188 protein-coding genes, 1 tRNA gene, 1 other RNA gene, 3 pseudogenes and 1 riboswitch (1 of these 194 cut by a window edge) are annotated in these 230686 nt (G+C 66.6%); of the genes and pseudogenes, 101 read left to right on the top strand and 92 right to left on the bottom strand.

Annotation, left to right across the window (positions count from 1 at the left end; genetic code table 11):
* On the top strand, positions 1 to 1134 hold the 3' portion of the coding sequence (locus ACZK5G_RS18805; RefSeq protein WP_478464387.1) for an efflux transporter outer membrane subunit. Its footprint begins 279 nt before the window's first position; the window shows 1134 of its 1413 coding nt (coding positions 280–1413); the start codon falls outside the window, past its left edge; the stop codon is at positions 1132 to 1134.
* Between the two features lie 144 nt (positions 1135 to 1278).
* Here ACZK5G_RS18805 and ACZK5G_RS18800 read toward each other — a convergent pair whose 3' ends face one another.
* The 6 genes from ACZK5G_RS18800 to ACZK5G_RS18775 all read right to left on the bottom strand — a co-directional run bounded on the left by ACZK5G_RS18800 (position 1279) and on the right by ACZK5G_RS18775 (position 6865).
* Positions 1279 to 1842, bottom strand: coding sequence for a DUF3916 domain-containing protein (locus tag ACZK5G_RS18800; RefSeq protein ID WP_081352368.1), 564 nt, complete (start codon positions 1840 to 1842; stop codon positions 1279 to 1281).
* A gap of 245 nt (positions 1843 to 2087) precedes the next feature.
* Entirely contained in the window at positions 2088 to 2426 is a 339-nt protein-coding gene (locus tag ACZK5G_RS18795; protein ID WP_032129876.1) for a hypothetical protein, read from the bottom strand.
* 77 nt (positions 2427 to 2503) lie between these two features.
* Positions 2504 to 3445 carry a DegV family protein gene (locus tag ACZK5G_RS18790; protein ID WP_032129875.1) on the bottom strand — a complete coding sequence of 314 codons (942 nt, stop codon included), beginning with the start codon at positions 3443 to 3445 and terminating at the stop codon, positions 2504 to 2506.
* 95 nt (positions 3446 to 3540) lie between these two features.
* Positions 3541 to 4173, bottom strand: a complete 633-nt coding sequence (locus ACZK5G_RS18785) for a DsbA family protein (RefSeq protein ID WP_478464385.1) — start codon at positions 4171 to 4173, stop codon at positions 3541 to 3543.
* Positions 4174 to 4193: 20 nt separating this feature from the next.
* The gene (locus tag ACZK5G_RS18780; protein WP_049400250.1) at positions 4194 to 5456 is read right to left on the bottom strand and encodes an amidohydrolase family protein; all 1263 of its coding nucleotides are present in this window, start codon (positions 5454 to 5456) and stop codon (positions 4194 to 4196) included.
* Positions 5456 to 6865, bottom strand: a complete 1410-nt coding sequence (locus ACZK5G_RS18775) for an amidohydrolase (protein WP_049462465.1) — start codon at positions 6863 to 6865, stop codon at positions 5456 to 5458. Before ACZK5G_RS18775 ends, ACZK5G_RS18780 begins: the two co-directional genes overlap by 1 nt.
* A 151-nt stretch (positions 6866 to 7016) precedes the next feature.
* On the opposite strand from ACZK5G_RS18775, the gene ACZK5G_RS18770 reads away from it, so the two are divergent.
* On the top strand, positions 7017 to 7793 hold the full coding sequence (locus ACZK5G_RS18770) for an AMP nucleosidase (protein ID WP_005414446.1): 777 nt from the start codon (positions 7017 to 7019) through the stop codon (positions 7791 to 7793).
* Positions 7794 to 7836: 43 nt separating this feature from the next.
* Positions 7837 to 8376, top strand: coding sequence for a DUF924 family protein (locus ACZK5G_RS18765; protein ID WP_006384394.1), 540 nt, complete (start codon positions 7837 to 7839; stop codon positions 8374 to 8376).
* Positions 8377 to 8453: 77 nt separating this feature from the next.
* Here the strand turns inward: ACZK5G_RS18765 and grxD are convergent, their stop codons facing one another.
* Positions 8454 to 9380 carry a Grx4 family monothiol glutaredoxin gene (gene grxD, locus ACZK5G_RS18760; RefSeq protein ID WP_049421809.1) on the bottom strand — a complete coding sequence of 309 codons (927 nt, stop codon included), beginning with the start codon at positions 9378 to 9380 and terminating at the stop codon, positions 8454 to 8456.
* 59 nt (positions 9381 to 9439) lie between these two features.
* Between grxD and ACZK5G_RS18755 the strand changes: the two genes are divergently transcribed.
* On the top strand, positions 9440 to 10219 hold the full coding sequence (locus ACZK5G_RS18755; RefSeq protein ID WP_478464383.1) for a polysaccharide deacetylase family protein: 780 nt from the start codon (positions 9440 to 9442) through the stop codon (positions 10217 to 10219).
* A 26-nt stretch (positions 10220 to 10245) separates the two neighbouring features.
* Here ACZK5G_RS18755 and ACZK5G_RS18750 read toward each other — a convergent pair whose 3' ends face one another.
* From ACZK5G_RS18750 to ACZK5G_RS18740, 3 genes are read right to left on the bottom strand one after another with little or no spacing between them, the layout of a single operon-like run.
* Entirely contained in the window at positions 10246 to 10962 is a 717-nt protein-coding gene (locus ACZK5G_RS18750) for a class I SAM-dependent methyltransferase (RefSeq protein WP_478464381.1), read from the bottom strand.
* A gap of 4 nt (positions 10963 to 10966) precedes the next feature.
* Complete coding sequence (locus ACZK5G_RS18745; protein WP_006384308.1) at positions 10967 to 11584, bottom strand: SGNH/GDSL hydrolase family protein; 618 nt, start codon at positions 11582 to 11584, stop codon at positions 10967 to 10969.
* Positions 11585 to 11587: 3 nt separating this feature from the next.
* Positions 11588 to 12862: a pyridoxal phosphate-dependent aminotransferase gene (locus tag ACZK5G_RS18740; protein ID WP_032129867.1), complete on the bottom strand. Its 1275-nt coding sequence runs from the start codon at positions 12860 to 12862 to the stop codon at positions 11588 to 11590.
* 114 nt (positions 12863 to 12976) lie between these two features.
* Here ACZK5G_RS18740 and rsgA point away from each other — a divergent pair, with 114 nt between their 5' ends.
* Complete coding sequence (gene rsgA, locus ACZK5G_RS18735) at positions 12977 to 14086, top strand: ribosome small subunit-dependent GTPase A (protein ID WP_032129866.1); 1110 nt, start codon at positions 12977 to 12979, stop codon at positions 14084 to 14086.
* Positions 14087 to 14488: 402 nt separating this feature from the next.
* Complete coding sequence (locus tag ACZK5G_RS18730) at positions 14489 to 15742, top strand: flavohemoglobin expression-modulating QEGLA motif protein (protein ID WP_121504406.1); 1254 nt, start codon at positions 14489 to 14491, stop codon at positions 15740 to 15742.
* Positions 15743 to 16186: 444 nt separating this feature from the next.
* Here ACZK5G_RS18730 and ACZK5G_RS18725 read toward each other — a convergent pair whose 3' ends face one another.
* The 5 genes from ACZK5G_RS18725 to ACZK5G_RS18705 all read right to left on the bottom strand — a co-directional run bounded on the left by ACZK5G_RS18725 (position 16187) and on the right by ACZK5G_RS18705 (position 22686).
* On the bottom strand, positions 16187 to 18484 hold the full coding sequence (locus ACZK5G_RS18725; protein ID WP_478464379.1) for a TonB-dependent receptor: 2298 nt from the start codon (positions 18482 to 18484) through the stop codon (positions 16187 to 16189).
* A 160-nt stretch (positions 18485 to 18644) separates the two neighbouring features.
* Positions 18645 to 19169, bottom strand: a complete 525-nt coding sequence (locus tag ACZK5G_RS18720) for a hypothetical protein (protein WP_478464377.1) — start codon at positions 19167 to 19169, stop codon at positions 18645 to 18647.
* A 207-nt stretch (positions 19170 to 19376) separates the two neighbouring features.
* Positions 19377 to 20117, bottom strand: a complete 741-nt coding sequence (gene phbB, locus ACZK5G_RS18715) for an acetoacetyl-CoA reductase (protein ID WP_005419193.1) — start codon at positions 20115 to 20117, stop codon at positions 19377 to 19379.
* 25 nt (positions 20118 to 20142) lie between these two features.
* Positions 20143 to 21471 (bottom strand): CitMHS family transporter, encoded by a 1329-nt coding sequence (locus ACZK5G_RS18710; RefSeq protein WP_125895106.1) that lies wholly within the window; start codon positions 21469 to 21471, stop codon positions 20143 to 20145.
* Positions 21472 to 21546: 75 nt separating this feature from the next.
* A complete protein-coding gene (locus ACZK5G_RS18705) occupies positions 21547 to 22686 on the bottom strand; it encodes an OprO/OprP family phosphate-selective porin (protein WP_032130484.1) in 1140 nt (379 codons plus the stop codon).
* A 242-nt stretch (positions 22687 to 22928) separates the two neighbouring features.
* On the opposite strand from ACZK5G_RS18705, the gene ACZK5G_RS18700 reads away from it, so the two are divergent.
* Genes ACZK5G_RS18700 through ACZK5G_RS18685 form a run of 4 tightly spaced genes read left to right on the top strand, consistent with a single transcriptional unit; the run spans position 22929 to position 26733 of the window.
* Entirely contained in the window at positions 22929 to 23618 is a 690-nt protein-coding gene (locus ACZK5G_RS18700; protein ID WP_049463657.1) for a response regulator transcription factor, read from the top strand.
* Positions 23611 to 25002 carry a sensor histidine kinase gene (locus tag ACZK5G_RS18695; protein WP_032129112.1) on the top strand — a complete coding sequence of 464 codons (1392 nt, stop codon included), beginning with the start codon at positions 23611 to 23613 and terminating at the stop codon, positions 25000 to 25002. The genes ACZK5G_RS18700 and ACZK5G_RS18695 overlap by 8 nt, the downstream gene beginning before the upstream one ends.
* Entirely contained in the window at positions 24999 to 26054 is a 1056-nt protein-coding gene (locus ACZK5G_RS18690) for an ABC transporter substrate-binding protein (protein WP_049400238.1), read from the top strand. Before ACZK5G_RS18695 ends, ACZK5G_RS18690 begins: the two co-directional genes overlap by 4 nt.
* Before the next feature lie 28 nt (positions 26055 to 26082).
* A complete protein-coding gene (locus ACZK5G_RS18685) occupies positions 26083 to 26733 on the top strand; it encodes a response regulator (protein WP_049463669.1) in 651 nt (216 codons plus the stop codon).
* Positions 26734 to 26741: 8 nt separating this feature from the next.
* Here the strand turns inward: ACZK5G_RS18685 and ACZK5G_RS18680 are convergent, their stop codons facing one another.
* The 6 genes from ACZK5G_RS18680 to ACZK5G_RS18655 all read right to left on the bottom strand — a co-directional run bounded on the left by ACZK5G_RS18680 (position 26742) and on the right by ACZK5G_RS18655 (position 37379).
* On the bottom strand, positions 26742 to 27896 hold the full coding sequence (locus ACZK5G_RS18680; protein ID WP_065428867.1) for a Wadjet anti-phage system protein JetD domain-containing protein: 1155 nt from the start codon (positions 27894 to 27896) through the stop codon (positions 26742 to 26744).
* Complete coding sequence (locus ACZK5G_RS18675) at positions 27893 to 31186, bottom strand: ATP-binding protein (protein ID WP_478464375.1); 3294 nt, start codon at positions 31184 to 31186, stop codon at positions 27893 to 27895. Before ACZK5G_RS18675 ends, ACZK5G_RS18680 begins: the two co-directional genes overlap by 4 nt.
* Positions 31183 to 31833, bottom strand: a complete 651-nt coding sequence (locus tag ACZK5G_RS18670; protein ID WP_478464373.1) for a DUF4194 domain-containing protein — start codon at positions 31831 to 31833, stop codon at positions 31183 to 31185. The genes ACZK5G_RS18675 and ACZK5G_RS18670 overlap by 4 nt, the downstream gene beginning before the upstream one ends.
* A gap of 44 nt (positions 31834 to 31877) precedes the next feature.
* Positions 31878 to 33371, bottom strand: coding sequence for a DUF3375 family protein (locus ACZK5G_RS18665; RefSeq protein ID WP_478464372.1), 1494 nt, complete (start codon positions 33369 to 33371; stop codon positions 31878 to 31880).
* 129 nt (positions 33372 to 33500) lie between these two features.
* On the bottom strand, positions 33501 to 36143 hold the full coding sequence (locus ACZK5G_RS18660; RefSeq protein ID WP_478464371.1) for a hybrid sensor histidine kinase/response regulator: 2643 nt from the start codon (positions 36141 to 36143) through the stop codon (positions 33501 to 33503).
* 66 nt (positions 36144 to 36209) lie between these two features.
* A complete protein-coding gene (locus ACZK5G_RS18655; RefSeq protein ID WP_071228137.1) occupies positions 36210 to 37379 on the bottom strand; it encodes an OprO/OprP family phosphate-selective porin in 1170 nt (389 codons plus the stop codon).
* A 332-nt stretch (positions 37380 to 37711) separates the two neighbouring features.
* Here ACZK5G_RS18655 and ACZK5G_RS18650 point away from each other — a divergent pair, with 332 nt between their 5' ends.
* Positions 37712 to 39055 carry a dicarboxylate/amino acid:cation symporter gene (locus ACZK5G_RS18650; RefSeq protein WP_032129107.1) on the top strand — a complete coding sequence of 448 codons (1344 nt, stop codon included), beginning with the start codon at positions 37712 to 37714 and terminating at the stop codon, positions 39053 to 39055.
* Between the two features lie 230 nt (positions 39056 to 39285).
* The gene (locus ACZK5G_RS18645) at positions 39286 to 41577 is read left to right on the top strand and encodes an NADP-dependent malic enzyme (protein ID WP_032129106.1); all 2292 of its coding nucleotides are present in this window, start codon (positions 39286 to 39288) and stop codon (positions 41575 to 41577) included.
* A gap of 496 nt (positions 41578 to 42073) precedes the next feature.
* On the opposite strand, the gene ACZK5G_RS18640 is transcribed toward ACZK5G_RS18645, so the two are convergent.
* From ACZK5G_RS18640 to ACZK5G_RS18625, 4 genes are all read right to left on the bottom strand, one after another.
* Entirely contained in the window at positions 42074 to 42520 is a 447-nt protein-coding gene (locus ACZK5G_RS18640; protein WP_478464369.1) for a hypothetical protein, read from the bottom strand.
* The gene (locus tag ACZK5G_RS18635; RefSeq protein ID WP_071228138.1) at positions 42517 to 43332 is read right to left on the bottom strand and encodes a hypothetical protein; all 816 of its coding nucleotides are present in this window, start codon (positions 43330 to 43332) and stop codon (positions 42517 to 42519) included. Before ACZK5G_RS18635 ends, ACZK5G_RS18640 begins: the two co-directional genes overlap by 4 nt.
* A gap of 206 nt (positions 43333 to 43538) precedes the next feature.
* The gene (locus ACZK5G_RS18630) at positions 43539 to 44279 is read right to left on the bottom strand and encodes a basic secretory protein-like protein (RefSeq protein WP_478464367.1); all 741 of its coding nucleotides are present in this window, start codon (positions 44277 to 44279) and stop codon (positions 43539 to 43541) included.
* Complete coding sequence (locus ACZK5G_RS18625) at positions 44276 to 47620, bottom strand: GH92 family glycosyl hydrolase (protein WP_478464365.1); 3345 nt, start codon at positions 47618 to 47620, stop codon at positions 44276 to 44278. Before ACZK5G_RS18625 ends, ACZK5G_RS18630 begins: the two co-directional genes overlap by 4 nt.
* Positions 47621 to 48041: 421 nt before the next feature.
* Between ACZK5G_RS18625 and ACZK5G_RS18620 the strand changes: the two genes are divergently transcribed.
* Genes ACZK5G_RS18620 through ACZK5G_RS18610 form a run of 3 tightly spaced genes read left to right on the top strand, consistent with a single transcriptional unit; the run spans position 48042 to position 50682 of the window.
* Positions 48042 to 48239, top strand: coding sequence for a zinc-finger domain-containing protein (locus ACZK5G_RS18620; protein ID WP_005410967.1), 198 nt, complete (start codon positions 48042 to 48044; stop codon positions 48237 to 48239).
* Positions 48240 to 48254: 15 nt separating this feature from the next.
* Positions 48255 to 49370 carry a glycosyltransferase gene (locus tag ACZK5G_RS18615; protein WP_032129103.1) on the top strand — a complete coding sequence of 372 codons (1116 nt, stop codon included), beginning with the start codon at positions 48255 to 48257 and terminating at the stop codon, positions 49368 to 49370.
* Complete coding sequence (locus ACZK5G_RS18610; RefSeq protein WP_478464363.1) at positions 49351 to 50682, top strand: O-antigen ligase family protein; 1332 nt, start codon at positions 49351 to 49353, stop codon at positions 50680 to 50682. Before ACZK5G_RS18615 ends, ACZK5G_RS18610 begins: the two co-directional genes overlap by 20 nt.
* A gap of 121 nt (positions 50683 to 50803) precedes the next feature.
* On the opposite strand, the gene ACZK5G_RS18605 is transcribed toward ACZK5G_RS18610, so the two are convergent.
* Together ACZK5G_RS18605 and ACZK5G_RS18600 are read right to left on the bottom strand one after the other, a co-directional pair.
* Entirely contained in the window at positions 50804 to 51226 is a 423-nt protein-coding gene (locus tag ACZK5G_RS18605; protein WP_478464361.1) for a hypothetical protein, read from the bottom strand.
* A gap of 104 nt (positions 51227 to 51330) precedes the next feature.
* On the bottom strand, positions 51331 to 52248 hold the full coding sequence (locus ACZK5G_RS18600) for an LpxL/LpxP family Kdo(2)-lipid IV(A) lauroyl/palmitoleoyl acyltransferase (protein WP_423162526.1): 918 nt from the start codon (positions 52246 to 52248) through the stop codon (positions 51331 to 51333).
* 60 nt (positions 52249 to 52308) lie between these two features.
* Here ACZK5G_RS18600 and waaA point away from each other — a divergent pair, with 60 nt between their 5' ends.
* Together waaA and ACZK5G_RS18590 are read left to right on the top strand one after the other, a co-directional pair.
* Positions 52309 to 53607 (top strand): lipid IV(A) 3-deoxy-D-manno-octulosonic acid transferase, encoded by a 1299-nt coding sequence (gene waaA, locus ACZK5G_RS18595; RefSeq protein ID WP_478464360.1) that lies wholly within the window; start codon positions 52309 to 52311, stop codon positions 53605 to 53607.
* 229 nt (positions 53608 to 53836) lie between these two features.
* The gene (locus ACZK5G_RS18590; protein ID WP_478464358.1) at positions 53837 to 55054 is read left to right on the top strand and encodes an APC family permease; all 1218 of its coding nucleotides are present in this window, start codon (positions 53837 to 53839) and stop codon (positions 55052 to 55054) included.
* A gap of 100 nt (positions 55055 to 55154) precedes the next feature.
* On the opposite strand, the gene ACZK5G_RS18585 is transcribed toward ACZK5G_RS18590, so the two are convergent.
* The 3 genes from ACZK5G_RS18585 to ACZK5G_RS18575 form a co-directional block, all read right to left on the bottom strand.
* Entirely contained in the window at positions 55155 to 56513 is a 1359-nt protein-coding gene (locus ACZK5G_RS18585) for a TolC family outer membrane protein (protein ID WP_049460783.1), read from the bottom strand.
* Positions 56514 to 56529: 16 nt separating this feature from the next.
* Positions 56530 to 57177, bottom strand: a complete 648-nt coding sequence (locus tag ACZK5G_RS18580) for a protein-L-isoaspartate O-methyltransferase family protein (RefSeq protein ID WP_049398378.1) — start codon at positions 57175 to 57177, stop codon at positions 56530 to 56532.
* Positions 57178 to 57313: 136 nt separating this feature from the next.
* The gene (locus ACZK5G_RS18575; protein ID WP_049398377.1) at positions 57314 to 57994 is read right to left on the bottom strand and encodes a TetR/AcrR family transcriptional regulator; all 681 of its coding nucleotides are present in this window, start codon (positions 57992 to 57994) and stop codon (positions 57314 to 57316) included.
* A 119-nt stretch (positions 57995 to 58113) separates the two neighbouring features.
* Between ACZK5G_RS18575 and ACZK5G_RS18570 the strand changes: the two genes are divergently transcribed.
* The gene (locus ACZK5G_RS18570; RefSeq protein WP_032129094.1) at positions 58114 to 59244 is read left to right on the top strand and encodes an efflux RND transporter periplasmic adaptor subunit; all 1131 of its coding nucleotides are present in this window, start codon (positions 58114 to 58116) and stop codon (positions 59242 to 59244) included.
* A gap of 4 nt (positions 59245 to 59248) precedes the next feature.
* Complete coding sequence (locus ACZK5G_RS18565) at positions 59249 to 62410, top strand: efflux RND transporter permease subunit (RefSeq protein ID WP_478464356.1); 3162 nt, start codon at positions 59249 to 59251, stop codon at positions 62408 to 62410.
* Between the two features lie 81 nt (positions 62411 to 62491).
* Here the strand turns inward: ACZK5G_RS18565 and ACZK5G_RS18560 are convergent.
* Positions 62492 to 62635, bottom strand: a pseudogene (locus ACZK5G_RS18560) (LysR family transcriptional regulator); the annotation flags it as partial.
* Between the two features lie 119 nt (positions 62636 to 62754).
* Positions 62755 to 63660, bottom strand: a complete 906-nt coding sequence (locus tag ACZK5G_RS18555) for a LysR family transcriptional regulator (protein ID WP_478464355.1) — start codon at positions 63658 to 63660, stop codon at positions 62755 to 62757.
* 117 nt (positions 63661 to 63777) lie between these two features.
* On the opposite strand from ACZK5G_RS18555, the gene ACZK5G_RS18550 reads away from it, so the two are divergent.
* A complete protein-coding gene (locus tag ACZK5G_RS18550; protein WP_478464353.1) occupies positions 63778 to 64551 on the top strand; it encodes an SDR family oxidoreductase in 774 nt (257 codons plus the stop codon).
* Between the two features lie 164 nt (positions 64552 to 64715).
* Here the strand turns inward: ACZK5G_RS18550 and leuB are convergent, their stop codons facing one another.
* The 9 genes from leuB to ilvC form a co-directional block, all read right to left on the bottom strand.
* Complete coding sequence (gene leuB / locus ACZK5G_RS18545; protein ID WP_180838222.1) at positions 64716 to 65777, bottom strand: 3-isopropylmalate dehydrogenase; 1062 nt, start codon at positions 65775 to 65777, stop codon at positions 64716 to 64718.
* A complete protein-coding gene (gene leuD / locus ACZK5G_RS18540; RefSeq protein WP_006390726.1) occupies positions 65767 to 66345 on the bottom strand; it encodes a 3-isopropylmalate dehydratase small subunit in 579 nt (192 codons plus the stop codon). Before leuD ends, leuB begins: the two co-directional genes overlap by 11 nt.
* Entirely contained in the window at positions 66345 to 67763 is a 1419-nt protein-coding gene (leuC, locus tag ACZK5G_RS18535) for a 3-isopropylmalate dehydratase large subunit (RefSeq protein WP_478464351.1), read from the bottom strand. Before leuC ends, leuD begins: the two co-directional genes overlap by 1 nt.
* Positions 67764 to 67823: 60 nt before the next feature.
* Entirely contained in the window at positions 67824 to 68603 is a 780-nt protein-coding gene (locus ACZK5G_RS18530; RefSeq protein WP_478464349.1) for a class I SAM-dependent methyltransferase, read from the bottom strand.
* A gap of 10 nt (positions 68604 to 68613) precedes the next feature.
* Complete coding sequence (locus ACZK5G_RS18525) at positions 68614 to 70200, bottom strand: 2-isopropylmalate synthase (protein WP_478464348.1); 1587 nt, start codon at positions 70198 to 70200, stop codon at positions 68614 to 68616.
* Positions 70197 to 71288, bottom strand: coding sequence for a threonine dehydratase (locus ACZK5G_RS18520; RefSeq protein ID WP_478464346.1), 1092 nt, complete (start codon positions 71286 to 71288; stop codon positions 70197 to 70199). Before ACZK5G_RS18520 ends, ACZK5G_RS18525 begins: the two co-directional genes overlap by 4 nt.
* Positions 71289 to 71384: 96 nt before the next feature.
* On the bottom strand, positions 71385 to 71636 hold the full coding sequence (locus tag ACZK5G_RS18515) for an ACT domain-containing protein (protein WP_014038403.1): 252 nt from the start codon (positions 71634 to 71636) through the stop codon (positions 71385 to 71387).
* Complete coding sequence (ilvG, locus tag ACZK5G_RS18510; RefSeq protein ID WP_478464345.1) at positions 71620 to 73356, bottom strand: acetolactate synthase 2 catalytic subunit; 1737 nt, start codon at positions 73354 to 73356, stop codon at positions 71620 to 71622. The genes ACZK5G_RS18515 and ilvG overlap by 17 nt, the downstream gene beginning before the upstream one ends.
* A gap of 39 nt (positions 73357 to 73395) precedes the next feature.
* Complete coding sequence (gene ilvC, locus ACZK5G_RS18505) at positions 73396 to 74370, bottom strand: ketol-acid reductoisomerase (protein ID WP_032130453.1); 975 nt, start codon at positions 74368 to 74370, stop codon at positions 73396 to 73398.
* A 612-nt stretch (positions 74371 to 74982) separates the two neighbouring features.
* On the opposite strand from ilvC, the gene ggt reads away from it, so the two are divergent.
* The gene (gene ggt / locus ACZK5G_RS18500; protein WP_239669835.1) at positions 74983 to 76776 is read left to right on the top strand and encodes a gamma-glutamyltransferase; all 1794 of its coding nucleotides are present in this window, start codon (positions 74983 to 74985) and stop codon (positions 76774 to 76776) included.
* A gap of 555 nt (positions 76777 to 77331) precedes the next feature.
* Here the strand turns inward: ggt and ACZK5G_RS18495 are convergent.
* Positions 77332 to 78909 (bottom strand): BCCT family transporter, encoded by a 1578-nt coding sequence (locus ACZK5G_RS18495; RefSeq protein WP_049400562.1) that lies wholly within the window; start codon positions 78907 to 78909, stop codon positions 77332 to 77334.
* 245 nt (positions 78910 to 79154) lie between these two features.
* Positions 79155 to 79256: riboswitch (TPP riboswitch) on the top strand.
* Positions 79257 to 79338: 82 nt separating this feature from the next.
* Between ACZK5G_RS18495 and thiC the strand changes: the two genes are divergently transcribed.
* The 5 genes from thiC (at position 79339) to ACZK5G_RS18470 (ending at position 88506) form a co-directional block, all read left to right on the top strand.
* Positions 79339 to 81183: a phosphomethylpyrimidine synthase ThiC gene (gene thiC, locus ACZK5G_RS18490; RefSeq protein ID WP_478464343.1), complete on the top strand. Its 1845-nt coding sequence runs from the start codon at positions 79339 to 79341 to the stop codon at positions 81181 to 81183.
* A 137-nt stretch (positions 81184 to 81320) separates the two neighbouring features.
* Positions 81321 to 81992, top strand: coding sequence for an ion channel (locus ACZK5G_RS18485; RefSeq protein WP_032128402.1), 672 nt, complete (start codon positions 81321 to 81323; stop codon positions 81990 to 81992).
* A gap of 260 nt (positions 81993 to 82252) precedes the next feature.
* Positions 82253 to 84577, top strand: coding sequence for a winged helix-turn-helix domain-containing protein (locus tag ACZK5G_RS18480; RefSeq protein WP_478464341.1), 2325 nt, complete (start codon positions 82253 to 82255; stop codon positions 84575 to 84577).
* A 115-nt stretch (positions 84578 to 84692) separates the two neighbouring features.
* Positions 84693 to 85592: a helix-turn-helix transcriptional regulator gene (locus tag ACZK5G_RS18475; RefSeq protein WP_032128400.1), complete on the top strand. Its 900-nt coding sequence runs from the start codon at positions 84693 to 84695 to the stop codon at positions 85590 to 85592.
* 49 nt (positions 85593 to 85641) lie between these two features.
* Positions 85642 to 88506 carry a TonB-dependent receptor domain-containing protein gene (locus ACZK5G_RS18470; protein WP_204305885.1) on the top strand — a complete coding sequence of 955 codons (2865 nt, stop codon included), beginning with the start codon at positions 85642 to 85644 and terminating at the stop codon, positions 88504 to 88506.
* A 179-nt stretch (positions 88507 to 88685) separates the two neighbouring features.
* On the opposite strand, the gene ACZK5G_RS18465 is transcribed toward ACZK5G_RS18470, so the two are convergent.
* The gene (locus tag ACZK5G_RS18465; protein ID WP_032128397.1) at positions 88686 to 89807 is read right to left on the bottom strand and encodes an HDOD domain-containing protein; all 1122 of its coding nucleotides are present in this window, start codon (positions 89805 to 89807) and stop codon (positions 88686 to 88688) included.
* 152 nt (positions 89808 to 89959) lie between these two features.
* Entirely contained in the window at positions 89960 to 90496 is a 537-nt protein-coding gene (ppa, locus tag ACZK5G_RS18460) for an inorganic diphosphatase (protein WP_005410935.1), read from the bottom strand.
* Positions 90497 to 90680: 184 nt separating this feature from the next.
* Here ppa and ACZK5G_RS18455 point away from each other — a divergent pair, with 184 nt between their 5' ends.
* The 4 genes from ACZK5G_RS18455 (at position 90681) to ACZK5G_RS18440 (ending at position 95984) form a co-directional block, all read left to right on the top strand.
* Positions 90681 to 91154 (top strand): hypothetical protein, encoded by a 474-nt coding sequence (locus ACZK5G_RS18455; protein ID WP_197616267.1) that lies wholly within the window; start codon positions 90681 to 90683, stop codon positions 91152 to 91154.
* Between the two features lie 72 nt (positions 91155 to 91226).
* Positions 91227 to 91727, top strand: a complete 501-nt coding sequence (locus ACZK5G_RS18450; RefSeq protein ID WP_014038389.1) for an RNA polymerase sigma factor — start codon at positions 91227 to 91229, stop codon at positions 91725 to 91727.
* Positions 91728 to 91831: 104 nt separating this feature from the next.
* Positions 91832 to 92764: a FecR family protein gene (locus ACZK5G_RS18445; protein WP_478464339.1), complete on the top strand. Its 933-nt coding sequence runs from the start codon at positions 91832 to 91834 to the stop codon at positions 92762 to 92764.
* Between the two features lie 301 nt (positions 92765 to 93065).
* Entirely contained in the window at positions 93066 to 95984 is a 2919-nt protein-coding gene (locus ACZK5G_RS18440; protein WP_478464337.1) for a TonB-dependent receptor, read from the top strand.
* A 96-nt stretch (positions 95985 to 96080) separates the two neighbouring features.
* On the opposite strand, the gene ACZK5G_RS18435 is transcribed toward ACZK5G_RS18440, so the two are convergent.
* Complete coding sequence (locus ACZK5G_RS18435) at positions 96081 to 96338, bottom strand: DUF2789 domain-containing protein (RefSeq protein WP_006390068.1); 258 nt, start codon at positions 96336 to 96338, stop codon at positions 96081 to 96083.
* 106 nt (positions 96339 to 96444) lie between these two features.
* On the opposite strand from ACZK5G_RS18435, the gene ACZK5G_RS18430 reads away from it, so the two are divergent.
* From ACZK5G_RS18430 to ACZK5G_RS18410, 5 genes are read left to right on the top strand one after another with little or no spacing between them, the layout of a single operon-like run.
* Entirely contained in the window at positions 96445 to 97032 is a 588-nt protein-coding gene (locus ACZK5G_RS18430) for a biliverdin-producing heme oxygenase (RefSeq protein ID WP_049400694.1), read from the top strand.
* 31 nt (positions 97033 to 97063) lie between these two features.
* On the top strand, positions 97064 to 97531 hold the full coding sequence (locus ACZK5G_RS18425) for a YbaN family protein (RefSeq protein WP_478464335.1): 468 nt from the start codon (positions 97064 to 97066) through the stop codon (positions 97529 to 97531).
* Entirely contained in the window at positions 97518 to 98246 is a 729-nt protein-coding gene (gene exbB / locus ACZK5G_RS18420; RefSeq protein ID WP_107431601.1) for a tonB-system energizer ExbB, read from the top strand. Before ACZK5G_RS18425 ends, exbB begins: the two co-directional genes overlap by 14 nt.
* Positions 98247 to 98255: 9 nt before the next feature.
* Positions 98256 to 98681: a TonB system transport protein ExbD gene (gene exbD / locus ACZK5G_RS18415; RefSeq protein WP_478464333.1), complete on the top strand. Its 426-nt coding sequence runs from the start codon at positions 98256 to 98258 to the stop codon at positions 98679 to 98681.
* On the top strand, positions 98678 to 99397 hold the full coding sequence (locus ACZK5G_RS18410) for a TonB family protein (protein WP_423162672.1): 720 nt from the start codon (positions 98678 to 98680) through the stop codon (positions 99395 to 99397). The genes exbD and ACZK5G_RS18410 overlap by 4 nt, the downstream gene beginning before the upstream one ends.
* A gap of 93 nt (positions 99398 to 99490) precedes the next feature.
* On the opposite strand, the gene ACZK5G_RS18405 is transcribed toward ACZK5G_RS18410, so the two are convergent.
* Positions 99491 to 101518, bottom strand: coding sequence for a sodium-translocating pyrophosphatase (locus tag ACZK5G_RS18405; RefSeq protein ID WP_478464331.1), 2028 nt, complete (start codon positions 101516 to 101518; stop codon positions 99491 to 99493).
* A gap of 356 nt (positions 101519 to 101874) precedes the next feature.
* On the opposite strand from ACZK5G_RS18405, the gene ACZK5G_RS18400 reads away from it, so the two are divergent.
* The gene (locus ACZK5G_RS18400; protein WP_478464329.1) at positions 101875 to 102378 is read left to right on the top strand and encodes a hypothetical protein; all 504 of its coding nucleotides are present in this window, start codon (positions 101875 to 101877) and stop codon (positions 102376 to 102378) included.
* Between the two features lie 165 nt (positions 102379 to 102543).
* Here ACZK5G_RS18400 and ACZK5G_RS18395 read toward each other — a convergent pair whose 3' ends face one another.
* The 3 genes from ACZK5G_RS18395 to ACZK5G_RS18385 all read right to left on the bottom strand — a co-directional run bounded on the left by ACZK5G_RS18395 (position 102544) and on the right by ACZK5G_RS18385 (position 105310).
* Positions 102544 to 102933 carry a DUF488 domain-containing protein gene (locus ACZK5G_RS18395; RefSeq protein WP_049462878.1) on the bottom strand — a complete coding sequence of 130 codons (390 nt, stop codon included), beginning with the start codon at positions 102931 to 102933 and terminating at the stop codon, positions 102544 to 102546.
* A 120-nt stretch (positions 102934 to 103053) separates the two neighbouring features.
* On the bottom strand, positions 103054 to 103848 hold the full coding sequence (locus tag ACZK5G_RS18390; RefSeq protein ID WP_049400701.1) for a hypothetical protein: 795 nt from the start codon (positions 103846 to 103848) through the stop codon (positions 103054 to 103056).
* A gap of 205 nt (positions 103849 to 104053) precedes the next feature.
* Positions 104054 to 105310, bottom strand: a complete 1257-nt coding sequence (locus ACZK5G_RS18385) for a 6-phosphofructokinase (protein ID WP_478464327.1) — start codon at positions 105308 to 105310, stop codon at positions 104054 to 104056.
* Between the two features lie 136 nt (positions 105311 to 105446).
* On the opposite strand from ACZK5G_RS18385, the gene ACZK5G_RS18380 reads away from it, so the two are divergent.
* From ACZK5G_RS18380 to ACZK5G_RS18370, 3 genes are all read left to right on the top strand, one after another.
* A complete protein-coding gene (locus ACZK5G_RS18380; protein ID WP_014038375.1) occupies positions 105447 to 106010 on the top strand; it encodes an adenylate kinase in 564 nt (187 codons plus the stop codon).
* A 331-nt stretch (positions 106011 to 106341) separates the two neighbouring features.
* The gene (gene mpl, locus ACZK5G_RS18375) at positions 106342 to 107706 is read left to right on the top strand and encodes a UDP-N-acetylmuramate:L-alanyl-gamma-D-glutamyl-meso-diaminopimelate ligase (protein WP_180838357.1); all 1365 of its coding nucleotides are present in this window, start codon (positions 106342 to 106344) and stop codon (positions 107704 to 107706) included.
* On the top strand, positions 107703 to 108281 hold the full coding sequence (locus tag ACZK5G_RS18370) for an LON peptidase substrate-binding domain-containing protein (RefSeq protein WP_478464325.1): 579 nt from the start codon (positions 107703 to 107705) through the stop codon (positions 108279 to 108281). Before mpl ends, ACZK5G_RS18370 begins: the two co-directional genes overlap by 4 nt.
* A gap of 266 nt (positions 108282 to 108547) precedes the next feature.
* Here ACZK5G_RS18370 and ACZK5G_RS18365 read toward each other — a convergent pair whose 3' ends face one another.
* Complete coding sequence (locus ACZK5G_RS18365) at positions 108548 to 110542, bottom strand: bifunctional DedA family/phosphatase PAP2 family protein (RefSeq protein WP_329894239.1); 1995 nt, start codon at positions 110540 to 110542, stop codon at positions 108548 to 108550.
* Positions 110543 to 110627: 85 nt separating this feature from the next.
* Between ACZK5G_RS18365 and ACZK5G_RS18360 the strand changes: the two genes are divergently transcribed.
* The 3 genes from ACZK5G_RS18360 to ACZK5G_RS18350 all read left to right on the top strand — a co-directional run bounded on the left by ACZK5G_RS18360 (position 110628) and on the right by ACZK5G_RS18350 (position 112313).
* The gene (locus ACZK5G_RS18360; RefSeq protein WP_478464323.1) at positions 110628 to 111290 is read left to right on the top strand and encodes a serine/threonine-protein kinase; all 663 of its coding nucleotides are present in this window, start codon (positions 110628 to 110630) and stop codon (positions 111288 to 111290) included.
* Entirely contained in the window at positions 111287 to 111793 is a 507-nt protein-coding gene (locus ACZK5G_RS18355) for a DUF2867 domain-containing protein (protein WP_478464321.1), read from the top strand. Before ACZK5G_RS18360 ends, ACZK5G_RS18355 begins: the two co-directional genes overlap by 4 nt.
* A 157-nt stretch (positions 111794 to 111950) precedes the next feature.
* Complete coding sequence (locus ACZK5G_RS18350; RefSeq protein ID WP_423175192.1) at positions 111951 to 112313, top strand: DUF4288 domain-containing protein; 363 nt, start codon at positions 111951 to 111953, stop codon at positions 112311 to 112313.
* Positions 112314 to 112358: 45 nt separating this feature from the next.
* On the opposite strand, the gene ACZK5G_RS18345 is transcribed toward ACZK5G_RS18350, so the two are convergent.
* Positions 112359 to 113042, bottom strand: a complete 684-nt coding sequence (locus ACZK5G_RS18345; RefSeq protein WP_478464319.1) for a hypothetical protein — start codon at positions 113040 to 113042, stop codon at positions 112359 to 112361.
* Positions 113043 to 113150: 108 nt separating this feature from the next.
* On the opposite strand from ACZK5G_RS18345, the gene ACZK5G_RS18340 reads away from it, so the two are divergent.
* The 3 genes from ACZK5G_RS18340 to ACZK5G_RS18330 all read left to right on the top strand — a co-directional run bounded on the left by ACZK5G_RS18340 (position 113151) and on the right by ACZK5G_RS18330 (position 116039).
* A complete protein-coding gene (locus tag ACZK5G_RS18340; RefSeq protein WP_032128377.1) occupies positions 113151 to 113969 on the top strand; it encodes an SDR family oxidoreductase in 819 nt (272 codons plus the stop codon).
* Between the two features lie 94 nt (positions 113970 to 114063).
* Positions 114064 to 115056: a YiiG family protein gene (locus tag ACZK5G_RS18335; RefSeq protein ID WP_458074637.1), complete on the top strand. Its 993-nt coding sequence runs from the start codon at positions 114064 to 114066 to the stop codon at positions 115054 to 115056.
* 17 nt (positions 115057 to 115073) lie between these two features.
* Positions 115074 to 116039, top strand: coding sequence for a YiiG family protein (locus ACZK5G_RS18330; RefSeq protein WP_121504500.1), 966 nt, complete (start codon positions 115074 to 115076; stop codon positions 116037 to 116039).
* A 65-nt stretch (positions 116040 to 116104) separates the two neighbouring features.
* Here the strand turns inward: ACZK5G_RS18330 and ACZK5G_RS18325 are convergent, their stop codons facing one another.
* Positions 116105 to 116977 (bottom strand): ion transporter, encoded by an 873-nt coding sequence (locus tag ACZK5G_RS18325; protein WP_478464317.1) that lies wholly within the window; start codon positions 116975 to 116977, stop codon positions 116105 to 116107.
* A gap of 63 nt (positions 116978 to 117040) precedes the next feature.
* Between ACZK5G_RS18325 and ACZK5G_RS18320 the strand changes: the two genes are divergently transcribed.
* Positions 117041 to 118267 carry an acetylornithine transaminase gene (locus tag ACZK5G_RS18320; RefSeq protein ID WP_006467246.1) on the top strand — a complete coding sequence of 409 codons (1227 nt, stop codon included), beginning with the start codon at positions 117041 to 117043 and terminating at the stop codon, positions 118265 to 118267.
* A gap of 53 nt (positions 118268 to 118320) precedes the next feature.
* Here ACZK5G_RS18320 and ACZK5G_RS18315 read toward each other — a convergent pair whose 3' ends face one another.
* Positions 118321 to 118923: an HAD-IA family hydrolase gene (locus ACZK5G_RS18315; protein WP_478464316.1), complete on the bottom strand. Its 603-nt coding sequence runs from the start codon at positions 118921 to 118923 to the stop codon at positions 118321 to 118323.
* A 123-nt stretch (positions 118924 to 119046) separates the two neighbouring features.
* On the opposite strand from ACZK5G_RS18315, the gene azu reads away from it, so the two are divergent.
* Positions 119047 to 119496: an azurin gene (gene azu / locus ACZK5G_RS18310; protein WP_049460658.1), complete on the top strand. Its 450-nt coding sequence runs from the start codon at positions 119047 to 119049 to the stop codon at positions 119494 to 119496.
* A gap of 111 nt (positions 119497 to 119607) precedes the next feature.
* Here azu and hemL read toward each other — a convergent pair whose 3' ends face one another.
* Both hemL and thiE read right to left on the bottom strand, forming a co-directional pair.
* Positions 119608 to 120897 (bottom strand): glutamate-1-semialdehyde 2,1-aminomutase, encoded by a 1290-nt coding sequence (gene hemL, locus ACZK5G_RS18305; protein ID WP_107431539.1) that lies wholly within the window; start codon positions 120895 to 120897, stop codon positions 119608 to 119610.
* A 16-nt stretch (positions 120898 to 120913) separates the two neighbouring features.
* On the bottom strand, positions 120914 to 121540 hold the full coding sequence (gene thiE, locus ACZK5G_RS18300; protein ID WP_478464314.1) for a thiamine phosphate synthase: 627 nt from the start codon (positions 121538 to 121540) through the stop codon (positions 120914 to 120916).
* A 34-nt stretch (positions 121541 to 121574) separates the two neighbouring features.
* Between thiE and ACZK5G_RS18295 the strand changes: the two genes are divergently transcribed.
* A complete protein-coding gene (locus tag ACZK5G_RS18295) occupies positions 121575 to 121799 on the top strand; it encodes a rubredoxin (protein ID WP_080291769.1) in 225 nt (74 codons plus the stop codon).
* Between the two features lie 59 nt (positions 121800 to 121858).
* On the opposite strand, the gene ACZK5G_RS18290 is transcribed toward ACZK5G_RS18295, so the two are convergent.
* The 8 genes from ACZK5G_RS18290 to ACZK5G_RS18255 all read right to left on the bottom strand — a co-directional run bounded on the left by ACZK5G_RS18290 (position 121859) and on the right by ACZK5G_RS18255 (position 126145).
* Complete coding sequence (locus tag ACZK5G_RS18290) at positions 121859 to 122704, bottom strand: SirB1 family protein (RefSeq protein WP_049400716.1); 846 nt, start codon at positions 122702 to 122704, stop codon at positions 121859 to 121861.
* A 297-nt stretch (positions 122705 to 123001) separates the two neighbouring features.
* Positions 123002 to 123448: a DUF192 domain-containing protein gene (locus tag ACZK5G_RS18285; protein WP_032128371.1), complete on the bottom strand. Its 447-nt coding sequence runs from the start codon at positions 123446 to 123448 to the stop codon at positions 123002 to 123004.
* Positions 123449 to 123469: 21 nt separating this feature from the next.
* Complete coding sequence (gene rpiA / locus ACZK5G_RS18280) at positions 123470 to 124117, bottom strand: ribose-5-phosphate isomerase RpiA (protein WP_006389802.1); 648 nt, start codon at positions 124115 to 124117, stop codon at positions 123470 to 123472.
* Positions 124118 to 124139: 22 nt separating this feature from the next.
* Positions 124140 to 124619 (bottom strand): EVE domain-containing protein, encoded by a 480-nt coding sequence (locus tag ACZK5G_RS18275; protein WP_032128370.1) that lies wholly within the window; start codon positions 124617 to 124619, stop codon positions 124140 to 124142.
* On the bottom strand, positions 124616 to 125209 hold the full coding sequence (locus tag ACZK5G_RS18270) for a 5-formyltetrahydrofolate cyclo-ligase (protein WP_032128369.1): 594 nt from the start codon (positions 125207 to 125209) through the stop codon (positions 124616 to 124618). Before ACZK5G_RS18270 ends, ACZK5G_RS18275 begins: the two co-directional genes overlap by 4 nt.
* 83 nt (positions 125210 to 125292) lie before the next feature.
* Positions 125293 to 125478, bottom strand: a non-coding RNA gene (gene ssrS / locus ACZK5G_RS18265) — 6S RNA.
* 152 nt (positions 125479 to 125630) lie between these two features.
* A complete protein-coding gene (locus ACZK5G_RS18260; RefSeq protein ID WP_005410899.1) occupies positions 125631 to 125927 on the bottom strand; it encodes a cell division protein ZapA in 297 nt (98 codons plus the stop codon).
* On the bottom strand, positions 125924 to 126145 hold the full coding sequence (locus ACZK5G_RS18255; protein ID WP_005410898.1) for a TIGR02449 family protein: 222 nt from the start codon (positions 126143 to 126145) through the stop codon (positions 125924 to 125926). Before ACZK5G_RS18255 ends, ACZK5G_RS18260 begins: the two co-directional genes overlap by 4 nt.
* A gap of 153 nt (positions 126146 to 126298) precedes the next feature.
* On the opposite strand from ACZK5G_RS18255, the gene ACZK5G_RS18250 reads away from it, so the two are divergent.
* A complete protein-coding gene (locus tag ACZK5G_RS18250) occupies positions 126299 to 126847 on the top strand; it encodes a YecA/YgfB family protein (RefSeq protein ID WP_032128368.1) in 549 nt (182 codons plus the stop codon).
* A gap of 5 nt (positions 126848 to 126852) precedes the next feature.
* Complete coding sequence (locus tag ACZK5G_RS18245; RefSeq protein WP_100437673.1) at positions 126853 to 128175, top strand: aminopeptidase P N-terminal domain-containing protein; 1323 nt, start codon at positions 126853 to 126855, stop codon at positions 128173 to 128175.
* A gap of 540 nt (positions 128176 to 128715) precedes the next feature.
* Here the strand turns inward: ACZK5G_RS18245 and pepQ are convergent.
* The 7 genes from pepQ to rph all read right to left on the bottom strand — a co-directional run bounded on the left by pepQ (position 128716) and on the right by rph (position 135962).
* Positions 128716 to 130047, bottom strand: a complete 1332-nt coding sequence (gene pepQ / locus ACZK5G_RS18240; RefSeq protein ID WP_478464312.1) for a Xaa-Pro dipeptidase — start codon at positions 130045 to 130047, stop codon at positions 128716 to 128718.
* 75 nt (positions 130048 to 130122) lie between these two features.
* Positions 130123 to 130497 (bottom strand): PilZ domain-containing protein, encoded by a 375-nt coding sequence (locus ACZK5G_RS18235; RefSeq protein ID WP_180838787.1) that lies wholly within the window; start codon positions 130495 to 130497, stop codon positions 130123 to 130125.
* Positions 130494 to 132773 (bottom strand): DUF1631 family protein, encoded by a 2280-nt coding sequence (locus ACZK5G_RS18230; protein ID WP_277778968.1) that lies wholly within the window; start codon positions 132771 to 132773, stop codon positions 130494 to 130496. The genes ACZK5G_RS18235 and ACZK5G_RS18230 overlap by 4 nt, the downstream gene beginning before the upstream one ends.
* Before the next feature lie 201 nt (positions 132774 to 132974).
* On the bottom strand, positions 132975 to 134201 hold the full coding sequence (gene hemW / locus ACZK5G_RS18225; protein ID WP_478464310.1) for a radical SAM family heme chaperone HemW: 1227 nt from the start codon (positions 134199 to 134201) through the stop codon (positions 132975 to 132977).
* Between the two features lie 56 nt (positions 134202 to 134257).
* A complete protein-coding gene (gene rdgB, locus ACZK5G_RS18220; RefSeq protein ID WP_014038346.1) occupies positions 134258 to 134854 on the bottom strand; it encodes an RdgB/HAM1 family non-canonical purine NTP pyrophosphatase in 597 nt (198 codons plus the stop codon).
* Complete coding sequence (locus ACZK5G_RS18215) at positions 134851 to 135240, bottom strand: VOC family protein (RefSeq protein WP_049400723.1); 390 nt, start codon at positions 135238 to 135240, stop codon at positions 134851 to 134853. Before ACZK5G_RS18215 ends, rdgB begins: the two co-directional genes overlap by 4 nt.
* Positions 135237 to 135962 (bottom strand): ribonuclease PH, encoded by a 726-nt coding sequence (gene rph / locus ACZK5G_RS18210; RefSeq protein WP_012512000.1) that lies wholly within the window; start codon positions 135960 to 135962, stop codon positions 135237 to 135239. The genes ACZK5G_RS18215 and rph overlap by 4 nt, the downstream gene beginning before the upstream one ends.
* Positions 135963 to 136086: 124 nt before the next feature.
* Between rph and ACZK5G_RS18205 the strand changes: the two genes are divergently transcribed.
* Positions 136087 to 136947 (top strand): YicC/YloC family endoribonuclease, encoded by an 861-nt coding sequence (locus ACZK5G_RS18205; RefSeq protein ID WP_019661992.1) that lies wholly within the window; start codon positions 136087 to 136089, stop codon positions 136945 to 136947.
* A gap of 151 nt (positions 136948 to 137098) precedes the next feature.
* On the opposite strand, the gene ACZK5G_RS18200 is transcribed toward ACZK5G_RS18205, so the two are convergent.
* The 9 genes from ACZK5G_RS18200 to fdnG all read right to left on the bottom strand — a co-directional run bounded on the left by ACZK5G_RS18200 (position 137099) and on the right by fdnG (position 148986).
* Positions 137099 to 138244: a Fic family protein gene (locus ACZK5G_RS18200; protein ID WP_071228189.1), complete on the bottom strand. Its 1146-nt coding sequence runs from the start codon at positions 138242 to 138244 to the stop codon at positions 137099 to 137101.
* Positions 138245 to 138426: 182 nt separating this feature from the next.
* Complete coding sequence (selD, locus tag ACZK5G_RS18195) at positions 138427 to 139506, bottom strand: selenide, water dikinase SelD (protein WP_478464308.1); 1080 nt, start codon at positions 139504 to 139506, stop codon at positions 138427 to 138429.
* A gap of 26 nt (positions 139507 to 139532) precedes the next feature.
* Positions 139533 to 139628: transfer RNA gene (locus tag ACZK5G_RS18190), tRNA-Sec, on the bottom strand.
* Between the two features lie 24 nt (positions 139629 to 139652).
* The gene (gene selB / locus ACZK5G_RS18185) at positions 139653 to 141584 is read right to left on the bottom strand and encodes a selenocysteine-specific translation elongation factor (RefSeq protein WP_478464306.1); all 1932 of its coding nucleotides are present in this window, start codon (positions 141582 to 141584) and stop codon (positions 139653 to 139655) included.
* The gene (gene selA / locus ACZK5G_RS18180) at positions 141581 to 143005 is read right to left on the bottom strand and encodes an L-seryl-tRNA(Sec) selenium transferase (RefSeq protein ID WP_478464305.1); all 1425 of its coding nucleotides are present in this window, start codon (positions 143003 to 143005) and stop codon (positions 141581 to 141583) included. Before selA ends, selB begins: the two co-directional genes overlap by 4 nt.
* 4 nt (positions 143006 to 143009) lie before the next feature.
* Positions 143010 to 143993 (bottom strand): formate dehydrogenase accessory protein FdhE, encoded by a 984-nt coding sequence (gene fdhE / locus ACZK5G_RS18175; protein WP_049400727.1) that lies wholly within the window; start codon positions 143991 to 143993, stop codon positions 143010 to 143012.
* A 352-nt stretch (positions 143994 to 144345) separates the two neighbouring features.
* On the bottom strand, positions 144346 to 144993 hold the full coding sequence (locus ACZK5G_RS18170) for a formate dehydrogenase subunit gamma (RefSeq protein WP_032127833.1): 648 nt from the start codon (positions 144991 to 144993) through the stop codon (positions 144346 to 144348).
* Positions 144990 to 145907, bottom strand: coding sequence for a formate dehydrogenase subunit beta (fdxH, locus tag ACZK5G_RS18165; protein ID WP_012481154.1), 918 nt, complete (start codon positions 145905 to 145907; stop codon positions 144990 to 144992). The genes ACZK5G_RS18170 and fdxH overlap by 4 nt, the downstream gene beginning before the upstream one ends.
* A 10-nt stretch (positions 145908 to 145917) precedes the next feature.
* A complete protein-coding gene (fdnG, locus tag ACZK5G_RS18160; protein ID WP_151194539.1) occupies positions 145918 to 148986 on the bottom strand; it encodes a formate dehydrogenase-N subunit alpha in 3069 nt (1022 codons plus the stop codon).
* Between the two features lie 291 nt (positions 148987 to 149277).
* Between fdnG and gmk the strand changes: the two genes are divergently transcribed.
* The 5 genes from gmk to recG all read left to right on the top strand — a co-directional run bounded on the left by gmk (position 149278) and on the right by recG (position 155305).
* Positions 149278 to 149943 carry a guanylate kinase gene (gene gmk, locus ACZK5G_RS18155; RefSeq protein WP_014038334.1) on the top strand — a complete coding sequence of 222 codons (666 nt, stop codon included), beginning with the start codon at positions 149278 to 149280 and terminating at the stop codon, positions 149941 to 149943.
* Between the two features lie 110 nt (positions 149944 to 150053).
* A complete protein-coding gene (rpoZ, locus tag ACZK5G_RS18150; protein WP_005410877.1) occupies positions 150054 to 150353 on the top strand; it encodes a DNA-directed RNA polymerase subunit omega in 300 nt (99 codons plus the stop codon).
* Between the two features lie 106 nt (positions 150354 to 150459).
* Complete coding sequence (locus ACZK5G_RS18145; RefSeq protein WP_019661980.1) at positions 150460 to 152622, top strand: RelA/SpoT family protein; 2163 nt, start codon at positions 150460 to 150462, stop codon at positions 152620 to 152622.
* A 177-nt stretch (positions 152623 to 152799) separates the two neighbouring features.
* On the top strand, positions 152800 to 153186 hold the full coding sequence (locus tag ACZK5G_RS18140; RefSeq protein ID WP_286069712.1) for a RidA family protein: 387 nt from the start codon (positions 152800 to 152802) through the stop codon (positions 153184 to 153186).
* Between the two features lie 7 nt (positions 153187 to 153193).
* Complete coding sequence (recG, locus tag ACZK5G_RS18135) at positions 153194 to 155305, top strand: ATP-dependent DNA helicase RecG (protein ID WP_478464303.1); 2112 nt, start codon at positions 153194 to 153196, stop codon at positions 155303 to 155305.
* 144 nt (positions 155306 to 155449) lie between these two features.
* Here the strand turns inward: recG and ACZK5G_RS18130 are convergent, their stop codons facing one another.
* A complete protein-coding gene (locus ACZK5G_RS18130; RefSeq protein ID WP_478464302.1) occupies positions 155450 to 156778 on the bottom strand; it encodes a Fic family protein in 1329 nt (442 codons plus the stop codon).
* 225 nt (positions 156779 to 157003) lie between these two features.
* Here ACZK5G_RS18130 and ACZK5G_RS18125 point away from each other — a divergent pair, with 225 nt between their 5' ends.
* The 3 genes from ACZK5G_RS18125 (at position 157004) to ACZK5G_RS18115 (ending at position 159847) form a co-directional block, all read left to right on the top strand.
* Positions 157004 to 157942: a nucleoside hydrolase gene (locus tag ACZK5G_RS18125; RefSeq protein ID WP_032127836.1), complete on the top strand. Its 939-nt coding sequence runs from the start codon at positions 157004 to 157006 to the stop codon at positions 157940 to 157942.
* An 88-nt stretch (positions 157943 to 158030) separates the two neighbouring features.
* A complete protein-coding gene (locus ACZK5G_RS18120; RefSeq protein WP_005418951.1) occupies positions 158031 to 158273 on the top strand; it encodes a type B 50S ribosomal protein L31 in 243 nt (80 codons plus the stop codon).
* Positions 158274 to 158569: 296 nt separating this feature from the next.
* Positions 158570 to 159847, top strand: a complete 1278-nt coding sequence (locus ACZK5G_RS18115) for a citrate synthase (protein ID WP_032127838.1) — start codon at positions 158570 to 158572, stop codon at positions 159845 to 159847.
* 156 nt (positions 159848 to 160003) lie between these two features.
* Here the strand turns inward: ACZK5G_RS18115 and ACZK5G_RS18110 are convergent, their stop codons facing one another.
* Positions 160004 to 160777, bottom strand: a complete 774-nt coding sequence (locus ACZK5G_RS18110) for an AraC family transcriptional regulator (RefSeq protein WP_478464300.1) — start codon at positions 160775 to 160777, stop codon at positions 160004 to 160006.
* 93 nt (positions 160778 to 160870) lie between these two features.
* Here ACZK5G_RS18110 and ACZK5G_RS18105 point away from each other — a divergent pair, with 93 nt between their 5' ends.
* From ACZK5G_RS18105 to ACZK5G_RS18070, 8 genes and pseudogenes are all read left to right on the top strand, one after another.
* Positions 160871 to 161635 (top strand): alpha/beta fold hydrolase, encoded by a 765-nt coding sequence (locus tag ACZK5G_RS18105; protein ID WP_478464299.1) that lies wholly within the window; start codon positions 160871 to 160873, stop codon positions 161633 to 161635.
* A 330-nt stretch (positions 161636 to 161965) separates the two neighbouring features.
* Positions 161966 to 162463: a CS1 type fimbrial major subunit gene (locus tag ACZK5G_RS18100; protein WP_478464297.1), complete on the top strand. Its 498-nt coding sequence runs from the start codon at positions 161966 to 161968 to the stop codon at positions 162461 to 162463.
* 61 nt (positions 162464 to 162524) lie between these two features.
* Positions 162525 to 165257, top strand: coding sequence for a TcfC E-set like domain-containing protein (locus ACZK5G_RS18095; RefSeq protein ID WP_478464296.1), 2733 nt, complete (start codon positions 162525 to 162527; stop codon positions 165255 to 165257).
* Positions 165254 to 166387, top strand: coding sequence for a CfaE/CblD family pilus tip adhesin (locus ACZK5G_RS18090; protein ID WP_478464295.1), 1134 nt, complete (start codon positions 165254 to 165256; stop codon positions 166385 to 166387). The genes ACZK5G_RS18095 and ACZK5G_RS18090 overlap by 4 nt, the downstream gene beginning before the upstream one ends.
* 18 nt (positions 166388 to 166405) lie before the next feature.
* Complete coding sequence (locus ACZK5G_RS18085) at positions 166406 to 167113, top strand: pilus assembly protein (protein ID WP_478464294.1); 708 nt, start codon at positions 166406 to 166408, stop codon at positions 167111 to 167113.
* A 58-nt stretch (positions 167114 to 167171) separates the two neighbouring features.
* Positions 167172 to 167222: pseudogene (locus ACZK5G_RS18080) on the top strand (ESPR-type extended signal peptide-containing protein); the annotation flags it as partial.
* Between the two features lie 42 nt (positions 167223 to 167264).
* Positions 167265 to 172115, top strand: a pseudogene (locus tag ACZK5G_RS18075) (YadA-like family protein).
* Positions 172116 to 172184: 69 nt separating this feature from the next.
* Positions 172185 to 172928 carry a hypothetical protein gene (locus tag ACZK5G_RS18070; RefSeq protein ID WP_478464292.1) on the top strand — a complete coding sequence of 248 codons (744 nt, stop codon included), beginning with the start codon at positions 172185 to 172187 and terminating at the stop codon, positions 172926 to 172928.
* 281 nt (positions 172929 to 173209) lie between these two features.
* Here ACZK5G_RS18070 and ACZK5G_RS18065 read toward each other — a convergent pair whose 3' ends face one another.
* On the bottom strand, positions 173210 to 173854 hold the full coding sequence (locus ACZK5G_RS18065) for a hypothetical protein (RefSeq protein ID WP_012511978.1): 645 nt from the start codon (positions 173852 to 173854) through the stop codon (positions 173210 to 173212).
* A gap of 648 nt (positions 173855 to 174502) precedes the next feature.
* Positions 174503 to 176926, bottom strand: a complete 2424-nt coding sequence (locus ACZK5G_RS18060; RefSeq protein ID WP_478464290.1) for a penicillin-binding protein 1A — start codon at positions 176924 to 176926, stop codon at positions 174503 to 174505.
* 219 nt (positions 176927 to 177145) lie between these two features.
* On the opposite strand from ACZK5G_RS18060, the gene ACZK5G_RS18055 reads away from it, so the two are divergent.
* The 15 genes from ACZK5G_RS18055 (at position 177146) to ACZK5G_RS17985 (ending at position 194185) form a co-directional block, all read left to right on the top strand.
* The gene (locus ACZK5G_RS18055; RefSeq protein ID WP_010484061.1) at positions 177146 to 178204 is read left to right on the top strand and encodes a pilus assembly protein PilM; all 1059 of its coding nucleotides are present in this window, start codon (positions 177146 to 177148) and stop codon (positions 178202 to 178204) included.
* Positions 178204 to 179100 (top strand): PilN domain-containing protein, encoded by an 897-nt coding sequence (locus tag ACZK5G_RS18050; RefSeq protein WP_049422632.1) that lies wholly within the window; start codon positions 178204 to 178206, stop codon positions 179098 to 179100. Before ACZK5G_RS18055 ends, ACZK5G_RS18050 begins: the two co-directional genes overlap by 1 nt.
* Positions 179097 to 179753, top strand: coding sequence for a type IV pilus inner membrane component PilO (locus ACZK5G_RS18045; protein ID WP_049400744.1), 657 nt, complete (start codon positions 179097 to 179099; stop codon positions 179751 to 179753). Before ACZK5G_RS18050 ends, ACZK5G_RS18045 begins: the two co-directional genes overlap by 4 nt.
* A 26-nt stretch (positions 179754 to 179779) precedes the next feature.
* Positions 179780 to 180286, top strand: a complete 507-nt coding sequence (locus ACZK5G_RS18040) for a pilus assembly protein PilP (protein ID WP_010484064.1) — start codon at positions 179780 to 179782, stop codon at positions 180284 to 180286.
* A 21-nt stretch (positions 180287 to 180307) separates the two neighbouring features.
* A complete protein-coding gene (locus ACZK5G_RS18035) occupies positions 180308 to 182275 on the top strand; it encodes a type IV pilus secretin PilQ (RefSeq protein WP_317217859.1) in 1968 nt (655 codons plus the stop codon).
* Positions 182276 to 182471: 196 nt separating this feature from the next.
* Positions 182472 to 183497, top strand: coding sequence for an AAA family ATPase (locus ACZK5G_RS18030; protein WP_032127852.1), 1026 nt, complete (start codon positions 182472 to 182474; stop codon positions 183495 to 183497).
* Between the two features lie 8 nt (positions 183498 to 183505).
* Positions 183506 to 184435 (top strand): DUF58 domain-containing protein, encoded by a 930-nt coding sequence (locus tag ACZK5G_RS18025; RefSeq protein WP_478464289.1) that lies wholly within the window; start codon positions 183506 to 183508, stop codon positions 184433 to 184435.
* On the top strand, positions 184432 to 184881 hold the full coding sequence (locus ACZK5G_RS18020; RefSeq protein WP_478464287.1) for a DUF4381 family protein: 450 nt from the start codon (positions 184432 to 184434) through the stop codon (positions 184879 to 184881). The genes ACZK5G_RS18025 and ACZK5G_RS18020 overlap by 4 nt, the downstream gene beginning before the upstream one ends.
* Entirely contained in the window at positions 184878 to 185882 is a 1005-nt protein-coding gene (locus tag ACZK5G_RS18015; protein WP_049400749.1) for a vWA domain-containing protein, read from the top strand. The genes ACZK5G_RS18020 and ACZK5G_RS18015 overlap by 4 nt, the downstream gene beginning before the upstream one ends.
* Complete coding sequence (locus ACZK5G_RS18010) at positions 185879 to 187723, top strand: tetratricopeptide repeat protein (protein WP_478464286.1); 1845 nt, start codon at positions 185879 to 185881, stop codon at positions 187721 to 187723. Before ACZK5G_RS18015 ends, ACZK5G_RS18010 begins: the two co-directional genes overlap by 4 nt.
* Positions 187720 to 189435 carry a BatD family protein gene (locus ACZK5G_RS18005; RefSeq protein WP_478464285.1) on the top strand — a complete coding sequence of 572 codons (1716 nt, stop codon included), beginning with the start codon at positions 187720 to 187722 and terminating at the stop codon, positions 189433 to 189435. The genes ACZK5G_RS18010 and ACZK5G_RS18005 overlap by 4 nt, the downstream gene beginning before the upstream one ends.
* Before the next feature lie 57 nt (positions 189436 to 189492).
* On the top strand, positions 189493 to 190812 hold the full coding sequence (locus ACZK5G_RS18000) for a dicarboxylate/amino acid:cation symporter (RefSeq protein WP_049400752.1): 1320 nt from the start codon (positions 189493 to 189495) through the stop codon (positions 190810 to 190812).
* A 473-nt stretch (positions 190813 to 191285) separates the two neighbouring features.
* Positions 191286 to 193283 (top strand): transketolase, encoded by a 1998-nt coding sequence (gene tkt, locus ACZK5G_RS17995; RefSeq protein ID WP_049461813.1) that lies wholly within the window; start codon positions 191286 to 191288, stop codon positions 193281 to 193283.
* A 306-nt stretch (positions 193284 to 193589) separates the two neighbouring features.
* A complete protein-coding gene (locus tag ACZK5G_RS17990) occupies positions 193590 to 193868 on the top strand; it encodes a type II toxin-antitoxin system RelE/ParE family toxin (RefSeq protein WP_049422655.1) in 279 nt (92 codons plus the stop codon).
* Positions 193869 to 193879: 11 nt separating this feature from the next.
* A complete protein-coding gene (locus ACZK5G_RS17985) occupies positions 193880 to 194185 on the top strand; it encodes a HigA family addiction module antitoxin (RefSeq protein WP_478464284.1) in 306 nt (101 codons plus the stop codon).
* A gap of 87 nt (positions 194186 to 194272) precedes the next feature.
* Here the strand turns inward: ACZK5G_RS17985 and ACZK5G_RS17980 are convergent, their stop codons facing one another.
* Positions 194273 to 196225 carry an acetyl-CoA hydrolase/transferase C-terminal domain-containing protein gene (locus ACZK5G_RS17980; RefSeq protein WP_478464283.1) on the bottom strand — a complete coding sequence of 651 codons (1953 nt, stop codon included), beginning with the start codon at positions 196223 to 196225 and terminating at the stop codon, positions 194273 to 194275.
* Between the two features lie 34 nt (positions 196226 to 196259).
* Complete coding sequence (locus tag ACZK5G_RS17975) at positions 196260 to 196817, bottom strand: flavin reductase family protein (RefSeq protein ID WP_049461815.1); 558 nt, start codon at positions 196815 to 196817, stop codon at positions 196260 to 196262.
* A gap of 118 nt (positions 196818 to 196935) precedes the next feature.
* On the opposite strand from ACZK5G_RS17975, the gene ACZK5G_RS17970 reads away from it, so the two are divergent.
* Genes ACZK5G_RS17970 through ACZK5G_RS17960 form a run of 3 tightly spaced genes read left to right on the top strand, consistent with a single transcriptional unit; the run spans position 196936 to position 199095 of the window.
* On the top strand, positions 196936 to 197301 hold the full coding sequence (locus tag ACZK5G_RS17970; protein WP_014648244.1) for a BlaI/MecI/CopY family transcriptional regulator: 366 nt from the start codon (positions 196936 to 196938) through the stop codon (positions 197299 to 197301).
* Positions 197294 to 198535, top strand: coding sequence for a M56 family metallopeptidase (locus tag ACZK5G_RS17965; protein WP_478464281.1), 1242 nt, complete (start codon positions 197294 to 197296; stop codon positions 198533 to 198535). Before ACZK5G_RS17970 ends, ACZK5G_RS17965 begins: the two co-directional genes overlap by 8 nt.
* The gene (locus tag ACZK5G_RS17960) at positions 198532 to 199095 is read left to right on the top strand and encodes a hypothetical protein (protein ID WP_132810700.1); all 564 of its coding nucleotides are present in this window, start codon (positions 198532 to 198534) and stop codon (positions 199093 to 199095) included. The genes ACZK5G_RS17965 and ACZK5G_RS17960 overlap by 4 nt, the downstream gene beginning before the upstream one ends.
* Before the next feature lie 57 nt (positions 199096 to 199152).
* On the opposite strand, the gene ACZK5G_RS17955 is transcribed toward ACZK5G_RS17960, so the two are convergent.
* From ACZK5G_RS17955 to ACZK5G_RS17945, 3 genes are all read right to left on the bottom strand, one after another.
* Positions 199153 to 199953, bottom strand: coding sequence for an MBL fold metallo-hydrolase (locus tag ACZK5G_RS17955; RefSeq protein ID WP_049400758.1), 801 nt, complete (start codon positions 199951 to 199953; stop codon positions 199153 to 199155).
* An 11-nt stretch (positions 199954 to 199964) separates the two neighbouring features.
* Entirely contained in the window at positions 199965 to 200783 is an 819-nt protein-coding gene (locus ACZK5G_RS17950) for a S1/P1 nuclease (RefSeq protein ID WP_049461819.1), read from the bottom strand.
* A 560-nt stretch (positions 200784 to 201343) separates the two neighbouring features.
* On the bottom strand, positions 201344 to 201973 hold the full coding sequence (locus ACZK5G_RS17945) for an OmpW/AlkL family protein (protein ID WP_019338734.1): 630 nt from the start codon (positions 201971 to 201973) through the stop codon (positions 201344 to 201346).
* A gap of 193 nt (positions 201974 to 202166) precedes the next feature.
* On the opposite strand from ACZK5G_RS17945, the gene gap reads away from it, so the two are divergent.
* The 3 genes from gap (at position 202167) to ACZK5G_RS17930 (ending at position 207345) form a co-directional block, all read left to right on the top strand.
* Positions 202167 to 203171: a type I glyceraldehyde-3-phosphate dehydrogenase gene (gap, locus tag ACZK5G_RS17940; RefSeq protein WP_478464279.1), complete on the top strand. Its 1005-nt coding sequence runs from the start codon at positions 202167 to 202169 to the stop codon at positions 203169 to 203171.
* 125 nt (positions 203172 to 203296) lie between these two features.
* A complete protein-coding gene (locus ACZK5G_RS17935) occupies positions 203297 to 205972 on the top strand; it encodes a DUF2339 domain-containing protein (protein WP_478464278.1) in 2676 nt (891 codons plus the stop codon).
* The gene (locus ACZK5G_RS17930; protein ID WP_336685665.1) at positions 205969 to 207345 is read left to right on the top strand and encodes a DUF3999 domain-containing protein; all 1377 of its coding nucleotides are present in this window, start codon (positions 205969 to 205971) and stop codon (positions 207343 to 207345) included. Before ACZK5G_RS17935 ends, ACZK5G_RS17930 begins: the two co-directional genes overlap by 4 nt.
* Before the next feature lie 70 nt (positions 207346 to 207415).
* On the opposite strand, the gene ACZK5G_RS17925 is transcribed toward ACZK5G_RS17930, so the two are convergent.
* Positions 207416 to 208321 carry an IS110 family transposase gene (locus tag ACZK5G_RS17925; RefSeq protein ID WP_478463664.1) on the bottom strand — a complete coding sequence of 302 codons (906 nt, stop codon included), beginning with the start codon at positions 208319 to 208321 and terminating at the stop codon, positions 207416 to 207418.
* A 916-nt stretch (positions 208322 to 209237) separates the two neighbouring features.
* Between ACZK5G_RS17925 and ACZK5G_RS17920 the strand changes: the two genes are divergently transcribed.
* The 5 genes from ACZK5G_RS17920 to ACZK5G_RS17900 all read left to right on the top strand — a co-directional run bounded on the left by ACZK5G_RS17920 (position 209238) and on the right by ACZK5G_RS17900 (position 215189).
* Positions 209238 to 210413: a phosphoglycerate kinase gene (locus ACZK5G_RS17920; protein WP_093999589.1), complete on the top strand. Its 1176-nt coding sequence runs from the start codon at positions 209238 to 209240 to the stop codon at positions 210411 to 210413.
* Positions 210410 to 211063 carry an HAD hydrolase-like protein gene (locus ACZK5G_RS17915; protein ID WP_049463104.1) on the top strand — a complete coding sequence of 218 codons (654 nt, stop codon included), beginning with the start codon at positions 210410 to 210412 and terminating at the stop codon, positions 211061 to 211063. Before ACZK5G_RS17920 ends, ACZK5G_RS17915 begins: the two co-directional genes overlap by 4 nt.
* 180 nt (positions 211064 to 211243) lie before the next feature.
* Positions 211244 to 212710 (top strand): pyruvate kinase, encoded by a 1467-nt coding sequence (pyk, locus tag ACZK5G_RS17910; RefSeq protein WP_032127871.1) that lies wholly within the window; start codon positions 211244 to 211246, stop codon positions 212708 to 212710.
* Between the two features lie 196 nt (positions 212711 to 212906).
* Positions 212907 to 213911 carry a class I fructose-bisphosphate aldolase gene (locus ACZK5G_RS17905; RefSeq protein ID WP_010481439.1) on the top strand — a complete coding sequence of 335 codons (1005 nt, stop codon included), beginning with the start codon at positions 212907 to 212909 and terminating at the stop codon, positions 213909 to 213911.
* Between the two features lie 129 nt (positions 213912 to 214040).
* Positions 214041 to 215189: an ABC transporter substrate-binding protein gene (locus ACZK5G_RS17900; RefSeq protein ID WP_107432157.1), complete on the top strand. Its 1149-nt coding sequence runs from the start codon at positions 214041 to 214043 to the stop codon at positions 215187 to 215189.
* 91 nt (positions 215190 to 215280) lie between these two features.
* Here ACZK5G_RS17900 and ACZK5G_RS17895 read toward each other — a convergent pair whose 3' ends face one another.
* Together ACZK5G_RS17895 and cysK are read right to left on the bottom strand one after the other, a co-directional pair.
* Positions 215281 to 215880 carry an O-acetyl-ADP-ribose deacetylase gene (locus tag ACZK5G_RS17895; RefSeq protein ID WP_032127873.1) on the bottom strand — a complete coding sequence of 200 codons (600 nt, stop codon included), beginning with the start codon at positions 215878 to 215880 and terminating at the stop codon, positions 215281 to 215283.
* 275 nt (positions 215881 to 216155) lie between these two features.
* Complete coding sequence (gene cysK, locus ACZK5G_RS17890) at positions 216156 to 217115, bottom strand: cysteine synthase A (RefSeq protein ID WP_032127874.1); 960 nt, start codon at positions 217113 to 217115, stop codon at positions 216156 to 216158.
* A gap of 208 nt (positions 217116 to 217323) precedes the next feature.
* On the opposite strand from cysK, the gene ACZK5G_RS17885 reads away from it, so the two are divergent.
* The 8 genes from ACZK5G_RS17885 to ACZK5G_RS17850 all read left to right on the top strand — a co-directional run bounded on the left by ACZK5G_RS17885 (position 217324) and on the right by ACZK5G_RS17850 (position 229072).
* Positions 217324 to 218307 carry a LysR family transcriptional regulator gene (locus ACZK5G_RS17885; protein ID WP_043403003.1) on the top strand — a complete coding sequence of 328 codons (984 nt, stop codon included), beginning with the start codon at positions 217324 to 217326 and terminating at the stop codon, positions 218305 to 218307.
* Positions 218308 to 218943: 636 nt separating this feature from the next.
* Positions 218944 to 219375, top strand: a complete 432-nt coding sequence (locus ACZK5G_RS17880) for a DUF2946 domain-containing protein (protein WP_478464276.1) — start codon at positions 218944 to 218946, stop codon at positions 219373 to 219375.
* Positions 219376 to 219447: 72 nt separating this feature from the next.
* The gene (locus tag ACZK5G_RS17875) at positions 219448 to 221511 is read left to right on the top strand and encodes a TonB-dependent copper receptor (RefSeq protein ID WP_478464274.1); all 2064 of its coding nucleotides are present in this window, start codon (positions 219448 to 219450) and stop codon (positions 221509 to 221511) included.
* A gap of 275 nt (positions 221512 to 221786) precedes the next feature.
* Entirely contained in the window at positions 221787 to 222893 is a 1107-nt protein-coding gene (locus ACZK5G_RS17870) for an efflux RND transporter periplasmic adaptor subunit (RefSeq protein WP_049399966.1), read from the top strand.
* Positions 222890 to 226015, top strand: a complete 3126-nt coding sequence (locus ACZK5G_RS17865) for an efflux RND transporter permease subunit (RefSeq protein WP_071228525.1) — start codon at positions 222890 to 222892, stop codon at positions 226013 to 226015. Before ACZK5G_RS17870 ends, ACZK5G_RS17865 begins: the two co-directional genes overlap by 4 nt.
* A complete protein-coding gene (locus ACZK5G_RS17860; RefSeq protein ID WP_107432154.1) occupies positions 226008 to 226547 on the top strand; it encodes a GNAT family N-acetyltransferase in 540 nt (179 codons plus the stop codon). Before ACZK5G_RS17865 ends, ACZK5G_RS17860 begins: the two co-directional genes overlap by 8 nt.
* A gap of 178 nt (positions 226548 to 226725) precedes the next feature.
* On the top strand, positions 226726 to 228246 hold the full coding sequence (locus tag ACZK5G_RS17855) for an alanine/glycine:cation symporter family protein (RefSeq protein WP_478464272.1): 1521 nt from the start codon (positions 226726 to 226728) through the stop codon (positions 228244 to 228246).
* On the top strand, positions 228239 to 229072 hold the full coding sequence (locus tag ACZK5G_RS17850; RefSeq protein WP_478464270.1) for a TrmH family RNA methyltransferase: 834 nt from the start codon (positions 228239 to 228241) through the stop codon (positions 229070 to 229072). Before ACZK5G_RS17855 ends, ACZK5G_RS17850 begins: the two co-directional genes overlap by 8 nt.
* Before the next feature lie 146 nt (positions 229073 to 229218).
* On the opposite strand, the gene ACZK5G_RS17845 is transcribed toward ACZK5G_RS17850, so the two are convergent.
* Entirely contained in the window at positions 229219 to 230640 is a 1422-nt protein-coding gene (locus ACZK5G_RS17845; RefSeq protein WP_478464269.1) for a M28 family peptidase, read from the bottom strand.
* Positions 230641 to 230686 lie beyond the last annotated feature (46 nt).

The following is a 230686-nucleotide window of genomic DNA, read 5'->3' as shown; positions in this document are numbered from 1 at the left end:
ATCACCGCCGCCGATCGCCTGCCCAGCGTCAGCGCGAGCGCCAGTGGCGTGCGTGCACGCAACAGCGAGGTGGGCCTGAATGATCCGTCCGGCAACGGCGGCCGTGATGACTACGGGCTGTTCCAGGCCGGTATCGGCCTGAGCTGGGAACTGGACCTGTGGGGCCGCGTGCGGCGGCAGGTGGAAGCGGCCGACGCGCGCGTGCAGATGGCCGAGGAGGATGCACATGCAGTGCGCATCGCGCTGCTGGCGGAAACCGCGCGTGATTACCTGCAGCTGCGCGCGACGCGGCAGCTGCTGGCGATCACCGAGGATAACCTCAGCATCGCCCACGACATCAAACGCCTGACCGAAGCACGCCAACGCCAGGGTGTGGCCAGCACGCTGCAGGTGTCCAGCGCGGCCGCGCAGGTGGCATCGCTGCAGGCACGCATCGCGCCGTTGCAGCATCGCGAATCGCAGCTGCGCAATGCGCTGGCGTTCCTGCTGGCGCAGCCGCCGCAGGCGCTGGACGCGCAGCTGCAGGACGCACGCCGTGACTGGCCGGCGTTGCCGGCCGTAGCGGTGGGGCTGCCCAGTGAACTGGCCGAGCGTCGCCCGGACATCCGTCGTGCCGAAGCGGCACTGCATGCGGCAACGGCAGGCATCGGCGTGGCCAAGGCCAGTTTCCTGCCGCGCATCACCTTGAATGGCGACGCCGGCTTCCAGGCCAAGCAGCTGGATGATCTGGATGGCTGGAACGCGCACCGCTTCAGCATCGGTCCGTCGATCAGCCTACCGATCTTCCAGGGCGGACGGCTGAAGGCCAATCTCGCGCTGAGCAGGCTGCAGCAGCAACAGTCGGCGCTGCAGTTCCGCCGTACCGTGCTGCAGGCCTGGCATGAAGTGGACGACGCCATCGATGGCTATGCCGCCGAGCAGCAGCGCACGGTGCAGCTGCATGTGGCGGTGGACGAGAGCGAGAGCGCACTGGGCGCGGCGCGCCGGCAGTACCAGGCTGGCGTGGTCGACATGCTGGATGTGCTGACCACCCAGCGCATCGCGCTGGACAACCAGGCCGCGCTGGCCAACAGCCAGGCCACCGCCGCGATCGCGCGTGTAGAGCTGTACCGCGCGCTGGGCGGAGGCTGGTAGCGATAGGGAAACGCCGGGCCATGCCCGGCGGTTCGTCGGTAGTTGCCAACCTTGGTTGGCAGTTTTTTTGGAGCGCCAACCAAGGGTGGCGTCTACCAGAGCCCGTCGTGCGCCGGGCCACGTGCTGTGGACCCGGTGGACGCATCAACACCGGTCCGCTACCTCGCCGTAAAACCAGTATTCCTGTTCCAGACCGTCATCGTGGTCGGTGGGAGGAATGCTGACCTGCACACCTCGCTCCTCAACGCCTTGGGGTAGGACGAGCTGCCATTCGGCGGAAAGACTGCGCGAGGTGATGGCGGTGACCTGGCCATCGGCTGTCGAGGCGACGTGGCCCTGGAAGTACGCTTCGTCCAGGTAAAGGCAAATCTCGCTGGAGAACATCCCTGGCTGGGCGATGCAGCAGGTTACCCGCACAGTAGCTTGTGAAGCGGGCCGCGACTGGATCAGATTTGCGCAGGCGCTGATGAGCGATTGGGCGCAGGCACGCTGGATTCTCAGGGTGGTGGCCGGGCCTTCGATCAGACCGGCTCGGGTCGGAACCTTGTAGTTCCAGTAGCGAGCTTGACTGCCCAACTCCTCTGGCGAGGGAAACGCACCACTGAAGCAGTCAGCCCAATGCTGCAGGTCGCGTAGTCGGCGTGGGGCATCGCGCAGCTTCTTCTCGCCGCGCGTACCCGGCCGGGTGATGGCATCTCTGTTTCTCATCCCCACAGTGTGCCAGCCACATGCGCGGCGGGTTGGAAAGCGCCAACCGAGGTTGGCATCTACCGGAGCAGCCCTCGGAAGCGCAGGGCCATGTCCGGCGGCGCGTCAGTAGTGGCCAACCTTGGTTGGCAGCCGTTTGTGCAAGCGCCAACCAAGGTTGGCGTCTACCAGAGCATGGTCATCGGCACCGGGTCGATCACGACACGGGCACGGTAGCGCCGGGCCATGCCCGGCGGGCGGGTGCCTCAACGCACGTCGCGCAGTTCCCAATGGTGGCCTGCCAGCAGGCGCAGGCGCTGCTTGAACACGTCACTGTCGATGCGGGTGGTGGCCACCAGGTTGATGCGCAGGTCCTTCTGCTCGCCGGTCACGGTGGCATCCGGATCGGTCACGCCCCACTGCGGTTCCACCGCGTCCGGGTCAGGCTGCTTGGCCTTCCAGCGCTCGAACAGGCTGCCATTGCGCAGCGCATCCTGCAGCTCTTCGGCGAAACCGGCGGCGCCCTGCGAATGGAAGGACAGGTCAGGATCGTTGCCGCGGGCCTTGGACGGGTCGGGCAGGCTGATGTGGTACTGCGCAGGCATGGAGTTCTCCTTGAAGTGCGGGAAGACTGGCATAACCGCGGTGGAATCGATGTGCAGATCCGCGCCGCGTCGGGGCCTCACTCGAACCGATGCGGCCCATCGGCGAAGCCCACGGTGACTGCGCCCTTGCCGACGTTGACCATGCCGGTCAGGCTCATCACCGATTCGTACACGGTCACGCCATGGGTGGCGCAGACCTCTTTCAGCTGTGCATAGCCGGGCAGGGTGCGCAGCTCTTCCAGCTCACCGCCGTAGCTCACGCACACCGTCGGTGTCATCAGCCCGGCACGAACCCGCTGGCCGACCACCGCGAACAACTTCTGCACGGCGTTGTCGAAGCCCTTGATCTTGGCCACCGGCCCGGTCTCGCCGCGGTAACCGTGCAGCACCGGCTTGATGTCCAGCGCACTGCCCAGTGCGGCGCTGAGCAGGCCGACACTGCGGTCGCCCTTGTGCCGCGCACGCGCGCGCATGTAGTACAGGTCACGGGTGACCATGTAGCCGTGCACGTTGCTGGCCAGCTCCTCCAGCCGCTCGCGGATCTGCTGCACGCTGGCGTTGCTGTCGCGCAGGCGCACCGCTTCCACTGCGGTCACCGCCTGCGCGGCGAACAGGTTCTGGGTGTCGAGCACGCGCAGCGCGAACGGCGAGTTGTAACCCGCTGCCTGCCGCACCGGCTTGTAGTCGTTGAGGATGGCGAAGCTGGCCTGCAGCGCGTTGTCATGGATCGGGCTGCGGGTCTTGGTGATGGTCATGCAGAACACGTGGTCGTAATCGATCACCAACTGCTGCAGGAACAGGTCGCGGATCTGGTTGACGCTGAAGGGGATGGTTTCCGCTTCAGCACCGTGTTCGGCCACGTGCGCGTGCAGGAAGCTCAGTGTGGCCTGTTCATCGCGATGATCGGCCAGCACCGCTTCGCCGATGCGTACGGTGATCGGCAGCAGCACGATGTTGTGGGTGGCGATGAAGTCCGGCGGCAGGTCGCAGGCCGAGTCGACGACGATTCCGATGCGCATCCGCGGCTCCCCCTCCAGGGCGGTTGTAGGTTCGGAAACGTGAAATCTATCTCAAATCCCAGCCAGGCGCGCGAGGGAAACGCGCCACGCCCTGTTCAGCGACTGCGCTGCACCGCCACCGGCAGGGTGGCCAGGCGCAGCCATTCGGGCTGCCGCAGCAGGTCAGGATCGGCCAGAACGGCAGCCATCAGCGGGTGCGCGTCGTTGCCCCAGAACAGCTCCTCATCGATAGCCAGGGTCGGCACACCGAACACCCCGGCGCCAATTGCGGCCTCGGTGTTACGGCGTAGCTGCTCCTTCACCGCCGGGTCGGCGATGGCGCTGGCGACATCGTCAATACCCAGCTGTGCGGCCGGTTCGCGCAGGGCGTCAGGGTTGTCGGCCGCGTTGCCGTCGCGCCAGATCCAGTCGAACAGGACGTCCACCGCCTGCACGCTGGCACCGGCGGCCAGGCACAGGCGCAGGGCGGGCAGCGGGTTGAACGGATGGCCGGGCGGGAATCGCAGCGGTGTGCCCTCGGCCTGCGCGGTCCACAACAGCTGGCGGTAGATGAAGCGGCGCTTGGCCGGAATCTCGGCCGGCCCGAGGTTGCCCAGGTGATGCAGCACCGCACCGAAGGCGATCGGCACGGTCTGGATCTGCGCGAACTGCGGCAGCTGCTTCAGCTTCTGCCAGTGCAGGTAGGAGTAGGGCGAGATGAGGTCGAAGTACCAGCGCAGTGTCGCCATCGGTGTGTCCTCGTGTGCGGTCAGGGCTGCGCGTTGCGCTGCAGGTAGCGGTCACGCAGTTCGGTCTGGCGCGAGCGCATCGGCATCGCACGGCCGCCCAGCCAGACCTGCTCGGCATAGTGCGCCACGTCCAGCGGATCGCCCTCCCACAGCACCAGGTCGGCGCGCTTGCCGGGCTCGATGCTGCCGATCTGGTCGGCCACCCCGAACGCCTGTGCAGGCACCCGGGTCAGGCCGGCCAGGCCATCGGCCCACGGCAGGCCGTTGGCCACCGCGTTGCCGGCCAGCTGGCGCATCTTGCGCGCGTTGTGGGTGGCGTCGCCGCGCTGCACGAAGGACACCGCCACGCCGGCACGCTGCAGGCGCGCGGCGTTTTCCAGGGTGGCGCCGATCTGGTCGAAGCTGGCCGGCAGGTTGGCCAGCACGTCAACGAACACCGGCACCTGTGCGGCGGCCAGCTCCGGCGCGACCTGCCAGGCTTCGCTGGCACCGGCGATGGCGATCTTCACCTTTTCGCGGGTGGCCCAGCGCAGCAGCTGGCGGATATCGGAGGCGCGATCCACCTCCACCACGATGCGGCCCTGGCCGGCCAGGTAGCGACTGAGTGTGCGGCGTCCGGCTGGCGTCAGCAGCGCGTGCGGCGAGTCCGCAGCCACCTGTCCGCGTGCTTCGTCGATCATCTGCTGCAACAGCATCCATTGCGCGGCGCGCGAATGCCCGGTCAGTTCGGAGGCTGCCGCGCCGATGCGCAGGAACAGGGCACGCGGGCCGATAGGATCGGTGCTGCCATCGAGCCGCATCACGCCGCCCTGGCCGGCCACGAAACCACCGCCGGTGGCAGCGCCCAGCGCGGTGAAGCCGATGCCTTCCAGGCGCGTGACCGGAATCAGCACTGAGGCCGGGTTGTAGGCGAGGGTGACGTCGAATTCCGGCCGCAGTGGCTGCTCACCGAGCTTCAGCGAACTGTCCACCGTGCTCGATTCACCCGACACTTCTTCGATACCGGTCTCGGTGATGCCACCGAACAGTGCCGGTGTCAGGGGACGGCCATTGGCCTCGACCACGCTGGCGCCGGCCGGCGCCGACAGGCCGTTGCCCACCGCGCGGATGATGCCGCCCTGCACCAGCACATCGGCGTTCTGCAGGCTGCCACGTGCGCTGGCGGTGTGCACCGTTGCGTTGCGCACCAGCAGGTCTTGCGCCGATGCCGTGGTTGCCAGCAACAGCAACGCCACCACGGTAGCGCCGGGCCATGCCCGGCGACGCTTGTTCAACACGCCCATCAGCGCACCTCCTGGCCAAGCTGGAAATCGGAACGCGGCGTCGCTGCCGGTGCACTGCGGTCGTACAACCTGCGGCCATCAATGAAGACCTGCTCGGCCAGCGCGTACGAGCTGAAGGGATTGCCGTTCCAGACCACCACATCGGCCATCTTGCCGGCCTCCAGGGTGCCGGTCTGGCCTTCAATGCCCAGTGCCTTGGCGGCGTTGGCGGTCATCCAGGTGATGGCATGTTCGGGCGTGATCTCCGGCATGCGCGCGCGGCGCGCGGACGCCATCACCTTGGCCGCTTCCTGGTTCAGGCGCTGGATGCCTTCGGGTGAGTCGGAGTGGACGATGGCGCAGCTGTTCTTCGGCCGGTCGACCAGCGCGATGTTCTCCGGGATACCGTCGAAGGCTTCCATCTTGAAGCCCCACCAGTCGGCCCACAGCGCACCGCAGACGCCGTCGGCGGCCAGCCGGTCGGCCAGCTTGTAGGCCTCCACGCCGTGGTGGAAGGCGGCTACCTTGAAGCCGAATTCCTTGGCCAGATCGAGCATGGTGGCCATCTCGTCGGCGCGGTAGCAGTGGATGTGCACGCGGATGTCGCCTTCGATCGCACCGGCCAGCGTGTCCAGCTTGAGATCGCGCTTGCCGCCGGCATCACCGGCGCTGTCGCCCTTGTCGCTGCCGAACCAGCCCTTGCGCTTGGCCGGCTTCGGCTTGTTCTTGGCGATGTAGTCGGCGGCATCGATGAAGGCGGCGCGGTAGCCGGCCACGTTGCCCATGCGCGTGGCTGGGGTCACGCCCTTGCCTTCGCCATAGACCCGCTTGGGGTTCTCGCCGCAGGCCATCTTCAGGCCCCAGGGTGCACCGGGGAACTTCATCGCCTGGTAGGTCACCGCGGGTACGTTCTTGAGGGTCACGCCGCGGCCACCCACCAGGTTGGCCGAGCCCGGCAGCACCTGCATGCTGGTCACACCGCCGGCCAGCGCGGTGGCGAAGCCCGGGTCCTGCGGCCACACCGAGTGTTCGGCCCAGACGTTGGCGGTGACCGGTGCGGTCATCTCGTTGCCGTCGCTGTGCGCGCCGACGCCGGGGCTGGGGTACACGCCCAGGTGCGAGTGCACGTCGATCAGGCCAGGGGTGACCCACTTGCCCTGCGCATCGATGCGGGTGACACCGGCATCGGCCTGCAGCTGGCGGCCAACGGCGACGATGCGGCCCTCGCGCAGCAGCACGTCGGCATTGTCCAGGCGCTGGCCGGTGCCGGTCAGCACGGTGGCGTTCTGGATCAGCACCGGCGCATCGGGATGCGCCTGGTAGGTGCTGGGGTAGGGATCGGCGACGAAGCGCGAGGCGCCCACCGCCGGAGCCGTGCTCAATGAAAGCAGTGCCAGGGCTACCCCGGCGCGCAACAACGTCGATGCCATGCAGTTCCCCTTGCAGCTGGTCCAACCGTCGACGCTAGCCCGGAGGCGGCGGGCTTGCCAAGTGACCTTCTTCACAGGCCTGTCGACGGTGGCTCGACGGCACCGGCCGGGTGGCTGAAAATACCCGGTCCCCCGCCGTACCGGACTGCCCATGAAGAGCAAGCAGGAAATCGTCGACAACTGGCTGCCGCGCTATACCGGCGTACCGCTGGACCAGTTCGGCCAGCACATTCTGCTGACCAACTTCGGCGGCTACCTGCATACGTTCTCCGAGCTGACCGGCGCGCCGGTCATCGGCCTGGACCGGCCGATGGCCAGTGCCACCATCGATGGCATCACCATGATCAACTTCGGCATGGGCAGTCCCAATGCCGCGATCATCATGGACCTTCTGTCGGCGGTGATGCCCAAGGCGGTGCTGTTCCTGGGCAAGTGCGGTGGTCTCAAGCGCAAGAACCAGCTGGGCGACCTGGTGCTGCCGATCGCTGCGATCCGTGGCGAGGGTACCTCGGGCGACTACCTGCCGCCGGAAGTACCGGCGCTGCCGGCCTTCGCGCTGCAGCGTGCGGTTTCGACCATGATCCGCGACCTCGGCCACGATTACTGGACCGGCACCGTCTACACCACCAACCGCCGGGTCTGGGAGCACGACGAGGCCTTCAAGGAGCGGCTGCGGGCAATGCGCTGCATGGCCATCGACATGGAAACGGCCACGGTGTTCGCCGCCGGCTTCGCCAACCACATCCCCAGCGGCGCGCTGCTGCTGGTTTCGGACCAGCCGATGATCCCGGACGGGGTCAAGACCGAGGCCTCCGATGCCAAGGTCAGCTCCCAGTTCGTGGAAAACCATATCCAGATCGGCATCGAGGCGCTTAAGCTTATCCGGCGCAACGGCAAGTCGGTCCGCCACCTGCGCTTCGACGAATGATGATGAAGGCCGGGCGCGGGGCGTCCGGGCCTGGGAGTAGGTAATGGACGTTGCCGCGCAAGTGGTGGAATTCTGGAAGGAGGCGGGCCCTGCGAAGTGGTTCGCCCGCGACGACGCGTTCGACGCGCAGTTCCGCCAGTTGTTTCTGGATGAGCATTTCGCCGCCGCTTCGCGCGGGCGCGAGCATTGGCTGGGCAGTGCCGAAGGGGCGCTGGCCCTGATGCTGCTGCTGGACCAGTTCCCGCGCAACTGCTTCAGGGGCACTGCCCATTCCTACGCCACCGATGGCCTGGCCCGGCATTACGCCATGCGTGCCATCGAGGAAGGCCTGGACCTGCAGCTGGTGCCGAAGCTGCGCGCCTTCATCTACCTGCCGTTCGAGCACTCCGAGGATCCGCTGGACCAGGACCGCTCGGTGGCGATGTTCGACGTGCTGGGTGACAAGGAATACCTGCAGTACGCCGAACTGCACCGCGACATCATCCGCCGCTTCGGTCGCTTCCCGCATCGCAACGCCGTGCTGGGCCGCATCCCCACGCCGGAAGAACTGGATTACCTGGCCGAAGGCGGGTTCGCCGGCTAAGAAAAAGGGGACGGAGGGGATTAAGTCGTTTATGGCAAAAACGACTTAATCCCCTCCGTCCCCTTTTTCAGTGCCGATCAGTACTTCGGCACGCCGTTGTCGACGTCTTCCGACCAGGCGTTGATGCCGCCGGTGACGTTGAACACCTTGGTGAAGCCGAGGGCGCGGAACTGCTCGGCGGCCTGCGCGCTGCGGCCACCGTGGTGGCACATGAAGGCCAGCGCGGTGTCCTTCGGCAGGGCTTCCAGCGCGGCGCGGCCGTTGCCGTCGAAGCTCTTGAACGGTACGCCGACGGCTGCGATGGCGCGCTCGTCGGCCGGGCGCACGTCCACCAGGGTGATGTTGCCGGCACGCACCAGGTCGTCGGCGTCGCGCACGCTGATTTCCTGCACCGGCTTGGGCGCATTCGGGTTGTCGATCGCCAGGCCCTTGCCGCGGATGTCGTCCACCCAGTCGATGGTGATGCCGTTGGCGCGACGCGCGCTGGCCAGGTCGAACTGCACGCGCAGGCCGTTGGACTCGGCGGCAATCGCGCCTTCGTCGTGCGGGGCCAGCTGGAAGTTCGGCTGGAAACCGGCGTCGATGGACAGCTGCAGGGCAGCGCCCGGAGCATCGGCCAGCGCGCCCTTGAGCATTTCCACGGCGGCCGGGGTGACGGTGATGCTCGGCGGGGTACGGTCCGGCGCGGCCAGGCCCAGCACGCTGCTCAGCTCGCCGCTGGCCGCCATCTGCAGCACGATGTCGCTGCCGCCGACCAGTTCGCCGTCGATGTACAGCTGCGGGATGGTCGGCCAGTCGCCGTAGGCCTTGATGCCTTCGCGGATTTCCTGGTCGGCCAGCACGTTGACGTGGGCGAACTCGACGCCGAGGTCCTGCAGGGCGCCCACGGCCTTGGCCGAGAAACCGCACTGCGGCATCGACGGCTGGCCCTTCATGAACAGCACGACGCGGTTGGCGTTGAGGATGGATTCGATGCGCGAACGCAGGGCGGGATCGAGGGACATGGACGTCGGGGTTCCGGGAATTCGAATCATCAATTCTAACCCCCATGGCATCATGGGGGATGAGCAACGCAGGAACATTGCATCGCATCCCGGCCCGCCCCTGGCGCTGGCTGCCCTGGCTGGTGGCGTCGCAGCTGGTCGTGATCCTGGTCTGGGCCCTGGACGGCTGGCAGTGGGGGCTGCCGCTGATGGTGGCCAGCCACGCATTGTTCATGGTGCCGGTGTTCCTGCCCAACAGCCGCTTCTATGCGCCGGTGCTGAGCCGACTGCCGGAGGTCGGTAACACGGTATGGCTGACCATCGATGACGGCCCCGGTCCGGAAACCCGCGCCGTGCTCGACCTGCTGGACCGCCACCAGGCACGCGCCACCTTCTTCCTGGTGGGGGAACGCGCGCTGGCACAGCCGGAACTGGTGCAGGAGATCCTGCGCCGTGGCCATGACCTGGGCAATCACAGCCACAGCCATCCGCAGGCGCGCTTCTGGCGGCTGGGCCCGGCGGCGATGCGCGCCGAGATCGAGGGCTGCCAGCATGCCCTGCAGGCGGTAAGCGGCCAGCCGGTGCGCTGGTACCGCTCGGTGGTGGGCATGACCAATCCGTTCGTGGCGCCGGTGCTGCAGCGGTTGGGGCTGGTCCGGGTAGGCTGGAGCGCGCGCGGCTACGACGGCGTCGGCTGCACGCCGGACGGCGTGCTGGCACGGCTGCTGCCAGACCTGTGCCCGGGCGCGATCGTGCTGCTGCACGAAGGTGCCGCCCATGGGCACAACCTGGTGATCATCGAGCGCGTGCTGCAGGCGCTGGACGAGCGCGGGCTGAAGGCGCAGCTGCCGGCCGGATAACCGGTAGCGCCGGGCCACGCCCGGCGCTACCGGATGCGGTGCGCCACCAGCAGCCAGCTGTTGAACGGGGTACGCCCGTGCAGCGGCCGGGGCGACGTCACCTGCAATCCGGCCTCGATCAATGTCGCCTGCAGCACCTGCGGATCGGGATAGTGGCGCGGTCGTGTGCCCATCCAGCCGATCAGCCAGGCCAGCCGGTCGGCCACCCGTGTGGTGCGGTCGCGGCCATCGCCGGTGGCCAGCGGTGTACGCAGCAGCAGGCAGCCGCCGTGGGCCACCTGCGCGCTGGCCGCGCGCAGCAGGGCCTGCTGTGGGCCCGCGTCCAGATACTGAAGCACGTCCAGCAGCAGGACGTGCCCGGCCTGCGCCGGCAGCGGCGCCTGCACATCCACGCAGTCGAAGCGCACGTCCTGCAGGTCGGCGGCAGCACGTTGCGCGCGGGTGATCTTGCCGGCATCCACGTCCACGCCCAGGTAATGCTGGGTACCGCCGCGCTGGCGCAGCACATGGGCGAACAGGCCCAGCCCGCAGCCCAGGTCCAGCACCGGCTGCCCATCGTCAGGCAGATGCTGCAGCACGCCGTCGTACAGCGGATCGCTGCCAAGTTTGCCGCGTGTGTAGTAGTAGTCGCGGCGGCTGCCCCAGGCCTGCGCCGGCCGGAATGCGTCGGCGATCAAGCGGGCTTGCGGGGCCGCCAGGGGAGTGCAGGGCAGGGGCGTGCCAGTCCGTGGCGTGCCGTCCATCGCCTCAGTCCGTGCCGCCAAGCAGGTGCGCGGCCACCGGCAGGGCGCGCGCGCTCCACAGCGCGTACATCCGCGCCGAAGGGTGCAGGCCGTCTTCGGCAATCATCGCCGGGTCGTCACCGTGGTCACGGCTGATATCGGTGATGTCGACGAAGGCCACGCCCTGCTGGGTGCTGATCACCTCGGCAGCCGCGTTGAACTCGTCGGTCTCGATCTCGATGGCGGCCAGGTCGCGGCCACTGCCGGCGCCGAACGGGGTCGCACCCCAATCGGGGAAGGACAGCACCAACACGCGGCCGGCGTCACCGCCAGCGAAGCCGATCGCCCGCTGCAGCAGGGCCTGGAACTGGCTGCGGTATTCGTCCAGCGGACGCCCGCGGTACTGGTTGTTGACGCCGATCAGCAGGCTGACGAAATCGAACGGCCCCTGCGGCGCGGCCGCATCGATGCCCGCATCGAGTTCGTCGGTGGTCCAGCCGGTGGTCGCAATGGTCTGCGGATCGGACAGCTCAGTGCCCTGTGCACGCAGCGCGGCAGCCAGCTGGTGCGGCCAGCGGCCTTCGACTGCAACCGCTTCACCGATGGTGTACGAATCGCCCAGCGCCAGGTAGGACAGGGTCACAGGTCAGGCCACCGAACGGCGCGGCTTCAGCGGCACGACCTTGGTCGCGTCCTCGGCACGGCGGGCCAGGGCACGGTCAATGCGCGCGAATACATCGCGCATCACCGAGGCTTCCGGCATCAGGGTCACGCGGAAATGGTGGCGGTAGGGCACGTTGAAGCTCGAGCCCGGCACCACCAGCACGCCCTCGTTGTTCATCAGGTCCAGCGCGAAGTTGTGGTCGTCAAAGCCCTTTGCCGCAGCGCCGACCACGGCCGGGAACGCGTACAGCGCACCGGCGGGAGCGACCAGCGACAGGTGCTCGCTGGCTTCGCAGGCCTCGATTACCGCGCGGCGGGTTTCATACAGGCGGCCGCCCGGCGTGCACAGCTCGGAAATGGTGTCCGGGCCGTTCACCGCGGCCTCGATGGCGTACTGGCCCGGCACGTTGGCGCACAGGCGCAGCGCGCCCAACAGGTCCAGTGCCGCGCGGAAGTCACCCAGGCGGGCATCATCGCCGCTGAGGTGGGCCCAGCCCACGCGCCAGCCGCAGGCGCGGTGCACCTTGCTCAGGCCGCTGAAGGTCAGGCACGGATGATCACCGGCCAGCGGTGCGACCGGCTGGAACACCGCGTCGTCGTACAGGATCTGGTCGTAGATCTCATCAACCAGCAACAGCAGGTTGTGGCGGCGCGCGATCTCCACCACGCGCTCCAGCAGTTCGCGTGGGTAGCTGGCGCCGCTGGGGTTGTTCGGGTTGATCAGCACGATGGCGCGGGTGCGCGAGGACACCAGCGTCTCGATCTCGCTCGGGTCCGGCTGGAAGCCGTTCTCCGGTGCGCAGCGGTAGTACACCGGGCGGCCATCGTTGAGGATGGTCGAGGCCGACCACAGCGGGTAGTCGGGCGAGGGCACCAGCACTTCGTCGCCGGGATTGAGCAGCGCACGCAGCGACAGGTCGATCAGTTCGCTGACGCCATTGCCGAGGAAGACGCGGTCCGGGTGCGCATCGGGCGCGCCACGGCGGGCGTAGTAGCTGGCGATGGCTTCACGCGCGACCGGCAGGCCCTGCTGGTGCGTGTAGGGGTCGGTGCGGCCCATGTCGTCGGCGATCGCACGCTGAAGGTGCTCCGGCGCGCGGAAACCGAAGGCGCCGGGATTGCCGATGTTGAGCTTGATCAGCTTGCGGCCCTGCGCCTCCAGCTCCCGGGCTCGCCGCGCCAGTTCTCCGCGGATTTCGTAGCGCACTTCGGAAAGGCGCTCGCGGATGGCCAGGGGCTTGGGCGAGTTGGTGGACATGGGGGCTGGGCCGTCAAAAGGCATGGGGCTTCCATCCTACCGGAATTGCTGCAATGCATGGCAAGGGCTCCGGGCCCGTCATTGCTGGGCTGGCAGGGCGCCGGCACAGGTAGAATGGCGGCGATGACCCAGACCCCCGATTTCATCGCCCTGCAGACCATTGGCTGGCCCTGGCCGGGCCCGGCGCAGCAGGCCGACTGGCAGGCCGCGATGGCCGCACATCCGCAGGCCCGCCCGGCACGGGTGATCGAACAACACCGCACCCACTACGTGGTGGCCGATGGCCCGGATGCGTCGATCAAGGCCGAGTCCCTGCCGGAATGGCAGCGCCCGCGCTTCCCCAGCCATGAACGGCCAGCGGTGGGTGACTGGGTGCTGCTCGATGGCATCCGCATCGTCGCCCTGCTGCCGCGGCGTACCGCGATCAAGCGCGGTGCGGCCGGCGAGCATTACCACCAGCAGGTGATCGCCGCCAACATCGATACGGTGTTCATCGTCTGTGGCCTGGATGCCGACTTCAATCCGCGCCGCATCGAGCGCTACCTGCTGCTGGTCGGTGGTGGCGGTGCAGAACCGGTGGTGGTGCTGACCAAGGCCGACCAGACCGAGTACAGCGAAGACGCACTGGCGGTGCTGGAAGAGCTGGAGATGCAGGGCATCGCGCTGCATGCGATCAACGGCCTGGATGCCGACAGCGTGGCGGTGCTGCAGCCGTGGCTGGGCCCGGGCCGCACGGTGGTGCTGGTCGGTTCCTCCGGTGCCGGCAAGTCCACGCTGACCAACACCCTGCTGGGCGAGCAGCGGATGAAGACCAACGCGGTGCGCGCCAACGATTCGCGCGGACGCCACACCACCACGCACCGCGCGCTGATGCCGCTGCCGACCGGCGCCTGCCTGATCGACACCCCGGGCATGCGCGAGCTGAAGCCGACCGGCGAAGAGACCCTGTCCGAGGGTGGGTTCGCGGACATCGAAGCGCTGGCCGCACAGTGCCGTTTCAACGACTGCAAGCACCAGCAGGAGCCGGGCTGTGCCGTGCGTGCAGCGATCGAGGCCGGCGAGATTGAAGAGAGCCGGCTGCTGAACTACTTCAAGCTGAAGGAAGAAGTGGCCGCCGCCGCCGCCAAGCTGGCGGTGCGCCAGGCCGAAACCGCGCAGGAACGCGGCGGCAAGAAGGGCAAGGGCCAGCAGTTCCGCCCGGCCGGCAAGCCGCGCAGGCGTTGATCGGTATCACGGGGTCGGATCCCATTGCACCGCAATGGGCTCTGACCCCTGCAATGAAACCCGCCTCTGCCTGCTTCGGGTGGATGCCAACTGCCCGCTCCTGGTAGGTGCCAACCTTGGTTGGCACGGATGTATCCGAAGCCCGCCTCTGCCCGCTCCTGGTAGATGCCAACCTTGGTTGGCACGGATGTATCCGAAGTCCGCCTCTGCCCGCTCCTGGTAGGTGCCAACCTTGGTTGGCACGGATGTATCCGAAGCCCGTCTCTGCCCGCTCCTGGTAGGTGCCAACCTTGGTTGGCACGGATGTATCCGAAGCCCGCCTTCGGCGGATGCCAACCAAGGTTGGCAGCTACCCGATCCATTGCACCTACCAACGTGCGGGCAGGGCGCTATAGTCCGCGCATGGAACCGACTGCGACGCTGGACCGTGACGTGGCCCACCATGCAGCGCTCGATGCGCGCCTGGTCGAGGCCGTGGGAGGCATCCGCCTGCTGGGCCTGACCAGCTGGCCAGCCACGGTGCAGGCACCGTTCCTGGACAGCGTGGCGCGTGGCCAGCCGGTACTGCCGAAGGTGGATTACCCGAAGCTGGACTTCAGCGAAGAACGCCGCGCGCTGGCCGCGATCGCCGCCGACTGTGACGACAGCCATCCGCTGGGCCACTACGTGCGGCAGTCGGCACAGAGCTGGGACCTGGCCGCACAGCTGCTGGAAGGGCTGGGCACCGCTGCAGTCGATACCTGTTCTGTGCAGCTGTTCGGCGCCCCCGAGCAGCCGCTGCCGGGCAATGGCCCGAGCACGCGCGAAGCAGCACGCCACTTCATCCAGATCGCCGCCGAACTGGACCACGAACTGCTGGCGCCGGAAGAACAGGTGCCGGTCTCGGCCATCGCGCTGCAACTGCAGCTGCAGAACGATCTGGACGCGTTCTTCGAATCGCGCATCATCCAGGTACAGCTCGACCCGGAGCTGGTGTCCAAGGCCGCCGCCGGCCCGACCCGCATCCGCCTGCGCACCAGTGCGCGCTTCAGTGCCTACGACCGCGCGCAGCTGTTCCACCATGAAGCGCTCGTGCATTCGCTGACCGCCCTGAACGGCCGCGAGCAGCCGGTGCTGCCGAGCCTGGCACTGTCCTCGCCGCGGGTGACGGCAACCCAGGAAGGGCTGGCCACCTTTGCCGAGCAGATCACCGGCAGCATCGACATCGAGCGCCTCAAGCGCATCAGCCTGCGTACCGAAGCGATTGCGATGGCCCGCGAAGGTGCTGATTTCATCGAAGTGTTCCGCTATTTCTGCGATGCCGGGCAGAACGCGGAGGAGAGCTTCGCCTCGGCACAGCGCGTGTTCCGTGGGGTACCGCCGAGTGGCGGCCTGGCCTTCACCAAGGACACGGTGTACCTGCGCGGCCTGGTGTCGGTGCACACGTTCTTCCGCCACATGCTGGCCGAGGACCGGTTGCAGGTCTGCCGTTGGTTGTTCGCGGGCAAGATGAGCCTGACCGATGCGATCGCGTTCGCGCCGTTGTTCGATGCGGGGGTGCTGAAGCCGCCGCGCTGGCTGCCGCACTGGATGAGCCGGGCGAACGGCCTGGCCGGGATGCTGGCGTTCTCGCTGTTCGCCAACCGGATACGGATGGACCAGCTGGCGCCGGAATGAAATGCGTTGGCGGCTTGTGGCGTCTTGATTGATATCGGAGAGAGCGGGGGGCTTGCGCCGGCCAGGACACGCCGCAAGTACGTCCCTGTAGGCTCGGCCACGGCATCCGTGCCGTGGACGGTCCTGGCCAGCGCAAGCCCCCCGCTCCAGACAATTTCCTGCGAGACGGCCAGCAATCCACCAGAGGGATTGCGTTTGAAAAGCTTGAAAAGCAAAGAGCCGGGCAGTGCCCGGCTCTTTGCTTTTGCTTTTGCTCTTGCTTTCAATTGCCTCCGCGCCGGCGCGGGGAACTGTCCAGCGCGGGTAGGCAGGCCCATGCAGGACCGTTGGCGCCATGGATGGCGCCATCGAGCCCCCACGGACGGGTTTACGGCGTGTCCTGCATGGGCCTGCCTACCCGCGCCATGCAGGAACACTCGATGCGCCGCAGCGCCCGCTTTCGACTTAGAACTCCGCCGCCACCGTCATGAACAGCTGCCGCGGCGCGCTCGCATGGATCGCATAGCGCTTGCCCTCCGGATCGGTCGGTGCGAACGAACTCAACTGGCCCGCATAGCGCTTGTTGGTCAGGTTGGTCGCGTTCAACGACACCCGCACGTTACGCAGGCCCAGGCCCGGGCCGAAATCGTAGCCCGCACCGGCGTCGAAGGTGGTCACGCCCGGCACCGACTGGTCATTGGTGTAGGTGTAGTAGCGCTTGCCGGTGTACTTGGCACGCAGGCTGGCGAAGAAGCCATCGCGGTTCCAGCTGATTTCACTGGAGGCCATGCGCTGCGGCGTATCCACAGTGATCTTGCCGGCCACCGGCACCACCGCGCCGCCGGACAGGTAGTCGTCCTCGTAGGTGGTCTTGTTCCAGGACAGCGCGTTGTACCACTGCAGGCCGTCGATCGGCTTGAGGATGAAGGTCAGTTCCGCGCCGTAGCTCTTCACCGAACCGACGTTGATGAAGCGCGTCACGCACTCCGGACGCGTGCCGACTTCGATGCTCGAGCACGGGTTCAGCGACAGCAGGCGGTTGTCGAACTTCACGTTGTAGCCCGCGATCGACGCCTGGTACTTCTCGCCGAAGGTACGGAAGCCGGCTTCCAGGCTCTTGGACTTCTCCGGCTCCAGCCCGGCACTGGCCGCGAACGATTCCGGTGACACCTGCAGCGGGCCGCCGCTGCCACCACCGACGAAGGCGGCGATGTTCTCGGCGTAGGAGGCGAACAGCTCGTTGTTGGCGTTGAGCTTGAAGCCTACGCCCACCTGCGGCAGCACCGATTCCTTGGCGGTCAGCGTGCCCGAGGCGATGCTGGTTTCCACGCCGGGGTTGGCGGTGGCGCGCATGCGGGTGTTGGGGCTCTTGATGCCCACGTCCACGGTCAGGCGCTGGTCCAGGAAGCGCATGCGGTCCTGAACGTAGAACTGGCGCGTGCGGATGTCGAAGTCTTGGTTGAACAGCAGGCGGTCCGGGTTCTTCAGGTACAGGTCGTCCAGGAACGGGCCGCTGATGTAGTAGAAGTTGCGCGAAACGTTGTGGTCGTTCTGCTCGTACCACAGGCCGGCTTCCAGCTCGTGGATGCCCACCGTCCACGACAGTGCGGCGGTCAGGCCATCGCGGTTGATCGTGTAGTTGGTGCTGCGGATCGAGATCGGCAGCATCTTGTCGGTGCCCGGGTAGGACGGCTGGCCCGGTGCCCACCAGTGGCCCTGGCCACGGTTGTCGTGGTGGTAGGCCAGCAGCTTCAGGCGACCCTGCTCACCCAGGCGCAGGTCGGCATCCACCGAGTACAGGTTGTCGTCACGCAGTGCACGGCTCTGGTAGTACGCATCGTCGATGCTGGTGACGCCACCGCTGAACTTGCACTTGCTGCGGTCCAGAGTTCCCTGCGCGCAGTACGCAGCAGCCACGGCTCGATCCCAGTCCGGCGCGTAGATGTTCCAGTCATAGCCCAGGCCACGTGCCAGCATGTCCTTGGACAGGTAGGCGTAGTTGGCCTGGCTGGCGCGCGAGGTGGCCACGAACGCACCGAAACGATGGTCGCCCACGTTCCACACCGCCTTGGCGTTGAACTGGCGGGTGGTCTGGTTCTGGTACGGCGCAGCCCACATGTCCTGGTCCTGGTGCACGCCGGACACGTAGGCCGAGAAGCCGTTGATGTCGCCGGTATCCACGCGCAGGTAGCCACGGCGCTGGCTGTTGTCGCCAACGGTGACGCTGGCGCGGCCTCCGAATTCGGTGGACGGGTCCATCGAGAAGTACTGGATGGTGCCGCCCAGGTTGCTGGTCGAGGCCACGCCCAGCGAACCGATGCCCTGCGACAGTTCGGCACCGGCCAGGTTCTCGGCGATGATCGCGCGGGCGATGCTCAGGCCGTTGTAGTTGCCGTAGCTGTTGTCGCCCAGCGGGATGCCGTCCAGCGTGTAGCCGAGGCGGCTCTTGTCGAAGCCGCGCAGGCTGATGGTCTGCGATTCTTCGTTGGCGCCGAAGGCATCGTTGGACTGCACCGACACGCCCGGCAGCCGGTCGAGGATCTTCTGGCCGCTGGTGCCCGGCGGCAGCACCTGCTTGTCGACGGTGGTGATGCGCTGCACCTGGCGGGTCTCGCCCTGGCCGATCACGGAGACGGTATCCAGCGTCTGCGCGCTCAGCGCGGCATCGGTGCTGGCGCCGGCATCGGCGGCGGTGGCGGCATGGGCGCTGGCGGCGGCGGAGAGCGCGATCGCCACGGCGATCGTCAGGTGTCGGGTCTGCATGGTGGTCCGTTGCATTGGGGGTGGTCACCGGCACGCGTGCGCGGTGCATGGCCACTATGCGAACGGAACATGAAACCTTCTTTACGGAAAACCAACGAACGGTGCAGGACAGTGGTGCGTGTCCTGCAACCTGTTCGTCATGGTGGTATGCCGGAGAGAATCAGAAGCGCTCACCGGGCCACCTGAATTTGAGCTGGTCCATGCAGTCACGATCATGTTCGGAGAATGAGAACCCGATCTGGATGCCGTTCAGTACCGTGCCGAACACCGTCGACTCGTCCAGACTATGCCCTGACGGGACGGAAAGGACGTTGAAGTCGGGGTAGCGACGACCCATCTGCTTTCGCGAGATGCAGGCGCCGCCCAGCGACAGCGTAATGCCTTTGATGATTCGCCCCGACGCATCGCTGTAGATCTGGCCAGAAGGTGCCCTGATCCTCCCAGCGACCACGAACGGCGCCAGATCGATGGTGGCGCTGTCGCCCCGGCCCCTTCCTGCTTCCGAACGCGAGCCGGCCGGAGCCAGTGGTGACAGCTGCGCGACAAGGTCAGAGCGTGCCAGCTGCAAGGACCAGCGCTCCACGAGCCGCCAGGTTGAGTCCGCCTCTTCTGCAGTGGCAGCGGGTGGGGTTGCCGCCAGTGACGTGGCGGCGACCGCAAGAAGCGCAATCAGCATTGCACGCATGCCAACCTCCTTGATCCGCGATGTCAGCCGTTCGTCCATTGGGCGCGGCAAGCGCTGGCAGGTATAGCACCGGTTCTGCCGATGCATCGGGAAGTGCGTCTCAGAAATGCAGAAACAAAAAGGGGCCGGATCCCCCTCGCGAACGAAGGTTCACCGGCCCCGCGCACTCCGTGGGGGAGGCGGTCCACGCGCTGCCTGGAGACGGGCTCAACCCATGTACAGGCCACCGTTGACCGGATAATCGGCGCCGGTCACGTACGAGGCTTCGTCCGAGGCCAGCCATGCGCACAGGCCGGCCACTTCTTCCGGACGGCCCAGGCGTCGCACCGGCACCGAGGCGGCCAGCCGGTCCAGCACGTCCGGCGGGAAGCTGCTGATCGCCTGGCTGGCGATGTAGCCCGGCGACAGCGTGTTGACGGTGACCCCGCGTGAGGCCACTTCGGCGGCCAGCGCACGGCTGAAACCATGCATCGCGGCCTTGGCGGTGGCGTAGTTCACCTGGCCGATCTGGCCCTTGTGGGCGCTGACCGAACCGATGTTGATGATGCGGCCCCAGCCCCGCGTGGCCATGCCGTCCACCACCTGCTTGGTCAGGTTGAACAGCGCATTGAGGTTGGAGGCGATCACCGCGTTCCAGTCTTCCACCGTCATCTGCCGGAACAGCAGGTCGCGGCTGCCACCGGAGTTGTTGACCAGCACGTCCACTTCACCGACTTCGGCGCGGACCTTGGCGAACGCCGCGCTGGTCGAGGCCCAGTCGGTCGCGTTGCCTTCGGAGGCGATGAAGTCGAAGCCCTGTTCGCGCTGCTCGCGCAGCCAGTTGGCCTTGCGCGGTGAGTTCGGCGCGCAACCGGCGACCACGGTGTGGCCGCTGCGGGCCAGGCTCTGGCAGATGGCAGTACCGACACTGCCCATGCCGCTGGTGACGTAAGCGATTCGAAGCGTCATTGCAGAAGGCTCCTTTGGTAAGGGATCAGGCCGCGAGCGGGTACAGGCCGAACAGCAGGCTGCCGACCATCAGCAGCATCGAGATGGCGATAGCCCACTTCAGGGTGAACTTCTGGTGGTCGGCGAACTCGACCTTGGCCAGGCCAACCAGCAGGTAGGTGGACGGCACCAGCGGGCTGAGCAGGTGCACCGGCTGGCCGGCCAGCGAGGCGCGCGCCATCTCCACCGGGGTGATGCCGTAGTTGCCGGCGGCCTCGGACAGGATCGGCAGCACGCCGAAGTAGAACGCGTCGTTGGACATGAAGAAGGTGAACGGCATCGACGCTACTGCGGTGATCACCGCCAGGTACGGGCCCCACGATTCCGGGATCACCGCCAGGAAGCTGTGCGACATCGCCTCGACCATGCCGGTGTTGTTGAGGATGCCGGTGAAGATGCCTGCGGCGAAGATCAGCGACACCACCGACAGCACGTTGCCGGCGTGGTTGACCACGCGGCGGCGCTGCTCGGCCAGGTTCGGGTAGTTGATCACCAGGGCGATGGCGAAGCCGACCATGAACAGCACCGGCATCGGCAGCACGCCGATGATCAGCGCGGTCATCAGCGCCACGGTCAGGGCCAGGTTCACCCACAGCAGCTTCGGGCGCTTGATGTCCTCGGCGTCTTCCACGGTCGGCAGCGCATTGCTGTCGTCGGACACGCTGTTGTCCATCCAGCTGCCACCTTTGGGCAGGGTCACCACGCCGAGGCGACGGCGTTCCTTCAGGCCCAGGTACCAGGCCAGCAGCAGCACGCCGGCACAGGCGATCACCATCGACGGGATCAGCGGCACGAACACATCGGCCGGGTCCACGTGCAGCGCGGTGGCCGCGCGGGCGGTCGGGCCGCCCCACGGGGTCAGGTTCATCACGCCGCCGGCGAGGATGGTCACGCAGGTCATGTTCAGCGCGTTCATGCCCAGCCGCTGGTACAGCGGCAGCATCGCCGAGACGGTGATCATGTAGGTGGTCGAGCCATCACCGTCCAGCGAGATCAGCATCGCCAGCACCGCGGTGCCGAGCACGATCTTCATCGGATCGCCCTTGACGAAGCGCAGGATCACCCGCACCAGCGGATCGAACAGGCCGGCGTCGATCATCACCCCGAAGTAGAGGATGGCGAACATCAGCATCACACCGGTCGGCGCGATCTTCTTGATGCCCTCCAGCATCATCTCGTCGATGTTGGCGCCGAAGCCGCCGATCAGCGCGAACAGGATGGGGATGGTGATCAGGGCGACGAGCGGCGACAGGCGTTTGCTCATGATCAAGTACATGAACGTAATGACCATGCCAAAGCCGAGGATGCTCAGCATCATCTGCGGACTCCTTGCGAAAACAGGACGTGGGGGAGTGGAAGGGGCCCGGGCGGCATGCCCGGAGCATCAGGTCTAGAAGTCGTACTGCAGGCGGCCGGTGACCGCACGCGTGCGGTCCACCGTGATCCCGGCGAGGCGGTCGCGGTTGCGGCTTTCGATCACGTTGAGCATGAAGCGCAGGTTGTCGCGCAGGTACCAGTTGCCACCCAGCGTCCACGCTTCGGTGCTGCCGCGGCGCAGGTCGGCTGCACCGTCGAGGTGCTGTGCGCCCCACATCTGGTCGTAGCGCAGTGCCACTTCGAAGGCACCGGCCTTGTGGCGGATGTCCTTCACCCGCGCGAAGCGGCCGGTCTTGCGGTCGTAGGCGCGGCTTTCGCCGGTGACGAACCAGCTGAGCATGCCGTAGGCGGCCATCACGTCACCGCGCTGCGCGCCGTCATCGAAGGTGGCACCACTGAACTCGCCCTGCCACGACAGCGGGCCGCGCACCTGCGCGTATTCCAGCGACCACTTGTTGACGTCGGTATCGCGGCCAGCGGAGAAGTCGACCAGGGTCAGGCGGCTCTCGTCGGACAGGTGGCCGGCCGGGCGCGGGCGGATCTTCAGGCCCGGGACGCCGTTGGCGCCCGGGTTGTCGTAGGCCTCACGGGCCAGCGACAGGCCCAGGTGCAGCACGTCGCCATCGCTGGGCGAGGGCGCCCAGGTGACGCGGCCACCGGCGGCGCGGCCCTTCACCTGCCAGGCGTCGATGCTTTCCAGGCTGTAGATGCTGGCCGCCCAGGTGAAGTCGCCGGGGTTGGCCTGCCACGATGCGCCCAGGCGATACAGCGGCGCCAGCGTGGTGCCGGCGTTGCCGCGCTCCAGGAAGCTGCCGTAGTTGGAGCTGGTGCGGTCATCCAGCGAGAAGTACTGCTTGAACTGGCCCACGGTGAGCTTGCCGGCCTTGCCGAAGCTGCGTGCCAGGTACACGTCCTTGGCCTCGACGCGGTCGCCGGAGAAATCGGCTTCCAGCTTGTAGTCGACCACGAAGAACTTGCCGGACACATCGACCCAGGCACGGCGGATCTCGGTGTCATCCTTGTTCGGCGTACCGCGGTTGTCGTTGTCGAAGGTGGCGAAGTCCAGGTGCAGGCGGCCTCCGAGCGAAGCCGTGACCGGACGATCGTCTTCGGCGGCAAAGGCCGGCGCCGACAGGGCAGCCAGCGCCATCATGGCGGCAGGGCGCCGCCAGGCAAACGTGAATTCCACAAACCCTCCCAGGTGCGCGCCAGGCGCGCGGCAATCGTGGGCACCGGACGGTGCGCGGCCGCAGTCTGGGTTGCCGTAGCTGTCATCGTCCTGTCAACGGATTGTGCGGTGCAGCGTAAAACCGGCCACTGCGCTCACTGGGCCACGCCCGGCAAGCGCGGCGGCGGCATGCGGTAGCATTCGTTTCCCCTCCCACCCCCGTGCCCATGCGCCTGCTGCTGGTCGAAGACAACCCGGATCTGGCCGATGCGATCATCCGCCGCATGCGCCGCAGTGGGCACGCCGTGGACTGGCAGGCCGATGGCCTGGCGGCCGCCAGCGTGCTGCGCTACCAGAGCTTCGACCTGGTGGTTCTGGATATCGGCCTGCCCAAGCTCGATGGCCTGCGCGTGCTGGCCGGCATGCGCGAGCGCGGCGACAGCACACCGGTGCTGATGCTGACCGCGCGCGACGGCATCGAAGACCGTGTGCAGGCGCTGGACGTCGGCGCCGACGATTACCTGGGCAAGCCGTTCGATTTCCGCGAGTTCGAAGCGCGCTGCCGCGTGCTGCTGCGACGCGCGCGCGGCCAGGCCAGCGAAGTGGTGCAGATCGGTGGCTTCCAGTTCGACAATGCCGCGCACCGGGTCAGCCTCGACGGCGAACCGATCGAACTGCCGAACCGCGAGTACCGCCTGCTGGAGATTCTGGTCGGCCGCCTCGGCCAGGTGGTCGGCAAGGATGAGATAGGCAATGGCCTGTTCGGCTTCGACGATGAAGCCGGCCCGAATGCCATCGAGCTGTATGTGGGGCGCCTGAGAAAGAAGCTGGCAGGTGCACCGCTGCGCATCACCACGGTGCGCGGCGTTGGCTACCTGCTGGAAGCCAGTGATGACAGCGCCGACGCCGATGGCTGACGCGCGGACCGCGAACGCCGCACCGGGCTCGCTGCGGCGCACGCTGCTGCTCTACCTCGGCGCGTTGCTGGCGGTGTTCGCGGTGGCTCTGCTGTTTGCCGCGCGCGGCTATGGCCAGCGCGCCGCCAACCGTTCCTACGATCACCTGTTGGTGTCCTCGGCGTTGTCCATTGCCGATTCGGTGGCCCTGGTCGATGGCCAATGGCAGGTCGATCTGCCCTATGCGGCGCTGGACCTGCTGGCGATGGCCCCGGAAGACCGCGTGTTCTATCGGGTCGCCGACAGCCGTGGCAACCTGATCACCGGCTATGGCGACCTGCCGGCGCCGCCGCGCCGGCCCGGCACGCAACCGCAGCTGTTTGATGCGGCGTACAGTGGCGAGACCGTGCGCTTCGTGGTGGTCGGCCGCAGTTTCGCCGCCGCCTCGGCGCAGGGCGAAGTACAGGTGCAGGTCGGCCAGACCCGGCGTGCGCGTGAAGCGGTCGCGCAGGACATGGTCAACCGCGCACTGCTGGCGATCGGTGTGCTGTCCGGCCTGCTGCTGGCGCTGGTGGCCTTTGGCGTGCATCGCGCATTCCGGCCATTGGTGCGGGTGGAACGCGAGCTGTCACGCCGCGAGCCCTCTGACCTGAAGCCGCTGGATGCCCGTGTACCGCGCGAGATGGACCAGATGGTGGCGGCGTTGAACCGCTTCATGGAACGCCTGTCCAGCAGCAACGAGACCTTGCGCGCGTTCATGGCCGAGGCCGCGCACCAGATGCGTACGCCGTTGGCGGCATTGCGTGCGCAGGCACAGCTGGCGCTGGATGACGACGATCCCGAAGACATGCGGCGCAGCCTGCAGGCGATCGAGCGCAACGCCACCCACATGAGCCGGTTGTTGAATCAGTTGCTCAGCGATGCCAGCGTGATCCATCGTTCGCATCTGCAGCGCTTTGCTGCAGTGGATCTGGCCGAGACCGTGCACCAGGCCCTGCATGAAGCGCTGCCGCAGGCCGGCCCGGCGCCGCGCGTGCAGCTGGCGATGACTGCCGAGCCGGTACAGGTGCATGGCGATGCGCTGCTGCTGCGCGAGGCGATCAAGAACCTGGTCGACAACGCGTTGAAGTACGGTGGTGATGGGCCGTTGCAGATCGCATTGACCGTGGAAGGCGGGCAGGCCGTGCTGACCATCGCCGACCACGGTGCCGGCATTGCCGCCGCCGATGCCGAACGCGTGTTCGAGCGCTTCGCCCGTGGCGAGGGCGCGCCGTCCGGCGGCGCCGGGCTTGGCCTGGCCATCGTCAAGCGTGTGGTCGACAGCCACGGTGGCCGCATCGACCTCAGCAATCGTCCTCAGGGCGGGCTGATCGCCACCATCCGCCTGCCCCGGAGCAGTCCATGATCCGCCTGTTCACTGCTGCCGTTGCCTTGCTGCTGGCCCTGCCGGTGCTGGCTGCGCCAGGCGATGTGCGCCGTTTTCCCGCACAGGCAAAGACCACGGCGCAGCTGCGCATCCACGGCACCACCGACATCGAAGTGTTCGCGGTGGTCATCGCCGACTACCAGCGGCTGCACCCGGGCACCGAAGTGGTGTACGAGGACATCATCACCCAGGACCTGTACGCGCGGTACCTGCACGACCGCGGCGGACCGGCATCGCCGGACCTGCTGATCTCCAGTGGCATGGACCTGCAGACCAAGCTGGTCAACGATGGTCATGCACTGCCGCACCGCTCCGCTCAGACCGCCGCGCTGCCGGCCTGGGCGCAGTGGCGCAACGAGGCATTCGGCATCAGCTATGAGCCGGTGGTGATGGTCTACAACACCCGCGCGCTGACGGCTGCGAGGGTGCCGCACACGCGCCGGCAACTGCTGGACCGGTTGCGCGCCGAAGGCGCACCGCTGCGCGGCAGGGTCGGCACCTATGACATCGAACGCAGCAGCGTCGGCTACCTGCTGTCAACGCAGGATGCGCAGCGTGGCAGCATCGCCGGTGCGCTGCTGGGCGCGCTGGGCGACAACGATGTGGTGCGGGAGGAGCGCACCGGCGTGCTGCTGGACAAGGTGGCCAGCGGACAGCTGTCGCTGGTCTACAACGTGCTCGGCTCTTACGCGCAGGCGCGCATCGACGCGGGTGCTCCGCTGGCGATTGTGGAGCCTGAGGACTACACGCTGGTGGTACTGCGTACCGCGGTGATTCCACGCACCGGCCCACACCCGGAAGAAGCCCGGCGCTTCCTCGACTACCTGTTGTCGCCGCGTGGCCAGCAGGTGCTGTCACGCGAGGCACGGCTGATGCCGATCGTCACCGGCAGCGCACGTGGCGACGATGCGCCCGGCCGCAGCCGCCGCCCGATCCAGCTGGGCCCGGGCCTGCTGGTGTACCTGGATGCGCTCAAGCGCCGCCAGTTCCTCGATGCCTGGCGCAGCAGCGTGGAGCCGGCAGGGCGCTGAGGCGACGGCCTGCCCGTACAATGGCGGCATGAGCGAATACACCATCCTGATCGCCGATGACCACCCGCTGCTGCGTTCGGCGGTGGTGCAGTCATTGCGGCAGAGCCTGCCGCTGGCGCAGGTGCGCGAGGTCGCCAGCGCCGAGGCATTGGCCGAAGCCCTCGACGCGCACCCGGACGTGGACCTGGTGCTGCTCGACCTGACCATGCCCGGCGCGCACGGCTTTTCCGCGCTGCTGCACGTGCGCGGCTCGCATCCGGACATCCCGGTGGTGATCCTCTCGTCCAACGATCACCCCCGTGTGATCCGCCGCGCGCAGCAGTTCGGCGCGGCTGGTTTCATCCCGAAGTCGGCCCCGGCCGAGACCATTGGCGAGGCCGTGCAGGCGGTGCTGGACGGCGGACTGTGGTTCCCGGCGATGGCCGCCGAACGCTCCGAGGCCGACGCCCTGCTGGCCAGCCGCCTGGCCCAGCTGACCCCGCAGCAGTTCCGCGTGCTGCTGTGCCTGGCCGATGGCCTGCTCAACAAGCAGATTGCCTATACGCTGGGATTGGCCGAGAACACGGTGAAGGTGCATGTCACCGCGATCCTGAAGAAGCTCGAATGCCACAGCCGCACGCAGGCCGCAGTGCTGGTGAAGGCGCTGGAGCCCGAGGGCGACGCCGGCGGGAGGCTGTAACACACCGATCACTGCGCCCCGTGCGTCGCTCCCCAGGCCTGCAATGCCAACAGCACAGCCTCGCGGGGCAGAAGCTCTTGTTCGATCCGCCCCTTCGGTTGCATGAGTAGATGGCGATGGAACGCCTGCTCGTCTTGGTCCAGTCCCAAGGGTGGGGTGGAATCGGTGGGAACCGGCTCCTTCACTGCCAGTGCCGCGCAGTAGCGATCGAACATGGGGCGGTCCATCAGTACGCGCTGCAGTTCCGGCAGGTGCAGGCGCGCGCGGCCCAGCATCAGCAGGCCCCAGCTGTCCATGTCTCCCCAATAGCACACTGCGCGGCCACGCAGCCAGGGAGCCTGTAGCCATCCCAGATCCAGGCCTGAACCGAGCACAGCCACGGTATCGGTCAGTGCCGGCAGCAAGTGAACGCAGTGCTCGTTTTCGACCAGCAGCAGCCGTGTGCCGGGCAGCGGCGCGTGCATCAGCTCACTGGCTCGCACCCGGATCTGGTCGAAGGGCAGCAGCCCCGCTGTCAGCGGCACCACCCGCAGCCAGTGTTCGCCGCAGTCCTGGCCACCGAGGAAGGCAGCCAGGCCCTGCGCACTGGCCTGGTTGTCGAAGCGCTGGTCGAGCAGGGCAGTGACCAGGCCCTGGTGGCGTTCGAGGAACTTCGTGTCCATGCCGCCGAGGGCCAGCGACCGTAGTGGCTGCCCTTGGGCGATACCCGGGGTTAGCAGTGCCGCCACCGCGCACGCGCGAACTACGTCTTCGTCGCTGCGTTCGCGCCATAGGGCGCGGCGGCGCGCCAGCAGCCCGCGCATATCCTGGGGGGCATGCTGCTGCAGGAACTGCAACCGCTGCGCTTGGAGCTGGACGTCGGCGCCGGCCGCCGCCGCCCATTCCTGCAGGCTGGCGAACTCCCACGCGACCGGCAGCTCGATGGCAGATGCGACGCTGCGGTAGCGGCGTGGCTGCCAGCGTACGTGGCCTACAGCAACGCTACGCCAGTGCTGGAGATGCGCACGCACGACGGAGGTGTCCCGTTCCAGCTGCAGTGGCGTGGGTTGCGGGATCTCTACGATCCGTGGCCACGCGGCGGCATCAAGTGTCAGGTCCACGCGGGCCTGCGCTTTTTCCCACTGGCGCGCCAGCAAGAGGCTAATCTGTTCAGGCGTTTTCATCTGCGGAGGGCCTCTGCGGCCCGCCGTACCTGGGCGTGATCCTCCAGCGCCTGCCAACTCAGCGATGTCAGGGTCGATTGGCGGCCCCGCCGGTGGACCACGATGGCCGAACGCGTATGGTTGCGCAGCAGGCGAAGTTCCTTGTTCGGGGTAACGAACAACGGGTGCAGGCCGAATTCGTGAAGTGCCCGCACAATGCGGCCGGCCACCGCGTGCGAGCTCTTGGAGAACGCTTCGTCCAGCACCACGGTGGCGAACAGAGGGCGTTCATTGCCCAATGGGCACAGTGCGTAGCTCAGCGATGCCGTCAGTACGTAACTGGCGATGATCTCTTTCTCACCACCGCTGCCTCCTTGGGAACTGGTCCGCTTTTCAATGATGCGTCCGCTGCCGCGCTCGCAGACCAGCACTGCGAAACGCAGGCGGTAGCGCGGGTCGAGCAGAGCCAGCGCGCCCTGGGTCTTGCGCCGTTCGGCGGCGTCGCGCAGCAGCGCGACGACCTGCGCCAACGCTTCATAGTGGGCTTCGCCTTCGTCGTCCTTCAACTGTGCCGCTCGCAGGTACTGCCGTGCCTTCTGCAATGTGCGTAATGACTCGTGCTCCACGCGCTGGGGCTCAAGTTGCAGATAGCGGTCCTGCTGGAAGTCGACCCGGCACAGCGTGGTATTGAGCGCGTGGATGCGCTCTTCGATCTGTGCAACTTCGATGTCCACTTGGCTGAGGAGTTGAGTGACGCCCTGGTCGGAGGACTGGTTCAGGTAGTCCAGGAAGCGGCTCAGCCGCTCGGGCAGGGCTTCTTCCACCAAGGTGGTCAATCGGGCGCGATAGGCCGGAACATCCTCCACGCTGATCCCGGCCTCGCTCAGCGCACCGGTATCTTGCGCCTTGGCGGCGGCCAGCTCGCGCAGGAGCGCCTGGGTCAGGGTGTTCAGGCGTGTCGAACTGCGTTTGACCTCATCGGCCATACGCTGGCTGGCGACACGCTCCTGGGCATCCAACGCGTGTGGATCGGCAGCCAGGGGAGCGGTGAAGTGAGCAGCTGCACGTTGCCGTTGCTGACTGTCCAGTGGCGCCTGGATACTGGTGCGAGCTGCGTCCATCTGCTGCGCAGCTGCGGCGATGTCCTTCTCGAACTGCGCGGATGAGGCGGTCAAGGCCGCGCGTTCATCCAGCTTCATCCGCGTATGCGCCTGGGCTGCTTCCAGGGCCAGGCGCGCGTGTTCAATCTTGGAGCTGGGGGACGTCAGCTCTTGCAGCTGGGAAATCAGGTGCTGCAGTTCCTGTTCAATCCGGCCATGATCGAAGTCCTCCAGACGCATCGCTTGCAACTGGGTGATCAGCTGCAGGCCACGCTCGGTGGTCTCGGCACACTGGACCGCGTCGTGCTTTATAGTGTCGGCCCTGGCAGTGTCCTCGGCATTTTCGCGCACTGATCGCTCCAGCTGCTGCACCCGGTCACGGTTATCGAAACCGGTCATCCAGTCGCGGTCCAGTGGCTTCTGGTCCTGTTTTTCGAATCGTCCGCCACTTCCGGAGAGACCGCCCTGCACGGTCATCGCATGTGCTGTGCGGTGTAGCGCCTGTGTGTCGGCTACGCAATGGCGATCCTTTCCTGAGACCAAGGCCTTCACGGCGTCGCGGTGCGGGCCGGGGGCGTACTCCAGCATGCGCGCGAACCCGTCAGCGAAGAACGAGGGTGCCCGTGCGGATGGTTGCGCATCTAGCAGGCGCACATGTAGCTTGTTGTCCCGGCTGTTGATCCAGGCCAAGGCCTGCGCGAATCGTGCCGCGGGCACGATCAGGCGCAGGCGGTCGCTGCCCAAGGCACGCTCGATCGCGCCGCGCCATTGCGCATGCTCAGGTAGGACCTGCACCTGTTCGGCTAGGAAGGGAAGGTCGTTCTCGTCCAGTTGCAGATGATTGGCCATCTCGAGGCGAAACATCTGCTGGGCTACCGGGACATTGGACGTGGTATGGCGGCGTGCCTGCGCCAGTTCGGCGGCCAGCCTCTTCCGGTCGTTGTCCAGCGCCTGCCAGCGTGCGCCGGCCTCCCAAGCGGCACTGCGCTGTTGCTGGGATGCCTGTGTCTGGGCGTCGCGCAGTTCGGCCAGCGCTCGTTGGTTGTCATGCCATGTCGCATCATCCGTAGGGACCGGGAGATCCAGTCCGGCGGCGATCTGACGGTAGTGTGCGGCCCGCTCGCGCTTCTGGTCCAACAGCACCTGCTGTGCGTCGATGCGTTGCCGGAGCACTTCCAGTTGGGCGCCGCCACTGCCAATGTAGATGGCCTGCAGCTGGGTTTCCCGCTCGCGCGCCTGCGCGATGTCCTGCTCGGCCTGCTGTTGCTGCCGTTGCACCTCCGTGCGCTGCTGCTGCAGCTCTGTCAACCATGCTGACCACAGGTCGTGCCTACGCTCCGCATACCAAACCGGCAGCAGCGACTGCAGTTCCTGGGCCGCTTGGTTCTCGGCCTGCACCGCCTGGTAGTCCTTCCAGGTGCGCTCCACCGGCAGCAGCGCGTCGCGCTGCCGGCGCGCGGTTTCCAGTTCGGCGCGGATGCCAACCAGCACCGTGAACTCGTCCGCCACCGCGCGCGCGCCTTCGAAGCCGGAACGGTCATCCAACACCAGTTCGCGGAACACCTCGTCGATGCTGTTGAGCTGCTTGAGTCCGGCGGCACGGTTGAGCAGCGAAAAGGCGTTCTCACCCACCTCGAAATGGCTGCGCAGCCGGGACAGGAACGTCTGCTTTGTTTCATAGACCTTCACGCCTGGGACCTGGCGTTCCAGTTCCTTCAGGCCTCGTGCGCTGCCATCGCGATGTGCTTCCAGCCAGGCGTCCAGTCCGGGTTCGTCGGAGAGGCAGAACAGCCAGCGCCTTTTCAGGTCGGCCAGCGCAGAACTGGTGCCATCGAACCAGAACACGGCGCCGACGCGGACGGTGGACGCACCGTCGCTGAATCGCGCAGCGATCGCGCTGACCACGGCGCCCGGGCGACCGATGTGGGCGGTATCGCTGCTGTCGTTGCCGGCACCAGACACACCCCGTACATAGGACACCAGATCGCGGTCACTCTCGTGTCCGCCAGTGGAGGCAAGGTTATATCGGGGCGCGGCCACCAGCAGCGTCATCAGCGCGTCGATCAGGGTGGTCTTGCCACTGCCCGTCGGGCCTATGATGGCGGTGCCGGCCAGGTCCATGCATGCGCTGTGGCGCCCTTCGAATGGCCCCCAGTTGTACAGGTCCAGATCGGTCAGGACGCTGCTGGGCAGCAGGGATGAGTCGCTCATGCCTCCTCCCGCGCATTGTTGTCAGCGGATTCACCCGCGCGATCGGCAGCGTCGTTCATGGCCTGCAGCAGGGCCTGCAGGTTTTCCGGGTTGGCAAGGTGGACAATGATCGGACGGATGGTGACGCGTTCCTGCTCGTCGATGTCCGATACCAATCCATGGCCTTTGAGTTGTTCCAGTAGTGCCAACAGCCGCTTGCGCTCCTGCTGGTCGCTGCCGAGGAAACCCAGGTAGGCCTGCAGATGCGGCAGCAGGTCATCGATATCCAGCTGTGGGGGGAGGGCGCCGACGCCCGACTCAATTTCGTGGGCAATGAACTGCTGGCGCAGGATCGCCACCAGCAGCGACTGTTCCAGGGTTAGACGCTGCTTGCGTACCAGCGGGTGTGACCACTCATCCAAGTCATCGCCGCCATCGGCCACGACCAGATAGGCCAGTCCACGGATGTCATCGATGCGGACGTCGAGGTCGAGGTTGGCCAGCACCGCACGGATGGTATCCGCCTGGCTCAGCACAATCTGGTACAGATTGGGCTTTGCACCGTCCACAAGGCCGTGGCGGAGCAGTTCAAGCATAGCTTGCCGCACCAGCGTGTCCAAGGGGAGTGTGGTCGACGGCGCTGGGGTCGGATCGGGAACGGAGGGCATCAGAGCCTCGCTATCGGAAAACGGGAATGAGCTGGATGCTTGAGTCATGGTTCCCACGCGAAGTCGTTCAAGGCATCCGGATCCAGCCGGACGTGCGGCACTGTGAAGCGCAGCGTGCCACCATCGCGGGCCAGCACATTCAGCTGCTCGGTGTCGCCAGTGAAGTCACTGGCGGCTTCGCGTGCCATGCCGATCCATACCGCCAGGCTCTCCAGATCATGCGTGGGCGGTAGTGCCGCAGCCAGTTCGACAAGCGACACCGGTGTGCCGGCCTCGCGAACCCAGTCGAGTGTGTCGTGCACCAGTGCTTCCCGATCGAGGCCATCAAGCGCGTCCCAGAAGTCCGGTTCTACCTCGGTGATGTCGGCGGCGTGGCGCTCCAGCGCCAGCTCGCGGCGCGTTTCTGTATCCAGGTCCTTGCAGCGCAGGCGCTCGACTAAGGGCAGACCACCGCAGGAGAAGGCGATTGGAGGCAGCGGCGAGTGAGCGCGTCGTTCGGACTGGCGCGACCAATCGACATGCTGCGCCGCTTGGAACACGTCATTCAGCAACTGGCCCACGCGGTTGTGTTCGGCGGCCACGCCGGTGCGCAGGAACCCACGAACATCGCGCTCGCTGCGCGAGCGAGTGCGGATCACGACGGCTGATTCCTTCACCAGGCGCAACACCAGTAGTCGCAGTTCGGTTTCCTGTGGTGGATTCAGGGCATTGCGCGCGCCCTCGTGCTCCAGGATCCTGCGCAGGCGCCGCTGCATGGCATGCAATTCGACGTCATCGCGCAGTTGCAGGTGGAAGGTCTGGAATACCCGTCCTTCTGGAGTCTGGAGGAGTTCGTCATGGCCATCCAGGAAGGTCTGCAGGATCGCGCCGCGATGATTGCCTTCGGCGACGATGTCGTGACGCAGACGCTGATCGGCCTCGCGCCAGGAGTCTTCCACGCGCCGGAAGTCTGCGCGCAGGCCGACGGCGAGGGTGTACAGTTCACGGATCGCCTCGCTGGCTTCCTGTGCGCTGGCCACTTCGACATGCCCGGCCTCGGCGCGTGTCAGTTCATCCTGCAGTGTTTTGATCTGCTGACGCAATTGTATCGCGCGGGCTTCCGGGTCGCTATTCAATCGCGCATCCAGATGCTCGATCTCGCGCTGCACTACCGCCAAGCGCGAGGCCGTGGAGGTCATGATCCGTCCTTCCAATGAACCGATGAAGCGAAGCGCGCTTTCCAGTGCATCGGTGGCGTGCAGCCGACTCTCGCGTTCAATCACCAGCGAGCGCCGAATCCAGTCGCGTAGTTCACGCCGTGCGACTGCTGCGGGATCCCCTTGGATGTCCAGTTCGCTGTTGCCGGCGTGGGCGCTGAACAGGTCGGCCAGGGCCGTCTGCGCGTCCTCGACCGGAACGCCGTCCGAACTGCCCTCGAACAGCGTCTGCAGGCAGCTGAGCATCAGTGGTGCCCGGCGTGCAGCGACGATCTGCCACGCTGGATGCCGAGAACGTGCCAGCAGATAGCGTTCAAGACGTTCGCGAGGGCCGTTGATCATGGTGCATCAAGCAGGTGGAATGCCTTGCTACAGTGCCACGCCTTGCCGCGAGGGGCCAGCATGTGGCCTCAAGCGCATCCGGTAAGCGGATCCCCATCGTGTGTGCCGCCATTCCAAAGGTGACAACTGTCACCCGCGATACCGCACCAACAACTGACTCATCAGCGCCCGCAGCGCCGGCGGTTTCACCGGCTTGGCCATCATTCCCCAGCCACGCTCGGCGGCCATCTCGCGCAATCCCGCATCGCGCTCGGCAGTGACCAGCACCACCGGCGGGCGGGCCCGCCACAGCTCTGCCAATGTCTCGTACAGCACCGGGCCGTGGTGGTCACCCATGCGCACATCCAGCAGCACCAGCTCCGGCACGGTTGCCGTCGTGGCCAACTGCAGCGCTGCCTGCGGGCCATCGGCCAGCAGCACCTCGCAGCCCCAGCGCTCCAGCAGCGCGCGGCTGGCCGCGCACACGTGCGGATCGTCATCGATCACCCACACCCGGCGCCCTCGCAGCGGGTTGTCCGCCGCCGGTTCCTGCGCGAGCACCGGCGCGGGCGCGGTGGCGGGTATCGCGCTGGCGTCGCCGAACGGCACGCCCACGGCGAACACGCTGCCCTGGCCCAGCTGCGAGCGCAGCCGGATCGGATGTCCGAGCAGGCGGCCGATGCGGTCGACGATGGCCAGGCCAAGGCCGGCACCGCGCTGCTGGCCGTCGTGCAGGCGGCGGAATTCCTCGAAGATCTCGCCCTGCAACGCATCGGGGATGCCGGGGCCCTGGTCGTGCACTTCGATCCACAGCAGGCCTTCGCGGCGACGGCAGCCCAGAAGCACGCGACCGCGCTCGCTGTAGCGCAGCGCGTTGGACAGGAAATTCTGCAGGATGCGGCGCAGCAGCGCTTCATCGCTGACCACCACCGCATCGGTATCGACCCAGTCCACCACCAGGCCACGTGACTGCGCGGCGATGCCGAATTCGCGCGCCAGTGTCTGCAGCAGCGGCCCGAGCCGGAACGCCTGCACACGGGTCGGCAGGCTGCCCGATTCCAGCCGCGCGATATCGAGCAGGCTGTTGAGGATCGCATCCTGCGCGGCCAGTGCAGCGTCGATGTGATCGCTGGTCTGCTGTTGCGCCGGGTCGCTCAGCTTGCCGCGCAGCACCGAGACGAACATGCGTGCTGCGTTGAGCGGTTGCAGCAGGTCGTGCACGGCCGAGGCGACGAAGCGGGTCTTGTAGCGGTTGGCCTGCTCGGCTTCGCGACGTGCTTCGTCCAGGTCGTGGGTACGTTCGGCGATGCGGTGTTCCAGTGCATCGGCCAGCGAGCGCAGTTCGCGTGCAGCATTCTTGTAGCTGGTGATGTCGGCGTAGCTGGTGACGAAACCGCCGTCGGGCAGCGGGTTGCCGCGGATTTCCAGCACCGTACCGTCGTCCTTCTCACTTTCGCGCATGTGCGGACGGCCGCTGCGCAGGTGGTTGAGGCGACGCTCGATGGCCTCGTCGACCGGGCCGGGACCGAGCAGGCCACGGCGTGCGTTGAAGCGGAACAGTTCCTCGATCGGCCGCCCTACGCGCACCAGGTCCAGCGGGAAACGGAACAGTTCCAGGTAGCGCGAATTCCATGCGACCAGACGCAGGTCCCGGTCGATCACCACCACGCCCTGCGGCAGGTGTTCAAGGCTGCGGCTGAGGCCGCTGTCGGCATCGGTGGCGGCCTGCAGCAGGCCATCCTGTGCGGTGCGCAGTTCCTGTGCATGCTGCTTGAGCAGGGTTTCCAGCTCGCGGCGGCTGCGCAGGCGATGCTTGGCCAGGCGCCGGCGCTGCTGCACGAACAGCACCAGGAAGCCCAGCGCCAGCCACGCAGCACCTCCGGTAAGCGCGGCCGCACGGCCCGCGGCGGTGGCGGCACTGGCGTCGTGCAGCAGGTGAAGGTTCCAGTCTTCGGCCGGCAGCGCAAGGCTCTGCCACAGCATCGGCTGCGGCAATGCCGGATCCAGCAGGCGCACCATGCGGCCGCCATCGGCCAGTACATCCTCGGTACGTGCGCGCAGTGGCTGCAGGGTGCGATCGGCGTACTGGCGGGCGTCCAGCATCTCGCGGCGCTCATCGGCGCCCAGTGGGCGCAGCAGGCGGTAGCGCCAGCTGTCACGGTTGGCCAGGAACACCACGTCGTGGTCGTCACTGGCGAGCACCACGTCAGGGCTGCTCAGCCACTCCTGCTCCAGTGCCGACAGCTCGACCTTGATCACAACCACGCCGAGCCGCTTGCCGTCTTCCTCGATGGCCTGAGACAGGTAGTAGCCGGGCACGCCGGTGGTCATGCCGATGCCGTAGAAGCGGCCGCGGCCCTGGGCCAGCGCCTGGCGGTAATAGGGACGATAGCTGTAGTTCTCACCGACGTTGGTGGTCGGCTGGTCCCAGTTGCTCGCCGCCACCGCCACGCCATCGTGGCCGACCAGGGTCAGGGTCGAGGCACGGGTGACTTCATTGGCGCGTTGCAGCTTGAGGTTCAGCCGCTGCCGTTCGGTGGGCGAGGGCGGTACGCGCAGCGCGTGCAGCAGATCCGGATCCAGTGCCAGTACCTGCGGCAAGGTGCCGAAGCGGTCGATGCGCTGCTGCAGGCCCTGGCCATACAACTGCAGCTGGCGTTGTACCTGGCTGCTTTCCTCGCCGAGGGCGCGCCGCCAGGCGTAGTGGCCGGCGGCGACCGCACACAGCACGGTGCCGCCGACCATCACCGCGATGGTCAGCAACAGCATCCGGTGGCGGCTGAGCCAGTACATGGCGGCAGTCTACGCAGGGCCGGCGGGCGTGGCGTGCACGCCCGCCGGGATCTGACGTGGAAGGGGTCAGAAGTGCATCTGCGCGCGCAGTTCGAAGATCTCCGGCGTGCTGTGCACGCCGCGACGGCTGGCGTCGACCTTGACGTAGTTGGCCTGGAACTTGAAGTGGCTGGTCAGGTACCAGTTCGCACCCAGAGTGAGGTCGTGCTGGCGGCCGCCGAGGATGCTGCCATCGTCGAGGTCCATGCGGCTGTAACGGGCCACCAGTTCCACCGCGCCGTAGTCGTGCGCCGGCTTGATGTTGGCCACCGCACCGGCGTTGTACGGGCGCGATTCGCCGGTCAGCACCCAGCTCGCCATCGCGTACTGGCCGCTGCCGGTGTAGTCGGGCTTGCCGTCATGGCGGGTGACCGTGGCGCGCAGGGCTTCGGCCTGCACCGAGAACGGGCCGCGGATCCAGATGCCTTCCAGGCCGGTGCGGCGGATCTGGTCGGCGGTGACCAGCGCGCCGGAATCGACATAGCGGATGTCGGTCAGGCCGGCTTCCGGACGTGCGCGCAGGCGCGCGCTGGCCTCGTGGTGCACGTCGCGGCCATCGCTGTAACCGCGCGGATTTTCCTGCGAGTAGGCCAGGCCCAGGTGGATCACGTCACCCGGCGCCTTCACCGGGGTCCACACCGCACGCACGGCCTGGGTGGTGCCGGGGTTGTCACCCTGCAGGTCCTTGCCGCCATAGGCGCCGGCCTGCAGCAGGTACTGCGGGCGCTCAAGCACCCATTCCACACCCGTGCGGCGGCCAGCGTAGAAGGCCTGCACCGGCAGCGCGGTTTCCAGGAAGCTGCCGGCGCGCGAGGACGTGTTCGCGTCCAGGCCGACCGGGGTCTTCATGTAGCCGAAGCGGAAGCGGCCGATGTCGCGGCCGAAGAAGGCCTTGCTTTCGAAGCGCACGAACACGTCCAGCCAGGTATCGGACTGGAAGTCGTAATAGACCATCGCGTCGTAGACGCCCTTCTTCTTCAGCGTCGCACCGAACTCCTTGCGGCGCACGGCGTCGTCGTCCTCAAGGCCGCTGCCCGAGGAGAAATCGTTGTAGTCGTAGGCGATGTTGGCGGTAGCGGCCAGCTCGGTGCCGTCGCCGAAGGCGTACTTGGTCGGCCAGTTGTCGAAATCGGCAGCCGAAGCGAAGGCGGGAAGCGCGGCCAGCGACAGGGCCAGCAAGGTGGGAATCGGGCGCATGTTGGGTGCGGCTCTCTCAGATTGCGTGTGGACAGGACAACAACGGCCGCAAGGGCCGGAACTTTCGCAATGACGCGCCCGGCCGTTCAGCTCGGGCCACCGGCCTCCCCGTGATCGGGCGGTGCGGCGCCAGTGTAGGCATCGCGGCCACCTGAACCGGGGGGCTAGTACCAATAGGTTATCTGCGCCAGCGTGCCCGGCGCGTACAAAGGCGTCCATTGGTCGCACCCCCTGCGCGTGCTGCACAGGGCCTGCGGTCAGTTTCCACGGTAACGGTTCCCGTGCAGTCCCGGGGCCGTACGTGCCTGAAAACGCCCCTTCCGGAGTCCGCCATGCACATCCCGACCGCAGCACCGGTGCCTGCAAAGCCGTTGCCGATCTATCGCCAGCTGTACTTCCAGGTGATCGTGGCGATCGTCCTGGGCGCCATCCTCGGCCACTACGAACCGTTGATCGGCGAGAAGATGAAGCCGCTCGGCGATGCCTTCATCAACCTGGTGAAGATGATCATCGCACCGGTGATCTTCCTGACCATCGTCACCGGCATCGCCGGCATGACCCACCTGCGCACGGTGGGCCGCGTATTCGCCAAGGCGATGGCGTACTTCCTGTTCTTCTCCACGCTGGCGCTGATCGTCGGCATGATCGTGGCGCACGTGGTGCAGCCCGGCGCCGGCATGAACATCAATCCGGCCGAGCTGGACCAGACCGCGGTGCACAGCTACGTCGAGAAGTCGCATGACCTGACCCTGGTCGGCTTCCTGATGGACATCATCCCGAAGACGCTGCTCAGCGCGTTCGTCGATGGCAACATCCTGCAGGTGCTGTTCGTGGCCGTGCTGTTCGGCATCGCGCTGGCATCGGTGGGCGAGAAGGGCAAGCCGATCGTGAACTTCCTGGAGGCGCTGGTCGCCCCGGTGTTCAAGCTGGTGCACATCCTGATGAAGGCCGCGCCGATCGGTGCCTTCGGCGCAATCGCCTTCACCATCGGCAAGTACGGCGTTGGCTCGCTGATCAACCTGGCCTGGCTGGTGGGTTCGTTCTACCTCACCGCCTTCCTGTTCGTGGCGGTCATCCTGGGCCTGGTCTGCCGCCTGTGCGGCTTCTCGGTGTTCAAGCTGGCGCGCTACCTGAAGGCCGAACTGCTGCTGGTGCTGGGCACCTCCTCGTCGGAGTCGGCGCTGCCGTCGCTGATGGAGAAGATGGAACGCGCCGGCTGCAGCAAGTCGGTGGTGGGCCTGGTGGTCCCGACCGGCTACTCGTTCAACCTGGACGGCACCAACATCTACATGACCCTGGCGGCGCTGTTCATCGCCCAGGCCACCAACACCGAACTGACCCTGGGCCATCAGATTGCCCTGCTGCTGGTCGCCATGCTCAGCTCCAAGGGCGCGGCCGGCGTCACCGGCGCCGGCTTCATCACCCTGGCCGCCACCCTGGCCGTGGTGCCGGAGGTGCCGGTGGCCGGCATGGCGCTGATCCTGGGCGTGGACCGCTTCATGAGCGAATGCCGCTCGCTGACCAACTTCATCGGCAATGCCGTGGCCACCGTGGTGGTCTCGCGCTGGGAGGGGGCGCTGGACCGCAACCGCCTGAAGCTGGCGCTGGATGGCCGCGAAAGCGAACTGCCGCCGCTGGTCGATGCCGTGCCCGAGGCGCTGCCGGCCAGGGGCTGATCCAGGTGTGTGGTACCGCGGGGCCGATCACGACAGTGGTACGGCCCCGCGGCGTTTCAAGGCGACCCATGGCTGTCATGCGGAGCGCCGAAGCTGGTCTCGCGGTACCGTCGCATACGGCACGGAATTGTGCGGTCGCAGCATGCTTGCGACAGGATAGCGACAGGTCCAGACGCTCCAACGGGGGTATCATCCCCTGTCCCTTCTGCCCATTCATGTAACCCACATCGATGTCCAACGAAGATTTCAAACAGGCCGCCCTCGATTACCACCGGATGTCCCCGCCGGGAAAGATCAAGGTTTCCGCTACCAAGCCCATGCTGACCCAGCGCGACCTGTCGCTGGCGTATTCGCCGGGCGTGGCGTACGCCTGTGAAGCGATCAAGGCCGACCCGCAGCAGGCCAGCGAGCTGACCGCCCGCGGCAACCTGGTGGCGGTGATCTCCAACGGCACCGCGGTGCTGGGCCTGGGCAACATCGGCGCGCTGGCCGGCAAGCCGGTGATGGAAGGCAAGGGTGTGCTGTTCCAGAAGTTCGCCGGCATCGATGTGTTCGACATCGAAGTGGATGAAACCGACCCCGACAAGCTGGTCGACATCATCGCCTCGCTGGAGCCGACCTTCGGCGGCATCAACCTGGAAGACATCAAGGCGCCGGAATGCTTCGTGGTCGAGCGCAAGCTGCGCGAGCGCATGAAGATCCCGGTGTTCCATGACGACCAGCACGGCACGGCGATCATCGTCGGCGCAGCGGTGCTCAACGCCATGGCGATCACCGGCAAGAAGATCGAGGAAGTGAAGCTGGCGACCACGGGCATGGGCGCGGCCGGCATTTCCTGCGTGAACATGCTGGTGCAGCTGGGCCTGAAGCCGGAGAACATCCTGGCCTTCGACCGCGAGGGCGTGATCCACACCGGCCGTACCGACCTGGACCCGGAAAAGCAGCGCTATGCGCGCGACACCGACAAGCGCACCCTGGCCGAGATCGTCGACGGCGCGGACATCTTCCTGGGCCTGTCGGCGCCGGGCATCCTGACTGCCGACATGGTCAAGACCATGGCGCCGGATCCGGTGATCTTCGCGCTGGCCAACCCGACCCCGGAAATCATGCCGGAACTGGCGCGCGCCGCCCGTCCGGACGCGATCATCGGCACCGGCCGTTCGGACTACCCGAACCAGGTCAACAACGTGCTGTGCTTCCCGTACCTGTTCCGTGGTGCGCTGGACGTGGGCGCGACCGCGATCAACGAGGAAATGAAGATCGCCTGCGTGCGCGCCATCGCGGCGCTGGCGCGTCGTGCGGCCACCGACATGGGTTCGGCCTATGGCGGCGAGACCCCGAGCTTCGGTCGTGAATACCTGATCCCGCGCCCGTTCGACCGCCGCCTGCTGGTGGAGCTGTCGGCCGCCGTGGCCCAGGCCGCGATGGACTCGGGCGTGGCCTCGCGCCCGATCGACGACATGGGCGCTTACCGCGACAAGCTGGCCCAGTTCGTCTACCGCACCAGCCTGATGATGAAGCCGGTCTACGACCGCGCGCGCAGCGACAAGCAGCGCGTTGTGTATGCCGAGGGCGAAGAGGAAGTGGTGCTGCAGGCGGTGCAGAACGTGGTCGATGACGGCCTGGCGCACCCGATCCTGATCGGCCGCCCGGAAGTGATCGAGTCGCGCATCGAGCGCCTCGGCCTGCGCCTGAAGATCGGCGAGAACGTTGAAGTCACCAACATCAACGACGACCCGCGCTTCAACGAGTACTGGCAGTACTACCACGGCCTGACCGGCCGTCGTGGCGTGACCGTGGCCGCGGCGAAGAACCTGATGCGTTCGCGCCCGACCCTGATCGCTGCAGTGATGGTGGCCCGTGGCGAAGCCGATGCGATGCTGACCGGCATCGTCGGCCGTTTCCACAAGAAGCTGGGCTACGTGCGCAGCGTGCTGCCGCTGGAGCCTAAGGTCACCTCGACCTCGGCGATGACCGGCGTGATCAACCAGCAGGGCGTGTTCTTCTTCGTCGATACCCACGTGCAGGAAGACCCGACCGCCGAGCAGCTGTGCGAAGCGACCCTGCAGGCGGCCTACCGCATGAAGCTGTTCGGCATCGAGCCGAAGGTGGCGCTGCTGTCGCACTCCAACTTCGGCAGCCACGATTCGAAGGACGCGCTGAAGATGCGCCAGGTGCGCGAGCTGCTGCTCAAGCGCAACCCGCGTCTGAACGTGGATGGCGAAATGCAGGGTGACACCGCATGGGACGAAGCGCTGCGCCAGAAGCTGCTGCCGGGCTCGACCCTGCAGGGTCGCGCCAACCTGTTCGTGCTGCCGAACCTGGAAGCGGCCAACATCGCCTACAACCTGGTGCGTGTGTTCACCGACGGCGTGGCGATCGGCCCGATCCTGATGGGCGTGAACAAGCCGGTGCATATCCTGACCACCAGCGCGACCTCGCGCAGGATCCTGAACATGACCGCCATTGCGGCGGTGGATGCGCAGATCCGCAAGCAGCTGGAAGCGGAAAAGAAGGCGTAAGCCTTCTTTCCAGCGTCAGCTGCAGAAGCGCGCCCCCCGGGGCGCGTTTCTGTTTCCGCAAAGCGGAAACGGGTAGTGCCGGCCGCTGGCCAGCAACCGCAATCATGTCCACCACCACCGCAGCCGGCCAGCGGCCGGCTCTACCGCCCGCCGGCCTGTGCCACACGCGCTACGCCGCCCGGTCATGTCCCTGCAACGCCGTTGCGGCCCAATACCCCCACGCGGCCCGGCCGTGGGAAGGGACCGGACCGGCCTTCCCACCCTGGGCCCGACCAACTTTTCATGGGCGAGGGTGTCATGCGCAATCGAGTGACGCGGCGGTACTTCCAGCAGCTGTTCGCGCTCTACGCCGGCTTCGTGCGGTCGCGCTGAGGCAGTGATGTGGTAGCGCCTGGCCATGCCCGGCGAGCGCGCAGCGTGGCGAATCAGGCATTTCGCCGGGTGTGGCCTGGCGCTACCGAGCGAACGTGGCAACCAAGGTGTGCCGCAGTGGCAGCTATTGAGCTACCGAAATATCTCCGATGGTCACCCTTCCGCCGCCACCGCCACCGCCACCATATCCCCAGCCACCTCCGCCACCAAAACTGCCGCCTCCGTCGCCACCGCCACCTCCTCCACCTACGTTGGAGCCAACCCAGTTGCTGCTGTACTCAGAGATCTTTTCCCACAGCACAGTTCCTTTCCTGTAGCGATATTTCGCGCAGACGCTGCCGTTGCAGAGCTCCACAGTCTTGGGGGATCCTTTCGCGTCAATCCAAGAATCAACTTTTGGATTGATCGTTGATCGGAGGAATCCATGTGCTTCACCGTCCTGTAGGTAGGGTCCATCGAAACTGCAAGACTTGCCGCAGTAGAATTTCCCAACCGACGCTGCGATTGCTGTGCCACCCAGGCACGCGACCACGATCATCAGCCAGCGATTGCGTTTCGACTTTCCTTTCATTTCATTTCTCCTTTTCTTCGATTCGATATCTCGATATGCCATCGGTTCGATTCCCGTTGCTGGTCCGGTGAGAGTTGGCTCCAGAGTCGCTCGGCATAGCGAAGCCCCTTGCCGCCACTGGCCTGGCTGAATGCGCGCGCATAGGCGTGTGCGCGTGCTGCATCGCGAGGCACATGCAGGCCATCCTCAAAGGTGGCCGCAAGAAGCATCAGGGCATTGCTGTCACCCGAGTCCGCGGCTTCGTTGAGGAATCTCACTGTCGCTTCCTTGAATCGCTTGACGAGCTCTTCATCGAACATGGAGTGCTCATCGTCGAACTGATGAGACGCCAGTCCCGAGAACATCAATTTCGCAGTGGAGTCGCCGTCTGACGCCGCGTAGTAGGCGAGGTCATAGATGGAGTGTTCTGATTCAAGAGCGGAGCAGTCTGAGTCACCCAGAACGTTTTCCCGGAACTCACGCTGCTGGTCGGGAGTCAGTCCCGTCGGAATGTCTGTTTCCGCCAAGCTTGCGGCGTTTGTGCAACGCGCTATGTCCTGCGCCAGCAGAAGGGCCTGCTGGGGCGACAACTTTCGGCGAATTGCAATCAACTGAGTCCCGGCGGCGGCAACGCTTGCGGCCTGCGTCGTCTCGATCGCAGCATCTTTTCCGTTGATACGAACCCGTACGGTCTGCTGCTCTTGGGGGGCAACAGCGAGAACGCTCGGCGTGTTGCTTCTCGTCCAGATCGCGGTCGTGATCAGTGCAATGGCTGCTCCTGTCACCAGCACAACGACCGCTTTGCGCCTACCGACCTTGGTTCTGATTTTCATGCAAGCAAGGTTAGCGACCCTCGCTCAGTCACGATGTCGGTTGCTGCCGCGTGCTGTTGTGAACAGGCGCCTATCCGACTTGTCGGATTACTCCGCGTGAGATCGTAATGAGATCCCGTTGGGCAGGTCATGCCGGGCCATGCCAGGCGGGCGCGCAGCGCGGCGAAACAGGCATTTCGCCGGGCAAGCCACGGTGCTACCTGCGGTCAGCGCTTGCCGCGCCGTGCCGGCGCCGGTGCCGGTGCATCCGAACGCGGCTTGGCGTACTGCGCCCACAGCGCCGGCAGTGCCTTGCCGGTGTGCTTCTGCCACAGCGCCGGTGCATAGCGGCCGTCGCGCAGGGCCTTGTCCAGTGCCAGCACCAGGCCGGGATGTTCCGCCTCCGCCCACTTCAGGAACGCACCGGTCACCCGGTAGCCGCTGTCGACGTTCTGCCCCTTCTCGACCTTCACCGGCAATGCCCAGCCAGCGGCGGCGTTGTCCATGCCGTAGCGGTCGCGCGCGTAGTCGGCGATGCCTTCCACCAGCCAGCCCGGTACCCGTGCATCGCCATAGCCGGGATACCCCTGCACGATGTGCATCGCCTCGTGGGTGACCAGGTCGATGTCGTTCGGGTGCTGCGCCAGCCAACCCGGATTGATGGTGATCGTCGCTGCCTGGTCCTTGTCGCCGACGAAGGCGATGCCGGTGTAGGCCGGATCGATCACGATGCGCACCATTGACGGCGCAGCGGGATGGAAGTCCGCACGTTCGCGCAGGTACGCGAAGAAGAACGTATCGATCACCCGCTTGCGCTGCGGTGCGGCCAGGGCGCCACGGGCGTCCTGGTAGTTCAGTGTCACGCCGTCGCGGGTCAGCTGCGTATCGAACGCCTGGGTCTGGCCGAAGCTTGAGAAGGACAGGGCAACAAGGGCCAGAGGCAGTAGACGGAAGCGCATGCAGCTCATTGTACGGTGCCGGCCGCCAGCAGTTCGATCTCCGCCAGCGGCAGCCGTGCCGGTGCCGCCAGGCGCAGGCGGTACTCGCTGTAACGACCGGGTTTGGCGATGCGGAACGGACGGGTCTGGCGGGCGGATTCGAAGTCTTCGCCGCTGCGCTGGTCGAGCACGGCCCAGCTGCCGCCGCCGTTGCGCGCCTCCAGCGTCCACTCACCGCCCTGGATGCGGCCGTCACCGCTGGTCAGCGTGTACATTGTCGGGGTGCCCTCGGCCAGGCCGGTCAGCGCGATGGTTGCACCGGCGCCCAGACCCACCGTGGTGCCGGCATCGTCATCGACCAGCGCGGGCAGGGCACGGCCATCGGCCAGCGTCGCCTTCGCGCCGCTGCCGAGCAGGTCGTGCAGCAGCTGCGGGTGCTGGCCGCGCGCGGTCAACGAGCGCGGCACATCGTCCACGCCGCTGCCCCAGCGCGAGGGGCGGGGTCCCATCACGAAGTCGAGGGTCGCGCCCTTGGCGATCAGGTCGTGCGGCACCCAGGTCTTCGTCCACGGCGTACCGTTGATCTTCAGCGACTGCACGTAGACGTTCTCACGCGAGTTGTTGGCCGCGTTCACGGTCAGCACCGCGCCACCCTGCAGCTCCACCCGTGCATGCTCGAATGCCGGCGAGCCGATCACGTACTCCGGGGCGCCCATGCGCAGCGGGTACAGGCCCAGCGAGGCCAGTACGTACCATGCCGAGGTTTCACCGTTGTCCTCATCGCCCGGGTAGCCCTGGCCGATCTCGCTGCCGACGTACAACCGCGACAGGATCTCGCGCACGTGCTGCTGGGTCTTCCACGGCTGCCCGGCGTACAGGTACATCCACGGGATGTGGTGCGCCGGCTGGTTGCTGTGCGCATACATGCCCATGCGCACGTCGCGCGCTTCGGTCATCTCGTGGATGGTGCCGCCGTACGAGCCGGCCAGTGCCGGGTCCGCGGTTTCAGGTGTGGCGAAGAAGGTATCCAGCTTCGCCGCCAGCTTTTCGCGGCCGCCATACAACGCGGCCAGGCCTTCGCCATCGTGGGCGGCGGTGAAGGCGAAGGTCCAGCCATTGGATTCGGTGTAGTCGTGGCCCCACACGCGCGGATCGTAGGCCTTTGCGTCCACGCGCCAGCGACCATCGGCCTTGCGGCCCTGGAAGAAGCCTGCCGCCGGATCGAACATCGTCGCGTAACTGGCGGCGCGATGGCGGAAGTAGTCGGCCTCGGTGCTGTAGCGCTCGCGTGCGGCGGGCGCGGTCGCGCGCTTGGCCAGGGCATCGGCCATGTTGGCGATGCCAAAGTCATTGAGTGCGCCTTCCATCGTCCACGACATGCCTTCGTGCACGTCGGCACTGGCATAGCCGCGGAAGGTCGAACGGTTCATGCCCTTGCGGCCGACATGGCGGTCCGGCGGCACCACGGTCGCGTTCTTCAGCGCGGCGGCATAGGCCTCGGCCGGATCGAACCCGCCGATGCCCTTCAGCCATGCGTCGGCGAAGGCCACATCGGAGCTGGTGCCGACCATCAGATCGGCGTAGCCCGGCGACGACCAGCGTGCGATCCAGTCGCCGGCGCGGTACTGCTCGATGAAGCCCTGCACCAGCTGCCCGGCATCGTCGGGCGTGAACAGCGCATAGGCCGGCCAGGTGGTGCGGAAGGTGTCCCAGAAGCCGTTGTTGACGAATACCTTGCCGTCGCGCACGGCGGCATAGCTGCGGGTCGCGCTGCCCTCGGTGTTGTCATCGCTGGCGCTGGCCTGGTTGGCGTAGCGCCACTCCGGTGCGGCGGCGCTGCCCACGTTCTCATGGCCGGAATTGGGGTACAGGAACAGCCGGTACAGGCTGGAGTACAGCGTGGTCTTCTGGTCGTCGCTGGCATCGCCGATGTCGAAACGGGCCAGGCGCGCATCCCATGCATCCTGCGCACGGCCGGCCACGCTTTCCAGCGTATCGGCTGCGGCGATTTCCAGGGCAAGGCTGTGCCGTGCCTGCTCCACCGAGATCAGCGAGGTGGCGATGCGCATGGTCACCCGCCGGTCGCTGCCGGCATCGAATTTGATGTAACCGGTCGGTCGGCCGGTGTTGAGGCGCCCACTGCTGCGCCACGGCCTGTCGAAGCTGGCCACCACGTACATGCGACTGGCGCCGTTGGACAGCCCGCTGCGCGTATCGGTGTAGCCGGACAGTGTCTGCGTGGCAGCGTCCAGGGTCAGGCCACCGCGTGCATCGACATTGTCGAACAGCAGGTTGGCGTCGCCGCCCTCGGGGAACTCGAAGCGGAACAGCGCGGCATGATCGGTCGGCGCGATGGCGGCCGCGATGCCGTTGTCGAAGCGCACGTCGTAGCGATACGGGCGCGCGCTTTCATGGCTGCGCTCGAACGACAGCGCGCGCTTGCGACGGTCGGCCTCCGGCACGCCACGGCTGGCCGAGGGCATCACCTGGAAGGTCTGGCGGTCGCCCATCCACGGGCTGGGCTGATGGCTCAGCGCAAGCGCCTGCAGCTGCGGGCGGTTCTGTGCGTCGTTCTGTTCGTTCCAGCGGTACAGCCAGTTCAGTGCGCCGGCATCGGTCACCGGGGTCCAGAAGTTGAATCCGTGCGGTACCGCGGTGGCCGGGAAATTGTTGCCGCGCGAGAAGGTGCCGTTGGCCTGGGTGCCACGGGTGGTCAGCACCCAGTCGGAGACGCGCGCTGGCTGCTGACGTGGCACTGTGTCCAGGCGCACGTCATCGATCCAGCCCGAGACCGGTGCACCGTCGGCACTGGCCACCTCCAGTTCGATCGCCACCACGCGGCGGCCCTTCAGCGCGGGCACGTCGCCCAGCCGCACCGCCTTGCGCGCCCACTGCTGCGGATACAGCGTCTTCGAATCGCCCTGCGCGCGCGCACCGATGGCCACGCCATGCTGGTCGCGTGCAGCGCTGGCCGAAACGCGGCTGCCATCGTCCAGCAGCAGGTCCAGTGACACATAGGTCGAGGCCACGGTGTCCTTGCCGACGATCTCCGGCAGCACCAGCCACGACAGGGTGGTATCGGCCTCGATGGTCATGTCCGCCTTGAACAGCTCGCGTCGCGCGCTGCCGCCTTCGCTGCTGTAGCGCAGTGCATGCAGGCCGCTGTAGCCCGCATTGCGCTTGGCGGCGTAAGGCGCAGCAGGGCCGTTGCCGATCGTGACCTGCAGTGCGCCTGCGGCCGGTGCCGGCGCCGGCTGGCCCGGTTCGAACGAGGTCTGCAGTCCCTGTGCCAGCACCGGCATCGCGGTAGTCGCACAGGCCAGGGCCAGGGCGAGCGGAAGCAGGGCGCGGCGTGGATCGGACAGGGTCATGCAAGGGTCTCCCGGAAGGGCAGGCGGCGGGCAGAACCCGCATCGGCGGACACCACGGACAGCATCGCTCCGCCCGCCGGGATGGCAGTGGAAGAAGCGATACCGGTCCGGTGGGGGCGGGCCATGCGATCGGGTCGGATTGGAGTGGGCCGGTTTACGACCTGGCCCGATCCTGCAACAGCCGTGGCAACCTGACAAGTGCCATTTAGTTCGATCCAAATGCGGGAAATATTGTTGTCGGCGGATTTTCGGCGTGAACCTGCAGGATCGATCGGGAATTTCCACCGGCACCCCGTCCCGAGGTGGCATGCAGGGCCGCAGGGAATCGGCCCGGTACGCGCAAAGACCCGTTGCGGCGCAATGTCGGGGCGGCCCAGATGCTAGAATCACAGGCCTCGCAACCCGTTCATCGACATCCGCCATGAGCCATACCGCCACTGCGCCCGCCAACGCCGAGAAGCGCTACACCGTGCACCGCAGCGATCTGCCGCTGAGCTGCCCGACCCCGGAAATGGCGCTGTGGAACTCGCATCCGCGCGTGTACCTGCCGATCGAAGACGAGCCCAACGGCGAAGCGCAGTGCCCGTACTGCGGTTCCGTGTTCGTGCTGGCCGACTAAGCGGCCGCCCCTTCGATGCGCCGATTGACCGTGGTGCAGTTGCTGCCGGCGCTGCACTCCGGCGGTGTCGAGCGCTCGACCCTGGAAATTGCTGCGGCCCTGGTCGCTGCCGGCCATCGTGCGCTGGTGGTCTCCGCCGGTGGCCGCCTGGTGCAGCCGCTGCTCGATAGCGGTGCCGAGCACCTCACCCTTGATATCGGCCGCAAATCGCTGCTGACCCTGCGCCACCTGCCGACCCTGCGCCGCCTGTTCGCTGAAGTTGGCGCCGACATCGTGCATGCCCGTTCGCGGCTGCCGGCCTGGCTGGGCCTGTACGCGATCCGCGCGATGCCTGCCGCACAGCGCCCGCATTGGGTGACCACCGTGCACGGGTTGAACTCGCCCAGCCGCTACAGTGCGGTGATGACCAGCGGTGAACGCGTGATCTGCGTGTCCAACACCGTGCGCGACTACGTGCAGCGGCACTACCCGACGGTTCCCGAAGCGAGGCTGCAGGTGATTCCGCGCGGCGTCGATGTCGCACAGTTTCCCCGCGTGGCCCGCGCCGACCGTCGGCCACGACTGGCGCTGGCAGCCGATTACCCGTGGCTGGCGCAGGTTGAGGGCCCGCTGCTGCTGCTGCCGGGGCGGGGCACCCGGCTGAAGGGGCATGCTCATGCGCTGCAGTTGCTGGCGGATGTGCGCGCGGCCGGTGTGCCGGCACAGCTGTGGATGCTGGGCACCGATGAACCCGGCCGTGAAGCCTACGTGGCCGACCTGCGCCGGCAGGCGGCTGCTTTGGGCGTGACCGACGCCGTGCAGATCAGCACGCCGACCGCGCGCATCGCCCAGGCCTATGCGGCCAGCGATCTGGTCCTGCAGCTGTCGGACAAGCCCGAAGCGTTCGGCCGCACCGTGGTCGAAGCGTTGTCGGTCGGTCGCCCGGTACTGGGCTGGGACCATGGCGGCGTCGGCGAACTGCTGCAGCAGCTGCAGCCGGCCGGCGCCGTGCCGCTGGGCGATGCACGGGCGCTGGGTGAACGTGCGCTGGCCCTGCTGGCGCAGCCGCCGTCCTTGCCGACCCGCATCCCGTTTACCCTGCAGGCCATGCAGCGCGACACCCTCCGCCTCTATGCCGACCTCGCCGGCTGACCCCGCAACCCTCGTGCGCGAGGACCGCGCCGGGCGCTGGGCGCCCTGGTGGGTGCTGGCGTACGTGGCGCTGTGGCCGTTGCCGGGCATCGCCGAAACCGTGCTGGGTCTTGGCGCGCTGTATGCCGCGGTGCGCATGATCATGCGCCGCCTGCAGCGCCGCCCGCACCTGCTGACACCCGCCGCGTGGGCGCTGACCTCGATCCTGTTCCTCGGTTACTGGCTGCCGCAGGCGTTCTCCGCCTTCGATGCGATCGATCCGGCGGCGTCGTGGACCAAGGCGGCCGCCGGCCTGCGCTACCTGCCCTTCATGTGGCTGGTGGCGATCGCCGTGGCCACGCCGGAACGCCGGCGGCTGACCTTCGGTGGCCTCGCATTGATTACCGCCGCGTGGACGCTGGATGCACTGGTGCAGGCGGTCGTGGGTACCAGTCCGTGGTTCTGGTCACTTGAGCAGCTGAAGTTTGCAGTAAGCGGTCACGCGTTGTGCCCGGCCAGCGAGGCAGCATGGGTCGATCGCCTCAGTGGCGCGCTGGGGCCGTGCAACCTGAAGTTCGGCCAGGTGCTGGCCAGCCTTTCACCGTTCCTGTTGCTGCCGCTGGCGCGCCGCTTCGGCAATCCAGGGTGGGTCCTGGCTGCGGCGGCGCTGGGCTGCGTGCTGCTGCTGGCCGGCTCGCGCGCGTCGTGGATCACCTTCGCGCTGGTGCTGGCCTACAGCGGCGTGCGCCAGTTCGGCTGGAAGCGGTTGGCGCTGCTGGGGCTGGTCGCTGTCCTCGGAGCGGGTGTGCTGACCGCCAGCGTGCCGCAGCTGCGTGAGCGCTTCGCACGTACGGCGATGGCCTGGGAGGGGAGCGAACGCGGTGTCGACGAGGCGTTGTCGGGGCGCGCGCGGATCTGGGACGCCGCGGCCTGCATGATTGAAGAGCACCCGATCAACGGGGTCGGCGCGCGCGGTTTCCGCGATGCCTATCCGGCCTGCGTGTCTGGCGACGAACCGGCGGTGTGGGGCGATGCCCCGGCGTTGCATGCCCATCAGATCGTGCTGGAGATCCTGGCGGAAACCGGTGTGATCGGCCTTCTGCTGTGGTTGGCTGCGGTGGCCCAGGCCTGGCGGGCCTGGCGATATGCACCGGCCGCCGCCCGTGAGCGTGCGCGCCCGGCGATGCTGGCGCTGGCGGTCACCGTATTCCCGCTCAATACCCATCTGGCGTTCTATTCCGCGTTCTGGGGGGGCCTGACGGTGATGCTGGCCGCGTTGTTCGCCGGCAGCCTGTTGGCCCGCGAACCGGACGACGCACCGAAAGCGGTGTGATCGCGCATCCACGAAACGAGCGAAAGGAGCAGGCTTCTCCCGGGACATTGCGACGCCCGGATTCCTGCAGGCGTAAAGATGTGCGTGTCACGGATTGGCTTGTCACGACAAGCGTGTTTTTTTACGGATCTATTCTTGAGATCTTGATGTTTCTGGCAATTACTTCGATGTAGAACGCGTTGCTTTGAATTATGTAGTGAGTGTATTCGCCAGCTTCATAGTCTTCCCATCCAGGAAAGCTTGCAGACCTTTCGGCCTTTAAGGTTTTCAGCCATGAGGAGTTCGGGATGAGCCAGTAGCACGAGGCGAAGGTGTCATCTTCGCGATCTCTGTAATACTTCAAATCTCTGTGCCGCTGGTACCGAGCCGCCCAGACGCCGGAGAATTCGAACAATCCTTTCAGCTTTGAGTACCGGGACGGGGATTTCCATATCTTGAAGGTTGCAGTCAAGGAGTCGCCTTCAAACTGCACTGCCAGATCGTCATTTGGGGCTTGCCAGTAAGGAAGCTCCACCGCGCAGGCAAAATCTTCTGTTGTGTTCATTTCTTCCTTGCGTGATGGCGTCGCATGCTTTTAATCAATTGTGCGGCCTTCTTCTCGCTTGGTGCGTGCGTGGTTCAAGTGTTCCCGGTCCGCCATACAAGCCGTTATCTGTAGAAATCGCTGCGGCCGCCAGGCTGGCGCTTGAACCGCCGATGGATCCACAGGTACTGGTCCGGGGCTTCGCGCACCATTTCTTCGATGGCCTGGTTGACCCGCGTGGTATCGGCTTCCACATCCTCGCTGGGGAAATTCTCCAGCGGTGCGCCGATCTTCAGGAAGTACTTCCCGCCCTCGCGGCGGTGGAAGTACGGAATCACCGCGCAGCCGGTCATCCGCGCCAGCTGGTGGGTGGCGGTAATGGTGGATGCGGTATGGCCGAAGAACGGCACGAACACGGTGTCCTTGCCACGCATGTCCTGATCCGGCGCATACCAGAGGAAGCCGCCCTTCTTCAGGTGGCGCACGGTCGCGCGGATGTCCTCGTTGGCGAACATCGCCTTGGCATAACGCAGGCGGCCAAACTTCACCGCCCATTCGTACACCGGGTTCTTGTGCTTGCGGTACATGCCCGACAGGTCAACGTAGTCGCACAGCAGGCGGCCGCACATCTCCAGCGTCATGAAGTGGCCGGAGACCAGCAGCACGCCGCGGCCTTCGGCCTGCATCTGCCGCAGATGCTCGAGGCCTTCGATCTTCACCTGCGGGCGGATGCGGTCGATGCTGCCCCACCAGGCGCGGATGCACTCGAGCACGCCCACGCCCAGCGCGTCGAAGCTGTCGCGCACCAGGCGCTGGCGCCAGGCTTCGTCCTTCTCCGGGAAGCACAGCTGCAGGTTGACCTCGGCGGCGCGACGGCGGCTGCCGAGCAGGCGCCAGCTGATCCAGCCGACGCCCCGGCCGAGCGCACGCTGCAGCATCCACGGCAGGCGGGCGATGGCGAAGGCGCCGAGCATGGCGGCGAACATCGGCCAGTTGCGGGGATCGCGCAGCGACGGGCGGACGGCGGTGGTGGCATCTGACATGGCGCCATTCTACCAACCCGGCTGCGTGTCTTTCCCGGGGGGCTCCCGTATCCTTGCCGCATGCGTAAAGACCCTGTCGAATGGATCCTGCGCGGCCTGTACTCGGCCGTGCTCTACATCCTGCTGCCGATCACCGTGTACCACCTGGTCTGGCGCGGTTTCCGGGTCCGTGAATACTTCCGGCGCTGGGACGAGCGTTATGCCTCGTATCCGCAGCCGACCGGCCAGCCGCGGGTCTGGCTGCACGCGGTCTCGGTGGGCGAGGTCAATGCCGCCGCGCCGCTGGTGAATGCCCTGCGCCAGCAGCGTCCGGACATCCGCTGGGTCATCACCACCATCACCCCGACCGGCTCGGAGCGCGTGCGCGCGCTGTGGGGAGACGCGCTGGACCATGTCTATCTGCCGTACGACGTACCGGGCAGCGTCAACCGCTTCCTCGGCCATTTCCAGCCCAGCCTGGCACTGATCCTGGAAACCGAGCTGTGGCCGAACATGCTGTTCGGTTGCCGCGACCGTCGCATCCCGGTCTACATCCTCAACGCCCGCCTGTCCGCGCGTTCGCTGCGCGGTTACCGGGTGCTGGCGGCGCTGATCCGCCGTGCGCTGCGCACGGTCACCTGCGTGGCCGCGCAGTCGCAGGACGACGCCGAGCGCTTCGTGCAGCTGGGTGCTGCGCGTGAACAGGTGCAGGCGCTGGGCAACCTCAAGTTCGATATCGCCACGCCGGATGTGCGGGGTTTCGTCGAGCAGTTCCACGCCTGCGTGCCCGCCGGGCGCCCGGTGTGGATCGCGGCCAGTACCCACGATGGTGAGGAGCAGGCGGTGATCGACCTGCATCGGCGCCTGTGCCAGCAGCACCCCGACCTGTTGTTGCTGTGGGCGCCGCGGCACCCCGAGCGCTTCCCGAAGGTGGAGGCGCTGGCGCGCGAGCAGGGCTGGAACGTGACGACCCGTCGCGCGAAGCAATGGCCGGAGGCCGGCACGGATGTATTCGTCATCGACACCCTGGGCGAGCTGATGCCGTTCTATGCCTGCGCGCAGGTCGCCTTCGTCGGCGGCAGCCTGCAGCCGATTGGTGGCCACAATCTGCTGGAACCGGCGGCGATGGGCACTGCCGCTGTGACCGGTCCGCACCTGCACAACTTCGCCGAGATCTCACGGCGCATGCGTGAGGCCGGTGCCTTGCTGATCGGCGAGGACGTGCAGGCGGTAGGTGACCTGCTGCAGCACCTGCTGGGCGACGCAGCGGCGCGCGAGGACATGGCCCGTGCTGGATGCACGCTGGTCAGCAATGGCCGCGGTGCCCTGCAGCGCACGTTGGCGCTGGTCGCGCCACATCTGCCGCCGCCGCGCAGCTGAGCCGGGCAGCAATACCGCCAGGGCGGACACTACGAGGACCGACTGACGTGATCGACTGCATCAATTCTGCTTAGCAGCCGGATTCCTGTCGCAGCAGGACCGGATGCGTGGCTGCGAACGTGTTTGTGGTCACATCGCGATGCGCACGGTACGGATTCTGATACCGCCCTTTGGCGCAGGCTGCCAGCCTGCTGTCGACCGCGCATGGGCGGAATCAAGAGGGCTTGCGATGGACAGCGACAACCGCCGTGGCCGGCACGCGCTGCTGGGAATGGATCACTTCGCGTTGGTGGCGTTGACCCTGTTGCTGGGGGGCAGCGTGATCGCCCTGGTCGGCCAGTACACCGCCGCCCAGGCCGGCCCGGCCATCGTACTGAGTCTGCTGCTGGCCGCACTGGGCACAGCGCCGATGCTGTATTGCCTGCACGTGCTGAACCAGCAGCAGCCGGAAGCCGATGGCCTGTACGGCCCGCTGCGGGCCGCCTGGGGCACGGCAGTCGCGCGCCTGCTGGGTGCTGTGCTGCTGCTGGAGCTGGTGGTGACCAGCGCCGGCGTGGCGCAGTCCATGGCGGGCCACGCGCGTGCGGTGTTTGCCAGTCGCGGTATTGAAACCGGCAGCGCATTGCCGGATCCGGTGATGGCCGTCACCAGCCTGCTGGTGCTGGGTGCGTTCGTGTTGCTGCCTCCGCGTCGCATCGCGCTGATGGTCTGCGTGCTGTTGACGGCGAAGATCGGTGTAGGGCTGTTGCTGCTGGCGCTGGCGGTCCGCCATGTGCACTACGCGAACTGGATTCCGTGGCTGCCGGACGCCACCGCGCCCTATCGGTTCGGACCCGGCGGTGTGCTGGCGGCAAGCGTGCCCTTGCTGGCGGTGTTTGCCAGTGTGGGTCTGGCATTGGGGTTTCCTGGGCGTGGCCCGCAGGTGCGTGCGCGGTCACCAGGGCTGCTGGCGGCCGCGCTGCTGCTGGCAATGCTGCTGCTGATCGTGCTGGCGGCGTTGCAGGCCGGCCTGGTCGAGTTCCCGGCATTGGCCAGTACGCGGCCGTTGTCGGTGGCATTGCAGGGCCATCCGCAGTTGCAGTGGCTGCTGCCGTTGCTGCCGCTGGCGGGCATGGCCGGGTTGGCAGCACTGCTGCTGGTGCTGTTGTCGTTGGCCACACATCTGGCAGCGCAGCTCTGGCCTGTGGCCGCGGATGAAGCGCCCGGGTTCCGGACGCGGCTGATACCGGTCACCGTGGTGCTGGCGGCGCTGCTGGCGTTGGGAACACCCGTCGATGCATTGCCGGTGCTGCCGGGCCCGGCCACCCTGCTGGTGATGGCGGCTTTGTGCCTGGCAGCACTGCGTGTGCGCGCGCCGATGCCGGGTGCTGCGATGGTGCTTGCGCCCCTGGCCGCGGCGCTGTGCGTGCTGGCCGCAGTGGAGCGGGCAGGCGCGTGGCCGGGCTGACGGCCGGCGGATCTGCGCCATGTCTGGGTGGGGCCGTACGCGCTGCCCACAAAAAAGCCACCCTCCCGGGTGGCTTCTTCATTGCCGGCAGGGCGACGACTCAGTGCGTGGTCGTCGACGGGTTGCCCGCGTCCTGGGTCAGCAGGCGGTTCACGTCCTGCAGCTCGGCCACGTCCAGCGCACCCAGCGACTGGCTCAGCAGCAGGCGGTTCTGCAGGAAGGTGTAGCGGGCCTGGGCGTAGTCCAGCTGTGCCGAGAACAGGATGCGCTGGTTCTGGATCACGTCCAGCACGGTACGGGTACCGACTTCCAGGCCGACCTGCGACGCGTCATACGCGCTCTGCGCCGAGACCACCGCCAGGCGGCGGGCTTCCACTTCGCTGATGCCCTGCACCAGGGTCTGGTAGGCATTGCGGGTGTTGCGGTCCAGGGCACGCTTCTGCTGCTCGTAGCCGTCCTGGGCGATGTCGCGCTGGGCCAGTGCCTGGCGGACGCCGGACTGGGTGGCACCACCGGCGAAGATCGGCACGCTCAGGGTCAGCCCGATGCTGTTGGTGCGTGCATCCGGCGACAACGAGCCGGCACCGGTGCTGTCACCCCAGGTTGCGCTCTTGCCCCAGCTTCCGCCCAGCGACAGGGTCGGGTAATGGCCGCCACGAGCGGCCTGCACGCCAGCCTCGGCGGCGCTGACCTTCAGTTCCTGGGCCTTCAGCGCCGGATTCTGGTTGGTGGCCTGGTGCACCAGCTCATCGATGTTGCCACGGTTGGCCGGCACTTCCGGGCGGAAGTCCGCCGGCAGGCCGCGCAGGTTGACCACCGGCTGGCCGGTCAGTTCGGTCAGGGCCTGGTAGTTATCGGCCAGGGTGTTCTGCGCAACGATGGTGTTGGCACGCGCCTGGTCGTACTGGGCGCGTGCTTCGTGCACGTCGGTGATCGGCGCCAGGCCCACTTCCAGGCGCTTGTCGGCGAAGTCGAACTGCTTCTTCGCGGCCGCTTCATTGGTCTGTGCGGCGTTCAGCGATTCGATTGCCACCAGCACGTTGAAGTAGGCCGCCGAGGTGCGCACGATCAGGCTGTCGTTGGCCGAATCGAGGGTGAAGTCCGCCGCCTTGCTCAGCTCGCGCTGCGAACGCAGGTTGTTGATCTGGGTCCAGTTGAACAGCGTCTGGCTCCCTTCGATCGTGTAGTTGCGGCGCTTGCTGGTCACGGTGCCGGAGTTGGCGTCATGGTCCGCCTCGCTGCGCGAGCGGTTCAGCGTGGCCTGGCCGTTGATCTGCGGCAGCAGGGCAGCGCGGGCCTGCACGGCGCCTTCCTTGTCGTACAGCCGGGTGGATTCGGCGGCGGACAGCTGCGGATCGCCATTGCGCGCCATTTCGTAGACCTGCAGCAGGTCGGCGGCATGGGCGGACAACGGCAGCAGGGCAGTGGCCAGCGCAACAGCGAGGGATCGGCGGATCATTGCGGCTTCCTTGGACTCAGAGGTGGAACTGGGGGGCCGGGGCGGCACCACGCAGGTAATCAATATCGGTCTCGAACAGGGACTCGGTGCTGCCGTCGGCCTTGACCAGCAGGGCCTCCATCGCCGGCGAACGGCCATGGATGACGAACAGGCGACCACCCGGACGCAGCCACGAGGCGAACTGTGACGGCACCACGTCGACCGCACCAGTGACACAGATCACGTCAAAGCGGCGTTCGGTCTGCCAGGACAGGGCGTCGGCCACTTCCACGCGGACGTTGGTGCCCAGGCCGGAAGCATCCAGGCGGGCACGCGCGGCGGCGGCCAGTTCCGGGTCGATCTCCAGGCTCAGCACGTCGCGCGCCAGCGCGCCGATGCAGGCTGCCAGGAAGCCGCTGCCGGTGCCGATTTCCAGCACTTCGTCACCCGGCTGCAGATCCAGTGCCTGCAGGGTACGGCCCTCGATGACCGGCTTCATCATCTTCTGGCCATGGCCGATCGGGAGTTCAACATCGGCATAGGCCAGTGCCCGGTGTGCATCGGCGACAAAGGCCTCGCGCGGCAGGCGGGCCAGGACGTCGAGCACCTTGATGTCCAGCACGTCCCAGGGACGGATCTGCTGTTCCACCATCAGTTCGCGGGCGTGGGCGTAATCAATCGTCATGAGGTTCAAATCCAGCGCAGTGGGCCGGCCATTTTACCGGTGCCGGAGGCCGGCGGCGCGCCCAGAGCATCAGCTGCCGGGTGGCCGGGGTCGCAGTGCCGGAAGTCATCGCGACCTCCGGTTCGTTCAGTTTTGGTTATCCGGCCGTCCCGGCCCCTCTTGGGGCGTAGGCGCGCAGGAAGAAGTCGATGCTGGCGGTCACATGGGCAAGAGGGTCGCACTCCACCGGTGACAGTGGCATGCCGCACATCATATGCATGTGCACTTCGCCCTTGACCAGGGTAAGGAACTGCTGGCCAGCCAGGTAATAGTCGGGGATGTCCAGTTCGCCGCGTTCGCCGCGCGCGCGCAGGAAATCGGCCAGGGCCTCGCAGGTACGTTCCGGGCCGGCCTGCCAGAACAGCTCGCGCAGGCGTTCGTCGGTCTCCGGCGCCATCATCATGCGCTGGATCGAGATCGCTGCGTCGGAGGTGATCAGCTCGAAGAAGGCCAGGCCGATGCCGATCAGCTGGTCGCGCAGGGGGCCGTCCGCGTCGGCCACGAACAGCGCATCAGGCAGCATTTCAATGCATTTTGACTGCACGGCCTCGGAGAACAGGGTCTCCTTGTCGCCGAAGTGGCTGTACACAGTCAGCTTCGAGACGCCGGCCTGAGCGGCGATGGTGTCCATACTCACGCCGGTATAGCCCTGTTCGATGAACAGTGCCTTGGCTGCTTCAAGGATCGCCGCGCGCTTGCCGAGGTCCTTGGGACGCCCGGGTCCGGCGGCCTTGGCAGCGGGCTTGGCCGACGGCTTGCGGGAAGTGGGAGAACTCATCGCGACAATACTAGACCAAGCGGTTCGATATTTATACTATACCGGCCGGTTTATTAAATTGGGCCGGCAGTCGCGGCTCCCCCCTTAGTTGCAACCCTGCGTTTTCAGGACGTTGACCGATGAAGATCGTGCGCTGGATGGGCGGTATGGTGTGGGTGGCTGCGCTGGCAGCCTGTTCGGGACAGGAACAGGCGCCACAGGCGGCCGTACCGGTGCTGGTGGTTCACCCCGGCGAACAGGCCGGGCAGGCCCCGGCGGCGTTCCCGGGCACGGTGCGTGCCCGGCAGGAAAGCCCGCTGTCGTTCCGCGTCGGTGGCAACCTGGTCAAGCGCCATGTCGATGCCGGGCAGCGGGTCAAGAAGGGCGATGTGCTGGCCGAGCTGGACGTGGCCGACTTCGCGCTGCAGGCCCGCGCCTCGCAGGCGCAGCTGGCTGCGGCCGAAGCCGATCTGGTACGTGCCCGCGATGACCTCAAGCGCTACCAGGTGCTGGCCGACCAGCAACTGGTCAGCCGCTCGCAGCTGGACCAGCAGTCCGCCGCCTTCAAGGCCGCGCAGGGCCAGGCCAACGCCGCCCGCGCCAACCTCGATGTGCTGCGCAACCAGGCCGATTACGCCCAGCTGCGCGCACCGGCCGACGGCGTGATCGCCAGCCGCGAGGCCGAGGCCGGGCAGGTGGTGTCGGCCGGCCAGACCATCTTCAACCTGGCCGCCGATGGCGGGCGCGAAGTGCTGATCGACCTGCCCGAGGCCACCATCCGCGACTATGCGGTGGGCCAGCCGGTCGAGGTGGAGCTGTGGAACCGTCCTGGCCAGCGCCTGCCGGGCACGATCCGCGAGATCGCCGCCGCCGCCGATCCGCAGGCACGTACCTACGCGACCCGGGTCAGCCTGGCCGCCGATGCGCTGGCCGATGTCGAACTGGGCCAGAGCGCACGCGTCTACAGCAGCGCCGGCCGCCACGGCACCCTGCAGCTGCCGCTGGGCGCGCTGCAGCGCGGTGCCAACGGTACCGCCAGCGTGTGGCTGGTCGACCCGGCCAACAGCACGCTGAAGGCTGCAGCGGTCACCACCGGTGCGTTTGGCAGTGAGACCGTGCCGGTGCTGTCCGGCGTGAGCGCAGGTGACTGGGTGGTTGCTGCTGGTGGCCATCTGCTGCGTGCCGGTCAGCCGGTGATCGCCGTGGACCGGCAGAACCGTCCGGTGCTGAAGCCGGCTGCGCCGGCCGCTGCCGCCAAGGCCAAGGAGTAAGCCGGTGCGCCGCTTCAATCTCTCCGAGTGGGCGCTGGCCAACCGACCCCTGGTGCTGTTCGCGATGCTGGCGTTCGCGCTGATCGGCGCGTGGTCGTACAAGCATCTGGGCCAGTCCGAGGATCCGCCGTTCACCTTCAAGGCGATGGTGGTGCGCACGCTGTGGCCGGGCGCTACCGCCGAACAGGTATCGCGGCAGGTGACCGAGCCGCTCGAGAAGGCGCTGATGAATACCGGCGAGTACGAGTTCATCCGCTCGTATTCTCGGCCGGGCGAGTCGCAGATCATCTTCATGGCGCGCGACAGCCTGCGGTCCAAGCAGATCCCCGACCTCTGGTACCAGGTGCGCAAGCGTGTGGGGGACATCCGCCCGACACTGCCACGTGAAATCGTCGGTCCGTTCTTCAACGATGAGTTCGGCGATACCTACGGCAACATCTATGCGTTGACCGGCAAGGGTTTCGACTACGCGGTGATGCGTGATTACGCCGACCGTATCCAGCTGGAGCTGCAGCGCGTGCCCGACGTCGGCAAGATCGACCTGGTCGGCCTGCAGGACGAGAAGGTGTGGATCGAGCTGTCCAACACCCGCCTGGCCACGCTGGGTGTGTCGATGCAGCAGGTGCAGCAGGCACTGGCCGACCAGAACGCGGTCACCGGCACCAGCTTCTTCGAGACCGCCACCGACCGCGTGCAGCTGCGCGTGACCGGCCAGTTCAACGACATCGACGCCATCCGCCAGTTCCCGATCCGTGCTGGTGACCGCACCGTGCACCTGGGCGACATCGCCGAGGTCAAGCGCGGCTTCGCCGACCCGGCGTCGCCGAAGATGCGCTTCATGGGCGAAGAGGCCATCGGCCTGGCGGTGGCGATGAAGGATGGCGGTGACATCCTCAAGCTCGGCGCGAACCTCGATGCAGAGTTCGAACGCCTGCAGAAGACCCTGCCGGCCGGCATGCAGCTGCGCAAGGTGTCCGATCAGCCGCAGTCGGTGGAGGAGTCGGTCGGCGAGTTCGTGCAGGTGCTGACCGAAGCCGTAGTGATCGTGTTGCTGGTCAGCTTCTTCTCGCTGGGCCTGCGCACCGGCCTGGTGGTAGGTGTGACCATCCCGCTGGTGCTGGCGATGACCTTCTTCGTCATGCACTACTTCGACATCGGCCTGCACAAGATCTCGCTGGGCGCGCTGGTGCTGGCGCTGGGCCTGCTGGTGGACGATGCGATCATCGCGGTGGAGATGATGGCCACCAAGATGGAGCAGGGCTACGACCGCCTGCGTGCGGCCAGTTTCGCCTGGGAGTCGACCGCGTTCCCGATGCTGACCGGTACGCTGATCACGGCGGCCGGCTTCCTGCCGATCGCCACGGCGGCATCGAGCACGGGTGAGTACACCCGCTCGCTGTTCCAGGTGGTGACTATCGCACTGGTGGTGTCGTGGATTGCCGCGGTGCTGTTCATCCCGTACCTGGGCGACAAGATGCTGCCGGACCTGTTCAATCCGCAGCCGCCGAAGCCGGGCAGCCTGTCCGCGCGCTGGCTGGCCAAGCGCCAGCAGTGGGCCGACCGCTATCCGGCGCTGGCCAACCTGATCGCGCCGCCGCAGCACGGGCACGACCATGATCCGTACCAGCGCCCGTTCTATCGCAGCTTCCGTCGCTTCCTCGATGGCTGCCTGCGCCACCGCTGGTGGGTGATCGCCGCGACCATCGCCCTGTTCGTGTTCTCGCTGATGATGTTCCGCTTCGTGCCGCAGCAGTTCTTCCCGGATTCGACCCGGCCGGAACTGATGGTGGACATCGAGCTGGCCGAGGGTGCGTCGTTGCGCTCGACCCAGGCCCAGGCCGAGAAGCTGGAGAAGCTGCTGTCCAACCGCGATGGCATCGCCAACTACGTGTCCTACGTGGGCACCGGTTCGCCGCGCTTCTACCTGCCGCTGGACCAGCAGCTGCCGGCCACCAACTTCGCCCAGTTCGTGGTGCTGGCCAAGGACATCAAGTCGCGCGAAAGCACCCGTGACTGGCTGCTGCATGAGGTGATCCCGAAGTTCCCGGACGTGCAGATGCGCGTGACCCGCCTGGAGAACGGCCCACCAGTCGGCTATCCGGTGCAGATGCGTATTTCCGGCGAGCACATCGAGAAGGTGCAGGCGATCGCACGACAGGTCGAGGCCAAGGTGCGTGAGAACCCGCACGTGATGAACGTCAACCTGGACTGGAGCGAGCCGAGCAAGGTGGTGCGGTTGGTGATCGACCAGGAGCGTGCGCGCGCGCTGGGTGTGAGCAGTGCCCAGGTCAGCCAGTTCCTGTCCAGCTCGCTGGCCGGGCAGTCGGTGAGCGTGTATCGCGAAGGCAACCGCCAGATCGAGATGCTGCTGCGCGGGCCGGCCGATGCACGCAACCAGCTGGAGCTGCTGTCCAGCCTGTCGATGCCGACCGCCAACGGCGGCAGCATCACGCTGTCGCAGGTGGCGACGATGGAGTACGGCTTCGAGGATGGCATCATCTGGCACCGTAACCGTCTGCCGACGGTGACCGTGCGCGCCGACATCAGTGATGGCATGCAGCCACTCGACGTGGTGCATCAGATCCTGCCGACGCTGGATGGCATCCGTGCCGAGCTGCCGAATGGCTACCTGCTGGAAACCGGCGGTACCGTGGAGGATTCGGCACGTGGCCAGAACTCGATCAAGGCCGGCATGCCGCTGTTCCTGGTGGTGGTGGCCACGCTGCTGATGCTGCAGCTGCGCAGCTTCTCGCGTGCGGCGATGGTGCTGGTGACCGCGCCGCTGGGCATCATCGGTGCGACCCTGTTCCTGCTGCTGTTCCGCGCCCCGTTCGGCTTCGTGGCGCTGCTGGGCACGATTGCACTGGCCGGCATGATCATGCGCAACTCGGTGATCCTGATCGACCAGATCCAGCAGGACATCGATGCCGGGCATGACCGCTGGCATTCGATCATCGATGCCACGGTGCGCCGCTTCCGCCCGATCGTGCTGACCGCGCTGGCGGCGGTGCTGGCGATGATTCCGCTCTCGCGCAGTGCGTTCTATGGCTCGATGGCGATCTCGATCATGGGTGGCCTGATCGTGGGCACTGTGCTGACCCTGGTGTTCCTGCCGGCGCTGTACGCCGCGTGGTTCCGGGTCAAGCCGGACGAATCCGGGGCGTAACGCCCCGGGTTCGGCGGCCACTGCCCTGGTAGGTGCCAACCTTGGTTGGCACTGATGCGTGCATCCACGCATGGCGTGGATCTACTGCAGCTGCAGGCCGTTCCGCAGCACCGGCAGCAGCCATTCGATGAACACCCGCACGCGTTGCGCGCGGTGCTGCCGATGCGGCTGCAACAGGGTCACCGGCAGCGGTTGCGCCACGTGCTGTGGCATCACTTCCACCAAGGTTGGTAGTTTCTGCAGTAGAGCCACCCCATGGGTGGCTGCGGAGGACCAGGCTCAGTCATCCACGCATGGCGTGGATCTACTGATCTGCGTGGCGTGCATCCACGCATGGCGTGGATCTACTGCAGCTGCAGGCCGCTCCGCAGCACCGGCAGCAGCCATTCGATGAACACCTGCACGCGTTGCGCGCGGTGCTGCCGATGCGGTTGCAACAGGGTCACCGGCAGCGGTTGCGCCACGTGCTGTGGCATCACTTCCACCAGCGCACCAGATTGCAGTTCGGCCTGCACGTCGTAGCGCGGAATCTGCAGCAGGCCCAGCCCCGCCACGCAGCACGCGATCGAGGCCTCGGCGCTGTTTACCCGTACCCAGCCAGGCATCGGCAGCGTGCGCAGCTGGCCACCGTCCTGCCATTCCCACGGTTCCACCCGCGCGGTGGTCGGCGATGCGTAGTTCACCGCGCGGTGCTGCTGCAGGTCGGCAGGATGCTGCGGTACGCCGTGTTCGCGCAGGTAGGCCGGCGCGGCGACGTTGACGAAGTCGAGCTGTCCCAGCATGCGGGCCACCAGGCTGGAGTCACCCAGCTGGCCGACCCGCAGCACCGCATCACAGCCGTCTTCGATCAGGTTCACCGCGCGGTCGGTCATGCCCAGGTCCACTTCAACCTGCGGATGGCGCGCGAAGAAGTCGGGCAGGGCCGGGGCGAGGATGCGGCGGCCGATGCGGCTGGGCACGTCGATCTTCAGCAGGCCAATCGGTTGCGCGTCATCCTGGCGGAACAGCGATTCGGCGTCTTCAACCTCGGCGATCAGGCGCAGGCAGCGGGCATGGAACACGTCCCCATCATGGGTGGTGGACACCCGACGGGTCGATCGCTGCAGCAGGCGGGTGCCGAGCCGCTGCTCCAGCTCGGCCACCGCCGCGGAAACGGTGGAGCGGGGCAGGCCGAGCTGGTCGGCGGCGCGGGTGAAGCTGGCGCACTCCACCACCCGGGTGAAGATGCGGAAGCGATCGATCCGGTCCATTGTTCGCTGGCTCTGGAAAGTTAAGTCAATGTGGCGGGCTTTATCCGCAATTTCTGCACGATATCGTCGTCAGGGCAGGGTTGCCACCCCGGGCAGCCCCCATCCGAGACCGACGCCATGACCGACCATTCCCTCAAGGGCAAGACCGTGCTGATCGCCGGTGGCGCCAAGAACCTGGGCGGACTGATCGCCCGCGACTTCGCCAGCCAGGGCGCCAAAGCCATCGTCATCCACTACAACAGCGCCGCCACGCAGGCCGATGCAGAAGCAACCGTTGCCGCCTTGCAGGCGGCCGGCAGCACGGCGGTGGCCCTGCAGGGTGACCTGACGTCGGCGTCGGCGATGGAGCGCTTGTTCGCCGATGCCGTGGCTGCAGTCGGCCGGCCGGACATCGCCATCAATACCGTCGGCAAAGTGCTGAAGAAGCCGATGCTGGAGATCAGCGAAGCCGAGTACGACGAGATGAGCGCGGTCAATGCCAAGGCTGCCTTCTTCTTCCTGAGGGAGGCCGGCCGCCACGTCAACGACGGCGGCCGCATCTGCACTCTGGTCACCTCGTTGCTGGGTGCGTTCACGCCGTTCTATTCCAGCTATGCCGGCACCAAGGCACCGGTCGAGCATTTCACCCGCGCGGCGTCCAAGGAGTTCGGTGAGCGTGGCATCTCGGTGACCGCGATCGGCCCCGGTCCGATGGACACGCCGTTCTTCTATCCGGCCGAGAGTGCCGATGCGCAGGCGTACCACAAGACCGCGGCGGCACTGTCGCCTTTCACCCGCACCGGCCTGACCGACATCGCCGACATCGTGCCGTGGATCCGCTTCCTGGTCACCGACGGCTGGTGGATGACCGGGCAGACGATCCTGGTCAATGGTGGGTACACCACCAAGTAACGCAGCCACGCAGGGCGTGGCTCTACTGCGGTGGTAGGTGCCAACCTTGGTTGGCACGGCTGGCGCATCCACGCATGGCGTGGATCTACAGTAGAGCCACCCCATGGGTGGCTGCGCACAATGTCCAAAGGGAGGGGCGCCACGCATGGCGTGGCGCTATCGGATCAGTTGAGTTTGGCCAGCACCGCGTCGGTGGCGGCAGCGGTGCTGACGGCCTGGCCCTTCGCCGCCAGGTCGGCAGTGAACACACCATCATCCAGCACGGCGTGCACCGCCGCTTCAACCGCGGCGGCTTCCGCTTCCAGCCCCAGCGAATGGCGCAGCAGCATCGCGGCGCTGAAGATCGTCGCGTATGGGTTGGCGATGCCCTTGCCGGCGATGTCCGGCGCCGAACCATGGATCGGCTCGTAGATGCCGACTGCGCCCGGCTCACCCAGCGAGGCCGACGGCAGCAGGCCCAGCGAGCCGGCCAGCATCGACGCCTCGTCGGTGAGGATGTCGCCGAACATGTTCTCGGTGACGATCACGTCGTACTCGCGCGGCTTGGCGAGCAGGTGCATCGCCATCGAATCGACCAGCTGGTGCTCCAGCGCAACGTCCGGGAACTCCTCGCGGCCGATGCGCGCGGCCACGTCACGCCACAGGCGCGAGGTTTCCAGCACATTGGCCTTGTCCACCGAGGTGACCTTGCCGCGACGCTGTTGCGCCAGACGGAACGCACTGCGCAGCACGCGCTCGATCTCGGCCACGGTGTAGCGGCACAGATCGCTGGCGCTGTCGGCGTCGCGGGTCTTGTCGCCGAAATAGATGCCACCGGTCAGCTCGCGCACCACCACGAAGTCCACGCCCTGCAGCAGCTCGGCCTTGATCGGCGAGGCGTGCAGCGCGGCTTCATGGGTGCGCACCGGGCGCAGGTTGGCGTACAGGCCCAGCGCCTTGCGGATCGCCAGCAGACCTTGCTCCGGGCGCACCTTGGCATTCGGGTCGGACCACTTCGGGCCGCCGACCGCACCCAGCAGTACGGCGTTGGCGGCCTGGCAGGCGGTCAACGTAGAGGCGGGCAGTGGCTCGCCATGGCGATCGATGGCGACGCCACCGATGTCGTGCTCGCTGAAGGTGAAGGTGTGGTTGAAGCGTTCGGCGACGGCCTTCAGGACGGCGACTGCCGCGGCGGCCACTTCCGGGCCGATGCCATCACCGGGCAGGACAACAATTTCAGCGTGCATGCTCACTCTCGTAGCGTTCGATTTCAGGGACACGGCCCAACAGATACCCCAACTGGTCGACACCTTCCAGCAGGCAGGTCTGCGAGAAGCCATCCAGCGGGAAGGAATAGACGCGACCATCTGGCGTGCGCAGTTCGCGCGCGGCCACGTCGATGGTCAGCTCGTCGTCCGGGCGCTGCATCAGCGCCTGCACATCGGCCTCGTCCAGCACGATCGGCAGCAGGCCGTTCTTCAGCGAGTTGCCGCGGAAGATGTCGGCGATCTCGCTGCTGACGATGGCACGCAGGCCGAGGTCGGTCAGCGCCCAGGGTGCATGCTCGCGCGAGGAACCGCAGCCGAAGTTGCGGCCCGCCAGCAGGATGCTGCGGCCGGCGTTGTGCGGCTGGTTGAAGGCGAAGTCGGCCACCGGGGAACCGTCGGCCTGCCAGCGCCAGTCATTGAACGCGTTGCGGCCGAGGCCGGCACGTTCGGTGGTGGACAGGAACCGCGCCGGAATGATCTGGTCGGTGTCGATGTTGGTCTGCGCCAGCACCACGCTGGACGAGGTCAGGGTACGGAAGCCGGCCATCACGCCACCTCCTGTGCGAACAGTTCGCGGGTGTCGGCAACGTGCCCGTTCACCGCGGCCCACGCCGCGCTCATCGGCGAGGCCAGCAGCGTGCGTGAACCGGGACCCTGGCGGCCTTCGAAGTTGCGGTTGCTGGTGCTCACGGCCAGCTGGCCGGGCGCGACCAGATCGCCGTTCATGGCGATGCACATCGAACAGCCCGGCTCACGCCATTCGGCACCGGCCGCGCGCACGATCTCATGGATGCCTTCGGCCTCGGCCTCGCGCTTGACGATCTCCGAGCCCGGCACCACCAGCATGCGAACCCGCTCGGCGACGCGGCGACCGCGCAGCACCTGCGCCACTTCGCGCATGTCGCTCAGGCGGCCGTTGGTGCACGAGCCGACGAACACCACGTCCACCGGTGTTCCGGCCAGCGCCTTGCCGGCCTGGAAATGCATGTAGTCCAGGCCTTTCTGTGCGGCAGCATCGTTGGCCGCCGGAATCGGCGCATCCACCGCGATGGCGGTGCCCGGATGGGTGCCCCAGGTGAGGGTCGGGCGGATGTCGGCAGCGTCGATGTGCACTTCACTGTCGAAACGCGCGCCCTCATCGCTGCACAGCTGCTGCCAGCGCGCCACGGCAGCGTCGAAGTCGGCGCCCTTGGGTCCGCGCGGGGTCGCGGCGACGAAGTCGAAGGTGACCTGGTCCGGCGCCACCATGCCGGCACGCGCACCCGCTTCGATCGACATGTTGCACAGGGTCATGCGCTGTTCCATGTCCATCGCTTCGATGGTGCTGCCACGGAACTCGATCACGTGGCCGGTGCCACCGTTGACGCCGATCACGCCGATGATGTGCAGGACCACGTCCTTGGCGCCAACGCCGGGTGCCAGCGGCCCATCAACGGTGATCGCGAAGGTCTTCGCCTTGCGCTGCAGCAGGCATTGCGTGGCCAGCACGTGGCCGACCTCGCTGGTACCGATGCCGAACGCCAGCGAACCGAACGCACCATGGGTGGAGGTGTGGCTGTCGCCGCAGACGATGGTCATGCCGGGCTGGGTGAAGCCCTGCTCGGGCGCGATCACGTGGACGATGCCGCGGTTGTCCGAAGCCATGTCGAACAGCTCGATGCCGTGCTCTGCGCAGTTGCGTGCCAGCGTGGCGACCTGTGCCTCGGACGCCGCGCTGGCGTAGGGCAGCGTGCCATCGGCGGCAGCCGGCAGGGTCGGCGTGGAGTGGTCCATCGTCGCCTTGGTGCGATCCGGGCGGCGTGGCGACAGGCCGCGCTCGCGCAGTTCGGTGAACGCCTGCGGCGAGGTCACCTCGTGGATCAGGTGCAGGTCGATGTACAGCACGGCGGGCGCGCTGTCGGATTCAGGGACAACCACGTGGGCGTCCCACAGTTTGTCGTACAGGGTGCGGGGTGCGGAAGTCATGCGTGTGCCTGGCAGAAGTACGAAGGTGCGGACATCAGGAAAGATAGCGAAAAGGTCATGTCAGCGGCGGCGAGCGAGCACCCGCAACCGCACGTAGTCGGCCAGCGGCTGGCCGGCGGCATTGCGCGGCAGCTCGGCCAGCAATGCGGTGGCGGCCTCGCGCACGGTGGCGCGTGCCTCGGCTGGCAGGTCGTCCAGCAGCGGTGCGGCGAATACCCGCAGCCAGCCGGCCACGCCGGTCGGCAGTGCGGTCGGTCGCGGCGTGCACTCGATCAGCTGCACCTGGAAGCCATGCTGGCGCAGGCGGTCGGCGTAGGCATCGGCAGTGGGGAAGTACCACTGGAATGCGCTGGCGCCGTGGCCATGGGCCGCGCGTGCAGCCTGCACCGCCGCGATGATCGTGGCCACGTTGCCATGGCCGCCGAACTCGGCAACGAAGCGGCCGCCCGGGCGCAGTGCGCGGCGTACACCTTCCATCACCCGGTCGGGGTTGCTCATCCAATGCAGCGCTGCGTTGCTGAATACCGCATCGAACTCACTGTCGAACGACAGCGCGTGGCCATCCATCACCTGCGCATCGACGCCGCGCGCACGCGCGGCGATCACCAGCTCCGGCGAGGCATCCACGCCGTGGATGTGCGCGCCGCTGAGCGCCAGCTCAGTGCTGAGCACGCCATCGCCACAGCCCAGGTCGAGGATGCGTTCACCGGCGCGCGGGTCGAGCAGGCGCGATACCGCACCGCCGAGCAGCGGCACGAAGCCGGCGTCGATCGCATAATCCTGGGCGTTCCACTGCTGGCCAGCGGCGCTGGTTGGGGTGGGGGTGTCGAAGGCGCTCATGGCGGGGTCCTCAGGCGGTGGCGGGGGTGGCAACGTCGCTGTTGCTGTGGGCGGCAGCCTGGCGCTGGCGCAGCAGGCGGTTGGCCACATCCAGCCAGGCCAGCGCGGAGGCTTCGATGATGTCCTTGCTGGTGCCGGTGCCGTCGTACTCCACGCCCTCGTGGCGCACGCTCAGATTGGCTTCGCCGCGCGCATCGGCGCCGATGCCGACGCTGTGCACGTGGTAGCTGTCCAGCATCAGCTGCACGCCGGTAGCGGCCGACAGCGCGCCGAACAGCGCATCGACCGGGCCATCGCCCTGCGCGGTCTCGGCCACGCGGTTGCCGTCCGGGTCGGACAGTTCCACCAGCGCATTGGCGCGGCTGCCGACGTCGCTGATGGTCATCGACGCCAGGCGATAGCCCTGCGCGTTGGAGCCGCCCTGCATCAGCGTCTGCAGGTCGGCATCGGTGACTACGCGCTGCTGTTCGCACAGGCCCTTGAACTGCTCGAACACCAGCTTCAGTTCGTCTTCGTCCAGCCAGAAGCCCAGCGCACGCAGGCGCGCTTCGACGGCGGCGCGGCCACTGTGGCGGCCCAGCACCATCTGCGAATCCTCCCAGCCCACGTCTTCCGGACGCATGATTTCGTAGGTGCCGCGGTGGCGCAGCATGCCGTGCTGGTGGATGCCCGATTCGTGGGCGAAGGCATTGGCACCGACGATGGCCTTGTTGCGCTGTACCGGCATGCCGACCAGGCGCTGCAGCAGCTGCGAGGTGCCGACGATGCGCGGGGTGTTGATCGAGCTGTCCTGTTCGTAGAAGGCCTGGCGCACCTTCAGCACCATCGCGATCTCTTCCAGCGAACAGTTGCCGGCGCGCTCGCCGATGCCGTTGATGGTGCACTCGACCTGGCGTGCACCGCCTTCGATGGCGGCCAGCGAGTTGGCTACGGCCAGACCCAGGTCGTTGTGGCAGTGCGCGCTGAAGATCACATTGGCGGCATTCGGCACGTCGGCGACGCCGGCGATGACCTGCTGGAACATCGCGCGGATCTCTTCCGGCGTGGTGAAGCCGACGGTGTCGGGCAGGTTGATGGTGGTGGCGCCGGCAGCGATGGCCACGCGCGCGACTTCGATCAGGTAGTCCAGCTCGGTGCGGGTGGCATCCTCGGCCGAGAATTCGACATCGTCGATGTAGGAGCGGGCCAGCGAGACGTGCTTGCGTACCGACTCCAGTACCTGCTCGCGGGTCATCCGCAGCTTGTGCTCGCGGTGCAGCGGGCTGGTCGACAGGAACACGTGCAGGCGCGGGTTGGCAGCGGCCTCCAGCGCACGTGCCGAGGTTTCGATGTCGGCCTGCAGGCAGCGCGACAGCACCGCCAGGGTCAGGCTCGGGCGGCGCAGTTCGCGGCCGATCAGTGCCATCGCCTCACGGTCGGACTGCGAGCTGGCAGGGAAGCCGGTCTCGATGATGTCCACGCCCAGTTCGTCCAGCGCACGCGCCATCACCAGCTTCTGCGGCGGGCTCATGCTGCAGCCGGGGGACTGCTCGCCGTCACGCAGGGTGGTGTCGAAGATGCGGATGCGCGGGGTGGTAATTCGTTCGATGGTGGTCACAGGGAAATCTCCTCGACAGCGGGTGCGACGGCTTGCAGGGGGGAAGGGGAAGAGGTGGGGGAAGCGATGGCGCTGGCCTTGGCGGGCGAGCGCGGTGTTTCGCTGCGCCGTCGCCGTGGTTTGCGTGGCGGGCGCGGGCGGATGTCGGTGAGCAGGCCGGCGAGGACGCCGGCATCGATGTTGCCGCCGGAGACCACCGCGCACTTGCGGCGGCCGGCGACGCGGCGGCCGGCGGCCAGCGCCAGCGCACCGGCGCCCTCGGCGATGATGTGTTCTTCCAGTGCCAGGCGGACCAGGGTTTCGCGCAGTTCGGCTTCGCGCACGATCACCACGTCGTCCAGCAGCGAGGTGCACAGGCGGCGGGTCAGGAAGCCGGGAATCTTCACCCGCACGCCGTCGGCCAGCGAAGCAACGGGGGCGATCTCGCGCACGTCACCGTGGATCGCGCGGGCCATCGAATCGACACCCTCCACCTGCGCGCCAACGACGCGGACGCCCTGCGATTTCAGTGCCAACGCAACGCCGGAGGCCAGCCCGCCGCCGCCGATCGGCACGATCACCACGTCCGGCGCGTGTGCGGCCAGCTCGATGCCGACCGTGCCCTGGCCGGCGATCACATCGGCATCGTCGAACGCGGACAGGAAGCGGTAGCCGTGGCGTTGTGCCAGTTCGACCGCGAAGGCGTAGGCCTCGTCATAGCTGTTGCCGTGCTGGCGCACGGTCGCGCCCCAGTGGGCGACGCCGGCGATCTTGGTGGCCGGTGCGCCGTGCGGCATCACGGTGATGGCCGGCACGTCCAGGCGGTAAGCCGCCCACGCCACGCCCTGGGCATGGTTGCCGGCCGAGGCGCAGATCACCGGCCGGGTATCGCCGCGCTCGCGGCCGGCCAGCAGCGCGTTCAACGCGCCGCGCACCTTGTAGGAGCCGGTGCGCTGCAGGTTCTCCAGCTTCAGCCAGGTGCCGAAGCGCTCGGCATGGTGCAGCGGGGTGGGCGGCAGGAAGCGGCGCAGTCGGGCCTGCGCCGCCAGTACGTCGGCGACGCTTACGTCGCCGACATCGCTTTCCTGGCTGGCATCAGCGGCCGGCATGGGCCACCAGCGGGGTGCAGGCGACCGCCGCATGCGGGCACGGGCGGCGAAGAAGACGCCTCCGTACCGGCACCGTGGTCGCTACGGTACGGGTGTTCATACGGATGCTCCTTCCACGGCGGTGACCTGCACGGACACGCAGTCGTAGATCTTCTCGATCTGCCGGCACAGCGTTTCCGCCGGGCGCTGGCCATCCACCACCAGCTGCAGGTGCCAGCGGCCATCGTCGGCGGCCACTGGCGCACCGCTGATCGCGCGCGGCGCGAAGCCACGGCGTTCGGCCATGCCGATCACGCGCAGCAGCGCGCCTTCGGCCGGGTGCAGCACCAGGTCAAGCCGGTATTGCATTGGGGGTCTCCTGGCGGGCGTGGGCGGGATTGCTTTCCAGCATCGTGCTGTTGGCGGTGTTCGGCGGCACCAGCGGCCACACGTTGGCGCGCGCATCGATGGCCACGTGCAGCAGTGCCGGTCCCGGTTCGGCCAGCAGCGCGGCCAGCCCGCCTTCGACGTCATCACGTGCGTCGATGCGGGTCGCGGCGATGCCGAACACCTGCGCCAGCGCCACGAAGTCCGGGTTGTCGGACAGGTCGATCTCGCTGTAACGCTCGGCGAAGAACAGCTCCTGCCACTGCCGCACCATGCCCAGCGAACTGTTGTCCAGCAGCACGATCTTCACCGGCAGGCGGCAACGCGCGATGGTCGCCAGCTCCTGCACGTTCATCATGAAGCTGCCGTCGCCGGAGACCAGCACCACGGTGCGATCGGGGCAGGCGAACTGCGCACCCATCGCGGCCGGCAGGCCGAAGCCCATGGTGCCCAGCGCGCCACTGGTCAGGTGGTTGCGCGGGTGGTTGAAGCGGCAGTGCTGCGCCACCCACATCTGGTGCTGGCCGACATCGCAGGCGATCACCGCATCGGCCGGTGCCAGTTCGCTCAGGCGCTTCAGCATGGCCGGTGCGTAGATGTGCTGGCCCGGCGCGTCGTAGCGTGCGGCGAAACGATCGCGATGCTGCGCGCAACGCTTGCGCCATGCGTCCTGGTGGGCCTTGGGGGAGGGGAAGGCCGCACGCAGGGCGCGGATGGCATGGCCGACATTGCCGGGCACGGCGACATCGGCGCTGCGCAGCTTGGAGATCTCGTAGGCGTCGGCATCGATGTGGACGACACGGGCGAACGGTGCGAACTCGGCCAGCTTGCCGGTGGCACGGTCGTCGAAGCGTGCACCCAGCACCAGCAGCAGGTCGCTTTCCTGCACCGCCATGTTGGCCGCGCGGGTGCCGTGCATGCCCAGCATGCCCAGCGACTGCGGATGGTTGGCCGGCAGCGCGCCCAGCCCACGCAGGGTCATCACCGTGGGGATGGCACTGGCCTCGACGAAGTCGCGCAGGTCCTGCACCGCGTCGCCCAGCGCGATGCCACCACCGGCGTAGACCACCGGCTTTTCGGCGGCTGCCAGTGCGGCGATGGCCTCGGCGATGGCCGCTTCGGCCGGCGCAGGCGGCGGCTCGATGCTGCTCGGCACGTGCGCTGGCAGATGACTGGCATCGGCCAGCTGCACGTCCTTGGGCAGGTCGATCAGCACCGGGCCGGGCCGGCCTTCGCGGGCGATGCGGAATGCATCGGCGACCACGCGCGGCAGGTCATCGACGCTGCGCACCAGCCAGCTGTGCTTGACGATCGGCATCGTCAGGCCGAACACATCCAGTTCCTGGAAGGCGTCGGTGCCCAGCAGCGGCGTGCCGACCTGACCGGTGATGCAGACCATCGGTACCGAATCCAGCATCGCATCGGCAATGCCGGTGACCAGGTTGGAGGCGCCCGGGCCAGAGGTGGCCACGCAGACACCCACCTGGTTGCTGGCGCGGGCGAAACCGTTGGCGGCCAGCGCCGCGCCCTGCTCATGGCGTACCAGGATGTGCTTCAGCGACGAATCCACCAGCGCGTCGTAGAACGGCATGATGGTGCCACCGGGATAGCCGAACAGCGTGCGGACGCCTTCGGCCTCCAGCGCCTGGGTCAGCCAGCGCGCGCCGTTGGGCGGCGCGCTGCGATGTGTCGAAGAGTTCATGGGGGAACCTTGCAAAGCGGGTGGGGGAGGGCCGCGCGGTTACGCGGCCTGTCCTTGCAACCAGACCATCTTGGCGCGCAGTTCCTTGCCTACCTTCTCGATCGGGTGCTCCAGGTCGGCCTGCTTGAACCTGTTGTAGTTCGGCAGGCCCGCTTCGTACTCGGCCACCCAGTTCTTGGTGAAGGTGCCGTCCTGGATGTCCTTCAGCACTTCCTTCATGCGCGCCTTGGTGCCGGCGTCGATCACCCGCGGGCCGCTGACGTAGTCGCCGTACTGCGCGGTCTCGGAGATGAACTCCAGCATGCGCGAGATGCCGCCTTCGTAGAACAGGTCCACGATCAGCTTCAGTTCGTGCAGCACTTCGTAATAGGCGATCTCCGGCTGGTAACCGGCTTCGACCAGGGTTTCGAAACCGGCCTGCACCAGTGCCGAGGCACCGCCGCACAGCACCGCCTGCTCGCCGAACAGATCGGTCTCGGTCTCTTCCTTGAAGGTGGTCTGGATCAGGTTGGCGCGAGCGCCGCCGAGGCCGGCCGCATAGGCCTGCGCGTGCTGCGCAGCCTTGCCGCTGACATCCTGGTAGACCGCCCAGATGCACGGTACGCCGCGCCCGATCTCATACTCACGACGCACCAGCGCACCCGGGCCCTTCGGCGCAACCAGCACCACGTCCAGGTCGGCGCGCGGCTCGATCATGCCGTAGTGCACGTTCAGGCCATGCGCGAACAGCAGGCAGGCGCCCTGCTTCATGTTCGGCGCCAGCACGTCGTTGTAGAGCTTCTTCTGCACCATGTCCGGGGTCAGCACGGCGACCAGGTCGGCGTCTTTCACCGCTTCAGCGGGCGCGATCACGGTGAAGCCATCGGCCTGCGCCTTGGCTTCGGTCGGGCCACCCGGACGCAGGCCTACCACCACATCGAAGCCGGATTCACGCAGGTTCAGCGCGTGGGCGCGGCCCTGGCTGCCGTAGCCGATGACGGCGATCTTGGTCTGGGGCAGGTCGTTGGTGCTCATGGGGGAGGTTCCTTGCGGTGGGAAGAAAAAAGAACGGCCGGTCGTCGAGGTGACGTGCCGGCCGGTCAGGGGAAAGCGGTGGAGGAGGCGCCGCGCGTTGCACAGGCACAGCCACCACGAGGCGTCGCGGTGGTGCAGGTCCGGGTTGTGCGATCGGCGTTGTGCATGGTGGTTGCGTCTGAAACCAGGTTCTGAAATGAAAAAACCCGCACCGGGGCGGGTGCGGGTTTTTGAAGAGTTCCGGTGTGTTTGTTGCTTACACGCTGGCTCGTCCCGCACCTGTTGGTTGGGTAATAAGTACGAGCACAAGAATCGAACGCAGCGAGGCGGCGCCGGTGTCGGCGGCTTCGATGTGGGTTCGCGGTGGCGTGTTGTGATGCAACATGTGATCGAGAGGAACACAACCGTTTCGGCGATGTCAACCCTCGTGACGGATTTTTTTTCGGTTTCCGCTGCATCCAGCGCAATCGCTTGCGGCACAAGGATGGTTGCCGCTGAAAGTGTTTCGGTGAACCCGAATTCACTCCTTTCAGGCCGGCTTTTGCGCGGAATCCGGCGGATTTTCGCCTTGGTGGGGGCGGACCTTCCGCACCCACCCCAGGATCAACGTCCATGACCTCTGCCCGATACCGCATGCAGGCCGCAGCGGCGAAGATCGAGGGACCACCCTTCCATCGGAACCCGACCGTGTCCCGACGCCTTGCCCGTTCCCTGCTGGCCGCTGCTCTGCTGGCCGCTGTGCCCGCACTGTCTTCTGCCGCCGACCGCATCACCGGCCACACCTTTGCCACCCGTTCGGAGGTGATCGCCCCGCATGCGATGGCCGCCACCTCGCAGCCGCTGGCCACCCAGATCGCGCTGGACGTGATGAAGGGCGGTGGCTCGGCGGTGGACGCGGCGATTGCCGCCAACGCCGCGCTCGGCCTGATGGAGCCCACCGGCAACGGCATCGGCGGCGACCTGTTCGCCATCGTGTGGGACCCGAAGACGCAGAAGCTCTACGGCTACAACGGCTCGGGCCGCTCGCCGAAGTCGCTCACCCTGGCCGAGTTCCAGCGCCGTGGCCTGAAGGACATCCCGGCCACCGGTCCACTGCCGGTGTCGGTACCGGGCGCTGTCGACGGCTGGTTCGCACTGCACGACCGCTTCGGCCGCAAGCCGATGGCGGACAACCTGGCACCGGCCATCCGTTACGCCCGCGAGGGTCACCCGGTGGCTGAGGTGATCGCCTACTACTGGGACCGCTCGGTGCCCAAGCTGTCGCAGTATCCGGGGTTCAAGGAACAGTTCACGATCAACGGCCACGCCCCGCGCAAGGGTGAGATGTGGAAGAACCCGAATCTGGCCAGCACGCTGCAGAAAATCGCCGACGGCGGTCGTGATGCCTTCTACAAGGGCGATATCGCCCGCACCATCGGCGACTACTTCAAGGCCAACGGCGGCTTCCTGAGCTACCAGGACATGGCCGACCACCACGGTGAGTGGGTCGAACCGGTCAGCAGCAACTACCGTGGCTACGACGTGTGGGAGCTGCCGCCGAACAGCCAGGGCATCGCCGCGCTGCAGATCCTCAACGTGCTGGAAGGCTACGACTTCTCGAAGATTCCCTTCGGTTCACCGGAGCATGTGCACCTGTTCGTTGAAGCGAAGAAGCTGGCCTTCGCCGATCGCGCGCGCTTCTATGCCGACATGGCGTTCCAGCCGGCGCCGGTGCAGAAGCTGATTTCCAAGGACTACGCCGCACAGCGCCGCGCGCTGATTTCCATGGACAAGGCGCTGAAGGAAGTGCAGCCGGGCACGCCGAAGCAGCTGGAAGAAGGCGACACCATCTACATGACCGTGGCCGACGCCGACGGCATGATGGTGTCGCTGATCCAGTCCAACTACCGCGGCATGGGCAGCGGTATGGCGCCGCCGGGGCTGGGCTTCATCCTGCAGGACCGTGGCGAGATGTTCGTGCTGCAGAAGAACCATCCCAACGGCTACGCACCGGGCAAGCGCCCGTTCCAGACGATCATCCCGGCGTTCATCACCAAGGGCGGCAAGCCGTATGCCAGCTTCGGCGTGATGGGCGGCGCGATGCAGCCGCAGGGCCACGCGCAGATCGTGATGAATCTGGTGGACTTCGGCATGAACCTGCAGGAGGCCGGTGATGCACCGCGCATCCAGCACGAAGGCTCGACTGAACCGACCGGGCAGGCCACGGCGATGACCGACGGTGGTGAAGTGAATCTGGAAACCGGCTTCCCGTATGAAACGGTGCGTGCGTTGATGCGCAAGGGGCATCGCATCGTGTTCGCCGACGGTCCGTATGGTGGGTATCAGGCGATCATGCGTGATCCGGAATCCGGCGTTTACTACGGTGCGTCTGAGAGTCGAAAGGATGGGCAGGCGGCGGGGTATTGAGGTTTCCCGGCCACCGGGCGGAGCCCCCTCTGCGGTGGATTCCGTAAAGCTGGGTTTGGCCGGGCGGGTGGATTGTCTGGGGGCCGCTGCAAGTACGTCCATGTAAGCTCGGTCGCCGCATCCATGCGGCTCACGCCCCCAGCCAATCCACCCGCCCGGCCACGGACAGTTTCCTGTGGCTGCCACCGCAGGAAGAGAAAGAAGAAGATCAAAAGCAAAGGCAACAGCAACAGCAACAGCCGCGCGCTGTGGGTTGGGGTCGGATCCGTTTTCCGGAGGAAAACGGATCCGACCCCTTCCTGTTTTCCGATACACCTCATCCACGCATGCCGTGGAAAACCCACCGTCACACGGAAACTGTCGGGGGTGGGGCGGCGTGGGCTGGCAGGACCGTTGGCGCCATGGATGGCGCCATCGAGCCCCCATGGACGGGTTTACGGCGTGTCCTGCCAGCCCACGCCGCCCCGCCAAACCAGCAGCAACCCAGAGCCGCTTTTGAAGTTGCTATTGCCGCTGCTTGAGAAAAGCGGTGCAGCCGCAGGCTGCAAAACACCCTCAATCCTGATCGTGCGCGCGCGCCGCCTCCGCCTGGGTCTCCTCCTGCGCCGCCATCTCGCGCGCGATCCACGCATCGATCATGTGCCGCTGGCGCTGCGCCTGCCGCCGCTCGCGCGTGTACTCCTGGTCCAGCACCCGGTACAGCGACACCATCACCAGCACCATCAGCAGCGCGAATGGCAACGCCGCAATCGTGATCATGCCCTGCAGTGCATCCAGGCCACCGGCCAGCAGCAACGCCGCTGCAATCAGCGCCACCGCGATGCCCCAGGCCAGCTTGCGCTTCAACGGCGGATCGCCTGCCTCGTCAGTGGACATGCTGGCCAGTACCAGCACCGCCGAATCGGCTGATGTCACGAAGAAGATCATCAGCAGCACCAGTGCGATGCAGGAAAGCAGCAAGGGCAGCGGCATGCTGTCAAACAGGGTGAACAGCACCGTTTCATAGCCATTGCCCAGCGCCTGCACCAGGTCGGCGTGGCCGAAGATCTGCGCCCACAGCGCAGTACCACCAAACACCGCGAACCAGAAGAAGCCCAGCACCGTGGGTGCCAGCACGACGCCGATGACGAACTCGCGGACGCTGCGCCCACGCGAGATGCGCGCGATGAACGAGCCGACGAACGGGGCCCAGGAAATCCACCACGCCCAGTAGAAGATGGTCCAGTCCGCTACCCATGTGCTGCCCGAGAACGGCGACATGCGCAGGCTCATCGTCACCAGCTGGTTGAGGTACGACCCCAGTGTGGTGGTGAACGTATCGAAGATGAATCCGGTCGGACCCAGCACCAGTACGGTGGCCGCAAGAAGCGCGGCCAGCGCAAGGTTGAAGTTGGACAGCCACTTCACCCCGCGCTCGACTCCGCTGGCGGTGGACGCCATGTACAGCACGAACGCGATGGCGATGATGGTCAGCTGCAGTGGCACACCCGCGTGCAGGCCGAACACGCGTTCCATGCCGGCAGCGATCTGGATGGTGCCGAAGCCCAGCGTGGTGGCCACGCCAATGGCAGTGGCAACAACCGCGGCGATGTTGACCACGCGTCCGATCCAGCCGCGATGGTGCCGGCCGATGATCGGTTGCAGCATGTCACTGACCAGTCCACGGCCATTGCGGTTGAACTGGAACCAGGCCATGGCCAGGCCGATCAGCGCGTAGATCGCCCACGGGTGCAGGCCCCAGTGGAAGAATGCATAGCGCATCGAAGCCCGCGCCGCGTCCATGCTCTGCGGTGCGAGGCCTTCCGGAGGCTTGGTGAAGTGGGAAATCGGCTCGGCGGCGCCCCAGAACACCAGGCCGATGCCCATGCCGGCTGCGAACAGCATCGACATCCAGCTGGCGCGCGAGAACTCCGGCTCGGCATCTTCACCGCCGATGCGCAGGTTGCCGAAGCGACCGAATGCCAGATACATCAGGAACGTCAGTGCCAGGAACACGACCAGAAGATAGAGCCAGCCGACACTGCGGATGACATCGGCCAGTACCGACTGCACCACGGTATTGAAGGGGCCGGGTGCAACACCGGCAAGCAGCACCAGAAGCAGAACCAGTGCGATGGAAACGCGAAACACCATGAAGGAGCTTCTCCGATCAAGGGATTGAGGGGAGCGAGCAGAGCTTGCTGCGAGGGGCCGGCGACATGCAGCACAGACCGGGCAGGGGCCGCGGAGGCGGCGGGGAAACACCGGCCGCAGCGGCACGATGCGTGTGCACGTTACTGAATGCGATGTCACGGTTCTGTTAATACAGAAACAGCGGATCCACGCCGTGCGTGGATGGAACAGCCAGGAGCTGCAGTGCGTTCTATGCTCTAATGCACACCAAGAAGCGGGGGTACCGCGGCCATGTGGCCACGGTTGAGACAGTCCCTTGGAACCTGATCCGGCTCATACCGGCGTAGGGAAGCTTTGCAGTGCAGCCATGCCCGGACTCCGCCCAAGGACCGTCCGGGCGCGGCAGCAGTGCGCCGCCGCTTCGTCCCTGACCTTCCTGGACGATGCCCGATGAACGCACAGCTCTCCGCCCTGCAGCAACAGGCCCAGCAACTCTCCGAATCCGTGACCCGGCCCATTCCCGGCTCGCGCAAGATCCACGTGCCCGGTTCACGCCCGGATCTGCAGGTGCCGATGCGCGAGATCGCGCTGACCCGCACGCCGACCTTGTTCGGCGGCGAAGAGAATGCACCGGTGACCGTTTACGACACGTCGGGCCCGTACACCGATCCGGAGGTGCGCATCGATCTGTCCGCTGGTTTGCCGGCACTGCGTCGCGGCTGGGTGGAAGAACGCGGTGATACCGAGCGGCTGGAAGGACTGAGCTCTTCGTTCGGTCGCGATCGCGAGCATGACCCGAAGCTCGATGCGGTGCGCTTCCCCGCGCGCAGCCTGCCTCGCCGTGCGCGTGCAGGTGCCAACGTCACCCAGATGCACTACGCGCGCCGCGGCATCATCACGCCGGAAATGGAATTCGTCGCCATCCGCGAGAACCAGCGGCTGGACGCGATCCGCGATGCCGGCCTGCTGCAGCAGCACCCGGGCGAGGCGTTCGGCGCTTCGATCCAGAAGATCATCACCCCGGAGTTCGTGCGCGACGAAATCGCCCGCGGCCGTGCGGTGCTGCCCAACAACATCAACCATCCGGAAAGCGAGCCGATGATCATCGGCCGCAATTTCCTGACCAAGATCAATGCCAACATCGGCAACAGCGCTGTTTCCTCGGGCATTGCCGAGGAGGTGGAGAAGCTGGTGTGGGCGATCCGCTGGGGCGGTGACACGGTGATGGACCTGTCCACCGGCAAGCACATCCACGAGACCCGCGAGTGGATCATCCGCAACTCGCCGGTGGCGATCGGTACCGTGCCGATCTACCAGGCGCTGGAGAAGGTCGACGGCCGCGCCGAGGCGCTCACCTGGGAAATTTTCCGTGACACGCTGATCGAACAGGCCGAGCAGGGCGTGGATTACTTCACCATCCACGCTGGCGTGCTGCTGCGCTATGTTCCGCTCACCGCCAAGCGGGTCACCGGCATCGTCAGCCGCGGTGGCTCGATCATGGCCAAGTGGTGCCTGGCACACCACAAGGAGAACTTCCTCTACACGCATTTCGAAGACATCTGCGAAATCATGAAGGCCTACGACGTGACCTTCTCGCTGGGCGATGGCCTGCGCCCGGGCTGCATCGCCGATGCCAACGATGCCGCGCAGTTCGGTGAGCTGGAGACGCTGGGTGAGTTGACGAAGATCGCCTGGAAGCATGACGTGCAGACCATGATCGAAGGCCCCGGCCACGTGCCGATGCAGCTGATCAAGGAGAACATGGACAAGCAGCTGCGCGAGTGTGGCGAAGCGCCGTTCTATACGCTGGGCCCGCTGACCACCGACATCGCACCGGGCTACGACCACATCACCAGCGCGATCGGTGCGGCAATGATCGGCTGGTTTGGTACGGCCATGCTCTGCTACGTGACGCCGAAGGAGCACCTCGGCCTGCCCAACCGCCAGGACGTACGCGACGGCATCATGGCCTACCGCATCGCCGCGCATGCGGCCGACCTGGCCAAGGGACACCCCGGCGCACAGGTGCGCGACAACGCGCTGAGCAAGGCACGCTTCGAGTTCCGCTGGGAAGACCAGTTCCATCTCGGGCTGGACCCGGAGAAGGCCAAGGAATTCCATGATGAGACGCTGCCGAAGGATGCGCACAAGCTGGCGCACTTCTGCTCGATGTGCGGCCCGCACTTCTGCTCGATGAAGATCACCCAGGACGTGCGCGACTACGCCGAGGCCGGCATGAAGGGGAAGTCGGAAGAGTTTCGCGCGGCCGGCGCCGAGGTCTATCACCAGGGCTGACGTGTAACGGGTAGTGCCGGCCGCTGGCCGGCATTCCGTCGTGCGTGGGACCGGGAGAGTGCCGGCCAGTGGCCGGCCCTACCGCTCATCACGTCGCTCCCGGCTATCCTCCGCCCATCACCCTGGGGAAGGACGCCATGCCCGTTGCCATCACCACCCGCTGGCTGGCCATTGCCCGCCGCCATCCTTCGGCCTGGCTGCTGGGTGCCCAGTTGATCGCGGTGCTGCTGTATCCCGCACTTGATGACACCGCCGGCGGCCGTGCGGCACTGGGCATGTTCGGCATGGCGGTACTCGGCCTGGCGCTGTGGGTGGTCCAGCGCAGTCCGCTGGGCACCTGGCTGGCACTGCTGCTGGCCATTCCTTCGGTGGTGTTCTCGCTGGCCGGCGCACTGCTGGATCGCAGTGCGCTGCTGACTACCGCGCAACTGCTGGAAAGCCTGCTGTACTTCTATACGGCCGGTGCGCTCATCGCCTACATGCTCCAGGACCATAAAGTCACCCGCGATGAACTGTTCGCAGCAGGTGCGACATTCACGTTGCTGGCGTGGGCCTTCGCGTTTGCTTTCGCCGTGTGCCAGCAATGGTATCCGGGCAGTTTCCAGGGCACCGGTGGTGGCGCGCAGCGCACCTGGATGGAGCTTCTTTATCTGAGCTTCAGTTTGCTCTCGGGTGTTGGCTTGAGCGACGTTGTGCCACTGCATCCGCAGGCGCGCGCCTTGGTCATGCTGGAGCAGTTTTCAGGCGTGATGTACGTAGCTTTGGTGGTTTCGCGACTGGTTGGATTGACCATGCTGCGGCGCATGTGAAAATGAACGCCAGATAAAAATTTCGCGCCCCGCAGGGCGCGAATGGTGCTGCAGATTATGTGAATGCGTCGGCGAGAGAGAGCCTGGATGTCGACCACGCGATAGGCGAGGTAACCCGCATAGGCTAGTATTCGCCCGCTTCATTGTTTTTGCGGTATGCGCCGATGCTTTGTGCGGAGTCTGGCTTTTTGCTGTTCCCAGGACGGGAGGGTATCGAAGGCAAATGCTGCCCCGGACCTGTCTCTACTGTGTAGCGGAAAATGAACAGCAGTGAAAACCAGCCCCCCGGATTCGATCGGATCCGGATAGGAGAGTGCACTGTCACTCTGTCCTCGCGCGAAGTCGAGGTCGTCGGTGCGCGTCGCCCGCGTCGGCTGACGCCGAAGGCGCTGGGCGTGCTGCGTGTGCTGCTGCGCCAGCCGGGGCGTGTTGTCACCCGCGATGAACTGTTCGCGGAAGTCTGGCCGGACACGCTGCCGACCAATGATGTGCTTACCCAGGCCGTCACCCAGCTGCGCAAGGCGTTCAGCAACGACGACGACAACGGCCAGGCCTATATCGAGACCATCGCCAAGACCGGCTATCGCCTGCTGGTGCCGGTGCAGGTACTGGACGATGTCGAGCCGGCGCCGCCCGCGGGAGCCGATGACGAAATCGTGGACATGCAACCGGCGATGGCCATCGCCGAGGTGATGCCGCCACACGTGCAGGCATCGCGCCGCCGCTGGCGCCACGTCCGCCGGCGCGTACTGCTGGTGCTGGGCGTGCTGATGCTGGCCACGGTGGTGGTGCTGACCGCGCTGCTGCTGCGGTGGGCACCGGCCAGCAGTTCAGCTGTGGATGCGGCCGTGGAGAACGGCACGCGCGTGATCGGCAGCCCGCAGCGTCCCTATCGGTTGATCACCGCGACCAGCGGCTTTGAAACCTATCCCACGCTTTCACCCGATGGTTCATTGGTGGCCTATGAGGGCGCCAACGAAGACGGGCAGGGCGGTGGCGCGATCAAGGTGCAGACCTCCGGCAACGCGCCTGCGCGGCAGCTGCTGGCTCCGCCGGCCGGCTCGGTCGATCGCTTCCCGAGCTGGTCGCCGGATGGACGCGAGATCGCCTTCGCGCGGTTCAGCAACAACGGCGGTTGCCAGGTGCTGATCGCCAGCGCGACCGGTGGTGCCCTGCGCCAGGCCACACGGTGCGATGGCACCGAGCTGCTCAGTTTCGACTGGACGCCGGACGGCCGTGGTCTGGTGTTCGGCAGCATGGTGGGGCGCTATGCCCATCGCGGCATCCGCAAGCTTGATCTGGCCAGTGGCCAATGGGAGGCGCTGGACTACGGTGTCGCCGAGGATGACTTCGACTATGCGCCGCGCTACTCGCCTGATGGCAAGTGGCTGGTATTCGTGCGCAATCCGCAGCTGGGCGACCTGTGGCGCATGCCGGCCGCAGGTGGCACGCCCGAGCAGCTGACCAACGAGGCCGCTGAACTGCGTGGCTGGGCCTGGTTGCGTGATGGCCGGACGATCGTGTTTGGACGCCGTGTCGACAGTGAGGTGCGCCTGTACTACCTGGACGTCGAGAGCCGCACGCTGCGCGACGCCGGGCTCGACGACGCACAATGGCCGGCGACGGCGCGCCGCGCGGGCATGCTGGCCTTCGTTCACCGCCGCGCGCAGTTCGGCATCTTCAAGGTGCCGATGGAGGGCGGTTCACCCCCGCAGCGCCTGTTTGCGTCCAGCGGCCGGGATGGGCAGCCGATGGCGGCGCCGGATGGACGCCAACTGGTGTTCACGTCCGATCGTTCAGGCAGCTTCGCGCTGTGGTGGGCGGACATGGAGCGCCCCGATTCGCTGCGGCCTATCGAAGGATTGCGGCCTGAGGCACGTCAGGCACCGGACTGGTCGGCCGACAGCCGGCGGTTGCTGGTGGTGGGGCGCGACGAACACGGACGCACGGTGGTCTATGAGATCGCCCCACGTGACGAACGCGTCCAGCCGTTGCCGGTACCGTCGGAGCAGCCTCTGCAGGCACTGTACGGCGCAAACCCGGACCAGCTGCTGGTAGTCGAGCGCGATGACCAGCAACAGACCCGGCTGAGCCTGTTTGATCGAAGCGTGCAGCCTTGGCGCCGCCTTGCCAGCATCGAGGGCGTGTCTCAGGCGCGGTTCGATCGCAGCAGCGGGCGTGTGCTGTTCACCCGCCTGGCGGCAGGCGGCCTGTGGTCGGTGGATGCGCCGCTGGCGCCAGGCAGCGTGCAGCAGATCAGCGATGACCAGCCCAGCCGGTGGCGGTACCGGGCCTGGACCGTGGCCGGCAACAGTGCGATCGGCTATCTCGGTACGTCCACCCGCTGCGGTACGACACTGGTGCTGATCCAGGCCGGGCGCGAGGAACCGGAACGCTGCCTGGATGCGGAACGCCTCAGTGCCGGCAACGGGCTGAGTGCCGGCGCCGATGGGCGCACGCTGTTCGTGGCAATGGCGGTCAGCGACGGTGCCGACATCGGTGTGATGCGTTTGCCCGAGCGCTCGCCGACGCTGCTTCCGGCGTTCTCCAAGTTGTTGTTGTTCAACGGAAATGGGCCTTCGTAATTTCTTCGTGGCGACCTCGCCGCGAATTCGTGGCGATCTCGTCTGACTTTCCTGACGTGGTGCCGCCTGATTTGGCAAAACGGAGGCCTGTACTAGGCAAATCCGTGGTGCCCCCATGCGTCAACTCTCGCTGGCCGATCGCGGCCAAACCGTCTCTCTGGACCGGTCGCTCGACGATGCTGCGCCGACCTGCCTGGGCGTGGCCCGGCTCGGCAGCCTGCAGACCGCAGGCAGCAGCTTCACTGTGTGGATGCAGGTGCGCGGCAGCTCCTGGGTGGAAGCCAAGGAAGGACGCTTCCGCTTGCGCCAGGGCGAGTGGATCGCCTTCGAGAAGGAGTCGCGGCCGCTGGTGCAGGCCGGTCGCAACGGCTTGTGCGTTGGCCTGAACCTGACGGTCGAAGCGCTGCGCGTGCTGGCCGAGATGGCCGACTGCGGTCTGTATGCCGGGCGTGGCCGCATGAACCGTGGCGATGCCCGCGTTGCGCTGCGCCTGTGGCGCGATGCGCTTGCCAGTGGCCAGCCGGCACAGGCACTGCGCCCGCTGCTGCTGCACCTGGCGGGCCTGCAGCGTGGGCTGGCCGACAACGTGCAGCGTTGCCCGGGGCGCTCGCGCAGCCGCAAGCGCCAGGTGTTCGGCCGCATGCAGCGCGCCCGCCTGTACCTGGAAGGCAACAGCCACCGCGTGGTGCGCATCGGTGAACTGGCCGAGCTGACCAACTTCTCCAGCTGGTATCTCTCCAAGACCTTCCAGAGCCTGTACGAGGAAAGCCCGCAGTCGCTTTCGGCGCGGCTGCGCCTTGAGCGCGCTGCCGACCTGCTGCGTGACACCGACATGATGGTCGGCGAAGTTGCTGCAGCCAGTGGCTTCGACAACTGCTGCAGCTTCGCGCGTGCGTTCCGCGCCCGCTACGGCCAGTCCGCATCGCGCTTCAGGGAGAACGGCGGCTTGCTGCCGCCACAATCTGCAAAGTCTCCGGTTGGTTCGCGCAAATACAGCGCTGCAACGCAATCGTAACGTGCTGGGGTGTTTTAACACGCTACTAACACGTACCTTGGAGAGATAGATGAACGTTCGTATTCCTGCAGTGCGGCTCGGCTTGTTGCCGGCCGGCATTGCGCTTGCCTTGGCACCGTCCTTCGCTTCGGCGCAGGACGCAGCTGCCGGCGGCACGACCGACCTGGACCGCATTTCGGTTACCGGTTCGCGCATCCGCCAGGCGAGCATGGAAACCGCGCAGCCGGTGATCGCGCTGCAGCGCGCAGACATTGAAAAGCAGGGCTTCACCAGCGTTGCCGACATCGTGCAGAACCTGTCGGCAACCGGTTCGCCGGCGATCAGCCGCGCCGATGCCCTGAGCTCGGGCGAAGAAGTCGGCGGCCAGTATGTTGACCTGCGCAACCTCGGCCCGCAGCGCACCCTGGTACTGCTGGACGGCAAGCGCATGGGCGTCAGCTCCGGCGGCTACACCGATCTGGCGTCGATCCCGACCTCGATCGTCGAGCGCGTGGAAGTGCTGACCGACGGCGCATCGGCTATCTACGGCTCCGATGCCATTGCCGGCGTGGTCAACATCATCACCCGCAAGAACTTCGATGGCCTGGAAGCGAGCGTCTACCGCGGCCAGTACGGCCAGGGCGACGGCGACAAGGAAACCTACAACTTCGTCTACGGCATGACCAACGACCGTGGTTCGTTGACCTTGGGTGCCGAGTACAGCGACGAGAAGCCGGTGCTGGCCAAAGACCGCCGCTTCAGCGCCTATGCCAATGGCCCACGTCATCCGTTCCCTACCGAAGATGACGCCAACGGCTGGTCGGCGATCACCGAGAAGGGCGTATTGGTCAACGGCGGCAACAACTACGTCGTGAACCCTGGCGCCGATCCGACCGATTTTGCCAACTACCATGAGCTGACCAACGCCGACCTGTCCAACCCGACGCAGCAGATGTATCTGTCGACCGGGATCAAGCGTCGCTCTGTGTTCGCCAACGGCCAGTACGATTTCACCGACAACATCCGCGGTACCGCCAACGTTCTGTACACCGAACGCGAGGCGCTGCAGCAGATCGCCGGTTACCCGTACCGCTCCAGCGCGTATGGCACCAAGCTGTCCAAGGACAGTGCGTTCAACCCTCTGGACCAGGATGTCGACTTCATGCGTCGCACCTGGGAAATGCCGCGCCAGACCAAGTCCGAGCTGAATACCTTCCGCTTCTCGGCCGGCCTGGAAGGCTCGTTCGAGTTCGGCGATAAGTACTTCGACTGGGATGTCGGTTACGTCTACAACCGTAACAAGGGCACCAAGACCGGCACCGGCAACCTGTTCATCCCGAACGTGAAGAATGCCGTCGGCCCGTCGTTCGTCGAGAACGGCGTCGCGTACTGTGGTGCCCCGGGGGCGGTCATCGCCGGTTGCACCCCGTGGAACCCGCTGCTTGGTTATGGCATCGACGGCGCTGGCTCGCTGTCCAACCCGGATCTGCAGAAGTACCTCTTCCTGCCGACCCACGACACGTCGCTGACCACCTCCAAGGTCTACAGCGCCAACCTGTCCGGCGCGCTGTTCACCCTGCCGGCCGGTGACCTGTCGTTTGCAGCAGGCTACGAGCACCGCGAAGAGCAGGCCGAATACAACCCGGATGCGCTGCTTCAGTCGGGCCTGAGCACCGACCTGGCCGGTGCGTCCACCGCCGGTGGCTACAAGCTCAACGAGTTCTTCCTCGAGCTGAATGTACCGATTCTGGCCGACCTGCCGTTCGCCAAGGAACTGTCGGTCGACATGGCCGGTCGCTACTCGGATTACAACACCTTCGGCAACACCTTCAACAGCAAGTTCGGCCTGAAGTGGAAGCCGATCGATGATCTGCTGGTGCGCGGTACCTACGCCACGGGCTTCCGTGCGCCGACGGTGGCTGACCTGTACGGCGGCACCTCGCAGACCTTCGACAAGTACACCGATCCGTGTGACACCCTGTTCGGTGCGGCAGTACGTAACCCGCAGGTTGCCGCGCGCTGCGCCGGTGCCGTCCCGGCCAACTTCCGCCAGGAAGCATCCGGCGGTATCGATGCCACTGGCCCGGGGTCTCAGTCCAACTATGCCTACCTGTCCGGCTCCAATGCCGAACTGCTGCCGGAAACTTCCAAGACCTGGACCGTCGGCCTGGTGTACAGCCCGAACTTCGTACAGGGCCTGGACATCAGCCTGGACTGGTGGAAGATCCGCATCGACAACGTGATCGCGGCCGAATCGGTTACCTCGATCCTCAACCAGTGCTACATTCTGGGCAACGCCAACGCGTGTGATCGTGTCACTCGAGATCCGGAGAACGGCTCCCAGGTGACCGACGTCACCCGTACGCTGATCAACGGTGGTTACCAGGAAACCGCTGGTTACGATCTGGGCATCAAGTACCGCCTGCCGGAGTTCTCCTTCGGCAACATCGTCATCGACTGGAAGACCACCTACGTCGATTACCTGGAGTACAAGCGGGACAACGAAGAGCAGACTGCCGTCGAGCAGCACACCGGCTGGGGCACTGGCGACTGGGGTGGCAACTTCCGCGTGCGTTCGAACCTGAACATCGATTGGAGCCTGGGCAACTTCGGTGTCAACTGGGGCATGCGCTATTACTCCGGCCTGAAGGAAGAGTGCTCCTACGACCGCACCGGCGGTGCCGAGTGCAACAACCCGGACTTCTCCTCGGCCTACACCCTGGCCATTCCGGTTCGCAACACCGGTTCGAACACCTTCCACGACCTGCAGGTGCGTTACAACACTCCCTGGAACGCCACCATCTCGGCAGGTGCCAACAACGTGTTCAACCACGAGGGCCCGGTCATGTACAGCCAGCCGAACTCGAGCTTCTCGTACTACGGTGGCTTCGACATCGGTCGCTTCTACTACATGAAGTACACCCAGCGCTTCTGATCCATCAAAGCGTGACAGCAGAAAGAGGAGGGCGGGCCGCAAGGTCCGCCCTTCTTGTTTGCGCGCTGCACCGACTGAGGAGATCCACGCCATGCGTGGATGAGTCTTCAGGCACAACGGAAAAAGGCAGGCCATCCGGCCTGCCTTTCATACCCAGAGAACTCGCCCGGGACGGCGCCTCAGGCCTCGCTGGGTACCAGTCCCATCAACGCATTGGCATGCTCGCGCCACTGCGGCAGCCTGTTGAGTACACCTGCGCGCTGCAGGTAGTCCTCATCCACCGGATCGCCGTTGACCAGCGCCAGCGCCACATGCACCGCACCGGTCACCCAGAAGCTGCGCGTATTGGCGCGCTGCGGCTGCAGGTGGAAGGCAACCGCTTCGATGATCGGCATCGGCAGGCCCCACAGGCCCAGCAGGTAGGCGCCGGCCTCGGCATGGCCGGGGCGGGTGTCACCGGCCAGCGACGGTTCGCTGCGCTCGTTGCGTACGCCGGGCAGCAGCAGGCCGATGTCGGCCAGCAGAGCGGCGGTCGCGCCCAGTTCGGCACTGGATTCGGGCAGCAGGCGCGCGGCCAGGCGCGAGGCGAGCAGGGCGCGCTGCTGCAGCGAATTGCGTTCGGCGGTGGACAGCGTGGGTGCGGAAAACACCTCGCTGGCCAGCACCAGGTCGCGCAGCGTCGACAGGCCCAGGCGGGTCACGGCCGTGCGCAGGTCAGCGATGGTGCGTCCCTGGCTGAAGAACGCCGAGTTCGACAGCTGCAGCACCTTCGCGGCAATGGCCGGGTCGGCCGCCACCAGCTTGGCGACGTCGGCGCTGTCGGCGTCGTCGTCATGCTCCAGCGCCTGGGTCAGGCTCAGGTACAGGTGCGGCGGCGAGGGCAGCTTCTCGATACGGCCGATGGCATCGCGCAGGCGTGGGCTGTCCAGTACTTCGCGCAGCTCTTCCAGGCTGGTCAGCGCTTCCAGCAGCACTTCCGGTGCCAGTGGCAACGGCAGGAAACGATGAGCGACACCGATCAGGCGTGCCGGCGGCGGCCGGTTGCCGTGCTGGGCATCGATCAGCGCGATGCGGATGGTTTCCGGGCGCAAGGTCCGGATCTGGCCCAGCAGCGTGGTGGCATTGAGATCCGGCAGCTGCGGGCAGACGATCACCGCATCCACGCCCTGCGTGGCCACCGCAGTCATCGCGGTCTGGCCATCGGTGGCGGTCAGCGGCTGCCAGTCTTCCCCAAGATCGGCAATGAATTCGGTCAGCTCGGCCGGCAGGCTGGCTGCATCCCCAACAAGCAGAATACGCACGACACATTCCCCTGGCTGTCTCGACGATGGATGTCGACGACGTGTGAAGTGACGCAATTTACCTAATACGGCGGCACGTGTGATGTGCCGTCGTCATGAAACGTGACCCGCATCGCTCCGGCGGGGTGCCGCCGGAGCGATCCGGTTCAGGCTCAGGCCTTGCTGTCGAGATGGCGCTGGTGCGCCTCGATCAGGATCTGCTTGGCCTCAGCGGCGCCGCCCCAGCCGTCGAGCTTGACCCACTTGCCCTTCTCCAGGTCCTTGTAGTGCTCGAAGAAGTGGCCGATGCGCTCCAGCCAGTGGCTGGACACCTGTGCGATGTCTTCGACGTGGGCATAGCCACTGAAGATCTTCGACACCGGCACGGCCAGGATCTTCTCGTCGCTGCCCGCCTCATCGCTCATCTTCAGCACGCCGACCGGACGGCAGCGCACGACCGAGCCCGGCACCAGCGGCAGCGGCAGCACCACCAGCACGTCGGCCGGATCGCCGTCGCCGCACAGGGTGCTCGGCACGTAGCCGTAGTTGCAGGGGTAGCGCATCGGGGTGGACAGGATACGGTCGACGAAGATCGCGCCGGTTTCCTTGTCCACTTCGTACTTCACCGGCTCCGAGTCCTTCGGGATCTCGATGATGACGTTGATTTCTTCCGGCGGGTTCTTGCCGGGCGAGACGAGTTCCAGACCCATGGTCGTGCTCCAGGTGGGGGATATAGACGGATAGCCCCCCATTTTATGCCTTTGCCGGGCGCTGTGCAGAGGGAGGGGCCGACGGCGCTGCGGGGCGGGGGCCTACCGGGCAGGCCGGGATTGGCTGATGGGGGCGGCCGGCATGGGAGCGCAGGCTGGTCCAACCTTCCCAAGGAGTCTGCCCATGAACGTGTCTGCCCTGCCGTTTGGCCTGACCTGCATGCTGCTGGTTGCGCCTTTGGCCCAGGCGTCCCCTTATGTCGACCTGATCGACTACCCGCACCAGGAGGCCAACTGGGACCGCTTTTTTGCCCTGGAAGGCCGTTTGCAGCATGGCTTCGACGCGATCTGTGGCGACACCTTCTGCGAGGGCGAATACAGCGATATCCGCGCCCTGCGCCTGCGCTGTTCGGTGGATGCGGTGCGGGGAACCGTGCATGAATGCCTGTGGGCATTCGCCGCCAGCGATCTGGAGGTGTCCCGCAACGATGGCGCGATCGTGGCCCGGCAGCCGACCTGGTTGTGCCGCCTGCCGCTGGTGGCGGGTACCCCGGTGGAAGCCTTCCATGCCGCGCTCGCCGCCCGCAATCCACTGCATGACCCGCTGCCGGGGACCTCGCAGAGCGTCTATGACGGGCTGACCGGGTGCATCCATTGATGCGAACGTGACTGATTCTCATTAACGGAGTAGCATGCGCGGCGCCTTCCGTCTGTCGTCCCGGTTCCGCGCATGTCCTCCAATGCCGCCTCCCTCACCGAACTGCTGATCCGCGAGCGGCCTGCGTTGCTGCGCCGGGTGCAACGCATCCTGGGGGGCGACAACGGCGCCGAGGACGTGATCCAGGCGGTGTGGTTCAAGGCACGTGGCGTCGATGACAGCCAGGCCATCGACAACCCGCGCGCCTATCTGTACCGGCTGGCCGCCAACCTGGCCACCGACCATGGCCGCGAATCGACCCGGCGCAACCGTCTGCTGGCCGACCACTACCTGTGGGGGCCGGACGAGGTGATCTCGACCGAGGAGCAGGCGATGGCACAGGACGAGCTGCAGCGGGTGCTTGACGCGGCGGGACACCTGCCGGAGCCGACCCGCACCATCTTCCGGCTCAACCGCCTGCAGGGCCTGACCCAGGCCGAGATCGCCCGCCGTCTGGGGGTGTCGGTGACTACCGTCGAGAACCATGTGCGCACCGCGCTGCAACGCCTGGCCTGGGCGCGCAGCGGCCGATGATCGCCCCGCCTTGGGGTTGGCCCTCGCTGAAACGTCTTGATCACTGGACCGTGGATGCGGTCTAGTTCCTCCGCCCGCGCTTGAATGCGCCTGTCCGCCAGCCGATGAGCCCGCCGAACACGCTGCCCGCCGCCAATGACGATGTCCTGGCCGAACAGGCCCGGGGCTGGATCGCGTGGCTGGCCTCGGGTGACATCGGCGAGGGGCGCATGCATGAGTTCGAACGCTGGCTGGCACAGCCGGGGCACCGTCGGGCCTTCGAGCACGAGCGCGCGCTGTGGCGCAGCGTCGGACCACGCCCGCAGGCCCGGCCCGCCGAGCGCCGGCGCCCGCGGCGGCTGCGCTGGGCAATGGCCGTTGCAGCTGCGCTGGCGGTGCTGGTGGCATGGCCGGAGGCTTGGTTGCGGCTACAGGCCGACCATCGCAGTACGCATGTCGTGCAGAACGTGCAACTGCCCGATGGCAGTCGCGCCGTGCTGGATGCGGACAGCGCGATCGCCGTGCGGTTTGATGCCGATGCACGCCGGATCGAGCTGCTGCGCGGGCGCGCCTGGTTCGAGGTCAGCCCGGATGCCCAGCGGCGTTTCAGCGTGCGCGCGGGCAATGGTGTGGTCGAGGACATCTCGACCGCGTTCTCCGTCGCACGCGACAACGATCAGGTGGAAACCCAGGTCGGACAGGGCAGGGTGCGCGTGGCCAGCCCGGCCGACGGTGGCTGGACCTACCTGCAGGTGGGACAGCGTGCGGTCTATGACGAGCGCAGTGGCGTGACGCGTCTGCAGGATGTGGCGGCCGACAGTGTGGGCGCGTGGCGGCAGGGTGAACTGCTGCTGGAGCAGGCCAGCGTCGCCGAGGCCGTGCAATGGGTCGGGCGCTATCGCGCTGGCCCGACCTTCGTGCGTGGCGATCTGTCGCAGCTGCCGGCCGTCAGTGCAGCGTTGCGCATTGATCGTCCGGAGCAGGCGCTGGACGCGTTGGCGGCAACAGCAGGTCTTCGGGTTACTCGTCTTCCATTCGGCGTCGCCATCGTGCAGTAGATCCACGCCATGCGTGGATGACCGTCCCTGTGCCGACCAACGGTCGGCACCCACCACTGCAAGCAGCCGACCAACGGTCGGCACCCACCGCGGCAACCAGCCGACCAACGGTTGGCACCCACCGCAGCAACCAGCCGACCCACGGTCGGCACCTGCCGCGGCCGCAAATCGCTCTTGGGGTTGCCGCGCTTTCATCCGTCTTACTCCGCGAACGTACCCGCCGCCGCCAGTACGTCGCCGTGTCCGCCCGTGTTGCGGATGTCGCCGCGCCCGCGGCACCGATTACCTGACAGGTTCCCCCATGTTCGATTTCCATCGTCCGGGCCGCATGCCGCGCCCGTCCCGCCTGTGCATCGCCCTGCTGGCGGCCGGCCTGGCCAGCGCCGCGCCCTCCGTACTCGCGCAGGATGCCAGCGGTGACCACGCTGCCGTGCAGCGCTTCGATATCCCCGCGCAGCCACTGGACGAGGCGCTGCGCAGCTACATGCGCCAGTCCGGCGTGCAGGTCGTGTACCCGGCCACCCTGGCCCGGGGGGTGACCTCGCGTGCGGTCAGCGGCAGCCTGTCGGCCAGCGAGGCGTTGCAGCACCTGCTGCAGGGCAGTGGCCTGGCGGTGCGCCGGGTCAGTGCCGATGCGGTGACCCTGGAAGCGGCAGCGTCGGCGCAGGCCGACAGCGGTGTGATCGTCACCGATACGCTGAGCGTGGCCGGCGACCGTATCGACAGCGGCGCAACCAGCGACGAGGCGCGCCTGCTCGACGGCTATCGCAGCGTCGGCTCCACCACCACGCTCAACCGCACGCACCTGGAGCGATTCCGCGGTACGTCCAACGGCGACATCGTCAAGGGCGTGGCTGGCGTCACCGCCGGTGATCCGCGCGTGGGCAACGGCTTCGACGTCAACATCCGTGGCATCCAGGGCCAGGGCCGCGTGCCGGTGATCATCGACGGTGGCCAGTCCAGCATGGATACCTACCGTGGTTATGCCGGCCAGTCGCAGCGCACCTACCTCGACCCGGACCTGATCTCCAGCCTGACCATCACCAAGGGCCCGAGCCTGCAGGCCAACGCCTCCGGTGGCATCGGCGGCGTGGTCGAGATGGAGACGCTGAAGATCGGTGACGTGCTGCGCGAAGGCCGGGACTTCGGCGTGCGCGTGCGTGGCGGCCTGGCCAACAACAGCGCCAACAACCTGCCGTCCTACAGCGCCGCGCCGCGTACCGACCGCAGTGCCACCGGCAGCCAGTTCTTCAACGTGGCCGCTGCGGGACACTGGGATCGCTTCGACCTGGTTGCCGCCTACGCCTACCGCGACAACGGCAACTACTTCTCCGGCAAGCATGGCTACGATGACTTCCCGCAGACCCGGCGCACGCTGGCACCGCTGAATCCGCCGCGTACCGAGGTCTTCAATACCTCGGCCCGCTCGAAGTCGGCGCTGCTCAAGGGCACCTGGCGCATCGACGATGCACAGACCCTGGAAGCGGGCTACCGCCGCTACGAGGGCACCGCCGGCGAGATCATGGCCTCGCAGATCATCCGTGTGGATCGTGACCGCATTCCGCAATGGGACCCGGGCCACGTCGACATGGACAGCTATACCCTGCGCTATCGCTTCAACCCGGACAGCGAGCTGGTCGACCTGCGCGTCAACGCCACGTACACCGACACCGACAGCGTGATGTACAACAGCCTGACCGGCATCACCCCCTGGTACTTCGATCGCCGCACCGAGTGGTACGACGCGCCCAGCTTCAGTGGCGACCCCGGTTACAAGGATGCCTACCGCAATCCGCTGCGGCAGAAGCGCTTCGGCCTGGATGCCAGCAACACCTCGAAGTTCGATACCCACGCCGGTGCATTCACCCTCGACTACGGCCTGTCCTACAGCGATGAGGACATTGCACCGGGCAGTTCGGGGCCGGTCATGCACGATGACCTGATCAACAACCGCTTCCTGCGCAACGCCGAGCGCAAGGAATACAGTGCCGTGGCCTCGCTGAAGTGGCAGCCAGATGAGCATTGGGAACTGCTGGCGGGCGGCCGCTGGAACCGCGTGGATGTGCACGACCGCAACCGCCTGGCCACGCCCGATGCCTACGAGGTGCAGGGCCAGTACCGCTACACCGAGCTGCTCAATGGCAACCCGGCGCTGCCGTCGTGGCGGGCCAAGCGCATCGCGCTGCTGAACTGGTATCCGGACGCCAACGGCAATTTCACCCAGGAATCGCTGCTGGCTTCACCGTACAAGAAGGGTACGGTGGGCGACATCGGTGGCTGGAACTTCTACGACGCCGGCAAGGCGCAGGACCTGGAGGTGCCGGTCAGCTGGAGCTGGTCGCAGCCGATCCGCCGTCGTGACACCGCGTTCTCGCCGACCGCCAGCGTGGCCTACCGCTTCAGCGAAGACACCATGGTCTACGTGAAGTATGCGGAAGGCACCAAGCTGCCGAGCCTGTTCGAGACCACGCTGGGCCTGTTCACCGCCGCCAAGCCGGTGGGCGAGCTGAAGCCGGAGCGTGCGCGCAGCTGGGAGATCGGTGCCAGCACCATCCGCTATGACCTGTTCACCGCCGGCGACCGCCTGGCGCTGAAGCTGGCGTACTTCGATACCCGCATCGACGACCTGATCACCCGTGACTACCGCACGCTCTCGGCCGGCCTGATCCGCAACGTCGACCAGTTCAAGGTCTCGGGCATGGAGTTCCAGTCCAGCTATGACAGCGGCAAGGTATTTGCTGATCTGTCCGCGCACTATTACTTCAAGGCCAAGACCTGCGCACCGGACATCGCAGCCGAGCGCCGTGCCTATGGTGCACAGCGCAGGAACGATGAACTGGCCAACACGCCGAACTGCGTGGACGGCGGCTTCGAGGGCTCGTACACCAATACGCAGAACCCGCCGCGCTACATGGTCAACCTGACCCTGGGCTCGCGCCTGTTCGACGAGCGCCTGACCTTCGGTACCCGCGTGGTCCACAACGCCGGTCCGATCAGCAAGCTGGACAAGGATTGGAACGTGGGTCTGTCGGCGATCCAGCAGCTGTACCGGCCGACCACCCTGGTCGACCTGTTCGCCAGCTGGAGCTTCAACGACCAGCTGTCGGTGGAGGCGGGCGTGGACAACGTCACCGACCGCTACTACCTGGATCCGCTGGCGCTGGGCGTGATGCCGGCCCCGGGCCGTACCGCGAGGCTGGCGCTGACCTGGAAGTACTGATCGTCGGGGTCGGATCCCTTTCCTGCAGAAAGGGCTCTGACCCCAGCGGGAGACAACGGTAGCGCCGGGCCATGCCCGGCGCCTTCCTCCAGCCAGTTACAGCCCGGTCGCCGCCTTCACGGCATCTTCGTGCAGCGACTCGTTCAGCTCATCCACCACCGTGGTCCATGCCGCATCGGCCTGCAGCGACTCGGACAGGAACTGGCGCTGGGCATCGTTCCAGTACGGCGCTTCGACCACTTCCACATCGGTGGCCAGCTGGTGTTCGCGGATGAAGCGGGCGATGCCCTCGGCGCTGGCATCCAGGCCCAGCTGCAGGAACAGGTTGGTCATGCGCGGTTCGGTGGTGATCATCGTCGGTTCCTGCGGGAAGAAGGGATACGCCATTATCGGTGCACATGGCCTTGGGGAAAGCCCCGTGGCGAACGTCTACAGCAGGACGACCCCCTTGGCATCCCCCATGAACGCACACATCGCCCCTGAAGACAGCCGCAGCCTGCGGCTCAAGGCCGCCACCCGCGACAGCCATGGCGCGCTGGACAAGCGCATCATGGCCGGCGACATCTTCGCCGACCGCAGCAACTTCGCCCGTTTCCTGCGCGTGCAGTACCGCTTTCATCGCAGCATCGATGCGCTGTATGCCAACCCTGCGCTGGATGCACTGCTGCCGGACCTGGGTGAGCGCCGCCGCCTGACCCAGGTGGCGCGCGACCTGCAGGATCTGGAGCAGACCCTGCCGGGGGCCGACATCGCGGCGTTGCCGTCCGATCTGGAGCTACCCGCCGCATTGGGGTGGCTGTATGTGGCCGAAGGCTCCAATCTCGGCGGCACCATTCTGTACAAGATGGCTGCCAAGCTCGGCCTGGATCGTGATTTCGGCGCCCGCCACCTGGCCGCACACCCGGATGGCGCGGCGCGCCACTGGCGTGAATTCACCGCTGCGCTGGATGCGGTGCCGCTGAGCGCCGAGCAGGAGCAGCAGGTGATCGATGCGGCGGACGCCGCCTTCCGCAGCGTGCACGGCCACGTCGAAGTGGAATTCGCCTGATGCACGCCTCCCGCCTATCGGCGCAACGCTGATGCGCTGGCTCTGGTTCGCGCTGGGCTGGCTGATGGTCGGCCTCGGGGTGATCGGCGCGCTGCTGCCGGTGATGCCGACCACCATCTTCCTGATCCTGGCCGTGGGCTGCTTCGCGCGCAGTTCGCCGAAGTTCGAGCAACGCCTGCTGGCGCACCCGCGCTACGGCCCGTCACTGCGGCTGTGGCGCGAGCAGGGCGCGGTGTCGCGCAAGGGCAAGGCGTTTGCCAGCGCCGGCATGGCGGTGGGCTTCGCGCTGTTCTGTTGGGGCGCACATCCGTCCTGGCGGCTGCTGCTGGGCGTGGGCCTGTTCTTCGCGCTCAGCGCCGGCTACGTGCTCAGTCGGCCCGCACCGCGGTTGGAGCCCAACCCGGTCGTGGAAGTGGACGACGCCAATGATCCGCGCACGGTACGCCGCCGTGCAGCGACCCCTGATGCTGATGGAAAACGAGACGATGCTGCCTGCTGACCTGGCCCCCGTGGCTGCCCCTGCACTGACGCCCTGGGGCATGTATCTGGCCGCCGACGTGGTGGTGAAGACAGTGATGATCGCGCTCGCGCTGGCGTCGCTGGCCACCTGGACCGTGCTGCTGGCCAAGGGCTGGGAACTGGCCCGCCAGGCACGGCAGCTGCGCGCAGCGCGTGCGCTGCTGCTGCAGGCGCCGAGCCTGCCCGGCGAGAGCGCCGACGCCAGTATGCAGCAGGGTACCGCACTCGCCATGCTGGACGCAGCGCGCACCGAACTGCGCCTGTCGCAGGAACTGGATAGCCGCGACGGCATCAAGGAGCGCGTGGCCTCGCGCCTGGACCGCATTGAACTGGAAACCGCGCGCGTGCAGCGACGCGGCATCGGCGTGCTCGCCAGCATCGGCGCGGTGGCGCCGTTCGTCGGCCTGTTCGGCACGGTGTGGGGCATCATGAACAGCTTCATCGGCATCGCGCACAGCAACACCACCAACCTGGCGGTGGTTGCGCCCGGCATCGCCGAGGCTCTGCTGGCGACCGCGCTGGGTCTGGTCGCAGCGATTCCCGCCGTGCTGGTCTACAACCACTTCAGCCGTGTACTGGCCGGCCTGCGGGGTCTGCTCGGTGATCTGTCGGCGGCCGTGCAGCAACTGGTCTCACGCGATCTCGATCGTGCCGTTCCGCGTACCGCAGCGGCGCCGCTGCGTGCGGTGCACTGAGGCGCGACGATGGCGATCAGGACCGCGTCCGACCGTGACGATGCGCCGGAAGAAGCGCATGAGATCAATGTCACGCCCTTCATCGACGTGATGCTGGTGCTGCTGATCATCTTCATGGTGGCCGCACCGCTGGCCACCGTGTCAGTGCCGGTGCAGCTGCCGGCCAGCAATGCCAGTGCCACGCCGCCGGAACAGGCACCGGTGTATGTGACCGTGCAGGCCGATCTGTCGCTGCGCGTTGGTGAACAGGCCGTGGTGCGCGACAGCCTGGCGGCTGCATTGCAGGCGGCCACTCACAGTGACACCACGCAGCGCATCTTCCTGCGTGCCGATACCCGTGTGCCCTATGGCGAACTGATGGCCACGCTGGATGCGCTGCGAGCGGCCGGCTACCTGAAGGTGGCACTGGTCGGCCTGGAGCAGGGCGCACGATGAGTGGACTGCGGCGCTGGGCGACCAGCCTGGCGATCGTGCTGCTGGTGCATGCGCTGTTGATCGGCGCGGCCTGCTGGTGGGCGGCCCGTGCGCCGGCGCTGACGGCTGCGGTTCCGCCTGCGGCGCTGATGCTGGAACTGGCGCCGATGGCACAGGCACCGCCGGTGCCGCCGCGCGAGGTCGCGACCGGGCCGCTGCAGCAGCAACAACAGCGGCAGGCGCCGACGCCGGCCGTGCGTGAACAACCCAAGGCGCCGGTGCAGCCGCAGGGTGACCTGCCGCCGCCGCGTACACCGGAGCCGACGCCGTCGCCGGACACCGCTGACGCCAATGTCGCGCAGACCAGCGCACCGCCGCAGGTGGCGGCTGATGCGGCCACACGCTACACCGCACCGCAGACCACGGCGGGTGAGCGCAGTCGTGCCGAGGCGACCTGGGAAGGACGCCTGCTCGGGCACCTGCAGAAACACCGCCGCTATCCGCGCCAGGCCGAGCGGCTGCGCCAGCAGGGTGTGGTCTACGTGCGCTTTGCGGTTGCCCGCGATGGCGCGGTCTCGGGGTTGAAACTGGGCCGCAGCAGTGGCTTCGCGCTGCTCGACCAGGAGACGCTGGACACCGTGCAGCGGGCCAGCCCGGTACCGGCGCCGCCGGCCGAAGTGGCCGGCGACCCGGTGGAAGTGATGGTGCCGGTGTCGTTCTTCCTGCGCGGGCGGTGACCTTGTAGCGTCGAGCTTGCTCGACTGCTCCTGCGGTGTGGGCCAGAAGCAGTCGAGCAAGCTCGACTCTACGGGTTTGCGCATGGTGTGGATCTACAGCAGCGGCACCAGCAGCAGCGCCACGATGTTGATGATCTTGATCAGCGGATTGATCGCCGGACCGGCGGTGTCCTTGTAGGGATCGCCGACGGTATCGCCGGTTACCGCCGCCTTGTGCGCTTCGCTGCCCTTGCCGCCGAAGTGGCCGTCCTCGATGTACTTCTTGGCGTTGTCCCAGGCACCGCCGCCGGTGGTCATCGAGATGGCCACGAACAGGCCGGTCACGATCGTGCCGATCAGCAGGCCGCCCAGTGCGCGCGGCCCCAGCAGCAGGCCGACCACCACCGGCACCGCCACCGGCAGCAGCGAGGGCACGATCATTTCGCGGATCGCCGAGCGGGTCAGCATGTCCACCGCCTTGTCGTACTGCGGCTTGCCGGTGCCCTGCATGATGCCGGGGATCTCGCGGAACTGGCGGCGCACTTCCTCCACCACCGCACCGGCGGCGCGGCCGACCGCTTCCATCGCCATCGCACCGAACAGGTACGGAATCAGGCCGCCGATCAGCAGGCCGATGATCACCGTGTGGTCGCTGAGGTCGAAGCGGAATTCCTGCCCCGGATGTGCTGCCTGCAGGTTATGGGTGTAGTCGGCGAACAGCACCAGTGCCGCCAGTGCCGCAGAGCCGATCGCATAACCCTTGGTCACTGCCTTGGTGGTGTTGCCCACCGCATCCAGCGGATCGGTGATGTCGCGGATCTCCGAGGGCAGCTCGGCCATCTCGGCGATGCCGCCGGCGTTGTCGGTGATCGGTCCATAAGCATCGAGGGCGACGATCATGCCGGCCATCGACAGCATCGCGGTGGCGGCGATGGCGATGCCGTACAGGCCCCCAAGCGCGAACGCGCCCCAGATGGCCGCACACACCGCCACCACCGGTAGCGCGGTGGACTTCATCGAAATGCCAAGGCCGGCGATGATGTTGGTGCCATGCCCAGTGGTCGAGGCCTGTGCCACGTGCTGCACCGGCTTGTACTGGGTGCCGGTGTAGTACTCGGTGATCCACACGATCAGGCCGGTCAGCACCAGCCCGATCAATGCGCAGCCATACAGCGCCATCGGCCCATGCACGTTGTCACTCATCAACCCGGTGGTGATCGGGTAGAACGCAATCGCGGCCAGCACGCCGGACACGATCACGCCCTTGTACAGTGCGCCCATGATCGAACCGCCCGGCTTCACCTTGACGAACAGCGCGCCGATGATCGAGGCGATGATCGACACGCCGCCCAACACCAGCGGATACAGCACCGCATTGGCGCCTGCCTCGGCCAGCATCAGGCTGCCCAGCAGCATGGTGGCGATCACGGTCACCGCGTAGGTCTCGAACAGGTCGGCGGCCATGCCGGCGCAGTCGCCGACGTTGTCACCGACGTTGTCGGCGATCACCGCCGGGTTGCGCGGGTCATCCTCGGGAATCCCGGCTTCGACCTTGCCGACCAGGTCGGCACCGACGTCCGCGCCCTTGGTGAAGATGCCGCCGCCCAGGCGCGCGAAGATCGAGATCAGCGAGGAGCCGAAGGCCAGGCCGACCAGGGCATGCAGCGCCTGTTCCATCGGCAGGCCCATGCGCAGCAGCAGCGCGTAGTAGCCGGCCACGCCCAGCAGGCCCAGACCGACCACCAGCATGCCGGTGATCGCACCGCCGCGGAAGGCGACATCCATCGCCGCGCTGATGCCGTGGCGTGCAGCTTCGGCAGTGCGTACGTTGGCGCGTACCGACACGTTCATGCCGATGTAGCCGGCCGCGCCGGACAGCACCGCACCGATGGCGAAGCCGATCGCGGTGTACCAGCTGAGGAAGATGCCGACCAGCACGAACAGCACCACGCCGGCGACGCCGATGGTCAGGTACTGGCGGTTGAGGTAGGCACGCGCACCTTCCTGGATCGCGGTGGCGATCGCGACCATGCGTTCATTGCCGGTGGGTTGGCGCAGGATCCAGCGCGCCGAGACGATTCCGAACAGGATCGCGAGAATGGCGCAGCCCAGCGCCAGTGACAGCCCGTGACGTTCCAGCATTAGACCCCTCCGCAGAATGGATGTAGGCATCCAGTGGCGATGAACGGCACCACGAGGGGGACGACGGGCTGCAGCCTGGAACCAACCCGTACCGACCTTGGTGGTCGTCCGACGTATGGCGGTGTTCAGCATTCCCTGGTGCCCGCAGTATGCGTGCCGCCATCTGTAGAGTCGAGCTTGCTCGACTGGCTTTTGCGAGCCGCGCCGCATCACCCGTGGGCGCCCTCCCGCTGAACGCATCGCCATGCGCGCGGAACCCGCCGCCAGTCCATGAGCATGCTTCGAGATCCACAGGCCTTTGCACCCCGTTAAGCCAGCCTCTGCAAGCCTGCGCTCAGTCCCGTAGGAGATTCCCCATGCGCCTGTCCCTGTTGATGCTTGCCGCCCTGGTCCCGGCCGTACCGGCACTGGCCGCGGAAACCCCGGAGCTGCAGCGCGCCGTGGGTGCCCCCCAGGCCGTGGGCGCGGTGCACACCCTGCGGCAGATTCCCGAGGCCTGCGCGCGCCTGGAAGGTGCCTTCACCGGTCAGGCGGCCGAGCCGTATCGCTTCGCGCCGGTGCGGACCAGCGAGCAGTGCCAGCCGCGCGCGCGTTTCGTCGACTATGCCAAGGCGCAGCCAAGCGCCGACAAGGGCTGGAAGCTCAATGATGTGATCCGCGTACCCAATGCCGCGTGCCCGGCGCAGCAGGCGGTAGTGCGGGTGTGGCGCCTGCCATCGAGCAACAAGGTCGAGCTGGACGGGCAGGGCCAGTCGCGCATCTATCTGGAAGAGGCCAAGAAGCAGGCCGCCGCCGGCCAGATTCCGCAGGTGACGATGTTCGTCGCGCAGCTGCAGATGGAAGGCAAGGCCTGCAATTGAGGCCGTCCAGCAGCGCGCATCAACGCATGGCGTGGATCTACTGACGTGCCCGGCGCTGCGCATCCACGCATGGCGTGGATCTACTTCGCTGCGCATCGGTAGTGCCGGGCCATGCCCGGCGGGCAACCTGGTAGTGCCGGCCGCTGGCCGGCAACCCTGCAATCATCACTCCGCCAGCGTCGCCCCGCGCGCCACCAGCAGCTCTCGCAGGGCCCTGCGATGGCAATGCGCTTCATCCTCGCAGTAGCACCCCACGCTGATGTCGCTGTGCTGTGACATCGCGGCCAGAAGATCCAGCGCGTGGGCTGCATCCGGCGCCTTCATCTCGGCCTTGTAGTGGCGGAAGAACGCATTCCAGTCGGCCGCGGTTTTCGCTTCGTGCGCCCGCTTTACCAGTTCCGCGCTGGGTGACAGGGTCGGGAACCAGACGTCGTACCAGTCCTGTGTCGCGAACTCACTGCGCGGCACGCCGCGTGGCGGCCGCCGCACGGTACCGATGCGCAGCCCTTCGCCGGGGTGGCGCGGCGTACCCAGTCGAACAACACGCAGTGCCATGATGACCTCCGGGCGGGGCATCCATCATCCTGCGATGCACGTGCGCCAGGTGTGAACCGCTGTGGAAACGAAAAGGCCCGGGCGCCTGCGCACCCGGGCCTTTTCCCATGCTGGCAACGATCAGTTGCCGCGGCAGTCCTTCAACCACAACACACGACCAATCTGGTCGTAGCTGTCGACCACGCCGGTCAGCGTCACCTTCTCGCGCGGGCGCAGGGCCAGCGCATACGCGGCCTGGTTGGCTGCAAACGAGCAGGAAATGGCCACGCGCTCAAAGTCGATGCTGCCATCGCTGGGCAGGTCGAAGCTGGTGTTGTAGGTGCCGCCACTGCGCAGCACGGAGGTGATGCGACCGGTGATGGCGTAGGTCTTGCCCTTGTAGCGCGGCTCGACCGCGGCCGGGTTGTCCTTGTTCTGGTTGCGCAGCTGGAAGCCGAAGCGGTCGGCGGCAATCGTTACCACCGACGCCTGCGGAGTGGCCTTGGCTGCCTGTTCGCCAGCCTTGCCCGGCTTGATCTGGTTGAGCAGCTTGCACATTTCTTCGCGCACGCCATCGGCCGAGGCAATGGCGCCCTTGTTGACCTTCACCACCATGCCGACGGTGCCCTGGCCGCCTTCGGAGGTGGCACTGATGATCATCGGAATCGGCTTGTGGGCCATGGATTCCGGCTCTTCGATCAGCATCGAGCCGCCTTCCACGTCCTCGCTGAGGACGTCCATGTTGGCGTTCTTGGCGATCACCCGCATCTGGCCGATGGCACTGGCCACGGTCAGGTCTGGATGGGTGACCGATGAGGTGAAGGTCGTGCCGACGAAGGGATTGCCCTTCTTCTGGAAGTTGCTTTCGCAGGTCGCAGCGAAGGCCGGCGCGGCGGCACCGCACAGCAGCGCGGCGATCAGGATCGGGTGCTTCATGGTTACAGTCCTTGTGAAATGGCAGCACAGGCCCGCGCCTTGAAGGCCGGGCAGCGTCGAATCTGGCTTGCGGCGGCCCCTTTGCCCCGGGCCGGAGCCCGATTGTGGGGTGCTTCGACGGCCGCCGCAATGTGCCCTGCGCTCCGCACAGGGCTCAACACAAAGGGGCGTATACGACTTAATCCCCTCCGTCCCCTTTTTCGGCTCAGCCCTCGAAGGCCGGCAGCTTCTGCTTCACGGCCACGTTCTTCAGCGTCACGTACTTCGGCAGGCCGTCGGTGCCGTACGGCAGCGGGGCTTCGCCCTTGATCAGCGGCGACAGGTAGGCGCGTGCCTTGGCGGTGATGCCGAAGCCATCGCGGCGGATGAAGCCGGCCGGCATCTTCTTCTCGTGGTTGGCGATCTTCGACAGCGGCGCCGCTTCGATCTTCCAGCGATAGGGCGCATCGCTGCTGCGCACGATCACCGGCATCACACCGTTCTGGCCCTTCAGTGCCAGCTGCACGGCGGCCTTGCCGACCGCCTGCGCCTGCTCCCAGTCGGTCTTGCTGGCCAGGTGGCGGGCCGAGCGCTGCAGGTAGTCGGGCAGCGCCCAGTGCACCTTCAGGCCCAGCTGGTCCTTGACCCGGCCGGCCAGGTGCGCGGCCACGCCGCCCAGCTGCGAGTGACCGAACGAGTCCTTGCCGCCGCCCGCGTCGGCGACGAAGCGGCCATCGGCGGTCGCGATACCTTCAGACGCCACCACCACGCAATAGCCGACGCGCTCGACCACGGCCTTCACCCTGGCCAGGAACGCGGCCTCGTCGTAGGCGCGCTCGGGCAGCAGGATGATGTGCGGCGCTTCGTCATCACCGTTGCCAGCCAGGCCTGCGGCGGCGGCCAGCCAGCCGGCGTGGCGTCCCATCGCCTCGTAGATGAAGACGCGAGTGGAGGTCTCGGCCATGGCCGCCACGTCCAGCGCCGCCTCGCGCACCGAGACGGCGGTGTACTTGGCCGCCGAGCCGAAGCCGGGGCAGGTGTCGGTCACCGCCAGGTCGTTGTCGATGGTCTTGGGCACGCCGATGCAGGTCAGGTCGTAGCCGGAGGCCTTGGCCAGCTGCGAGACCTTCAGCGCGGTATCGGCCGAATCGTTGCCGCCGTTGTAGAGGAACCAGCGCACGTCATGCGCGCGCAGTACCTCCAGCAGGCGGTCGTAGCGGGCACGGTCGGCGTCCAGCGATTTCAGCTTGACCCGGCACGAGCCGAAGGCGCCGCCCGGGGTATGGGCCAGCGCGCGGATGGCCGCGGCGCTCTCCTTGCTGGTGTCGATCAGCTCCTCGCGCAGGGCGCCGAGGATGCCGTTGCGGGCGGCCAGGACCTTGATGCCCTTGGCCCGCGCCTGCTCGATCACCGCTGCTGCGGTGGCATTGATGACCGCAGTGACACCGCCGGACTGGGCATAAAGGAGAGTACCGTTGCGCATGCTTCTACCTGCTCGGGGGAGGGGACATTGCAGGGACATTACCCGGATGCGGTAAAGTGGCGCTATTGCGGTGCAGCGATACCGGACCGTCCGGGACGCGAACCTTCTTTGTTTTCAACACGTTGGAGTCAGGTCAATGCGATTGGTTCTGTTGGGACCGCCCGGTTCGGGCAAGGGGACACAGGCGACGCGCCTGAAGGAAAAGCTGGGGATCGCCCACATTTCGACCGGTGACATGCTGCGCGCGGAAATCGCCGCGGGCACGGAGCTGGGCAAGCAGGCCAAGACGGTGATGGATGCCGGCAACCTGGTGTCGGACGACATCCTGCTGGGCATGCTGGAGTCGCGCCTGACCCAGGCCGATGTCGCCAAGGGCTTCATCCTCGATGGCTACCCGCGCAATGTGGCCCAGGCCAACGCGATGGACGGCCTGCTGGCCAAGATCGGCCAGCCGCTGGATGCCGTGGTGCAGCTGGACGTGGCCACCGAGCTGCTGGTCGACCGCATCGCCGGTCGTGCCAAGGAGCAGGGCCGCGCCGATGACAATCCGGAAGCGGTGCGCCAGCGCCTGCAGGTCTACAACGACCAGACCGCCCCGGTGGTCGATTTCTACGCCGGCCGTGGCACCCTGGCCCGCGTCGATGGCGTCGGTGAGCTGGACGAGATCGAAGCCCGCATCCTGGCGGCGATCAAGGCCTGATCCGGCTGGGCCGGCGCGAACTGCCGGCTCATTGGGCGCAAAAAAACACAGGCCTGGTCCGCGAGGATCAGGCCTGTGTCGTTTGATAGGCGCCAGCAGAGGGCTTGCTCAGGGCCCCGCAGCATGAGCTCCCTTGGGGATGGCCTCTTGGGGAGTAGGACCGGTTCGGGTACTGCGGCTGGCAGTTCGAATTGTGTCCGGGTTCACAGAACATCGCTATCGGGATTTCCCTGACAGATGATTGGAGTTTTCTCACATCCTGTGTAGGACTTGTCTTACCCCGGATCGGACATTGGCCCTATACAGCCGTCATCGGTCACAATCCTCGGTCATGAGCAGCGTACATATCCTTGCAATCGCCGGCACCTTCATGGGCGGCGTGGCCGCCTTGGCGCGGGAACTGGGCCATACGGTCAGCGGCAGCGACCAGGCCATCTATCCGCCGATGTCGACCCAGCTCGAACAGCTGGGCATCACCCTGGACCAGGGTTACCGCGCCGACAGCGTGCCGGCCGGCACCAATGAGGTGGTGATCGGCAACGCGCTCTCGCGCGGCAACCCGGCCGTGGAGGCCGTGCTCGACGCCGGCCAGCGCTACATCTCCGGCGCCCAGTGGCTGTCCGAACAGGTGCTGCCGGGCCGCGACACCCTGGCCGTGGCCGGTACCCACGGCAAGACCACCACCACCACCATCCTCACCTGGCTGCTGGAAAGCGCCGGTCGTTCACCCGGTTTCCTGATCGGCGGCGTCGCCGAGGATTTCGGCGTCTCCGCCCGCCTGGGGCAGGGCCGCGAGTTCGTGGTCGAGGCCGACGAGTACGACACCGCCTTCTTCGACAAGCGCAGCAAGTTCGTGCACTACCGGCCGCTGGTGGCCATCCTCAACAACCTTGAATACGACCACGCCGATATCTTCCCCGACGTGGCCGCGATCCAGCGCCAGTTCCACCATCTGGTGCGCACGGTGCCGGCGCGTGGCCGACTGATCGTCAACGGCGAGGATCAGCATCTGGCCGAAGTGCTGGCGATGGGCTGCTGGACGCCGGTCGAACGCTTCGGATTCGATCCGTCGCTGGAATGGCATGCCGAGCTGCTGGCCGCCGATGGCAGCGCCTTCCGCGTGCATCACCGCGGGCAGGCAATGGGCGACGTGCAGTGGTCGTTGCTGGGCCGCCACAACGTGCTCAACGGCCTGGCTGCGCTGGCCGCCGCGCATGCGGTGGGCGTGGCACCGGCCGACGTGATTCCTGCGTTGTCACGCTTCCGCAGCGTCAAGCGCCGCATGGAAGTGATCGGCCAGCATGACGGCATCACCATTTACGACGATTTCGCCCATCACCCGACCGCGATCGCCACCACACTGGAAGGCCTGCGTGCCAAGGTCGGTGATGCGCGCATCGTGGTCGCGATGGAGCCGCGCAGCAATTCGATGCGACTGGGCGCACACGCGCAGGCGCTGGCTCCGTCGCTGGCGCTGGCCGATGAAGTGGTGTTCCTGCATCGCCCGGAACTGGCCTGGGATGCCGCTGCGGTGATCGCCGCGGTGCGTGGCGAAGCGCACGCGGTGCCCGATACCGACGCGTTGCTGGCGCAATTGCAGGCCAGCGCGCGCAGTGGTGACCACGTGGTGTTCATGTCCAACGGTGGCTTCGACGGCGCGCCGCGTCGCTTCCTCGCCGCGCTGCAGGCCCGATGAGCGTCGACGGTTCGCTGCCGCTGTTTCCGCTGCACACCACGCTGGTGCCGGGTGCGGCGGTAGGCCTGCGCGTGTTCGAGCGCCGCTACCTGGATCTGGTCCGCGACAGCGGCCGCAGTGGCGAAGGCTTTGGTGTCTGTCTGATCCTCGATGGCGAGGAAGTCGGCGCACCAGCGACGCCGGCCGCCTATGGCGTGCAGGTACGCATCGAAGACTTCGATGTCGGCGCCGACGGCGTGCTGCAGTTGCGCCTGCGTGGTACCCGCCGCTTCCATGTCGAGCGCACCCGCGTACGCGACAACGGTCTGGTGGTAGCCGACGTGCGTTGGTGCGACGAAGATCCGGACGATGAGCTACGGCCGCAGCATGCGCTGCTGGCCACGGTGCTGGGGCACATCATCGAACAGGCCGGCGAGGCCTATGCGCCGGCCAACCCGGCGTTGCTGGACCAGGCCAGCTGGGTCGGCTGGCGGCTGGCCGAACTGCTGCCGCTGAGCGAGCAGCGGCGCCTGCAGCTGCTGCAGATGGATGACCCGCACCAGCGGTTGCAGCAGTTGCTGGGCTGGATGCCGTAGCCGATAACCGCCAACCAAGGTTGGCCACTACCAGAGCGCAGCGGAACCGGGAATCGCCAACCAGGGTTGGCGAATACCAGAGCGCAGCGGAACCGGGAAACGCCAACCAGGGTTGGCGACAGCCGGAGCGCGGCGGAACCGGGAAACGCCAACCAGGGTTGGCGACTACCAGGGCGCAGCGGAACCGGTAGCTGCCAACCTTGGTTGGCAGCCTTCACCCGAAGCGCCAACCAAGGTTGGCGACTACCAGAGAAGCACCGGCGCCATCACGGCGTGGTCTTCAACCGCAGCACCGGCAGCCCGGTTTCGCTGTGCACGTCTTCGCGCTGCGGCAGGTCCTGCACGGCGTCCTTCACCGCGTTCAACGCCGGGTCGACACCCCGCAACGGGTGCCACATGCCGATCCATTCGAAGTGGCGCTCGTAACGCAGGGTCTGTGCACTGCCCAGCCACAGCGGCGTGTTGCCCGGCTGCAGCTGCGCGGGTGCCGGCCACAAGCGCAGCACATAGCGCTCATCCGGCTTCGCACCCTGGCGCACCATCAGCAGTGCTTCCACGCGGGTGTCCAGCGTGGCCGGCAATACCGGCAGCTCATCGGCGCCGGTGTTCTTGTCCAGCATCAGCAGCGCCTGCTGCCAGCCGGCCTGCTCCTGCCGCTTCCAGCCGCGGGCTTCCAGCTGCGCCTGCAGCGGCGCCAGCGGGCCCGCCACCTGCACGTCCAGCGGCCAGCGCTGGTCGTCGTCGAATTCGTTGCGGCGCGCCGGCAGCGTGGCCCAGTCGTGCTGCCACCAGGCTTGCGCATCCATCGCCTGCGGTGCCGGCAGGGTCGGCTCGAACCGCTCCAGCTTCACCGGAATGTGGCGCGGCGCGTACCACATCGCCGCCACGGCGAAGACGCCGTAGAACAGCCAGGCCACCGGCTTCACCCAGAACGAGCGGTTGAAGCGGCGGCGGTAGGCGATGCCCAGCACCAGCAGCCAGAACGTGCCGAACAGCATGCCGCCGATCACATCGCTCAGCCAGTGCGCGCCCAGGTACAGGCGCGAGAAGCCGATCAGGCTGACCACGATGCCCGACACCAGGTAGGGCCAGACGCGGGTGCGACCGGGCATCTCGCGGGCGATCAGCACCGCGAAGAAACCGAAGGTGATGGTGGCCATGGTCACCGACACCGACGGGAAGCCAAAGCCGCTGCTGGCATCGACCGGGCGCACCACATCCACGGTGGCGCCGAGCAGCATGGTCAGCGCCAGGCCGAAGGCAAGCGCGGCCAGCCAGTGCGCGGCTGCCATCCAGCGCCGGCGCCAGATCAGATAGCCCATCGCCGCCGCGGTGGCCGGCAGCAGTACCTGCCAGGCGCCCAGCGATGCCAGCGCGGCCATCGGGTAGTCGGCCAGCGGATTGCGCAGCGCCAGCATGGCCTGGTGCACCAGGAGGTCGATCGCCAGCGGCTCGCCGTGTGCGACCACCACGGTCAGCAACGCGAACCAGCCCCAGCCCAGTACCAGCAGCATCAACGCCAGCATTGCCAGCGGCACGGACTCACGCCGCTTCGGGTCCAGCACGCCAACGGTGTAGCGGCCCAGCGTCGGGTGACGGTTGGACCAATCCAGCAGGCGCGCCAGCCAGTTGTCCATGCGCGCGGCCGACCAGCGATAGCCGTACAGAACGATGGCCCAGACCAGGCCGAGGATCACCGCCAGCAGGCCGACCACCACCACCAGTCGTCCGGCCACGGCGGCCACGGCGTCATACGCCTCGCCAAGAATCCAGCCCGGCGCCAGGAACAGCACCGCCCAGGAGATGCTGGCGATGCCGCTGGCCTGCACGTAACGGCTGGCGGGCATCTTCATCATGCCGGCGATGGCCGGCACGAACGGTCGGATCGCGCCGACGTAGCGTGCGATCAGGATGCTCTTGAAGGCATTGCGGCGGAACAGGTTCTCGCCGCGATCGAGCAGCTGCGGGTAGCGGCTGAACGGCCATACGCCGCGCAGGCGGTCACCCCAGCGGCGGCCGATCCAGTAACTGATACCGTCGCCGGCAAATGCGCCCAAGGCTGCAGCCGCCACCGCGTACGGCCCGGAGATCTGGCCCAGGCCGATGAACACGCCCACCGCGAACAGCAGCGGCAGCGCCGGCACGATGGCGCCAAGAATGATCACCGCATCGCAGAAGGCGATGAGGAAGATAACAGCACCCGCCAGCACGGGGTGAGCGGCAATCCACGCGAGCGTGGCGTCGATCCATGAAGAGTCCATTGCCCGATTATAGGGGCGTGAAGGTGACTGGTTCCCAGCCGCTTCGTGACCGTTTGCAACCGGCGCCTTCGCCTAGAATGGCCCCATGCCGCATACGCCAGACGCTCCACCGCACGCTTTGAAGGCCGACAGCTTCGGCCAGATCCTTCTTGTGAAAGGGCCCGATGGCCCCTTCGTGCGCCGTGATCTGGGCGCCACACCGCTGTGGCTGCGGCTGCCGGCCTGGTGGCTGGCCCGCCGCGAAGCACGCGCGCTGCGCCACATCCACGGCATGGCCGATGTGCCGCAGCTGCTGGCGTGGGATGGCCGTCACCTCGACCGCAGCTTCATGGCCGGCGATGCCATGTACCAGCGTCCACCACGCGGTGACCTGGCCTGGTTCCGCTCGGCGCGTCGGCTGCTGCAGCAGCTGCACCGCAATGGCGTGGCCCACAACGATCTGGCCAAGGAAGCCAACTGGCTGGTCACCGACGATGGCCGCCCGGCGCTGATCGACTTCCAGCTGGCGGTGATCGGCAACCCGCGCTCGCGCTGGATGCGGCTGCTGGCCCGCGAGGACCTGCGCCACCTGCTCAAGCACAAGCGCATGTACTGCCGCGAGTCGCTCACCCCGGTGGAGAAGCGGTTGCTCAAGCGCACCTCGTGGGTGCGCGAACTGTGGTTTGCTACCGGCAAGCCGGTCTACCGCTTCGTCACCCGCCGCATCCTGCATTGGGAAGATAACGAAGGGCAGGGGCCGAAGCCGTGAGCCGTGCGTCCGTCGTGAGCAGGCCGCCAACTGCCTGCAGCGTGCTGCGTGCGCAGTTGCCCGGTGCCGACTTCGTGCACGCCTGCCAGGCGACGACCCGTCGCGATGGGCGCTCGGCCCTGCAGGCCTACCGCGATATGGCCGCGACCATTCCCGGCTGGTTCGATGGGCTGATGGCGCTGCGCAACCACGGCATGCGCCTGCTCGGCATGAAGCACCTGGGCTCGTTGCGGGCGGTGCAGGTTGTTGCGGATCCTCAACCCGGCCAGCGGCTGGGCATCTTCACCCTGCAGTCGCTGGACGTCGATGCCATCGTGCTGGAAGACGACGACCGCCACCTGCGTGTGCAGTTGGCCCTGCAATGGCAGGGCGATGTGCTGGAAGTGGCGACGGTGGTGCATACGCACAACGCGTTCGGGCGCGTGTACATGCTGCCGGTTGCGCCCGTGCATCGGCTGATCGTGCCGCATCTGCTGGAGAAGCAGGTGCGGTTGTACCGGTAGATCCAGGCCATGCGTGGATGTGGTTTGTGATCCGTGGGCTGCTTAACGGCTGAACGGCTCATTGCCAAGTGCCGCATAAATGTGGATTCCGCTGGCAGCAGAAGGCTCGCGACATCCAAACCAGGGACAACCCGCAAAAGAATCATTGAGGTGATGCATGTGGTATTGCGCACACGCCATTTTCTACTACGAGAGTCCAGGACAGGGGGCGTTCCGGGTGCATGAGAACGTGTATCTGATCAGTGCCGACAACGATGAACACGCTCTTGAGAATGCAGAAGCGCTTGCTTCCGGGTATGAGGATCTGACCGGTCGCCTGGTGGGTGAAGACGGTAGGCCTTCCCTCTATCGATTCGCCGGAATTCGCAAGCTGATATCAGTGGCGAGTGATGAGGACACTGCCGAGGGACGCCTGCACTCGGGTGTGGAGGTCACGTACTCCGTCATGACGGTGGATACGTTGGACCAGGTGAAGCGGCTTGCCCGTGGTGATGGCGTGGCAGTGCTGTACCAGGAATAGAAATGTAGAGCCGAGCCATGCTCGGCTCTATAGGGGGCGGTGGCCTTACGGCGTCGCCGGCACCACCTGCTGGCCGATGAAGTTGCGCTTGGCATCGAAGTCATAGGCGATCTGCAACTGCCCCACATCCGGGCAGGCGTGGCAGTCGCGCAGCGGCGTGCGGTACAGCAGGCGGATGCCGCCGTTCTCCAATGGCGAAGCGCCGGCCGATTGTGCCGGTGCGAACGGCGTGGCTTGCGGGTTGGCCTTCAGCAGCTCCTGCACAGTGGGGTCGGCACGCAGGGTGTCGTCCAACTGCACGGCATCCACATCGATGCGCTTGCCGCTGGCATCGACCAGGCGGGTGCCTTCATTGGTGTTGGCGCGGAACGGATACTCGACCGTGGCAATGCCCAGTCCTTCGTTCTCGTGCCAGGCGGTCACATAGGCCAGCTCGCCGCCGCTGGACAACTGCTCGGCGGCGGTAACGGCATCGGCGCTGGCGCCACCCGCGCGCATCGCATCGCGCAGGCAATCGCGGGTCGCGGCGTTCTCACCCTGGCGGCAGGCGTTGAGATCGCCATCCCAGACCACCGCCTCGCTCCAGCGCATCTTGCCGTCGGCGGCGGCCTTCTCCGCGCTGGGCGCGTCACCGGCGGGCGGCTCCTTTCCGGGTTCCGGCGAACGGCCCTGGCAGGCGGTCAGCAGGACAAGCCCCAGGGCAGGCAGCAACAGGCGGGAACGGCGCATGGCGTGGACCTCGTGCGTTGTCTGGAGGCCCAAGTATCGTCAAGGGCGGGTGAACTCCGCGTCGGCGCGGCATACTAGCGGCTCATTGCATACGCTGGAGTGTGGAACGTGGGCAGTCTGCAGGGCAAAACGCTTTTCATCACTGGTGCCTCGCGCGGCATCGGCCTGGCCATCGCACTGCGCGCTGCGCGCGACGGCGCCAATGTGGCCATTGCAGCCAAGTCGTCGGTGCCGAATCCGAAGCTGCCGGGCACCATCCATACCGCAGCCGAAGCGGTAACGGCAGCCGGTGGCCAGGGCCTGGCCCTGAAGTGCGACATCCGCGAGGAAGAGCAGGTGCAGGCGGCGGTGGCGGCCACGGTCGATACCTTCGGTGGCATCGACATCCTGATCAACAACGCCAGCGCGATCTGGTTGCGCGGCACGCTGGATACGCCGATGAAGCGCTTCGACCTGATGCAGCAGGTCAATTCGCGTGGCAGCTTCCTGTGTGCGCAGGCCTGCCTGCCGTACCTGCAGCAGGCGCCGAACCCGCACATCCTGACTCTGGCGCCGCCGCCGAGCCTGGAGCCGAAGTGGTGGGCACCGCACACCGGCTACACGCTGGCGAAGATGGGCATGAGCTTCGTCACCCTGGGCCTGGCCGCCGAATTCGGTCCGCAGGGCGTGGCGGTGAATGCGCTATGGCCGCGCACGGTGATCGCCACCGATGCGATCAACATGATTCCGGGCGTGGATGCGGCTGGCTGCCGTACGCCGCAGATCATGGCTGATGCCGCACATGCGGTGCTGGTGCGTGAAGCGGCCGGCTTCCACGGCCAGTTCCTGATCGACGATGAAGTGCTGGCACAGGCCGGTATCACCGATCTTTCCGGATACGCGGTGGATCCGTCGCGGCCGTTGTTGCCGGATCTGTTCCTGGATTGACCGCGCGTCGCTGGAAGAGGCCGAGGGCTGCGACCCTCGGCCTAGCTGCGCTAGAATGCGTGGCTGTAATCGTTTTCAACAAGGATGTGAGCACATGTCACGCACTCTTTCCGTCGCGGCGCTGGCCGCTTCGCTGTCGTTGATCCTGACCGCCTGCGGTGGCAAGGCACCCGTAGCTGCGGGTGGCGCCGCTGCCTCCGGCACGCCGGACGCCAGCACGGCCCCGTCCGATACACAGCAGCAGTTGACCGCCAAGCTCAACGCCTACATCGGCTGCTTCAACGCGCTGGATTCGAAAACCCACGGCAGCATCCAGTCCTACACGCGCTGGATCAAGGATGTCGACGCTGGCCCGACCGGACGCGAGACGCACGTGTACGGCCCGTTCGAGATCAGCGACTACGACATGAAGCAGTGCGACGCTCCGGTGACCGAGGCGATTGCTGCCAAGCCGGCGCTGGCCGAACTCGATGCGGCTGCAGGTCACTACCAGCAGGCGCTGAAGGCGCTGGTGCCGGTCAGCAAGGACGCGCATGACTACTACGATCGCCAGGACTACGAAGACGACCAGTTCGCCAAGGGCAAGCAGCTGCACGCGCCCTTGATGGCTGCCTTCAAGGATTTCGTGGCTGCCAGCGAAACGTTCAATGCCGAGCTGGAGCGCCAGAACGACGCCGCCCAGCGCGAGCAGCTCAAGGCGCTGGAACAGGCCGAGGGGCGCACGCGCGAGTACTACCGTCTGGCGATGATGCTGGAAGCCAAGGCCATCATGGATCTGATGAGCGAGGATGATTTCGATCAGGCCAAGGCCCGCGAACGCCTGGATGCCTTCAACCGCATTTCCGATGAAGCGCACGCCAAGGTTGCCGACCAGGAACCGGGCAAGTCGGACTGGGAAGGCTTCGAGCGTGGGGCCGAGAATTTCCGGCGCGAAGGCAAGGAGCGGCTGCAGCGCGTCAGCGAGAAAAAGCCTTACACCGATTTCGAACGACGCATGCTTGATTCGCCGTCGATGGCGCCGCGTGGCTCTGCCAGCAAGCTCATGCAGGAATACAACACGCTCGTTTTCCAGAGCAACCGCCAGTGACCGGCGCGCCAGCACCCATGCGAGAGACCATGACGACTTCCTGTCTGCGTATCGCGCCGCTGCTGCTGATCGGCGCTGTGGCTGGCCTGAGCGGCTGCAACAAACCGGCAGGGTTGTCGCTGGCCGACCCCAGCCTGGAGAAGGTGAACGCCTACATCGAGTGCTACAACGGCGTTGAACAACCCATTCATGAGGGTTTCCAGACCTACACCAGCTGGATGAAGGACCCTGAAGCCGGCCCGACCGGCAATGAAGCGCAACCGCGTTCGCCCGGGAAGGTGCTGTCGCACCGCGTCGAGTACTGCGGCCAGCCACTGACCGACGCGCTGGCGAAGACCCCGGCCTTGCCGATGGATGGCCCCGCGCGTGACTATCAGCAGGCCTTCCAGGCATTGAACACCCTGGTCGAGCGCGCCGATGGATACTTCACCCGCGAGGATTATCGTCGTGATGGCGGTGAAGGGATGCGCAGCCAGCATGCCCCGCTGATGCAGGCCTATGCTGATTTCTTCAAGGCCAGCGAAGCGATGGATGTGGCGCTGGAAAAAAACGAGAACGATCGCCGTGCCGCGCAGCTGAAGCAGATCGAGGAGAGCGAAGGGCGCTCGCTGGCCTACTATCACCTTCGCCTGCTGGGCGACGGCAAGCTACTGGCCACGGCGTTCCAGGACGACGCACCGGATGTTGCGGCGCTGCGCGTGCAGCTGGCTGACTATCAGGCACTGGTGACGGAAATCCAGAACGGCGGTGTCGGCAAGGACGACCCGATGTGGGGCCACGTGCAGCGTTCGGCGGACAAGCTGGTGCGTACTGCGGGACGTGGCGTCGAGCGCCTGGAGCAGCACAAGCCGATCACCGCCGAAGCGCTGGCGGCAGAGCGGAAGGCGTCGGGCAGTTGGCTCACCACCGACCCGGAAGGGGCGCAGTCAACGATCCTCGCCGCATACAACGATCTGGTGACCACCAGCAACCGCATGCGATGAGCAACGGCACACGCATCCATGCGTAACCGCCGAGAGGTAGTGCCGGCCGCTGGCCGGCATCTGCCTCAATGGTTGAACGCATCCGGCAGCTTGCCGCCGCACTTGCGGCAGTGCAGTGCATCCGGTTCATGGCCTTCCAGCCCACAGTCCGGGCAGCCGCGCGCATCGCGGCGCGCGGCCTGCTCGGCTTCACGCATGGTGCTGGCCAGTTCGGCGGTATAGATGCCGGTGGGCACGGCGATGATGCTGTAGCCGATCAGGATCAGCACCGAGGTGACGAAGCGGCCAAGCACGGTCTGCGGCACGATGTCACCGAAGCCTACCGTGGCCATGGTCACCACCGCCCAGTACATGCTGGCCGGGATGTTGGTGAAGCCGTGTTCGGGGCCCTCGATCACGTACATCAGCGCACCAGCGATGATGGTGATGGTGATCACCGTGAACAGGAACACCAGCACCTTGCGCCGGCTGCGCCACAGCGACGTCATCAGTACGCCGCTTTCCTCGATGTAGCGGGTCAGCTTGAGGATGCGGAACACGCGCAGGATGCGCAGCGCGCGCACCACCAGCAGGCTCTGCGCGCCGGGGATGAACATCGACAGGTAAGCGGGCAGGATCGACAGCAGGTCGATGATGCCCCAGATACTCGTCGCGTAGCGCAGCGGCCGTTTGACCACCGCAAGCCGCAACAGGTACTCGGCGGTGAAGATGATCGTGAAGCCCCACTCAAGCACGTATAGCCAGGTCGACCACTCGGCATGCAGGTGCTGCACGCTGTCGATCATCACCACCAGGATGCTGGTGATGATCGCCACCACCAGGATCAGGTCGAAATTGCGCGATGGCCGGGTGTCGTGGCGGTAGATGATGTCGAACCAACGACGGCGCCAGCCGGTCTCGGTGGCGGGGTTCAACTGGGGGGCGGTAAACGGTCGCATGGGCACATTGTGCCGCAGGGGTTCCGGCGCGAGAATGGGCATTCCTGAACCCTGCCGACTGCCATGACCGCCGCTACCGATCCGCTGATCTCCCTTTCGCACTATTACCTGCCGGTCTACAAGCCCCGCCAGGTGGTACTGGAACGAGGCCAGGGCGCCCGCGTGTGGGACAGCCAGGGCCGTGAGTTCATCGACCTGGCCGCCGGCATCGCCGTGTGCGGCCTGGGTCACAACGATCCGGACCTGGTGGCCGCACTGGTCGAGCAGGCCGGCAAGCTCTGGCACACCAGCAACGTGTTCTACAGTGCACCGCCGCTGCACCTGGCCGAGGAGCTGGTGAAGGCCAGCCGCTTCGCCGAGCGCGTGTTCCTGTGCAACTCCGGCGCCGAAGCCAACGAAGTGGCGATCAAGATGGTCCGCAAGTGGGCCTCCAGCCAGGGCCGCCCGGCCGACAAGCGGGTGATCATCACCTTCCGTGGCAGCTTCCACGGCCGCACCATGGGCGCGGTGACCGCTACCGCCCAGCCGAAGTACCAGGAAGGCTACGAGCCGCTGCCCGGTGGCTTCCGCTACATCGATTTCAACGATGAGGTGCAGCTGGAAACCGCGATGGCCGCCGGCGACGTGGCCGCAGTGATGCTGGAGCCGATCCAGGGCGAGGGCGGCGTGATGCCGGCCAAGTCCGGTTTCCTCAAGCGCGTGCGCGAACTGTGCGACCAGCACAACGCGCTGCTGGTGCTGGATGAAATCCAGGCCGGCATGGGCCGCACCGGCACGCTGTTCGCGCACTGGCAGGACGATGTGGTACCGGACATGGTCACCCTGGCCAAGGCGCTGGGCGGTGGCTTCCCGATCGGCGCGATGCTGGCCGGCCCCAAGGTCGCTGAAACCATGCAGTTCGGCGCGCACGGCACCACCTTCGGTGGCAATCCGCTGGCGGCCGCCGTCGCGCGCGTGGCGCTGCGCAAGTTGGCCTCGGCGGAGATCGCCGCCAACGTCAGCCGCCAGTCGAAGGCGCTGCGCGATGGCTTCGCCCGCATCAACGACGAGTTCGGTGTGTTCAGCGACGTGCGTGGCCGTGGCCTGATGCTGGGCGCGGTGCTGAGCAAGGACTTCGCCGGCCAGGCCGGTGCGATCCTCGACCACGCCGCCGAGCAGGGCCTGCTGACCCTGCAGGCCGGCCCGGACGTGCTGCGCTTCGTGCCGTCGCTGAACATCACCGACGAAGAAGTGGCCGAAGGCCTCAAGCGCCTGCGCGCAGCGATTGCTGCGTTCATCGCCGCGCGCTGACGCCGCGGCGCTGGGGTCGGATCCCTCTCCTGCGGAGAGGGCTCTGACCCCGATCAGCTCACCGCGTAACGTTTCAACACCTTGCCCAATCCCCGGCCATCGCGCACGGTTTCCGCGTGCAGGCCGGCGGCGCGTGCGCCGCGCACATTGGCGAACAGGTCATCGACGAACAGCGTGCGCGCAGGTGCCACGCCGAGTACCTCAAGCGTGCGCAGGAATACCGCAGGCGCCGGTTTGCGCAGGCCGAAATCCGCGCTGCAGAACACGCGGTCCTGCAGGGCCGGGAACAGTTCCGGTAGCAGGGTGGGCAAGGCCTGTTGCATCAGCGCGCCGTTGTTGGTCAGCACTGCCATCGGCAACTGCAGGGCCTGCAGCCGCTGCAACACGGCAGCCTGCGGATGGCTGGCGGCCTGTCGCGCCGCGATCCAGGTGTGCACATCAACGGTGCGGCCCAGCTGTTTGCTCAGCTGCGCCAGATAGGCCGGGCCATCCAGCGTGCCATTGTCATGTGCCGCTTCCAGCCCGCTGTCGTACAGCGCGGCCTGCACGGTTTCCGGCATGACATCCAGCGCCTGCGCAAGGTGCAGCACGCGCTGCGCGCGCTGGTAGTGCACCAGCACGCCATCCACATCCAGCAGCAACAGGTCGATCCGCATTGGTCGAGCATGCCATTGCAGTGAACACGCGGGAAACCCTGGAGCAGCCATGCGACAGACGGTCGCAGACGCGGCCGCAGGGGCCTGCCTAGAATGGCGCTTGAATCCGCAGGAGATGCAACGATGAAGGCTTGGATGGTGGCAGTGGGACTGGGCGCGCTGATGCTGGCGCCGTCAGCGATGGCGCGGGTGTGTGCGGTGAGCATCGACAGCACCGACCAGATGAGCTTCAGCAGCCGCGAGATCAAGGTGGCCGCTGATTGCACCGCCGTGGACCTGACCCTGCGCCACACCGGCAAGCTGGCCGCTACCGCGATGGGCCACAACTGGGTGCTGACCCGCAGCGCGGATTACCAGCCGGTGGCGATGGCTGGCATGCGCATGACCCTGGCCGACAGCTACCTGCCGAAGGCCGACAAGCGCGTGCTGGCGCACACCAAGGTGATCGGCGGTGGTGAAACCGCGCGCGTGCGCTTCTCTACCCAGGGCCTGCAGAAGGGCGGTGACTACACCTTCTTCTGCTCGTTCCCCGGCCACTTCGCGATGATGAAGGGCAAGTTCGTCTTCGGTTGAGCAGCCACGCATGGCGTGGCTCTACCAGGAAAAAAAGGGGACGGAGGGGATTAAGTCGTTTGTGCACAAACGACTTAATCCCCTCCGTCCCCTTTTTCGTGCAGAGCGGGCTCAGCCCTTGGCGGCCTTGAACGCCACGCGTGCGGCGGCCAGCGTGGCCTCGATCACCGCATCGTCGTGCGCGCTGGACAGGAAGCCGGCCTCGTACGCCGACGGTGCCAGGAACACGCCCTGGTCCAGCATCGCGTGGAAGAAGCGGTTGAACGCCGGGATGTCACAGGCGGTGGCCTGCGCATAGGTCTCCACTTTTTCACTGGTGAAGAACAGCCCGAACATCGCGCCCACGCAGGTGGTGGTCACGACCACGCCGGCGTCGGCGGCGGCCGCTTCCAGGCCGGCACACAGGCGCGCGGTGCGCTCGGCCAGGTCGGCGTGGAAACCCGGCTGCTGGATCAGTTCCAGCATCGCCAGGCCGGCGGCCATCGCCACCGGATTGCCGCTCAGCGTGCCGGCCTGGTAGATCGGGCCGGCCGGGGCGATCTGCTGCATCAGTTCGCGGCGGCCGCCGTAGGCACCCACCGGCATGCCGCCGCCGATGATCTTGCCGAAGGTGGTCAGGTCCGGGGTGATGCCGTAGTGCGCCTGTGCACCGCCAAGGGCAACGCGGAAACCGGTCATCACTTCGTCGAAGATCAGCAGCGCGCCATGCTTCGTGCACAGTTCGCGCAGGTGCTGCAGGTAACCCTCGCGTGGCGGAATGCAGTTGGCGTTGCCGACCACCGGTTCGATGATCAGGCCGGCGATGTCGTCACCCTGCTGTTCGAACAGGGCAGTAGCCGCTTCGAAGTCGTTGTAGGGCAGGGTCAGGGTCAGTTCGCTCAGGCCGGCCGGCACGCCGGGGGAGGTCGGCACGCCCAGGGTCAGCATGCCGCTGCCGGCCTTGACCAGGAACGAGTCGCCATGGCCGTGGTAGCAGCCTTCGAATTTGACGATGCGGTTGCGGCCGGTGGCGCCGCGCGCCAGTCGGATCGCCGACAGCGTGGCTTCGGTGCCGGAGTTGACCATGCGCACCATCTCGCATGACGGCACCAGTCGGGTGATGGTCTCGGCCATGGTCACTTCGGCCGCGCACGGCGCACCGAAGGACAGGCCATTGTCGATCGCCTTCTTCACTGCCTGGCGGACGGCCGGATGGTTGTGGCCGACGATCATCGGGCCCCAGGAACCGACATAGTCGATGTAGCGGTTGCCGTCGACGTCGTACAGGTAGGCGCCGTCGGCACGCTCGACGAAGAACGGTTCGCCACCGACCGACTTGAACGCGCGTACCGGCGAATTGACGCCGCCCGGCAGCAGCTGCTGGGCGCGGGAGAACAGGGCGTGGGACTGGTCGTGGTTCATGCGGATTTCCTGGGCATTACGCGAACTGGGCGAGGAAGGCGCGCTGAACCGCAACCGGGTCTTCGGCGGCGAACACGCTGCTGACCACGGCGACCAGATCGGCGCCGGCGTCGATGATGGGACCGACATTGTCCGGCGTCAGGCCGCCGATCGCCACCCGCGGCACGCCCAGTGCGGCGCCTTGCCGCAGCAGGTCGGTATGGGCGCGGCTGTTGGTGACCTTGGTGGTGGTCGGGAAGAACGCGCCGAAGGCCACGTAGCTGGCGCCTGCGGCCACGGCCTGCTCGGCATTGGCCAGCTGGTCGTAGCAGGAGGCGCCGATGATGGCCTCGGCACCAAGCAGCGCGCGCGCGCTGGGGATGTCACCGTCGGTGCCGCCCAGATGCACGCCGGCGGCGCCGACCGCCTTGGCCAGCGCCGGATCGTCGTTGACGATCAGCGGCACGCCGTGTTCCGCGCACAGCGCCTGCAGGGCGGTGGCCTGCTCGCGCCGCAGCGCGTCACTGGCGGTCTTGTTGCGGTACTGCAGCCAGGTGGCGCCGGCGGCCAGCAGCGGCGCGGTGCGGGCCAGCAGGCGTGCGGTATCGGGCTCGTCCGGGGTGATCAGGTAGACGCCGCGGGGCGCCGGGGAAGCAGAAGTCATCGATGGCTACCGGTGAGTGGGCCGCGATGGGACAATGGCGGCCCGTGAATCCAGCCTTGATTATCCGATGAGCGATGCCACCCCCACCACCTTGCGTACCTGGATGTGCGTGGTCTGCGGCTTTCTTTACAGCGAAGCGGAAGGCTTGCCGGAAGAGGGCATCGCGCCGGGGACGCGCTGGGAGGACATTCCCGAGACCTGGACCTGCCCGGATTGCGGCGTGACCAAGGCCGATTTCGAGATGGTCGAGGTCGATTGATGGCGGGGCCTGCAGGCCCTTCTGTGGGTGCGGACCGTTGGTCCGCACACCGGACACCCTCAATGCAGCCGCGGCACTGGCCCGCCGAGGTCGATCAGCTTCTCGCGCAGCCACTGCGCATCGCTGGCTTCCGGGTTGCGCTTCAGATACTGCCCCAGGTCATGGCGGGCACCGGCCAGGTACTCCAGCTGCAGGTAGGCCAGGCCGCGATCACGCAGCGCGTCGTCCTGCTCCGGGGCCAGCTTCAGCAGGCGGTCGGCACTACGTGCGGCACGGTCCCATTCGCCCGCTTCGGCATACACACCGTGCAGGTTGCGCAGCATCCGCATCAGGATCGCGCGCGCAGGGGCCGGGTCGAGGATCTGCGCCAGCACCTGGTCGTCGGGCATCTGCCCGCCCAGGTGTGACTTGGCCCGCTCGCGCAGTTCGTCCACGTCCAGCGGGCGGCCGCCATTGAACGGATCCATCACCAGCACACCGTCGTCCACCGGCAGGCGCACCAGGAAATGGCCGGGGAAGGACACGCCGTCGAGCGGAATGCCCAGCCGGCGCGCGACTTCCATCTGCACCAGCGCCAGCGAGATCGGGTTGCCCAGGCGGCGCTCGAATACCTGGTTGAGGTAGCTGTTGCGCGGGTCGTAGTACTCGTCGTGGTCGCCGCTGTAGCCCAGCTCGTCGAACAGGTGGCGGTTGATCGCCGCCATCTTCAGCGGGCTGTTGTCGATGCTGTCCACTTCCGAGCGGAGGTGGTCGACATGGCTCTGGATCAGCGCGTCGTAGGTGGACGGCTGCAGATCGGGGTATTCATCGCGCGCGATCAGCAGCGCGGTCGGCAACAGTGGCAGCGCCTCGTCTTCGAGGTCGGCCAGTGCATCCCAGTCGGGGAGTGAGATCTGGTCCTGCATGACCACAGACTGGCGGCAATTGCAGGCGGTTTCAAGCGGTGCCGCGTGAAAAGAACATCGCCTTGGAAATGTCGTGTCGACCAAGGTCGACACCTGCCAACAGCCACCGGCCAACTGTCAGAGGTGGGGCGGTGTGGGCTTGCAGGACCGCAGGCGCCATGGATGGCGCCTACGAGCCCCCAGGGGCGGGTTTACGGCGTGTCCTGCAAGTCCACACCGCCCCGTCATCCCTCGGTAACCCAGCTTTTGCCCTTGATGTTGATTCGGCGGGTGCCGGCCGCTGGCCGGCCGCATCGTCTACTTTTCGATGCCCGGGCCGAAGGTCAGCTGGGTGCCGTCCTTCAGCTTGAGCTTCTCGGCCTGACCGGCGTTGAGCTCCAGCACATAGCGCGCCGGTCCACCGCTGGGGTAGGGCGGGCACATGTCGCCGGCCGAGCACGGCGGCACATCGCGCTGCTGGCTGACCAGCTTGCGCTGGCTGTCGAAGTACAGGATGTCCAGCGCAAGCTTGGTGTTCTTCATCCAGTACGCCTGCATTTCCTCGCGGTCGTGGATGAACAGCATGCCGTGATCGGCGGCCATCTGGTCGCGGAACATCAACCCGCGCGCGCGGGTTTCATCGTTGGTGGCCAACTCGACCTGGTAGCGGGCGCCATCCAGCTCGACCCAGTGGCGGGCCGCGTCGGTAGCACAGCCGGCCAGGGCCAGCAGCGGAAGCATCAGCAGCGAACGCAACAGCGACATCGTCAGGATCCTTCGAAAGGGTCAGAGCACGACCGGCGGCTCACCACCGACGATCACCACATCGGCGCGACGGCGCGCGAACAGGCCGACGCAGACCACGCCGGGCAGCTGGTTGAGCTCGCGCTCCAGCTTTTCCGGATCGGTGATCTGCAGGTTGTGGATGTCCAGGATCTGGTTGCCGTTGTCGGTGACCACGCCTTCGCGCCAGGTCGGCTGGCCGCCGGTCATGTCGCGGATCTGGCGGGCGACCAGGCTGCGCGCCATCGGGATCACTTCCACCGGCAGCGGGAACTTGCCCAGCACCGGCACCTGCTTGCTCGGGTCGACGATGCAGATGAAGCGCTCGCTGGCCTCGGCGATGATCTTCTCGCGGGTCAGTGCGGCGCCGCCACCCTTGATCAGGCACTTGTTGGCATCGCACTCATCGGCGCCGTCCACGTACAGCGACAGGTTGCCGCTGTGGTTCAGCTCGATCACCTCGATGCCGTGCTGCTTCAGGCGCGCGGTGCTCTGTTCGGAGCTGGACACGGCACCCTTGATGCGGTGCTGGATGCGGGCCAGGGCATCGATGAAATAGGCCACGGTGGAACCGGTGCCGACACCGACGATCATGCCGTCTTCAACGTACTCGATGGCTTTCTCGGCGGCCAGGCGCTTGGCTTCGGACATGGGAGAACTCTCAGGCAGGGAATCAGGATTTCTTTTCCAGCGACAGCAGCAGCTTCCACTGCGCGGCGGTCACCGGGAACACCGACAGGCGGTTGCCCTTGGCAACCAGCGGGAAGCCCTCGCCGAGTTCTTCGGCGTGCAGCTTGATCTCGTCCAGCGCGATCACCTGCTTGAGCTTGCGGTCGAAGGCCACGTCCACCAGCATCCAGCGCGGGTTCTCGCGCGTGCTCTTGGGGTCGTGGTAGTCGGATTTGGGGTCGAACTGGGTGTCGTCCGGATAGGCCGGGCTGGCGACCGTGGCCAGGCCGACGATGCCGGGCACCTTGGTATTGGAGTGGTAGAACAGGATGCCGTCGCCCACCTGCATGCCATCGCGCATGAAATTGCGCGCCTGGTAGTTGCGCACCCCGTTCCAGGGTTCGACCTTGACCTTGGCCAGGTCATCGATGGAGAAGGCGTCCGGTTCGGACTTCATCAGCCAGTAGCGCTTGCGGGCGGTCATGCGTTCACGGGGGCAGCGGAGGGGAACAGGGTGCCGTCTTCGGTGCAGATCGCATCCACCGGCACGTCCCACGACGCCACCGGCAAGGACTCGACCTGCTGCACCGCGAACGCAGCGCCGACCAGCCAGGGCGGCGCCGGCCGATCGTGGCGGAAGGCGAAGCTGCGATCATACCAGCCGCCCCCCATGCCCAGCCGCCGGCACTGTGTGTCGAAGCCCACCAGCGGGGTCACCACCAGCGCCATCTGCGCCGGTTCCAGGGTGTCTTCCACGGCCACATCCGGCTCGGGGATGCCGTAACGGTTGCTGGTCAATGCTTGCCCGGGCCGCCATGGCGCGAAGCGCAGCGTGTCGCCGGCCAGAATCGGCAGGCAGTAGGTCAGTGTGTCGGGTAACTGCACCTGCCACCGGTGCAGGGCGATTTCGCCATCCAGCGCCCAGTAGCCGGCCACGGCGCCTTCGCGCGGGGCGAACGGCAGGGCGAGCAGGGCGTCGGCAAGCGATTCGGCGGCGGCGATGCGCTCAGCGGCGGAAAGGTCGCGGCGGCGTTGCCGCAGGTCGTGGCGCAGGGCCTGGCGCGGGTCGGTCATGGCAGCGTGCGGCAAGGATCAGCCGTCATTGTGCCGGAAAGAACAAGGGCGACGCCCGAAGACGCCGCCCTTGCTGGAATATTGCATTCTCCGCAATGTCGATGCATGCGAAACGACCTTGAACCCGGGGGCTCAAGTGGGAACGCTGGAGAACCATCGGGCTTCCCGCTACAAGGCGGACCTGCACTCCCGGCGCTGTCGCGCTCCCGGTGTCGTTCTTAAGGGACAAGGCGAATGTTTGCACATGCCGTCGAGTACCGCAGAGAACGCGTGGCCATTATAGCCAGCACGCAGGATCTGGATAGGCCGTTCGTCGGCAACAGTCCGTGCCAATTCAGATATGAGAAAAGGGGACGGAGGGGATTAAGACGTTTCCGGCACGGAAGGGGCGAATGCGCCTTGATTCCCTCCGTCCCCTCTTCTACGGGGTGCCGTCGATCGCGCGGTCCAGGCGCCGGTTCAGGTCGGCCAGCGTCTGCTGCAGGGCGACTGCCTGGCGGGCGTTCTCGTCGCGCAGCAGTTGCAGTTCATGGGCCAGGTTCAACGCCGCCAGCACGGCGACGCGGTCGACCGCGGCCATGCGGTTGCTGCCGCGGATTTCGCGCATGCGCGCATCGAGCAGGCGCGCGGCGGCCATCAGGCTGTCGCGTTCATCGCCGCCGACACCCACGGTGTATTCACGATCGAGGATGCGGACACTGACCGGTTCGGCGCTCATGTGTGCTGCTCCAGGGATTTGAGCCGGCTGATCATTGCTTCCACCCGCGAGCGTGCCTGCTCGTTCTTGGCCAGCAGCGTGGAACGCTCGGCCACCAGCTGTTCCTGCTGGTGGCGCAGGCTGCGGTTCTCCTCGGCCAGGCGCTGGTTGCGTTCAAGCAACGCTTCCACGCGGGCAGCGAAGTCCTGCAGCTGGGCAAGGGGATCGGCGGGTTCCATACGGGCACGATAGGCAAGCCGGGTAAGGGCGGTCAAGCGTTGTCGCAGCAAGGCCTGACGGTCGCAGAGAGGATGCCGTCGGGTTGCTACACTACGGGGTCTCACGGGCGCGCGCGTGCGCGCCCCGGGTTTCCTTTCCGAACGAGCCGCACGATGACCGAACTTCCCTCCGTCGACGACGTTACCCGCGCCAGCCAGGAACTGGGCCTGGGCGCCACCGCTGCCGAGCTGCACGGCGCACTGTGCGGCTGGCTGGCCGCCGGTGGTGCCCCCGGCAATGATTGGCCGGCGCGTGTGCTGGCCGACGACAACCTGCCGCCGGTGGCCGCCGACAGCGTGCTGGGGCAGCTGCTGCAGGTCACCATCAAGCAACTGGAAGACCGCGATTTCGCCTTCGAACTGCTGCTGACCGATGGCGACGACGTGTCCGCGCAGGCTGATGCCATGTTCAGCTGGACCCGTTCCTTCCTGGGCGGCTTCGGCCTGGGCAGCGGTGGCCGCCGCCCGACCCTGTCCGAAGAGGGCGAAGAAGCGCTGACCGACATGGCCAGCCTGGCGCGTGCCTCCAGCGAGGATTTCGAGGCCGGCGGCGATGACGATGACGAAGCCCTGTCCGAGATCGAGGAATTCATCCGCGTGGCGGTGTTGCTGCTGCACGGTGACGTGGTGCTGGCCTCGCGCCATCGGCAGCGCCTGAACTGATGGACATCAAGCAGCGCACCGGCATCGCGGCCGGCGAATACAAGCGTCGGCGCCGCCAGCTGATGGACATGGCCGGCGAGGATGCGATCCTAGTGCTTCCCGCCGCCGCCGAGAAGGTGCGCAGCCTCGATACCCATTACCCGTTCCGGCAGGATTCGGACTTCCAGTACTTGAGCGGCTTCCCGGAGCCGGAAGCGGTGCTGGTGTTGATCCCGGGCCGCCGCCACGGCGAGGCCATCCTGTTCTGCCGCGAGCGCGATGCCGAGCGCGAGGCCTGGGACGGCAGCCGCGCCGGCCAGGAAGGTGCGGTGGCGCAGTACGGCATGGACGATGCGTACCCGATCGACGATCTGGACGACATCCTGCCGGGCCTGCTGGAAGGGCGTTCGCGCGTCTATTACCACTTCGGCCGCGACGCCGATTTCGACCTGAAGCTGATCGGCTGGGTCAACCGCGTGCGTTCGCAGGTGCGCCACGGCGCGCAGCCGCCGCATGAGTTCCTGGAGCTGGGCCACCTGCTGCATGAGCAGCGCCTGTTCAAGTCCGGTGCTGAAGTGGCGCTGATGCACCACGCCGCGCAGATCAGCGTGCGTGCACATCTGGCGGCGATGAAAGCGGCGAAGGCCGGCATCCACGAATACGAACTGCAGGCCGAACTGGAACGCGTGTTCCGCGCCAACGACGCGGTGCCGGCCTATTGCAGCATCGTCGGTGCAGGTCGCAACGGCTGCATCCTGCATTACCGCGACAACAACGCACGTTCGCGCGATGGTGAGCTGGTGCTGATCGACGCCGGTGCCGAATACCGCGGCTATGCCAGCGACATCACCCGCACGTTCCCGGTGAACGGCCGCTTCAGCGCCGAGCAGCGCGCGCTGCACGACCTGGTCGGTGACGCGCAGGCCGCGGCACTGGCCCAGGCCAAGCCGGGCGTGGCCTACGAGATGGGTCACCTGGCGGCGGTGCAGACCCTGACCGAAGGCCTGCTGCGGCTGGGCCTGCTGAAGGGCACGCTGGAAAAGAACCTGTCCGAGGGCCTGTACCAGCGTTTCTACCGGCACAAGACCGGGCACTGGATCGGCATGGACGTACACGACGTGGGTGACTATCGCCTGGCCGGCGATTCGCGGCTGCTGGAGCCGGGCATGGCGTTCACCATCGAGCCGGGGCTGTATATCGGCGTGGACGATACGACGGTGGAACCGCGCTGGCGCGGTATCGGCATCCGTACCGAGGATGACGTGCTGATCACCGATGACGGGCATCGCGTGCTGACCGAAGGCCTGGCGCGCAGCGCCGACGAGATTGAAGCGGTGATGGCGGGGTAAGGGGTTTCGGCAGGGCTTGCAGCCCTGCACCTGCAGAGGCAACAGCCAAAGCCAAGGCCAAAGCGGGCTATCCGTGGGATGGCGGGGCACGGTGGGTTTGCGGGGACGCCGTGAATCCATCCCTGGAGGCTTGGTCGCCGCATCCATGCGGCTCACACCCCGCAAACCCACCGTGCCCCGCCTTCGACAGGTTCACGCGGCTGTTGGTGGGTGCCGACCGTTGGTCGGCACATCTGTCAGATATCGAATGAATCATCCACGCATGGCGTGGAACTACTGGCAAGCGCGGCTGTTGGTAGGTGTCGACCTTGGTCGACACAGAGCAAGCGCAGCGAGCGACCCGCTTCTGCTTTTCTTTTTTCTTTTCCGTGGTTGAACGCGCGCAGGAAACTGTCAGAGGTGGGGCGGGGTGGGTTCGCGGGGGTGTCCGCGGCATGGATGCCGCGGCCAAGCCTCCAGGGATGGATTCACGGCGTCCCCCGCGAACCCACCCCGCCCCGCCAAGCGCAGCTTTTGATTCAGCGACCAACCACGAGGGGCTCAGCCGTTCGCCGCCGCAAACTCCGGCCGCGTCAGGTTGTCCGCCTCGCCCTGAGTGCACAGCACTTCGTCTTCGATGCGGATGCCGCCATACGGACGGAAGAAATCCACGCGGTCCCAGTTGATCGCATCGCCATGGCCGGCATCCTTCACTTCATTCAACAGCATGTCGATGAAGTACAGGCCCGGTTCGATGGTCACCACCATGCCCGGTTCCAGCACGCGGGTCAGGCGCAGGTACGGGTGGCCCGCCGGGCGCTCGATGCGGCCGCCTTCGTCGCTGGCCGCGAAGCCGGCCACGTCGTGCACCTGCAGGCCGATCAGGTGGCCGATGCCGTGCGGGAAGAACGCGGCGCTGACGCCGGTTTCCACTGCGGTCTGCGGCGACACCTTGATCACGCCGAAGTCCTTCAGCACGCCCATCAGCGAAAGATGCGCGTCCACGTGCAGCTGCTTGTAGTCGAAGCCCGGGCGCACCGCTGCGCACATCTGCTGCTGGGCAGCGTCGACGGCGGCGATCATCGCCGCGAATTCGTCGTGGCCCTGTGCGGCGTAGGTGCGGGTGATGTCGCTGGCGTAGCCGTGCGCGCTGGCACCAGCATCGATCAGGAAGCTGCGCAGCGGCTGCGGCGCCTTGCGGCCCAGCTCGGTGTAATGCAGCACGGCGGCATGTTCGTTCAACGCCACGATGTTGCCGTAGGGCAGCTCGTTGGCGTCCTGGCCGACGGCCTGGCAGTACGCCATGTGGATGCTGAACTCGTCGGCGCCGTTGCGGAACGCGGCTTCGGCGGCGCGGTGGCCGCGCACGCCCAGCACCTGCGCCTGGCGCATCAGCGCGATTTCATACGGCGTCTTGCTGCCGCGGTGCCATTCCAGGTAGTTCACCACCGGCGCCGGGTTGTTCGGCACGTAGTTGCCCAGCGTGCTCTGCGGCTCGCCGAGGATCGCGCAGCGCGACGGGTCGGCCGGCAGCAGGGCCAGCGCCTCTTCGGGCTTGCGGATGATGTGGATGTCGAAGTGCTCCACCCACCAGCCACTCGGTGCGTCCGGTACCACGTGCCAGTAATCGAACGGCTGGTGGAAGATCACCGCCGGACGCTTGCCGGGGGTGAACACGATCCAGCTGTTGGGCACGCGGGTCAGCGGCAGCCAGGCCTTGAACTGCGGATTCACCGCATACGGGTAGTCGCGGTCGTCGAACACCTGGTAGTGCAGGGTGCCGCTGGGCACCACCAGGTGATCGAAGCCGCCGCGGGCCAGCGCCTGTTCGGCGCGTCGGCACAGCACGGCCAGGTGGTCGGGATACAGGGCGCCGGGGTCTTGCTGGATCATTGCGGTGGCTCGACACGGAAAACGGCCCTAGATTCTGCCGCATACCGCGAAAAACCGCTGTGCCGGAACCGGCACTCAGACCGTCGAAACCGGTCCCTCGTCGCTGTCCTCGCCCACCCACTGGCGCAGCAGCTGCCGATGTTCGCGTGACAGGGTCAGGAAGCGGAAGCCGGTCCAGCTCTGGCCGGGAACGTGTGCGGGCTCGCTCCACAGCAGGTGCACGCCCACGTCGATGGCCTGCTGGCGGCCATCACCCAGCGGCAACGGGAAGCGCAGCTGGTACAGCGCATCCTCGCGCAGCGGCACGCTGGCCAGCATCAGCATGCCGGTTTCGGAGACATTGCCCAGGCGCCCGACCACGCACTCGCGCATCTGGTCGGTGACCGGCACCAGGTCCGAGACCTGGCGGCGCGGCGCGCGGCGGGTGTCCTGCGGCGGTACGGCTTTCATGCGGGGGTCTCCTGTGCGCGGCCCGTGGCCAGTGCGCGCAGCGCACCAAGGCTGGCTTCCCAGGCACGGTCGACCAGCCGGCCCTTGTCTTCGGTGACCAGTTGCGCGCGCCCGGCACTGATCTGCCGTGCCAGCGTATCCAGGTCGGTATCGGTGATCTTCTGCCCGCGTGGATTGACGAACAGGGCGTGGCCGGTCAGCAGGCTGTACCAGGACAGGCGCTGGCGGCGCAGCGTGCCATCACCGGTATCGATGTCGAACCAGCTGCCGAACGGCAGCGTGGACAGTTGCTGGTAGGCGGCTTCTTCGGCACTGCTGCGGGGCGTTGCAGGCGCCGTGCCGGTGGGCGCGCCGGCGTGTTCGCCGAGGCGCGCACGTGCCTTCAGGCGGGCACTGAGTTCGGTACGCGAGGTGCTTTCATCCTCGCCGCCGGGCGTGGCCAGCCTGCGCGCGACGGCGGCGGCTTCCTCGGCGTGGTAGCCGACCTGCAGCAGTGCGGCCTCCACGTCCGCTGCCAACGCGGTATCGGTGCCGCCTGGGGCGTCGATGGCCTGTGCGGTGATGGCAGCGATGCGCTCGGTCTGTTGCAGGCGTTCCTGCCACTGTGGCGAATCATCGCCATGGCGCAGGCGGGTGAGGGTCAGTGCATCGGCCCAGGCCTGGCGCAACAGGGTCTGCACGAAGCGCGGTGGCGACTGCGTGTCGCAGCACTGGTCGATCTGTGCGGTGGCCTGGCGACGGGCCAGTTCCAATCGTTCCTTGCCGCGCGCGGCCTCCACGTGGCGGCGCTCGGCCAGTTCGGCACGATGGGCCGCCGCGCGCTGGTGCTGCTGCACGTCTTCGTTGGCGGCGGCAAAGGCCTCCGGTGCGCGCGCATCCTGCCCCAGCAGGCCCTGCACGCTCTGCGCCATGCGCTGCAGCAGCTGCGGGTCGACATCGTCGTCGCCCAGCCAGTTGGCGCCGACTTCGGCGATCTGGTTGAGCAGCTCACGCGCGGGGTGTTCGTCGCGTACGAAGAAGCCCGGGTCGGCCATGGCCGCGCGTGCCAGGGGCACCTGCAGGCGGGCCAGCAGGGCGGCCGGCACCGGATCGGGACGTTGCTGCTGTTGCACCTGCTGCATCAGCATGCGCAGCAGGTCCAGGTTGTCCCGGTCGTGACTGCCCAGCTGGGCCTGCGCACCATGCTCGCTGCGCAGCTGCGCGACCACGGCGGCCTGCAGGTCGGCCACGCCGGTTGCCGCACTGGACTGAGCCTGCAGGCGCGCGAGTACCGCGTCGACTGCCGCGCTGGGCACTGCGCCGCTGTCCGCCGGGGCAGGGTTGGCGTGCCGGGCCTGCTGCAGCAGCTCATGCAAAGCACTGCCGGTGGATGTGGTCACGCCCGGCGTGGCGGGGCCGGCTGCGCCACCCTCGTGGAAGGCGTCCTGTACCAGGCTGGACCAGGAGCCGGCCGGTGCCGAACCGTTCCAGCCGGTCAGGGGGGCCGCGCTGCGCTTGGCCGGCTGTGTGGTGCGGCCACCACCCACCGACTGGGTGATGATCCGCCGCGTGCTCGACGAGCGTGCCAGGTAGGGGGTGTAGACCAGCCCCGGCAGTACGCCGGACTGGGCCAGCAGGGCATTGGCACGGTCAAGGATATCGCCCAGCCGTTCCAGCACCTGCCGTTCGAAACTGCGATACAGCGCCAGCTGTACCTCGACGCTCAGCGCGTCCTGTTCGGCAATCCGGCGCACCATCGCGCACAGTGCCTGCGGCGCCAGCGGCAGGGTGTCGGCCTCGAAGGCCGGCGCCGCCGCCAGTACCCCCAGGCGTTGGCCGAGCAGGTTCAGTGTGTTGGTTGAACGCAGGGTTTCGCGCCGTACCATCTCGGTCAGCAGCAGGTCGCGATCCACTTCGTGCTCATCAACCAGCGACAGCCCGAGCATGCCCGGCAGCGCTGGCGGCGTAGCACTGGTGCTGACACCGTTGGCCGGTTCGCGCAACCGTGCGAGGGCGTCGGCAACGGCATCGAGCATGCGGTCGGCGAAGTGGCCAGCGAAGGCGTGCAGCTGTCCACGCTGGGCCATCAGCTCGGCCTGCTGCTGCGGATTGCGTGCGCGATCGGCGTCGTGCAGCAGGGTCTGCTCCAGCGCTTCGACAGTCAGGATCAGGGGCGCGGCCAGCGTCTGCCGGCACAGGCCGATCAGCGCGCCCAGCAGCTCACGTACCCGCGGTGGCAGGTCGCTGGCGGCCAGGCGGTTCTTGTCGGCAGGAGTGATGGAAAAGACAGCTGACATCGGCAGGCGGTATCCGGATTCCCGCGGATCGATCTGGTGAATCTACCGTGTCGGCCGCTGTCGGCGCTACTTTAGGGCGAATGTGCATCCCGTTCGCCAGGCATGGCCCGACCGATGAACGGTAGTGCCGGCCGCTGGCCGGCAATCCGCGCCGATCGAGCTGCCGGCCAGCGGCCGGCACTACCCCCTGTCAGGCGAGGATCACTCCTCCAGGAACAGGCTCACCACATCGTTGGTGAAACGGCGGCCCAGTTCGGTCGGCTGCACATGGCCATCGGTCACGTCCAGCCAGCCGCGCTGCACGGCCTCGGCCAGCGGTGCATCCAGCACGCTGCGCGACAGCCCGGTACGCGACTCGAAATCGCGCAGGCCGAAGCCTTCGTGCAGGCGCAGCAGATTCAGCATGTATTCGAAAGGCAGGCGCTCAGGCGCGATCACATCGTCACCCCCGAACGAGGCCGGGGTGCCCGCGCTGTCCAGATAAGCCTGCGGATGCTTCAGCTTCCAGCGTCGCAGCACGTGTTCCTCGGCGCCCGAGCTGATCTTGCCGTGCGCGCCGGCACCGATGCCCAGGTAATCGCCGAAGCGCCAGTAGTTCAGGTTGTGCGCGCTCTGCCGGCCAGCGCGTGCGTAGGCGCTCACCTCGTACTGGCCGAAGCCTGCCTGCGCCAGCAGGGCCTGGCAGTGTTCCTGCATGTCCCAGGCGTTGTCTTCATCGGGAATGCCCTGCGGCGGCCGCGCGAAGAACACCGTGTTCGGTTCCAGGGTCAGCTGGTAGTGCGAGATATGCGCCGGCTGCAGCGCGAACGCACGTTCCAGATCGGCCTCGGCACCGGCCAGGGTCTGTTCCGGCAGTGCGTACATCAGGTCGATGTTGAAGTTGTCGTAACCCGCGTCCTGCGCCATCTTCACCGCGCGCTCGGCTTCGCCACTGTCGTGGATGCGGCCCAGGCGCTTGAGCATGGCGTCGTCGAAACTCTGGATGCCGAAGCTGAGGCGGTTCACGCCGGCTGCGCGGTAGCGGTCGAAACGGCCATGCTCGGCCGTGCCCGGGTTGGTTTCCAGGGTGATTTCGGCATTGGGCGCGAAGCGCAGGCGTGCGCTGGCCTGTTGCAGGAAACGGTCGATTGCTTCCGGCGGGAACAGGCTGGGCGTGCCGCCACCGAAGAACACGCTGTGCACCACCCGGCCCCAGACCAGCGGCAGGTCCTGGTCGAGGTCGCGCAGCAGCGCATCGATGTAGGCATCGAACGGCAGCTCGCCCTTGGCCTGGTGCGAATTGAAATCGCAGTACGGGCATTTGCGCACGCACCACGGCAGGTGCACGTACAGCGACAGCGGGGGCGGTACCAGGCGCGGCGCGGCGTTGTGATCCGCCGAGCAGGCTTCGCCGGGCAGGTGGTTGCAGTGGTCGTGGGCGTGCGGCATGGGCTTCTTCGGTAGTGCCGGCCGCTGGCCGGCTTCCCTGGTTCGATCGGGTGGCGTCAGTACAGCGTCGCCAGCTGCTGCTTGAGCTGCTGCAGGGCAATGGCACGGTGGCTGATGGCGTTCTTCAGTGCCGGCTCCATCTCCGCAGCGGTCAGGCCGTGGGTGGTGTCCAGGAACACCGGGTTGTAGCCGAATCCATTCGTGCCGCGCAGTTCACGGATGATCTGGCCCTCCCAGCGACCTTCGCAGATCAGCGGCTGCGGATCGGTGGCGTGGCGCAGCAGCACGATCACCGCATAGAAGCGGGCACCGCGCTGGCCATCGGGAACGTCGGCCATCGCCTCCAGCAGCTTGGCGTTGTTGGCCGCGGCATTGGTCGGGTGGCCGGCATAGCGCGCGCTGTACAGGCCGGGTGCACCGCCGAGGGCATCGACGATCAGGCCGGAATCATCGGCCAGCGCCGGCAGGCCGGTCGCTTCGCAGGCCGCGCGCGCCTTCAGCAGCGCGTTCTCTACGAAGGTCAGGCCGGTTTCTTCCACGTCGCCCAGGCCCAGCTCGGCGGCCGAGGTGATCTGCAGCGGCAGGTCGGCGAGGATCTCCTGCATCTCCACCAGCTTGCCGGCGTTGTGGCTGGCCAGTACCAGTTTCTTCATTGACGGGGCTCCAGCAGGTCCCAGGTGTTGCCATACAGATCGCGGAACACCGCGACCGTTGCATAGGGTTCTTCGCGCGGCGCTTCCAGGAATTCGACCCCGGCGGCCAGCATCGCCGTGTGGTCGCGGTGGAAGTCGTCGGTGTTGAGGAAGAAGGCGACGCGGCCACCGGTCTGGTTGCCGATGCGGCTGCGCTGTTCCTCGTCGCTGGCACGGGCCAGCAGCAGGGCGGCAGCGCTGCCGTCGGTCGGGCCCACCACCACCCAGCGCTTGTGGCCCTGGTCGATGTCCTCCAGCAGCGCGAAGCCGAGCTTGCCGGTGTACCAGGCAATGGCTTCGTCGTAGTCGGCCACCACCAGGGTGGTCAGGGCGATGCGCCGGTTCATGCCGACAGCGCCGCCTGCTGTGCGTCCAGCAGCTCGCGCACGCCCTTTTCGGCCAGGCCCAGCAGCGCGTCCAGCTCGTCGCGACGGAAGGCATGGCCTTCGGCGGTGCCCTGCAGCTCGATGAAGCCGCCGCCGTCGTTCATCACCACGTTCATGTCGGTGTCGCAGTCGCTGTCTTCGGCGTAGTCCAGGTCCAGCACCGGGGTGCCGCGGTAGACGCCTACCGACACCGCGGCCACTGCGCCCAGGATCGGGTTGCGCTTGATGTCGCCGCGCTTCATCAGCACGTTCACCGCATCGACCAGCGCCACGTAGGCGCCGGTGATGGCGGCGGTGCGGGTGCCGCCGTCGGCCTGCAGCACGTCGCAGTCGAGGGTGATGGTGCGCTCGCCCAGCGCGTTGCGGTCCACGCAGGCACGCAGGCTGCGGCCGATCAGGCGCTGGATTTCCAGCGTGCGGCCGCCCTGCTTGCCACGGGCGGCTTCACGGTCGCTGCGGGTGTGGGTGGCGCGCGGCAGCATGCCGTACTCGGCGGTCACCCAGCCTTCGCCCTTGCCGCGCAGGAAGCCCGGCACGCGGTTCTCGACGCTGGCGGTGCACAGCACACGGGTTTCACCGAAGCACACCAGCACCGAACCTTCGGCGTGGCGGGTGAAGCCGCGTTGGATGACGACCGGGCGGAGCTGGTCGGGCTGGCGGCCGCTGGGGCGGGAATCGGACATGGTGCGGGTTCCGTAATGGCGAGGGAGTACGCCGCCACGCCCGCGGCCTTCACGGGGCGGGCAAGGGGGCTCTGGTGAGGGCGCTAGGGTACCATTCCCCCTTTGCACGCACCGGACACAATCCATGATTCGAAGCATGACCGCCTACGCCGGCGGCGAGCGGGTCACCCCGTGGGGCACGCTGGGCTGCGAGCTGCGCTCGGTCAACCACCGCTTCCTGGAGGTCGGCACCCGCCTGCCCGAGGAACTGCGGGCGCTCGAGCCGCAGCTGCGCGAGCGTATCGCCGCACGCCTGAGCCGCGGCAAGCTGGATCTGGTGATGCGCCTGCGCGCGCCGGAAGCGGCCGCCAACCTGCAGGTGGACGAGGCCCTGCTGGGTCAGCTGGGCCGCCTGGCGCACCGCCTGACCTCCGATTTCCCCAACCTGCAGGTCAGCTTCACCGACCTGCTGCAGCTGCCGGGCGTCACCCGCGGCGAGGCCACCGATGCCGCTGCCCTGCAGGTCGAGGCACTGGCCCTGCTGGACCAGGTGCTGGACGGATTCGTCGAGGCCCGTGAGCGCGAAGGCGGCAAGTTGTCGGCCGCCATCAGCGAACGCGTGGACGGTATCGAACGCATCGCTACCGAAGTGCGCACCTTGATTCCGGCCATTCGCGACGGCCAGCGCGCCAAGCTTGCCGCACGCCTGGCTGACCTGCCGCACCCGGTCGACCCCGGCCGCGCCGAGCAGGAGCTGGTGCTGTGGCTGCAGAAGCTGGACGTGGATGAAGAGCTGGACCGCCTCGGCAGCCACATCGTCGAGATCCGCCGCGTGCTCAAGCAGCGTGAGCCGGTTGGCCGCCGCCTGGACTTCCTGCTGCAGGAGTTCAACCGCGAAGCCAACACGCTGGGCTCGAAGTCGGTGGACAGCCGTACGTCCAATGCTGCGGTGGAGCTGAAGGTGCTGATCGACCAGATCCGCGAACAGGTGCAGAACATCGAGTGATAGGGCGTGGCCGGGCGTGCCGTCAGGTCATCGAAGATGCGTGCCCTGGCGGTTGGGACGAGCGTGTGATGGGTGATCATTGATCCGCCTGGGTACGCATTTGGGGGATATTCAACGTCTCCCCTTCGATGCGCGGGCTGCGCCTACCTCCCTAGCGCTGCAGCAGTTCGGTGTATTGCTTGTAGCTGAACTGCTGGTTCCGTTTCTGATTCCCGGTACCGACAAGGACGTCAACGCTTTGCAGGACTTTGACAGCCGCGCTGGCGGTGGGAAATGTCACCCCCAGCCTTTCAGCTGCAAATGTAATGGTGAAGCGCGGCATCGTAGGCAGCATTTCGAACAAGCGGATCGCCTGCACCGTGCCGTCTTTCGCAGCCATGACCTTTCTCCGGTCGGCTGCGATGAGTGAGGCGATGTCGATGATGTTTCTTTGGGCGTTCTCGGCGGCTTCGGTCGTGCAGTCGAGGAAGAAGCGGATCCAACTCTCCCAGTCGCCATCGGCGCGGATGGCCGACAGGAGCCGGTAGTACTCGTCTTGATGTTTCTTGAGTTCGCCAGAGACATAGAGCAGTGGCTCCGGCAGCAGCTTCCAGTCTTCCAGCAATGCTGCAATCAGCAAGCGGCCTATGCGCCCATTGCCATCAAGGAACGGGTGGATCGTTTCGAACTGTGCATGGATCAAGGCAATGCGGACCAGAGGAGGAAGGTCTGTCGTAGGCTCGTGGATATAGCGCTCCATCTCACCCAGCAACCGTCCGACTTCCATGTGAGGAGGGGGGACGTAAAGAGCATTGCCTGGCCGGGTACCTGCGATCCAGTTCTGGGAGCGGCGCACTTCACCAGGTAACTTCTGCTCGCCGCGCGCACTGTTCAAAAGGATGCTATGTGCTTCGCACAGCAGGCGCGTTGAGATCGGCAGGCCCCAATCGTGTTTCAGCTGGTCTCGCACATACGCGAACGCTTGCAGGTAATTCGTCACGTCGCTGACGTCTGTGGTACTGGCCACGTCGATTCCGGATTCTTGATCCAGCAGATCCGTCAGTGTCGCCTGAGTGCCCTCCATCTGGGAGGTCAACAAGGCCTCCTTGCGGATGGAGCTGTAGATCAGCCATTCAGCAGAAGCGACCAAACCTGACATGGCGGAGAGCCGTCCCAGCGCCGCCTCGGCTGCCGCATTGGCCATGTAGCAAGCAGGATCAAGGGGCGGCATCGTGGGCGGCAATGGATGGGGCACGAAGGCCTTGACAAGCTCGCCGCCCGAATCGGTGGTGGTGTAAGTGCCGGTGGTCCTGGGCATTTGCGCTCCTGGCGAGGCGTTGTTAAAGGGATCTTTAAGAATCCCGGCCGCTATTAAAGCATGCTTTAATAGTGCTGAGGTTGCTCCCAGTGGCACGTTATCCGAGCAAACCGATGAAGTGGTGCCGCCGCCATGGCTGCGGATCTCAACGACGGGGGATGCGCGCCCGAGGCAAGAACATCTCAAACCACGCTGACGCCCGCCGCTCCCTCGCTCAAGCGCCCCAGCACGGCCGCCTGGCCGAACCCCGCGTCGTGGAAACAGGCCAGCACCGCATCCACCGCTTCCGGCGCACAGGACACCAGCAGGCCGCCGCTGGTCTGCGGGTCGGTCAGCAGTGGCTGCCAGTGGGTGGCCAAGCCTTCGGCGAAGCGCACCTCGGCGCCGTACGAGGCCCAGTTGCGGTTGGAGGCGCCGGTTACGCAGCCACGTTGCAGCAGGTCCAGGGTCTGCGGCAGCAGCGGCACCTGTGCACTATCCACCTCGGCGGCCACGCCACTGGCGCGGCACACCTCCAGCAGGTGGCCGAGCAGGCCGAAGCCGGTGACGTCGGTCATGGCATGCACGCCGTCCAGAGCGGCAAGGGGCAGGCCCACGCTGTTCAGGCGGGTGGTCGACTCGATCATCTGCCGGTAGCCCTCGGCATCCAGCACTTCTTTCTTCAGCGCCGACGAATACACGCCCACGCCCAATGGCTTGCCCAGCACCAGCACATCGCCGGCGCGGGCATCGGCATTGCGCTTGAGCCGCTGCGGATCGAGCACGCCGATCGCGGCCAGGCCGTAGATGGGTTCCACCGAATCGATGCTGTGGCCACCAGCCACCACGATGCCGGCATCAGCGCAGGCGCGTTCGCCACCCTGCAGGATGCCGCGGATGGTGTCCTGCGGCAGGCTGTTGATCGGCATGCCGACGATGGCCAGCGCGAACAGTGGCCGCGCGCCCATCGCGTACAGGTCCGACAGCGCATTGGTGGCGGCGATGCGGCCGAAGTCGAACGGGTCGTCGACGATCGGCATGAAGAAATCGGTGGTGGCGACGATCGCCTGCCGGTCATCGAGGCGGTACACCGCGGCGTCGTCGCTGGTCTCGCGGCCGACCAGCAGTTCGGCCGGTGCGGGAAGCGCTGGAACGCCACGCAGCAGTTCGGTCAGCACACCCGGCGCGATCTTGCAGCCGCAGCCACCGCCATGCGCGAGAGACGTCAGTCGTTGCGGGGCATCGGCCGTTGAAGGAGCGGGGGACTGCGCGTGCGTGGCCATGCCGACATCTCCTGCGGAAACACGAATGGCGGAAGGCAGCAGGAGTCGAACCTACCAGGGAACGATCGACGCCCCCTACTGGGTTTGAAGCCCAGCCGCATGCCCGGATGCGCATGCCTTCCGAAAGTACGGCGGTACCGGTGGGCTCAGTCGCGGGCCGCGTTCCACTGCAGGTCGCCGCGCGGCCGATGCTGGTCACCGACGCGTCGAGTGTAGCCAACGCGATTGAAGAACTCCAAGATCTGGATGCTGCGTTTGCGGCCCAGGCCGATGGCATCGCGGAACGCCGCCGCATCCACCGTGCCGCTGGCCTGTGACAGCTGCGCGACGATAGCAGCGAGTTCCGCAATGCGCGCGGGTGAATAGAACAAGTCCGGTACCACCTGGAACAGTTCACCACGTGCGGCGGCGCGGCGCAGGACGGCGCGGACCTCGTCTTCGGCCAGTCCGGCGTCGGCGGCCAGGGTGCGCACCCACGGTGGATCGAAGCCACCGGCATGCAGTTGCGGCAGCACGCGTTCCAGCAGAAGGCGTTCGCGTTCCGGCGGCGCATGGTCATGGCCGGGCAGGCGCCACCACGCGCCCACGCGCTGCAGCGTGCCATCGGCCAGCAGATCCTGCAGCAGCGCATTCCAGAGGCTCGCTGCAAGCGAGGGCAGGGTGCTGCGCTGCAGGCGTCCGCTGTCGACGCCGGGTTCGTCCGGGCGTCGTTCATGCCAGCCGCGCAGCGAGGCGATCACCTGCTCGCGCAGCGCCTGCCAGTGCGAGGCGAGGATGATCACCGCGTCATCGCGGGTAGCGATGCGTCGCGTGTCCTCGGGCAGGTCGATGCGGTCGGCAGCGCGTCGGCAATAGCGTTGCAACGCGGTGAGGGGAATGCCGGCAGGTGCCTGCTGCAGCAGCGGGACAACACCGGCACCGGCCGCCAGCTGCTCCAGTGCCCCCAGCCAGGCCAGCCGCGCAGGACTGCGCCGACGCCGCTGCGGAGGATCCGGATCGAGCACGACGCCACCGCCCAGCGTGTGGGTCGCGGCGGAATCGCGGGCGATGAAGCGATCGCCACACATCGCGCAGACCTCTGCATCGAACACCAGCTGCACCAACTGACCATCGCCTTGGTCGTGGTCTTCCAGCAGCACCACATGGGCCTGCCGGTGCATCGTGCCCCAGTGGATGTGCAGCGGTGACCAGTCGCGCAGTGGCGGCGCCAGTGCGGAAAGTCGCAGGCGCACGTCGACGCGGGTAGTGGCCAGCAGCGCGCGTGGATCGGCAATCCAGTCGCCACGGCGGATGTCGTCGCGGGCGATGGCGGCCAGGTTCAGTGCGCAGCGTTGCCCAGCCATCGCGTGCTCGCTGGCCTGGTTCTGCGCATGGATGCTGCGTACGCGCACGTCGGTGGCGGCTGGCATCAGCTGCAGATGCTCACCCACCGCGGCGATGCCGCCATGCACCGCGCCGGTTACCAGTGTGCCGTGGCCGGCCAGCGAGAACACGCGATCCACCGGCATGCGGAACAGTTCGCTGCGCAGTTCGGCCTGGCGTGTGCTGGCATCGTCCTCCGCCCATGCGTGCAGCTGGGTACGCAGTGCGCTGATGCCGGCATCGTCGGGTGCGGTGCTGTTGCAGGCGAACAGAGGAGAATCCTGCAGCGGTGTCGCGGCCAGCAGCGCGGCAATCTCGATCTCGACCCGGGCGAGGCGTGCCGCATCCACACGGTCGATCTTGGTCAGCGCCACCGCGCCGCGATCCACGCCCAGCAGCTGCAGGATGGCCAGATGCTCGCGGGTCTGTGGCATCACGCCGTCGTCGGCAGCGATCACCAGCAGGGCGACATCGATACCCGTGGCGCCGGCCACCATCGTGTGCACGAAGCGCTCATGGCCAGGCACGTCGACGAAACCCAGCGTCGCAGCCGGGCCTTCGGCGTCCCTGCTTTCCACCGGGACATAGGCATAGCCCAGTTCGATCGATATACCGCGCGTTCGCTCTTCCTGCAGGCGATCGGTTTCGATGCCGGTCAGTGCGCGTACCAGGCTGGTTTTGCCATGGTCGATATGCCCGGCGGTGCCGACGATCATGCCTGCAGCGTGCTCCACTGGGCGAGGAAGTCGGCTTCGTCGGCCGGTTCCAGGCAGCGCAGGTCCAGCCACAGCGCGTCATCGGCAATGCGGCCCAGCACGGGCCGCGGCAGCTGACGCAAGCGCTTGGCCAGGCGATCCAGTCCGCCACGGCGCGCGCTGGTAATGCGCAGTCCGGCGCTGGCCAGCTGCGCCTGTGGCTGGGCGCCGCTGCCGATCTGGCTCTGCATTGGTGACTGTTCAAGATCGTAGTCGGCCGCCAGGGCGGAACGCATCGGCTGCAGCAGGCGCTGAGCCTGCACATCGATGTCCTCCTGCATGCGTGACAGGGTGCGCAGGGTCGGCAGCCGCTGTGCCAGCAGCTCCGGCTCGCGGTACAGGGCCAGCACCGCTTCCAGTGCGGCCAGGCCCATCTTGTCCATGCGCAGTGCCCGCTTCAGCGGGTTGCGGTTGATCCGCGCGATCAGGTCGGCGCGGCCGGCGATGATGCCGGCCTGCGGACCACCCAGCAGCTTGTCGCCACTGAACGACACCAGATCGGCGCCGGCCGCCAGCGTTTCCTGCACGGTGGGCTCGTGCGGCAGGCCGAAGGCCGCCAGATCACACAGGCTGCCACTGCCTAGGTCCACCACCAGCGGCAGGCCATGCTCGTGCGCGATCGCGGCCATCGCCGCGGTGTCGACCTTGGCGGTGAAGCCGGTGATCGCGTAGTTGCTGGCGTGCACCTCCATCAGCAGTGCAGTGCGCGCGCTGATGGCATTGGCGAAGTCGGCCGGGTGAGTGCGGTTGGTGGTGCCCACTTCCAGCAGCCGCGCGCCGGCACTGCGCATCACATCGGGAATGCGGAAGGCGCCACCGATCTCCACCAGCTCGCCGCGTGACACCACCACGTCGCGACGGTTGGCCAGGCTGTTGAGCAGCAGCAGGACCGCCGCTGCATTGTTGTTGACCACAGTGGCGGCTTCAGCGCCGGTCAGTTCGCAGATCAATGCCTGCACCCGTGCATCGCGGTCGCCGCGACGGCCGCGGCTGATGTCGAATTCAAGATCCACCGGCGCGGTCATCGCGCGGGTGACCGCGTGCACGGCGCCATCGGGCAGCAAGGCGCGGCCGAGATTGGTGTGCAGCACGGTGCCGGTCAGATTGAACATCGGCTGCAGATCCTGCCGTGCGTCAGCGGCCAGTGCGGCCTCGACTGCTGCCACCAGCGCCGGGCCGTCAACCGCTTCCTGCAGCTGCGTGGCCGAGAGCTGGCCGGCGCTGATACGGTCGCGCAGCACCTGCAGGTGCGAACGCAGCAGCTGGGTGATACGGCTGCGGCCGTGGCCCTCGATCAGCGCTGCCAAGGCAGGCAGACGCAGCAACCGGTCCAGCGAGGGCAGGGCAGCGGCCGATGCCGGGGTGGGGGGCGTGGCTGTCATCGCCTCACTCGCCGTCGGATTGCCACAGCAGCGGATTCTGGCTGGCGCGCGCATACCCTTCCTCGCCCAGCAGCAGGTCCAGCGCCAGCGTGCCGAGGTCGTCGGCCACCGGCTCCAGCGACGGGTCTTTCTCCAGATACAGGATCTTGCGGTAGCTGTGGCAGTGGTCGCAGGTCTCGGCACGGACCGCGCTCTCGCGCACCGCCTCGCCGCTGTCGCCGTCCACATCGGCCAGGGCGCGATAGGCGATGTCCTTGCCAGCGGCACCACACTGGCTGCACTGCACGCGTACGTAGTGCCACTGGCAGGCACACAGCGAGCACGACAGGTAGCGGTAGGAGGCATAGGGCGGCCGCGCCTGCACCACGCTGACCACCGGCAGGGTGCCGCACAGCGGGCACAGCCCCGGTGCATCGGCCAGCGGCTTCAGCTCGGTGGGGCGGAAGCTGTCCGCCAGCACCGCCCAGTAGACCTGCAGCGCGTTCATCACCAGCAGCGCAGCCACCGCATCCACCGACGGCGCGTCATCACGCTCCAGCACCGCATGCGCCTGCGCATCCAGCCACCCGTCATCGGCAGCAGCAACGCGCTGCAGTTCCTGGCGGGTTTCCGCCGGCAGGCCGGCTTCTTCAGCGCAGTGCTGGCATAACGTGCGCAGCCAGCCGCGCCAACAGCCATCCAGCTGAAGTGTGTTGGCCGGCCGCAACGGCATCCCGGCGCCGGCCGCCGCACTCGACTGCTGTGCACGCGCCTGTGCCTGAAGTTCCTCGCGTTGCTGCGGTGTCAGATCCTCCAGCAGCGCCTGCTGCGCATCGGCCAACGCCGCCAGCAGCTGCAGGTAACCACCGATGGCACTGTGTGCAGCCAGACTGCGCAGGCGGTCCGCACGTCCGGCAAACAGCGACGCGGTATCGGGCAGGATGATGCGCGGAACATCGCGCGAGGCCAGCGTCTCGATCTCACCGGGTTCAAGGATGCGTTGCGCCATGCAGGGCCAGCCAGAAGAACCAGGCTCCATCCTCGCCGTTGTCGACGCTGGCGTCCAGCGTGTCGAGGCAAAGCAGTCGAGCATCGCTCGACTCTACAAAAGCCGGTTTCGATCATTGCCATGTTCATCGTGTCGACCAAGGTCGACACCCACCAAAAGCACCGGGAAACTGTCGAAGGCGGGGTGGGTCCGGTTGCGGGGGCGTGAGCCGCATGGATGCGGCGACCGAGCTTACATGGACGTACTTGCAGCGGCCCCCGCAACCGGACCCACCCCGCCATTCCCCAGGAAACCCGCTCTTGACGTTGATGTTGACGTTGATCCAGCGGGTGCAGGGCCGCAGGCCCTGCCGCTACCCCTCTTCCCGCCGTCCGCGCAGGATGTCCCGGAACCACTGCCGGTGATGCTTGTACGCCCACCCGTAGGTCACCTTGCCCTGGGTCATCGCCCGCACCGAGCCCTTGATCCAGATCGCTGCATAGATGTGCACCACGATCGCGCACACCAGCACCCAGCCGAACAGCGCGTGGGCCAGCACCGAGAAGCGGATCACCCCGATCGGAAAGAAGTGGCTGAAGTACTGCCGCCAGATCACGAAGCCGGTCAGCAGCAGCGCCGACAGGCAACCGATGATGGCCCAGAACAGCAGCTTCTGGCCGGCATTGAAGCGGCCCACCGGCGGCAGCTTCTCATCCTCGTTGCGCAGTACATCGCGCATGCCGCGCATCCACTTGCCATCGTCGGCGGTCGGCAGATTGTCGCGCCACATGCGGAACGCCAGCAGCGCAAAGCCCACCACCATGGCCAGGCCGATGAACGGGTGCAGGATGCGCGTCCATGGCCCACCGCCAAACAACTGGGTCAGCGGGAACAGGGCAGGGTGGAACAACGCCAGCCCGGACAGCGCGGTCAACACGAAGCAGATCGCCACAATCCAGTGATTGATGCGGGTCGGCGCGCGGTAGCGGATGATCTGCCGCGGGTGCGGGGCGTACTTCATGGCCGCTGCTCCTCTTCGATCTTCTTCGCCTCGTGCTCGGCTTCCTCTTCTTCCTCGTCATTGACCGTGTTGCGGCCGATGCCGATGTAATGCAGGAAGCCGGCGAAGGCGGTAGCGGCAATCGCCAGCACGCCCAGCGGCTTGGCCACGCCCTTCCACACCTCCACCATCGGGCTGATGCGCGGGTCCTTCGGCAGGTCGGCATACAGTTCCGGCTTGTCCACGTGCTGCAGCACGTACATCACATGGGTGCCGCCCACACCCTGCGGGTCGTACAGGCCGGCGTTCTCGTAGCCGCGCGATTTCAGGTCTTCTACGCGGCCGGCGGCATGCTCGGTCATTGCCTGCTTGCTGCCGAAGGTAATCGCACCGGTCGGGCAGGTCTTCACGCAGGCCGGTTCCTGGCCCACCGCCACCCGGTCCGAACACAGCGTGCACTTGTAGGCCTTGTGGTCCTTCTTGGAGATGCGCGGCACGTCGAACGGGCAACCGGTCACGCAGTAGCCGCAGCCGATGCAGTTCTCTTCCTGGAAGTCGACGATGCCGTTGGCGTACTGGATGATCGCGCCCGGCGACGGGCAGGCCTTCAGGCAGCCCGGATCGCTGCAGTGCATGCAGCCTTCCTTGCGGATCAGCCACTCCAGCTTGCCCTTCTCGTCCTCGTACTCGCGGAACTTCATCACCGTCCACGACTGTTCGCTCAGGTCGGGCGGGTTGTCGTAGCTGCCAACGCAGCTGCCGACCTCGTCGCGCAGATCATTCCACTCCATGCAGGCGACCTGGCAGGCCTTGCAGCCGATGCACTTGCTCACATCGATCAGCTTGGCGACCTGGCCGGTGTGCGCGCCACGCGCCTCCGGCGAGGGCGTGGTGGTGGCCGAGCGGCGGATGATGTCCAGGGATTGCAGTGACATGGCGTGTCTCCTACACCTTCTCGACCTTGACCAGGATGCACTTCGATTCGGGCGTCTGCGAGTTGCCGTCACCGATGGCGTTGGTCAGCGTATTGGCGATGTATCCGGGCTTGGCCGCACCGAGGAAACCCCAGTGGATCGGCACGCCCACCTGGTGCACGGTTCTGCCATCAATCTGCAGGGCCTTGATGCGCTTGGTCACCATCGCCACCGCTTCGATATGCCCGCGCTTGGAACTGACCCGCACGCGGCTGCCGTTGTTGATGCCCAGCTCGTCGGCCAGGGCCGCGCCGATCTCGACGAACTGCTCGGGCTGGATGATGGCGTTCAACTTGCCGTGCTTGGTCCAGAAGTGGAAATGCTCGGTCAGGCGGTAGGTGGTGGCTACATGCGGGAACTCGTCCGGCGAACCGATCTGTGCGCGATCGCTGGCGAACACGCGCGCCGCCGGGTTGTTCAACGTCAGTGCCTGGCCCGGGCTGAGCGGGTTGCTGCGCAGCGGTGTATCGAACGGTTCGTAGTGCTCCGGGAACGGGCCCTCGGCCATGCCGGCCTTGGCGAAGAAGCGGGCGATGCCTTCCGGATTCATGATGAACGGGCCCATGCCCCCGGCGGGATCTTCATCGGCCTTGAAGTCCGGCACGTCCACGCTGCCCCAGTTCTTGCCGTTCCAGGCCAGCAGCGTGCGCCGCGGATCGAACGGCTGGCCGGCCACGTCACACGAGGCGCGGTTGTACATCACCCGGCGATTGGCCGGCCACGCCCAGGCCCAGCCCAGCGTGTTGCCGATGCCGGTGGGGTCGCTGTTGTCACGTCGCGCCATCATGTTGCCGGTCGGGCCCCAGGCGCCGATGTAGATCCAGCAGCCGGAGGAGGTGCTGCCGTCGTCGCGCAGGTCGCCGAATGCCGCCAGCTGCTCGCCGGCCTTGCGCACCAGCTTGGTCGGGTCCTTCGGATCGAACACGTCGGCCAGTGCCTTGCCGTTGTATTCCATCGCCAGTTCTTCCGGCGTCGGCAGTTCCGGGTTGGAGTACTTCCAGGCCAGGTCGCGCACCGGCTCCCACCACGCACCGCCGTCCTTCTCGTACATCGCTTTGATGCGATGGAACAGCTCGGACATGATCTCGATGTCGCTGCGCGCTTCGCCCGGCGGGTTGGCCCCCTTCCAGTGCCATTGCAGCCAGCGCGAGGAGTTCACCACCGCGCCGTTTTCCTCGGCGAAGGAAGTGGTCGGCAGGCGGAATACTTCGGTCTGGATCGTGCTCGGGTCGACGTCGTTCAACGCACCGTGGTTCTGCCAGAAGGCAATGGTCTCCGTCTCCAGCGGGTCCATGCTGACCATGAACTTCAGCTTGGAGAACGCGCTGATCAGCTTGCCCTTGTTCGGCGCCGAGGCCAGCGGGTTGAAGCCCTGGCAGATGTAGCCGTGGATCTTGCCCTCGTTCATCAGCTCGTACGCCTGCAGCATGTCGTACGGCTTGTCGAGCTTGGGCAGATGGTCGAAGCACCAGTTGTTGTCGGCGGTAGCGGCGTCGCCCCACCACGACTTCATCAGGCTGACGTGGAACTTCGGGTAGTTCTGCCAGAACGACATCTGGTTGGCGCGCAGCGGCTTCTGCGTGCGCTTGGCGATGTAGGCGTCATAGTCCTGCTCGTCCTGCTTCGGCAGGGTCAGGTAGCCGGGCAGCAGGTCGGACATCAGGCCGATGTCGGTCAGGCCCTGGATGTTGGAATGCCCGCGCAAGGCGTTCATGCCGCCACCGGCCACGCCGATGTTGCCCAGCAGCAGCTGCACCATGGTGCCGGCGCGCACGTTCTGCGCACCGATCGAATGCTGCGTCCAGCCCAGCGCGTACAGGATGGTCATCGCCTTGTCCTTGCCGGCGGTGGACGCGATCATGTCCCAGACCTGGCGGATGCTGTCGGCGGGCGTGCCGCAGATGCGTTCGACCATCTCCACGGTGTAGCGCGCGTAGTGCTGCTTGAGCAGGGTGTAGACGCAGCGCGGGTCCTTCAGCGTCGGGTCGCTGCGCACGAAGCCATCGTCACCGTACGCGTAGTCCCAGCTGGAGCGGTCGTAGCTGCGCTTCTCTTCGTTGTAGCCCGAATACAGGCCGTCCTTGAAAGCGAATTCATCCTTCACCAGGAACGACATGTCGGTGTAGTTCAGCACGTACTCGTGCTGGATGCGGTCCTCGGTCAACAGGTAGTTGATCAGACCGCCCAGGAACACGATGTCGGTGCCGGTACGGATCGGCGCATACACGTCGGCCACCGCGGCCGAGCGGTTGAAGCGCGGATCGACCACGATCAGCCGGGCCTTGTTGTGTGCCTTGGCCTCGGTCACCCATTTGAACCCACACGGATGCGCCTCGGCGGCATTGCCACCCATGATCAGGATCAGGTCGGCATTCTTGATGTCGACCCAGTGATTCGTCATCGCACCACGGCCTAGCGTCGGGGCAAGACCTGCCACCGTCGGGCCGTGTCAGACACGTGCCTGGTTGTCGAATGCCAGCATGCCAAGGGAGCGCACGACCTTGTGGGTCAGCACCGCGGTTTCATTGCTGGTCGCCGAGGCCGCCAGCATGCCGGTGGTCAGCCAGCGGTTGACCGTCTGCCCGGCCTCGTTCTTCTGCACGAAGTTGGCATCGCGGTCTTCCTTCATCAGCCGCGCGATGCGGTCCAGCGCATCGTCCCAGCTCAGCCGCTTCCACTCGTTCGAGCCCGGCGCGCGGTACTCGGGGTAGAGCAGGCGCGACTTGCTGTGGATGATGTCGGCCAGGCCGGCACCCTTCGGGCACAGCGTGCCGCGGTTGACCGGATGGTCCGGGTCACCCTCGATATGGAAGATGCTCGGCTCGGCGTTCTTGGCGCCATCGCCGAGGCTGTACATCAGGATGCCGCAGGCCACCGAACAATACGTACAGGTGTTGCGGGTCTCGGTCGCGCGGGTCAGCTTGTACTGCCTGACCTCCGCGAGCGCGATGCCGGGCGCGAAGCCCATCAATGCCAGGCTGGAGCCGACCAGGGTTGTCCCGGTCACTTTCAGGAACTGGCGGCGGCTCATCGATGGCATGCCGTTCTCCTGGGATGGCGGGGAGGCGCAGGCCTCCGGGCTGTCGTTGGGTACGGCCCGGTTATAGCACAGGCCCCCGCATGCCCATGTGGCACAAGGCCCGGCGCCTGCCGGACGGGCGCGCAACGCGGCCGCTCTGGTAAAGTTGCGTGCCCGCCCCCCCGGGGAAGCGTCTGCCGGGCCTGGTTCCAGGATGTTCCGCGCAGCCCCCGCCGTCCTGGCGCGATCCTCCGCGCCGGATCTGGAACACCGAGGAAAAATTTTGCGAAATCAACCAGTTGGGTTCCGCGCATGAGCGCCCCGTCGAAGCCGTCGGACGCCGTTGCGCGCGGCACGCTGTACATCGTTGCCGCCCCGTCCGGCGCCGGCAAGAGCAGCATCGTCAATGCCACCCTGGCGCGTGACCCGCAGATCGCCCTGTCGATCTCCTTCACCTCGCGCGCGATGCGCCCGGGTGAGGTGAATGGCCAGCACTACCATTTCGTCTCTGCGGAGAAGTTCGAGGAAATGATCGCCGCCGGCGACTTCTTCGAGCATGCCTGGGTGCACGGTGACTGGAAGGGCACCGCCCGCCAGTCGGTGGAGCCGCAGCTGGCCGCCGGCCAGGACGTGCTGCTGGAAATCGACTGGCAGGGCGCGCAGCAGGTACGCCAGCTGGTGCCGGGCACGGTCACCGTGTTCATCCTGCCGCCGTCCAAGCAGGCCCTGCAGGACCGCATGCGCAAGCGCGGCCAGGACAGCGAGGCGGTCATCGCCCAGCGCCTGGGCGCCGCCCGTGACGAGATGCTGCACTTCAACGAGTTCGACTACGTCATCGTCAACGAGGTGTTCGACACCGCCGTGGACGAACTGTGCGCCATCTTCACCGCCAGCCGCCTGCGCCGGGAGGCCCAGAAGGTCCGCCACGCAGGCCTGATCCAGGCCTTGTTGACCCCCGATCCGGGCGCAACTGACTGATTCCAAAAGAATCGGGTAGGGGCTGGCTTGATTTTGTCCAGCCCCTGCCAGTACACTCCGTCCCCTTTCCCTCATTCGACTGAGCGGCCGACCGGTCGCCGGGAGCCCGTATGGCCCGCATCACCGTAGAAGATTGCCTGGAAGTCGTTAACAACCGTTTCGAACTGGTCATGATGGCTTCCAAGCGTGCCCGCCAGCTCGCCAACGGCGTGCAGGCCACGCTGGACAACAGCGAGACCGAGGACAAGCCGACCGTGCTGGCGCTGCGCGAAATCGCTGCCCGCAAGATCGACAACGCGCTGATCGACGAAGTCGAGAAGGCCGAGCGTGAGCGCGCAGAGCGCGAAGCGCTGGAGTGGGCTGCCGCGGAAGTGGTCGCCGACGAAGACATGTCCAAGAACGACGATTGATCGCATCGATCAACGTAATCGTTGGATGTGCCGAACAGCCCGCCCCGTGCGGGCTGTTTCGCATTCAGGATTTGCCGTAAACGTCGCGCTGGAATAGGCTTCGGGCATGAACCCAGGCCCCACTGCCAAGGTCGCCGCAGCCCCCGCTGCCGCCGTACCCGACTACGTCCTCCAGCTTGAACGCGCCGCCCATTACCTGCCGCCGGAACAGCTGCCGCTGTTGCGCCGTGCCTGGGAAGTCGGAGCCGCCGCACACGCCGGGCAGACGCGCAAGTCGGGCGAGCCCTATATCACCCATCCGGTGGCCGTGGCCCAGGTGCTGGCCGAGCTGGGCCTGGACGTGGAAGCGCTGATCGCCGCGATCCTGCACGACACCATCGAAGACACCCCGCTGACCCGTGAGGCGCTGGCCGCCGAGTTCGGCGAAGCCGTGGCCGAACTGGTCGACGGCGTGACCAAGCTGGACAAGCTGAAGTTCCGCGACCGCCAGGAAGCGGCCGCCGAGAGCTTCCGCAAGATGCTGCTGGCGATGTCGCGCGACCTGCGCGTGATCATGATCAAGCTGGCCGACCGCCTGCACAACATGCGCACGCTGGGCGCGCAGAGCCGCGAAGCGCGCGGCCGCATCGCCCGCGAGACGCTGGAGATCTACGCGCCCATCGCCCAGCGCCTGGGCATGAGCCTGGTCAAGAGCGAGCTGCAGAACCTCGGCTTCAAGGCGCTGTATCCGTGGCGCCACGCGATCCTGGAAAAGCACATCCGCAGCCAGCCGGTGGTCCGCCGTGAAGCGCTGGCGCAGGTGGAAGTGCAGCTGTCGCAGCGGTTGGCGAAGGAAGGCATCGAGCACCGCCTGGTCAGTCGCATCAAGACCCCGTGGAGCATCTACAACAAGATGCGCGACGAGAACAAAACCTTCGACCAGGTGATGGACGTGTTCGGCTTCCGCCTGGTGGTGCGCAGCGTGCCCAGCTGCTACCACGCGCTGGGTTCGGTGCATGCAACGTTCAAGCCGCTGGATGGGCGTTTCCGCGATTTCATCGCCATTCCCAAGGCCAACGGTTACCAGTCGCTGCATACGGTGCTGTTCGGGCCGTATGGTTCGCCCATCGAAGTGCAGATCCGCACCGAAGAGATGGACCTGATCGCCGAACGTGGCGTGGCCGCGCACTGGACCTACAAGTTCGGCGGCGATTCACCGAACAGCGCGCAGAGCCGCGCACACGCCTGGATCGTTGAACTGATCGACTCGCAGCGTGCCGCCGGTTCCTCGCTGGAGTTCCTCGACAACGTCAAGGTCGACCTGTTCCCGGACGAGGTCTACCTGTTCACCCCGAAGGGCAAGATCCTGGCCCTGCCGCGCAATTCCACCGCGCTGGACTTCGCCTACGCCGTGCATACCGACGTCGGCAACATGGCCGTGGCCTCGCGCGTGGACAAGAAGCTGGTGCCGTTGCGCACCAAGCTGGTGTCGGGCCAGTCGGTGGAGATCATCACCGCACGCTCGGCCACGCCGAAACCGCAGTGGCTGGAATTCGTGGTTACCAGCAAGGCGCGCACCGCCATCCGCCACCAGCTCAAGCAGCTGGAGCACGAAGACGCCGTGCAGCTCGGCCACCGCATGCTCGACCGTGCGCTGGAGGCGATGGATTCCTCGTTGGAGCGGCTGCCGAAGGGGCGCCTGGATGCGTTCCTCGCCGAGCACCGCTTCCCGCGCCTGGAGGCGCTGCTGGCCGAAGTCGCACTGGGCAACTGGATGCCGACGCAGGCTGCACAGGCGCTGATGGCCTACGCCGAACTGCGTGGCGGCCCGCATTCGCGCCACCACTCGCAGGAAAAGATCCTGATCAACGGCAGCGAGCGCGGCGTGGTCACCTTCGCCGGTTGCTGCCAGCCGATTCCCGGCGACGAGATCATGGGCTACCACACCGCCGGCAAGGGCATCGTGGTGCACCGCATGGACTGCCCGAACCTGGCCGAGCTGCGCAAGTCGCCCGAGCGCTGGGTGCCGATCGGCTGGGACACCACCGTTTCCGGTGACTACGACACCTCGCTGGTGGTGGAAGTGGAGAACGGCACCGGCGTGCTGGCGCAGCTGGCCGCCGCCATCGCGCAGAGCCATTCCAACATCGAGCGGGTGGACTACCTTGACCGTGATTTCAATGCCGCCGTGCTGGCGTTCAACATCCAGGTGCGCGACCGCAACCACCTGGCCGAAGTGATGCGCCGCCTGCGCCGCCTGTCGGTCGTGCAGTCGGTACGCCGCCAGTAATGCGAACCCGGTAGTGCCGGCCGCTGGCCGGCAACTTCGCGGTGCTTCCGACGTTCATGGGTTTGCCGGCCAGCGGCCGGCACTACCGAAGCGGCGCGGTAGATCCACGCCATGCGTGGATGCGCCCCCACCCGGTACAATCACCGCTCTGTTTTCCCCCAAGCACCGGAGCGACCCATGTCCCGCCAGATCATCAACACCGAAAAGGCTCCCGCCGCCATCGGCCCGTACTCGCAGGCCGTGCGCGCCGGCAACACCGTGTATTTCTCCGGCCAGATCCCGCTCGACCCGGCCACCGGCGATATCGTCGGCGTCGGTGACGTCGAAGCGCAGGCCCGCCGCGCCTTCGACAACCTCAAGGCCGTGGCCGAAGCCGCTGGCGGCTCGCTGGACAAGGTCGTGCGCCTGGGCCTGTACCTGACCGACCTGGGCGAGTTCGCCAAGGTCAACGCCGTCATGCAGGACTACTTCCAGGCCCCGTACCCGGCCCGTTCCACCATCGAAGTCTCCGGCCTGCCGAAGGGCGCCAACTTCGAGGTCGACGCGGTGATGGTCATCGACTGACCGCCACGTGGCACGCAAGGCGGCGGTCACCCCGGTCCTGTCACCGTCCGGCGAAGCATCCCTGGCGATGCTCGCCGGCGTCGGTCCGGCCGTGGCCGCCAAACTGCAGGCGCGTGGCCTCACCACCCTGCAGGACCTCTGGCTTCATCTGCCGCTGCGCTATGAAGACCGCACCCGGCTGACCCGCATCGAAGACCTGCGCAACGGCGTACCGGCGCAGGTGGAAGGGCGGGTGGTCGCGGTCGAGCGCGGCATGCGCTACCGGCCGATGCTGAAGGTCGCCGTGGAGGATGAAGGGCAGGGCACCCTGGTGCTGCGCTTCTTCCACTTCCGCCAGCAGCAGGTCGGCCAGTTCGCGGTCGGCAACCGGCTGCGCTGCTTCGGCACGCCCAAACCCGGCCACCTCGGCCTGGAAATCGTCCACCCCAGCTACCAGGTGCTGGGCCGCAACGACGATCCCGAACTCGGCGACCGCCTCGACCCGGTGTATCCCACCGTGGAAGGCGTTGGCCCGATGACCATGCGCAAGCTGATCGGCCAGGCGCTGGATCGCCTGCCCGAGGAAAGCACGCTGGAACTGCTGCCCAGCGGTTGGCTGGATGGCCTCGGCCTGCCGTCGCTGCGCAGTGCGCTGCTGACCGTGCATCGGCCGCCGCCGGATGCCGATCTGGCCGCCTTGGCAGCAGGCACCCACCCGGCGCAGCGTCGCCTGGCGATGGAAGAACTGCTGGCCCATCACCTCAGCCTGCGTCGTCAGCGTATTGCCTTGCAGGCGCACCATGCGCCGCCGCTGGCCGGTCCCGGCAAGCTGGCCAAGGCGCTGCTGAAGCAGCTGCCGTTCGCGCTGACCGGCGCCCAGGCGCGCGTGTTCAAGCAGATCCGCGAAGACCTCGCGCGGCCCAGCCCGATGCTGCGGCTTGTGCAGGGCGACGTCGGCTCCGGCAAGACCGTGGTCGCCGCACTGGCCGCGATGCTGGCAGTCGAGCAGGGTAAGCAGGTGGCATTGGCAGCGCCCACCGAACTGCTGGCCGAGCAGCATCTCAACAACCTGCGCGGCTGGCTGGAACCGCTCGGCGTGCGTATCGCCTGGCTGGCCGGCAAGGTCACCGGCAAGGCGCGCGCCAAGGTGATGGAGCAGGTCGCCAACGGCGAAGCGCAGGTGGTGGTCGGCACCCACGCGCTGATGCAGGAGGCGGTGGTGTTCCAGGACCTGGCCCTGGCCATCGTCGACGAACAGCACCGCTTCGGCGTGCACCAGCGGCTGGCCCTGCGCGACAAGGGCGCGGGTGGCAACAGCGTGCCGCACCAGCTGGTGATGACCGCCACGCCGATTCCACGCACGCTGGCGATGTCCGAATACGCGGATCTGGATGTGTCGGCCATCGACGAACTGCCGCCGGGCCGCACCCCGGTGCAGACCGTGGCACTCAACAACGACCGCCGTCCCGAACTGATCGAGCGCATCGCGCTGGCCTGCCAGGAAGGGCGGCAGGTGTACTGGGTGTGCACGCTCATCGAGGAAAGCGAAGAGCTCGACGCCACGCCGGCGCAGGCCACTTACGAATCGCTGCAGGCGCTGCTGCCGGGCGTGCGCGTGGGGCTGGTGCATGGCCGCCTGAAGGCCGCCGAGAAGCTGGCGACGATGGTGGCGTTCAAGGCGGGTGAGATCGATCTGCTGGTGGCGACCACGGTCATCGAAGTGGGCGTGGACGTACCGAACGCTTCGCTGATGGTGATCGAGAATGCCGAGCGCCTCGGCCTGGCCCAGCTGCACCAGTTGCGCGGCCGCGTGGGCCGCGGTTCGGCGGTGTCGCGCTGCGTGCTGCTGTACCAGGCGCCGCTTTCGCAGATGGCGCGCGAGCGTTTGCAGACCATGCGCGAAACCAACGATGGCTTCGTCATCGCCGAGAAGGATCTGGAGCTGCGTGGCCCGGGCGAACTGCTGGGCACCCGCCAGACCGGCCTGGCCGGTTTCCGCATTGCCGATCTGGCCCGCGACGCCGGCCTGTTGCCCGGCGTGCACGATCTTGCCGAACGCCTGCTGGCCCAGCAACCCGCGCTGGCCGATCGCGTGGTGCAACGCTGGATCGGCACCGCCGTGCGTTACGCCTCGGCGTAATGCCGCATTGGTGGGTGTGGACCCTGGTCCACACATCCACGCATGGCGTGGATCTACTGCGCGCTGCGCGCGTGAGTCGAGCATGGCTCGACTCTACAGACAGCGCTTTCGATCACCTTCCCGTCATCCCCGCATGGCGTAGATCTACAGCGCCAAACGTTCCGACAGGCCGGGAAGCACGAGATACTCGGAGGCCTTCCCGACGCGCTCTTTGCTGACAAGCCCGGAAGCCACCAATCCGTTCAGATCCTTCAACGCGGTCGGATAGGTAATGGTGTGTGCCGCCTGGTGGCTGGCGACGGTGTAGGTCCGGTCAGGATCCTTCAGCGCGTTGGCCAGCAACGCGCGCTGACGATGATTGAGAGGCACACCGCCAAGCCGGGCGGTTCGCAGCACGCGTCGCGCTGCCTGATCCTCTGCATGCTTCCTGGCGATGTAGGCATGCAAACCCTGGATCGATTGCTCAATGGCCTCCAGTTGTTGCGCCACGAAGTAGCCAAGATCGCAGTTGTCGCTTTCGGTGTAGAGGTAGGCCCGCATGTACTTGCCTGGGGACTTCTTCAACACGCTGGAAATGGAGAAGTACTCGGTCATCCAATATCCGGCATTCATCATCGCCCAGTAGAACAGTGCGCGCGCCGTACGGCCATTGCCATCCACGAAAGGATGGTCGTAGCCAATCTGGAAATGCAGTGCGATGGCCTTGGCGACTGGATGCACGAACGGTGTGCTTTCTTCATTGATGAACGTGCACAGCCGCTCGATCCGTGCGGGCACTTCCTCGGCCGGAGGAGGGATGTGCAGCAGCGTAGGTGGTGAGCCGCGATCGAAGATCGCAACGTTGTCTTCGGCGGTTCTGAAACGCCCGCTGTCGGTTGGAAGCTCCAGCGTGCCGTCGGTGAGGATGCTGTGCAGCTCCAGAATCTCGCCGGGAGTGATCGGGCGTATGCCGCGCTCGCGGATCACGTTCATTGCCACGTAGTTGTTGTAGATCATGCGCTCGGACTGGTCGCGCGGCGCACGGCCTGTGCTCAGCATTTCCTTTGCCACCGCCCGCGTGGTCGAGGCGCCCTCCAGCTGCGATGAGGTCATCGCTTCCTCGATCAGCGAGCGGATCAGGAACCGTCCTTGGCCGCTGGCAGCATCCACACCCTTCACCGAGCCTGCGGCCTCCCGATCAATGTAGTGCAGGTGCCGCTGCATTGAATCGGTAAGTGCCAGCTTGAAGGGTTGCTGCGTCTTGTCCAGCAACAGCGGTAGCGGCTTCAGCAATGCTGCGCGCGTCCACGTGATGCCCAGCCACCACTGCTCCGCGTTCAGGCCCGCCGGTGGCGCTCTGTGGCGGACTTTGTCCCAGTGCTCATAGGCGCCGTTCACCTCGGGCCCGATCCGGGCGTCCAGGATGGTACCGAGGGTCTCCATGTACTTCCGGGTGAGGGTTGCCAGATCGGGAGCTGGCGCGGGCAGCTTCATGGTTGTTTTCTATAAAATGTTCAACACTTTTTATAGCAAATGATGTTGGGCGCTCCAAGCGACCCGAACTAGAATCTGTTCATGTTCGTGAGTGCGTTGGGCGGGGGCGTTGGTGGGGGCAACGGATCCAACCCTCTCCACTACATCTTTGCCGCCGGGGCAGACCGGTATTGCAACGGTCATCATCCCGGTCCACACTTCGTTGCCGATCTGAAGACGGCAACGATGACCCACAAGATCCCCCTGTTGATCGACACCGACCCCGGTGTGGACGACGCCCTGGCCCTGCTGATGGCCTTTGCCGATGAACGGCATGACGTGGTCGCCCTGACCATCGCCGCCGGCAATGTCGGCCTGCAGTACACCGTCCGCAACGCCCTCAAGCTCTGCGACATCGTCGGCCGCGCCGACGTACCGGTGTTTGCCGGCAGCCCGGATCCCCTGCTGCATCCCTCCGTTGACGCCGCCCACGTGCATGGCCGTGACGGCTACGGCGACGTGGACCTGCCGCCGCCGAGCCGCCAGGCTGAAGCCGAGCACGCCGCACTGGCCATCCTGCGCCTGTCGCACGAGCACGCCGGTGAACTGATGCTGGTGATGCTTGGCCCGCTGACCAACCTGGCCCTGGCACTGAAGCTGGACCCGACCCTTCCCGAGCGCATCAAGCGCATCGTGGTGATGGGCGGTGCGGTCACCTGCCACGGCAACATCACCCCGGCGGCCGAATTCAACATCGCGTTCGATCCGGAAGCGGCGCACGTGGTGTTCACTTCGTTCAAGCACCTGCTGGTGTCGGACTGGGAGGCCACCGTCGCCCATGGCCTGCCGCTGCAGGATGCTGAAAAGTGGCTGCAGGCCGATTCCGACCGCGCCCGCTTCTACGAACTGATCTCGCGCAAGACCCGTGGCCTGTCCGAGGACAGCAAGGGTGGCCGCTGGTATACCGCCGATGCGGTCGCCATGGCCTGGGCGCTGAACCCGGAAGGGCAGCTGCAGGTCGAATCGCGGCCGCTGAACGTGGAGCTGAACGGTACGTTCAGCCGCGGCGCCACCATCGTCGACTGGAACCGCCAGACCGGCCAGCCGGACAACTGCGATCTGCTGATGGCCTACGACCAACAGCGTTTCGAGGCCCTGGTGCGCCAGGCCCTGGGCGCGGACTGAAGTCTGTTGACCCGCACCGGTTGCCCCGAGCGGCAACCGGTGCTTATAATGCCGCTCTTGACCACCAGCCCATTTACGGTGTGAGCCCATGAAGGCCGATATCCATCCGAACTACCGCGACGTCGTCTTCCATGACGTCACCTCCGATTTCAAGTTCCTGACCCGCTCGACCATGGGCACGAAGGAAACCATCCAGTGGGAAGACGGCAACGAATACCCGCTGGTCAAGGTTGAAATTTCCTCTGCTTCGCACCCGTTCTACACGGGCAAGCACAAGGTCATCGACACCTCGGGCCGTATCGACAAGTTCCAGAAGCGCTACGCGCGCTGATCTGTCGATCCAGCTTCGAACCGACGGCCGCGCTCTGCGCGGCCGTTTGTTTTTCCCCAACGCCAACCCAACGGGCGTTTGGATGGACGGAACACTGCGTTCGTGTGACAACACTTTTGCCGATCCGGTCCGCTCAACGGCCGGCGTCTGGCCGCCTGTCGTATACGACTTCTGTCTAGCGCCGGGCAAATGCTGCTGTGCGATAATGACCTGATCCCCGGCACAGGCCGAGGACGTCATTCACGTGCCTGACCAATGCGCTTGGGCAGGCGCCTTCCCATGAAGGAGCGCACACAGTGTCCGATCTTGATCAGGTCACGCTCAACGCCGGCGATAAGTCGGTCGTTCTGCCCGTCATCAAACCCACCCTTGGCAACGACTGCGTCGACATCGCGAAGCTGACCAAGGAAACGGGGTATTTCACCTACGATTCCGGCTTCACCGCGACGGCCAGCTGCAAGTCCGCCATCACCTACATCGACGGCGACAAGGGCGTGCTGCTGTACCGCGGCTACCCGATCGAACAGCTGTCGGAAAAGTCGAGCTACGTCGAAGTGGCCTACCTGCTGATCAACGGCGAGCGCCCGAGCGCCGAGCAGCTGAAGGCCTTCACCGACGAGCTGGCGGCTGAAGCCAACGTCGATGAGTCGATCAACACCCTGATCGGCAGCTTCGCCAAGGATGCACATCCGATGGCCATCCTGACCGCCGCCATCGCGCAGCTGTCGGGCATCTACCACGCCTCGCTGGACCTGTCCGACGCCGAACAGCGCCGCCAGGCCGCTGTGCGCCTGATCGCCAAGGTGCCGACCCTGTCGGCGCTGATCTACCGCCACGGCAAGGGCCTGCCGGCCAACAAGCCGGACACCTCGCTGGACTACGTCAGCCGCTTCCTGAAGCAGACCTTCGAGTCGGCTGATGGCCAGTACGATCTGAACCCGGACGTGGTCAAGGCGCTGGACCTGCTGTTCATCCTGCACGCCGACCACGAGCAGAACGCCTCGACCTCGACCGTGCGCCTGGTCGGCTCGACCGGTGCCAACCCGTACGCGTCGGTTGCCGCTGGCGTCACCGCGCTGTGGGGTCCGGCCCACGGCGGTGCCAACGAAGCCGTGCTGAAGATGCTGGAAGAGATCGGCAGCGCCGACAACGTCGAATCCGCCGTGGTCAAGGCCAAGGACAAGACCTCCGGCTTCCGCCTGATGGGCTTCGGCCACCGCGTCTACAAGAACTTCGACCCGCGCGCCAAGGTCATCGGCGAGATGACCAGCAAGGTGCTCAAGCAGCTGGGCGTGCAGGATCCGCTGCTGGACGTGGCCGTGAAGCTGGAACAGGCCGCGCTGCAGGACGAGTACTTCGTCGCCCGCAAGCTGTACCCGAACGTCGATTTCTACAGCGGCATCATCTACAAGGCGCTGCAGATCCCGACCGAAATGTTCACCGTCATGTTCGCCCTGGGCCGTACCTCCGGCTGGGTCTCGCATTGGCTGGAACAGCAGGTTGATCCGGAAATGAAGATCGGCCGTCCGCGCCAGGTCTACACCGGCAGCGACGTGCGCGACTACCAGGGCTGATCGCCCGCGTAGATTGTGCCGAGAACGCCCCGCATCCGCGGGGCGTTTTTTTTGCTTCGGCTCTGGTAGCTGCCAACCTTGGTTGGCACGCACGATTCCCGGCATGTGGTAGGTGCGGACCGTTGGTCCGCACGGCAACCAGACACCTACCCGGCATTACACCTCTGAATACCGGCTCGGCGAACACCCCAGCTCACGCCGGAACGCGGCAGAAAACGCGCTGGGGCTCGCATACCCCAGGTCCAGCGCCACGCGTGTCACCGCCTGCCCCTGGCCCAGCCGTTCGATGGCCGCCAGCAGGCATACCTGCTGCCGCCACTCGGCGAAACTCACCCCGGTACCTGCGCGGAACGTCCGCGTGAAGGTGCGCCGGCTCATGCCTGCATCCGCAGCCACCTCATCAAGCCCGATGGCGAGCGAGGGCGCATCGAACAGCGCCCGGCAGACGCGCGCGAGGCGTGCATCGGCAGGCAACGGCGCATGCAGGGAAAGCATCGGCATCGACGCGATCTCCGCGACCAGCAACTGCATCAGCTTGCCCGCACGCCCGTCCTCGTCGTACAGCGCAGGCAGGTCCACTGCGCCTTCCAGCAGCTGCCGCAGTAGCGGCGAAACGGCATACACGTGGCACTGCGCCGGCATCGCCACTGCAGCAGCCGCCTCGATGGAAAGGAATGCGTTGAGCATCGTCACCGGCCCGCGCATCGTCATCTCGTGCACCAGCCCGGCGGGTACCCAGCAGGCGCGCTGTGGCGGCACCAGCCAGCGCCCCTGCGGTGTCGTCACGCTGATGGTGCCGCGCGCGGCGAACGCGAACTGCCCGCGTCGATGGGCATGGCGCGGAAAGGTGGACGACGCTGCATAGTCGTTCGAGGTGACCACGACATCGCGCGGCAGGTCTTCATAGGGATCGAGCAGCGAATTGCGCATGGCCCGGATTCTATAGCGGTTGACCTGTCATCGACGGTGGGCTGGGCCTGCGCTGCCTAGCATCAACACTCCTCCTCACTGCGGCAATGCTTCATGGCCAACACTTTTCATCGCGTGGGGCAGGGGCCTCACTCCGTCCTGGTCCTGCATGGCTGGTTCGGCGACGCACACGCGTTCGAACCGATCGAGCCATGGCTGTCACGCGACCACTTCAGCTACATCTTCATGGACTGCCGTGGCTACGGCGGCATGCGCGATGTGGCGGGGCAGTACAGCATCGACGAAATCGCCCGTGACGCGCTCTCGCTCGCCGATGCACTTCAGCTGGAAACGTTCAGCGTAGCGGGGCATTCCATGGGAGGCATGGCGATCGAGCGCATCGCCGTGCTCGCGCCCCAGCGGGTGCGCTCCATGCTGGCCATCGCACCCGTCCCCTGTGGTGGCATTGCCTATGACGCATCCACGCGAGGACTTCTGGAGAGCGCTGCCGGCAGCGTGGCCAGCCGAAGGGCCATCATCGATCGCAGTACCGGCGGGCGGCTCCCCGCAGCCTGGCTGGATTGGAAGGCCCGTTACTCAATCGAGCGTTCCACGCCGGAGGCGTTTGCTGCATACCTTCCTGCGTGGGCAGATACGGATTTCAGCGACGAGATCGTCGGTGACCATCGGTTGAAGGTGGTGGTGGGTGGGAATGATCCCACCTTCAACCGTTCACTGATGGGGCGCACCTATCTGCACCGCTACCGGCAGGCCACGCTGGAGGTTCTGGAGGATGCAGGACACTACCCGATGAATGAGACACCCTTGGCCCTGGTGGCGGCCATGGAGTCCTTTCTGTTGTCATTGCCCGGGAGGTAGAGTCGACGGTCAGGCGACTCGCGCGCGCAGCGCTGGCGTTTCGCGCAGTGTCAGAAAAGCAGTCGACTGGCAGTCGACTCTACAAAGGCAAGGCAATGAGGCTTTTTGCATTTACCGAATGAGGGAAATTGCATAAGCCTGGAACGTTGAACTAATTCAAAGATTCTTCTTAACGCTCAACGTTTTAGGAATGCTTGAATGGCCTGCAGGACAATGGGTTTCTAACATTCTCTCCGTCGCCCGCAACCACCTCTGCGGGCGGCGCCTCCCTCCCTTTCTCCTTAGGGGAGGGGGGCTTTCTCATTCCCCCTTGTCCGAGAGAGACAACCCATGCACGCCATTCTCAAGAAGGCCGCGCTCGCTGCAGCGCTGGCCACGGCTTCGCTGTCCGCGCACGCCGTGGAAACCAAGATCACCGTCTACGCCGACGTCGACCCGACCCTGGCGCTGCTGCGCGACGATGGCACTCCGCTGCCGGACATCCTGCAGATGACCCACGATCCGTTGCGCGGGCTGCTGCCGTCCACGCAGCAGGTGCGCATCCACTCCAACGATATCGACAAAGACATCCAGGTTCGCCTCCGCGACGACCCGGTGCTGCTCAATGGCAGCACCCGCGTGCCGCTGGCCGTCAGCCTGAATTCCGGTGCGCTGACCACTTCGGTCACCGAGTTGAAGGCGACCGACCTGTTCAAGGGCGCCAGCTCGACGCCGGGTGCCTCCATCTCCATGCCGCTGACCATTGCCCAGGCCGGTACCGGCGGGCCGCTCACGGTCAACGGCCGCTACGAAGGCGTTGTCTTCATCGTCATGAATCAGAAGCCCTGATTCAACGCGGTTCCTGTGCCGGCCCCTGAATCGGGCCGGCCGTTTCTCCAGCGGTACCCCCATGACCCCACACGCCCCCGCCGTCACCCGGCTGGCGGTCGCGCTCGCCCTGGCGCTGGCAACGCCGCTGGTGGCGGCGCGCGGCGTCCCGCCCGGCTTCGAGGATCTGGTCGAAGGCCAGACCGAACAACTCGACATCCAACTGTTCGGCCGCTCGGCCGGGCTGTCGCCGGTGCGCGTGACCCTTGAACACGTGCAGCTGGAAGATCCGGCAGGCGTGCTGCAGGCGCTGGATCTGCCCGTCGAGGCGCAGTCCGCGCTGCTGCCCGCGTTGTCACAGCCGATGCCGCGCAACAGCCATCTGGCCTGCCGCTTCGGTGGCGCCACCGCCGGTTGCGGCTATCTCGATCCACCGGAGGACCCTGCCGCCGTGCGCGCGCTGTACGACGAAGGCGAGGGCGCGGTGCGCCTGTTCGTTGCCCGCCAGTGGATTCCCGGCAAGCCGGCCGCAGAGCGCTTCCACACCGTCAGCGCCAACGCCGAAAACGCCTTCCTGCACCAGCAGGTGATCAATGTGAGTGGCAGCCGCGACTACCAGACGCTGTCCGCGCGTGGCACCGGCGTGCTGGGCCTGTTCGACCGCGGGCATGTTTCCGCCGAATGGAACTTCAACCAGCAGCGCTACCGCAGCCGCGGCAGTGACAGTGAATTCCAGTTCGACAACGTCTATTACCGCCACGACCTGGGGCAGGCGCACTACCTGCAGGCCGGGCGCATGGACCGTCGCAACCTGTCCAGCCCGCAGGGCGGCACCTTCAGTTTCAGCATGCTGCCGCTGGACCGCCTGCAGGGCCTGCGCGTGGGCACCACCCAGGCCTATGTGGACGCCGATGCTGCCGTGCAGGCCACGCCGCTGACCGTGCTGCTGGCGCGCGATGCACGCGTGGATGCCTACGACGGCACGCGCCTGCTGCAGACCTCCTACCTGCAGGCCGGCATCAACCAGATCGACACCCGCAACTTCCCGTCCGGCAACTACAACGTCACCCTGCGCATCTACGAAGACGGCGTGCTGGTGCGCAGCGAAGACGCGCCGTTCGACAAGGGCGGCGACTGGACCAACAGCCAGTGGCAGTGGTTCGTGCAGGGCGGCAAGCGCAATGAGCGTCGTAGTGACCGCTTCGATGGCGAACGCGTGGCCGTGGCCGGCATGCGCGTGCCGCTGGGCCGCGACGTGGCGATGGTGGCCGGCGCCGCCGACCTGGGCGGCTTCCGCTATGGCGAGCTTCGCGTGGACCTGCGCCGTCTGTATGCCACCCAGGAACTGCGCGCCAGCTTCGGCGGCATGCGCGGCAACGATGGCAGCACCGGCCAGCAGTACCAGTTGTCGTACCGCCGCACCGCATCCTGGAACATCTACCAGCAGCGCATGCGCGGCAAGGCCTGCCAGTTCGAGGCCGACGCGCGCGACCAGCTGGGCTGCACCAACTCGCTCAGCGCCTCGATGGCGCTGCCGCTGGCCGGTGGCAGCGCCTATGTGGGCTACACGCGGCGCCAGACCTGGCGCGCGGGACGCATCCTACCGGGTGCGGAAGACGATCCGCTGGCCGGGCTGGACCCGCTGCTGCCGCCGCCGGCGCCGTGGCAACCGCGCCGCGAGCCGCAGCTCAGCCGCACCTGGCAGGCCAGCTTCAGCCGCAGCCATCGCTGGCAGGATTTCAGCGTCTCCACCCGCGTGGGTGTGTGGCAGCAGCGTGCCAGCGACAGCCTGCGCGGCAGTGATCAACGCGACCGCGGCATCTACTTCGACCTGAGCCTGACCCGCCTGCTGCGCGGCACCGCCGGCAGTGGCCAGCGCCGCTACAGCGTAGACGTGCGCCAGCCGCAGCATCAGCGCCCGGACATCAACTACAGCGTCGGCCACAGCCTGCGCCAGGACGTCGATGCGCAGTACCGCGAGCTGTCAGCCGAACTGCGCGCCAACAACAGCGACCGCTACAGCGCCACGCTCAGCGGCCAGCTGCAGAACAGCCTGGGCCAGAGCGGCGCCACGCTGGCGCACTACCAGCAGCGCGGCCGCAGCGACACCGCCTACAGCGGCATGCACAGCTCCGGCTTCGCACTGGGCAAGCGCGGCTTCTACTGGAGCGGCAGCAACGGCGCCGACGCCGGCCTGGCCGTGCAGGTGGCCGACACCGACGACGTCGACCTGCGTGGCGTGGCGGCCGAACTGCAGGTGGGCGGCCTGCGCAGGCAACGCCTGCAGATTGGTGAGCGCCGGTTGCTGCCGCTGTCGTCGTACCAGTCGCACCGTGCCGAAGTACAGGATGCCAGCACGCTGGACAGCATCGCCGCCATCCGCGTGACCGGCGTGGGTGGCGCACGGCCGATGTTCCTCAGCCCCGGGCGGCTGATGCGCATGCCAGTGCCGATCGAGGTGACCTACACCTTCATCGGCAACGCCAAGGATCTAGCCGGAGCGCCGCTGGGTGGCGCCCGCATCCTCAACGCGCCGGTGCCCGGCACCAGCGCCAACGGCGGCTTCGTTGCCGACTTCCCGCGTCGCGAAACAACGCTGTACCTGCTGCAGGACGACCGCCTGCTGCACTGCCCGTTGCAGGTGCGCGAGCGCCGCCAGGTGGTGCTGCTGGTCGGCGCCGTGCACTGCGAGCCGCTGGCCGTGGCCCAGCTGCCGCCGCAGATCCGCCAGCAGGCCCGCGTGACCCGCCTGCTGCAGGAACGCGCGTTGATTGCCGCCACGCCCCAGACCGCTGCTGCAGGAGGAACGCCATGAACCGGCGTGTGTTGTTGGTGTTGATGCTGGTGTGTGCGCTGGTGGTCTTGGCGCCGAGGGCGTGGGCGCAGTGGCCGCCGGAGACGCATCCGGCGGATCAGCACAGGGACATCGTGATGACCTGGGATCGCTCAGCGGTGCCGGGTGATGTGGAGTTATGGGCGCCGCGGACGGTGCTGGGGTTCAGTCACGACTTGGCGATGAAGTACGGGCAGATCCATGTGGTTTGTGGGTCTGCATCTGATAGTGAGTTTGGGAGGTGCCCAACGGAAGGAGTTCCGGCGATATCGACCGGGAGAACTGAGATTGCATTGCGCCTTGTAGATCTGCGGACGGGGCTGCATGCAGAGATTCGTGCGCAGGGAAGCCTGCAGCGGGCTATGTCGGGCTATCGCTGTGGTTTCGATTACTGGGACGGTGAGCAGCGACAGCTGAATGCAACATTCTGGTACCGATGTGGAGCGGATGAACCGATCGGTACAGGTGCGGCTATGACGGTTCCGGCGTCTGAGCTTGCGAGGCTCGTCGCCGGCCACTGGAAGGCCACGATGCGTCTGAACATCAAAGCCGACCCTGCCGCAGCACCAGTTGCCACAGCCACCTTCAACTTCGATTTCACCGTAACCGACTACGACGCCATCTCGATCTACTTCCCCGGCTTCGACGGCGTTGCACCCCTGGTCAACATGGATCTGCGCTACGACCCCATCCGCCAGGTCGTCGCCGGGCGCAAGGACGTGGATATGTGCCTGTATGACGGTGTGGGTTCGCAGAGCGAATTCCTCGGCGTCACCGTGCGCGACAGCGGGCCGCGCCCACCACCAGGGCGGGACTTCGCGGTCTGGCATCAGGACGGTGGCAGTGATGACACCCAGCGCCTCGACTACCAGGTCGGCCTGAACTACGGCGGCAATCTGCTCGCGATGAAGCACGGCGAGGAGCAGCTGCTGCGTGGCATCGACAGCGCGCAGCTGCGCATGGTGCTGCTGCCGGGCATCAGCCAGCCCGTGTACTGCGTGCCCACGCCACTGACGCTGGAAACACCGCCCACGCCCATCGCCAGTCAGCGCCCCGGTCTCTACGAGGGCGAGCTGACGGTAGAGCTGCGCGTGCCGACCGCCAAACCCTGATCCCCACGGAGGCTCATCATGAAGAAGCTGCTGTTCTGCCTGTTGCCGTTGAGCGCACTGCTGGCCCCACCGGCACAGGCCAATCTGTCCATTCATCCGATGCGAGCGGCGGTGGATGCCAAGCACGGCACGAAGATTCGCGTGTACTCGCAATCCACACGACCGCAGTACGTACAGGCGCGCCTGCTGCGCATCACCAGGCCGGCACAGGTGGGCGAGGAAGAGATTGAAGTGGAAGCCGCCGATGCGGCGATTGCCATCACGCCCGGCAAGTTCGCACTCAGCGGTGGTGGCAACCGCCTGATCCGGGTGATTCCGCTGCAGACCGTCGAGAAGGAGGCGGCCTACCGCATCTACTTCGAGGGCGTGAATGGCCCCGACGGCACGATCCTGGAAGGCGACGAGCAAGCGGCGCAGGCCAACGTCGGCGTCAGCCTGGTCTGGGGGGCGCTGGTGAACGTAGTGCCTGCCGAGGGCAGCGTGGATCTGAAACTGCAGGGCAACACTCTGCACAACAAGGGCACCCTGCGTGTTGGCATCACTGGCGCTGCCGAGTGCAGTGCCGGTGGCGTGTGCACACCGCGCGAGCTGTCGAAAAGCCTCTACCCCGACGCAGCGCTGACCTTGCCGTTCCAGCTCCAGCCCGGCAACACCTTGCAGCTGCAGTACCGCCTGTCGAACGACGGCTATCGCGATCACGTAACGACCCTGGCGCCCAGCGCCTGACGTCCTCCGCCCCGCGCATGCGCGGGGCTTCATTTCTCTTGTTTGTTAAGGAATAAACATGAACCACATCTATCGCCGTATCTGGAACAAAGCCAAGCAGTGCTGGGTGGTTACCAGTGAGCTGGCTAGCTCACATGTGAGGGACGGACGCATGAAGCTGCGCCATGCCATGGCATGCTTCGCTCTCCCCATTCTGACTTTGAATGCGGTAGGGCCTGCATCTGCGCAGATCGTGGAATCCAGCGCGCACTGTGATGGTCCCGAGAGGACTATGGATAAGTGTCAGGATTCGACACTATTTGCGTCTTCGGGGTGGGGGCTCGCGGAGAAGGAGTACAGGTGGAGTGCTGGAAATGGTGTTGCCCGTGGCAACAAGTCGATTGCAGTGGGGCAGTCTGCCATAGCGGATGGTGTCGATAGCGTTGTTATGGGCTATTACGCGTCAACCTTCGGTGGCCACAATGTATCAATTGGTGCCTATGCAAAGACTTGGGGCCTCGGTGGAATGGCACTTGGAAACAACGCGGTAGCTGAGCTGGAAAACGGTATTGCCATTGGCAGTGGATCGAATTCCGGTGCGCTACGTGCAGTTGTGATAGGAGCTGATTCCTGGGCCAGGGGAAGGAATCAGGCGCAGGCGCAAGGTTCAGTTGTCCTCGGATGGAATGCGGGTTCATCGGCAGACTTCGGAGTGGCATTGGGTGCGTCGTCAGTGGCAGATGTGGATTACACGGTCTCCGTGGGAAACAAGGAGCTCAAGCGTCGGATCGTCAATGTAAAAGATGGCTATATCAATGCTGGAAGCACCGATGCGGTGAACGGGAGTCAGCTCTTCAGGACCAATCAGAATGTCAGCACGGCACAGACTGCGGCAGATGTCGCTCAGAAGAACGCAACGACAGCGAAGGCTGCGGCTGATAACGCACAGGGCACTGCAGACGTTGCGTTGCGGAGGATTGTCTCCCTGAATGGAATGATCAAGGCTGGTTCGCATTCCGACTCCTTTGTGATCGGAACGGACTCGGTCTCTTCATCGGCGAGCACCGTATCGGTGGGCAATGCGAGCAAGAAGCGTCGCATTCAGTATCTTGCCGACGGTGTGATTGGTGCCGGCAGCACGGATGCCATGACGGGTAATCAGCTGCATGCCACCAACACGAAGGTGGCGGCCGTTGAGAAAACTGCCAATGCCGCGAAGACGGATCTTGTTGCAGTGCGCGACCTGGCGCAGAAGGCCACCCAGCGTATTGACGCGGCCGCACCGGCGCTGGGCAGGGGCGCGCTTGCAGAAACGGGAGCCTACGGTGCCAGCGCTGCGCTTGGCGATGCCGCCAAGGCCTACAACAGTGGCAGCGTGGCCTTGGGGGCCAACGCGTTGGCGGGTGTGGACGTGGACGGAAAGAAGATTGTCGGGTCGAACTCAGGTGTCTCCCTGGGCGCCAACAGTCGAAGTGGCAATGGAGGCGTGGCTGCGGGCTTCAGGGCCGATTCCACCGGAACCTGGAGCGTGGCGATGGGGACCGATGCCAAGGCGCAGGCCGACCAGAGTACCGCTGTCGGCTATCTGAGCAAGGCGGCCGCCAGCCAGAGCACCGCTTTGGGCCGCGGCAGCGAGGCAACTGCGCAGTACGCGAGTGCACTCGGAAATCTGTCGAAAGCAACCACGGTCAGTGCGGTCGCGCTGGGCGATCGTGCCCAGGCCAAGCACGAAAATGCGGTGGCACTGGGGGCTGGGTCCGTCACCTATTCCGCCAACTCAGTCTCGGTGGGCAACGCCTCGGTCAGGCGAAAGATCCAGTACGTTGCAGATGGCAGTATCAGCAAGAGCAGCACGGATGCTGTAACCGGCAGCCAGCTGTTCGATACCCAGCAGACTGTAGCCAAGGCTCAGACGACAGCTGACGCCGCAAAGACCAGTGCCGACAGCGCGTTGACCAAGGCCAACACTCTCTCCGGGCTTCTGAGCCAGACCGCTGCCTCGGGCAATGTCCGCCTGGGCGCAACCAACAGCGGCACCGTACTGGACGTGCGGAACAGCGCCAATGCGAGCCGCAAGATCACCGGTGTTGCCGATGCAGCGTTGTCCACCACCAGCACCGATGCGGTGACCGGCCGGCAGCTCAACGCCACCAACAGCAACGTCAGTACCGCACTGAGTGATGCCAGCGCGGCCAAGACCGCTGCGAACTCCGCCCTGACCCAGGTGGGAACGCTAAACGGGCTGCTCAGTCAGGCCAGTGCCAATGGCAATGTCCGCGTGGGTGAGAAGAACAGTGGCACCGTGCTGGATGTGCGCAACAGCGCAAATGCGAATCGGAAGCTGACCGGCGTGGCTGATGGAGTGGTCAGCGCCAGCAGCTATGACGTCGTCAACGGCAGGCAGCTCAATGCCACCAATGACAAGGTGGCGATGGTGGAGGGCATTGCCAGGTCTGCGGGCACGGAAGCTGCCGCGGCAAAGACCGATGCAGCCAAGGCGCTGGTCGAGACAGCAGCGTTGGGTGGGCTGGTGGCGCAGGTATCTGCGTCTGGCAATGTGCGCCTGGGTGAGAGGAATAGCGGTACGACATTGGATGTGCGCAATAGCGCCAATGCCAATCGGAAGATCAGTGGTGTGGCGGATGGAGCCTTGAGCGCCAGCAGTGCCGAAGCTGTGTCTGGTAGGCAGCTGTACTCAATCAATTCACGGGTCTCAGATCTTGAGGGTGTCGCGCAGTTTGTGAGTATCGGGTCAGCTCCCATCAGTGAGCGCGCACAAGCGGGTATGGCAGGCGTTGCGGTGGGGAATTCAGCAAAGACGGGACTGGAGGGAGGAACCGCTGTGGGTACTCTTGCAGAAGCGATGGGCAGGAATTCCACTGCAATTGGTCGAGGCGCAACTGTCTCTGTTGGCTCCGAGAATGGATTTGCAATGGGAGCCGGCGCAGAAGTTGGCGGAGCCGCTGGCGGCGCGAGTGGTGGCGTCGCGATCGGTGCTGGCGCAAGAATTTAAGGCGGGGCTCACGGCTCGCTGGCACTTGGAAGGAGCTCTCACGCGAATGAAGAAGGTGTTGCGTCATTTGGGAATGCAGGCATGCAGCGCCGCCTTGTAAACATTGCCCGCGGCACCGCCGACCACAACGCCACCACCGTCTCCCAGCTCAAGGATTCCCTGGCCACCCTCGGCGGCGGCGCAGGCATGGATGCCAGCGGAAACATCATCGCTCCGGCCTACACAGTACAGGGCGGAACGCAGAGCACCGTCGAGGATGCGCTGACGGCACTCGATGGCGCCGTCATCACCGCCAGCCGTCGCGCGGACAAGGTGGAAGGTCAGCTCAGCTCGATCTTCCAGAATTCACCATCGGCTCGTGCCGACGGCATGAGCCAGATCGCGCTGAATGGCGTGAACGGCATGGTGCTGACCAATCTTGCCGATGGCCGAGTGGCGCCAGGAAGCCGTGATGCCGTAACGGGCAACCAGCTGTACGCCGCAGAGCAGAAGATCTCGCAGAATCGGAATGATCTGGAGGCGATGCGCAAGGAGCGGGAGATGGGACAGCAGGCAATGCGAGGGTTGGATGCAAACGGCCCAATCGACTTCGGTGGTGCGCGTTTGACTGGTCTGGCTGATGGCTCCATTTCGGCAGATAGTCGAGACGCAGTTACCGGCCGTCAGCTGTTTGGTGTCGATGATCGGGTATCTCGGATGGAATACCAGAACCGTTTCTTCAAGATCAATACAGATGAGCTTAGTGAAGACGCGTCCGCTGGCTTCCTTGGAGTGGCGATTGGTGATTCTGCGCGAGCAGGAATTGACGGTGGAACTGCCATCGGGGCCTACGCCGCGGCGCTTGGCGTGAATTCGGTTGCTCTTGGACGTGGGTCTTGGGTCTCCGAAGAATCGAGGGGGGGCTTCGCCGTGGGCGCTGGTGCTCAGGTATGGGAGCGCAACGGCATGGCCATTGGTGAAAGTGCAATTGTCCTCAAGGGTGCGGATGGATCCCTCGCATTGGGAGCTGGTGCGGTGGCTACTGAGAGTGGTACGGCCTCGTTCGGTAGCGAGGGTATCGGACGCCGCCTCGTAAACATCGCCAACGGCACCGCCAACCACAACGCCGCCACCGTCGGCCAGCTGCGCGGTGCACTCTCCGCCCTTGGTGGTGAAGTGGATGCCAACGGCAACATCGTTGGCCCGCGCTTCCACGTCCAAGGCCAGACACAGTCCACGTTGAACGGCGCACTGGAGGCGCTGGATGGTGCGGTTGTCACCAACACCTCGCGCATGAACAACGTGGAGACCCAGCTCCGCTCCGTTTTTCAGGACACTCCCTCGGTCCGCGCCGACGGCGTCAATCAGCTCACCCTCGCCGGTGCCAACGGCATGGTCATCTCCAACGTGGCCAACGGCCTGATCGCGGCCGGCAGCCGTGATGCGGTCAACGGCGGTCAGCTGCATTCGATGCAGCAGCAGCTCAACGGCCGCATGGACGGTCTGGAGCAGCGCATCGACGATGCCCCGGCACCGCGTGCACTGGCGACGTCCTCGGTGCCGAAGCCGCAGGCCCAGGAAACTTCGGTGGTACCGGAGGGCAAGGATTCCCAGCAGGTCGCTTCGGTAGGCGAGGGCGACAAGCCCACGCCGCAGCCGAAGGCCAAGCAGGACGACACGCCGAAGCCGCAGGTCGACACCGCCGAGCTGGAGAAGATGCTGGCCCGCGCCAACGAGTACACCGATGGGGCGATCAGCAACTTCGAACGCCGCCTGGACAAGATGGACAAGCGCTTCAACCGCATGGCGGCGATGAGCAGCGCGCAGACGGCGATGGCGATGAACACCGCCGGCCTGGCCACCTACAACCGCCTCGGTGCGGGTGTGGGCTACAGCGAGGGTGAGTCGGCGATGGCGGTGGGCTACCAGCGCGTGCTCAACGAGAAGGGCTCGGCCACCTTCAGCCTCAATGGTGCGTTCACCAACAGTGGTGAGCGCAGCATGGGCGTGGGTGTGGGCATCGGCTGGTAAGCCATGGAGCCCCGGCGTGACGCGCGTAATCCACCCCGTCGCGCCGGGGTCCTCGCCCAGGAGATGGCAATGTACAGATGGGTAAAGGGAATCATCAGCTATCGCACGTTCTACATCTGGCGGGCGCGCTATCGCTACTACACACGGAACCTGGATCTGTGGACGCTGATGAGCGGGCTGTGCATCGCCGGTCTGTTGCTGGTGCTGTGGTACATGTGGCGGATGCTGAGCGTGCCGACGCCGCGCGTGCATCCGGAGACAGCGGCGCTGCGCATCGAGGGTGTCACCAGAGAGGCGATCCATCGCATCGTGCTGGTGCGCCACGCGGGCAGCACGCCGGGTGCTCCGTTCACTACGCCGGAGGAGGTGCGGGCGAGCACGCTGCGCACGATGCGGGTACGGCAGGTGATGGACAGCGAAGTGGTGTGGCGGCTGAAAGCCGACATGCTGGCGGACATCGCTGACTACATCACCGCCACAGGTGGGTGCTTTCCCTACGATTGCCGGCGGGTGCTGGATCGGTTGGACTACGTGCGCCAGGCCGGTGAGGAGAATGCGCAGATCAACGCGGCGCTGGCGACGATCCTGGAGGTGTCGTTGGACCAGATGCCGTCGTTGGAGGCAGACGAGCATGAGCGGGTGAAGAGTGGTTGGTCGGATGGATTCAACGACATCTACTACCAGTCCTGGGTGTTGCGGGACCTGCAGGCCATGCACGCACAGATGATGCGGGAATATCCGCAGCGTGCCCCCGCACCGTGGTTGCCGCGGCTGCTCAGCGACCCGCTGCGCGATACCCGTTTTGTCTGGTAGCGGGAGCAAGATGGGCATCATCTGCCAGGGCAGGTAACACCGCTTTTGTAGAGTCGAGCTTGCTCGACTGCTCTCCGCTCAGCCATCGAAATGCCCGAAGCACAGTGCGGACCAGCGGTCCGCACCTACCAAACACGGGTGCAGCGCCCCTGTAGAGTCGAGCCACGCTCGACTGCTCTCCGGTCAGCCATCGAAATGCCCGAAGCACAGTGCGGACCAACGGTCCGCACCCACCCAAGGCAGGCACCGCTGCGCTCGCCGGCCATGGACCGGCGCTACCGTCACCCGCCGATGTACGCGGTGATCTCCGCTTCGGCCAGCACCTGCCGCAACTGTGCCACGGATGCGCGCCGCATCGGCTTCTCATCCACCGGTGACAGCGGTGCCTGACGCAGGGCGTCATACGGCAACACCGCCAGGTCGAAAGTCAGCTCTTCGGCACTGAACACCCACACCGGCACGTCCAGGCAGCGCTCGCGGTCCATGCGCAGGCGGCGTGTTCGCGATTCGGCGGGGATGCCGTGTTCGTCCAGGAAGCGGTGCACGGCTTCCGGGTCGTCACTGTGCAGGTGCAGCTGCACGGGGCTATTGGCGTCGGCGGTGCCGTCCAGCACGGGACCGGCCAGGCGCGGGGCGAAGCCGTGCAGGAACTCCAGAGCACGCATGGCGGCTTCGCGGCGGCGCTGCAGTTCGTTGCCGTGCTGCGGCCCGGAGAACAGCCGCTGGTACTCGCGCAGGGCGTCTTCGATCTCGGTGTTGCGGGGCAGGGAGGCATCGTCGTGGATGCCGAGCCGGCTGGCGGCCTTCAACTTGGCCTGGTGGTAGTCGCGGATGCCGCCTTCGGCCATCAGGCGGGCGGCTTCGTGGGCGAGGCGGTGGCGCCGCTCGCGGGTCTGGCTGGCAGCATGCTGACGGGCGCGATGCATGCGATGACTCCCTGTTGCGACCTGGCTACAGACTAGCGCACGGATGTGACATCTGCGTGGGTATGGCGGATGCAACCGCTTTGGTAGGTGCCGACCTTGGTCGGCACGGGGCGCCAACCAAGGTTGGCATCTACCAGGGCGGCATCGGTGCCAACCGAGGTTGGCACCACCAACGCTTTGGTAGGTGCCGACCTTGGTCGGCACGGGGCGCCAACCAGGGGTGGCAACTACCGGGGCGGCATCGGCGCCAACCGAGGTTGGCACCCACCAACGCTTTGGTAGGTGCCGACCTTGGTCGGCACAGGGCGCCAACCAAGGTTGGCAACTACCGGGGCGGCATCGGCGCCAACCAAGGTTGGCACCCACCAACGCTTTGGTAGGTGCCGACCTTGGTCGGCACAGGGCGCCAACCAAGGTTGGCAATTACCGGGGCGGCATCGGTGCCAACCGAGGTTGGCACCCACCAACGCTTTGGTAGGTGCCGACCTTGGTCGGCACAGGGCGCCAACCAAGGTTGGCAACTACCAGGGCGGCATCGGTGCCGACCAAGGTTGGCCCCACCCACGCTTTGGTAGATGCCGACCTTGGTCGGCACAGGGCGCCAACCAAGGTTGGCATCTACCAGAGCGGCACCTACCGAACCCTTCCTCAGAAGATATCGAACGCGGCGGCGTCGGCCTGCGGCGTATTGAGGTTCAGGTCGTAGTCGGTCAGGCGGTCCATGTCTTCCACCTTCACCCACTCGGTCGCGCCGTTGAGGGTGGCCTGGACCATGCCGCTGGGCGGCTCGTTCTGCGCGATCGGGGTGTCCTTCAGCGCGGTGCGCATGTAGTCGATCCAGATCGGCAGGGCGGCCTTGCCACCGTACTCGCGGTAGCCCAGCGAGCGGAAGTCGTCGCGGCCCACCCACACGGTGGTCACGTACGGGCCGCCGAAGCCGGAGAACCAGGCGTCACGGTGGTCGTTGGTGGAGCCGGTCTTGCCACCCACGTCCTCGCGGCCGAGCACCTTGGCCTGGGCACCGGTACCGCGCTGGACCACGTCGCGCATCATCGACACCAGCTGGTAGGCAGTGCGGGCGTCGATCGCGCGCGGGGCGGTGCGGGCATCGGGGTTGACCGGCGCGGCCGGAGTTTCGGTCTTGGCTTCGGACTTGGCCGCAGCGGCCGGGTCGACCTTCGGGGCCGGGGCGCCGAAGTTGAAGCCGTCCACCACCTGGTTGACCGGCTGGTCGCTGCTGCCGGCGCAGTCGCGGCAGGCCAGTGCCGGGTTTTCCTTGAACACCAGGTTGCCGTCGCGGTCATTGACCTGGTCGATCAGCCACGTATCCACGCGCGAGCCGCCGTTGGCGAACACGGCGTAGCCACGGGCCACCGACAGCGGGGTCAGCGAGGCGGTACCCAGCGACATCGACAGGTTCGGCGGCAGTTCCGATTCGGCGAAGCCAAACTCGCTGATGTACTTGCGCGCGTAGTCCACGCCCATGCCATCAAGCAGGCGTACCGAGACCAGGTTGCGCGACTGCACCAGCGCTTCACGCAGGCGCATCGGGCCGCGGAAGCCGCCACCGTCGTTCTGCGGGGCCCAGGTCTTGCCGCGGCGGTCGCGGAACACGACCGGGGCGTCGAGCACGATCGAGGCCGGGTTGTAACCCTTGTCGAAGGCGGCGGCGTAGACGAACGGCTTGAAGCTCGACCCCGGCTGTCGACGGGCCTGGGTGGCGCGGTTGAACTTGTTGCCGGAGAAGCTGAAGCCACCGACCAGCGCTTTCAACGCGCCGTTGTGGGCATCCAGCGAGACCAGTGCGGACTGGCCGCGCGGGATCTGATCCAGCAGCCACTCACCCTCCTTGGCCCCGGCGCGCACGCGCACGATGTCGCCACGCTGCACCAGCTTGCCCGGGGTCTTGTTGGTCCACTTGGCGGCGCCGGCCGGCAGCACGATCTCGCTGCGGTTGGCCAGCACCACCGTTGCGCTGCCATCGGCGCCGGTGCTGGCGACGATGGCCGGCAGCAGGCCGGCCTGGCCGTACATGCCACGCAGGTGCTCGGCCAGGGCAGCGGCGTCTTCGCCGGCCCCCACCTGCACCTGCTTCTCCACGCCGTGCCAGCCGTGGCGGTGGTCGTACAGCAGCAGGCCGTCGCGCACCGACTGGTTGGCGGCGGTCTGCAGGGTGGCATCGATGGTGGTGGTGACGTGGTAACCCTTGTTGACCACATCGCCGCCGAAGCGGGCGATCATTTCCTGGCGCACCAGCTCGGCCACGTAGGGGGCATCGACCTGCACCGGCGGTTCATGCGCGGTGGCGTGCATCGGCACGGCCTTGGCCGCATCGGCCTCGGCCTGGCTGACGAACTTCAGGTCGGCCATGCGCTGCAGCACGTAGTTGTCGCGGCGCTGGCGGGCACGTTCCGGGTTGGAGATCGGGTTGCCCGAAGACGGGAACTTGGGGATGCCGGCCAGCGAGGCCATTTCATCCAGGTCCAGCTCGTTCAGCTTCTTGCCGTAGTAGAACTCGGCGGCGGCGGCCACGCCGTAGGCGCGGTTGCCGAAGAAACTCTTGTTCAGGTACAGCTCGAAGATCTCGTCCTTGCTCAGCTCGGACTCGATCTTCCGTGCCAGCAGGATCTCGGCCAGCTTGCGGGTGTAGCTGTACTCGGAGCTGAGGAAGAACTGGCGGGCCACCTGCTGGGTGATGGTGGAGCCGCCCGGCACGCGCTTGTCGTTGGTGGTGGCCAGCAGCCACACCGCTCGGCCGATGCCCATGTAGTCCACACCGCCATGCTCGTAGAAGCGGGCATCCTCGGTGGCCAGGAACGCCTGCTTCAGGCGCTCGGGCACGTCCTTCATGGTGATGGGGGTACGGCGGGTCTCGCCGAACACCGCCATCAGCTTGCCGTCGGCGGCATAGACGTACATGGGCTCCTGCATTTCCACGTCGCGCAGGGTCTGCACGTCGGGAAGCTTGGAGGACACGGCGTAGTACAGACCGCCCACGGCGGCCGCGCCGATCAGCGCCAGGACCAGGACAATCAGGAAGATCCAGCGCAGCCAGCGGCGGAGTCGAGTCATCGGGTTCAGATTCCGATTGCGAATTTCGTGGTCGCAGAGTATAGATTACGCAAGGTGGCGGCTGGGGTCGGCACCGGGGAGCGCAAGGGGAACAGTCAGGGGCTGCATGGTGAATCCGTGAGGGACTTCACAGCAGGGCCGTTGCCATTTGCTAAGAATACGTTATTAATGCTCGGGCGCAGGTCTTGCGTCCAAGTGCCCGTCGGCAGGGGAGAAACCGTGGGGCTCATCCCAAAAAGTCAGTCGCCGCTTGTAGGCGTCGACATCAGTTCGACTGCGGTAAAGCTTTTGCAGCTGTCCCGCAGTGGCAATCGTTTTCGTGTGGAACATTACGCTGTGGAACCTCTTCCGCCGAATGCGGTGGTGGAGAAGAACATCGTGGAAGTGGAGGCCGTGGGTGAGGCCATCCGCCGTGCGATGAACCGCTCGGGGAGCAAGGCCAAGCTGGCCGCTGCCGCCGTCGCCGGTTCGGCGGTGATCACCAAGGTGATCCCGATGCCGGCCGAGCTCGACGAGAACGACATGGAAGCCCAGATCGAGCTGGAAGCGGTCAACTACATTCCGTACCCGATCGAGGAAGTGAACCTGGACTTCGAGGTGATCGGGGCGATCCCGAACAACCCGGAGATGGTCCAGGTGCTGCTGGCCGCGTCGCGTTCGGAGAACGTGGAACTGCGCCAGTCGGCGCTGGAGCTGGGTGGCCTGCAGGCCAAGGTGATGGACGTGGAGGCCTTCGCGGTCGAGAACGCCTATGCCCTGGTTGCCAGCGAGCTGCCGGTATCCATCGAGGGTGTGGTCGCGCTGGTCGACATCGGCGCCACCATGACCACCCTCAATGTCCTGCGCGGCGGCCGCAGCCTGTACAGCCGCGAACAGGTGTTCGGTGGCAAGCAGCTGACCGACGAGATCATGCGCCGCTACGGCCTGAGCTACGAGGAAGCCGGACTGGCCAAGCGCCAGGGCGGGCTGCCGGAAAGCTACGAGATGGAAGTGCTGGAGCCGTTCAAGGAAGCCACGGTCCAGCAGATCAGCCGCCTGCTGCAGTTCTTCTACGCAGGCAGCGAGTTCAACCGCGTTGATCACATCGTGCTGGCCGGCGGCTGCGCCGTGCTGGGCGGTCTGCCGGAAATGGTCGAGGAACAGCTGGGCGTGCCGACCGTGGTCGCCAACCCGCTGGCGCAGATGACCCTGGGGCCGAAGGTGAACGCGCATGCGCTGGCCCAGGATGCCCCCGCGCTGATGATCGCAACCGGTCTGGCGCTGAGGAGCTTCGACTGATGGCACGCATCAATCTATTGCCCTGGCGCGCCGAGCGGCGCAAGCAACGCCAGCGCGAGTTCTACGCAATGCTGGGCATGGCCGCGATCGGTGGCCTGCTGCTGTCGCTGGTGATCTGGTTCTACTACGACCGCCAGGTGAGCGGCCAGATGGACCGCAACGCCTATCTGGAAGCCGAGATCGAGAAGGTCAAGGAACAGAACAAGGAGATCGACCGCCTCGACGCGCAGAAGGAACGCCTGCTGGCCCGCAAGAAGGTGATCGAGGAACTGCAGGCCAAGCGCTCGCAGATGGTGCACCTGTTCGATGCGCTGGTGCGCACGATTCCCGATGGCCTGGTGCTGACCGCGCTGAAGCAGGAAGGCGACGTGCTGACCCTGGAAGGCCGCACCCAGTCCAATGCCCGTGTTTCGGCGTACATGCGCAATCTGGAGACCTCCGGTTGGATGACCAACCCGGAACTGTCGATCATCGAAGCGCGTGATCCCGAGAAGGACAAGGACGGCAAGGTGGGCCCGCTGGCCGACATCAAGGCGCTGCCCTATGTGTTCGTGGTCAAGGTGAAGCTGCCGGCACAGAGTGAGGAAGTGGCCGGTACGCCAGGCCTCAACGCCGATGGTTCGGTGGCAACGCCGGCTCCGCCCGCAGTGGCACCGCTTGCAGCCGGCCCGGATGCAGCGGCACCTGCTGCACCGGCCGCAGGCCAGCCTGCTGCTGCACCGGCTGCACCCGCACCCGCCGCCGCGCCGGTCAACGCACCTGCTGCCACCCCGGCCCCGGCTACGCCGAACCAGCCGGCAGCCCCGGCTGCAAAGCCTGCGCCGAAGCCCGAGGGCAGCCGCCTGGCGCAGCCGCCGCAGGCCTTCAACGCCCCGCTGCAGGGGGATCGCGCATGAGCCAGAAAATCGATCTGAAGAACCTGGATTTCAACGACATCGGCAATTGGCCGCAGAAGGCCAAGATCGTCTTCTGCTCGCTGTTGGCGCTGGTGATCATGTTCGTGGCGTGGATGCTGCTGATCAGTGGCAAGCGCGAGGAACTGGCCGGCCTGGAATCGAAGGAAGTCGAGCTGCGTTCGGAGTTCACCAAGCAGCAGGAGCGTGCGGTGAACCTGGCGCCGCTGAAGCAGCAGCTGGCACAGATGGAACAGGTGCTGCAGCAGATGCTGCGGCAGCTGCCCAGCAAGACCGAAATGCCGGACCTGATCATCGACATCTCGCAGACCGCGCTGTCCAGCGGCCTGACCAACGAGCTGTTCGAGCCGGAACAGGAGCAGGTCAAGGAGTTCTACGCCGAGAAGCCGATCAAGCTGCGCATGGTGGGCAGTTACCACCAGTTCGGTGCCTTCGTCAGTGGCGTGGCGTCGCTGCCGCGCGTGGTCATCCTGACCATGCACGACATCAACCTCAAGCCCAAGGACAAGACCAGCGGCAACGCCCGCAGTGGTGCGCTGGAGCTGTCCGGCACGGTCAAGACCTACCGCTATCTGGATGAGACCGAGGTGCAGGCACAGCAGGCGGCTGACGCCGGCAAGGAGGAGAAGAAGTGATCCGTTCCCTCTTTGCGCGTTGTGGGATGGCTGCCGTCGTGCTGATGCTGGCCGCGTGCGGCCGCGATGTGACCAGCACGCCGGGTGATGCGCCGAATCTTGAAAAGTGGGTGGAAGGCGAGCGTGCGCGACCGGCACAGCCGCTGGAGCCGCTGCCGGTGATGCAGCAGTTCGAAACCTTCGAATACTCCGCACAGGGTCTGCGCGACCCGTTCACCGATGCCTGGACCAATCCGCAGCAGGGGAATGGCGGATTGCGTCCGGATCCGAACCGGCGCAAGGAGCCGCTGGAAGGCTTCCCGCTGGACGCACTGGACATGGTCGGCACCATCGGCACCGGCGCCGCCACCGTGGCGCTGGTGATGGGGCCGGACAAGGTGACCTACCGGGTACGCCCGGGCGGCTACCTGGGGCAGAGCGACGGGCGGGTCACGGCGGTCTTCGAAGACCACGTGGAGCTGATCGAACTGGTGCCGGATGGCGCGGGTGGCTGGCTGGAACGGCCGGCAACGCTCTCGCTTGAAGATCAATGATCGTTTACTGGGGATAGCACGATGACCTTTCACCAAGCCAAGGGGCTGCGTCCCATCCGGCGCTTTACCTTGAACCGTGTCAGCGCGTTGGGAGTCGCGCTGATGCTGGCCTGCGCTCCGGCGCTGGCCGCCGCACCCGCGGAAAAGCCGGTGGGCGCCACCGTGGCACCGGCGGCAGCGCCGGCCGGCCTGTCGGTGGCCAAGATCGATTTCAAGCGCGGCGATGATGGCGCCGGGCGCCTGATCGTCCAGTTCGACGGCCAGGGCGCGGTTCCGGACCTGCGTACGCAGGGCAACAGCGTGGTGGTCGATGTCGGTAACGCCCGACTGCCGGCCAACCTGCAGAAGCCGATGAACGTCATCGACTTCGCCACGCCGGTGCAGCGCATCGACGCCAAGCCGTCCGGTGCCGGTACCCAGCTGGTGCTGAGCACCGGTGGCGCGGTGGAGTCGCTGGCCTACCAGAGTGGCAACGAGTACGTGGTGGAGATCAGCCCGCGGCAGGCGCCGGCCGCCGTCGGTGCCGTCACCGCCGGCAGCGTCACCCAGGCTGCCAAGGCTGTTGGTCAGCGCGGTTTCACCGGCAAGCCGGTGACCTTCAACTTCCAGGACGTGCCGGTGCGCACCGTGCTGCAGTTGATCGCCGAGGAATCCAATCTCAACGTGGTGGCCTCCGATTCGGTACAGGGCAATGTGACCCTGCGCCTGGTCAACGTGCCGTGGGACCAGGCGCTGGACATCGTGCTGCGTGCCAAGGGCCTGGACAAGCGTCGCGATGGCAGCGTGATCTGGGTCGCTCCGCAGGCTGAGCTGGCCAAGTTCGAGCAGGAGAAGGAAGACGCGCGCATCGCCATCGAGAACCGCGAAGACCTGGTCACCGATTACGTCCAGATCAACTACCACAGCGCCACGCAGATCTTCAAAGCGCTGACCGAGGCCAAGGGCATCGGTGGCGGCAGTGGTGGCGGCAATGGCGGTGGTGGCGGCTCGTCGCAGGAGGAGAGTGGCTTCCTGTCCGGGCGTGGCCGCATCGTCGCCGACGAGCGCACCAACACGCTGATGATCAGCGACATTCCGAAGAAGATCGCGCGCATGCGCGAGCTGATCAGCGTGATCGACCGCCCGGTCGACCAGGTGCTGATCGAAAGCCGCATCGTCATCGCGACCGACACCTTCGCCCGCGAGCTGGGTGCGAAGTTCGGCATCAGCGGCAGCCGCGACAACGTGTACTTCAGCGGCAACCTGGAATCCAATCGCCTGACCCGCGAATCCCAGGTCAAGGCGGCGCAGGACAATGCCAAGGCCGAGCGTGACTGGATTGCTGGCGGCCGTGTCGGTCCGCCGCCGGTACCGACGGGTTCGGCCATTACCCGTGGCCTGAACTGGAGTTTGCCGGTAGCCGCGACCAGCAATCCGGGTTCTCTGGCCTTGTCGATCCTCAACGCCGGCTATCTGCTGGACGTGGAGTTGTCGGCCATGCAGGAAGAGTCGCGAGGCGAAGTGATCTCCAACCCGCGAGTGGTCACCACCAACCAGCGTGAGGCAACGATCAAGCAGGGCAAGGAAATCGGCTACGTCACCATCAGTGGTGGCGGTGCCAGTGGTGTTGCAACGCCGAACGTGCAGTTCAAGGAAGTGGTTCTGGAGCTGAAGGTCACACCGACCATCACCAACGACAACCGCGTCTTCCTCAACATGCAGGTGAAGAAGGACGAAGTGGACCAGCTCATACAGCTGGACGGCTACGGCACGGTGCCGTCGATCAACCGGCGCGAGGTCACTACCGCGGTGCTGGTCGAGGATGGGCAGACCGTGGTCATCGGTGGTGTGTACGAGTTCACCGACCGCAGCAGCATCAGCAAGGTGCCATTCCTGGGCGACGTGCCGTTCCTGGGCAACCTGTTCAAGAAGCGCGGCCGCAACAAGGACAAGGCCGAGCTGCTGGTGTTCGTGACCCCGAAGGTGCTGCGCGTGGCCAAGCAGAACTGAGCCCGCGCCTCCGCGAAACGCAGAAGGGCCGCCCTGCGCGGCCCTTCTGCGTTTCCGCCCGTAGATCCACGCCGCCCATGTCCAGTAGATCCACGCCATGCGTGGATGGGCCGTTCAGCCGTTCTTGATGCCATTCGCAGGGCACCCTGCGATGATGTCGGGAACCCGTGCCGTCCTGCGCCGGTCAAAGGCCCCCATGAACCTGCCACCGCCGATGCCCGAAACCGTCTCGCCGCCGTCCGCGCCGGCCACCTCCCGCCTGCATGCCGCTTTCAGCCAGCTGCGCGACGCATTGTCGGCCGAGATCGTCGGCCAGGCCGCGCTGGTCGAACGCCTGCTGATCGCGCTGCTGGCCGATGGTCACCTGCTGGTGGAAGGCGCTCCGGGCCTGGCCAAGACCACGGCGATCCGCGCGCTGGCCTCGCGCCTGGAGGCCGACTTCGCCCGCGTGCAGTTCACCCCGGACCTGTTGCCGGCCGACCTGACCGGCACCGAGATCTGGCGCCCGCAGGAAGGCCGCTTCGAATTCGTACCCGGCCCGATCTTCCATCCGATCCTGCTGGCCGATGAAATCAACCGCGCTCCAGCCAAGGTGCAGTCGGCACTGCTGGAAGCGATGGGCGAGCGCCAGGTCACCGTGGGCCGCCACACCTATGCGCTGCCGCCGCTGTTCCTGGTGATGGCCACGCAGAACCCGATCGAGCAGGAAGGCACCTTCCCGCTGCCGGAAGCGCAGTTGGACCGTTTCCTGATGCATGTGCGCATCGGCTACCCGGACCAGGCCGCCGAATCGGAGATCCTGCGCCTGGCCCGCGAGCGCGCCCGTGGTGCGTTGGGCGAAGCCGCACAAGCGCCGGAAAAGCTGCCGATGCAGGATGTGTTCGATGCCCGCCGCGAAGTGCTGGACCTGCACATGGCGCCGGCGCTGGAACGCTACCTGATCGAGCTGGTGCTGGCCTCGCGTGATCCGTCGCGCTATGACGCTGGCCTTGGCCGCCGCATTGCCTGGGGCGCCAGCCCGCGCGGTTCCATCGCGCTGGAACGCTGTGCACGCGCGCGCGCCTGGCTGGCCGGCCGCGACTTCGTCACCCCCGATGACGTGCGTGCGGTTGCCGCCGACGTGCTGCGCCATCGCGTGCTGCCCAGCTATGAAGCCACCGCTGAAGGCTGGGATGGCGAACGCCTGGTGCAGGAGCTGCTGGCCCGGGTGCCGGCACCCTGAGCCTGCGCATGACCGATCCATCCCTGCACCACGCCTCCTCCGTCAGTGACGGTGACGGGCTGCGCCCGCAACTGTCCGAACTGGTGGCGCTGCGCCGCCTTGCACAGCGACCGCCGCCGCCACGCCGTGGCCGTGCCGGCAACGCCGGGCAGGCGCCGTCGCCGCTGCGCGGGCGTGGCATGGAATATGCCGAGTCACGCGAGTACGTGGCCGGTGATGATGCACGGCATATCGACTGGCGGGTGACCGCGCGGACCGGACGTGCCCATACCAAGCTGTTCCAGGCCGAACGCGAGCGGGTCAGCCTGATCGTGGCCGATACCTCGCCGGCCCTGTACTTCGGCACCCGCGTGCGCTTCAAATCGGTGCAGGCTGCACGCGCGGGCGCCGTCGCCGCGTGGTCGGCGCAGCGTCGTGGCGATCGCATCGGCGCCCTGCGTGGCAGCGACCGTGAACCACCGATTGCACCGGCAGGCGGCCCGCGCGGCGTATTGCGCGTGCTGGACGCGCTCACCCGCTGGTATGCGCAGCCCCCGGCCGATGACCTTGGCCTGGAACGTGCGCTGGACCATGCCGGTCGCGTCCTGCGCCCGGGTGCACGTGTGCTGGTGCTGGCCGATCCGCAGCGGGCCATCCGTATTCCGCCGGCGCGCTGGAGTGCGCTGGCCCAGCACCACGACCTCAGCCTGGTGCTGCTGGTGGATCCATTGGAACTGCAGCCTCCGTCAGCCGCGCTGCAGTTCCAGACCCTGCAGCAGCGCATCGGCCTCGACCTGCGCCGCAGCGAGGTCCAGGCCCATTGGCAGGCCCATTTCGTTGAACCGCTGCAGGACCTGCGGCGCCAGCTGGGAGCGCGCCGCGTCGATGTGCAGGTGCTGTCCACCGACGCGCCCAGTGATGCCTGGCTGGCGCCATCCCCGACCGAGGTGCCGGCATGAGCGCGAACCTGCCGCTGCGCGATGTGCAGGTGCCCCCCGCTCCATCATGGTGGCCGCCGGCACCGGGCTATCTGATGATCGGCGGCGTGGTGCTGCTGTTGCTGGTGGTGGCGGCCTTCTTCTGGTGGCAACGTCGCCGTCGCCGCCAACGCTGGTTGCAGCTGTTCGATCAGGAGCTGGCATCTACCGCCGATGCTGCTGCGGAACTGGCAGCCATCGCCGGACTGCTGCGTCGCGCCGCACGCCAGGCGCAGCCCGGCAGTGAATCCCTGCGCGATGACGCCTGGTGGCAGCGCGTGGACCCGAAAGGCACGCTGCCCGCGGCACGTCGCAGTCTGCTGGCGGAAGGCGCCTATCGCCCATGGGTGGACGCCAACGATGTGGCGGCGCTGCGCAGCTGGGCGCGCGAACGCTATCTGGCCATGCTGCTGGAGCGGCGCCGATGAATCTGCTGGCAAGTTACTGGCCATGGCCGGACCTGCAGCTGGCGTGGCCGTTGGCCCTGCTGGCGCTGCCGTTGCCGTTGCTGATGCGCTGGTGGAAGCGTCGTGCCGATCCCGGCGCTGCGCTGCGGGTGCCCTATGCGGCGACGGAACTGGAAGCGCTGTCCGGTGGCGGCCGCGTTGACGTGTCGTGGCTGCGCACGCTGCTGTTGTGGCTGGGTTGGTGCGCGCTGTGCGTCGCACTGGCTCGCCCGCAACAGCTGGGTGAAGCGATCACGCCGCCGCAGGAGGGCCGGCAGATGATGCTGGCGATGGACGTGTCCGGCAGCATGGGCGAGGGCGACATGGTGCTGGGCGGGCAGGCGGTGGATCGCCTGACCGCGGCCAAGGCCGTGCTGGCCGATTTCCTTGACCGTCGTGCCGGTGATCGCATCGGCCTGCTGATCTTCGGCGACCGCGCCTACACGCTGACGCCGCTTACGGCCGATCTGGCCAGCGTGCGCGACCAGCTGCGCGACAGCGTGGTCGGCCTGGCCGGGCGCGAGACCGCCATCGGTGATGCCATCGGCCTGGCGGTGAAGCGCCTGCGCAGTCAGCCTGAAGGCCAGCGCGTGCTGATTCTGCTGACCGACGGCGTCAGCAATGCCGGCGTGCTGGAACCGCTGCGTGCCGCCGAAGTCGCGCGTGCCGAGGGCGTGCGTATCCACACCGTCGCCTTTGGCGGTGATGGCAGCATGCGCCTGTTCGGTATTCCCATTTCCGCCGACCAGGATCCGGTCGACGAGGCTACCTTGAAGAAGATCGCGAGCATGACCGGCGGCCAGTTCTTCCGCGCCCGCGACACTGCACAGCTGGCCGGCATCTACGCCGAACTGGACCGGCTCGAGCCGATCGCCGCGAAGGGGCCAAGCCTGCGACCGCGCGAGGAACGCTATGCATGGGCGCTGGGCCTGGCCTTGCTGCTGGGCGCATTGGCCTGGCTGTGGCCGGAGCGTCGCCGATGATCGCGCTTGCTTCGAATCTTCCCGACTGGAACGCGCTGCACTTCCTGCGTCCGGAATGGCTGTGGGCGTTGCTGGCGCTGCCGTTGATCATCGCTGTGGCGTTGTATCGGCAGCGGCGCAGCGACGTGTGGCGAACAGCGGTGGATGCCCACCTGTTGCCGCATCTGCTGGCTGCGGGCACGCGCCACCGTGCACGCCTGCCCTGGGCCGTGCTGCTGGGCTGGACCCTGGCAGCGCTGGCCATGGCCGGGCCGAGTTGGCGGCAGCAGGCACAACCGATGTTCCAGCCCAGCGCACCGCTGCTGGTCGTGCTGGATCTGTCCAGCCGGATCAATGCCACCGATCTGCCGCCGTCGCGCCTGCTGCAGGCTCGGGCGAAAGTGGGCGAGCTGCTGCGTGCCCGCCAGGGTGGCCAGGTGGGCCTGGTGGTCTATGCCGAGGATGCCTACACCGTGGCACCGCTGACCGATGACGGCAGCAACGTCGCGCTGTATCTGGACGCGCTGTCGCCGGATGTGATGCCGCGCGACGGACAACGCGCCGACCGTGGCATCGACTGGGCGACGCGGTTGATGCGCCAGATCGGGGCATTGCGGGGGCAGATCCTGCTGGTCAGCGATCAGGCGGATGATGAAGCGGCACTGGCCGCAGCGCAGGCGCGCAGCCTCGGCATGCAGGTGTCGGTACTGGGGCTGGGCACATCTGCCGGTGCGGCGTACCGGGATGGCACTGGGCAGATCCGCCAGGCCGCGCTGGATGAAGGCAGCCTGCGTGCGGTGGCGACCGCAGGCGGAGGCCGCTATGCCCGCATCGCCACGGATGACAGTGATCTGCGTGCGCTGGGCGTACTTGATGCACGCGAAGGTACTGCGGCGCAGCGGCCCGGCGAGGGCAAGCAATGGCGTGATGAAGGGTTCTGGCTGCTGCCACCGGTGATGCTGCTGGCGCTGCTCGCTTTCCGTCGCCGCGCGCTGCTGGCGGCGGTGCTGGCGGTGGGCCTGTTGCCATGGATGAGTGATGTGCAGGCGCAGGCGCAGGCGCCTGCGGTGCCGGCCGCACCGCCGGCGCAGGGCACGCTGTGGAAGCGCGCCGACCAGGTGCAGCACCAGCGTCTGGCCGAAGGTGCGCAGGCTTACCGCAACGGTGATTTCGCCAGTGCCCGCAAGCAGTTCGAGGGCATCGACAGCGATGCGGGCTGGTACAACCTGGCCAATACGCTGGCCCGCCAGGGCAACTACGACGAAGCCATTGCCGCCTACGACCGCGCGCTGGCACTGCATCCCGGCATGGCCGATGCGGTCGCCAACCGTGCCGTGGTCGATGCCGCGCGCAAGCGCAAGCCGTCGGGTGGCAAAGGCCAGGATCAGCAGAAGCCACCGCAGAACGGGCAGCAGAAGCAGCAGAACGATTCACAGGGCCAGCAGAATCCGCAGGGCCAGCAGCCGCAGCAGGGCCAGCAGAATCCCGGTCAGGGACAGCCGCAGTCGGGTCAGCAGGGCCAGCCCAATCCCGGTGACGACAAGAACCAGTCGAGCCCGCAGCCCGGCGAGCGCGGCCGCGATGGACAGCAGGCGCCGCCACAGGTGGAGGATGCCAAGGCGCAGGCCCAGGCTGATGAGCAGCAGCGCCAGCGCATGCAGCAGGCCATGCAGCAGGCACGTGAGGGCAAAGGGGATCAGGATGGCAAGCCCGTGCCAGGCAGCGACGGCACCACCCCACGCCAACGCGAGGAGCAGCAGGCGGTGGAGGCGTGGATGCGGCGCGTGCCGGATGATCCGGGCGCATTGCTGCGGGCCAAGTTCCAGCTGGAAAACGAACGCAGGAAGAGGGAAGGGCGATGACGCGGGCGATCAACATGCACGGGCACTGGCCCCGACAGGTACTGGCGGCGCTGCTGCTGTGGCTGCCGCTGCTGGCCTGGGCGCAGCCGCGTGCGTGGCTGGACCGCGACCGCATCGCGATGGGTGACACGGTCACGCTCAATGTCGAGAGCGACCAGGGCGCCCCTGACTTCACACCGTTGCGCACCGACTTCGACCTCAGCGGGCAGACCAGCAGCCGCCAGGTAGCGTGGAGCAATGGCAGCATGCAGCAGCGCAATCTGTATGGCGTGGCACTCACGCCACGGCGTAGCGGTGCACTGGTGGTGCCGGGCCTGCAGGTGGGCAGCGTACGTACCGCACCGTTGACCCTGCAGGTGGATGCCGCTGCCGTGGCAGGTCCCGACAGCAATGCGGTGGCGTTCATCGAAACCGCTGTCGATGACGAGACACCGTATGTGCAGCAGAGCGTAGGCGTGGTGGTGCGGTTGTATTTCGCTTCGCAGCTGGCCTCCGGCGAACTGGTGCTGGATACACCGGCCGGCGCGTCGTTGCAGCGGGTGGGCGATGACCGCACCGATGTGCGACAGGTCAACGGCCGCCGCTACAACGTGGTCGAGCGGCGCTTCCTGCTGATCCCCGAGCGCAGCGGTGCACTTCGGCTGGCCGGTGCGCGCTTCAGCGGGCGCAGTGCCGGTGGCTTCTTCGACGATTTCTTCGGCGGCGGCGACGGGCGCATGAATGCCACTGGCGCGGACCGCACGTTGCAGGTGCAGGCGCAACCGGCACAGGCGCCGCAGCCATGGCTGCCGCTGCAGGGCCTGCAGCTGCGCTACACCAGTGCACCGACCAGCGCCCGTACCGGCGAGGCGGCCAACGTGGTGGTGGAGGCGATTGCCGAAGGCGCTACCCGCGCGCAGTTCACCGATCTGCCGGTGCCCGACGTCGGTAACGCCGCGCAGGTGTTCGCCGAACCTGCGCAGTACGAAGAGACCTTCAATGGCAGTACGCCGCGGCTGAAGATCACCCGCCGCTATTCGATCGTGCCGCGCCAGCCGGGTTCGCTGGTGGTGCCGGGGCCGCGCCTGCCGTGGTGGGACGTGCGCAATGGCAAGGCACAGGAAGCGAAGCTGCCGGACCTGACGCTGGCCGTGGTGGCCGGTAACGGGGCTGGCATTGCGTCACCTGCACCGCTGCCGCCGATCGACACCGATGCGGCGCTGCCGGATGGCGATGGCCAGGACAGCCGTATCGCGGCGACCGATCCGCGCGCCAGTGGTTTGTCCGAGCGGCCATGGCCGTGGATGGGCGCCGCCATCGGCCTGGCGTTGCTGTGGCTGTTGACGCTGTTGTGGGGCTGGCAGCGAGGCCGTCGCCCGCGCGTGGCGGCACCCGTGGCGGCCAAGGGCGCTGTGCCGGCTGTGGCGACTGGACGTGCCGGCGTGGCCGAACTGCGCCGCGCGCTGGATGGTGAAGGGTTTGATCAGGTGGAAGCGCAGCTGTGTGCGATGGCCGGTGTCGAACGTATCGAGCAGGTCATCGACCGCCTGGCTGACCCCGGACAGCGACGGGTGCTGCAGGAGCTGCAGCAGGCCCGATGGGGCGGGCAGGGTGATCTTGCGCCGCTGCGCACGCGCCTGCGCGAGGTCTTCCGTGACGGACCGCACTGGTCGGCGGCAGCAAAGACCGCTGACACTGGCCTGGCGCCGCTGTATCCGCCGCGGCGAACCTGAACCGGCGCCGCTTGCGCGCTTTGTTAGAGTGCATTCATTTTTCGAGGAAACCCGCGCATGACAGCAGCTGCTGCCGACAAGAAGAAGTTGCCCCTGCATTGGAAGATGGGCATCGGCTTTGCGATCGGCCTGATCCTGGGACTGATCGTGCACGCCCTGGGCGGCAGCGTCGATGGTCTGCAGGCCGGTGCCAAGTGGGTAATGGACTACATCACCACCCCGGCTTCGGGCCTGTTCCTCAACCTGATCTTCATGCTGATCGTGCCGCTGATCTTCTCGGCGCTGATCATGGGTGTGTCGGAGATGGGCGACATCCGCGCCCTAGGCCGCATCGGCTGGAAGACCCTGGCCTATACCGTGCTGCTGTCCGGCATTGCCGTGGGCATCGGGCTGGTGCTGGTGAACCTGCTCAAGCCGGGTGTGGGCGTCGACCCGCAGGTCGCTGCGATGATGCTGTCGGAGAACGCCGAGCGCAGCAAGGAGATTGTCGCGGGCATCCACGGCACGCCGAAGGGCATGGACATGCTGCTGTCGATCGTGCCGAGCAACGTGCTGCAGGCCGCGTCTGACAACGGCGCGATCCTGTCGCTGATGTTCTTCGCGCTGATGTTCGGCATCGGCATGGTGCTGACCGACAACGAGAAGGTCGCGCCGCTGCGCCGCGCCATCGAAGGCGTGTTCGAAATTTCGATGACCCTGATCAACCTGGTCATCCGCCTGGCCCCGTATGCGGTGGCCTGCTTCATGTTCAACCTGGCCGCGCTGTTCGGCTTCGAGCTGATCGTCCGCCTCGGTGCCTACGTGGGCGTGGTGGTGCTGGCACTCGGCCTGCACATGGTGGTGAGCTACGGTACGGCCGTATGGCTGTCCGGTCGTTCGCCGCTGTCGTTCTTCCGCGATACCCAGGAAGCGACGGTGATGGCGTTCTCCACCGCCTCCAGCAACGCCACCCTGCCGACCGCGCTGCGCGTGGCCGACCAGATGGGCCTGCCGCAGCGCGTGTCGCGCTTCGTGCTGACCGTGGGCGCCACCGCCAACCAGAACGGCACCGCGCTGTTCGAGGGCGTGACGGTGATCTTCCTGGCCCAGTTCTTCGGCGTGGACCTGAGCATCGGCCAGCAGATCATGGTGATGGCGGTCTGCATCCTCGGTGGCATCGGCACGGCCGGCGTGCCGTCAGGCTCGCTGCCGGTGGTGGCGATGATCTGCGCGATGGTGGGCGTGAACCCGCTGGGCATCGGCCTGATCCTGGGCGTGAACCACTTCCTGGACATGTGCCGTACCGCGCTGAACGTGACCGGCGACCTGGCCCTGACCACCCTGGTGGCCAAGGGCGAATCGCACGATGGCCCGGCGCTGGGCCCGCAGCAGGACTGAGTCCGGATTCCCGTCCCCGGACTCCGGGGACGGTAGTGCCGGCCGCTGGCCGGGTACGCGTCATCGCATGCGCGCTGCCGCTCCCACGTTTCGCGATGCGAATCGCGGGCCCCCCTTACCGGCCTCCACACCCCGGCGCCTATGGCGCAGCCCCCGAACTCCGGGGGCGGGTAGTGCCGGCCGCTGGCCGGGTACGCGTCATCGCATGCGCGCTGCCGCTCCCACGTTTCGCGATGCGAATCGTGGGCCCCCCTTACCGGCTTCCACACCCCCGCGCCTATGGCGCAGCCCCCGGACTCCGGGGGCGGTAGTGCCGGCCGCTGGCCGGCAACTTCATGATCTTCATTGAATTCTGCGCAACTGCCGGCCAGCGGCCGGCACGACCGGGCAAGGTGAACCGACCCCCCGCCCGGCGACTATGGGACAATAGGCCGCCCGCACGTCCGCGGCCGCCTCCCGATTCCGACAGAACCATGACGCAGCCTACCCGTCGCCAGTTGGCCAACGCCATCCGCTTCCTTGCCGCCGATGCGGTTGAAACCGCAAAGTCCGGCCACCCCGGCATGCCCATGGGCATGGCCGACATCGCCGAAGTCCTCTGGAACGACTATCTCCGCCATAACCCGAGCAATCCGCACTGGTTCAACCGCGACCGTTTCGTGCTGTCCAACGGCCACGGTTCGATGCTGCAGTACGCGCTGCTGCACCTGAGCGGTTACGACCTGCCGATCGAGCAGCTGAAGCTGTTCCGCCAGCTGGGCAGCCACACCGCCGGCCACCCGGAACGCCACGAGACCCCGGGCGTGGAAACCACCACCGGCCCGCTGGGCCAGGGTTTCGCCAATGCCGTGGGCTTCGCCCTGGCCGAGAAGCTGCTGGCACAGCGCTTCAACCGCCCGGAACTGGAAGTGGTCGACCACCGCACCTGGGTGTTCATGGGCGATGGCTGCCTGATGGAAGGCGTGTCGCATGAAGCCGCTTCGCTGGCCGGTACCTGGGGCCTGCACAAGCTGGTCTGCTTCTGGGACAACAACCACATCTCCATCGACGGCAACGTCGAGGGCTGGTTCACCGACAATACCCCGGAGCGTTTCGAGGCCTATGGCTGGAACGTCGTGCGCGATGTCGATGGCCACGACCCGGAAAGCATCAAGGCCGGCATCGAGGCCGCGCTGTCGCAGAGCGACAAGCCGACCCTGATCTGCTGCCGCACCACCATTGGTTTCGGTTCGCCGAACAAGGCGGGCAAGGAATCCAGCCACGGCGCACCGCTGGGCAAGGACGAGCTGGAAGCCACCCGCAAGCAGCTGGGCTGGGAATACGGTCCGTTCGAGATCCCGCAGGCGATCTACGACGGCTGGCGCGCCAATGGCGCCGGCACCCTGCGCCAGGCCGAGTGGGAACAGCTGTTCGACAAGTACGCCAGCCAGTACCCGGCTGAAGCGTCCGAGCTGACCCGCCGTTCGCACGGCGAGCTGCCGGCCGACTTCGTTGCCAAGGCCGATGCCTACATCGCCCAGGTGGCCGCTGAAGGCCCGACGATCGCTTCGCGCAAGGCCTCGCAGCTGGCCATCGAAGCCTACGCCCCGCTGCTGCCGGAAATCGTCGGTGGCTCGGCCGACCTGGCGCACTCCAACCTGACCCTGTGGAAGGGCAGCAAGTCGGTCGCCAGCGACGACGCCAACGCCAACTACGTGTACTACGGCGTGCGCGAGTTCGGCATGACCGCCATTGCCAACGGCCTGGCCCTGCACGGCGGCTTCATTCCGTTCGACGCCACCTTCCTGGTGTTCAGCGATTACGCCCGCAACGGCGTGCGCATGAGCGCGCTGATTCCGGCGCACGCCATCCACGTCTACACCCACGACTCGATCGGCCTGGGCGAAGACGGCCCGACCCACCAGCCGGTGGAGCACCTGGCCTCGCTGCGTTACATCCCGAACAACGACGTGTGGCGTCCGTGCGATGCGGTCGAGTCGGCGGTGAGCTGGAAGGCTGCGATCACCCGTCAGGATGGTCCGAGCTGCCTGGTGTTCAGCCGCCAGAACCTGCCGCACCAGCCGCGCGACGCCGAGCAGATCGCCCAGATCGAGCGCGGTGGCTACGTGCTGGCCGATGCCGCCGGTACCCCGGACGTGATCCTGATCGCCACCGGTTCGGAAGTTTCGCTGGCGACCGAAGCCAAGGCCCAGCTGGACGCGGCCGGCCTCAAGACCCGCGTGGTCTCGATGCCGTCCACCGACGTGTTCCTGCGCCAGGATGCGGCCTACCGTGAATCGGTGCTGCCGAACGCTGTGCGCAAGCGCGTTGCGGTGGAAGCCGGCGTCACCGGTTTCTGGCGCCAGTTCGTCGGCCTGGACGGTGCGGTGATCGGTATCGACACCTTCGGTGCCTCGGCCCCCGCCGACCAGCTGTACAAGCACTTCGGCATCACCACCGCCCACGTGGTGGAAGCGGCCAAGGCGCTGTAAGCAGCCTCGCGAAGCAGGAAGGGAAAGGCCGGCGCATGCCGGCCTTTTCTTTGCTCGAGAGAAAAGGGGACGGAGGGGATTAAGTCGTTTGTGCACAAACGACTTAATCCCCTCCGTCCCTTTTTTCGTCCGGCATGTTGCGCCCTGCGGCACCAGTGTCGCGTTGGCCTCTTCATCTAGCCTGCATTCCTTGCGAAAAGGAGGGCCTGCCGAGGTACCCCCGGAAGTAGTCATGGACAAGAAGAGCGGCGCAGAAACCCATGGTGGATTTGCGGGGTGTAAGGTGATGCCTTACACTGGCGCCGCATGATCGTCAGCTTCAGGCACAAGGGCCTGAAGGCGCTCTATGAGCGGGGCGACATGTCCGGAGTCCGTGCCGATCATGTGGCTCGGTTGCGGCGTTTGCTTCTGCAGCTGGATCAAGCCCGGCTGCCTGGAGACATGGGGCTGCCCGGAAATCGCCTGCACCCCCTGCGCGGGAGCTATAGCGGCTACTGGGCTGTAAGTGTCTCGGCGAGTTGGCGATTGGTGTTCCGCTTTCGTGGGCTGGACGTCGAACTGGTCGATTACCTTGATTACCACTAGGAGTCTGCTCGATGCCGTTGCATGATCCACCGCATCCCGGAGAGTCGCTGCGCGAAGACATCCTGCCGGCGATAAGCATGTCGATCAGTGCGCTGGCGCAGCATCTTGGCTATTCGCGCGGACAGCTGTCGACCATCATCAACGGGCACGCTGGCATCTCCGCGGAACTTGCATTCCGCCTTGAGCTTGCAGGTCTGGGCAATGCCCGCATGTGGCTGGCGATGCAGGCGGCATACGACCTGTGGCAGGTCGAGCATCGAACGCATCCACCGATTGCCCGTCTGTATCTTGAGGATGCAGTGAGGATAGAGCGGTAGATCTACGCCATGCGTGGATGAGAAAAAGGGGACGGAGGGGATTAAGTCGTTTGTGCACAGACGACTTAATCCCCTCCGTCCCCTTTTTCAGGCGGTGCGTGCCAGTGCGAGGCGCAGCAGTCTCGCGTCCAGGCGCTCGCCGAAATCCTTCGGTGCCTGCAGGCCCATGCGCTGCAGGTACACCGCATCGCCGTCGCCAGCCGGTTGCCGCAGCGCTGCCCAGACGGTACGCAGTTTGTCGCCGCGGGTCTGCGTGTTGGCCTTCAGCCAGCCCAGCGCTTTCACCAGCACCTGCTCGATCTCGTTGAAATCGCTGCCCAGTGGATAGTCGGGCAGGCTGCCATCGGCGCGGAACGGTGCCAGTGCCGCGGACAGTGCCTGCGGCGTGTTGCGCTGCTGGCGCTCCGGATCCGGTTGCGTGGCCGCCAGCAGCTTGCGCGCGGCGTGCGCCTGCTGCAGCAGACCTTCCTGGAACGGTGCCTCGGTGATCGCGGTCATGGCCTGCACGCAGTCCGCGTCGGTCAACCCGCGCAGATCGGCAATGCCGTACTCGTTCAGATAGATATCGCGCAGGTGTCGTGGAATGGTGGTGTGACCGTAGTTCCAGCGCACGTTCGAGGCACGCTGACCCTTCTCATCGCGCGCGGCGCGGAACATCAGCACGCTGCGCGCTTCCGGCAGTGCATGTGCCATCGCCACGAAGTTGTACTGACCACCCACGCCGGACACCACACGTCCATCATCCAGCGCATCCGACACCGCTGCGCCCAGCGCGGTGGCCATCATGCAGGAGTTGAAGAAGCGCGCGTGGCGGCGCTGCAGGCGTTCCAGTGTCTCGTTGCCACCGTACAGCTGGTTGATCTCGCTGATGCGGCGCATGCCGATCGCACGGCATTCGTCTTCCGGCAGCGTGCGCAACCACTCGTAGAACTCCGGCGAGCCCAGGTAGAAGGCGCCATGCAGATACTCGCCCTCGGCAGCCAGGGTGGCGTGGTCGATGGACAGGGTGCTGCCGTTCTCGATGCGCTGCATCAGCGCCAGATCGTCGTGCACCTTGCGCTTGATCACGCCGGTCTGCACCAGCCGGCGGAAGCCCTCGTTGAGCATTTCGCTGCAGCCGTACAGGCCCACTTCGAACGGGTCGACGCCGCCGATCTCCTGCACCAGCGGGTGGCTGGCCAGCTGCGGATCCAGCGCATGCAGCACGCGCCGGTAGCGCGCGTTGTCGGTGTGGCGCAGCACCAGCGCATGGCTGAGCGCGTCGGCCAGCGTGCCGATGCCGATCTGCAGGGTGCCGCCGTCGCGCACCAGCGTGCTGGCATACAGGCCGATCGCGTAGTCGGCATCGCCGACCGGCTGCCGCGGCAGCCCGAACAACGCCGGGTACGGTGGTGGCGGGGTGATCACCAGATCGAAGAACGACACATCGACCGTGGCCGAGCCACCCAGGTAGGGCAGCTGCGGATCGATCTCGGCGATCAGCAGCGGGCGAGGCAGCCCGCGAGCGGTCATCGCATCCAGCGTGTCCTGGGTGATGTCGTTGTTGCACGACAGCGAGAGCCGGCGGTCGTTCGGCCGCATCGCCACCTTCTGCACGATCACCTGCGGCGCGCGCTGCGCCACCGCATCGGCGGCGTGGGTGTAGTTCAGGCTGGTATAGCTGGACTGCGCCTGCCGCGAGCCGAGCAGGGCGCCGGACTGCATGTAGAACTCTTCCACCTGCACATGTGCCGGCAACGTGTCGCGCGCGATCGCATCGGCATAGGCCAGGCGCGGGAAATCGTCGCCGAAATGGCGCTGCGCGAACGGCGCCATGAAGCGCGCTTCCAGGCCGTTGCCGCGCGCCTTCGGCGGGTTCAGCGACAGCGCGGTATACAGCTGCAGCGGCCGCGACGGATCGTGCTCGACGCGTGCGTAAAGGGCATTGAGCAGCCGATGCGGCTTGCCCAGTGCCAGCGGTGCCCCGATCCGCAGCGGCCCGTCCACGCGCGCAAACAACCAGTCGACGGCGGCGTCCAGGTCGGTGAGGTGTTCGGTCATGCGCGGCGGTCCTGCGTGTGGGGGAGTGCGGGCATTACAGCATGTCGGGCTTGAACCGCCGTCGACGGGAGACTTCGGCGCCAGACACCATGAACTGCCCATCGCCCCGGTAATGCATCGTGCGCGGCAGTTTCGGCCGGGGCGCAACATGGGCGCGTACGATTTCCCAGATGAACAGGTTGTTCGACGCCACCTGGCTGTCGTCGTACAAGCGGCATTCGAAGCACGAATGGCATTGCCCGACCAGCGGCGCGCCGACCTCGCGCGCGGGCAGCGCATCAAGCTCGAAACGGGCGAACTTGTCGACCTCGCGGCCGCTGCAGTTGCCGATGTCCACCACGGTATCGAGCAGTTCCACCCCCGGCACATTGATCACGCACTCGCCGCTGCCACGCGCCAGCGCATGGCTGTGGTTTGCGTCCCACAGGAAGGTGGCGACCAGCGAAGGCGAGAAGCCCATCACCATGTGCCAGCCCATCGTCATCAGGTTGCGCTGGCCGCGCCAGGCGGTGCTGACCAGCACGACCGGCCCGGGTTCGAGGAAGCGGCGGGCCTGCTCGACCGGGAATTCCTTCTTGGGCAGCGCTTTCATCCGGGGCCTGGGGCGGGAGGAATCGATGCTGGCGCAGCCGGGATGAACCTGGAGTCGAGGGGCTTGACAGACGATTCGATTACGCGCGTAATCGAATCGTCGATTACGGATGTAAACCATGACCCCGATCAGCGAAGCCGAAGCCGTTGTGATGGAGGTGCTATGGCAGCAGGCACCGCGTAGCGCCGATGACGTGGTCGCCGCACTGGCCCACCGTGACTGGGCCGAGCCGACCATCAAGACCCTGCTCAACCGCCTGCTGACCAAGGGCGCGATTACTGCCGAGCGCGATGGCCGGCGCTACCTGTACCGGCCGCTGCTGCAGCGGCAGGCCTGGGTGGAGGCGCAGAGCCAGGACTTCATTGGTCGTGTCTTCGAAGGGCGCGTTGCGCCGCTGGTTGCGCACTTCAGCGAACGCGGCCAGTTGAGTGCGCAGGACATCGCCGAACTGAAGAAACTGATCCAGGAGCTGGACCATGACTGAGCTGCTCGATGGGCTGTGGCAGGCCAGCCTGTGGCTGGCGGTGGGCGTGGTCGTGCTGGCGGTACTGCGACCCTTGCTGGTGCGGCTGGGGGGCGTGGCGTTGGCCTACCGCAGCTGGTGGCTGCTGCCGTTGCTGCTGCTGGCACTGATGCTGCCGTTGCCGCAGGTGGCACTTCTGGAGCATGTGCCAACGCTGCCGCTGAAAGTGGTACCCGGCGCCGTCGAAGGCATGGCAGGGCAGTCGTTGCCGTGGGCCGGGCTGTTGCTGCTGGCATGGATGCTGGGGGCGGTCCTCTGTCTGCTACGCGATCTACGTGCGCAGCGGCGTTTTGAACGTGGCATGGGCCAACTGTGTGCACGCGCCGATGGCAGCTGGCAGGCCAGCGCTGATCCCGGGCTGCCCGCGCTGGTCGGCCTGTGGCGTCCGCGCATCGTGGTAGGCCCGGATTTCGACCAGCAGTTCACCGCACAGGAGCAGGGCCTGATCCTGCAGCACGAGCGCAGCCACCGTCGCAATGGCGATCACTGGGCCAATGGGGCGCTGCTGATGGCACGCGCGGTGTTCTGGTTCCATCCGCTTCTGCCGTGGGCCTCCCGCCGATTCCTGCGTGACCAGGAGCTGGCCTGCGATGCCCGCACCATTGCCCCGCAGCCTGCGCTGCGCGGTCTCTACGCCAGCACGCTGCTGAAGGCGCAGCTGGTCCATCCGGTTGCGCCAGCGGTCTGCCATTGGCGCAGCCAACCCGTGTTGAAGGAGCGTATCGCCATGTTGAAGCAGTCCAAGCGGAAGGCATTGCCGTGGGTGTCGGGGCAGGTGCTGGTGGTCGGGTTGTGTCTGGGAATGGGAGCGGTGGCGTGGGCCAGCCAGGGCGGCGTGGCCGGGAGCCCGAGGATCGGTGTCGAGCCGTTCGAGCACGCTGAAGAAGATGCGGCCAAGGCAGGGCTGGATCGTCCGATCCAGGTCGACAAGATGCCACCGCCGTCCTACCCGAAGTCTGCGGTCGAGCAGCGCCAGGTCGGCGTGGTGAACCTGCGCGTGGAGGTGGATGCGCAGGGGCGTCCCGCCGATGTCCAGGTGCTCAGCGCTACCAATCCCGGCGTGTTCGATGCGGTGTCGGTGGCGGCTGCGCGCAGCTGGACCTATCGTCCGGCAATGAAGAACGGCAAGCCGGTGGCAGGCGCAGTGAAGATTCCGATCACTTTTGCGATGGACGACACCGAGGACGCGAAGTGAAGTGCGCGCCGCTGTGGATGACGGCGGCGCTGTTGGCCGGATGCGCCAGCCAGGAGCGGCTGACCACGGTGGATACCCGCAGCGAGAATGTCGGCCACCAGCGCCTGCAGCCGCAGGCGGGCGGTGGCAGTGGGCAGTTGCAGGTGTATTCGCTGGGTGCGACCGAGGGTTACCGGATGCCACAGCTCTACGCGGCACCGGACCCGGAGGTCGGTGATCGTGACCCGCGTGCGGAGCTGGCACCGACCACCATCTGCCTGCAGGTGGTGGTTGATGCACAGGGCAGTGTCGAACGCAGCGTGCCGCTGACCGATCGCCCTGAGTGCGCGGCAGGTGCTGCAGGCGAGAATGCGCCCCTGCTGCAGGCGGCGCAGGAAGCCGTGGCGATGTGGAAGTACTCGTCCGCAGCGGTCTGCCACTTCGCGGCTGGCAAGGTGCCTGCCGACCGTGGCGACTGTCGCGGCGCCGAGCGCGTCGAGCCGGTGGCGGTCACCCTGCAGTATGCCTTCACCTTCGAGATCGTGAAGGGACAGCACGTGGTGCGTACGCAGGGAAAATGACCGCTTGCGATGACCGGGGCAGCGCCGGGCCATGCCCGGCGAGCGCAGCGGCGTGGATCAGGCCCCACCCTGGATGTTGGCCTTCACCGCAGGCTGCATCAGCTTGGGTTCTTCCAGCGTAGCATCGCGTGCCTGGCGCACGCTGACGAACTCCGCCTCGGCCACGCCGTCATGCACGTGGATGTTGTGTGCGCGCTGTTCGCCGATGGTGGTTTCGTTGGCGAATGCACGACCACCCGGACCGTAGTCGTGGCAGACGAACACGCGCGTCGCATCGGGCAGCGCCAGCAGGCGCTGGATTGAACGGTACAACTGCGCGGCATCGCCACCCGGGAAGTCGCAGCGGGCGGTACCGCCATCGGGCATGAACAGCGAGTCACCGGTGAACAGCGCATCGTCGATCAGGTAGGCGATGCTGTCGCTGGTATGGCCGGGCACGGCGATCACCTGACAGCGCAGTTCGCCCAGAGCAAAGGTTTCGCTATCGCTGAACAGGTGATCGAAGATGTCATCGGCCGCAGGAAGCTGCAGGCCGTAGCGCGGTGCGAAGGTGGCCTGCACCGCGCGGATGCCTTCGCCGATGGCCAGCGTGGCCTGCGGGAAGCGCTCCTTCAGACGGCGCCCAGCCGACACATGGTCGGCGTGGGCATGGGTTTCCAGCAGCCAGCGCAGCTGCAGGCCCTGTTGTTCGATGGCCTGCAACGCGGCATGCAGCGGCGCTTCACTGCTGGCGTCGGTATCCGGGTCGTAGTCCAGGACCGGGTCGATCAGCGCTGCCTCGCCGCTGGCCGGGTCGCTGACCAGATAGCTGAAGGTGTTGCTGTCACGGTGGAAGAACGACTGCACCTGGACCGGCATCGGAACTCTCCTCAGCGCGTGCCGAGCACGCGGTTCAGCAACTGCGCCAGGTTCTCACCGGCCAGTCGCAGCTGCGCTTCGGCCAGCGGCCGGTAGCGCTCGGTGTATTCGTCACCGATTTTACGCGAGGCCGGATAAACGCCAGCTTGCATGGAGATGCGGCAGCTGGCTTCGGCCCACGTCTGCGGGTCGCGCTGCGGGTTGGACTGGCGCGCCAGCTTCGGCGCGCGCTGGCTCTGCAGCAGCGGGAGATAGCCGGCGTCGTCCAGCTTGCGGGTGTTGAGCATGCCGCTGTCCCACAGCGAGTGCAGGTTGGTACCGCGGTTGCCGAACTGCAGCTGGAAGTCGTTGCCGCCCTTGTCGTGGGCGTAACCGGCGTGCATCGGCTGGTGGATGTCGCCGACCAGGTGCACGACGAACTTCAGCGCCTGCAGGCGCTCGCCGTCGGTCAGGCTGCGGTCGCCGAGGATGGCGCTCTGTGCCTTCAGGGCCTCGACGATGCAGTTGCCGTTCTTGCAGTGCTTCGGTGCTTCGTAGTGGCAGTTGTCTTCGGCGATGTTGACGTAGTGCCAGCCGGCCGAGCGACGGCCCAGGCCCGGGTCTTTGGCGCGCAGCTGGTCGGCCCACGGCGCGATGCTGGCCAGCGTGGCATCCGGTTCGGTGGCCAGCAGGCGGTCCACTTCGGCGCGGGCGGTGGGGTTGAGGCGGGCGTCGGCGACTTCGGCGACAAGGCGGTGGCCTTGCGCGCCCCAGGCATGGGCGGGGGCGGAGACGGAGAGCAGGGCCGGCGCCAGGGCGGCGGCGAGGAACAGGGAGTGCAGGGCTTTCATGCGCACATTCTAGCGGGGGTAGGTGAATTGAAGAGCGGCGCGTTCCTGTCTGCTGGGGGCTGGCTGCAGGGGCAGGCGCTGCGGGACACGCTGCAAGTACGTCCCTGTAAGCTCGGCCGCGGCATCCATGCCGCGGACGGTCCCGCAGCGCCTGCCCCTGCAGCCCCCATCCAACTTGGCCGCGGAGGCGGATGCAAACGTCAAAGGCAACATCAAAAACAAATGCAGGATCAGAATCGGCCTCCTGCAATTACAGGCAATCATTGCGCCTCGGATGCACGGGTTCTGCTCTTGCCTTTGCTTGAGCTGGCACGCGCGCAGTGATGGGAAGGGGCGAGGCGGGGAGCAGAGCCGGGACCGTTGGCGCCATGGATGGCGCCATCGAGCCCCCATGGATGGGTTAACGGCGTGTCCCGGCTCTGCTCCCCGCCTCGCCCCAGCTCCGAAACCGCTTCAGTCCCAGGAACAAAAAAGCCCCGGCAATCACCGGGGCAACATGCTGCGAGGGTTTTGCGTGTAGCGGGGGAGCGGGGCGAAGCCCCCGCGCTCAACACGCCGCCTTAGAACTTGAAGACGTACGAAGCGCCGTAGACCAGCGGATCGATGTTGACCGTGCCGATCTTCTCGCCGTTCAACTTCACCTTGCTGTCGATGTCGATCCAGCGCATGTCCACGCGCAGTGCGCCCTTCTCGCCGATCGCGAAGTCCACGCCCGCATGCGCGGCCAGGCCCCACGAATCCTGCAGCTTCAGGCGGCTGTCCTTCAGCGCACCGGTGGTGTCTTCGCTGAAGAAGGTCGTGTAGTTCACGCCCGCACCGATGAACGGCGACACCTTGCCCTTGCTGTTGAAGTGGTACTGCACGGTCACCACCGGCGGCAGCTGCTTGGTGCTGCCCACGCGGCCCAGGCCGTTGATGTTGATGTCGTGCTTGAACGGCAGCGCGGCCAGCACTTCGATGCCCAGGTTGTCGGCGATGAAGTACTCACCGGTGATGGTCGGCTTGACGTCGTTGTCGACGTCGACCTTCAGGGTGTGGTTGGCCAGCCAGCCGTTGTTCGACTTCGGGGCCACCTGGTGCACGCCGGCGGAGAGGGTCCAGTCGCCCTTGGACTGGGCCATGGCCGGGGCGGCGGCGAGGGACAGGGCGGCGGCCAGGCTGGCCACGATCAGGGGGGAGGTCTTGCGCATGGGGGTGATCTCGTTGCTGGGTGGATGCGGCCAGTCTCGGCCTCACATCGCGCTAACGCTTTGATCCGGATCAAATCCTGCCCGCCGGCCTGCTGCCTGCCGGGGCTGGCCGGCGGTGGCCAGCCCCGGTTTGCTAGACTTGTGGGCCCTATCCATCCCGCCGCACCCGTCGCGGCCGCAGGAGCTTGAGAACATGGCAATCAAGGTTGGTATCAACGGTTTCGGTCGCATCGGGCGTAACGTCCTGCGCTCGGCGGTGCTGAACTTCGGCGACGACATCGAAATCGTGGCCATCAACGATCTGCTGGAGCCGGACTATCTGGCGTACATGCTCAAGTACGACTCCGTGCACGGCCGTTTCAAGGCTGACGTGGCGGTGCAGGGCAACGACCTGCTGGTCAACGGCAAGAAGATCCGCCTGACCCAGGAACGCGACCCGGCCAACCTGAAGTGGAACGAAGTGGACGTGGACGTGGTGATCGAATCCACCGGCCTGTTCCTGACCAAGGAAACCGCGCAGAAGCACATCGATGCCGGCGCCAAGAAGGTCATCATGTCGGCCCCGTCGAAGGACGACACGCCGATGTTCGTCTACGGTGTGAACGACAAGACCTACGCCGGCCAGGCGATCGTCTCCAACGCGTCGTGCACCACCAACTGCCTGGCCCCGCTGGCCAAGGTCATCAATGACAAGTGGGGCATCAAGCGTGGCCTGATGACCACCGTGCATGCGGCTACCGCTACCCAGAAGACCGTCGATGGCCCGTCCAACAAGGACTGGCGTGGTGGCCGCGGCATCCTGGAGAACATCATTCCGTCGTCCACCGGTGCGGCCAAGGCCGTCGGCGTGGTCATCCCGGAACTGAACAAGAAGCTGACCGGCATGAGCTTCCGTGTCCCGACCTCGGACGTGTCGGTGGTCGACCTGACCGTCGAGCTGGCAAAGGAAGCCACCTACGCCGAGATCTGCGCTGAAGTGAAGGCACAGAGCGAAGGCCCGCTGAAGGGCATCCTGGGCTACACCGAAGACAAGGTCGTGGCCACCGATTTCCGCGGCGAGACCTGCACCTCGGTGTTCGACGCCGAAGCCGGCATCGCCCTGGACGGCACCTTCGTCAAGCTGGTCACCTGGTACGACAACGAGTGGGGCTACTCGAACAAGTGCCTGGAAATGGCCAAGGTCGTCGCCGCCAAGTAAGGCTGGCCAAGATCGCACGCGGACCCCGGCCTGGCCGGGGTTCGTCGTTTATGGGGCCAGCCCTGTCGTAGCATGGGGCGGTCGACCGCTGCCGCTGGGGCGCGGGATTGCAATGGAAGCATGCAATGGAAGCATTGATAGCCCTGGTGGTACTGGTTCTGCTGGCCATCCCGCTGCTGCTGGTGGTAGCGCTGGTGATGATTGCCGGCCTGCGCCGCCGTGTGGCCGCGCTGGAAGGTGCCTTGGCCGCCGCGCCGACCGCCCGCCCGGCTGCAGCCGAGCCTGCGCCGGAACGGGCTGCGCCCATGCCTGCGGCCAGTGCCGATCCACCGTTCCTGCGGCCGGTGGCGGCTGCCGCGCCGCCTCCCCCCAAGCCAACGCCGCCGCCGGTGCACGAACCGGTGCCTGCGGCAGCGGAGGCGCCGCGCCCGGTCGCACCACCGCCGGTGCCACCCGTGCCAGTGCAGCCGCCGTTGCCTTCCGAACCGACGCTGCCGAACTTCATCGAGCGCGGCATCGGAGCGGTCAAGCGCTGGTTCACCGAGGGCAACGTGCCGGTCAAGATCGGCATGCTGGTGCTGCTGGCCGGTGTTGCCGCGCTGTTGAAGTACGTCAGTGACCAGGGCTGGCTGGTGCTGCCGATCGAGCTGCGCCTGGCCGGTGTCACCGTGGGTGCGCTGGGCCTGCTGGCGTTCGGTTGGCATCAGCGCGAGCGCCGGCGCTTGTTCGCACTGGCGCTGCAGGGCGGTGCCATCGGCGTGCTGCTGCTGACCATCTTCGCCGCGTTCAAGCGGTTCGAGCTGCTCAACCCCGGGTTTGCCTTTGCCAGTTCGATCGCGCTGGTGGCCGGGCTGTGCGTGCTGGCGGTGGTGCAGAACTCGCGCACGCTGGCGGTGCTGGGCATCCTCGCAGGCTTCATGGCACCGCTGTGGCTGTCCACCGGCAGCGGCAACCACGTGGGGTTGTTCAGCTACTACGCGGTGCTCAACGCCGGCATCTTCGCCATTGCCTGGTTCCGGCCGTGGCGCGCGCTGAACCTGCTGGGCTTCGCCTTCACCTTCGGCATCGGTACGTTCTGGGGCGTGCTGCAGTACGCGCCGGACAAGTTCAGCAGCACCGAGCCGTTCCTGCTGCTGTTCTTCGCCTTCTACCTGCTGATCCCGCTGCTGTACGCACGCCGGCAGCCCGCCGGGCGGCGTGACCTGGTCGACGGCAGCCTGGTGTTTGGTACGCCCTTGGTCGCCTTCTCGCTGCAGGCCGGCATGCTGCACGAGCAGCCAATGACGCTGGCGCTGTGCGCACTGGGCCTGGCGGCGATCTACGCCGTACTGGCGCGGGCACTGATTGCGCGCGCGTCGTACACCGTGCTGGCGCAGTCGCATGCGGTGCTGGCGGTGGGCTTCGCCACGCTGGCGGTGCCGCTGGCCTTGTCGGCGCGTGCCACCGGCGCGGTGTTCGCGCTGGAAGGTGCAGGCCTGGCCTGGCTGGGCCTGCGCCAGAAACGCTGGCTGCCGCAGGTGTCCGGTGCGTTGTTGCAGATGGGCGCAGCGTTCGCTTTCGTGGCCGGTGGCGATCACTGGCATGAGGACCTGCGCTTCCTGCTCAACCCGACCGCGATCGGTGCACTGCTGCTGGCCGTTGCCGGCTTCGCGTCGGCCTGGAGCTACCAGCTCAGGCAGCGCCACGAGATTGCCCTGGTCTACTACCTGTGGGGCCTGCTGTGGTGGCTGGGTGGCCTGGTGCACGAGATCACCCGGTTCTTCCCGTACCGCACCGAAGTGGATGCACTGCTGGTGCTGGCTGCGGTGACCGCATGGCTGGCCGCCGAGGTGCAGCGCCGCCAGCCGGCGCGTGCGCTGGGGATGACCGCACTCGCGATGCTGGCGCTGGGCTTCCCACTGGCGCTGATACAGAGCGACGCGCACCATCAGCCGTTCGCCGGCTACGGCGCGCTTGCCTGGGCAGTGTTCGCGGTGCTGGGCGTGCGCACGCTGCTGTGCCTGCGCCAAGGCGGCAATACCGTGGCACGCATCGCGCAGTTCCTGTGGTGGCTGCTGTGGCCGTCGCTGCTTTCGCTGCTGGCTCTGTGGGGCGGTGGCGAGGCCGATCTGGCACAGGGCTGGACGACGCTGCTGGTGACCCTGCCGTGGCTGCTGATGGCGGCGCTGTCGCTGTGGCGCTGGAATGCGCTGCGCTGGCCGCTGGGTGAAGCGTTCGACCGCGTGCGCCAGCCGCTGCAGTGCGTGCTGTTCGGCCTGTTGTCGATCGGCTGGCTGTCCGGCCAGCTGTTGCCGGGCGATGCCGCGCCGCTGCTGTGGCTGCCGGTGCTGAATCCGGCGGAGATCGGGCAGTGGCTGAGCCTGCTGCTGCTGGCGCGTTGGCTGTACAGCGATCAGGCGCCGCAGGCGCTGCTGGGTATCCGCATGCCGCTGCTGTCATTGGCAACCTTCGTCGCGCTGACCAGCGTTGTGCTGCATGGCGTGCATCAGTGGGGCGGCCTGTCGTGGAACGCGTCGATGATGCGCTTCAGCCTGGCGCAGACCAGCCTGACCGTGCTGTGGAGCGTGCTCGGCGTGATTGCCTGGGTGTGGGGCTCGCGCCGCGGCCAGCGCGTGTTGTGGATGGTGGGTGCCGTGCTGATGGGCGTGGTGCTGGCCAAGCTGGTCATCGTCGATCGCCAGCACCTGGGCAACCTGCTGGGCATCGCATCGTTCATCGCCTACGGCCTGCTGTGCACGGTCGTGGGTTATCTGGCACCGGCACCGCCGAGCGCGGCGCCGACCGTGGAGGAAAAACAATGAAGACGTGGAGCAGGGCGCTGCTGCCGGCGATGTTCGGCATGCTGGCCGCCGTCACCGCACAGGCCGCCGATTACCGTACCCAGTACGCCGAGCAGTGGCCGCTGACGTTGTCCAGCGCACAATCGGGTGCCTACCGTGTTGTGCTGGAACCGGCGATCTACCGTCGCGCCGGTAGTGCGGACCTGGGCGATGTGCAGGTGTTCAATGCCGCCGGCCAATCGTTGCCGTCGGCCTTGCTGGCGCCGGACCAGCCGCTGGCACAGCCGCCGGTGCAGCGTGAGCTGCCGTGGTTCGCGTTGCCGCCGCTGGCCGAAGCGCAGCGCAACGACCTGCAGTTGCTGACCGAGCGCGATACCGATGGTCGCGTACGCCGGGTCGAGGCGCGTGTGGGTGGTGGTGCGGTAGCGAACGGGCAGGGCGGTTGGCTGATCGATGCCAGCGTGCTCGGCCAGCAACCATTGGCGGCACTGGTGCTGGATTGGGCGGATAGTGGCCAGCCGTTGCAGGCACAGGTGCAGCTGGACGTCAGCGACGACCTGCAGCACTGGCGTGCGATTGGCCGCGACATTCCGCTGGTGGATCTGCAGCGCGCCGGCAAGCGCCTGCTGCAGCGCCGTCTGCAGGTGGATGGTGAAGCGCGCTATCTGCGTGTGCTGGCGCAGGGCGATGCCCGTCTGCCAACGCTGCGCAGCGTACTGGCCGAGTTGCCGCCGGCACCGGCCACACTGCCGTGGGAGTGGCTGTCGCTGGAACCGACCTCGAAGCGCAAGGGCGAATACACCTTCGAGATGGATGGCCGCTTCCCGGCGGCGCGTGCTGACGTGGCCAGCACCGACAACAGCCTGGTGCAGTGGACATTGTTCAGCCGCGATGACGAGAGCGCGGAATGGCAGCGCCGCAGCGCACCGTGGATTGCCTACCAGCTGCAGCAGGGCGCCCAGGGCCAGCGACAGCAGTCCGCCGCCCAACCGCTGGGCGGCATCCACCGCGACCGTTACTGGAAGCTGGTAGCAAATCCGGCTGAAACGGCGACGGCTCCAACCCTGCGTCTGGGTTATCAGCCGGAAGTGCTGGTGTTCCTGAGCCAGGGCGCGGCGCCGTATGCGCTGGCGGTGGGCAGCTCGACTGCGCGCCGGATGGAGGCGCCGATCGGTGTGCTGATCGAGGAGCTGCGGCAGCGCAATGATCCGTCGTGGCAGCCGACGCTGGCGCGCCTGGAAGGCAGCCCGGAGCCACTGGCCGGTGAGTCGGCACTGAAGCCGCAGCACGACTGGAAGTCGTGGCTGCTGTGGGCGTTGCTGGGGCTGGGTGTGTTGGTTGTTGGCGGCCTGGCGGTCAGTCTGCTTCGGCAGAAGCCGGCGCCTTCGGCGTAGGTTCCGGCGAACGGCGCAGCCCCTCGTGGGTGGCCGTAGCGTCGGTAGAGTCGAGATCCTATGTTCGTGGTCAAGCCTGCTGGAAGCAGGCTTGACCCACCTTCAGCATGGCCGGATCGAAGTCCCGGCCGCTTTTGAAGACACCCCAGGCGATCCTGGCCAGCTTTCTGGCCAGGATGTTGAAGACGGCGGTGCTGGGGTGACCGCGTTTTGACAGCTCGTCGTAGAGCGGTTGCCCCCGACGACACCGCTTGAGCCCCATGGCGGCCATGTAGAGCATCTGGCGCAGCACTGGCGCGCCCTGTTTGGACAGCCGACGCCGTCCCGTTCTTCCGCCAGACTCGTTAGGCCGGGGATCCAGGCCGGTGCAGGCGATCCACGCGTTGGCGTTGGCCAACGGCCAGCGCGTCATGTAGTAAATCAGGTGAGCGGCGACGGCGGGGCCGATACCAGGGATGGTCAACAGGCGCTTGTAGAGCGTGCCATGCTCTCCATCGCGACCCAAGCGCTGCAGTTCGCTTTCCAGCTCGGACAGCGTCCCAGCCAGAGCGCAGAACAGATCTGACAGCTCCCCGGGGGCACTTTTGCTTACCCCGAAGGATTGCTCCAGGCGCGCGCGTGTCTTTACCAGCGTCTGCCGCTTGCGCAGCAAATCGTGCATCTGCTGCTGCTCGTCGGTACGCGGTACGTATTCACGCAGGCGATCGTTCTCCTTCTTCACGTACCGGGCGATCGCTTCGGCGTCCATGGCGTCCGTCTTGCCACGCGAGCCCGTCGCCCGGCCGTAGTACTTGATCAGACGTGGATTGATCACATAGACAACGTGGCCTGCCTGGCCAGCCATCCGAGCCAACAACTCGTAGTACCGCCCCGTCGCCTCCATGCCAATCCGACATCGCTGGGGCAAGGTGTTGAGCCACTTGGCTATGCCGGCCTGGGTGTTGGCGATCCTGTCGCCGGCCTTGCGGTCGGCCACTGCCGGCACGAACTCCTTGGAGTCCACGTCCACGCCAATATCGAGAGAATCAGACATTTGTACGGCTCCCAGCTATCTTTAAGGGGCTGGGGTGGTACCGCACCGACGTTAGCTTGCCTACATCGACGATCCCCTTTGGGGGCCGTACGATCCTTTATCGACGTTCGTGTGCGGGATGGGGATCGCTCGACTCGTCTGTCGGCTAGTATCCGCAGATGCATGCTTGACGGTCCCTCCACCCTGGCTCCTACATACCGCGTAGGAGCCGGGAGGAACATACAAGCTTGCTCGACTGCAAAGCTGCGCTTGGCCGGGCGGGTGGGCTGGGCAGGGGACGCCGTGAATCCCTCCCTGGAGGCTTAGCCGCGCCATCCATGGCGCGGATACCCCTGCCCAGCCCACCCGCCCGGCCTCTGACGGTTTCCGTGTGCGTCCACCCACGGAAGAGAAAAAGAAGAGCAAGAGCGGAAGCGGGTCGCTTCGCTCGACGGCCACCCCTTCCTTCTTCATCCGACACCACCAACTGCTCTTGCCTTTGCCATCCGCTCCACCGCAGGAACCTGTCGAAGCCGGGGCGGTGTGGGTTGGCAGGGGTGTCAGCCGCATGGGCCCGAGGCATGCCTCGGGCGGGTTGGGCAGGACGCCCAACCCCGGTCTTGCCGTGTGCGCAGGACAGCGCACACGAGCAAGCGGCTGCCAAGCCTCCATGGACGGATTCACGGCGCCCCCTGCCAGCCCAGACCGCCCCGGCCCAGCCCCAGCACCACGAAGCGCCAGCGCTTTGGCCGTTGCCGTAGCTGTTGCAGTTGCTGTGCGCCTCTGCCTGCCGCAGGCATCGGCCCTCCCACCACCCGCACCCGATACAATGGCCGTCTGCCGTAGCCCGGCATCCCGTCCCTGAGCCAAAGAGTTGCCCATGTCCATCGTCCGCATGACCGATCTCGACCTCTCCGGCAAGCGCGTGCTGATCCGCCAGGATCTGAATGTGCCGATCGAGAATGGCCGCATCACCTCCGAACAGCGCATCACCGCTTCGCTGCCGACGCTCAAGCGCGCGCTGGAGCAGGGCGCGGCGGTGATGGTCACCTCACACCTGGGGCGCCCGAAGGAAGGCGTGTGGAGCGAAGCCGATTCGCTGGCGCCGGTGGCCCAGCGCCTGTCCGAGCTGCTCGGTCGCGAGGTTCCGCTGGTGCGCGACTGGGTCGACGGTGTCGACGTGCAGCCGGGCCAGCTGGTGCTGCTGGAAAACTGCCGCATGAACGTCGGCGAGGGCAAGGACGATGAAGCCCTGTCGAAGAAGTACGCCGCCCTGTGCGATGTGTTCGTGATGGACGCCTTCGGCACCGCGCACCGTGCGCAGGCCTCCACACACGGTGTCATCCGCTTCGCCCCGGTTGCTGCCGGTGGCCCGCTGCTGATGGCCGAACTGGACGCGCTGGCGCAGGCGCTGGATGCACCGGCCACGCCGCTGCTGGCCATCGTCGCCGGCAGCAAGGTCAGCACCAAGCTGGAACTGCTGGCCAACCTGGTCGGCAAGGTCGATCAGCTGATCGTCGGTGGTGGCATCGCCAATACCTTCATCGCTGCCGCCGGCTACAACGTCGGCAAGTCGCTGTACGAGCCGGACCTGCTGGACACCGCGAAGAAGATCGTGGCCGATGCCAAGGCGCGTGGCGCCGATATCCCGCTGCCGGTGGACGTGGTCACCGCCAAGCAGTTCATGCCGGACGCGGTTGCCGAAGTGAAGGCGGTCGACGCCGTTGCCGAAGACGACCTGATCCTGGACATCGGCCCGCAGACCGCGGCGCAGTACGCGCAGTTGATCGGGAAGGCCGGTACCGTGGTCTGGAACGGTCCGGTCGGTGTGTTCGAATTCGAGGCCTTCAGCAAGGGCACCGAAGCGCTGGCCCGTGCCATCGCCAGTTCGCCGGCATTTTCCATCGCCGGTGGCGGCGACACCCTGGCCGCGGTCGACAAGTTCGATATCGCCCAGCAGGTCAGCTACATCTCCACCGGTGGCGGCGCGTTCCTGGAGTTCCTGGAAGGCAAGACCCTGCCGGCGGTGGCCGCACTCGACGCGCGCGGCGCATGAGTGCCGATCGCAGCAAGGATGTCCTGTTCTTCGACCTGGATGGCACGCTGATCGATTCGCAGGTGGGTATCACCGCCTGCATCGCCTATGCGCTGCAGAAGATGGACCATCCGGTGCCACCGCAGGAGACCCTGCTGGGCTGGATCGGTCCGTCGCTGCGCACCACCTTCGCGCCGCTGTTCGGTGAACCGGCGCGGGTGGAACAGGCGGTGGGCTACTACCGTGAGCGCTTCGACGTCGAGGGCTGGCGCGAGCACACGGTGTACCCGCAGGTGGAAGACACCCTTCGCACGCTGCATGGTCGTGGCCATCGCCTGGCGGTGGTCACTGCCAAGAACGAGCCGCACGCGCGCCGCATCCTTGCCCACCTGCCGTTCGGTGGGCTGTTCGAGGAGATCGTCGGTTCAACCCTGGATGGCTCGCGCAGCCACAAGCCAGAACTGGTCGGTGAGGCGCTGCGTCGGCTGCAGGTGCAGCCCGCGCAGTGCTGGATGATCGGCGACCGCCGCATGGACATTGAAGGCGCGCGTCACCATGGACTGCGCAGCGTCGGTGTGTTGTGGGGCTTTGGCGGTGAGGCCGAACTCACCGAAGCCGGTGCCGGGCAGCTGGCCCGTGAGCCGGCGCAGCTGGAAACGCTGCTGGCGTGATGCGCCGTTGATCGGTAACGCCGGGCCATGCCCGGCGCTACCGCCACCCTGCGCCAGCGTATGTCCGGACGATGTCCGTTCCATGACCCGCGAAGTCAGGCAGCACAAGGCTGTAACCGTATACATGCGGCGTGAAGGATGTGCTAATTTCCGTTCTTTATCGGGAGAGGCCCATTCACCATGTTCGAGCGTCAGCGTCGCACCAAGATCCTTGCCACCCTCGGTCCGGCCACTGATCCGCCGGGCGTGCTGGAGGATCTGTTCCGCGCCGGCGTCAACGTGGTGCGCCTGAACTTCAGCCATGGCGATCCCTCCGGCCAGGCCAAGCGTGCTGCCGAAGTGCGCGCTGCCGCGGCCCGCGTGGGCGTGGAAGTCGGCATCCTGGCCGACCTGCCGGGCCCGAAGATCCGCATCGAGCGCTTCGCCGAAGGCAAGGTACAGCTGAAGGCGGGCAACCGCTTCGACCTGATTGCCAGCACCAGCGCCGGCCCGGGTGACGCCACCCAGGTGGGCGTGAGCTACCTCGGCCTGCCGCAGGACGTGGGTCCGGGCGATGTGCTGCTGCTCGACGACGGCCTGATGCAGCTGCAGGTGGTGGAAGTGCAGGGCGAACGCATCATCAACACCGTACTGAACGACGGTGTGCTGTCCGACCGCAAGGGCCTGAACAAGCAGGGCGGCGGCCTGTCGCTGGGCGCGCTGACCGAGCGCGACAAGGAACTGATCGGCATCGTCGCCAAGATCGGTGTCGACTTCATTGCCGTGTCGTTCTGCCGCAATGCGCAGGACATGAACGACGCGCGTGAGATCGCCCGCTCGCACGGCTGCGATGCCGCGCTGGTGTCGAAGATCGAGCGCACCGAGGCGATCGAGAACCTGGAAGAGATCGTCGAGGCCAGCGACGTGGTGATGGTGGCCCGTGGCGACCTTGGCGTGGAAATCGGCGATGCCGAACTGCCGGGCCTGCAGAAGAAGATCATCAAGGCCTCGCTGGCGCAGAACAAGGTGGTGATCACCGCCACGCAGATGCTGCAGTCGATGGTCGAAAGCCCGATCCCGACCCGTGCCGAAGTGCTGGACGTGGCCAACTCGGTCATCGATGGCACGGACGCGGTGATGCTGTCGGCCGAGACCGCTGCCGGTGCCTGGCCGGTCAAGGCCGTGGAAGCGATGGCGCGCATCTGCCTGGGTGCAGAGCGCCAGTTCCAGACCGAGACCGACTTCAACGCCTCGCCGCGCAACCTGGAACGTGCCGACCAGGCCATTGCCATGGCCACCATGTTCCTGTCGCAGCACGTGGGCGTGCGCGCGATCGTGGCGATGACCGAATCCGGTGGCACCGCCCGCTACCTGTCGCGTTTCCGCGCCAAGGCGCCGGTGTTCGCGGTCACCCGCCACGACGGTGCACGCCGCCAGATGGCGCTGATGCGCGATGTCTACCCGATCAACTTCGACAGCCGTGGCCTGACCCCGCGTGAAGCCGCACGCGGCAGCATCCGCCTGCTGGTGGAAGCCGAACTGCTGCAGGCCGGTGACCGCGTCGTGTTCACCAGCGGTGAGCACATGGAAACCCTGGGCGCGACCAACACCCTGCGCCTGCTGGAAGTGGGCGAAGACGGGCGCGCCAGCGGCCTGGGCGATCTGTAAACCCAGGCGGCCCCGGGTCGGAGCCGCTGCGCGGGTCCGACCCGGGGTCAGATCCCCGAAGGGGGCGTGACCCGGCGCAACAGGACATCGCCTGTCCGGTGCGGACATTGGAATCGTTTCCAGACTGCCCTGCACGTCGGTGCAACGGGCGGCGGGGCTATACTTACGTTTTTCCCGCACCCGCCACAGGAAGTACATGAGCATCGAACAGCTGGCTGAAACCGCCCAGGCCATGGTTGCCCCGGGCAAGGGCATCATCGCGATCGACGAATCCACCGCTACCATCGCCAAGCGTTTCGCAGGCGTCGGTATCGAGAACACCGAGGAGAACCGTCGTGCCTACCGCGAACTGCTGCTGACCACGCCGAAGCTCAACGAGCACATCTCCGGCGCCATCCTGTTTGACGAAACCATCCGTCAGTCGACCAAGGACGGCGTGCCGTTCGCCAAGTACATGGCCGACCACGGCATGATTCCGGGCATCAAGGTGGACAAGGGTGCGCACCCGCTGGCCGGCTGCCCGGGCGAGCTGGTGACCGAAGGCCTGGACGGCCTGCGCGAGCGCCTGCAGGAGTACTACAAGCTGGGTGCGCGCTTCGCCAAGTGGCGCGCGGTGATCAACATCGGCGAGAGCATTCCGTCGGGCACCTGCATCGAGTCCAACGCCCATGCGCTGGCCCGCTATGCCGCCCTGTGCCAGGAATGTGGCCTGGTGCCGATGGTCGAGCCGGAAGTGATCATGGACGGCGACCACGACATCGAGACCTGCTACGAAGTCACCGAAGCCACCCTGCGTTCGCTGTTCGACGCGCTCTACCAGCAGAACGTGCTGCTGGAAGGCACCATCCTGAAGGCCTCGATGGTCATCTCCGGCAAGGGCTGCGATGAGCAGGCCGACGTCGAGGAAGTGGCCGAGTCGACCGTGATGTGCCTGAAGAGCACCGTGCCGGCCATCCTGCCGGGCGTGGTGTTCCTGTCCGGTGGCCAGAGCGACGAGCAGTCCACCGAGCATCTGAACGCGATGAACCAGCTGGGCAACCTGCCGTGGCCGCTGAGCTTCTCCTACGGCCGCGCCATGCAGCAGGCCGCGCTGAAGCTGTGGGCCAAGGACATGAAGGGCAACTACGCTGCCGCCCAGAAGACCGTGTACGAGCGCGCCAAGGACAACGGCCTGGCCGCGCTGGGCAAGTGGAACGGTTGATCCGTCCCATCGCAGGATGAACAGGGCAACGCCGGCATCACGCCGGCGTTTGCTTTTGCGGGTATCTTTTCCGCCCCCACGCACCGGGCCGGTGTGCGGGACATACATGGAAGGCCAAGGAGAAAAAACATGCGTTTGGCAGCAATCACACTGGCCGTCGCCACGGTCCTGATCGCCGGCGGTTGCAACCGCATCGGTGGCGGTGGTGACGCAGGCAAGGCCGCGTCGCTCGATTTCGACAAGCCGGTGTCCGGCGAGATCACCTCGCGCAGCGGCATCAACTTCAACGACGGCAGCCATCACCAGCTGTACCAGATCAAGCTGGAAGACAGGGAACTGGTCGGCCTGAAGCTCACCGGCGCACTGACCGGTTCGATCGCCGTGTTCAACAACGGCAGCCTGGTGTCCACCAGCAATACCGGTTACGAACGCGAAGGCGATGTCTCGCTGGCCTTCCGTGCCAACGGTGGCGGCACCTACCAGGTGGCGGTCAACGCCAACGGTCCGAGTGCCTTTGGTCCGTACCGCCTGCGCGCCGAGAAGCTGAAGCCGTACGACGGCAAGCCGCTGGTGGGCAGTGGTGAGATCGTCGACATGCTGGCCAGCAACTCGCAGGACTACACCCTGCAGGTGGAGAAGGCGGGCCTGTACGAGATCCGCCTGGTCTCGGATGTCTTCGATCCGGTGCTGAAGCTGTCCGGCCAGGGCGTGGATGCCGAGAACGATGATGGCGGCGACAGCACCAACTCGCGCCTGAACCTCTCGCTGAAGCCGGGCAAGTACACCCTGACTGCACGCGGCCTCGGCGACGGCGTCAATGGCATGTTCACCCTGTCGGCCACCCGCATTGAACTGCCAGGCAACCTGGTGGATCGCGATGGCACGGCACTGCCGAAGTCGGGCAGCGCGTACACCATGCTGGACAACGAAGGCCGCCGCCGCTTCCTGCTGACCCTGGATCGTCCGGCCGACGTGCGCCTGGATGCGATTTCCAGCCAGGTCGATACCGTGCTGCGCGTGGTCGGCGGCGCCGTCGAGCTGACCGACGACGACGGTGGCAATGGCACCAATGCACGCCTGGAAGAGACGCTGCCGGCCGGTCACTACACCGTCGACGTGTCCAGCCTGAACAACGGTGCGGGCCTGGTGGAAGTGCGCGTGCAGGTCGAAGGTGCCAGCGCCGACGGTGCTGCCGCCTCGGCCGCACGCGCCGCTGCGGATGCAGCTGCTGCCGTGGCCGATGACGCCGCTGCTGCGGTGGAAGCAGCCAGCCGTTGAGGTGATCCACACGTAGCGTGGATGACCTCAAGGCCGCAACGGGAAAGGCCGGGCAATGCCCGGCCTTTCCTTTTACCGGAAGCGCTGCGGTTCAGTGCGCAGCGGCGAAGCCCGCATCGCCCAGAGGCGGCAGCATCGACCCGCGCGGTTCGTTGTCCGTGCTTTGTCCCGCGGCGCTCAATGCCTGCTGGTAGGCCTTCGCCGTAGCAGTGTTGAACGCCACCAGCACGATGCGCATCGGCTGTGCATGGCTGCGCTGCCACGCCAGTGTTTCCGTCACTGCGATCTGCGCGGCCTGGTACAGCGGATAGCCATACACACCGCAGCTGATCGCCGGGAACGCGATCGACTTCACGCCCAGCGACTCGGCCAACTGCAGCGATTTCCAGTAGCAGTTGGCCAGCAATGCCGGTTCGTCGCGCTGGCCGTCGTGCCAGACCGGGCCCACCGTGTGCAGTACATGCCGCGCAGGCAATGCGTAAGCGTCGGTGGCGCGCACTTCGCCGGTTGGGCAACGCACGCCCGGACGCAGCTCCGGCAACTGCTCGCACTCGGCCAGCAATGCCGGCCCGGCAGCGCGATGGATCGCGCCGTCGACGCCGCCGCCGCCGAGCAGTGTTTCATTGGCCGCGTTGACGATCGCATCCACCGCCAGGGTCGTGATATCGCCCTGCCAAACTTCGATCTTCATGCGTCCGTCTCCTGCCTGTGAGGTGTTCCGCGCAGCATCTGCGCCGGCTGTTCCCACGGTAGGGGACAGGGCATCGATACTGCGTCATGACCGTCTCACGCGCTGCGATCCGACGGCCTTCACGCACGATGGCGGGCGACGCCTTCACGCAGGCTGAAGCAGAAAGGGCTCAGAGCTTTTTCCCGCACGGAAAAGGCTCTGACCCCTGCGATCCATGGTTCTGGCAAACCGGGTCAGAGCCCTTTCCCTGCAGGAAAGGGATCCGACCCGATGCATCACGGCAGGCCGGCCAGCCAGTCGTCGTCGGAACCCTCATTCACATCGGCGAACAGCGGTGTGGAGAAATAGCGCTCGCCGGTATCGGGCAGCATTGCCAGGATCACCGAGCCCGGTTCAGCGCGGGCGGCCACGTCCAGCGCGCTGGCCACGGTGGCGCCGGCGGAAATGCCGACGAAGATGCCTTCCTCCGCAGCCAGGCGACGCGCGGTGGCGATCGCGCGGTCATCTTCGACCGAGACCAGTTCGTCCACCACATCGCGGTTGAGCACGTCCGGCACGAAGTCCGGGGTCCAGCCCTGGATCTTGTGCGGCTTCCAGTCATCGCCCTTCAGCAGCGCGGCACCGGCCGGTTCGGTAGCGATGATACGGGTCTGCGGGCGCGCGACCTTCAGCACTTCGCCCACGCCGGTAAGCGTGCCGCCAGTGCCCCAGCCGCTGACGAAGTAGTCCAGCCGCTTGCCGGCGAAGTCGCGCAGGATCTCGGCGGCGGTGGTGTTGCGGTGATAGGCCGGGTTGGCCGGGTTGGCGAACTGGCTGGCCAGGAACCAGCCGTGCTGCTCGGCCAGTTCGGCCGCCTTGCGCACCATGCCGCTGCCGCGCTCGGCGGCCGGGGTCAGGATCACCTTGGCACCATAGGCGCGCATCAGCTTGCGGCGCTCCACCGAGAAGGTCTCGACCATGGTGGCCACGAACTTGTAGCCGCGCGCGGCGGCGACCATCGCCAGTGCCACGCCAGTGTTGCCTGAAGTGGCTTCGACAATGGTGTCGCCCGGCTTGAGCAGGCCGCGTGCCTCGGCGTCGAGGATGATCGCCAGCGCCAGACGGTCCTTCACCGAACCGCCCGGGTTGAACGACTCGACCTTGGCGTAGACGCTGACCTGCGCGGGCGCCAGGCGCTGCAGCCTGACGATGGGGGTGTTGCCGACGGTATCGAGGATGGAGTCGTACAGGGCCATGGAAGCGCTCCGGAAACGGGGCCGCGCCGGGCTTCGGCGGGCGAAGGGGGGAGGGCTGGCTGTTCAGGCCAGCGGCTGCCGGCTGACCGTAGCGCCGGCATATGACGCCCGGAAATGACCAGATACCTTTCTTAAACAACCTTTGGTTATAAGCTGGTGACGGCAATTGACCCTAGAGTGGACCTCCGCCCCACGCCGCCTGCCTCCCATGACGCTGACCCAGCTGCGCTACCTGGTTGCCATCGCCGACGCCGAGCTGAACATCACGCTGGCCGCCTCGCGCGTGCACGCCACCCAGCCCGGCCTGTCCAAGCAGCTCAAGCAGCTGGAGGACGAGCTGGGTTTCCTGTTGTTCGTGCGCAAGGGCCGCAGCCTGGAGTCGGTCACCCCGGCCGGCACCGAGGTCATCGCCCGCGCTCGTGCGGTGCTGGCCGAGGCCAACAACATCCGCACCTACGCGGCCAACCAGCGCCGCGAGAGCCAGGGCCAGCTGATCCTGACCACCACCCACACCCAGGCGCGCTTCGTGCTGCCGCCGGCGGTGGCAGCGATCAAGCAGGCCTATCCCCAGGTGAGCGTGCACCTGCAGCAGGCCGGCGAAGCCGACGCGCTTGACCGCTTGAACCAGGGTGATGCCGATATTGCGATCATCAGCACCGCTGGCGGTGAGCCCACCGATGGCATCGCGGTGCCGCTGTTCCGCTGGCGACGCCTGGTGGTGGTACCGAAGGGCCACCCGCTGGACCGCGCCGGCCGCGCCCCAGACCTGGCCGCGCTGGCCCGCCAGCCATTGATCAGCTACGAATCCTCGACCCGGCCGAATTCCTCGTTGCAGCGCGCCTTTGCTGCGAACGGCCTGGTGCCGGATCTGGCGCTGACCGCGCTCGATGCCGACCTGATCAAGACCTACGTGCGTACCGGTCTGGGCGTGGGCCTGCTGGCGGAGATGGCGGTCAGTTCCAACGACGAAGACCTGAGGTCGTGGCCGGCCCCGGAGCCGATCACTGAGTGCATTGCCTGGGCGGTGCTGCCTCGCGATCGCGTGCTGCGTGATTACGCGCTGGAGCTGGTGCACGTGCTGGCACCGCAGATCGATCCGCGTGATCTGCGCAGGGTGCTGGATGGCAACCAGGCGGCGGCGTGGCCGGTGCCACCGACGTGGGAGTCACTGACCCAGACCATCACGGTGTGAGGGGTTGGTCGAGCAGGGCTTGCAGCCCTGCACCTGCGGTAGTGCCGGCCGCTGGCCGGCAACCTCAGAAGCAACAGCAACAGCAACAGCAGAAGCAACAGCAGAAGCTGGCATTGCGTGGGGTGGGGGGCGGTGTCGGAGTGCGGGGACGCCGCAAGTACGTCCCTGTAGGCTTGGCAGCCGCATCCATGCGGCTGACACCCCGCACTCCGACACCGCCCCACCTCTGACAGATTCCGGCGGCTGTTGGTAGGTGTCGACCTTGGTCGACACGGTAGATCCACGCCATGCGTGGATGCTTTTCGATTCCAGTTCGAAATGTTCGATTCCGATGGAGATTCATCCACGCATGGCGTGGATCTACTGCAGATCGCAGAAATCTCTCGAAGGCGGGGTGGGTCCGGTTGCGGGGGCGTGAGCCGCATGGATGCGGCGACCGAGCTTACATGGACGTACTTGCAGCGGCCCCCGCAACCGGACCCACCCCGCCTACCCACAGGAAGCCAGCTTTTGATGTTGCTTCGGCTCTTGCCGTGGACGTGGCCTCTGCGGGTGCAGGGCGCAGCCCTGCCGAAAAACCCCTCCTGCGACGGTTCGTCGCACGGGCAACCCTGGACCCGGCTCTACACTAGCGGGGTGACCCGCCTGTCCCGCCCGCAGCGCCTCCTGCTCCAGCTCGCCGTCCTGGCGACGCTGCTGATGGTGCTTGCGCCGCTGGTCAGCCGCGCGCTGCAGGCGCAGCCGATGGAGCATGCCGCGATGGCAGGCATGGACCACGCCGCCATGGGCCATGACATGCACGACATGGCCATGGCCGGGCACGATCAGCACGGCGCCGCGCCGGCCGCGCCCAGCCGCCCGCCCGACCCCCACGCCATGCACGGCGAAGCCTGCGAATACTGCGTGCTGGCCATGCGCCTGCTGCCGTGGCTGGCGGTGCTGGTGCTGCTGTTGCCGCAGCTGTGGCGGCCGCGGCTGGTGTTCCCGTGGTCGCAGCAGGTGCTGCCGGCGCTGCGTTGGCCGGCGCATGCCGCGCGCGGGCCGCCGCGCCTCTCCTTCGTCCGCTGATATCCCTATCGAATCTGCCGCACGACGCCTGACCGGGCGCCGTGCGCGCGTGCGTACTTTGGAGCTGTTCCGATGAAAATGACTTCCCGCCCCGCGGGCGCCTGCGCGCGCCTGCCGGTTGCCCTTGGCCTGGCCGTGGCCGCGTCACTGGCCCACGCTGCGCCTGCCGAAGAGGCGCGTACCCTCGACACGATGGTGGTCACCGCCGCCGCACCGTCGTCCCCGCTGCACTGGGTGACCGATCCGCGCCTGCCGCGGCAGCCGGTGCCGGCCAGCGACGGTGCCGATTACCTGAAGACCGTTCCCGGTTTTTCCGCCATCCGCAACGGCGGCACCAACGGTGACCCGGTGCTGCGCGGCATGTTCGGTTCGCGCCTGAACATCCTCAGCAACGATGGCAACCTGATCGGTGCCTGCCCGTCGCGCATGGACAATCCGCTGTCCTACATCGCGCCGGAAAGCTTCGACCGGCTGACCATCATCAAGGGCCCGCAGAGCGTGCGCTGGGGGGCGGGCGCGTCGGCCGGCACCGTGCGTTTCGAGCGCGATACGCCGCGCTTCGAGGAGCCGGGCCTGCGTGCCGATGCCAGTGCGCTGGTCGGTTCGCGCAACCGCAACGACCAGGTGCTGGACCTGACCCTGGGCAACCCGACCGGCTACGTACGCGCCAGCGGCAACCGTTCCGAAGCCGATGACTACAAGGACGGCCACGGTGACGTGGTGCCGTCGAAGTGGCGCAAGTGGAACGGCGACGTGGCCATCGGCTGGACGCCGGATGCCGACACGCTGCTGGAAATTTCCGCCGGTGCCGGTGATGCGATCGCGCGTTACGCGGGCCGTGGCATGGACGGTGCCGCGTTCGAACGCACCAGCTACGCGGCGCGTTTCGAGAAGCGCAACCTGCCGGGGGCATGGGACACGTTGCAGGCCAACGTGTACTACAACAACGCCGACCATGTGATGGACAACTACACGCTGCGCACGCCGAACCCGAACAGCATGATGCCGATGCCGATGGCGTCGAACGTGGATCGCCGTACCCAGGGCGGCCGGGTCAGTTCCGAGTGGCGCTGGCAGGACGTGCAGCTGGTGGCGGGCGTGGATGGCGAAGACAGCCGCCATCGCGGGCGCATGGGCATGGGTCGCGGCACCTATCGCCAGGCGGCGTGGGAGACCGATGCCAACTTCCGTCGCTATGGCGTGTTCACCGAGTTGACCCTCGGTGCCGGCACCGACCAGCGCTGGATCAGCGGCCTGCGCATTGATCGCGCCAGCGTGCGCGACGAGCGGCAGTCGATCCGCGGAATGATGGGCAACATGCCCAATCCGACCGCGGGCCAGCGTCGCAAGGAATGGCTTGGCAGTGGTTTCCTGCGCTACGAGCAGGATCTGGCCGACGGCCTGACCTGGTATGCCGGCCTCGGCCACAGTGAACGCATGCCCGACTACTGGGAGCTGTTCTCGCCCAACCACGGCCCGGCCGGTGCAGTGAACGCGTTCACCGGCGTGCAGCCCGAGCGCACCACCCAGCTTGATGTGGGCATGCAATACAAGGGGCCGCGTGTGCAGGCGTGGGTGTCCGCGTACGCCGGGCAGATCCAGGACTACATCCTGTTCACCTACCACGGCAGCGGCATGATGGGCATGAGCCAGGCCCGCAACGTTGATGCACGTATCGCTGGTGCCGAGGCGGGCCTGGAAGTGAGCGTGGCCGAGCAGTGGAAGCTGGGCGGCACGCTGGCCTATGCCTGGGGCGAGAACCGCGACCAGCATCGCCCGTTGCCGCAGATGCCACCACTGGAAGCACGCCTGAGCGCGAACTGGGAAGGCCAGCGCTGGAGTGCCGGTGCGCTGCTGCGCGCGGTGACCCACCAGCATCGTGTCGCAAATGGCCAAGGCAATGTGGTCGCGCAGGACCTGGGGCCGAGTGCCGGCTTCGCCACCTTCGCGCTCAACGCTGCTTACCGCTTCAGTTCGCAGCTGCAGCTCAGCGCGGGCGTCGACAACCTGTTCGACCGTGCCTACAGCGAGCACCTGAATCTGGCCGGCAGCGCCGACTTCGGTTTTCCGGCTGACCCGGTGCGCATCAACGAGCCGGGCCGCAGCCTGTGGATGAAGGTGAACTACCGGTACTGATCCGCCGGGTGTAAAAAAAACCGGGGCCGGATCCCCGCCAGGATCCGCCCCCGCCCGACGCCCTCTGCCGGGCAGCTTCGACTCTACGATGGCAACGCCTGCGGTGCACGGCTGGATACACCTCGACACATGCCGACACCGCTGCGGTCAGCCTTGCACGGAACGGGTTCACGGCGCTATCGCGACGCCGGTTCCACGCCAGTAAACGCTTGGCACATATCGCTTCTGTGGGCGCTTGCCTACACTCGGCGGCCGTGGATCACTCAGGACCGTTCATGTTGGCTCGCATCGCTTCGACCCTGGCCCTTGGCCTCAGCCTGGCCGTGCTGGCCGGGTGCGCGGGCAAACAGGAGGCCGCCGCCCGTCGGCAGGGAGAAGCGGTGCCGGTCACCGCGCAGGTCGTGCAGTCCACGCAGTGGAATGACACGCTGCAGGCACTGGGTACGGCCAAGGCGCGCGAATCGATCAGCGTCACGGCCAAGGTCAGCGAGATCGTCGAGAAGGTGCACTTCGAAAGCGGCCAGCATGTTGCCGCCGGTGCGCCGATCGTGACCCTGCGCGGGCAGGCCCAGGAGGCCGCGCTGGTGCAGGCGCAGGCCACCTTCCACGAGGCCGACCAGCTGTACAGGCGCCAGCGCGAGCTGGCCACGCAGCGGCTGGTGTCCAGCGCCACGCTGGATACGCAGAAGTCGATCCGCGATGCCGCCGAGGCGCGTGTGGCGCAGATGCAGTCGGACATCGGTGACCGCCGCGTGCGTGCACCGTTCGCCGGTGTGCTCGGCATCCGCCAGGTCAGCCCGGGCACGTTGCTGACGCCGACCACGGTGATCGCCACGCTCGACGACATCGAACACATGCACATCGATTTCCAGGTGCCGGAAGTGGAACTGGCCGCGCTCGGCGTCGGTGACAAGGTCAGTGCCACCAGCGTGGCGTGGCCGGGCCGTACCTTCGAGGGCGTGGTCAGCACCATCGACGCACGCATCGATCCGGCCACCCGTGCGGTGACCGTACGTGCCGACTTCGCCAATGGTGACCATGCCCTGCGCCCGGGCATGCTGCTGGACGTGCGCCTGTTCCACCCCGAGCGCCCGGCGCTGGTGATTCCGGAAATCGCCGTGGTGCAGGTCGGTCGCGATACCTTCGTGTACCGCATCACCGCCGACGACAGCGTCGAGCGCGTGGATGTGGTCACCGGCGCGCGCCGTGCAGGCGTGGTCGAGATCAGGCAGGGCCTGGAAGCGGGCCAGCGCATCGTGGTCGATGGCACCGGCAAGCTGCGCCCGGGCCTGAAGGTCGCAGCCAAGGACGCGGCACCGGCCACGGGTGCCAAGCCGGCTGATGCACCGGCGCCGGTCGCGGCCGAGGGCCACGGCGGATGAAGCTGTCCGACATCTCCATCCAGCGGCCGGTGTTCGCCGTGGTGATGAGCCTGTTGCTGCTGGTGCTGGGCGTGATGTCCTTCACCCGCCTGACCCTGCGCGAACTGCCCGCCATCGATCCGCCGATCGTTTCGGTATCGGTGGATTACACCGGCGCTTCGGCCGCGGTCATCGAAAGCCGCATTACCCAGGTGCTGGAAGATGCGCTGGCCGGCATCGAAGGCATCGATACGATCAACGCGCGCAGCACCAACGGCCGCTCGCAGGTCAGCATCGAGTTCACCTCCAACCGCGATATCGAAGCGGCGGCCAACGATGTGCGCGATGCGGTCAGCCGCGTCGCCGACCGCATGCCGGAGGAAGCGCGTCCGCCGGAGATCGCCAAGGTCGAGAGCGATGCCGACCCGATCATCTGGTTCAACATGGTCTCCTCGACCATGGACACGCTGGAGCTGAGCGACTACGCCGACCGCTACGTGGTCGATCGTTTCTCCAGTCTCGATGGCGTGGCCCAGGTCCGCATCGGCGGTCGCCAGCGCTATGCGATGCGGATCTGGCTGGACCGTGACCAGCTGGCGGCGCGCGGACTGACCACCGGCGACGTGGAAACCGCGCTGCGCAACGAGAACGTGGAACTGCCGGCCGGCCGCATCGAGTCGACCGACCGCGATTTCACCCTGCGCGTGGAGCGCAACTACATCAAGCCCGAAGACTTCGCGACCATCCCGCTGGGCAAGGGTCGTGACGGTTACGTGGTGCGCATGGGCGATGTGGCGAAGATCGAGCTGGCCTCGGCCGAGCGCCGCGCGTACTACCGCAGCAACGGCGAGCCGGGCATCGGCCTGGGCATCGTCAAGACCTCCACCGCCAACTCGCTGGACGTGGCGCGTACTGCGCGCGCTGAAGCCGAACGGGTCGCGCTGACCCTGCCCAAGGGCACGCAGATCTTCGTTGCCTTCGACAACACCACCTTCATCGAAGCCGCGGTGGACCGCGTCTACGCCACGCTGGTGGAGGCGATGATCCTGGTGCTGGCAGTGATCTGGCTGTTCCTCGGCAGCTTCCGCGCTGCGCTGATTCCGGCGGTGACGGTGCCGGTCTGCCTGGTCGCGGCATTCATCGCGCTGTATGCGTTCGACTTCTCGATCAACCTGCTGACCCTGCTTGCCCTGGTGCTGTGCATCGGCCTGGTGGTGGACGATGCGATCGTGGTGGTGGAGAACGTGCAGCGCCGCATCGACCTGGGCGAACCCCCGCTGGTCGCCTCCAAACGCGGTACCACGCAGGTCGCCTTTGCGGTGATCGCCACCACCGCGGTGCTGGTGGCGGTGTTCCTGCCGGTCGGGTTCCTGGAAGGCAATACCGGGCGCCTGTTCCGCGAACTGGCGGTGGCGCTGGCGGCGGCGGTGGCGTTGTCCGCCTTTGTGGCGCTGACGCTGACGCCAATGATGGCCTCCAAATTGCTCAAGCCGCATACCGGGCAGGCACCGCGTGGCCTGCATGGCTTCATCAACCGCAACCTGGAACGCCTGGCCGGGGCCTATGGGCGGGTGCTCGACCACCACGTGGACCGCACCTGGATCTACCTGCTGGTGATGGTGGCCGCACTGGCCGCCAGCTGGGGCCTGCTCAAGCTGCTGCCGTCGGAACTGGCGCCGGCCGAAGACCGCGGTTCGTTCCAGATCATGATCGATGGCCCGGAAGGCGCCGGCTACGACTACACCGTGCAGCAGGTGCAGCAGGTGGAATCGATGCTGGCACCGCATGTTGGCCCGGACAAACCGATCGTGCGCGCCAATCCACGCGTGCCCGGTGGTTGGGGTGCCAGCGAGGAAATGCACACCGGCCGCGTCAGCATCTTCCTGCAGCCGTGGCGCCAGCGCAGCGAAGGCACGCCGGAAGTGGCCAACGAACTGCAGAAGGAACTGGACACCATCCGCGGCGTGCGCGTGCGTACGCAGGTGGGCGGTGGCCTGGTGCGCAGCGGCGGGCAGCCGTTCCAGATCGTGCTGGGCGGCCCGGAATATGCCGAGATCGCGCAGTGGCGCGACCGTATCCTGCTGCGCATGGCCGACAACCCCGGCCTGGTCGGCCCGGACTCGGATTACAAGGAAACGCGGCCGCAGATGCGGGTCAACATCGACCGCCAGCGTGCGGCCGACCTCGGCGTGCCGGTCACCGCGATCGGTTCGGCACTGGAAACCATGATGGGCTCGCGCCGCGTCACCACCTTCGTCGACAACGGCGAAGAGTACGACGTGCTGGTGCAGGCCGGTCGCGATGGCCGTGCCAGCCCGGCCGACCTGGCCGCCATCCGCGTGCGCGCGACGTCCGGCGAACTGGTGCCGCTGTCCAACCTGGTCACGCTGAGTGAGGTGGCCGAGGCCGGCACCCTGAACCGCTTCAACCGCCTGCGCTCGATCACCATCAACGCGGGCCTGGCGCCGGGCTATCCGCTGGGTGAAGCCATTGCCTGGGCGCAGCAGGTCACGCGCGAGGAGCTGCCGCAGTACGCACAGGTGAACTGGAAGGGCGAATCGCGCGAATACCAGAGTGCCGGTGGCGCGGTGCTGCTGACCTTCGCCATGGCGCTGCTGGTGGTCTACCTGGTGCTGGCCGCGCAGTTCGAGAGCTTCATCCACCCGCTCACCATCATGCTGACCGTGCCGCTGGGCGTGCTCGGCGCGCTGGTCGGGTTGTGGGTGAGTGGCGGTACCGTGAACCTGTTCAGCCAGATCGGCATCGTCATGCTGGTCGGCCTGGCCGCGAAGAACGGCATCCTCATTGTTGAATTCGCCAACCAGCTGCGTGACGACGGAAGAACCGTGCGCGAGGCGATCATCGAATCGGCGATGGTGCGCCTGCGCCCGATCCTGATGACCTCGATCGCCACCGTGGTCGGCGCGATTCCGCTGGTGGTGGCCGGTGGCCCCGGTTCGGCCAGCCGTGGCACCATCGGCATCGTGATCATCTTCGGTGTGACCCTCTCGACGTTCCTGTCGCTGTTCGTGGTGCCGGCGTTCTACGCGCGGCTGGCGCCGTACACGCGCTCGCCGGAAGCGGTGAAGCGCGAGCTGGAGAAGCAGGAGGCGGAGTCGCCGTCGGTGGGTGGGCATGCCTGATCCGACCACCGTGCTGCGAGGCGACGGCTTCCAACTGCGCCCCTGGCGCCCGGATGATCTGGAATCGCTGCTGCGCCATGCCAACGACGCCGAGGTATCGCGGGGCCTGCGTGATCGTTTCCCTTACCCGTACACGCGCGAGGATGGCGAGGCCTTCCTCGCCGGTCGCGTGCTGGCCCCTGGCACCCTGAACCTGGCCATCGAGATCGACGGCCAGGCCTGCGGCAGCGTCGGGGCCCAGCAGGGTAGTGCCGAGCGCGGGCACATGGCGGAACTGGGCTACTGGCTGGGCCAGGCCTACTGGGGCCAGGGGCTGATGACCCGGGTGGTCGGCCTGTTCGCACCCTGGGTGATGGACGAGCTGCGCCTGTTCAGGCTGCAGGCCGGGGTGGTCGACTTCAACCTCGGCTCGGCCCGGGTGCTGGAAAAGAACGGCTTCCAGGAAGAAGGCGTGGACCGCTGCGCGGTCTACAAGCGCGGGGTGCTGCACGACCTGCGCCGCTTCGCCCGGGTGCGCACGCAGCTGCCCTGAACACGCGGGCCGGCCGCGGTAGAGCCGAGGCCGTGCTCAGCCGCCGTCATCACCACGCCGAGCATGGGCTCGGCTCTACAACACAGCGCTACCGCAGCGGCCTTCGATCAGGGAGAATCGACCGGTCCCCTCCAGCCGACGGGACGTCCTCACAACCCGCCGACTGGAGAGAGCGCGCGTGGAAGCTACCGTACATTTCATCAACAGCATCATCTGGAGCAAGGCACTGATCTTCGTGTGCCTGGGCGCCGGCCTGTTCTTCAGCCTGCGCACGCGCTTCATGCAGGTCCGCGGCTTCCTCGAGATGTGCCGCCTCACCGTCAAGGGTGAGAAATCCGACGCCGGTGTGTCGTCCTTCCAGGCCCTGGCCATGTCGATGGCCGGGCGCATGGGTATCGGCAACATCGCCGGCGTGGCCACCGCCATCGCCTTCGGCGGCCCCGGTGCGATCTTCTGGATGTGGGTGATGGGCTTCCTCGGCGCCTCCACCTCGTACGTGGAATGTACGCTGGCACAGATCTACAAGACCAAGGACGCCGAAGGCCGCTACCGTGGTGGCCCGGCGTACTACATCGAAAAGGCCATGGGCCTGAAGTGGTACGCGCTGGTCTTCGCTATTGCCACGATCATTGCCGCCGGTTTCCTGATGCCGGGCGTGCAGGCCAACGCCATCGCCGACAGCATCATCAACGCCTGCCGTGGCACCGCGCTGTGTGGTCCGCTGGATGGCCAGACGATGGGCATGGAGTCGGTGCAGGCGCTGAAGCTGGGCATCGGCATCGTGGTGGCGCTGCTGCTGGGCGTGGTGATCTTCGGCGGCGTCAAGCGCATCGCCAACTTCGCCGAAGTGGTGGTGCCGTTCATGGCGGCAGCCTTCATCCTGACCGCCATCGTCATCATGATCATCAACTACGATCGCGTGCCGGAGATGTTCGGCATCATCTTCAGCAGCGCCTTCGGCACCCACGCCGCGTTCGGCGCGATGATGGGCCTGGCGGTGGAGTGGGGCATCAAGCGCGGCATCTACGCAAACGAAGCCGGCCAGGGCTCGGGCCCGCACGCGGCAGCCGCCTCGGAAGTCTCGCACCCGGCCAAGCAGGGCTACGTGCAGGCCTTCGCCATCTACTTCGACACCATGATGGTGTGCACCGCCACCGCGTTCCTGATCCTGGCCAGCGGCACCTACAACGTGTACTCGCCGGCAGGTGCCGGCGCCCCGCCGATCTTCCAGGGCCTGGCCGGCATTCCGGAAGGCGCGGGCTACGCCCAGGCGGGTGTGGAAGCCGTGCTGCCGGGCTGGGGCTCGGCGTTCGTGTCGATCGCGATCTTCTTCTTCGCCTTCACCACGATCATGGCCTATTACTACATGGCCGAAACCAACCTGACCTACGTCAACCACAACAAGAAGCGCCCGCTGACCGTGCTGGTGCTGCGCCTGGGCATCATCGGCATGGTCGTGTTCGGCGCGTTCCATAATGCAACCCTGGCCTGGGCGCTGGGTGACATCGGCGTGGGCCTGATGGCCTGGCTGAACATCATTGCCATCCTCATCATCCAGAAGCCGGCCATGCTGGCCCTGCGCGATTACGAGCGGCAGAAGAAGCTGGGCCTGGATCCGATTTTCGACCCCGATGCCCTGGGCATCAAGAACGCCGATTTCTGGCGTCAACGCAAGCTGGAGTTGTCCCGTAGTGAATGATCCCTGGAAGAACGCCCGCCGCCCGTCGTCGCGACCGCCGCGGGCCACCCCGCTGCCACCGCGTGAGGGCGGCACCCCGCCACCGCCGGGGCGTGGCAATGACGAACTGCGCCTGTATGGCTGGAACGCCGTGCAGGCCCTGTTCGCCAAGCGCCCGCAGGCGCTGCGCAAGCTGTACCTGGTGGACGCGCTGATTCCGCGCATGCAGCCTGTGTTGAAGTGGTGCGTGGCCAACCGTGTGGGCTACCGCGTGGTGGAGGAGGGCGACCTCAACAAACTGGCCGCTACCACGCACCACGAAGGCCTGGTGGCCGACGTGCTGCGCGCGCCTGTCGTACCGCTGGCGCAGTGGCTGGAGGATCTGGGCGAAGGCCCGGCGTTGGCGCTGTGGCTGGACGGTGTCGGCAATCCGCACAACTTCGGTGCGATCCTGCGCTCGGCCGCGCACTTCGGCGTCAAGGCGCTGCTGCTGCCGTCCGGCAGCACGCTGGCGCTGTCCGGTGCCGCCGCACGCGTGGCCGAAGGTGGCGCCGAATCGGTGCCGCTGGTGCAGTTGCCGGAGACCGCCCAGGCGATGGCGCAGCTGCGTGCAGCCGGCTTCGGGCTGGCGGCGACCCTCGTTGAGGGTGGCGACGACGTGTTCCGCGCATCGCTGCCGTCGCGTCTTGTGTACGTGATGGGCGCTGAAGGCGAGGGCATGGACCGCAGCCTTGCCAGCGAATGCGACCTGCAGGTCTCGATTCCCGGCAGCGGCGCGGTGGAGAGCCTGAACGTGGCCTCGGCCACGGCCGTGCTGCTGGCACAGTGGGCGAGCAGCCGCGATTGAACCTCTGCGCGCGGTCAGATCCCTTGCCAAGGCGAGGGATCTGACCCCGTCCGGTTCCCGGTGCAGGATCTGCAGTGGTGGGTGCGAACCTTGGTTCGCACCGCCCTTCCCGCTGCGTTCGCCGGGCATGGCCCGGCGCTACCGCATCACTCGTTCGGCGGCGTGGTCGCCTTGGCTTCGCTGCCGAAGTTGCCATCGGCCTCTGCCGCCAGGTACGCGAACACGGTGTACGCGGCCACGTTCTGCGCCAGCGCCTTCGGGTCGATCTTGTCCAGCGTGTCGTCGGCGGTGTGGTGCAGGTGGAAGTAATCCGAGCCGTCCTGCGCCAGCCATGCCCACGCGCCACCCTTGGCGGCCAACGGGCCGACGTCCGGGCCCGGGCCACCCTTGTCGGCCTGGTACTCGATGCCCAGCGGCTTCATCACTTCGGCAATCTGCTTCGTCGCTTCGCGCGAGCCTTCCGGGTTTGGCGAACCGGTATTGAAGGCATAGATGCGGCCGGCGCCGAAGTCACTCTCGGCCGCCAGCTGGTGCAGGGCCACGTCCTTGGCATGCGCCTCGGCGTAGGCCTTGCCGCCATACAGGCCCTGTTCTTCGTTGGCGAAGGCGATCACGCGGATGGTGCGCTTCGGCGCCTGCTTGAGCTGGCCGATCAGATGGCCCGCAGCCATGGTGATGCCCACGCCTGCGCCGTCATCCACCGCGCCGGTGCCCAGATCCCAGGAATCCAGGTGGCCGCCGATCACCACCACTTCCTTCGGCAGGCTGCGGCCGGTGATCTCACCGATCACGTTGTACGAGGTGGCGGTGCCATCCCAACCGCAGTCCAGCGCCACCTTCACCGTGGTGCTGCCACGTGCCAGCAGGCGGGCCAGCTGGTCGGCGTCGGGCACCGACAGTGCTGCAGACGGCACCGGGGTCAGGCCGTCGTCGAAGCGGGTGATGCCGGTGTGCGGCACGCGATGCGAGTCGGTACCGGCCGAGCGCATCAGGAAACCGACCGCGCCCTTGCGAATTGCTTCGGACGGGCCCTTGCTGCGGATCGCGCCACCACGGCCATAGTCGCGGCCATCGCGGAACGGCAGCATCTGGTAATCGACGAACGCGATCTTGCCCTTCAGCGAACCGACCGGTGCGGCCTGCAGTGCGGCCAGGTCGGCGAAGCGGACCACTTCGGCTTCAACGGTGCCGCCCGGGCTGCCACCCAGCGCCGTGATCTGCAGCGGCTGCGGGTTCCTGCCGGTCACCGCGGCGTGTTCACTGCGGCGCTCCCACTTCGGGAACGTCACTGGTTCCTTCCACACCTTGTCGAAGCCGAGGGCCTTGAACTTGGCTTCGGCCCAGGCCACGGCGCGGGCGTCGGCCTCGCTGCCGGCGATGCGCGGGCCGATTTCGGTGGTGAGCGATTCAACCACCTTCCAGCCGGTGTCATCGGCCAGCGCCTGGTCGCGCAGCTGCGCAGCGGTGGACAGCGACGCCGGGGGCAGGGTGGTGGTGTGCGGCGCCGCGAAGGCCGGGGCGGCCAGCAGGGCGAGGGAGGATGCGATGGCAAGGACGCGGCGACGCATGGACAGCTCCGGGAAGGGACCAAGCCTTGGAGCTTAACAGTCGTTC

The organism is Stenotrophomonas sp. 62841_Sma, assembly GCF_056482945.1.
The sequence above is the reverse complement of the archived record's forward strand: the minus strand, read 5'-3'. Positions and strand labels throughout refer to the sequence as shown.

Bases quoted from the DNA above. Each gene is read 5' to 3' on its own strand.
- ACZK5G_RS18800 (WP_081352368.1), bottom strand. From the start codon at position 1,842: ATGAGAAACAGAGATGCCATCACCCGGCCGGGTACGCGCGGCGAGAAG.
- ACZK5G_RS18795 (WP_032129876.1), bottom strand. From the start codon at position 2,426: ATGCCTGCGCAGTACCACATCAGCCTGCCCGACCCGTCCAAGGCCCGC.
- ACZK5G_RS18790 (WP_032129875.1), bottom strand. From the start codon at position 3,445: ATGCGCATCGGAATCGTCGTCGACTCGGCCTGCGACCTGCCGCCGGAC.
- ACZK5G_RS18785 (WP_478464385.1), bottom strand. From the start codon at position 4,173: ATGGCGACACTGCGCTGGTACTTCGACCTCATCTCGCCCTACTCCTAC.
- ACZK5G_RS18780 (WP_049400250.1), bottom strand. From the start codon at position 5,456: ATGGGCGTGTTGAACAAGCGTCGCCGGGCATGGCCCGGCGCTACCGTG.
- ACZK5G_RS18775 (WP_049462465.1), bottom strand. From the start codon at position 6,865: ATGGCATCGACGTTGTTGCGCGCCGGGGTAGCCCTGGCACTGCTTTCA.
- ACZK5G_RS18770 (WP_005414446.1), top strand. From the start codon at position 7,017: ATGAAGAGCAAGCAGGAAATCGTCGACAACTGGCTGCCGCGCTATACC.
- ACZK5G_RS18765 (WP_006384394.1), top strand. From the start codon at position 7,837: ATGGACGTTGCCGCGCAAGTGGTGGAATTCTGGAAGGAGGCGGGCCCT.
- grxD (WP_049421809.1), bottom strand. From the start codon at position 9,380: ATGTCCCTCGATCCCGCCCTGCGTTCGCGCATCGAATCCATCCTCAAC.
- ACZK5G_RS18755 (WP_478464383.1), top strand. From the start codon at position 9,440: ATGAGCAACGCAGGAACATTGCATCGCATCCCGGCCCGCCCCTGGCGC.
- ACZK5G_RS18750 (WP_478464381.1), bottom strand. From the start codon at position 10,962: ATGGACGGCACGCCACGGACTGGCACGCCCCTGCCCTGCACTCCCCTG.
- ACZK5G_RS18740 (WP_032129867.1), bottom strand. From the start codon at position 12,862: ATGTCCACCAACTCGCCCAAGCCCCTGGCCATCCGCGAGCGCCTTTCC.
- rsgA (WP_032129866.1), top strand. From the start codon at position 12,977: ATGGCGGCGATGACCCAGACCCCCGATTTCATCGCCCTGCAGACCATT.
- ACZK5G_RS18730 (WP_121504406.1), top strand. From the start codon at position 14,489: ATGGAACCGACTGCGACGCTGGACCGTGACGTGGCCCACCATGCAGCG.
- ACZK5G_RS18725 (WP_478464379.1), bottom strand. From the start codon at position 18,484: ATGCAGACCCGACACCTGACGATCGCCGTGGCGATCGCGCTCTCCGCC.
- ACZK5G_RS18720 (WP_478464377.1), bottom strand. From the start codon at position 19,169: ATGCGTGCAATGCTGATTGCGCTTCTTGCGGTCGCCGCCACGTCACTG.
- phbB (WP_005419193.1), bottom strand. From the start codon at position 20,117: ATGACGCTTCGAATCGCTTACGTCACCAGCGGCATGGGCAGTGTCGGT.
- ACZK5G_RS18710 (WP_125895106.1), bottom strand. From the start codon at position 21,471: ATGCTGAGCATCCTCGGCTTTGGCATGGTCATTACGTTCATGTACTTG.
- ACZK5G_RS18705 (WP_032130484.1), bottom strand. From the start codon at position 22,686: ATGATGGCGCTGGCTGCCCTGTCGGCGCCGGCCTTTGCCGCCGAAGAC.
- ACZK5G_RS18700 (WP_049463657.1), top strand. From the start codon at position 22,929: ATGCGCCTGCTGCTGGTCGAAGACAACCCGGATCTGGCCGATGCGATC.
- ACZK5G_RS18695 (WP_032129112.1), top strand. From the start codon at position 23,611: ATGGCTGACGCGCGGACCGCGAACGCCGCACCGGGCTCGCTGCGGCGC.
- ACZK5G_RS18690 (WP_049400238.1), top strand. From the start codon at position 24,999: ATGATCCGCCTGTTCACTGCTGCCGTTGCCTTGCTGCTGGCCCTGCCG.
- ACZK5G_RS18685 (WP_049463669.1), top strand. From the start codon at position 26,083: ATGAGCGAATACACCATCCTGATCGCCGATGACCACCCGCTGCTGCGT.
- ACZK5G_RS18680 (WP_065428867.1), bottom strand. From the start codon at position 27,896: ATGAAAACGCCTGAACAGATTAGCCTCTTGCTGGCGCGCCAGTGGGAA.
- ACZK5G_RS18675 (WP_478464375.1), bottom strand. From the start codon at position 31,186: ATGAGCGACTCATCCCTGCTGCCCAGCAGCGTCCTGACCGATCTGGAC.
- ACZK5G_RS18670 (WP_478464373.1), bottom strand. From the start codon at position 31,833: ATGCCCTCCGTTCCCGATCCGACCCCAGCGCCGTCGACCACACTCCCC.
- ACZK5G_RS18665 (WP_478464372.1), bottom strand. From the start codon at position 33,371: ATGATCAACGGCCCTCGCGAACGTCTTGAACGCTATCTGCTGGCACGT.
- ACZK5G_RS18660 (WP_478464371.1), bottom strand. From the start codon at position 36,143: ATGTACTGGCTCAGCCGCCACCGGATGCTGTTGCTGACCATCGCGGTG.
- ACZK5G_RS18655 (WP_071228137.1), bottom strand. From the start codon at position 37,379: ATGCGCCCGATTCCCACCTTGCTGGCCCTGTCGCTGGCCGCGCTTCCC.
- ACZK5G_RS18650 (WP_032129107.1), top strand. From the start codon at position 37,712: ATGCACATCCCGACCGCAGCACCGGTGCCTGCAAAGCCGTTGCCGATC.
- ACZK5G_RS18645 (WP_032129106.1), top strand. From the start codon at position 39,286: ATGTCCAACGAAGATTTCAAACAGGCCGCCCTCGATTACCACCGGATG.
- ACZK5G_RS18640 (WP_478464369.1), bottom strand. From the start codon at position 42,520: ATGAAAGGAAAGTCGAAACGCAATCGCTGGCTGATGATCGTGGTCGCG.
- ACZK5G_RS18635 (WP_071228138.1), bottom strand. From the start codon at position 43,332: ATGAAAATCAGAACCAAGGTCGGTAGGCGCAAAGCGGTCGTTGTGCTG.
- ACZK5G_RS18630 (WP_478464367.1), bottom strand. From the start codon at position 44,279: ATGAGCTGCATGCGCTTCCGTCTACTGCCTCTGGCCCTTGTTGCCCTG.
- ACZK5G_RS18625 (WP_478464365.1), bottom strand. From the start codon at position 47,620: ATGACCCTGTCCGATCCACGCCGCGCCCTGCTTCCGCTCGCCCTGGCC.
- ACZK5G_RS18620 (WP_005410967.1), top strand. From the start codon at position 48,042: ATGAGCCATACCGCCACTGCGCCCGCCAACGCCGAGAAGCGCTACACC.
- ACZK5G_RS18615 (WP_032129103.1), top strand. From the start codon at position 48,255: ATGCGCCGATTGACCGTGGTGCAGTTGCTGCCGGCGCTGCACTCCGGC.
- ACZK5G_RS18610 (WP_478464363.1), top strand. From the start codon at position 49,351: ATGCCGACCTCGCCGGCTGACCCCGCAACCCTCGTGCGCGAGGACCGC.
- ACZK5G_RS18605 (WP_478464361.1), bottom strand. From the start codon at position 51,226: ATGAACACAACAGAAGATTTTGCCTGCGCGGTGGAGCTTCCTTACTGG.
- ACZK5G_RS18600 (WP_423162526.1), bottom strand. From the start codon at position 52,248: ATGTCAGATGCCACCACCGCCGTCCGCCCGTCGCTGCGCGATCCCCGC.
- waaA (WP_478464360.1), top strand. From the start codon at position 52,309: ATGCGTAAAGACCCTGTCGAATGGATCCTGCGCGGCCTGTACTCGGCC.
- ACZK5G_RS18590 (WP_478464358.1), top strand. From the start codon at position 53,837: ATGGACAGCGACAACCGCCGTGGCCGGCACGCGCTGCTGGGAATGGAT.
- ACZK5G_RS18585 (WP_049460783.1), bottom strand. From the start codon at position 56,513: ATGATCCGCCGATCCCTCGCTGTTGCGCTGGCCACTGCCCTGCTGCCG.
- ACZK5G_RS18580 (WP_049398378.1), bottom strand. From the start codon at position 57,177: ATGACGATTGATTACGCCCACGCCCGCGAACTGATGGTGGAACAGCAG.
- ACZK5G_RS18575 (WP_049398377.1), bottom strand. From the start codon at position 57,994: ATGAGTTCTCCCACTTCCCGCAAGCCGTCGGCCAAGCCCGCTGCCAAG.
- ACZK5G_RS18570 (WP_032129094.1), top strand. From the start codon at position 58,114: ATGAAGATCGTGCGCTGGATGGGCGGTATGGTGTGGGTGGCTGCGCTG.
- ACZK5G_RS18555 (WP_478464355.1), bottom strand. From the start codon at position 63,660: ATGGACCGGATCGATCGCTTCCGCATCTTCACCCGGGTGGTGGAGTGC.
- ACZK5G_RS18550 (WP_478464353.1), top strand. From the start codon at position 63,778: ATGACCGACCATTCCCTCAAGGGCAAGACCGTGCTGATCGCCGGTGGC.
- leuB (WP_180838222.1), bottom strand. From the start codon at position 65,777: ATGCACGCTGAAATTGTTGTCCTGCCCGGTGATGGCATCGGCCCGGAA.
- leuD (WP_006390726.1), bottom strand. From the start codon at position 66,345: ATGGCCGGCTTCCGTACCCTGACCTCGTCCAGCGTGGTGCTGGCGCAG.
- leuC (WP_478464351.1), bottom strand. From the start codon at position 67,763: ATGACTTCCGCACCCCGCACCCTGTACGACAAACTGTGGGACGCCCAC.
- ACZK5G_RS18530 (WP_478464349.1), bottom strand. From the start codon at position 68,603: ATGAGCGCCTTCGACACCCCCACCCCAACCAGCGCCGCTGGCCAGCAG.
- ACZK5G_RS18520 (WP_478464346.1), bottom strand. From the start codon at position 71,288: ATGCCGGCCGCTGATGCCAGCCAGGAAAGCGATGTCGGCGACGTAAGC.
- ACZK5G_RS18515 (WP_014038403.1), bottom strand. From the start codon at position 71,636: ATGCAATACCGGCTTGACCTGGTGCTGCACCCGGCCGAAGGCGCGCTG.
- ilvG (WP_478464345.1), bottom strand. From the start codon at position 73,356: ATGAACTCTTCGACACATCGCAGCGCGCCGCCCAACGGCGCGCGCTGG.
- ilvC (WP_032130453.1), bottom strand. From the start codon at position 74,370: ATGAGCACCAACGACCTGCCCCAGACCAAGATCGCCGTCATCGGCTAC.
- ggt (WP_239669835.1), top strand. From the start codon at position 74,983: ATGACCTCTGCCCGATACCGCATGCAGGCCGCAGCGGCGAAGATCGAG.
- ACZK5G_RS18495 (WP_049400562.1), bottom strand. From the start codon at position 78,909: ATGGTGTTTCGCGTTTCCATCGCACTGGTTCTGCTTCTGGTGCTGCTT.
- thiC (WP_478464343.1), top strand. From the start codon at position 79,339: ATGAACGCACAGCTCTCCGCCCTGCAGCAACAGGCCCAGCAACTCTCC.
- ACZK5G_RS18485 (WP_032128402.1), top strand. From the start codon at position 81,321: ATGCCCGTTGCCATCACCACCCGCTGGCTGGCCATTGCCCGCCGCCAT.
- ACZK5G_RS18480 (WP_478464341.1), top strand. From the start codon at position 82,253: ATGAACAGCAGTGAAAACCAGCCCCCCGGATTCGATCGGATCCGGATA.
- ACZK5G_RS18475 (WP_032128400.1), top strand. From the start codon at position 84,693: ATGCGTCAACTCTCGCTGGCCGATCGCGGCCAAACCGTCTCTCTGGAC.
- ACZK5G_RS18470 (WP_204305885.1), top strand. From the start codon at position 85,642: ATGAACGTTCGTATTCCTGCAGTGCGGCTCGGCTTGTTGCCGGCCGGC.
- ppa (WP_005410935.1), bottom strand. From the start codon at position 90,496: ATGGGTCTGGAACTCGTCTCGCCCGGCAAGAACCCGCCGGAAGAAATC.
- ACZK5G_RS18455 (WP_197616267.1), top strand. From the start codon at position 90,681: ATGAACGTGTCTGCCCTGCCGTTTGGCCTGACCTGCATGCTGCTGGTT.
- ACZK5G_RS18450 (WP_014038389.1), top strand. From the start codon at position 91,227: ATGTCCTCCAATGCCGCCTCCCTCACCGAACTGCTGATCCGCGAGCGG.
- ACZK5G_RS18445 (WP_478464339.1), top strand. From the start codon at position 91,832: ATGAGCCCGCCGAACACGCTGCCCGCCGCCAATGACGATGTCCTGGCC.
- ACZK5G_RS18440 (WP_478464337.1), top strand. From the start codon at position 93,066: ATGTTCGATTTCCATCGTCCGGGCCGCATGCCGCGCCCGTCCCGCCTG.
- ACZK5G_RS18435 (WP_006390068.1), bottom strand. From the start codon at position 96,338: ATGATCACCACCGAACCGCGCATGACCAACCTGTTCCTGCAGCTGGGC.
- ACZK5G_RS18430 (WP_049400694.1), top strand. From the start codon at position 96,445: ATGAACGCACACATCGCCCCTGAAGACAGCCGCAGCCTGCGGCTCAAG.
- ACZK5G_RS18425 (WP_478464335.1), top strand. From the start codon at position 97,064: ATGCGCTGGCTCTGGTTCGCGCTGGGCTGGCTGATGGTCGGCCTCGGG.
- exbB (WP_107431601.1), top strand. From the start codon at position 97,518: ATGCTGCCTGCTGACCTGGCCCCCGTGGCTGCCCCTGCACTGACGCCC.
- exbD (WP_478464333.1), top strand. From the start codon at position 98,256: ATGGCGATCAGGACCGCGTCCGACCGTGACGATGCGCCGGAAGAAGCG.
- ACZK5G_RS18410 (WP_423162672.1), top strand. From the start codon at position 98,678: ATGAGTGGACTGCGGCGCTGGGCGACCAGCCTGGCGATCGTGCTGCTG.
- ACZK5G_RS18405 (WP_478464331.1), bottom strand. From the start codon at position 101,518: ATGCTGGAACGTCACGGGCTGTCACTGGCGCTGGGCTGCGCCATTCTC.
- ACZK5G_RS18400 (WP_478464329.1), top strand. From the start codon at position 101,875: ATGCGCCTGTCCCTGTTGATGCTTGCCGCCCTGGTCCCGGCCGTACCG.
- ACZK5G_RS18395 (WP_049462878.1), bottom strand. From the start codon at position 102,933: ATGGCACTGCGTGTTGTTCGACTGGGTACGCCGCGCCACCCCGGCGAA.
- ACZK5G_RS18390 (WP_049400701.1), bottom strand. From the start codon at position 103,848: ATGAAGCACCCGATCCTGATCGCCGCGCTGCTGTGCGGTGCCGCCGCG.
- ACZK5G_RS18385 (WP_478464327.1), bottom strand. From the start codon at position 105,310: ATGCGCAACGGTACTCTCCTTTATGCCCAGTCCGGCGGTGTCACTGCG.
- ACZK5G_RS18380 (WP_014038375.1), top strand. From the start codon at position 105,447: ATGCGATTGGTTCTGTTGGGACCGCCCGGTTCGGGCAAGGGGACACAG.
- mpl (WP_180838357.1), top strand. From the start codon at position 106,342: ATGAGCAGCGTACATATCCTTGCAATCGCCGGCACCTTCATGGGCGGC.
- ACZK5G_RS18370 (WP_478464325.1), top strand. From the start codon at position 107,703: ATGAGCGTCGACGGTTCGCTGCCGCTGTTTCCGCTGCACACCACGCTG.
- ACZK5G_RS18365 (WP_329894239.1), bottom strand. From the start codon at position 110,542: ATGGACTCTTCATGGATCGACGCCACGCTCGCGTGGATTGCCGCTCAC.
- ACZK5G_RS18360 (WP_478464323.1), top strand. From the start codon at position 110,628: ATGCCGCATACGCCAGACGCTCCACCGCACGCTTTGAAGGCCGACAGC.
- ACZK5G_RS18350 (WP_423175192.1), top strand. From the start codon at position 111,951: ATGTGGTATTGCGCACACGCCATTTTCTACTACGAGAGTCCAGGACAG.
- ACZK5G_RS18345 (WP_478464319.1), bottom strand. From the start codon at position 113,042: ATGCGCCGTTCCCGCCTGTTGCTGCCTGCCCTGGGGCTTGTCCTGCTG.
- ACZK5G_RS18335 (WP_458074637.1), top strand. From the start codon at position 114,064: ATGTCACGCACTCTTTCCGTCGCGGCGCTGGCCGCTTCGCTGTCGTTG.
- ACZK5G_RS18330 (WP_121504500.1), top strand. From the start codon at position 115,074: ATGCGAGAGACCATGACGACTTCCTGTCTGCGTATCGCGCCGCTGCTG.
- ACZK5G_RS18325 (WP_478464317.1), bottom strand. From the start codon at position 116,977: ATGCGACCGTTTACCGCCCCCCAGTTGAACCCCGCCACCGAGACCGGC.
- ACZK5G_RS18320 (WP_006467246.1), top strand. From the start codon at position 117,041: ATGACCGCCGCTACCGATCCGCTGATCTCCCTTTCGCACTATTACCTG.
- ACZK5G_RS18315 (WP_478464316.1), bottom strand. From the start codon at position 118,923: ATGCGGATCGACCTGTTGCTGCTGGATGTGGATGGCGTGCTGGTGCAC.
- azu (WP_049460658.1), top strand. From the start codon at position 119,047: ATGAAGGCTTGGATGGTGGCAGTGGGACTGGGCGCGCTGATGCTGGCG.
- hemL (WP_107431539.1), bottom strand. From the start codon at position 120,897: ATGAACCACGACCAGTCCCACGCCCTGTTCTCCCGCGCCCAGCAGCTG.
- thiE (WP_478464314.1), bottom strand. From the start codon at position 121,540: ATGACTTCTGCTTCCCCGGCGCCCCGCGGCGTCTACCTGATCACCCCG.
- ACZK5G_RS18295 (WP_080291769.1), top strand. From the start codon at position 121,575: ATGGCGGCCCGTGAATCCAGCCTTGATTATCCGATGAGCGATGCCACC.
- ACZK5G_RS18290 (WP_049400716.1), bottom strand. From the start codon at position 122,704: ATGCAGGACCAGATCTCACTCCCCGACTGGGATGCACTGGCCGACCTC.
- ACZK5G_RS18285 (WP_032128371.1), bottom strand. From the start codon at position 123,448: ATGTCGCTGTTGCGTTCGCTGCTGATGCTTCCGCTGCTGGCCCTGGCC.
- rpiA (WP_006389802.1), bottom strand. From the start codon at position 124,117: ATGTCCGAAGCCAAGCGCCTGGCCGCCGAGAAAGCCATCGAGTACGTT.
- ACZK5G_RS18275 (WP_032128370.1), bottom strand. From the start codon at position 124,619: ATGACCGCCCGCAAGCGCTACTGGCTGATGAAGTCCGAACCGGACGCC.
- ACZK5G_RS18270 (WP_032128369.1), bottom strand. From the start codon at position 125,209: ATGACCGACCCGCGCCAGGCCCTGCGCCACGACCTGCGGCAACGCCGC.
- ACZK5G_RS18260 (WP_005410899.1), bottom strand. From the start codon at position 125,927: ATGAGCGCCGAACCGGTCAGTGTCCGCATCCTCGATCGTGAATACACC.
- ACZK5G_RS18255 (WP_005410898.1), bottom strand. From the start codon at position 126,145: ATGGAACCCGCCGATCCCCTTGCCCAGCTGCAGGACTTCGCTGCCCGC.
- ACZK5G_RS18250 (WP_032128368.1), top strand. From the start codon at position 126,299: ATGACCGAACTTCCCTCCGTCGACGACGTTACCCGCGCCAGCCAGGAA.
- pepQ (WP_478464312.1), bottom strand. From the start codon at position 130,047: ATGATCCAGCAAGACCCCGGCGCCCTGTATCCCGACCACCTGGCCGTG.
- ACZK5G_RS18235 (WP_180838787.1), bottom strand. From the start codon at position 130,497: ATGAAAGCCGTACCGCCGCAGGACACCCGCCGCGCGCCGCGCCGCCAG.
- ACZK5G_RS18230 (WP_277778968.1), bottom strand. From the start codon at position 132,773: ATGTCAGCTGTCTTTTCCATCACTCCTGCCGACAAGAACCGCCTGGCC.
- hemW (WP_478464310.1), bottom strand. From the start codon at position 134,201: ATGCCGCACGCCCACGACCACTGCAACCACCTGCCCGGCGAAGCCTGC.
- rdgB (WP_014038346.1), bottom strand. From the start codon at position 134,854: ATGAAGAAACTGGTACTGGCCAGCCACAACGCCGGCAAGCTGGTGGAG.
- ACZK5G_RS18215 (WP_049400723.1), bottom strand. From the start codon at position 135,240: ATGAACCGGCGCATCGCCCTGACCACCCTGGTGGTGGCCGACTACGAC.
- rph (WP_012512000.1), bottom strand. From the start codon at position 135,962: ATGTCCGATTCCCGCCCCAGCGGCCGCCAGCCCGACCAGCTCCGCCCG.
- ACZK5G_RS18205 (WP_019661992.1), top strand. From the start codon at position 136,087: ATGATTCGAAGCATGACCGCCTACGCCGGCGGCGAGCGGGTCACCCCG.
- ACZK5G_RS18200 (WP_071228189.1), bottom strand. From the start codon at position 138,244: ATGCCCAGGACCACCGGCACTTACACCACCACCGATTCGGGCGGCGAG.
- selD (WP_478464308.1), bottom strand. From the start codon at position 139,506: ATGGCCACGCACGCGCAGTCCCCCGCTCCTTCAACGGCCGATGCCCCG.
- selB (WP_478464306.1), bottom strand. From the start codon at position 141,584: ATGATCGTCGGCACCGCCGGGCATATCGACCATGGCAAAACCAGCCTG.
- selA (WP_478464305.1), bottom strand. From the start codon at position 143,005: ATGACAGCCACGCCCCCCACCCCGGCATCGGCCGCTGCCCTGCCCTCG.
- fdhE (WP_049400727.1), bottom strand. From the start codon at position 143,993: ATGGCGCAACGCATCCTTGAACCCGGTGAGATCGAGACGCTGGCCTCG.
- ACZK5G_RS18170 (WP_032127833.1), bottom strand. From the start codon at position 144,993: ATGAAGTACGCCCCGCACCCGCGGCAGATCATCCGCTACCGCGCGCCG.
- fdxH (WP_012481154.1), bottom strand. From the start codon at position 145,907: ATGTCACTGCAATCCCTGGACATCATCCGCCGCTCGGCCACCACCACG.
- gmk (WP_014038334.1), top strand. From the start codon at position 149,278: ATGAGCGCCCCGTCGAAGCCGTCGGACGCCGTTGCGCGCGGCACGCTG.
- rpoZ (WP_005410877.1), top strand. From the start codon at position 150,054: ATGGCCCGCATCACCGTAGAAGATTGCCTGGAAGTCGTTAACAACCGT.
- ACZK5G_RS18145 (WP_019661980.1), top strand. From the start codon at position 150,460: ATGAACCCAGGCCCCACTGCCAAGGTCGCCGCAGCCCCCGCTGCCGCC.
- ACZK5G_RS18140 (WP_286069712.1), top strand. From the start codon at position 152,800: ATGTCCCGCCAGATCATCAACACCGAAAAGGCTCCCGCCGCCATCGGC.
- ACZK5G_RS18130 (WP_478464302.1), bottom strand. From the start codon at position 156,778: ATGAAGCTGCCCGCGCCAGCTCCCGATCTGGCAACCCTCACCCGGAAG.
- ACZK5G_RS18125 (WP_032127836.1), top strand. From the start codon at position 157,004: ATGACCCACAAGATCCCCCTGTTGATCGACACCGACCCCGGTGTGGAC.
- ACZK5G_RS18120 (WP_005418951.1), top strand. From the start codon at position 158,031: ATGAAGGCCGATATCCATCCGAACTACCGCGACGTCGTCTTCCATGAC.
- ACZK5G_RS18110 (WP_478464300.1), bottom strand. From the start codon at position 160,777: ATGCGCAATTCGCTGCTCGATCCCTATGAAGACCTGCCGCGCGATGTC.
- ACZK5G_RS18105 (WP_478464299.1), top strand. From the start codon at position 160,871: ATGGCCAACACTTTTCATCGCGTGGGGCAGGGGCCTCACTCCGTCCTG.
- ACZK5G_RS18100 (WP_478464297.1), top strand. From the start codon at position 161,966: ATGCACGCCATTCTCAAGAAGGCCGCGCTCGCTGCAGCGCTGGCCACG.
- ACZK5G_RS18095 (WP_478464296.1), top strand. From the start codon at position 162,525: ATGACCCCACACGCCCCCGCCGTCACCCGGCTGGCGGTCGCGCTCGCC.
- ACZK5G_RS18090 (WP_478464295.1), top strand. From the start codon at position 165,254: ATGAACCGGCGTGTGTTGTTGGTGTTGATGCTGGTGTGTGCGCTGGTG.
- ACZK5G_RS18085 (WP_478464294.1), top strand. From the start codon at position 166,406: ATGAAGAAGCTGCTGTTCTGCCTGTTGCCGTTGAGCGCACTGCTGGCC.
- ACZK5G_RS18070 (WP_478464292.1), top strand. From the start codon at position 172,185: ATGTACAGATGGGTAAAGGGAATCATCAGCTATCGCACGTTCTACATC.
- ACZK5G_RS18065 (WP_012511978.1), bottom strand. From the start codon at position 173,854: ATGCATCGCGCCCGTCAGCATGCTGCCAGCCAGACCCGCGAGCGGCGC.
- ACZK5G_RS18060 (WP_478464290.1), bottom strand. From the start codon at position 176,926: ATGACTCGACTCCGCCGCTGGCTGCGCTGGATCTTCCTGATTGTCCTG.
- ACZK5G_RS18050 (WP_049422632.1), top strand. From the start codon at position 178,204: ATGGCACGCATCAATCTATTGCCCTGGCGCGCCGAGCGGCGCAAGCAA.
- ACZK5G_RS18045 (WP_049400744.1), top strand. From the start codon at position 179,097: ATGAGCCAGAAAATCGATCTGAAGAACCTGGATTTCAACGACATCGGC.
- ACZK5G_RS18040 (WP_010484064.1), top strand. From the start codon at position 179,780: ATGGCTGCCGTCGTGCTGATGCTGGCCGCGTGCGGCCGCGATGTGACC.
- ACZK5G_RS18035 (WP_317217859.1), top strand. From the start codon at position 180,308: ATGACCTTTCACCAAGCCAAGGGGCTGCGTCCCATCCGGCGCTTTACC.
- ACZK5G_RS18030 (WP_032127852.1), top strand. From the start codon at position 182,472: ATGAACCTGCCACCGCCGATGCCCGAAACCGTCTCGCCGCCGTCCGCG.
- ACZK5G_RS18025 (WP_478464289.1), top strand. From the start codon at position 183,506: ATGACCGATCCATCCCTGCACCACGCCTCCTCCGTCAGTGACGGTGAC.
- ACZK5G_RS18020 (WP_478464287.1), top strand. From the start codon at position 184,432: ATGAGCGCGAACCTGCCGCTGCGCGATGTGCAGGTGCCCCCCGCTCCA.
- ACZK5G_RS18015 (WP_049400749.1), top strand. From the start codon at position 184,878: ATGAATCTGCTGGCAAGTTACTGGCCATGGCCGGACCTGCAGCTGGCG.
- ACZK5G_RS18010 (WP_478464286.1), top strand. From the start codon at position 185,879: ATGATCGCGCTTGCTTCGAATCTTCCCGACTGGAACGCGCTGCACTTC.
- ACZK5G_RS18005 (WP_478464285.1), top strand. From the start codon at position 187,720: ATGACGCGGGCGATCAACATGCACGGGCACTGGCCCCGACAGGTACTG.
- ACZK5G_RS18000 (WP_049400752.1), top strand. From the start codon at position 189,493: ATGACAGCAGCTGCTGCCGACAAGAAGAAGTTGCCCCTGCATTGGAAG.
- tkt (WP_049461813.1), top strand. From the start codon at position 191,286: ATGACGCAGCCTACCCGTCGCCAGTTGGCCAACGCCATCCGCTTCCTT.
- ACZK5G_RS17990 (WP_049422655.1), top strand. From the start codon at position 193,590: ATGATCGTCAGCTTCAGGCACAAGGGCCTGAAGGCGCTCTATGAGCGG.
- ACZK5G_RS17985 (WP_478464284.1), top strand. From the start codon at position 193,880: ATGCCGTTGCATGATCCACCGCATCCCGGAGAGTCGCTGCGCGAAGAC.
- ACZK5G_RS17980 (WP_478464283.1), bottom strand. From the start codon at position 196,225: ATGACCGAACACCTCACCGACCTGGACGCCGCCGTCGACTGGTTGTTT.
- ACZK5G_RS17975 (WP_049461815.1), bottom strand. From the start codon at position 196,817: ATGAAAGCGCTGCCCAAGAAGGAATTCCCGGTCGAGCAGGCCCGCCGC.
- ACZK5G_RS17970 (WP_014648244.1), top strand. From the start codon at position 196,936: ATGACCCCGATCAGCGAAGCCGAAGCCGTTGTGATGGAGGTGCTATGG.
- ACZK5G_RS17965 (WP_478464281.1), top strand. From the start codon at position 197,294: ATGACTGAGCTGCTCGATGGGCTGTGGCAGGCCAGCCTGTGGCTGGCG.
- ACZK5G_RS17955 (WP_049400758.1), bottom strand. From the start codon at position 199,953: ATGCCGGTCCAGGTGCAGTCGTTCTTCCACCGTGACAGCAACACCTTC.
- ACZK5G_RS17950 (WP_049461819.1), bottom strand. From the start codon at position 200,783: ATGAAAGCCCTGCACTCCCTGTTCCTCGCCGCCGCCCTGGCGCCGGCC.
- ACZK5G_RS17945 (WP_019338734.1), bottom strand. From the start codon at position 201,973: ATGCGCAAGACCTCCCCCCTGATCGTGGCCAGCCTGGCCGCCGCCCTG.
- gap (WP_478464279.1), top strand. From the start codon at position 202,167: ATGGCAATCAAGGTTGGTATCAACGGTTTCGGTCGCATCGGGCGTAAC.
- ACZK5G_RS17935 (WP_478464278.1), top strand. From the start codon at position 203,297: ATGGAAGCATTGATAGCCCTGGTGGTACTGGTTCTGCTGGCCATCCCG.
- ACZK5G_RS17930 (WP_336685665.1), top strand. From the start codon at position 205,969: ATGAAGACGTGGAGCAGGGCGCTGCTGCCGGCGATGTTCGGCATGCTG.
- ACZK5G_RS17920 (WP_093999589.1), top strand. From the start codon at position 209,238: ATGTCCATCGTCCGCATGACCGATCTCGACCTCTCCGGCAAGCGCGTG.
- ACZK5G_RS17915 (WP_049463104.1), top strand. From the start codon at position 210,410: ATGAGTGCCGATCGCAGCAAGGATGTCCTGTTCTTCGACCTGGATGGC.
- pyk (WP_032127871.1), top strand. From the start codon at position 211,244: ATGTTCGAGCGTCAGCGTCGCACCAAGATCCTTGCCACCCTCGGTCCG.
- ACZK5G_RS17905 (WP_010481439.1), top strand. From the start codon at position 212,907: ATGAGCATCGAACAGCTGGCTGAAACCGCCCAGGCCATGGTTGCCCCG.
- ACZK5G_RS17900 (WP_107432157.1), top strand. From the start codon at position 214,041: ATGCGTTTGGCAGCAATCACACTGGCCGTCGCCACGGTCCTGATCGCC.
- ACZK5G_RS17895 (WP_032127873.1), bottom strand. From the start codon at position 215,880: ATGAAGATCGAAGTTTGGCAGGGCGATATCACGACCCTGGCGGTGGAT.
- cysK (WP_032127874.1), bottom strand. From the start codon at position 217,115: ATGGCCCTGTACGACTCCATCCTCGATACCGTCGGCAACACCCCCATC.
- ACZK5G_RS17885 (WP_043403003.1), top strand. From the start codon at position 217,324: ATGACGCTGACCCAGCTGCGCTACCTGGTTGCCATCGCCGACGCCGAG.
- ACZK5G_RS17875 (WP_478464274.1), top strand. From the start codon at position 219,448: ATGAAAATGACTTCCCGCCCCGCGGGCGCCTGCGCGCGCCTGCCGGTT.
- ACZK5G_RS17870 (WP_049399966.1), top strand. From the start codon at position 221,787: ATGTTGGCTCGCATCGCTTCGACCCTGGCCCTTGGCCTCAGCCTGGCC.
- ACZK5G_RS17865 (WP_071228525.1), top strand. From the start codon at position 222,890: ATGAAGCTGTCCGACATCTCCATCCAGCGGCCGGTGTTCGCCGTGGTG.
- ACZK5G_RS17860 (WP_107432154.1), top strand. From the start codon at position 226,008: ATGCCTGATCCGACCACCGTGCTGCGAGGCGACGGCTTCCAACTGCGC.
- ACZK5G_RS17845 (WP_478464269.1), bottom strand. From the start codon at position 230,640: ATGCGTCGCCGCGTCCTTGCCATCGCATCCTCCCTCGCCCTGCTGGCC.